The 228,796-nt window shown below is 59.9% G+C and carries 198 protein-coding genes and 1 tRNA gene (1 of these 199 cut by a window edge); 92 read left to right on the forward strand and 107 right to left on the reverse strand.

What is annotated here, in order from left to right:
• Positions 1–100 precede the first annotated feature (100 nt).
• The 4 genes from dnaA to gyrB all read left to right on the forward strand — a co-directional run bounded on the left by dnaA (position 101) and on the right by gyrB (position 6,728).
• Entirely contained in the window at positions 101–1,576 is a 1,476-nt protein-coding gene (gene dnaA / locus ACYQ6M_RS16215) for a chromosomal replication initiator protein DnaA (protein ID WP_077291058.1), read from the forward strand.
• Positions 1,577–1,836: 260 nt separating this feature from the next.
• Positions 1,837–2,955, forward strand: a complete 1,119-nt coding sequence (gene dnaN, locus ACYQ6M_RS16220; RefSeq protein ID WP_077291059.1) for a DNA polymerase III subunit beta — start codon at positions 1,837–1,839, stop codon at positions 2,953–2,955.
• 38 nt (positions 2,956–2,993) lie between these two features.
• A complete protein-coding gene (gene recF, locus ACYQ6M_RS16225) occupies positions 2,994–4,142 on the forward strand; it encodes a DNA replication/repair protein RecF (RefSeq protein ID WP_460074646.1) in 1,149 nt (382 codons plus the stop codon).
• A gap of 132 nt (positions 4,143–4,274) precedes the next feature.
• On the forward strand, positions 4,275–6,728 hold the full coding sequence (gyrB, locus tag ACYQ6M_RS16230) for a DNA topoisomerase (ATP-hydrolyzing) subunit B (RefSeq protein ID WP_460074647.1): 2,454 nt from the start codon (positions 4,275–4,277) through the stop codon (positions 6,726–6,728).
• 66 nt (positions 6,729–6,794) lie between these two features.
• On the opposite strand, the gene ACYQ6M_RS16235 is transcribed toward gyrB, so the two are convergent.
• Positions 6,795–8,888, reverse strand: a complete 2,094-nt coding sequence (locus ACYQ6M_RS16235) for an EAL domain-containing protein (protein WP_460074648.1) — start codon at positions 8,886–8,888, stop codon at positions 6,795–6,797.
• 342 nt (positions 8,889–9,230) lie between these two features.
• Here ACYQ6M_RS16235 and ACYQ6M_RS16240 point away from each other — a divergent pair, with 342 nt between their 5' ends.
• Entirely contained in the window at positions 9,231–9,647 is a 417-nt protein-coding gene (locus tag ACYQ6M_RS16240; protein WP_460074649.1) for a septal ring lytic transglycosylase RlpA family protein, read from the forward strand.
• A gap of 358 nt (positions 9,648–10,005) precedes the next feature.
• On the opposite strand, the gene ACYQ6M_RS16245 is transcribed toward ACYQ6M_RS16240, so the two are convergent.
• Positions 10,006–11,562 (reverse strand): cryptochrome/photolyase family protein, encoded by a 1,557-nt coding sequence (locus tag ACYQ6M_RS16245; RefSeq protein ID WP_460074650.1) that lies wholly within the window; start codon positions 11,560–11,562, stop codon positions 10,006–10,008.
• 311 nt (positions 11,563–11,873) lie between these two features.
• Here ACYQ6M_RS16245 and ACYQ6M_RS16250 point away from each other — a divergent pair.
• Positions 11,874–11,950 (forward strand) — tRNA-Arg (locus ACYQ6M_RS16250).
• A gap of 292 nt (positions 11,951–12,242) precedes the next feature.
• Here ACYQ6M_RS16250 and ACYQ6M_RS16255 read toward each other — a convergent pair.
• Both ACYQ6M_RS16255 and ACYQ6M_RS16260 read right to left on the reverse strand, forming a co-directional pair.
• Entirely contained in the window at positions 12,243–13,481 is a 1,239-nt protein-coding gene (locus tag ACYQ6M_RS16255; RefSeq protein ID WP_075283753.1) for a saccharopine dehydrogenase family protein, read from the reverse strand.
• A gap of 49 nt (positions 13,482–13,530) precedes the next feature.
• Entirely contained in the window at positions 13,531–14,628 is a 1,098-nt protein-coding gene (locus ACYQ6M_RS16260; RefSeq protein ID WP_460074651.1) for a carboxynorspermidine decarboxylase, read from the reverse strand.
• Between ACYQ6M_RS16260 and ACYQ6M_RS16265 the strand changes: the two genes are divergently transcribed.
• Together ACYQ6M_RS16265 and ACYQ6M_RS16270 are read left to right on the forward strand one after the other, a co-directional pair.
• Entirely contained in the window at positions 14,616–14,876 is a 261-nt protein-coding gene (locus ACYQ6M_RS16265) for a hypothetical protein (protein ID WP_139314230.1), read from the forward strand. The two genes, ACYQ6M_RS16260 and ACYQ6M_RS16265, sit on opposite strands and share 13 nt — an antisense overlap.
• Positions 14,877–15,018: 142 nt before the next feature.
• Entirely contained in the window at positions 15,019–15,141 is a 123-nt protein-coding gene (locus tag ACYQ6M_RS16270; RefSeq protein WP_022999159.1) for a hypothetical protein, read from the forward strand.
• A 95-nt stretch (positions 15,142–15,236) separates the two neighbouring features.
• Here ACYQ6M_RS16270 and ACYQ6M_RS16275 read toward each other — a convergent pair whose 3' ends face one another.
• The 4 genes from ACYQ6M_RS16275 to ACYQ6M_RS16290 all read right to left on the reverse strand — a co-directional run bounded on the left by ACYQ6M_RS16275 (position 15,237) and on the right by ACYQ6M_RS16290 (position 20,719).
• Positions 15,237–16,889 (reverse strand): ABC transporter ATP-binding protein, encoded by a 1,653-nt coding sequence (locus ACYQ6M_RS16275; RefSeq protein ID WP_022999160.1) that lies wholly within the window; start codon positions 16,887–16,889, stop codon positions 15,237–15,239.
• Positions 16,890–16,891: 2 nt separating this feature from the next.
• Complete coding sequence (locus ACYQ6M_RS16280; RefSeq protein WP_022999161.1) at positions 16,892–17,956, reverse strand: ABC transporter permease; 1,065 nt, start codon at positions 17,954–17,956, stop codon at positions 16,892–16,894.
• Positions 17,957–17,966: 10 nt separating this feature from the next.
• A complete protein-coding gene (locus ACYQ6M_RS16285) occupies positions 17,967–18,923 on the reverse strand; it encodes an ABC transporter permease (protein WP_031268720.1) in 957 nt (318 codons plus the stop codon).
• A gap of 185 nt (positions 18,924–19,108) precedes the next feature.
• The gene (locus ACYQ6M_RS16290) at positions 19,109–20,719 is read right to left on the reverse strand and encodes an ABC transporter substrate-binding protein (protein ID WP_022999163.1); all 1,611 of its coding nucleotides are present in this window, start codon (positions 20,717–20,719) and stop codon (positions 19,109–19,111) included.
• 420 nt (positions 20,720–21,139) lie between these two features.
• Between ACYQ6M_RS16290 and ACYQ6M_RS16295 the strand changes: the two genes are divergently transcribed.
• The 4 genes from ACYQ6M_RS16295 (at position 21,140) to ACYQ6M_RS16310 (ending at position 25,329) form a co-directional block, all read left to right on the forward strand.
• The gene (locus ACYQ6M_RS16295) at positions 21,140–22,687 is read left to right on the forward strand and encodes a trimethylamine methyltransferase family protein (protein WP_460074652.1); all 1,548 of its coding nucleotides are present in this window, start codon (positions 21,140–21,142) and stop codon (positions 22,685–22,687) included.
• A gap of 62 nt (positions 22,688–22,749) precedes the next feature.
• Entirely contained in the window at positions 22,750–23,853 is a 1,104-nt protein-coding gene (locus ACYQ6M_RS16300) for a mandelate racemase/muconate lactonizing enzyme family protein (RefSeq protein WP_168686555.1), read from the forward strand.
• Positions 23,854–23,866: 13 nt separating this feature from the next.
• Positions 23,867–24,598: an SDR family NAD(P)-dependent oxidoreductase gene (locus tag ACYQ6M_RS16305; protein ID WP_296596140.1), complete on the forward strand. Its 732-nt coding sequence runs from the start codon at positions 23,867–23,869 to the stop codon at positions 24,596–24,598.
• Positions 24,595–25,329 carry an SDR family NAD(P)-dependent oxidoreductase gene (locus ACYQ6M_RS16310; RefSeq protein WP_460074653.1) on the forward strand — a complete coding sequence of 245 codons (735 nt, stop codon included), beginning with the start codon at positions 24,595–24,597 and terminating at the stop codon, positions 25,327–25,329. The genes ACYQ6M_RS16305 and ACYQ6M_RS16310 overlap by 4 nt, the downstream gene beginning before the upstream one ends.
• Positions 25,330–25,359: 30 nt before the next feature.
• On the opposite strand, the gene ACYQ6M_RS16315 is transcribed toward ACYQ6M_RS16310, so the two are convergent.
• Genes ACYQ6M_RS16315 through ACYQ6M_RS16330 form a run of 4 tightly spaced genes read right to left on the reverse strand, consistent with a single transcriptional unit; the run spans position 25,360 to position 29,840 of the window.
• Positions 25,360–26,700, reverse strand: coding sequence for an NAD(P)/FAD-dependent oxidoreductase (locus ACYQ6M_RS16315; protein ID WP_460074654.1), 1,341 nt, complete (start codon positions 26,698–26,700; stop codon positions 25,360–25,362).
• Positions 26,697–28,196 carry an aldehyde dehydrogenase gene (locus tag ACYQ6M_RS16320; RefSeq protein ID WP_460074655.1) on the reverse strand — a complete coding sequence of 500 codons (1,500 nt, stop codon included), beginning with the start codon at positions 28,194–28,196 and terminating at the stop codon, positions 26,697–26,699. The genes ACYQ6M_RS16315 and ACYQ6M_RS16320 overlap by 4 nt, the downstream gene beginning before the upstream one ends.
• 2 nt (positions 28,197–28,198) lie before the next feature.
• Positions 28,199–29,104 (reverse strand): dihydrodipicolinate synthase family protein, encoded by a 906-nt coding sequence (locus tag ACYQ6M_RS16325; protein WP_460075689.1) that lies wholly within the window; start codon positions 29,102–29,104, stop codon positions 28,199–28,201.
• A gap of 25 nt (positions 29,105–29,129) precedes the next feature.
• The gene (locus ACYQ6M_RS16330) at positions 29,130–29,840 is read right to left on the reverse strand and encodes a GntR family transcriptional regulator (RefSeq protein WP_460074656.1); all 711 of its coding nucleotides are present in this window, start codon (positions 29,838–29,840) and stop codon (positions 29,130–29,132) included.
• Positions 29,841–29,968: 128 nt separating this feature from the next.
• Between ACYQ6M_RS16330 and ACYQ6M_RS16335 the strand changes: the two genes are divergently transcribed.
• The 7 genes from ACYQ6M_RS16335 to ACYQ6M_RS16365 all read left to right on the forward strand — a co-directional run bounded on the left by ACYQ6M_RS16335 (position 29,969) and on the right by ACYQ6M_RS16365 (position 37,324).
• A complete protein-coding gene (locus ACYQ6M_RS16335) occupies positions 29,969–30,946 on the forward strand; it encodes a GlxA family transcriptional regulator (protein ID WP_022999174.1) in 978 nt (325 codons plus the stop codon).
• A gap of 212 nt (positions 30,947–31,158) precedes the next feature.
• Positions 31,159–32,115: a 3-oxoacyl-ACP synthase III family protein gene (locus ACYQ6M_RS16340; RefSeq protein ID WP_460074657.1), complete on the forward strand. Its 957-nt coding sequence runs from the start codon at positions 31,159–31,161 to the stop codon at positions 32,113–32,115.
• 2 nt (positions 32,116–32,117) lie between these two features.
• Positions 32,118–33,104, forward strand: coding sequence for an NAD-dependent epimerase/dehydratase family protein (locus tag ACYQ6M_RS16345; protein WP_460074658.1), 987 nt, complete (start codon positions 32,118–32,120; stop codon positions 33,102–33,104).
• Between the two features lie 5 nt (positions 33,105–33,109).
• A complete protein-coding gene (locus tag ACYQ6M_RS16350) occupies positions 33,110–33,925 on the forward strand; it encodes an MBL fold metallo-hydrolase (RefSeq protein ID WP_460075691.1) in 816 nt (271 codons plus the stop codon).
• Positions 33,922–35,193 (forward strand): CoF synthetase, encoded by a 1,272-nt coding sequence (locus tag ACYQ6M_RS16355; protein WP_460074659.1) that lies wholly within the window; start codon positions 33,922–33,924, stop codon positions 35,191–35,193. The genes ACYQ6M_RS16350 and ACYQ6M_RS16355 overlap by 4 nt, the downstream gene beginning before the upstream one ends.
• Entirely contained in the window at positions 35,190–36,338 is a 1,149-nt protein-coding gene (locus tag ACYQ6M_RS16360) for a GNAT family N-acetyltransferase (protein WP_168686565.1), read from the forward strand. The genes ACYQ6M_RS16355 and ACYQ6M_RS16360 overlap by 4 nt, the downstream gene beginning before the upstream one ends.
• On the forward strand, positions 36,335–37,324 hold the full coding sequence (locus ACYQ6M_RS16365; protein WP_460074660.1) for a Rieske 2Fe-2S domain-containing protein: 990 nt from the start codon (positions 36,335–36,337) through the stop codon (positions 37,322–37,324). The genes ACYQ6M_RS16360 and ACYQ6M_RS16365 overlap by 4 nt, the downstream gene beginning before the upstream one ends.
• Here ACYQ6M_RS16365 and ACYQ6M_RS16370 read toward each other — a convergent pair.
• The 7 genes from ACYQ6M_RS16370 to ACYQ6M_RS16400 form a co-directional block, all read right to left on the reverse strand.
• A complete protein-coding gene (locus ACYQ6M_RS16370; protein ID WP_460074661.1) occupies positions 37,309–38,493 on the reverse strand; it encodes an ATP-grasp domain-containing protein in 1,185 nt (394 codons plus the stop codon). The two genes, ACYQ6M_RS16365 and ACYQ6M_RS16370, sit on opposite strands and share 16 nt — an antisense overlap.
• A 48-nt stretch (positions 38,494–38,541) precedes the next feature.
• Positions 38,542–39,237 carry a ribonuclease activity regulator RraA gene (locus tag ACYQ6M_RS16375; protein WP_022999182.1) on the reverse strand — a complete coding sequence of 232 codons (696 nt, stop codon included), beginning with the start codon at positions 39,235–39,237 and terminating at the stop codon, positions 38,542–38,544.
• A gap of 541 nt (positions 39,238–39,778) precedes the next feature.
• Positions 39,779–40,117 (reverse strand): slr1659 superfamily regulator, encoded by a 339-nt coding sequence (locus ACYQ6M_RS16380; RefSeq protein ID WP_022999184.1) that lies wholly within the window; start codon positions 40,115–40,117, stop codon positions 39,779–39,781.
• 31 nt (positions 40,118–40,148) lie between these two features.
• Positions 40,149–40,694, reverse strand: a complete 546-nt coding sequence (locus ACYQ6M_RS16385) for a slr1658 superfamily regulator (RefSeq protein WP_051990044.1) — start codon at positions 40,692–40,694, stop codon at positions 40,149–40,151.
• A gap of 3 nt (positions 40,695–40,697) precedes the next feature.
• Entirely contained in the window at positions 40,698–43,082 is a 2,385-nt protein-coding gene (locus tag ACYQ6M_RS16390) for a SpoIIE family protein phosphatase (protein ID WP_460074662.1), read from the reverse strand.
• The gene (locus ACYQ6M_RS16395) at positions 43,079–44,257 is read right to left on the reverse strand and encodes a class I SAM-dependent methyltransferase (RefSeq protein WP_022999187.1); all 1,179 of its coding nucleotides are present in this window, start codon (positions 44,255–44,257) and stop codon (positions 43,079–43,081) included. The genes ACYQ6M_RS16390 and ACYQ6M_RS16395 overlap by 4 nt, the downstream gene beginning before the upstream one ends.
• Positions 44,254–44,775, reverse strand: coding sequence for a ubiquinone biosynthesis methyltransferase UbiE (locus tag ACYQ6M_RS16400; RefSeq protein ID WP_460074663.1), 522 nt, complete (start codon positions 44,773–44,775; stop codon positions 44,254–44,256). The genes ACYQ6M_RS16395 and ACYQ6M_RS16400 overlap by 4 nt, the downstream gene beginning before the upstream one ends.
• A gap of 315 nt (positions 44,776–45,090) precedes the next feature.
• Between ACYQ6M_RS16400 and ACYQ6M_RS16405 the strand changes: the two genes are divergently transcribed.
• Positions 45,091–45,951: a PP2C family protein-serine/threonine phosphatase gene (locus ACYQ6M_RS16405; protein WP_460074664.1), complete on the forward strand. Its 861-nt coding sequence runs from the start codon at positions 45,091–45,093 to the stop codon at positions 45,949–45,951.
• A 27-nt stretch (positions 45,952–45,978) separates the two neighbouring features.
• Here ACYQ6M_RS16405 and ACYQ6M_RS16410 read toward each other — a convergent pair whose 3' ends face one another.
• Together ACYQ6M_RS16410 and ACYQ6M_RS16415 are read right to left on the reverse strand one after the other, a co-directional pair.
• Positions 45,979–46,404 carry an ATP-binding protein gene (locus ACYQ6M_RS16410; RefSeq protein WP_460074665.1) on the reverse strand — a complete coding sequence of 142 codons (426 nt, stop codon included), beginning with the start codon at positions 46,402–46,404 and terminating at the stop codon, positions 45,979–45,981.
• 52 nt (positions 46,405–46,456) lie between these two features.
• Positions 46,457–46,813, reverse strand: a complete 357-nt coding sequence (locus tag ACYQ6M_RS16415) for an STAS domain-containing protein (RefSeq protein WP_189640222.1) — start codon at positions 46,811–46,813, stop codon at positions 46,457–46,459.
• A 359-nt stretch (positions 46,814–47,172) separates the two neighbouring features.
• On the opposite strand from ACYQ6M_RS16415, the gene ACYQ6M_RS16420 reads away from it, so the two are divergent.
• Positions 47,173–47,898 carry a PP2C family protein-serine/threonine phosphatase gene (locus ACYQ6M_RS16420; RefSeq protein WP_460074666.1) on the forward strand — a complete coding sequence of 242 codons (726 nt, stop codon included), beginning with the start codon at positions 47,173–47,175 and terminating at the stop codon, positions 47,896–47,898.
• Here the strand turns inward: ACYQ6M_RS16420 and ACYQ6M_RS16425 are convergent.
• Complete coding sequence (locus ACYQ6M_RS16425; protein WP_460074667.1) at positions 47,874–49,637, reverse strand: hypothetical protein; 1,764 nt, start codon at positions 49,635–49,637, stop codon at positions 47,874–47,876. The two genes, ACYQ6M_RS16420 and ACYQ6M_RS16425, sit on opposite strands and share 25 nt — an antisense overlap.
• A gap of 470 nt (positions 49,638–50,107) precedes the next feature.
• Here ACYQ6M_RS16425 and ACYQ6M_RS16430 point away from each other — a divergent pair, with 470 nt between their 5' ends.
• Positions 50,108–51,574 (forward strand): serine/threonine-protein kinase, encoded by a 1,467-nt coding sequence (locus tag ACYQ6M_RS16430; RefSeq protein WP_460074668.1) that lies wholly within the window; start codon positions 50,108–50,110, stop codon positions 51,572–51,574.
• Positions 51,575–51,610: 36 nt separating this feature from the next.
• Here ACYQ6M_RS16430 and ACYQ6M_RS16435 read toward each other — a convergent pair whose 3' ends face one another.
• The 13 genes from ACYQ6M_RS16435 to ACYQ6M_RS16495 form a co-directional block, all read right to left on the reverse strand.
• The gene (locus ACYQ6M_RS16435; RefSeq protein WP_460074669.1) at positions 51,611–52,384 is read right to left on the reverse strand and encodes a MinD/ParA family ATP-binding protein; all 774 of its coding nucleotides are present in this window, start codon (positions 52,382–52,384) and stop codon (positions 51,611–51,613) included.
• Positions 52,385–52,413: 29 nt separating this feature from the next.
• A complete protein-coding gene (locus tag ACYQ6M_RS16440; RefSeq protein WP_460074670.1) occupies positions 52,414–52,833 on the reverse strand; it encodes a hypothetical protein in 420 nt (139 codons plus the stop codon).
• 198 nt (positions 52,834–53,031) lie between these two features.
• A complete protein-coding gene (locus ACYQ6M_RS16445; RefSeq protein WP_075283729.1) occupies positions 53,032–54,261 on the reverse strand; it encodes a M24 family metallopeptidase in 1,230 nt (409 codons plus the stop codon).
• Positions 54,262–54,462: 201 nt separating this feature from the next.
• Complete coding sequence (locus ACYQ6M_RS16450; protein ID WP_031268731.1) at positions 54,463–55,317, reverse strand: ABC transporter permease; 855 nt, start codon at positions 55,315–55,317, stop codon at positions 54,463–54,465.
• An 8-nt stretch (positions 55,318–55,325) separates the two neighbouring features.
• On the reverse strand, positions 55,326–56,591 hold the full coding sequence (locus ACYQ6M_RS16455; protein WP_022999201.1) for an ABC transporter permease: 1,266 nt from the start codon (positions 56,589–56,591) through the stop codon (positions 55,326–55,328).
• A 107-nt stretch (positions 56,592–56,698) separates the two neighbouring features.
• Positions 56,699–57,799 (reverse strand): extracellular solute-binding protein, encoded by a 1,101-nt coding sequence (locus tag ACYQ6M_RS16460; RefSeq protein ID WP_022999202.1) that lies wholly within the window; start codon positions 57,797–57,799, stop codon positions 56,699–56,701.
• Positions 57,800–57,880: 81 nt separating this feature from the next.
• Complete coding sequence (locus ACYQ6M_RS16465; protein ID WP_152504920.1) at positions 57,881–58,975, reverse strand: ABC transporter ATP-binding protein; 1,095 nt, start codon at positions 58,973–58,975, stop codon at positions 57,881–57,883.
• Between the two features lie 483 nt (positions 58,976–59,458).
• A complete protein-coding gene (locus tag ACYQ6M_RS16470; RefSeq protein ID WP_031268732.1) occupies positions 59,459–60,559 on the reverse strand; it encodes a branched-chain amino acid ABC transporter substrate-binding protein in 1,101 nt (366 codons plus the stop codon).
• A gap of 146 nt (positions 60,560–60,705) precedes the next feature.
• Positions 60,706–61,074 carry a DUF6867 family protein gene (locus ACYQ6M_RS16475; protein WP_022999205.1) on the reverse strand — a complete coding sequence of 123 codons (369 nt, stop codon included), beginning with the start codon at positions 61,072–61,074 and terminating at the stop codon, positions 60,706–60,708.
• A 9-nt stretch (positions 61,075–61,083) separates the two neighbouring features.
• On the reverse strand, positions 61,084–61,815 hold the full coding sequence (locus ACYQ6M_RS16480; protein ID WP_022999206.1) for an ABC transporter ATP-binding protein: 732 nt from the start codon (positions 61,813–61,815) through the stop codon (positions 61,084–61,086).
• A complete protein-coding gene (locus ACYQ6M_RS16485; protein ID WP_022999207.1) occupies positions 61,812–62,657 on the reverse strand; it encodes an ABC transporter ATP-binding protein in 846 nt (281 codons plus the stop codon). The genes ACYQ6M_RS16480 and ACYQ6M_RS16485 overlap by 4 nt, the downstream gene beginning before the upstream one ends.
• Positions 62,654–63,988 (reverse strand): high-affinity branched-chain amino acid ABC transporter permease LivM, encoded by a 1,335-nt coding sequence (livM, locus tag ACYQ6M_RS16490; RefSeq protein ID WP_031268733.1) that lies wholly within the window; start codon positions 63,986–63,988, stop codon positions 62,654–62,656. Before livM ends, ACYQ6M_RS16485 begins: the two co-directional genes overlap by 4 nt.
• Before the next feature lie 3 nt (positions 63,989–63,991).
• Entirely contained in the window at positions 63,992–64,927 is a 936-nt protein-coding gene (locus ACYQ6M_RS16495; RefSeq protein WP_022999209.1) for an ABC transporter permease subunit, read from the reverse strand.
• Between the two features lie 287 nt (positions 64,928–65,214).
• Between ACYQ6M_RS16495 and ACYQ6M_RS16500 the strand changes: the two genes are divergently transcribed.
• From ACYQ6M_RS16500 to ACYQ6M_RS16510, 3 genes are all read left to right on the forward strand, one after another.
• Entirely contained in the window at positions 65,215–66,123 is a 909-nt protein-coding gene (locus ACYQ6M_RS16500) for a helix-turn-helix transcriptional regulator (RefSeq protein WP_209009459.1), read from the forward strand.
• 46 nt (positions 66,124–66,169) lie between these two features.
• Entirely contained in the window at positions 66,170–66,634 is a 465-nt protein-coding gene (gene tsaA, locus ACYQ6M_RS16505; protein WP_152504921.1) for a tRNA (N6-threonylcarbamoyladenosine(37)-N6)-methyltransferase TrmO, read from the forward strand.
• A 99-nt stretch (positions 66,635–66,733) separates the two neighbouring features.
• Positions 66,734–68,848: a 3-hydroxyacyl-CoA dehydrogenase NAD-binding domain-containing protein gene (locus tag ACYQ6M_RS16510; protein WP_460074671.1), complete on the forward strand. Its 2,115-nt coding sequence runs from the start codon at positions 66,734–66,736 to the stop codon at positions 68,846–68,848.
• A gap of 108 nt (positions 68,849–68,956) precedes the next feature.
• Here ACYQ6M_RS16510 and ACYQ6M_RS16515 read toward each other — a convergent pair whose 3' ends face one another.
• From ACYQ6M_RS16515 to ACYQ6M_RS16540, 6 genes are all read right to left on the reverse strand, one after another.
• Complete coding sequence (locus ACYQ6M_RS16515) at positions 68,957–70,000, reverse strand: phosphotransferase family protein (protein ID WP_460074672.1); 1,044 nt, start codon at positions 69,998–70,000, stop codon at positions 68,957–68,959.
• Between the two features lie 220 nt (positions 70,001–70,220).
• Positions 70,221–71,456: an acyl-CoA dehydrogenase family protein gene (locus ACYQ6M_RS16520; protein ID WP_460074673.1), complete on the reverse strand. Its 1,236-nt coding sequence runs from the start codon at positions 71,454–71,456 to the stop codon at positions 70,221–70,223.
• A gap of 9 nt (positions 71,457–71,465) precedes the next feature.
• Positions 71,466–72,452, reverse strand: a complete 987-nt coding sequence (locus tag ACYQ6M_RS16525) for an NAD(P)H-dependent flavin oxidoreductase (protein WP_460074674.1) — start codon at positions 72,450–72,452, stop codon at positions 71,466–71,468.
• The gene (locus ACYQ6M_RS16530) at positions 72,446–72,943 is read right to left on the reverse strand and encodes a MaoC family dehydratase (RefSeq protein ID WP_353621819.1); all 498 of its coding nucleotides are present in this window, start codon (positions 72,941–72,943) and stop codon (positions 72,446–72,448) included. The genes ACYQ6M_RS16525 and ACYQ6M_RS16530 overlap by 7 nt, the downstream gene beginning before the upstream one ends.
• The gene (locus tag ACYQ6M_RS16535; protein ID WP_077291215.1) at positions 72,944–73,762 is read right to left on the reverse strand and encodes an SDR family NAD(P)-dependent oxidoreductase; all 819 of its coding nucleotides are present in this window, start codon (positions 73,760–73,762) and stop codon (positions 72,944–72,946) included.
• On the reverse strand, positions 73,752–75,380 hold the full coding sequence (locus ACYQ6M_RS16540) for a long-chain fatty acid--CoA ligase (protein WP_460074675.1): 1,629 nt from the start codon (positions 75,378–75,380) through the stop codon (positions 73,752–73,754). Before ACYQ6M_RS16540 ends, ACYQ6M_RS16535 begins: the two co-directional genes overlap by 11 nt.
• A gap of 184 nt (positions 75,381–75,564) precedes the next feature.
• Between ACYQ6M_RS16540 and ACYQ6M_RS16545 the strand changes: the two genes are divergently transcribed.
• The 3 genes from ACYQ6M_RS16545 to ACYQ6M_RS16555 are packed head-to-tail and all read left to right on the forward strand — an operon-like array spanning position 75,565 to position 78,419.
• Complete coding sequence (locus ACYQ6M_RS16545) at positions 75,565–76,512, forward strand: glycosyltransferase family 2 protein (protein WP_460074676.1); 948 nt, start codon at positions 75,565–75,567, stop codon at positions 76,510–76,512.
• Complete coding sequence (locus tag ACYQ6M_RS16550) at positions 76,502–77,563, forward strand: glycosyltransferase (RefSeq protein WP_460074677.1); 1,062 nt, start codon at positions 76,502–76,504, stop codon at positions 77,561–77,563. The genes ACYQ6M_RS16545 and ACYQ6M_RS16550 overlap by 11 nt, the downstream gene beginning before the upstream one ends.
• 37 nt (positions 77,564–77,600) lie before the next feature.
• Positions 77,601–78,419, forward strand: a complete 819-nt coding sequence (locus ACYQ6M_RS16555) for an FkbM family methyltransferase (protein ID WP_460074678.1) — start codon at positions 77,601–77,603, stop codon at positions 78,417–78,419.
• Positions 78,420–78,467: 48 nt separating this feature from the next.
• Here ACYQ6M_RS16555 and ACYQ6M_RS16560 read toward each other — a convergent pair whose 3' ends face one another.
• Both ACYQ6M_RS16560 and ACYQ6M_RS16565 read right to left on the reverse strand, forming a co-directional pair.
• The gene (locus ACYQ6M_RS16560; RefSeq protein WP_460075694.1) at positions 78,468–79,364 is read right to left on the reverse strand and encodes an alpha-1,2-fucosyltransferase; all 897 of its coding nucleotides are present in this window, start codon (positions 79,362–79,364) and stop codon (positions 78,468–78,470) included.
• A gap of 9 nt (positions 79,365–79,373) precedes the next feature.
• The gene (locus ACYQ6M_RS16565; RefSeq protein ID WP_460074679.1) at positions 79,374–80,135 is read right to left on the reverse strand and encodes a glycosyltransferase family 25 protein; all 762 of its coding nucleotides are present in this window, start codon (positions 80,133–80,135) and stop codon (positions 79,374–79,376) included.
• A 310-nt stretch (positions 80,136–80,445) separates the two neighbouring features.
• Here ACYQ6M_RS16565 and ACYQ6M_RS16570 point away from each other — a divergent pair, with 310 nt between their 5' ends.
• Positions 80,446–81,126 carry an FkbM family methyltransferase gene (locus ACYQ6M_RS16570; protein ID WP_460074680.1) on the forward strand — a complete coding sequence of 227 codons (681 nt, stop codon included), beginning with the start codon at positions 80,446–80,448 and terminating at the stop codon, positions 81,124–81,126.
• A gap of 35 nt (positions 81,127–81,161) precedes the next feature.
• On the opposite strand, the gene ACYQ6M_RS16575 is transcribed toward ACYQ6M_RS16570, so the two are convergent.
• From ACYQ6M_RS16575 to gmd, 4 genes are all read right to left on the reverse strand, one after another.
• Positions 81,162–82,160: a glycosyltransferase family 10 domain-containing protein gene (locus tag ACYQ6M_RS16575; protein ID WP_460074681.1), complete on the reverse strand. Its 999-nt coding sequence runs from the start codon at positions 82,158–82,160 to the stop codon at positions 81,162–81,164.
• 148 nt (positions 82,161–82,308) lie between these two features.
• The gene (locus ACYQ6M_RS16580) at positions 82,309–83,487 is read right to left on the reverse strand and encodes a DegT/DnrJ/EryC1/StrS family aminotransferase (RefSeq protein WP_460074682.1); all 1,179 of its coding nucleotides are present in this window, start codon (positions 83,485–83,487) and stop codon (positions 82,309–82,311) included.
• A gap of 1 nt (position 83,488) precedes the next feature.
• Positions 83,489–84,412 (reverse strand): GDP-L-fucose synthase family protein, encoded by a 924-nt coding sequence (locus ACYQ6M_RS16585; protein WP_460074683.1) that lies wholly within the window; start codon positions 84,410–84,412, stop codon positions 83,489–83,491.
• 29 nt (positions 84,413–84,441) lie between these two features.
• The gene (gene gmd, locus ACYQ6M_RS16590; RefSeq protein WP_460074684.1) at positions 84,442–85,482 is read right to left on the reverse strand and encodes a GDP-mannose 4,6-dehydratase; all 1,041 of its coding nucleotides are present in this window, start codon (positions 85,480–85,482) and stop codon (positions 84,442–84,444) included.
• 57 nt (positions 85,483–85,539) lie between these two features.
• Here gmd and ACYQ6M_RS16595 point away from each other — a divergent pair, with 57 nt between their 5' ends.
• Together ACYQ6M_RS16595 and ACYQ6M_RS16600 are read left to right on the forward strand one after the other, a co-directional pair.
• On the forward strand, positions 85,540–85,842 hold the full coding sequence (locus tag ACYQ6M_RS16595) for a hypothetical protein (RefSeq protein ID WP_460074685.1): 303 nt from the start codon (positions 85,540–85,542) through the stop codon (positions 85,840–85,842).
• 37 nt (positions 85,843–85,879) lie between these two features.
• Positions 85,880–86,623, forward strand: coding sequence for a hypothetical protein (locus tag ACYQ6M_RS16600; RefSeq protein WP_460074686.1), 744 nt, complete (start codon positions 85,880–85,882; stop codon positions 86,621–86,623).
• Positions 86,624–86,662: 39 nt separating this feature from the next.
• Here ACYQ6M_RS16600 and ACYQ6M_RS16605 read toward each other — a convergent pair whose 3' ends face one another.
• The 3 genes from ACYQ6M_RS16605 to gcvA all read right to left on the reverse strand — a co-directional run bounded on the left by ACYQ6M_RS16605 (position 86,663) and on the right by gcvA (position 89,594).
• Positions 86,663–87,397: a hypothetical protein gene (locus tag ACYQ6M_RS16605; RefSeq protein WP_460074687.1), complete on the reverse strand. Its 735-nt coding sequence runs from the start codon at positions 87,395–87,397 to the stop codon at positions 86,663–86,665.
• 97 nt (positions 87,398–87,494) lie between these two features.
• Positions 87,495–88,403: a lipid kinase YegS gene (gene yegS, locus ACYQ6M_RS16610; RefSeq protein ID WP_022999229.1), complete on the reverse strand. Its 909-nt coding sequence runs from the start codon at positions 88,401–88,403 to the stop codon at positions 87,495–87,497.
• Between the two features lie 267 nt (positions 88,404–88,670).
• Positions 88,671–89,594, reverse strand: a complete 924-nt coding sequence (gcvA, locus tag ACYQ6M_RS16615; RefSeq protein WP_022999230.1) for a transcriptional regulator GcvA — start codon at positions 89,592–89,594, stop codon at positions 88,671–88,673.
• Between the two features lie 157 nt (positions 89,595–89,751).
• Here gcvA and ACYQ6M_RS16620 point away from each other — a divergent pair, with 157 nt between their 5' ends.
• Complete coding sequence (locus ACYQ6M_RS16620) at positions 89,752–90,969, forward strand: acyl-CoA dehydrogenase (RefSeq protein WP_228931793.1); 1,218 nt, start codon at positions 89,752–89,754, stop codon at positions 90,967–90,969.
• Positions 90,970–91,090: 121 nt separating this feature from the next.
• Positions 91,091–92,272, forward strand: coding sequence for an NAD(P)/FAD-dependent oxidoreductase (locus ACYQ6M_RS16625; protein ID WP_460074688.1), 1,182 nt, complete (start codon positions 91,091–91,093; stop codon positions 92,270–92,272).
• 11 nt (positions 92,273–92,283) lie between these two features.
• Here the strand turns inward: ACYQ6M_RS16625 and ACYQ6M_RS16630 are convergent, their stop codons facing one another.
• Positions 92,284–93,372 carry an N-formylglutamate amidohydrolase gene (locus ACYQ6M_RS16630; RefSeq protein WP_460074689.1) on the reverse strand — a complete coding sequence of 363 codons (1,089 nt, stop codon included), beginning with the start codon at positions 93,370–93,372 and terminating at the stop codon, positions 92,284–92,286.
• A 388-nt stretch (positions 93,373–93,760) separates the two neighbouring features.
• Between ACYQ6M_RS16630 and ACYQ6M_RS16635 the strand changes: the two genes are divergently transcribed.
• Positions 93,761–94,939: a pyridoxal-phosphate-dependent aminotransferase family protein gene (locus ACYQ6M_RS16635; RefSeq protein ID WP_460074690.1), complete on the forward strand. Its 1,179-nt coding sequence runs from the start codon at positions 93,761–93,763 to the stop codon at positions 94,937–94,939.
• 256 nt (positions 94,940–95,195) lie between these two features.
• Here the strand turns inward: ACYQ6M_RS16635 and pap are convergent, their stop codons facing one another.
• Positions 95,196–96,662: a polyphosphate:AMP phosphotransferase gene (gene pap / locus ACYQ6M_RS16640; protein WP_075283379.1), complete on the reverse strand. Its 1,467-nt coding sequence runs from the start codon at positions 96,660–96,662 to the stop codon at positions 95,196–95,198.
• Between pap and ACYQ6M_RS16645 the strand changes: the two genes are divergently transcribed.
• From ACYQ6M_RS16645 to ACYQ6M_RS16675, 7 genes are all read left to right on the forward strand, one after another.
• Positions 96,661–96,846: a hypothetical protein gene (locus tag ACYQ6M_RS16645; RefSeq protein ID WP_139314197.1), complete on the forward strand. Its 186-nt coding sequence runs from the start codon at positions 96,661–96,663 to the stop codon at positions 96,844–96,846. The genes pap and ACYQ6M_RS16645 overlap by 2 nt on opposite strands.
• 37 nt (positions 96,847–96,883) lie before the next feature.
• Complete coding sequence (locus tag ACYQ6M_RS16650; protein ID WP_460074691.1) at positions 96,884–98,959, forward strand: bifunctional DedA family/phosphatase PAP2 family protein; 2,076 nt, start codon at positions 96,884–96,886, stop codon at positions 98,957–98,959.
• Positions 98,960–99,288: 329 nt separating this feature from the next.
• Entirely contained in the window at positions 99,289–99,717 is a 429-nt protein-coding gene (locus tag ACYQ6M_RS16655; protein WP_197923157.1) for a YeeE/YedE family protein, read from the forward strand.
• A 4-nt stretch (positions 99,718–99,721) separates the two neighbouring features.
• The gene (locus ACYQ6M_RS16660; protein ID WP_062491082.1) at positions 99,722–100,156 is read left to right on the forward strand and encodes a DUF6691 family protein; all 435 of its coding nucleotides are present in this window, start codon (positions 99,722–99,724) and stop codon (positions 100,154–100,156) included.
• A gap of 36 nt (positions 100,157–100,192) precedes the next feature.
• Positions 100,193–101,086, forward strand: coding sequence for an MBL fold metallo-hydrolase (locus tag ACYQ6M_RS16665; RefSeq protein WP_022999239.1), 894 nt, complete (start codon positions 100,193–100,195; stop codon positions 101,084–101,086).
• 127 nt (positions 101,087–101,213) lie between these two features.
• Positions 101,214–102,884, forward strand: a complete 1,671-nt coding sequence (locus tag ACYQ6M_RS16670) for a bifunctional protein tyrosine phosphatase family protein/NAD(P)/FAD-dependent oxidoreductase (protein WP_022999240.1) — start codon at positions 101,214–101,216, stop codon at positions 102,882–102,884.
• A gap of 92 nt (positions 102,885–102,976) precedes the next feature.
• The gene (locus tag ACYQ6M_RS16675) at positions 102,977–104,761 is read left to right on the forward strand and encodes a SulP family inorganic anion transporter (RefSeq protein ID WP_022999241.1); all 1,785 of its coding nucleotides are present in this window, start codon (positions 102,977–102,979) and stop codon (positions 104,759–104,761) included.
• A gap of 148 nt (positions 104,762–104,909) precedes the next feature.
• Here the strand turns inward: ACYQ6M_RS16675 and ACYQ6M_RS16680 are convergent, their stop codons facing one another.
• Positions 104,910–105,392: a hypothetical protein gene (locus ACYQ6M_RS16680; protein ID WP_031268743.1), complete on the reverse strand. Its 483-nt coding sequence runs from the start codon at positions 105,390–105,392 to the stop codon at positions 104,910–104,912.
• A 136-nt stretch (positions 105,393–105,528) separates the two neighbouring features.
• On the opposite strand from ACYQ6M_RS16680, the gene ACYQ6M_RS16685 reads away from it, so the two are divergent.
• The 3 genes from ACYQ6M_RS16685 (at position 105,529) to ACYQ6M_RS16695 (ending at position 107,856) form a co-directional block, all read left to right on the forward strand.
• The gene (locus ACYQ6M_RS16685; protein WP_031268744.1) at positions 105,529–106,038 is read left to right on the forward strand and encodes an MmcB family DNA repair protein; all 510 of its coding nucleotides are present in this window, start codon (positions 105,529–105,531) and stop codon (positions 106,036–106,038) included.
• Between the two features lie 79 nt (positions 106,039–106,117).
• Positions 106,118–107,686: an FAD-binding domain-containing protein gene (locus ACYQ6M_RS16690; RefSeq protein WP_460074692.1), complete on the forward strand. Its 1,569-nt coding sequence runs from the start codon at positions 106,118–106,120 to the stop codon at positions 107,684–107,686.
• Positions 107,687–107,688: 2 nt separating this feature from the next.
• The gene (locus tag ACYQ6M_RS16695) at positions 107,689–107,856 is read left to right on the forward strand and encodes a DUF2256 domain-containing protein (RefSeq protein WP_370199895.1); all 168 of its coding nucleotides are present in this window, start codon (positions 107,689–107,691) and stop codon (positions 107,854–107,856) included.
• Between the two features lie 80 nt (positions 107,857–107,936).
• Here ACYQ6M_RS16695 and xylA read toward each other — a convergent pair whose 3' ends face one another.
• The 5 genes from xylA to xylF form a co-directional block, all read right to left on the reverse strand.
• The gene (gene xylA / locus ACYQ6M_RS16700; protein ID WP_460074693.1) at positions 107,937–109,256 is read right to left on the reverse strand and encodes a xylose isomerase; all 1,320 of its coding nucleotides are present in this window, start codon (positions 109,254–109,256) and stop codon (positions 107,937–107,939) included.
• A gap of 25 nt (positions 109,257–109,281) precedes the next feature.
• A complete protein-coding gene (xylB, locus tag ACYQ6M_RS16705) occupies positions 109,282–110,733 on the reverse strand; it encodes a xylulokinase (protein ID WP_055656948.1) in 1,452 nt (483 codons plus the stop codon).
• Between the two features lie 149 nt (positions 110,734–110,882).
• Positions 110,883–111,650 (reverse strand): ATP-binding cassette domain-containing protein, encoded by a 768-nt coding sequence (locus tag ACYQ6M_RS16710; RefSeq protein ID WP_006939086.1) that lies wholly within the window; start codon positions 111,648–111,650, stop codon positions 110,883–110,885.
• A 24-nt stretch (positions 111,651–111,674) separates the two neighbouring features.
• A complete protein-coding gene (locus ACYQ6M_RS16715) occupies positions 111,675–112,964 on the reverse strand; it encodes a sugar ABC transporter permease (RefSeq protein ID WP_460074694.1) in 1,290 nt (429 codons plus the stop codon).
• A gap of 137 nt (positions 112,965–113,101) precedes the next feature.
• A complete protein-coding gene (gene xylF / locus ACYQ6M_RS16720) occupies positions 113,102–114,133 on the reverse strand; it encodes a D-xylose ABC transporter substrate-binding protein (protein WP_022999249.1) in 1,032 nt (343 codons plus the stop codon).
• A gap of 350 nt (positions 114,134–114,483) precedes the next feature.
• Between xylF and ACYQ6M_RS16725 the strand changes: the two genes are divergently transcribed.
• The 4 genes from ACYQ6M_RS16725 (at position 114,484) to ACYQ6M_RS16740 (ending at position 119,291) form a co-directional block, all read left to right on the forward strand.
• On the forward strand, positions 114,484–115,668 hold the full coding sequence (locus ACYQ6M_RS16725; RefSeq protein WP_208997797.1) for an ROK family protein: 1,185 nt from the start codon (positions 114,484–114,486) through the stop codon (positions 115,666–115,668).
• Positions 115,665–117,086: a di-heme oxidoredictase family protein gene (locus ACYQ6M_RS16730; RefSeq protein ID WP_460074695.1), complete on the forward strand. Its 1,422-nt coding sequence runs from the start codon at positions 115,665–115,667 to the stop codon at positions 117,084–117,086. The genes ACYQ6M_RS16725 and ACYQ6M_RS16730 overlap by 4 nt, the downstream gene beginning before the upstream one ends.
• Positions 117,083–118,741: a CRTAC1 family protein gene (locus ACYQ6M_RS16735; protein ID WP_460074696.1), complete on the forward strand. Its 1,659-nt coding sequence runs from the start codon at positions 117,083–117,085 to the stop codon at positions 118,739–118,741. Before ACYQ6M_RS16730 ends, ACYQ6M_RS16735 begins: the two co-directional genes overlap by 4 nt.
• Before the next feature lie 145 nt (positions 118,742–118,886).
• A complete protein-coding gene (locus ACYQ6M_RS16740; RefSeq protein WP_460074697.1) occupies positions 118,887–119,291 on the forward strand; it encodes a RidA family protein in 405 nt (134 codons plus the stop codon).
• A gap of 21 nt (positions 119,292–119,312) precedes the next feature.
• Here the strand turns inward: ACYQ6M_RS16740 and ACYQ6M_RS16745 are convergent, their stop codons facing one another.
• The 6 genes from ACYQ6M_RS16745 to ACYQ6M_RS16770 all read right to left on the reverse strand — a co-directional run bounded on the left by ACYQ6M_RS16745 (position 119,313) and on the right by ACYQ6M_RS16770 (position 125,455).
• A complete protein-coding gene (locus ACYQ6M_RS16745; protein WP_460074698.1) occupies positions 119,313–119,894 on the reverse strand; it encodes an NAD(P)H-dependent oxidoreductase in 582 nt (193 codons plus the stop codon).
• A 4-nt stretch (positions 119,895–119,898) separates the two neighbouring features.
• The gene (locus ACYQ6M_RS16750; RefSeq protein WP_062491106.1) at positions 119,899–121,305 is read right to left on the reverse strand and encodes an FAD-binding oxidoreductase; all 1,407 of its coding nucleotides are present in this window, start codon (positions 121,303–121,305) and stop codon (positions 119,899–119,901) included.
• 2 nt (positions 121,306–121,307) lie between these two features.
• Positions 121,308–122,612 (reverse strand): cytosine deaminase, encoded by a 1,305-nt coding sequence (locus tag ACYQ6M_RS16755; protein WP_460074699.1) that lies wholly within the window; start codon positions 122,610–122,612, stop codon positions 121,308–121,310.
• Positions 122,612–123,532: an ABC transporter permease gene (locus ACYQ6M_RS16760; protein WP_022999258.1), complete on the reverse strand. Its 921-nt coding sequence runs from the start codon at positions 123,530–123,532 to the stop codon at positions 122,612–122,614. The genes ACYQ6M_RS16755 and ACYQ6M_RS16760 overlap by 1 nt, the downstream gene beginning before the upstream one ends.
• A complete protein-coding gene (locus ACYQ6M_RS16765; RefSeq protein WP_419150096.1) occupies positions 123,532–124,371 on the reverse strand; it encodes an ABC transporter ATP-binding protein in 840 nt (279 codons plus the stop codon). Before ACYQ6M_RS16765 ends, ACYQ6M_RS16760 begins: the two co-directional genes overlap by 1 nt.
• A gap of 73 nt (positions 124,372–124,444) precedes the next feature.
• The gene (locus ACYQ6M_RS16770; protein ID WP_022999260.1) at positions 124,445–125,455 is read right to left on the reverse strand and encodes an ABC transporter substrate-binding protein; all 1,011 of its coding nucleotides are present in this window, start codon (positions 125,453–125,455) and stop codon (positions 124,445–124,447) included.
• Positions 125,456–125,633: 178 nt separating this feature from the next.
• Here ACYQ6M_RS16770 and ACYQ6M_RS16775 point away from each other — a divergent pair, with 178 nt between their 5' ends.
• A complete protein-coding gene (locus ACYQ6M_RS16775; protein WP_031268748.1) occupies positions 125,634–126,569 on the forward strand; it encodes a LysR family transcriptional regulator in 936 nt (311 codons plus the stop codon).
• 13 nt (positions 126,570–126,582) lie between these two features.
• On the opposite strand, the gene ACYQ6M_RS16780 is transcribed toward ACYQ6M_RS16775, so the two are convergent.
• Positions 126,583–127,380 carry a creatininase family protein gene (locus tag ACYQ6M_RS16780; RefSeq protein ID WP_152504947.1) on the reverse strand — a complete coding sequence of 266 codons (798 nt, stop codon included), beginning with the start codon at positions 127,378–127,380 and terminating at the stop codon, positions 126,583–126,585.
• Positions 127,381–127,881: 501 nt separating this feature from the next.
• On the opposite strand from ACYQ6M_RS16780, the gene ACYQ6M_RS16785 reads away from it, so the two are divergent.
• The 3 genes from ACYQ6M_RS16785 to preA all read left to right on the forward strand — a co-directional run bounded on the left by ACYQ6M_RS16785 (position 127,882) and on the right by preA (position 131,257).
• Positions 127,882–128,136 carry a hypothetical protein gene (locus ACYQ6M_RS16785; RefSeq protein ID WP_206908344.1) on the forward strand — a complete coding sequence of 85 codons (255 nt, stop codon included), beginning with the start codon at positions 127,882–127,884 and terminating at the stop codon, positions 128,134–128,136.
• A 370-nt stretch (positions 128,137–128,506) separates the two neighbouring features.
• Positions 128,507–129,853, forward strand: a complete 1,347-nt coding sequence (locus tag ACYQ6M_RS16790; protein ID WP_055659228.1) for an NAD(P)-dependent oxidoreductase — start codon at positions 128,507–128,509, stop codon at positions 129,851–129,853.
• A gap of 90 nt (positions 129,854–129,943) precedes the next feature.
• Positions 129,944–131,257, forward strand: a complete 1,314-nt coding sequence (gene preA, locus ACYQ6M_RS16795; protein WP_022999265.1) for an NAD-dependent dihydropyrimidine dehydrogenase subunit PreA — start codon at positions 129,944–129,946, stop codon at positions 131,255–131,257.
• A gap of 111 nt (positions 131,258–131,368) precedes the next feature.
• Here preA and ACYQ6M_RS16800 read toward each other — a convergent pair whose 3' ends face one another.
• Together ACYQ6M_RS16800 and ACYQ6M_RS16805 are read right to left on the reverse strand one after the other, a co-directional pair.
• Complete coding sequence (locus tag ACYQ6M_RS16800; RefSeq protein WP_460074700.1) at positions 131,369–133,660, reverse strand: putative bifunctional diguanylate cyclase/phosphodiesterase; 2,292 nt, start codon at positions 133,658–133,660, stop codon at positions 131,369–131,371.
• 127 nt (positions 133,661–133,787) lie between these two features.
• Positions 133,788–134,777 carry an ABC transporter substrate-binding protein gene (locus tag ACYQ6M_RS16805; protein WP_460074701.1) on the reverse strand — a complete coding sequence of 330 codons (990 nt, stop codon included), beginning with the start codon at positions 134,775–134,777 and terminating at the stop codon, positions 133,788–133,790.
• Between the two features lie 420 nt (positions 134,778–135,197).
• On the opposite strand from ACYQ6M_RS16805, the gene ACYQ6M_RS16810 reads away from it, so the two are divergent.
• Entirely contained in the window at positions 135,198–135,899 is a 702-nt protein-coding gene (locus tag ACYQ6M_RS16810; protein ID WP_055656922.1) for a nitroreductase family protein, read from the forward strand.
• Between the two features lie 84 nt (positions 135,900–135,983).
• On the opposite strand, the gene ACYQ6M_RS16815 is transcribed toward ACYQ6M_RS16810, so the two are convergent.
• From ACYQ6M_RS16815 to ACYQ6M_RS16845, 7 genes are read right to left on the reverse strand one after another with little or no spacing between them, the layout of a single operon-like run.
• Positions 135,984–137,819, reverse strand: coding sequence for a V-type ATP synthase subunit A (locus tag ACYQ6M_RS16815; protein ID WP_055656918.1), 1,836 nt, complete (start codon positions 137,817–137,819; stop codon positions 135,984–135,986).
• The gene (locus tag ACYQ6M_RS16820; RefSeq protein WP_022999270.1) at positions 137,816–138,562 is read right to left on the reverse strand and encodes a hypothetical protein; all 747 of its coding nucleotides are present in this window, start codon (positions 138,560–138,562) and stop codon (positions 137,816–137,818) included. Before ACYQ6M_RS16820 ends, ACYQ6M_RS16815 begins: the two co-directional genes overlap by 4 nt.
• 1 nt (position 138,563) lies before the next feature.
• Positions 138,564–139,265 (reverse strand): hypothetical protein, encoded by a 702-nt coding sequence (locus ACYQ6M_RS16825; protein ID WP_460074702.1) that lies wholly within the window; start codon positions 139,263–139,265, stop codon positions 138,564–138,566.
• Between the two features lie 24 nt (positions 139,266–139,289).
• Complete coding sequence (locus ACYQ6M_RS16830; protein WP_006939055.1) at positions 139,290–139,739, reverse strand: ATP synthase subunit C; 450 nt, start codon at positions 139,737–139,739, stop codon at positions 139,290–139,292.
• Positions 139,736–141,529, reverse strand: coding sequence for a V-type ATP synthase subunit I (locus tag ACYQ6M_RS16835; RefSeq protein ID WP_460074703.1), 1,794 nt, complete (start codon positions 141,527–141,529; stop codon positions 139,736–139,738). The genes ACYQ6M_RS16830 and ACYQ6M_RS16835 overlap by 4 nt, the downstream gene beginning before the upstream one ends.
• Positions 141,526–142,149: a V-type ATP synthase subunit D gene (locus ACYQ6M_RS16840; protein WP_055656909.1), complete on the reverse strand. Its 624-nt coding sequence runs from the start codon at positions 142,147–142,149 to the stop codon at positions 141,526–141,528. The genes ACYQ6M_RS16835 and ACYQ6M_RS16840 overlap by 4 nt, the downstream gene beginning before the upstream one ends.
• Positions 142,149–143,516: a V-type ATP synthase subunit B gene (locus ACYQ6M_RS16845; RefSeq protein WP_152504953.1), complete on the reverse strand. Its 1,368-nt coding sequence runs from the start codon at positions 143,514–143,516 to the stop codon at positions 142,149–142,151. Before ACYQ6M_RS16845 ends, ACYQ6M_RS16840 begins: the two co-directional genes overlap by 1 nt.
• A gap of 675 nt (positions 143,517–144,191) precedes the next feature.
• Between ACYQ6M_RS16845 and ACYQ6M_RS16850 the strand changes: the two genes are divergently transcribed.
• Together ACYQ6M_RS16850 and ACYQ6M_RS16855 are read left to right on the forward strand one after the other, a co-directional pair.
• Entirely contained in the window at positions 144,192–145,979 is a 1,788-nt protein-coding gene (locus ACYQ6M_RS16850) for an ethylbenzene dehydrogenase-related protein (protein ID WP_460074704.1), read from the forward strand.
• A gap of 62 nt (positions 145,980–146,041) precedes the next feature.
• Positions 146,042–147,058, forward strand: a complete 1,017-nt coding sequence (locus ACYQ6M_RS16855; protein WP_460074705.1) for a 2Fe-2S iron-sulfur cluster-binding protein — start codon at positions 146,042–146,044, stop codon at positions 147,056–147,058.
• 50 nt (positions 147,059–147,108) lie between these two features.
• Here ACYQ6M_RS16855 and ACYQ6M_RS16860 read toward each other — a convergent pair whose 3' ends face one another.
• The 3 genes from ACYQ6M_RS16860 to ACYQ6M_RS16870 all read right to left on the reverse strand — a co-directional run bounded on the left by ACYQ6M_RS16860 (position 147,109) and on the right by ACYQ6M_RS16870 (position 152,298).
• Positions 147,109–150,000: a bifunctional diguanylate cyclase/phosphodiesterase gene (locus ACYQ6M_RS16860; RefSeq protein WP_460074706.1), complete on the reverse strand. Its 2,892-nt coding sequence runs from the start codon at positions 149,998–150,000 to the stop codon at positions 147,109–147,111.
• 15 nt (positions 150,001–150,015) lie between these two features.
• Positions 150,016–150,819 (reverse strand): PstS family phosphate ABC transporter substrate-binding protein, encoded by an 804-nt coding sequence (locus ACYQ6M_RS16865; protein WP_460074707.1) that lies wholly within the window; start codon positions 150,817–150,819, stop codon positions 150,016–150,018.
• A 444-nt stretch (positions 150,820–151,263) separates the two neighbouring features.
• On the reverse strand, positions 151,264–152,298 hold the full coding sequence (locus tag ACYQ6M_RS16870; protein WP_055659226.1) for a LacI family DNA-binding transcriptional regulator: 1,035 nt from the start codon (positions 152,296–152,298) through the stop codon (positions 151,264–151,266).
• Between the two features lie 228 nt (positions 152,299–152,526).
• On the opposite strand from ACYQ6M_RS16870, the gene ACYQ6M_RS16875 reads away from it, so the two are divergent.
• The 9 genes from ACYQ6M_RS16875 (at position 152,527) to ACYQ6M_RS16915 (ending at position 162,539) form a co-directional block, all read left to right on the forward strand.
• Complete coding sequence (locus ACYQ6M_RS16875; protein ID WP_022999280.1) at positions 152,527–153,762, forward strand: ABC transporter substrate-binding protein; 1,236 nt, start codon at positions 152,527–152,529, stop codon at positions 153,760–153,762.
• 144 nt (positions 153,763–153,906) lie between these two features.
• A complete protein-coding gene (locus ACYQ6M_RS16880) occupies positions 153,907–154,797 on the forward strand; it encodes a carbohydrate ABC transporter permease (protein ID WP_055656892.1) in 891 nt (296 codons plus the stop codon).
• 110 nt (positions 154,798–154,907) lie between these two features.
• On the forward strand, positions 154,908–155,792 hold the full coding sequence (locus ACYQ6M_RS16885) for a carbohydrate ABC transporter permease (protein WP_460075697.1): 885 nt from the start codon (positions 154,908–154,910) through the stop codon (positions 155,790–155,792).
• 11 nt (positions 155,793–155,803) lie between these two features.
• Positions 155,804–156,895 carry an ABC transporter ATP-binding protein gene (locus tag ACYQ6M_RS16890; protein WP_022999283.1) on the forward strand — a complete coding sequence of 364 codons (1,092 nt, stop codon included), beginning with the start codon at positions 155,804–155,806 and terminating at the stop codon, positions 156,893–156,895.
• A 31-nt stretch (positions 156,896–156,926) separates the two neighbouring features.
• Positions 156,927–157,673, forward strand: coding sequence for a sugar phosphate isomerase/epimerase family protein (locus ACYQ6M_RS16895; RefSeq protein WP_229005385.1), 747 nt, complete (start codon positions 156,927–156,929; stop codon positions 157,671–157,673).
• 9 nt (positions 157,674–157,682) lie between these two features.
• Entirely contained in the window at positions 157,683–158,804 is a 1,122-nt protein-coding gene (locus ACYQ6M_RS16900; RefSeq protein WP_022999285.1) for a Gfo/Idh/MocA family protein, read from the forward strand.
• Between the two features lie 11 nt (positions 158,805–158,815).
• Positions 158,816–159,862 (forward strand): L-glyceraldehyde 3-phosphate reductase, encoded by a 1,047-nt coding sequence (gene mgrA / locus ACYQ6M_RS16905; RefSeq protein WP_075283405.1) that lies wholly within the window; start codon positions 158,816–158,818, stop codon positions 159,860–159,862.
• Complete coding sequence (locus tag ACYQ6M_RS16910) at positions 159,859–161,457, forward strand: glycoside hydrolase family 43 protein (RefSeq protein ID WP_460074708.1); 1,599 nt, start codon at positions 159,859–159,861, stop codon at positions 161,455–161,457. The genes mgrA and ACYQ6M_RS16910 overlap by 4 nt, the downstream gene beginning before the upstream one ends.
• 23 nt (positions 161,458–161,480) lie before the next feature.
• On the forward strand, positions 161,481–162,539 hold the full coding sequence (locus ACYQ6M_RS16915; protein WP_460074709.1) for a sugar phosphate isomerase/epimerase family protein: 1,059 nt from the start codon (positions 161,481–161,483) through the stop codon (positions 162,537–162,539).
• Between the two features lie 165 nt (positions 162,540–162,704).
• Here ACYQ6M_RS16915 and ACYQ6M_RS16920 read toward each other — a convergent pair whose 3' ends face one another.
• Positions 162,705–163,919 carry an ROK family transcriptional regulator gene (locus ACYQ6M_RS16920; RefSeq protein ID WP_460074710.1) on the reverse strand — a complete coding sequence of 405 codons (1,215 nt, stop codon included), beginning with the start codon at positions 163,917–163,919 and terminating at the stop codon, positions 162,705–162,707.
• A 96-nt stretch (positions 163,920–164,015) separates the two neighbouring features.
• On the opposite strand from ACYQ6M_RS16920, the gene ACYQ6M_RS16925 reads away from it, so the two are divergent.
• The 5 genes from ACYQ6M_RS16925 to ACYQ6M_RS16945 are packed head-to-tail and all read left to right on the forward strand — an operon-like array spanning position 164,016 to position 169,131.
• Positions 164,016–165,260 (forward strand): extracellular solute-binding protein, encoded by a 1,245-nt coding sequence (locus tag ACYQ6M_RS16925; protein WP_209170181.1) that lies wholly within the window; start codon positions 164,016–164,018, stop codon positions 165,258–165,260.
• 25 nt (positions 165,261–165,285) lie between these two features.
• Positions 165,286–166,179 carry a carbohydrate ABC transporter permease gene (locus ACYQ6M_RS16930; RefSeq protein WP_460074711.1) on the forward strand — a complete coding sequence of 298 codons (894 nt, stop codon included), beginning with the start codon at positions 165,286–165,288 and terminating at the stop codon, positions 166,177–166,179.
• Positions 166,176–167,015, forward strand: a complete 840-nt coding sequence (locus ACYQ6M_RS16935; RefSeq protein WP_055656877.1) for a carbohydrate ABC transporter permease — start codon at positions 166,176–166,178, stop codon at positions 167,013–167,015. The genes ACYQ6M_RS16930 and ACYQ6M_RS16935 overlap by 4 nt, the downstream gene beginning before the upstream one ends.
• Before the next feature lie 23 nt (positions 167,016–167,038).
• A complete protein-coding gene (locus tag ACYQ6M_RS16940; RefSeq protein ID WP_296603496.1) occupies positions 167,039–168,181 on the forward strand; it encodes an ABC transporter ATP-binding protein in 1,143 nt (380 codons plus the stop codon).
• A complete protein-coding gene (locus ACYQ6M_RS16945) occupies positions 168,178–169,131 on the forward strand; it encodes a glucokinase (RefSeq protein WP_206908303.1) in 954 nt (317 codons plus the stop codon). Before ACYQ6M_RS16940 ends, ACYQ6M_RS16945 begins: the two co-directional genes overlap by 4 nt.
• A 14-nt stretch (positions 169,132–169,145) precedes the next feature.
• Here the strand turns inward: ACYQ6M_RS16945 and pcaQ are convergent, their stop codons facing one another.
• The gene (gene pcaQ, locus ACYQ6M_RS16950) at positions 169,146–170,066 is read right to left on the reverse strand and encodes a pca operon transcription factor PcaQ (protein ID WP_460074712.1); all 921 of its coding nucleotides are present in this window, start codon (positions 170,064–170,066) and stop codon (positions 169,146–169,148) included.
• A gap of 92 nt (positions 170,067–170,158) precedes the next feature.
• Here pcaQ and pobA point away from each other — a divergent pair, with 92 nt between their 5' ends.
• The 7 genes from pobA (at position 170,159) to ACYQ6M_RS16985 (ending at position 176,282) form a co-directional block, all read left to right on the forward strand.
• Positions 170,159–171,328: a 4-hydroxybenzoate 3-monooxygenase gene (pobA, locus tag ACYQ6M_RS16955; RefSeq protein WP_022999296.1), complete on the forward strand. Its 1,170-nt coding sequence runs from the start codon at positions 170,159–170,161 to the stop codon at positions 171,326–171,328.
• Positions 171,328–172,119, forward strand: a complete 792-nt coding sequence (pcaD, locus tag ACYQ6M_RS16960) for a 3-oxoadipate enol-lactonase (protein ID WP_460074713.1) — start codon at positions 171,328–171,330, stop codon at positions 172,117–172,119. The genes pobA and pcaD overlap by 1 nt, the downstream gene beginning before the upstream one ends.
• Positions 172,112–172,516, forward strand: a complete 405-nt coding sequence (gene pcaC, locus ACYQ6M_RS16965; protein WP_022999298.1) for a 4-carboxymuconolactone decarboxylase — start codon at positions 172,112–172,114, stop codon at positions 172,514–172,516. Before pcaD ends, pcaC begins: the two co-directional genes overlap by 8 nt.
• Positions 172,517–172,529: 13 nt before the next feature.
• Complete coding sequence (gene pcaH, locus ACYQ6M_RS16970; RefSeq protein ID WP_055656871.1) at positions 172,530–173,258, forward strand: protocatechuate 3,4-dioxygenase subunit beta; 729 nt, start codon at positions 172,530–172,532, stop codon at positions 173,256–173,258.
• Between the two features lie 2 nt (positions 173,259–173,260).
• Positions 173,261–173,881 carry a protocatechuate 3,4-dioxygenase subunit alpha gene (gene pcaG / locus ACYQ6M_RS16975; RefSeq protein WP_460074714.1) on the forward strand — a complete coding sequence of 207 codons (621 nt, stop codon included), beginning with the start codon at positions 173,261–173,263 and terminating at the stop codon, positions 173,879–173,881.
• Positions 173,882–174,077: 196 nt separating this feature from the next.
• Positions 174,078–174,914, forward strand: coding sequence for a beta-keto acid cleavage family enzyme (locus ACYQ6M_RS16980; protein WP_460074715.1), 837 nt, complete (start codon positions 174,078–174,080; stop codon positions 174,912–174,914).
• 54 nt (positions 174,915–174,968) lie between these two features.
• Positions 174,969–176,282 carry a lyase family protein gene (locus tag ACYQ6M_RS16985; RefSeq protein ID WP_460074716.1) on the forward strand — a complete coding sequence of 438 codons (1,314 nt, stop codon included), beginning with the start codon at positions 174,969–174,971 and terminating at the stop codon, positions 176,280–176,282.
• Between the two features lie 12 nt (positions 176,283–176,294).
• Here the strand turns inward: ACYQ6M_RS16985 and ACYQ6M_RS16990 are convergent, their stop codons facing one another.
• Positions 176,295–177,194 carry a LysR family transcriptional regulator gene (locus tag ACYQ6M_RS16990; RefSeq protein WP_460074717.1) on the reverse strand — a complete coding sequence of 300 codons (900 nt, stop codon included), beginning with the start codon at positions 177,192–177,194 and terminating at the stop codon, positions 176,295–176,297.
• A gap of 202 nt (positions 177,195–177,396) precedes the next feature.
• Here ACYQ6M_RS16990 and xdhA point away from each other — a divergent pair, with 202 nt between their 5' ends.
• The 6 genes from xdhA (at position 177,397) to maiA (ending at position 186,030) form a co-directional block, all read left to right on the forward strand.
• The gene (gene xdhA / locus ACYQ6M_RS16995; protein WP_460074718.1) at positions 177,397–178,860 is read left to right on the forward strand and encodes a xanthine dehydrogenase small subunit; all 1,464 of its coding nucleotides are present in this window, start codon (positions 177,397–177,399) and stop codon (positions 178,858–178,860) included.
• Positions 178,861–178,877: 17 nt separating this feature from the next.
• Entirely contained in the window at positions 178,878–181,220 is a 2,343-nt protein-coding gene (xdhB, locus tag ACYQ6M_RS17000) for a xanthine dehydrogenase molybdopterin binding subunit (RefSeq protein WP_460074719.1), read from the forward strand.
• A gap of 3 nt (positions 181,221–181,223) precedes the next feature.
• A complete protein-coding gene (xdhC, locus tag ACYQ6M_RS17005) occupies positions 181,224–182,078 on the forward strand; it encodes a xanthine dehydrogenase accessory protein XdhC (protein ID WP_031268759.1) in 855 nt (284 codons plus the stop codon).
• A gap of 68 nt (positions 182,079–182,146) precedes the next feature.
• Positions 182,147–183,730: a permease family protein gene (locus ACYQ6M_RS17010; protein ID WP_031268760.1), complete on the forward strand. Its 1,584-nt coding sequence runs from the start codon at positions 182,147–182,149 to the stop codon at positions 183,728–183,730.
• A gap of 66 nt (positions 183,731–183,796) precedes the next feature.
• On the forward strand, positions 183,797–185,176 hold the full coding sequence (guaD, locus tag ACYQ6M_RS17015) for a guanine deaminase (protein WP_460074720.1): 1,380 nt from the start codon (positions 183,797–183,799) through the stop codon (positions 185,174–185,176).
• A gap of 209 nt (positions 185,177–185,385) precedes the next feature.
• The gene (gene maiA / locus ACYQ6M_RS17020; protein WP_055656853.1) at positions 185,386–186,030 is read left to right on the forward strand and encodes a maleylacetoacetate isomerase; all 645 of its coding nucleotides are present in this window, start codon (positions 185,386–185,388) and stop codon (positions 186,028–186,030) included.
• A gap of 7 nt (positions 186,031–186,037) precedes the next feature.
• On the opposite strand, the gene ACYQ6M_RS17025 is transcribed toward maiA, so the two are convergent.
• Complete coding sequence (locus ACYQ6M_RS17025; protein WP_460074721.1) at positions 186,038–186,943, reverse strand: FecR family protein; 906 nt, start codon at positions 186,941–186,943, stop codon at positions 186,038–186,040.
• A gap of 372 nt (positions 186,944–187,315) precedes the next feature.
• Between ACYQ6M_RS17025 and ACYQ6M_RS17030 the strand changes: the two genes are divergently transcribed.
• Positions 187,316–189,574, forward strand: coding sequence for a CHASE2 domain-containing protein (locus tag ACYQ6M_RS17030; RefSeq protein WP_460074722.1), 2,259 nt, complete (start codon positions 187,316–187,318; stop codon positions 189,572–189,574).
• A 34-nt stretch (positions 189,575–189,608) separates the two neighbouring features.
• On the opposite strand, the gene ACYQ6M_RS17035 is transcribed toward ACYQ6M_RS17030, so the two are convergent.
• The 7 genes from ACYQ6M_RS17035 to ACYQ6M_RS17065 all read right to left on the reverse strand — a co-directional run bounded on the left by ACYQ6M_RS17035 (position 189,609) and on the right by ACYQ6M_RS17065 (position 197,725).
• Positions 189,609–191,390, reverse strand: coding sequence for an ABC transporter ATP-binding protein (locus ACYQ6M_RS17035; RefSeq protein ID WP_460074723.1), 1,782 nt, complete (start codon positions 191,388–191,390; stop codon positions 189,609–189,611).
• A gap of 66 nt (positions 191,391–191,456) precedes the next feature.
• A complete protein-coding gene (locus ACYQ6M_RS17040; protein WP_460074724.1) occupies positions 191,457–192,407 on the reverse strand; it encodes an acetamidase/formamidase family protein in 951 nt (316 codons plus the stop codon).
• Entirely contained in the window at positions 192,397–194,025 is a 1,629-nt protein-coding gene (locus ACYQ6M_RS17045) for an ABC transporter substrate-binding protein (protein WP_022999314.1), read from the reverse strand. The genes ACYQ6M_RS17040 and ACYQ6M_RS17045 overlap by 11 nt, the downstream gene beginning before the upstream one ends.
• Before the next feature lie 71 nt (positions 194,026–194,096).
• Positions 194,097–195,017 carry an ABC transporter permease gene (locus tag ACYQ6M_RS17050; RefSeq protein ID WP_460074725.1) on the reverse strand — a complete coding sequence of 307 codons (921 nt, stop codon included), beginning with the start codon at positions 195,015–195,017 and terminating at the stop codon, positions 194,097–194,099.
• A 2-nt stretch (positions 195,018–195,019) separates the two neighbouring features.
• A complete protein-coding gene (locus ACYQ6M_RS17055) occupies positions 195,020–195,907 on the reverse strand; it encodes an ABC transporter permease (RefSeq protein WP_460075699.1) in 888 nt (295 codons plus the stop codon).
• A 4-nt stretch (positions 195,908–195,911) separates the two neighbouring features.
• Positions 195,912–196,514: an ANTAR domain-containing response regulator gene (locus ACYQ6M_RS17060; RefSeq protein ID WP_022999317.1), complete on the reverse strand. Its 603-nt coding sequence runs from the start codon at positions 196,512–196,514 to the stop codon at positions 195,912–195,914.
• Positions 196,511–197,725 carry a transporter substrate-binding domain-containing protein gene (locus ACYQ6M_RS17065; protein WP_209170169.1) on the reverse strand — a complete coding sequence of 405 codons (1,215 nt, stop codon included), beginning with the start codon at positions 197,723–197,725 and terminating at the stop codon, positions 196,511–196,513. The genes ACYQ6M_RS17060 and ACYQ6M_RS17065 overlap by 4 nt, the downstream gene beginning before the upstream one ends.
• A 682-nt stretch (positions 197,726–198,407) precedes the next feature.
• Between ACYQ6M_RS17065 and ACYQ6M_RS17070 the strand changes: the two genes are divergently transcribed.
• The 7 genes from ACYQ6M_RS17070 to ACYQ6M_RS17100 are packed head-to-tail and all read left to right on the forward strand — an operon-like array spanning position 198,408 to position 206,439.
• Complete coding sequence (locus ACYQ6M_RS17070) at positions 198,408–199,124, forward strand: FadR/GntR family transcriptional regulator (protein ID WP_460074726.1); 717 nt, start codon at positions 198,408–198,410, stop codon at positions 199,122–199,124.
• Positions 199,114–200,109, forward strand: a complete 996-nt coding sequence (locus ACYQ6M_RS17075) for an ABC transporter ATP-binding protein (RefSeq protein ID WP_022999321.1) — start codon at positions 199,114–199,116, stop codon at positions 200,107–200,109. Before ACYQ6M_RS17070 ends, ACYQ6M_RS17075 begins: the two co-directional genes overlap by 11 nt.
• Positions 200,106–201,206: an ABC transporter ATP-binding protein gene (locus ACYQ6M_RS17080; protein WP_460074727.1), complete on the forward strand. Its 1,101-nt coding sequence runs from the start codon at positions 200,106–200,108 to the stop codon at positions 201,204–201,206. Before ACYQ6M_RS17075 ends, ACYQ6M_RS17080 begins: the two co-directional genes overlap by 4 nt.
• A 28-nt stretch (positions 201,207–201,234) precedes the next feature.
• Complete coding sequence (locus ACYQ6M_RS17085) at positions 201,235–202,740, forward strand: ABC transporter substrate-binding protein (protein WP_055656829.1); 1,506 nt, start codon at positions 201,235–201,237, stop codon at positions 202,738–202,740.
• A gap of 59 nt (positions 202,741–202,799) precedes the next feature.
• Positions 202,800–203,747: an ABC transporter permease gene (locus tag ACYQ6M_RS17090; RefSeq protein WP_075284666.1), complete on the forward strand. Its 948-nt coding sequence runs from the start codon at positions 202,800–202,802 to the stop codon at positions 203,745–203,747.
• A 5-nt stretch (positions 203,748–203,752) separates the two neighbouring features.
• On the forward strand, positions 203,753–204,622 hold the full coding sequence (locus ACYQ6M_RS17095) for an ABC transporter permease (RefSeq protein WP_075284669.1): 870 nt from the start codon (positions 203,753–203,755) through the stop codon (positions 204,620–204,622).
• Positions 204,623–204,651: 29 nt separating this feature from the next.
• Entirely contained in the window at positions 204,652–206,439 is a 1,788-nt protein-coding gene (locus tag ACYQ6M_RS17100) for a gamma-glutamyltransferase family protein (protein WP_460074728.1), read from the forward strand.
• Between the two features lie 52 nt (positions 206,440–206,491).
• Here ACYQ6M_RS17100 and ACYQ6M_RS17105 read toward each other — a convergent pair whose 3' ends face one another.
• From ACYQ6M_RS17105 to ACYQ6M_RS17125, 5 genes are all read right to left on the reverse strand, one after another.
• Positions 206,492–207,604 (reverse strand): DmpA family aminopeptidase, encoded by a 1,113-nt coding sequence (locus ACYQ6M_RS17105; protein WP_460074729.1) that lies wholly within the window; start codon positions 207,602–207,604, stop codon positions 206,492–206,494.
• Complete coding sequence (locus ACYQ6M_RS17110) at positions 207,601–208,431, reverse strand: ABC transporter permease (protein WP_460074730.1); 831 nt, start codon at positions 208,429–208,431, stop codon at positions 207,601–207,603. The genes ACYQ6M_RS17105 and ACYQ6M_RS17110 overlap by 4 nt, the downstream gene beginning before the upstream one ends.
• On the reverse strand, positions 208,428–209,363 hold the full coding sequence (locus ACYQ6M_RS17115) for an ABC transporter permease (protein ID WP_055656817.1): 936 nt from the start codon (positions 209,361–209,363) through the stop codon (positions 208,428–208,430). Before ACYQ6M_RS17115 ends, ACYQ6M_RS17110 begins: the two co-directional genes overlap by 4 nt.
• Positions 209,360–210,478 carry an ABC transporter ATP-binding protein gene (locus ACYQ6M_RS17120; RefSeq protein ID WP_460074731.1) on the reverse strand — a complete coding sequence of 373 codons (1,119 nt, stop codon included), beginning with the start codon at positions 210,476–210,478 and terminating at the stop codon, positions 209,360–209,362. Before ACYQ6M_RS17120 ends, ACYQ6M_RS17115 begins: the two co-directional genes overlap by 4 nt.
• A gap of 79 nt (positions 210,479–210,557) precedes the next feature.
• Complete coding sequence (locus tag ACYQ6M_RS17125) at positions 210,558–211,604, reverse strand: ABC transporter substrate-binding protein (protein WP_031268765.1); 1,047 nt, start codon at positions 211,602–211,604, stop codon at positions 210,558–210,560.
• Between the two features lie 115 nt (positions 211,605–211,719).
• Between ACYQ6M_RS17125 and ACYQ6M_RS17130 the strand changes: the two genes are divergently transcribed.
• Positions 211,720–212,589: a MurR/RpiR family transcriptional regulator gene (locus ACYQ6M_RS17130; RefSeq protein ID WP_168686646.1), complete on the forward strand. Its 870-nt coding sequence runs from the start codon at positions 211,720–211,722 to the stop codon at positions 212,587–212,589.
• Between the two features lie 7 nt (positions 212,590–212,596).
• On the opposite strand, the gene ACYQ6M_RS17135 is transcribed toward ACYQ6M_RS17130, so the two are convergent.
• A complete protein-coding gene (locus tag ACYQ6M_RS17135; protein ID WP_460074732.1) occupies positions 212,597–213,172 on the reverse strand; it encodes a cupin domain-containing protein in 576 nt (191 codons plus the stop codon).
• A 116-nt stretch (positions 213,173–213,288) separates the two neighbouring features.
• Between ACYQ6M_RS17135 and aptA the strand changes: the two genes are divergently transcribed.
• Positions 213,289–214,629 (forward strand): omega-aminotransferase AptA, encoded by a 1,341-nt coding sequence (gene aptA, locus ACYQ6M_RS17140; RefSeq protein WP_460074733.1) that lies wholly within the window; start codon positions 213,289–213,291, stop codon positions 214,627–214,629.
• Positions 214,630–215,125: 496 nt separating this feature from the next.
• Here the strand turns inward: aptA and iolB are convergent, their stop codons facing one another.
• From iolB to ACYQ6M_RS17205, 13 genes are all read right to left on the reverse strand, one after another.
• Positions 215,126–215,938 carry a 5-deoxy-glucuronate isomerase gene (gene iolB / locus ACYQ6M_RS17145; protein WP_460074734.1) on the reverse strand — a complete coding sequence of 271 codons (813 nt, stop codon included), beginning with the start codon at positions 215,936–215,938 and terminating at the stop codon, positions 215,126–215,128.
• Positions 215,939–216,188: 250 nt separating this feature from the next.
• Entirely contained in the window at positions 216,189–218,030 is a 1,842-nt protein-coding gene (iolD, locus tag ACYQ6M_RS17150) for a 3D-(3,5/4)-trihydroxycyclohexane-1,2-dione acylhydrolase (decyclizing) (protein ID WP_460074735.1), read from the reverse strand.
• On the reverse strand, positions 218,027–219,943 hold the full coding sequence (locus tag ACYQ6M_RS17155) for a bifunctional 5-dehydro-2-deoxygluconokinase/5-dehydro-2-deoxyphosphogluconate aldolase (protein ID WP_460074736.1): 1,917 nt from the start codon (positions 219,941–219,943) through the stop codon (positions 218,027–218,029). The genes iolD and ACYQ6M_RS17155 overlap by 4 nt, the downstream gene beginning before the upstream one ends.
• Positions 219,944–219,994: 51 nt before the next feature.
• Positions 219,995–220,879 carry a formyltetrahydrofolate deformylase gene (gene purU / locus ACYQ6M_RS17160; RefSeq protein ID WP_075284509.1) on the reverse strand — a complete coding sequence of 295 codons (885 nt, stop codon included), beginning with the start codon at positions 220,877–220,879 and terminating at the stop codon, positions 219,995–219,997.
• 54 nt (positions 220,880–220,933) lie between these two features.
• Positions 220,934–221,935, reverse strand: a complete 1,002-nt coding sequence (gene iolG / locus ACYQ6M_RS17165) for an inositol 2-dehydrogenase (RefSeq protein WP_460075701.1) — start codon at positions 221,933–221,935, stop codon at positions 220,934–220,936.
• Positions 221,936–221,977: 42 nt separating this feature from the next.
• Complete coding sequence (locus ACYQ6M_RS17170) at positions 221,978–223,036, reverse strand: Gfo/Idh/MocA family protein (RefSeq protein WP_460074737.1); 1,059 nt, start codon at positions 223,034–223,036, stop codon at positions 221,978–221,980.
• A gap of 4 nt (positions 223,037–223,040) precedes the next feature.
• Positions 223,041–223,859 carry a 3-methyl-2-oxobutanoate hydroxymethyltransferase gene (locus ACYQ6M_RS17175; RefSeq protein ID WP_075284508.1) on the reverse strand — a complete coding sequence of 273 codons (819 nt, stop codon included), beginning with the start codon at positions 223,857–223,859 and terminating at the stop codon, positions 223,041–223,043.
• A 49-nt stretch (positions 223,860–223,908) separates the two neighbouring features.
• Positions 223,909–225,096, reverse strand: coding sequence for an NAD(P)/FAD-dependent oxidoreductase (locus tag ACYQ6M_RS17180; protein WP_075284507.1), 1,188 nt, complete (start codon positions 225,094–225,096; stop codon positions 223,909–223,911).
• A 3-nt stretch (positions 225,097–225,099) separates the two neighbouring features.
• Positions 225,100–225,879: a TIM barrel protein gene (locus tag ACYQ6M_RS17185; protein WP_460074738.1), complete on the reverse strand. Its 780-nt coding sequence runs from the start codon at positions 225,877–225,879 to the stop codon at positions 225,100–225,102.
• A gap of 4 nt (positions 225,880–225,883) precedes the next feature.
• A complete protein-coding gene (locus ACYQ6M_RS17190; protein WP_075284505.1) occupies positions 225,884–226,195 on the reverse strand; it encodes a MocE family 2Fe-2S type ferredoxin in 312 nt (103 codons plus the stop codon).
• A 21-nt stretch (positions 226,196–226,216) separates the two neighbouring features.
• The gene (locus tag ACYQ6M_RS17195; protein WP_460074739.1) at positions 226,217–227,287 is read right to left on the reverse strand and encodes a fatty acid desaturase; all 1,071 of its coding nucleotides are present in this window, start codon (positions 227,285–227,287) and stop codon (positions 226,217–226,219) included.
• A gap of 5 nt (positions 227,288–227,292) precedes the next feature.
• Positions 227,293–228,249, reverse strand: a complete 957-nt coding sequence (locus ACYQ6M_RS17200; RefSeq protein ID WP_075284503.1) for a sugar phosphate isomerase/epimerase family protein — start codon at positions 228,247–228,249, stop codon at positions 227,293–227,295.
• Positions 228,246–228,796: the 3' portion of a Gfo/Idh/MocA family oxidoreductase gene (locus ACYQ6M_RS17205; RefSeq protein WP_460074740.1), read on the reverse strand. 454 nt of this gene lie beyond the right edge of the window; the window shows 551 of its 1,005 coding nt (coding positions 455–1,005); the start codon falls outside the window, past its right edge; its stop codon occupies positions 228,246–228,248. The genes ACYQ6M_RS17200 and ACYQ6M_RS17205 overlap by 4 nt, the downstream gene beginning before the upstream one ends.

Here is a 228,796-nt window from a genome sequence, read left to right on the forward strand (position 1 = left end):
ATAACCGTCCCAAAAGGGACATTATAATGCTGCAAAAGCAGCAAGGCGTCGAAGAACGGCTGTGGCGGACTGTTCTTCACATTTACAGGAGGCAGATAACATGCAGGTTCAGGAGGCAGGCGGCTCCGAACAGTGGAAACGGGTGAAGAAACAGCTTCGCGCAGAATTGGGCGATGATGTTTTTACCAGCTGGTTTGCACGTGTAGACCTCGAGGAGCACCAGGACGGCACCGTTCGTCTGTCTGTTCCGACCCGGTTTTTGAAACAGTGGATTCAGAACAACTACAACGACCAGCTGATGGGTCTCTGGCAGCGTGAATGTGACAACGTTCACCGCATCGAACTGACGGTACGCGGCGCAATCCGCCCACGTCAGACCCCGATTGCCAAGCCGAGCCTCGCAGCACCCCAGGGCAGCAAGCCGGCGACTGCAGAAACCCGTTCCGACGCACTTTCCGACGCGGCACAGGTAACCCGGGCCCAGGCGGCAACCGCGGCTCTCGGCCGAGGCGAGACCAGCTCGGACAACGCTCGTGACGTCCTGCAAGGTGCGGCGCTCGATCCGAAATACACATTCGAGACCTTTGTCGAAGGCGAGTCCAACAATCTGGCCCTGGCTGCGGCCCGGCAGGTTGCCGCCGGCGGCGCGGTCACATTCAATCCGCTTTACCTGCATGCCTCCGTCGGTCTGGGCAAGACCCACCTGATGCAGGCCGTGGCCGCAAAGGCCCGGGCGTCCGGCCGAAAGGTGCTCTACCTGACGGCCGAGCACTTCATGTACAAATTCGTTGCCGCCCTGAAGTCCCAGTCCGCACTGGCCTTCAAGGAGAACCTGCGCACGATCGATCTTCTGCTGATCGACGACATGCAGTTCCTGCACGGCAAGCAGGTGCAGCAGGAGTTCTGCCACACCCTCAACGCCCTCATCGACGGGGCCCGCCAGGTGATCGTGGCCGCAGACCGCGCGCCTTCCGAACTTGATACTCTCGACGACCGTGTCCGCTCACGCCTGTCCGGCGGTCTGGTGGTCGGTATTCAGGAACCGGATTTCGCACTGCGCCGGAACATCCTGGCCACGCGCGTCGATACGGCCCGCAAGACCTACCCGCAGTTCGACGTTCCGGAAGGTGTGTTGGATTATGTCGCGCGTCATGTTGCCTCCTCGGGCCGCGACCTTGAAGGCGCGCTCAACCGGCTGATCGCGCACAACCAGCTGACCAACCAGCCGATCACGCAGGAAATGGCCGAGATGACCCTGCGCGACCTGGTTCGCTCCAGCGAGCCGCGCCGGGTGAAGATCGAGGACATCCAGCGGGTGGTCTCCAAGCATTATAATGTCACCAAGGCGGATCTGCTGTCGGCCCGGCGTACCCGGACCATCGTTCGCCCGCGCCAGATCGCCATGTATCTTGCCAAGGTGATGACCCCGCGCTCACTGCCGGAAATCGGTCGCCGGTTCGGCAACCGGGATCACACAACGGTTCTGCACGCTGTCCGCAAGATCGAGGAAATGGCGCGTGCCGACTATGCCCTGGCGCAGGAGCTGGAACTGCTCAAGCGCATGCTTGACGCCTGAGGCGGCAAGCTTCGGAAACGGGTCTTTTGCGGATGCCTGCCTGAATTCAAACGGGCATCCGCCAGCCTGATCCCGGATCGCGCTAAACCAAGGTTAAAATACACGATATTCTACCAAAATTGGGGGCGTTCGGGCAGAACGCCCCCTTGCTTTTGGAGCCGGTTAAGGGCAGTGTCGTCCACCCCGCTCCACACCGGAGCCAAGAATATTCAATCAGCCCGGCAGTTCAGCCAGGCGCTTCATGAGTACGGAACGAGAGTATGAAAGCGACCCTCGAGCGGACCGACCTCCTCAAGTCCTTGACCCATGTTCACCGCGTGGTCGAACGCCGGAATACCATTCCGATCCTGTCGAACGTTCTTCTGCGCGCCGATGGCGGCGCGATCAACCTGAAGGCAACGGACCTCGATCTGGAAATCGTCGAAAGCGTTCCGGCCATGATTGAATTGCCGGGCGCGACCACCGTTCCGGCACACATGTTCTACGACATCGTCCGCAAGCTGCCAGAAGGCTCGCAGGTGGTTCTGGAAACCACCAGCGACAACGCCACGCTGGAAATCCGCGCCGGCCGCTCGAAGTTCACCCTGCAGATGCTGCCGGAAACCGACTTCCCCGACCTGACCGCCGGCGACTTCAGCCACGGCTTTGCGCTGACAGGCGCCGATATCCGCAAGCTGATCGACGCGACCCAGTTCGCGATTTCGACCGAAGAGACCCGTTACTATCTGAACGGTATCTACCTGCACACGGTAGACGCGGGCTCCGGTCTCCAGTTCCGCGCCGTTGCCACAGATGGCCACCGTCTGGCCCAGGCAGAGGTACCGGCACCTTCCGGTTCGGCCGGCATGCCGGGTATCATCGTGCCGCGCAAGACCGTTGGCGAGATCCAGAAACTGCTCGAGAACCCGGAAGCCAATGTCCAGATCGAGCTTTCCGATACAAAGATCCGCCTCACGACCGGCTCCGTCATCCTGACGTCCAAGCTGATCGACGGCACCTTCCCGGACTACGGCCGGGTGATCCCGCAGAACAACGACAAGGAAATGCGCGTCGACCGGGACGAGTTCAAGGAAGCTGTCGACCGCGTGTCGACGATCTCTTCCGAACGCGGCCGTGCCGTCAAGCTGTCGCTGACCGAAGGTCGCCTGGTGCTGACCGTGAACAACCCGGATTCGGGCAGCGCGACGGAAGAACTTGCCGTCGAATATGATGCCGATCCGTTGGAAATCGGCTTCAACTCCCGCTACCTGCTCGACATTGCCAACCAGCTGTCGAGCGACACGGCCCTGTTCCGTCTGGCGGACAGCGGCTCGCCGACCCTCATTCAGGACAACACGGTCGACGACTGCCTGTTCGTTCTCATGCCGATGCGGGTCTGATCTAGCCGGCACGCCCAATCAGTAGCGGAAGTGGGGTCATGACAGATTACCGGACGGCGCGGCTGACCCGTCTGTCGCTGACCGGCTTCCGCAACTACAGCTCGCTGACATTGCCGATGGCGGCCAGGATGGTCGCCTTCGTCGGCCCCAATGGCGCCGGCAAGACCAATATTCTGGAAGCCATATCCTTTCTGACTGCCGGCCGCGGCCTGCGCCGGGCGGCCCTTGCCGACATTGCGCGCAAGGACGGCGATGGCAGCTGGAGTGTTGCCGCAACAGTGCTGTTGGATGGGTTCGAGACCAAAATCGGTACAGGTTTGGTGGCCGGCACTGCCGGGCGCAAGGTGCGTATCGACGGCGAGGAAGTTCGCGGCTCGGAAAGTCTTCTGGACTACATGCGGGTGCTCTGGCTCGTGCCTTCAATGGACGGGCTGTTCACCGGGCCCGGCTCAGACCGTCGCCGTTTTCTTGACCGGCTGACGCTGGCGATCGACCCGACCCACGGCCGCCGGGTCAGCGACTTCGAAAACGCCCTTCGTCAGCGCAATCGCCTTCTCGATCAGGGTGGCTCCGATGCCTTTCTCAGCGCGCTGGAACAGCAGGTCGCCGAGCTCGGCACCGCCGTCTCAATCGCCAGGGCGGAGACCGTTGATCTGCTCAGCCGGATGATCGCCGGCCAGGCAGCCCAGAACCTGCCGTTTCCCCATGCTTCGGTTTCACTTGACGGTGCCTTCGAGGCGGAAACCGCCGGTTTGAGCGCCTACGACCGGGAGGATCGCTACCGCCAGATGCTGCAGGACGGCCGAAACCGCGACCGGGCCGCCGGGCGCACGCTCAACGGACCGCACCTGAGCGATCTCACCGTTCATCACGCAGCCAAGGCGATGCCGGCTTCGCAATCCTCGACCGGGGAACAGAAAGCGCTGCTGATAGGCCTCATCCTTGCGCATGCAGAACTGACGGCAAAGGTGTCGGGAATGACGCCTGTCCTGCTGCTTGATGAAGTCGCTGCGCATCTCGATCCCGACCGTCGTTCGGCCCTGTTTTCGAAGCTGGATTCCCTTGGTGGACAGGTCTTCATGACCGGCACGGACGAGGCCCTTTTCGAGGCTTTGCCGGCGGAAGCCGAAGTGTTTGAGATCCGGGAGCACCAGGGCCGCCTGCTGAAGCGAGGCGAGGCCCCTTAAATCCGCCGGAATCTTATGGTTTTCCACCAGAATCCCTTCGCTGGCTTGGCTATGGCCGGCACGTGGTTGAACCCCCGCCGGAACCCCGTATAACGGGGGTGGAAAAGATAAATCGATTGGTGATTGATTCGCATGAGCGACACGTCCACGCCTGAGAGCAGCCCGACCCCCGAAACCAATGGCGGTGCCGAATATGGTGCCGACAGCATCAAGGTCCTCAAGGGCCTCGATGCCGTGCGCAAGCGGCCCGGCATGTATATCGGCGACACCGATGACGGCTCCGGTCTGCACCACATGGTTTACGAGGTGGTCGACAACGCCATCGACGAAGCGCTGGCCGGCCATGCCGACCACGTGACCGTGACGCTCAACCCGGACGGATCGGTTACGGTATCCGATAACGGCCGCGGAATTCCGACGGACCTGCACCCGGAAGAAGGCGTGTCGGCTGCCGAGGTCATCATGACCCAGCTGCACGCGGGTGGTAAGTTCGACCAGAACTCCTACAAGGTCTCCGGCGGTTTGCACGGCGTGGGCGTATCCGTGGTCAATGCACTGTCGACAAAGCTGGAACTGCGCATCTGGCGCAACGGCGAAGAACACTCCATGACCTTCGCCCATGGCGATGCCCAGGCACCGCTCAAGGTGGTTGGGCCGGCCAACGGCAGAAAAGGGACCGAGGTGACCTTCCTGCCGTCACCGGAAACCTTCACCAAGACCGAGTTCGATTTCAGCACGCTTGAACACCGGCTGCGCGAGCTGGCCTTCCTGAACTCCGGCGTCCGCATCATCCTGACGGACAAGCGCGGCGTTGAGGACAAGGTCGAGGAGCTGTTCTACGAAGGTGGCCTGGAAGCGTTCGTGCGCTATCTGGACCGTGCCAAACATCCGTTGATCGAAGAGCCGATCAACATGCGGGCCGAGCGTGACGGCATCACGGTCGAAGCCGCCATGTGGTGGAACGACAGCTATCATGAGCATGTGCTGTGCTTCACCAACAACATTCCGCAGCGCGATGGTGGTACTCACCTTGCCGGTTTCCGGGCTGCGCTGACCAGGCAGGTCACCGGCTATGCGGAAGCAACCGGACTGATGAAAAAGGAAAAGGTGAACCTTTCCGGCGATGACTGCCGTGAAGGCCTGACCTGCGTTCTTTCCGTCAAGGTGCCGGATCCGAAATTCTCGTCCCAGACCAAGGACAAGCTGGTTTCCTCCGAAGTGCGTCCGGTGGTCGAAAACCTGATCTCGCAGATCCTGAGCGAATGGCTTGAGGAAAACCCCGCGCCGGCCAAGACGATCGTCTCCAAGGTGGTGGAAGCGGCCTCCGCGCGTGAAGCCGCCCGCAAGGCACGCGAGCTGACGCGCCGCAAGGGCGCCCTCGACATCGCCTCCCTGCCCGGCAAGCTTGCCGATTGCCAGGAGCGCGACGCCTCCAAGGCCGAACTCTTCCTAGTGGAGGGTGATTCCGCAGGTGGCTCGGCCAAACAGGGCCGTCACCGCGAAAACCAGGCCGTGCTGCCTCTGCGCGGCAAGATCCTCAACGTGGAGCGGGCACGCTTCGACAAGATGCTGTCCTCGAACGAAATCGGCACGCTGATCACGGCGCTTGGAACCGGGATCGGCAAGGAAGAATTCAACGTCGAGAAGCTGCGCTATCACAAGATCATCATCATGACCGATGCTGACGTGGACGGCGCGCACATTCGCACCCTGCTGCTGACGTTCTTCTTCCGCCAGATGCCGGAACTGATCGAAAACGGCTACATCTATATTGCGCAGCCACCGCTCTACAAGGTCAAACGCGGCCAGTCCGAACAGTACCTGAAAGACCAGAAGGCGCTGGAAGACTATCTGATCGGACAGGGTCTGGACGAAGCTTCGCTGACGCTTGCCAACGGCGAGGTTCGCACCGGCCAGGACCTTCGTGCCGTCGCCGAAACCGCACGGATCATTTCCGACATCTTCGACGGGTTGCATTCACGCTACAACCGCGATGTTGTCGAACAGGCTGCGATTGCGGGTGCGCTGACACCGGAAATCCTGGACGATCAGGGCAAGGCTGAGGAAGCTGCCACCTATATCGCCCGCCGGATGGACATCCTGGCCGACGAATTCGAGCGGGGCTGGACCGGCGAAGCGCGGGACGACGGCAGCCTTGTGTTCAAACGGATGGTTCGCGGCGTGCAGGAAGCCGCAACGATTGACGCTGCCCTGCTTGGCTCCACGGACGCACGCCGTCTTGCAGCACACGCAGCCCATCTGAACGAGATCTACGGCAAGGCCGCCGTCTTGCGGCGCAAGGATATCTCGACGGAAATTCGGGGGCCTCGCGCCTTGCTGAACCAGATCTACGCCGCCGGCCAGAAGGGTATCTCGCTGCAGCGCTACAAGGGTCTCGGCGAGATGAACCCGGAACAGCTCTGGGAAACGACGCTCGACCCGAATGTCCGCTCCCTGCTGCAGGTGAAGGTGCGCGAGGCGGACGACGCCGACGACATCTTCACCAAACTGATGGGAGACGAGGTCGATCCGCGGCGCGAATTCATCCAGGAAAACGCCCTGGCCGTGGCCAACCTCGACATCTAAAGCCCTGGCAAACAAACAAAAAAAGCGGCGCATAGCGCCGCTTTTTTTTACGATTTCAGGTTTCGCTCAACCGCCAGGCCAGGGTTCGGGCCGACCGAAGAAGTAGCCCTGTGCCGCCTCGATATCGAGCTCCCTCAGCAGACTGGCCTCTTCCGCCGTTTCCACATGTTTGGCGATCACCTTGATGCCGAGCTCGTGGGCGGCGCGTACCAGCCCGTTCAGGATGGCCGCCTTGGCGGGCTCTTCCACCACCTGCTGAGTGAGGCTCGATTCAAGCTTCAGCCATTCGACACGCAGGTTGGTCAACCGCGACAGGACAGGCCAGTGTCCGGCAAAGTCGTCAATGGCGGTCTGGCACCCCAGTTCGTTCACGAACTTGAAAAACGCCTGAACACTCGCCGGCTCTCGCAGAAAATCCTTTTCCGCGATTTCAAGACACAGCTTGGATGCCAGCAGCGGATTGACCGACAAACGATGATAGAGCCCGTCACGGAAGATCGGATCGCGGGCGGATTCAGCCGAGACGTTCATCGTCAGGATGGTACGGTCGGGATTGCGTTCTGCCGCGTCCAGCACCTTGTCCAGCGTCCAGGCATCCACCTGTGCAATGAAACCGGAGCGTTCGGCAGCCGAGATCCAGGCACGTGACGAGAGGCCCCGGGCGCGGTCCCCCTGCAGGCGCAGAAGGATTTCGGAACCGCAGGCCCTGTTCCGTTTCAGGCAGACGATGGGCATCGCATAGAGCGTCAGCTCGTTGCCGCGGAAACTTCCCGGCTCGGGTAGATCCGCCAGCTCACCACCCGCCCCTTCGCAATCCTGCGGCTGCACCGAATGAACCTGCACGGAACGGCCGCCAAATCGCTTGCCGCGCAAACATGCCCGGTCGGCCAGCCCCAGAAGAGCTGCTGCATCGCCTTCACGCAGCTTCACATTGCTGTCGAGGAACGCCACACCGATGGACCCGCCAATGGTGAACACCCGGTCCCCCACCTCCAGGCGGATACGGTCAAAACCGGCCAGAATTTCCTCGGCGATATCGAGAGCGGCTTCCTCGTTGACCACCGGCACCATGCCGGCAAATTCATCACCGCCGATCCTGGCGGCTGTACCGAATTCACCCAAGGTCAGGCGCAGACAAGCCGCGACACGCAGGAGCATGTCGTCACCCGCATCGTGGCCACCGAGATCATTGACCTTCTTGAACTCGTCGAGATCGATATAAAGAACGGCAAGGCCGATTTCATCTTCTGCGGCAAGCCGGGTCAGCTCACGTTTCAAGGCCTTCGTAAAGGCACGGCGGTTCTCCAGGCCCGTCAGCGGATCGAGATACGCCAGGCGCCTGTTTTCGGCGGTTTCCTGAGGGCAGTCGACATTGCGGCGGATAACCGCCATGGAGGCACCGATGCCCGGCTTACTCTTCACCGAACCGGGAATGGGAACGAGCCGCACTTCGCACATCTGGCGATCGGCCACGTAACCTGCTGCCTGGAAGCTTCGATTTTCCGGAATATAGAAGGTCTGCGGCAGTTCGCCTTCCAGATTTTCCAGGGCTTCGGCCAAGAGGCCCACTTCATAGTCGCTGTTGATCAGCTTCAGCAGCTTTCCCGCCATTTCATCGAGGCTTTCGGAACCGTCGAACACAAGAACGTCGTCCGGAAAATGCTCCAGAAGATCGAGATCCCTTGCGGACTTTGCGGAGCGGATTTCATTTCGCGCCGGCTCTGACAGGGTAACGATCTCGTCCTGGCCGTGTTCTTCCAGATCGAACTGGACCAGGACGGCCTGGCGCTCGCCCGAGAGGGAGACGAAGGATGTGCAAATCATGTGGTGGCAGAAGGTTTCGCCTGACTGCAGCAGGATGGCCCCGCTCGCCTGCGCCGGAACACCGCTGAAAGCCGCCGACAGAACCGCCTCGCACCGCCGCCAACTGGTTTCCGACAAAAGCGACGGCAGGCTGACCGGCACCGGAAAGACACCTTTTGCGGCGCAAAGCGCCTTCATTTGCTTGTTGTGGACAAGGACGCTGCCATCCTGCGCGACGTAGGCCGCAGCATGGGGAAGAACCTCCAGCAGGGACGTGTGGAAGCCTGTAAGAGTATTATTTTCCGCACGACCGGATTGTTCCAGCCGGTCGCTTAAGAACCGATGGCTGACTTGCACCAGACCGCCCTTTCAAATTGCCGTTAAAATGGCGCTAATCAATACACACATGCGCCGCTCCTATGTAAAAATTACTAACACAGTTCAGTTGGCAAAACCGAAACAGAAAAACTACCCACAACTCTTAGAATTTTTATAGTAAATCAAAAATTAATTGATACAATACAAATGTATTTCAAATTTTATGTTTATTTTATACTAACGCCTCATTTGACCTGAAAAACTGCCACATTTTGATCACCCTCACGACGTAAAGGCGCCGCTGCGGAATGTTACCAGCGTCATCACGTAACTGTGTTCAAGATCGATCGGGGCGAGCTCACTTGCCCCAGGGGGACTATCATGAAGAGAATTGTTCTCGCGCGGCACTTATCGCGCGTTGCCTTGGCGGGTGCCTTGCTTGCAGCAGCAGGTGTCGTCAGCGGTGCTCAAGCGGGCGTCTATCAACAATGCGGGAAAGCGTCCTGGTACAAGCTCGGCGGCACCACTGCCAGTGGTGAACGCGCAAACCCCAATCAACTGACCGCAGCCCACAGGAGCCTGCCCTTCGGTACGCTGGTGGATGTGACCAATCTTGCCAATGGAAAGACCGTCACGGTGCGTATCAACGACCGGGGCCCCTTTGCCAAGGGCCGTGTTATAGATGTGACCTGGGCGGCAGCAAAAGAGCTCGGTTTTGTCCGCAGAGGCATCACGCGCGTAAAACTTTCCAGCAAAGCCGGGAAAATTTCTTCCGAATATATGCAAATTTGCCAATAAATTTGCGGCAGGAAAGACAACATTTCCTTGCCGCAACGGCGCTTCCAAATTGTATGACAAATTTAAAGCGCTGAATTTAATGAATTAATTTGTACGACACATTATTTCATATATGACTCAGTATGAATAACGATCAGTCGCATTACAGTGAATCAAAAAATAAAATATTTTACGGTAATGACAATCGAGAAAGATGCCGCTAGAGTTGCCGCCGTGGTCGATGGGGCCACGTGCACAGTAACTTTATTCGCGCAGTCTAACGGCTGCGCGTTTTTTTTGTAACATTCTCATCCTGTCGTAACCGGCTCCAAACTGCCCTCGATAACCTCTGCTTTTTGCTTACGTGGACGAGCCAGTTTCAGACCTCCTCCCCCTCAAACAGACGTTTCAGGAAGTCCGCAGCACTTTCCTTGAGTAGCTGCTGTTTTTCCGGCCCCATCCTGTCCCAGGACGCGTAAGGCTGACCGAGCCGCGGATTGCCCTTGAGCACCTCCTTGTTGCGGTCCAGAAAGTCCCAGTAAAGCGCATTGAACGGACAGGCCTTTGGCCCCGTCTTCTGCTTCACGTCATAAGAGCATGCGCCGCAATAGTCCGACATCCGGTCGATATAGTTGCCGCTCGATACATAGGGTTTGGAGCCGAGAAGCCCGCCGTCGGCGAACTGGCTCATGCCGATGGTGTTGGGCGCTTCCACCCATTCATAGGCGTCGGCATAGACCATCAGATACCATTCATGCACTTCCTTCGGCCTGACGCCCGCCAGCAGGGCGAAATTGCCTGTCACCATCAGTCTTTGAATGTGGTGGGCATAGGCTTCTTCCAACGTCTGGCCGATCGCTTCCGACAGGCAGCGCATGCGTGTCTGTCCGGTCCAGTAGAAATCGGGCAACGGACGGTCGGCGCCAAGTGTGTTGCTGTCGACATAGTCCGGCATCTTCAGCCAGTAGATGCCGCGCACATATTCCCGCCAGCCAAGGATCTGCCGGATGAACCCTTCGGCGGCATTGAGCGGAACCTTGTCCGCTTTCCATGCCTCTTCCACCTTCCGGCACAACACCTTGGCATCCAGCAGGCCGGCATTCAGATAGGCCGACAGGACCGAGTGGAACAGAAACTTCCGGCCGCTCAGCATGGCATCCTGATAGGTTCCGAAATCGGCCAGCATGTCGGCCAGGAAGTGCTCACAGGCCTCTTCCGCGTCCTTGCGGGTCACGGCGAACCAGAATGGCTCAAGGTCGCCTATGTGCCCGGAAAATCGACTGGCGACCAGGTCCAGCACCTCTTGCGTGATTGCGTCCGGCTTAAAGCGTTTCGGCTCTGGCATGAACAGGTCCGGCTGCGCGGGCTTGCGATTGTCCGCATCATAGTTCCATTTGCCCCCCGCAGGCTTGTCACCCTCCATCAGCAGGCCGGTGGAACGGCGCATCTCGCGGTAGAAATATTCCATGCGCAATTGCTTGCGTCCGTCCGCCCACGCCCGGAAATCCGCCACCGTTGAGAAGAACCGCGTGTCGGTAAGGATCTCCACCGGCAGGCTGAAAGCGTCGGACCAGGAGCGCATGTCCTCCAAGACCCGCCACTCGCCGGGTTCGGTAACCACCATCCGCTGTGGCCGCAGGCGTTCGCAGGCCCGCTTCACCTCGCCCTTGAAGCTGCCGCTGTTGGCAGGGTCATCCAGCTTGACGTAATCCACCGTCCAGCCGGCTTCCTTCAGCTCTTCGGCGAAGTGGCGCATGGCGGAAAACAGGAAGGCAATCTTCTTCTTGTGATGGCGCACATAAGTGGCCTCCGCCATCACCTCGACCATCAGCACCCTGTCGTGGGCCGGATCGGCCCGCTTCAGGCTGGACAGGTCAAGGCTCAGCTGGTCTCCCAACACAAGTACAAGCGAACGGCAGTGGTTGGTCTCGGTCATGGGGCTCTGTTTTATCCGGTCCTGGCCTTCCTACGCACAAACCCCGCCGCCCTATCACCTCTGCGGCCATTTTTTCCTCGCGCTCCCGCGTCAAACGCGACCCGCCCTACTCTGTCCGGCCAGTTTCTCCCTAACCAGCCAGGCTCGAGCACCCAAAAAACCACCGGCAGCTGCGCAGATGACGCTGCGTTCATCCAGCCCCGATAACCGCGCCGATATCTTGTCCAAAATTTCAGAAAGCGATTGCCCCGGATCGCCGGATCTTGTATCAGACCCCTCTATCCGCCGCGCAGCCCTTGCGCGCGCGAAGAGCACCCGTAGCTCAGCTGGATAGAGCGCTGCCCTCCGAAGGCAGAGGTCACAGGTTCGAATCCTGTCGGGTGCGCCAATTTTCCTGACTTTCAGTATCGTAATCTGCCATTGGGCATTGGCTCGCTGCGATGGGTGTTTTTGCCTTTCTGTGAACACCCTTCCCGACCAGATTTTCAAAGCGACCAAATCGGGCGCTCAGACGACAGGCTTGGGCTGGCTGGCTGCAGGATATTTGTTCGAAAGACGGCTTTCTGTTCGTGGGCGAGGCCTGAGGGCACTATGCAGCCCGTTTGCTGTCGACTGAAACGCAAACAGCCCCGGTGGGTAACCGGGGCTGCGCAGGTTGATCAGCTGGAAAGGGCCTGGACCTAGAACTCCAGGGCGCGGTCGCCGTTGGCGTCCTTGATGCGGGTCGGCAGACCGATGCGGTTGAGGATGCCGAGGAAGGGATGCGGCGGCAGTTCTTCCACGTTGGCCATCTTCTTCACGTCCCATTCGCCGGTGGCGATCAGCATGGCGGCCGCGACCGGCGGAACGCCGGCGGTGTAGGAAATGCCCTGGCTGCCGACTTCCTCATAGGCTTCCTTGTGGTCGGCAACATTGTAGATGAACACCTCGTGCTCCTTGCCGTCCTTCGTGCCCTTCACGAAATCACCGATGCAGGTCTTGCCGGTGTATTCAGGCGCCAGCGAAGACGGATCCGGCAGACACGCCTTGACCACCTTCAGCGGTACGACTTCCAGTCCTTCCGCCGTCTTGACCGGTTGCTCGGACAGGAGGCCGATGTTCTTCAGAACGGTGAAGACGTTGATGTAGTGCTCGCCGAAGCCCATCCAGAACCGGACGTCCGCACCGTCCATGTTCTTTGCCAGGGAATGCACTTCGTCATGGCCGCACAGATAGGCCATGCGCTTGCCGACCACCGGCAGGTCATATTCCTTGCCGATCTCGAACATCTTGTTTTCCTGCCACTTGCCCTGCTGCCAGGAATAGACCGTGCCGGTGAACTCCCGAAAGTTGATCTCCGGATCAAAGTTGGTGGCGAAATAGCGCTGGTGGCTGCCGGCGTTGATGTCGACGATATCGACCTCGGTCACCTTGTCGAGATAGTCATCCTTGGCAAGGCGGGCATAGGCGTTGACGACGCCCGGGTCGAAACCGGCGCCCAGAATGGCGGTGACGCCCTTGGCGGCGCATTCCTCGGCCCGTTTCCATTCGTAGTTGCCATACCAGGGCGGGGTCTCGCAGATCTTGCCCGGCTCTTCATGAATGGCCGTGTCGATATAGGCCGCTCCCGTCTCCAGACAGGCGCTGAGGACGGACATGTTCAGGAAGGCGGTGCCGACATTGATGACGATCTGCGCACCGGTTTTGCGGATCAGCGCGCTGGTGGCGGCAATGTCCAGAGCGTTGAGTTCGTGTCCTTCCAGAACACCCGGCTGCTTCAGCGCCTTCTTGGCATGCACGGTTGCGATGATGTCGTCGCATTTGGATTTGGTGCGCGAGGCGATATGTATATCGCCGAGAACATCATTGTTCTGAGCGCACTTATGCGCCACCACCTGAGCGACACCTCCGGCGCCGATGATGAGAACAGTCTTTTTCATTTGATAAAGATACCTTCCTTGGACCTTGGGGGTGTTCGGGGTTCAAGTCTCAAGACAGACTTTGCTCGTAGTCCTGGTATGAAAACTCACGAGCAACGTGGACTGTTCCGTCCACTTCCTTGACCGCAATCGCGGGCATTTTCACGCCATTAAACCAGTTTTTCTTGACCATCGTGTAACCCGCCGCATCCTGAATGGAAACCCGGTCACCGGTCTTGAGTTCGGCAGGGAAGTTGAACTCGCCGAATATGTCGCCGGCAAGGCAGGACTTGCCACAGATCATGTAGCTGTGCGGCCCTTCGTTGGGGGTCACCTTCGCGGTCTCGCGGTAAATCAGCAGATCGAGCATATGAGCTTCGATGGACGCATCGACGATGGCCAGGTTCTTGCCGTTGAAGAGCGTGTCCAGCACCGTTGTCTCCAGTGAGGTCGACCGGGTGATCGAGGCTTCGCCCGGTTCCAGGTAGACCTGAACGCCGTATTTTTCGGCGAAGGTCTTGAGGCGGTCGGCGAAGAGGTCGAGTGGGTAGTCGTCTCCCGTGAAATGGATACCGCCCCCCAGGCTGACCCATTGCGCTCGGCTCAAAAGCCCGCCGAACTTTTCCTCGATATCGCCAAGCATGCGGTCGAACAGCGCAAAATCGGCATTTTCGCAGTTGTTATGGATCATGAAACCGCTGATCCGGTCCATGACCTTTTCAATCTTGGCGACGTCCCATTCTCCGAGGCGGGAGAAAGGCCGGGCCGGGTCGGCAAGGTCGAAACTGGAGGAGCTGACCATCGGGTTGAGGCGAAGCCCGCGCACGATGCCTGCGGATTTGTCCGCGAACCGTTCCAGCTGACTGATGGAATTGAAGATGATCTTGTCGGCATGGGAGATCACTTCATCGATCTCGTAATCGGCATAGGCCACGGAATAGGCGTGGGTTTCCTTGCCGAAGCGCTCATGCCCCAGCCGGACTTCGTTCAGCGACGACGAAGTGGTGCCGTCCATATACTCGCGCATGAAGTCGAAAACACACCAGGTCGCAAAGCACTTGAGCGCCAGCAGGGCCTTTGCGCCAGACCGCTCTCGAACGTAGGCGATCTTCTCCATGTTGCGGAGCAGCTTCGCCTTGTCGATCAGATAGTAGGGTGTCTCGATCATCTGGTTCCGTCGCCATCGTTGCCTGCGACCGGTTCGGGCCGCGCGGACAGGTGATTGGGAGCGATTTCCGGTTGCCGGTTGTCCGGACCGGCCGGTTCGCCACAAGGCGTTCCAGCTTCGCTGTCGGCGTGACGGATACCGTCTCCATGCAGGACCTTGCAAGGGCCCGAGGCGTCTTTCTTGCTACAGCCGGTCAGCCGGCTGAACCGCAATCTCCCGGTTTCACCGAGTTGCTATGCTTTACGTGAATGGAACGCAGAACAGTTATGCAAAAATAGGAGGGAGATTCGTGCTTTCACTCATTGAAATCTTAACTTTCCTCCCGTATTTGTCCGGCAGATCAAATATTCACCAGCCCGCTCAAGAGTTGGGCAAATTCTGGAGGTCGGCATGACCCGGGACGATCTCATTCGCGAATACAAGGCACAGAGCGGCTCCTGGCCGGCGCTTGTTGGCGTTTACGCCGTTATCGTGGGTGCGATGGCTCTTTCCGGCTACCTGATGGTCGGCTGATCCCGCACGCGTGACGAAAAGTCGGCAGAGTTTCAATCACCCCCGGAGCGACCTCCGGGGGTGATTGCATTTCAGGGCAGGCAAACCGCCTGCAATCAGACGTCGGCGGCTTCGCCAATGGCATCGGTGCCGCGCTCTTCCAGAAGCGTCGTCAGCCAGTTCGGATCCATTTCGGGAACCGAAGACAGAAGCAGATCCGTGTAGGGATGATGCGGCGGCGTGAACATCTCGTCCTTCGGCCCCTGCTCCACCACCTTGCCGCGTTGCATCACCACAACCTCGTCCGCGATGGAGCGCACCGTCGCCAGGTCATGGGTAATGAACATGTAGGCCAGGTTGAACTCCTGCTGCAGCCGATCGAGCAGCTTCAGGATACCTTCCGCCACGAGCTGGTCGAGCGCGCTCGTCACCTCGTCGCAGATGATGAAGGCCGGATCGGCCGCCAGGGCCCTGGCAATGCCCACACGCTGTTTCTGGCCGCCGGAAAGTTCCGGCGGATAACGATTGTAGAATTTTGACGGGTCCAGCTCGATCAGGTCCAAAAGCTCGTCGACGCGGTTTTTCAGTTTCGCGCCGTGCAGCCCGCCATAGAACTGGGCAGGCCGGCCGATGATCTCGCTGATCCTGATCTTCGGGTTCAGTGCGGTATCGGCCATCTGGTAGATCATCTGCGCCTGGCGAAGCTGATCCTTGCTGCGGTCCTGATAGCGCGGCGGCAACGGCTCGCCCTTGAACAGGATTTGCCCCTTGGTGGGCGGCAAAAGACCGGTGATACAGCGCGCTGTCGTCGACTTGCCGGAACCGGATTCGCCGACAACCGCAACCGTCATGCCCGGATAGATGTCGAAGGAGACATCGTCCAGCACCTTGGTCTTGCCGTAGGCCGCATCAATTCCCTGCACGGAAACGATCGGAATGGCACCTGCCTCGGTCGGCCGCTGCTTCTGCGGCCGCTGGAAGCTGCGGACGGCCCAAAGGCTCTTGGTGTAGTCTTCCTTGGGAGACCCGAGCATCTGCTCGGTCGGCGCCTCTTCGACTTCCTCGCCCTTGAGCAGCACCTTGATGGTGTCGGCCATCTGCGCCACCACCGCCAGATCGTGCGTGATGTAGATCGCCGCGGTGTTGAACTGGTCGACAATGTCCCGGATTGCCGCCAGAACCTCGATCTGCGTGGTCACGTCCAGTGCGGTGGTCGGCTCATCGAAGATGATGAGATCCGGACGGCACGCCATGGCCATGGCGGTCATCGCGCGCTGCAGCTGGCCGCCAGAGACCTGGTGGGGATAGCGGAAGCCGATTTCGTTCGGGTTGGGAAGGCGCAGCCGCTCGTAAAGCTCCATGGCGTCTTCCTGCGCCTCGACCCGCTTTTGAATGCGGTACTGGATCGGCGCTTCCGTGTGCTGGTCGATAATCCGGTGTGCCGGATTGAACGAGGCAGCAGCCGACTGGGCGACATAGGCGATGCGCGATCCGCGCAACGCCCGGAGATCGCTCTCCGGCGTCGTCGTCAGTTCCATGCCGTCGAACTCGATCGAGCCGCCGGAAATCCGGCAGCCGTCGCGGGCAAAGCCCATGGAGGCGAGGCCGATGGTCGATTTGCCGGCACCCGATTCTCCGATCAGCCCCAACACTTCCCCCTTGTGCAGGGTAAGATTGACGCCATGAACGATCTCGACCCATTTTTCGTCCGAGTATCCCTCGATCCGGAGATCGGTGACCCGAAGCAGTACGTCTTTTTTCGGCACCATTCTCAAACCTCCTTCAGGCCGGAAGACCGGAACAGCATCCAGTCGACGACGAAATTCACCGCCACAGTCAGAAGCGCAATGGCGGCCGCCGGGATCAGCGGCGTCATTTCGCCAAAGGAAATCAGTGTCGCGTTCTCACGCACCATGGAGCCCCAGTCGGCGGTCGGCGGCTGAATGCCGAGACCAAGGAACGACAGGCCTGCGATGAGCAGGAACACGAAGCAGAATTCGAGACCGAATTCGGCGATCAGTGGTGCTGTCGAGTTTGGCAGGATTTCCCGGCGGATCAGGTACCAGGTGCCCTCGCCGCGCAGCTTGGCCGCTTCGATGTAGTCCATCACCACCACGTTGCCGGCAACCGCCCGGGTAAGGCGGAAGACGCGTGGCGAATAGATGACGGCAACGACGATCACGATCACCACAAGGTTGGTGCCGAAGATACTGAGCATCAGCAGGGCGAAGATCAGTGACGGTACCGACATGATGACGTCTGCGACACGGCCGATGAGCTGATCGAACCAACCGCCCTTGGTGGCGGCAAGCAGGCCTGCAAATGCTCCCATGAAGAAGGCCAGCATGGTTGCCAGCAGTGCGAGACCGACAGAGTTGCGCGCGCCGTAGATGATGCGGCTAAACATGTCGCGGCCGAGCTGGTCGGCCCCCAGAAGCATGGTTTCATCCGGCGGTGCAAAGGCCGACGAAATGACCTGCGCTTCACCGAAAGGTGCAATCACGGGGGCAAAGACCCCGGCGATGGCGTAGGTGAAGATCACGAACATGCCGAAGGCGGCCGTGAGAGGTGCGGTCCGCAACTCCTTGGAAACACCGGCGGGCGTGATGATGATCAGGAACTCCCGGAACGCGAAGGATGTTCCGGCGGCCAGTGCCAGAAGACCGGCAGCCGTGGTGATGAACCGGAGCGCCGGAGCGCCGCCGATGATCCCCGCGATGAAGGAGATCATCGTCAGGGAAAAGACAAGAATGAAGATCTTGCGCTTGTTGAAATAGGCCGCCAGGCAGGAAGCCCCGATCAGCAGCGCATAGTAGCCAATAACGAATGTGCTCATGTCGCTGCCCTTACTTCGGATGCCGCAAACGCGGATTGGTCAGGATCGCGCCCACATCGGCTGCCAGGTTCAGCAGGATGAAGGTTGCCGCGAAGATCAGACAGCAGGCCTGCACGATCGGGAAATCGCGTTTGGCAACCGCGTCCACCAGAAGCTGGCCCACGCCCGGATAGACGAAGACCACTTCGACCAGAACCACGCCGGTAATGAGGTAGGCGAGATTCAGTGCGACGACGTTGATGATCGGCGCCCAGGCGTTGGGCAGAGCATGTTTGACGATCACCTTCCAGGGCGGAACGCCTTTCAGCCGCGCCATCTCGATGTAGGGCGAGGCCAGTAGGTTGATGATCGCCGCGCGTGTCATGCGCATCATGTGGGCCGTCACCACCAGCACCAGGGTCAGCGCCGGCAGGAAGGTTCGATGCAACAGATCCCCGAAGCTCATGTCTGCGCTGAGGCTGGCAATGGCGGGGAAGTAGTTGGTCTTGACCGCCAGGTAGAGAATGAGGATGTAGCCGAGAAAGAATTCCGGAGAGGAAATCGATGTCAGCGTGACCACGTTGGCGACCCTGTCGAACAGGGTATTGCGCAGGAGAGCGACAATCACGCCGAGAACAATGGAAACCGGCACCGCGATGACAGCCGCATAGGTCGCCAGGAAAAGCGTGTTGACGAACCGGTCGCTGATGGCGGCACTGACCCGCTCGCCAGAGACGAGCGAGACGCCGAAGTCACCGGTGAGTGCACCGCCGAGCCATTGGAAATATCGCAGGATCGCGGGCTGGTCGAGGCCGAGCTTCTCTCGCAGGGCGGCGACGGTTTCAGGCGTTGCTCCCTGTCCAAGAACGGCCTGGGCAATGTCGCCGGGCAGCAGTTCAACTGCAAAAAAGATCAGGATAGAGACCACTAGTAGCGTGATCGCACCTAAGCCAAGTCTCTTAAGGACCAGCTGTAGGATGTCCCCCATTTGTCCCTCCAGAATAGGAAAGCCCGGCACGGCACATAGCGCCGCCGGACACATATCGGGCAGGTTCCTGTCAGCTCTTTTTGCTTTGCGTTGGCAGGAGCCCTGTCCGTCCAGGTCGGCCCGTCCCGCGTCCGGGGCAGGGCCAAATTGCAGGCGGCGGCCTTAGCCGCCGCCTAACCCCTCAATCAGGACTCGAACCACCAGCGGCTGGCGGCGCGCGCGCCGTCATTTTCCCAGCTGGCAGCCAGTTTCTCGGGCGTGCCTACCTTCGCGCTGTTGGCGTAAACGAAGTTGTTGAAGAACGGGATGATGGTGCCGCCATCGTCCCGGGCCAGCATCGCCATCTCGCGGTACATTTCCGCGCGCCGGGTGTCGTCCAACTCGGCCTTGGCCTGAAGCAGAAGCTCGTTGAAGCGCGGGTTTTTCCAGTGAGACTCGTTCCAGGCCGCGTCGTTCTTGTAGGCCAGCGTGTACATGACATCAGGTGTCGGACGCGCGCCCCAGGACACGAGACAGAACGGCTTCTTCAGCCAGACGTCGGAATAGTAACCGTCGTTCGGTTCACGCACGACATTGATGTTGATACCCGCCGCCTTGGCGTGTTCGGCATAAAGCACCGCCATATCGACTGCACCCGCATAGACGCTGTCCGCGGTGCTGAGGCTGACCGTGAGACCTTCCGCGCCCGCTTTCTTGAGCAGGGACTTGGCCTGGTCCGGATCGTAATCACGCTGCGGGATGTCGTCCGGCCAGTAAGGCTGGGCCGGCGAATGGTGGAAGTCATTGCCCTTGGTGGCTGCACCGAAGGTGATCTTCTCGATGATGTCATCCCGGTTCATGGCCAGCTTAAGCGCGTTGCGCACGTCCGGATTGTCGAACGGTGCCGTGTCGCAGAACATCGGCAGCGTGATCGCGCCCGCGGACGGGATGTTGTGGATCTTGATGTTCGGATTGCGCTGCAGCAGACCCATGGTCTTCAGCTCGATCAGCGAGACCGCATCCACATCGCCGGTCACAAGTGCCGTCTGGCGAGCGTTCGGATCGTTCAGGGTGATCAGCTCGACCTTGTCGAAATAGGCGCCCTCACGGTGCCAGCCGTCATGCCGGCTGAGGCTGAACTGGACGCCGAACTCGCCGTTGTCGATCTTGTAGGGACCAGTGCCGTCGCCGGACTGCCAGTCGATCGTGCCGTCGTCGTTGGCCGGGCAGATCGCCATGTGATAGTCGGTCATCAGCCATGGGAAGTCGGCGTTGCCGCCGGACAGCTTCACGACAACGGTGTAGTCGCCATCCTTGGTGATGTCGGTGACATCCGTCAGCAGCGCCTTGGCTGCGGAGGTTGTCTTGTCGCCGCGGTGGTGGTTCAGCGATGCGATGACGTCGTCAGCCGTCAGTTTCCTGCCGCTGTGGAACTCGGCGTTTTCAGTGATCTTGAAGGTCCATTCGGACGCATCCTCGCTGGCTTCCCAGCTGTCGGCCAGATCCGGCCCAAGCGACCCGTCGCCCATGATCATCGTCAGGTAGCTGCGGTGCGTGTGGGCGAGGAAAATCATCACGCGGGTCAGATAGGTGCCCGGATCGTGAGAATCTGAGGTGTTGCCGTCGTGGATCCCCCAGCGGAACGTCCCACCCTGCTTGGGCTGGGCTTTCGCCTCGGTCGACCACAGGCCTGTTGCGGTGCTTGCTGTCAGTCCGGCCAGCACGGAGTAGCGAAGGAAATCACGTTTACTGATCCCTCCCGTGCGGGCCGCTGCTTCAAGCCTTTCGAGCATCTCGGCATCTTTGGACTTCGTCATCTGTCTCCCCTTCCGGTTCTTCTTAAACAGTCACTTGCCAATTTCCCAAACGTAGCATCCGTTGTTTTTTTGTAACCATGATGCTCATTTGCGACATTTACATAGCAAAACACGAACTGCCCCTGCTCGGCCACCCCCATGGGTAAATTCCTCATTTAAAATGTTTAATGTTGACTGGTTGCCCAGATATTGTGCACAGCAACATTATTATGAATGATTTTTGATTTTCAGACAGGCACGGAAAATGCTACGCGCGTATATTCTGGTCTACTGATGCAGATCTCAGATAATTCTTTTAGATGAAAAACGATTATTCTCCAACAATGTCGGAAAATGCAGTGCCAGTTCGTATTTCGGCACTGTCGGGCGGTAAATCAGGCGCATTCTTCTTGTCAAAATAACCGATTACCGGAGAACAAGATGAGTGTTGCCCAACGCAGCCGCAGCGGCGGCCGTGCCGGCCGCCGGGCTATTCGCACCGCTCCCGACCATACCATGCTGCCCAGTCTGCGGCGCACGCTTCCCCTATGCGAACCCTTGGACGAAGAGCAGATCCGAAAGCTGGACGATGCCTCCATGGCAATCCTGGAAGAGGTTGGAATCGTCTTTCGCGATCCGATTGCCCTTGCAGACTGGAAGCGGGCCGGCGCCAAGGTCGAGGGTGAGAGGGTCTACCTGGACCGGGGGCTGGTGCGTGAGCTCATCAGTTCGATCCCATCCAGCTTCACCTATCATGCCCGCAATCCGGCAAAGAATGTCCCGCTTGGAGGAGATCGTTCGATCTTCGTGCCGATGACCGGGGCACCATTTCTGCGTGATCTCGACAATGAGCGGCGCAATCCCACGCTTGCGGACCTGGCCATGTTCCACAAGCTCAGCCACATGCTGCCGGCCCTGCATTCCAGCGCCCACCACATCGTGGAGCCCTACGACCACCCCATCAGCCACCGGCACCTGCGCATCACCTATTCTTCGATCAAGCATTCGGACAAGACCTTCATGGGCATGACGACAAGCCCGAAGAACGCCGAAGATGTCATGGAAATGTGCGCGATTCTGTTCGGTGAGGACTATCTGGAGACCCATCCGGTCACGACAGGAAACTGCAACGGCAATTCTCCGCTGGTTTGGGACGAGACCATGCTGGGAGCAATGCGGGCCTTTTCGAAACGGAACCAGCCCGTGCTCTGCTCCCCCTTCGTGCTTGGCGGTGCCAATACCCCGGCAAGCGTGGTCCCTGCCGTTGCCCAGCTCAACGCGGAAGCCCTGAGCGCCCTTGCCTACACGCAGGTGATCCGGAAGGGCGCACCTGCGATTTACGGGCATTATCTGTCGACGGTCTCGATGAAATCCGGTGCGCCGATGGCCGGCACCCCCGAGATCAGCCTGATGAACTTCATGATCGGGCAAATGGCGCGGTTCTACGATGTGCCCTGGCGGACCTCCGGATCGCTCGGCGGTGCCAAGACCTTTGACGCGCAAGCCGGGTATGAGAGCGCAGCAACGCTGAGCGCCGTTATCCATTCAGGTGCCAACTATATCTGGCACGCGGCCGGCTGGAACGAGGCCGGGATGCATTGCTCCGTTGCCAAGTTCATTGTTGACGCCGAGCAATGCGCAATGGCCTACCGCATGGCGGAGGGCCCGCGCTGGGACGATTTCGATGAAGGCCTTGCTGCCATTCGCGACGTCGGCCCCGGAGGCCACTACTTGGGGCACCCGCACACCCAGGAGAATTTCCAGCGGGCGTTCTTCATGCCGGAGACCTTCGACAACAATTCCATCGAGCAATGGAAGGCCGAGGGTGAAGTGGAGATCACCGAACGGGCGCTTGGCATCGCCCGCAAGCTTCTGTCCGAGTATCAGGAGCCTGGTCTCGAGACCGCCAAAAACGAGGCCCTTCTCGACTACATCGCGCGGCGCGAGCGTGAAATCCCGGCGGCAGATGCGCTGAACCAGGACTATTGAACCGCGGTACCGGCCAAAAACCGGGCTGCCCGTGCTTTCTCCTCTGCCCTGCGAGGCGGTTCATGAAAATCAAGTCTGTCGAGATCTTCCGCCATGACCTGCCGGTCAAGGGCGGCCCCTACAAGATGGCAAACGCCGAGGTCTGGTCTCTCCAGACCACCCTGGTCAAGCTGACCGCGGACAACGGGCTTACCGGCTGGGGGGAAACCTGCCCTGTCGGCCCAACTTACGCCGAAGCGCACTCCGGTGGAGCGCAGGCGGCGCTGCAGCAGATTGCCCCTGCGCTGATTGGCCAGGACGTTCGGCCCCTGACGATCGGTCGTCTCATGAACGGCCAGCTCAACGGGCACAACTACGCAAAGGCGGCAATCGACATTGCCGTTCATGACCTGCTCGGCAAACATCTGGGCCTTAGGGTTGCCGACCTTCTCGGGGGTGTCGCTGCGGAACGTGTTCCTTCTTATTACGCAACCGGTGTCGGTGCTCCCGAAGAGATCGCCAGCATTGCCGCGGAGAAACGGGACGAAGGCTACCCGCGCCTGCAGATCAAGATGAGCGGGAAGGACGTCGAGCGCGATATCGAGACGATCCGCAGGGTCTGGGACAAGATCGCCGGATCCGGCATGCGTCTTGCGGTCGACGGCAACCGAGGCTGGACCACACGAGACGCGCTGCGCGTCAGTCGCGAATGCCCGGATATTCCGTTCATTCTGGAGCAGCCCTGCAACCGGATCGAGGACCTGGAGAAGATCAGGCCGCAGATCCACCATGGACTTTACATGGACGAGAACGGTGTCGACCTGGCAACGGTCATCCGTGCCGCCGGGCGCGGACTGGTCGATGGATTCGGCATGAAAGTGACCCGGATCGGCGGACTGCAACAGATGGCTGCGTTCCGGGATATCTGCGAAGCCGTCTCGCTGCCGCATACCTGCGACGATGCCTGGGGCGGCGACATCATCGCCGCCGCCTGTACCCATGTAGCTGCGACGGTGAAGCCGTCTCTGCTGGAAGGGGTCTGGCTTGCGGAGCCCATGATCGAGGGCAGTTATTCCATCGGCGAAGGCGTGCGCATCCGGGACGGTCACATTGCCCTGCCACAAGGCCCGGGCCTTGGTGTCGAACCGGATGAGACCCTGTTCGGCACGGCGATAGCTACTTTCTGAACTGGAGGCCGATATGCGCTTTAAAGGCAAACGCGCCCTCGTGACAGGCGCCGCCGGTGGGATCGGCAAAGTCATCTCCGACATGCTGCGGGCAGAAGGGGCACGCGTGGCCGCAGCCGACCGGAATTGCGATGCCGTTGATGCGGAAGTCCGGATTTCGGGAAACCTGCTCGACCCGGCCTATGCAGACGCACTGCCCCGCGCCGCGGCCAAGGCACTTGGCGGCCTCGACATCATCATCAACAACGCCGGCGTCATTACCCGTGGTCCCGTGACCGAGACCACCGATCAGGACTGGGCGCTGTCGATCGGGGTCAATGTCGAAGCTCCTTTCCGTATCTGCCGGGCGGGTATCCCGTTGCTGGCGGAGGCCGGAGGTGGGGCCATCGTCAACATCGCCTCTTGCTGGGGTGTTCACCCGGGCCCGAACCACGCTGTCTATTGCATGACCAAGGCGGCGATCGCTTCGCTGACCCAGTGCATGGGCCGGGACCATGCCCACCAGGGCATCCACATCAATGCTGTCTGCCCGAATGAGGTCGACACACCGATGCTGCGGACCGGGTTCGAAAAGCGCGGCTTTGACCCCGCAACGGCGATTGCCGAACTGGGCAGGACCGTTCCGCTTGGCCGGGTGGCGCGGCCGGATGATATCGCGGACGTCGTTCTGTTTCTTGCCTCCGATGCTGCGCGCTACATGTGCGGTTCGCTGGTTGAGGTCAACGGCGGGAAACCGGTGTCATGATGCGGTTCGAAGGGAAGATTGCCCTCGTCACGGGCGGGCGAAGCGGCATTGGTCGTGCGATTGCCCGGCGCTTGCAATATGAAGGTGCCAGGGTCTTCACGGCCCAGCGCGGCAAGAATCCTGAGTTTGAGCATATCCAGGCGGATTTTGCCGAAATGGAAGCCCCTGCCCGCATTATCGAAGACGTGGTAACGAAAGGTGGCAGGCTGGATGTGCTCGTCAACAATGCCGGCCTGATGCAGGAAGCGGCGATCGAAGACATGTCGCTCGCCGACTGGCAGCACTCGTTGGCGGTCAATCTGACCGCGCCTTTCCTGATGATCAAACATGCCTTGCCGCATTTGCGCCAGACACGCGGAAGCATCGTCAATGTCGGTTCCATCGAAGGCATCGGCTGCAATCCGCTGCATGCTGCCTATTCCGCCTCCAAGGCCGGGCTTCACGGCCTGACGCGCGCCGTTGCGGTCGATCACGGCAAGGACGGCGTCCGCTGCAACGCGGTTGCGCCAGGCTGGATCGATACGGAACTCAATCTCGAATTCATCAAGGCGACCCCGGATCCAGATGCCTTCCGGCGCGATATTGGCAAGATCCACCCGGCTGGCCGGACGGGCAAGCCGGAGGAAGTTGCCGCCTTGGTCGCTTTCCTGGCAGCGGAGGAAAGCGGTTTTGTCACCGGTCAGGTCTACACGGTCGACGGTGGCAGAATGACCAGGTTGAGCTTGCCGTAACAGGTGAGGGTCCGGTTGTTCAGCGCGAGGTCATTCCTCTGCCGCGCGCCATTCCTTCCAGCGCAACACGGCATTGGCACCGATTTCCCGGAATGGCTGTGGCGGCAGTTTTTTCGGCCGGGCTTCAGTACCGAAATGACGGGTGATGCTGCCGGTCTGTCCCAGCGCAAGATCAGCAGCGCCCATGCCGGTCAGGGTTCCGCGTGCGGTGCCGAGACCATTTTGCACGCAGCCGGAAAACACGTCCTGCTCCAGTTCTCGCATGACCGCGACACCATTCAGCGACAGGCAAAGGTGTCCTGCCCACTTGTATTCCATCTTCAACCCTGCCAACTGCGGAAAACGCCGGTCGAACTTGCGTTGCATGACACGAGCCGCACGTTCCACGCTTGCCGATGTCAGCCGCATGTCGGGTTTCAACACGGCGCAGGTTCTCGTAACGATCCTGTTTCCACCCTGACCGGCGTCGATCCGGCGCAAGGTCGTCCCCATCGGATCAGATGGCGTGATGCCCCAGCGGCTTTGGCCGCCAAGTTTCTTCAACGCCGCACCGTCGAGCTCGGGCGTCATGACGGCAAACAGGAACAGCTGCATCAGCCGGTCTCGTTCGAAACCGAAACTCTCCAGATGACCATTGACCGTGAGGATGACTTTTGCCGTTGAAACGGATCCGGATCGCGTTTCCACCTTCCAGCTTTCGCCTTCCCTGGTGAAAGACAGGACCGGGCTTTGCTCGAAAACCTGCACGCCTTCCCGCCGAAGTCCGGCGGCAAGTCCGCGGATATATCCGGCGGGCTGCAGCATGACCGTACCGGGGGTATAAAGTCCGCCAACGTAGTGTCTGCTTCCGGTCAGGTCCGCCATCTGTTGGCGGTCGAGCAGCTCATATTTTTCACCGAGGCTCGTCAGATGGTCGGCATAACTGCGGTTATGACGATCGGCCTTGATGCTAGCCGCACCGTTGATCTTGCCTGCCGGATCAAAATAGTTCCTGTCGATCCCGTAATCCTCGACCGCGCCACGCGCAAAGTCGATTGCCTCTCGATTGAGGGCGATCAGGGACTTGTCGTCACCGTTACCGGCATAATCCTCCGATGTCAGCTCATGCGGCAGGTCGATCATGAATCCGGAATTGCGTCCGGCCGATCCTTCCGCAACCCGGCAAGCGTCGAGCACGACAACCTTGAGATTTCGGTCTGACTGGAGCAGGCGCCGCGCCGCCGACAGACCGGCAAAACCGGCACCGATGATCGTGACATCCGCGCTTATCTGTTCGCTCAGCACCTGCGCAGGATGTTGCTTCGGCAGGATGGTGTTCCAGGCCGCCGGGCCTTGCAGGTTCGGCAGAGTGTCGGCGGCCCGTTTCGTCATCCGACGGCCTCGTCCTCGTCGTCGGACAGATCCAGCCAGATGGTCTTCAGCTGGGTGTACTGGTCGTGTGCCGCCAAACTGTTGTCCCGCCCACCGAAACCGGACTGTTTGAACCCGCCGAACGGCGTGGTGATGTCGCCTTCGCCAAAGCAATTGACGGTCACTGTGCCGGCCCGGATCGCCCGGGCACCACGCAGCGCCTTTCTGGCGTTGCCGGTGAAGATCGAGGCGGCAAGGCCGTACTGTGTATCGTTGGCCAGCGCGATAGCCTCATCGAAGCTTCTTACGGTCAGAACGCTCAAGACCGGACCGAAAATTTCCTCCCGCGCGATGGTGGACCCCAGATCGGTTTCCAGAACGGTCGGTTCGACGAAGGCGCCATCGCGGCTGCCGCCGCCCATCAACACCTTTGCGCCCTTGTCCAGATAGGAACTGACCTTGGCGAAATGATCGCTGGAGACGAGCGCACCGACACGATGCTCCGGATCAAGGGGATCTCCCATCGTCCATTCCCGCGCATGGGCCAGAATGCGCTCCAGCAGAGCTTCCTTGATGTCTTCTTCCACGATCAGGCGGGAACTTGCCGAACAGTTCTCGCCCATGTTCCAGAACGCGCCATTGACGACGTGAGCAGCCACCCGGTCGAGATTTTCCGCGTCCTTCAGGACAACGCTCGGGTTCTTGCCGCCCATTTCCAGAACGACCTCCTTCAGGTTGCTGTCGGCGGCATAGCGCAGGAACCGGCGGCCAGTTTCCGTCGAACCGGTGAAGGAGATCATGTCGACGTCCATGTGCCGGCCAAGCGGTTCGCCGACGTCCGGACCGGAGCCTGGAACGACATTGAAGACACCCCGCGGAATGCCGGCTTCCATGGCAAGTTCCGCAATGCGCAGTGCGGTGAGCGATGTTTCTTCGGCCGGCTTGACGATGACCGAACATCCTGCCGCCAGCGCCGGACCGATTTTCCACGCAAGCATCAGCAACGGAAAGTTCCAGGGCAGAACCAGCCCGACGACGCCAACCGGTTCGCGCACGATCATGGCGATGTGATCATCGGAGGCGGGCGAGACCTGATCGTAGATCTTGTCGATCGCCTCTGCGTGCCATTTCAGGCAATGGATCGTCTCCGGCACATCCACGGTTTCGCAATCGTAGATCGTCTTGCCGCTGTCGAGGCTCTCCATCACGGCCAGCTCCCGCCGGTTGCGGGTGATGAGCTTGGCAAAGCGGATCAGTGTGTCCTTGCGGTCCGCGGGATGCAGCTTCGACCACCGGCCGTCCTCAAAGGCTTCCCGGGCCTTCAGCACTGCGAAGTCGACATCCTCTGCACCACAGGCTGCCACGGAGGCGAGTGTCTCGCCGGTGGCGGGATTGACCGTCTCGAAGGTCTTGCCCGACGCCGCCGGGCGGTAAGATCCGTCGATGAAAGCATTTGTCGGCAAGGTCAGGCCGGCAGCGAGCGCCTTGTATTCCTCGCGCGTCAGAAGGTCGGTCATGATCATTCTCCCGCCGTGATGTCTTGAATGGTGGATTTCAGAACCCGGACGACCTGGTCGAGTTGGCGCTTGTCGTCCTTGTTGAGTGCCTTCAACGGCGGGCGCGGCGGACCGGCATAGAGCCCGCTCATTTCCACCCCGTGCTTGACGCATTGAATGAACTTGCCACCCTGTTCCAGCACGCGCATCAGCGGCATCATTGCCGACATGATCCGCCGCCCCTTGCTGAAATCCCCTTCGACGGCGCAGGCCCGGTAAAGAGCAACATGTTCTTCGGGCAGGAAATTCGAGCCGGCGCACACCCAGCTGCGTGCCCCCCAGGCGAAGAATTCCAGCGCCTGATCGTCCATGCCGCAGGACATCTGGATGTGCGGGTAGTCGCGCGCCAGAAGGTGAACGCGGTTGATGTCGCCAGAGCTTTCCTTGATGGCGCAGACATTGCGCGAACGGCCAACCCGGTCGAGGAACTCCTCGCCCATGTTCACCCCCATCCGGCCCGGATAGTTATAGAGCATGATCGGAAGATCGGCGGCCCGGTCGATGGTCAGGACATTGAGCGCGTTTTCCCGCTCCGTCGGCACCGAATAGGGCGGAGTTGCCACCAGAATGGCATCGGCACCGATCTCCGCGGCCCCTTCCGCAAGCGCGATGGAATCCGGTGTCCTCATGGTTCCCGTTCCCACGATCAGAGGCAGGCGGCCTGCAAGCCTTTGCGCGGTAAAGCGCGCCAGTTCGAGACGTTCCTCAACGGTCTGGGCATAGTTTTCGCCCGTTGATCCACCGGAAATCAGGCCGTGCACACCACTTTCGACAAGATGGTCGACAACAGCGGCCAGGGCATCCCAGACCACGTTGCCTTCGCCGTCATAGGGCGTGACCACGGGCGTGTAGATGCCTTCGAACTTCATGATTGGGGTCATCGCGGTGTCTGCCTCATGCGGATTTGAGTTTGGGTGGAATGCCGAGCGGAGCTTCCAGGCCTTCAGGCATGACAAACAGTTCGATCTGGTCACGCGAGAGAGCCCAGTGCTCCAGCGCCAGTTCCGCGGCACGATTGTCGTCGCCCTGCTCGATCGCCTCGATCATCTCGTCATGCTGGCGGCCGGCCAGGTCGAGGCGATCTTCCTTCGCACCAGACTTGGGGCGGAAAAAGGTCATGCCGATCCGGGTATGGTCGATCAGCAACCGGTCAAGGCTCGCCAGCAGGTAGCTGTTGCCCGCCATGTGGCCGGTGATGCGGTGGAAACGGTCGTTTGTAAGTGCCCGTTCAATCACGTCGCCACTTGCCATGGCGGCCCGGAACTCTTTCTGCGCCTGACGCAGTTCCTCGATCTGTGTCGGCGTCGCGTTCTGCGCGGCGAGCCGAAGCACGGCGCTGTAGATCAGCGGTGCGGCAAGGAAAAAGTCCCGCAGCGTGTAGTGGGTCATGTCGGAAACGCGCGCACCCCGATTGAGCTGCAGCGTGACATAGCCTTCACCCGCCAGCTGCTGCAGCACCTCGCGCAAAGGGGTCCGGGAGAGGCCGTAGAGATCACACAGATCGGTTTCTTCCAGCGGGCTGCCGGGCTTGCGCTCCAACGTCAGGATCGCGCGTTTCAGATCCTCATAGGCATTCGACTTTGCCGTGCCGCGTACAGGGGGCATGTGACGCTCCATTCCGAATTCAGTTGACTCGTTTGTATACATGATGTGTACAATATCAACACAATAATAATACATGCGCCCGAAAGGCCCCGATCGGCCAGAGGCGACAGAGGCCGGAGAAAAGCGACATGTCCCGAACCACTGACGTCACCTTCCTGTTGCTTGAAGACTTTTCGCATATCGCCTTCGCCTGCGCGGTAGAGCCGCTGCGTATCGCCAACCTGCTTCAGGGAGAGGAAATCTACCGGTGGCGACTGGCCTCACCCGATGGTCAAAGGGCGGTCTGCTCCAACGGAACCGTGACGCTGGTGGATCAGGGCCTCGGTCCGTTGCCCGCGCGCTCCAGCCTGTTCCTGATCTCCGGTCAGAATGTCGGTGACCGGGCGGCGCCGGAGGTGCTGAGCTTCCTGCGGCGGGAACGTGCCCGGGGCACCCAGATCGGTGCTATCTGTTCGGGCGCCTACATTCTTGCCAAGGCTGGCCTGTTGAACGACCGCCGCGCAGCCATTCACTGGTCGTTCCACGACAGTTTCGAGGAAACCTTTCCGGACGTACAATTGTGCAAGAATGTCTTTGTCACGGACGAGGCCTTCGTCACCGCATCCGGCGGCACCGCGGCGACCGACATGATGCTGCACCTGATCGGCGAAGCCCACGGTACGGACCTGGCGGTCGCGATCGCGGACATGATGGTCTATTCCGGAGTTCGGCCTGCCAACGCGGCCCAGCAGATTTCGCTACAGGCGCGGCACGGGATCCGGAACCCGCATATTGCAGAGGCAATTCGTCTGTTGAACGAAAGCGCACCCTATTACCTGCCGACATCCGAGATCGCCCGCAAGATCGGCATTTCCACGCGGCAGCTCGAGCGGTTGTTCCAGAAACACCTGAAGGTGTCGCCGAAACGGTTTGCCATAGACCAGAAGCTCACGCGTGCCCGCAATCTTCTGCTGCAGACCGAACGGTCCGTGTCCGAGATCGCCCTGGCCTGCGGCTACGAATCCGCTTCGCATTTCATCCGCACCTATCAAAACAGGTTCGGCGTGACACCGCACAATCAGCGTCTTTGCTCCGCAGGAACACAGGCTGCGTTTCAAAGGGCTTGACCGGTTGCTGGGGCTGCGATCTGCCCGCGTATTGAAACGCGGCCCCAATTCCTGGCAAGCCGGTTCCGGCTTCTCCGCCTGGTCCGATGCCCCATCCTCCTTGCGTGTCTTCGGCCCGTGACTTAGATCCTTGTCTGAAGCCGGTCCGGACCGGAGCGCAAACGGAGGCCGCATCCATTCTTCCAGTCAGAATTGCAGGTACTGGACATGCCTTGCCTGCAAAGTCCGTCACCTCGGAAACCCTCGATCTTCAGCTGGGCTTTCCTGCCGGACATCTTCAAAAACTGTCCGGCGTTTCAAGCCGGTTTGTCGCAGCAGAGGAAAGCCAGATAGATCTGGCGGTTGCGGCTTGCCAAGCCGCGCTTGAAAAGGCAGGCCAAACGCCTCGAGACATCGACCTCGTCCTCGGTGCGTGCGGAATTCCCTACCAGACCCTGCCGGCAACCGCGCCACTGGTGATGCAGAGACTGGGTTTTGCCGATGGCACGGCGGCGGCCTACGACGTCAATGCGACTTGTCTTTCCTTCCTGACCGCTTTCGAACTTGCCGCCAACAAACTTGCGCTGGGGCAAGCAACGTCGGTGCTGGTGTTTGCCGCGGACATCGCCTCGCGCGCACTGCCCTGGGAAGACCAGCCCGATGTTGCCGCCCTGTTCGGCGACGGCGCGGCTGCAGTCGTCCTGACGACAGGAGGCGATGACGGCCCGGGGATTGCGGCCTCGCTGCTGCGAACCTACCCCTCCGCCTACGCTTCATGCGAGATCGGGGCCGGAGGCACTCGGTTCGATTTTCACAAGGACCGCGAGGCCTTCGCCCGGCATGCCGTGTTTCAGATGGACGGCAAGGACCTCTTCCGTGTCACGCACAAGCACTTTCCGCAGTTCGTCGACCAACTGCTGTCGAAAGCCGGATGGGCCCGGCAGGATATCGACCTCGTCGTACCGCACCAGGCAAGCCCGCTCGCGCTGGAGCACATGATCCGGGAAACCGGCATGGAGCGCAGCCGGGTGGTCGACATCGGCTGCACCCACGGCAACCAGATTGCAGCATCGCTGCCAACCGCGCTCGACATTGCCTGGCGCCAGGGCCGGATCGAGCCCGGCATGCGAGTGCTGTTGCTCGGGACATCGGCCGGTGTGACCTTCGGCGGCATGGCCCTTGAGGTTTGACCATGGGGCGCTTGCTGGTCACTGGAGCAACGGGATTTCTGGGCGGAGCCCTGATCCGTCATTTGCGCGCCAAAGGCTCCAACCCGATTGCTCTCGGCCGCAGCGAGTTGCAGTGTCAGCACCTTGAGGCCGAGGGCTTCGACGTCGTTCGCATGGATCTTTCCAACCCCTGCGCCAAGGATCAGATCGCGCCTCTTGGTCCGGTCGACGCCATAGTGCATTGCGCGGCGCTCTCCGCGCCCTGGGGACCACGAAGCGCCTTCGTGGCGGCGAATGTCACCGGGACAAAACACCTGCTTGATCTTGCGGAAAAACTTGGCGTGCGACGGTTCGTCAACATTTCCTCGCCCACCGTTTATTTCGAGATGAAGGACAAGGAGAACGTCCGGGAAGACGCGCTGCCGCCGCCGCCCATCAACGCTTATGCGGCGACAAAGGCCGAGGCCGAACAACTGGTGCTGGCCCGCGCCGACCTTGGCCCGATCAACCTGCGTCCACGCGGCCTTTATGGTGCGGGGGACACGACACTCCTGCCTCGTTTGCTCGCCGCAGCCCAGAAGCGGCCCTTGCCGGTTTTCCGGAATGGAGCTGCCTCCATCGACCTGACCCATGTTGATGATCTGCTCTCAGCCGTCGAGACGGCCCTTGAAGCCTCTCCGGAATGCGAAGGCGAGACGTTCAACATTTCCGGAGGCGAACCTTTGCCGGTGCGTTTCATTGTCGAGCGTGTCTGTGCCGCCAAGGGCATTCCGGTTCGCTGGCAGAACCGCCCCCTGGCCCCGGCTGTCCTGGTGGCCAGGCTTCTGGAGACGGCAAGTCTGATTGTGCCTGGCGCCGGCGAACCTCTGGCGACACCCTATACGCTCGGCCTCTTCGCCTTCCGGCAGAGCCTCGACATTTCCAAGGCGGAGCGGTTGCTGGGCTGGCGGCCGCAGATCGACTTCGAAAGCGGTCTTGCAAAAACAATTGGCGGAAGGAAAACCCGTTGACCCCGGTGTTTGCAAACAGCGCTTTTGTTTCCGCGCCGGAGCGGTTGGTGGTCCGTAGTGGTGGGCGTCACCCGCTTCGCTTCAAGGTACGCTATGGGGTTCACCAGCACCCGACCGCCGGACTGGTGCTGATCGATACCGGTTACGGCCCGCGGGTCACGGAAGGTGCCGGGCGCAGTCTGCCGCTTCGGATCTATGCCAGTCTGCTCCGGCCGAAGTTGATCGAAGAGCACCAGCCAGCCAGTGTGCTTGACCGCCTTGGCGCAAGCACAGCAGATGTTGCAGCCATCGTGCTGACCCATTTTCACGCCGATCATGTTGCCGCGCTTCACCTTTTCCCGAAGGCGAGGATCTATGCGAAGGCAGCAGTGCACACTCGTATCGAGGCGCGCTCAAGGTTTTCCAATCTGCGCCACGGCGTCTTTGACGAGTTGCTGCCACAGGATCTCTCCAGCCGGATCGTCGATATCGACCAACTCTCGGTCAAGCCCGCTCCCAATGGACTTGGCGAAGGGGCTGATCTCTTTGGTGATGGTGAGACGCTGGCCGTCAATCTGCCCGGTCATGCGGAAGGCCATTTCGGCATCTGCTTTGCCGCTCAGCCGGTGCCATTGCTTTATGCGGTCGATACCCAGTGGTGTGCGGCAGCGCTTGATCCCGGCAAGGCCCCCGGGCTGCCCGCGGCTCTTGTCGCTTCGGATCGCCGGGCACTTGCGGCAAGCAGCCGCCGGGTTGCCGCCTTCCGGGAGCAGTGCGGCGACGTTCTGCTGTGCCACGATCCGTCCGACAGTCCATACGATTTGCCGGAGGTCCCGCAATGAACGGGCGTTTTCAGACTGGCATTGCCTTTGCCGAAACGCTCTGGACCGGCCGCAGTGGCCGATCTCGAAAGGCTTTCGAGGACTGGCAGAAACGTCGACTGGATGGCTGGTTGCGCCAGTCGCTTCCCAAGGTCGATTTCTACCGCGACGCGCCTCCACGCCTCGACCAACTGCCGGTGATCGACAAAGCCATCGTGATGAGCCGGTTCGAGGCCTTCAACAGGGCCCGGATCACCGCCGAGGCCGGATGGCGGGCATTGGAGGCGGGCGGCGAGATCGACGGGATCAACATCGGAGCCAGTACGGGCACCAGCGGCAACCGCGGCCTCTATGCCATTACCGCACCAGAGCGGTTCCGTTGGCTCGGCACTATTCTGGCCAAGACCTTACCCCGCTTTCTCTGGCATCCGGAACGGGTTGCGATCATCCTGCCGCAGTCCTCTTCGCTTTACGAAAGCCCGGCCAGACTACGGCAACTGCAGTTGCGGTTCTTCGATCTGCGCCATGGCATCGCTTCCTGGCTGGACGAACTGGAAACCTTCAATCCGACGACCATCGTCGCGCCGCCGAGGGTGTTGCGGCACCTGGCGGAAACGTCGGACCGACTTGCCCCTCGCAAGCTTTATGCAGGTGCGGAAACGCTCGACCCGATCGACCGGGTCGTTGTCGAGAAGAGGTTCGGCATTCCCCTCGGGCAGATCTACATGGCAACCGAAGGCCTTTTCGCCGTGACGTGTGCCCATGGCCGCCTGCATCTTGCCGAGGACGCCAATTTTTTCGAGTTCGAGCCGGTTGCAAACGATCTCGTCACTCCGTTGGTGACAGGCTTTCGCCGCGATTTCCAGATCATGGCACGATACCGGATGAACGATCTCCTGCGCCTGTCGTCGACACCATGCTCCTGTGGCTCGCCGCTTCAGACGGTTGATGAAGTGATCGGACGGATGGACGATATCTTTCTCTTCACCAGGGAAGCGGGAACGGACGTACCGGTTACGCCAGACATCCTGCGCAATTCGGTTCTGGATGCCTCGCGCGAGATATCCGATTTTCGCCTTGTGCAGGAAGAAGATGGATCGGTGACCCTGCTACTGCCACCGGAGGTGGCGGAGACGAGCGCTGAAGCGGCCCTTGCGGCACTTGGCAAAACCCTGAGCGCACAGGGGCTTGTGCCTGCAATTTCGCTCCGCCGGGAAAGGCTGCCCCTGGAAAGCACCCGCAAGCTGCGGCGGGTGGAAAGCCGGTTTAGGCGGCAGGCTCAATCATGACCACAGCGAAGGATACGGTCATGCGGGACACGTCGGCCAATGGAGGTGTGAGCAACGCCCCCGAGACTGTTCATGCCTTCGTGCGTTTGTGCAACGACTTTGCCATGCCTGATCTTGTTGCCAACCTCACGACGCGTGTCAGCTCGCTGGAGATTGCAGGGCGGTGTTTTCCGGTGACGATCAACGAACCGAGCCGTCCACCGACGTGCTACATCTGTTCACCCAGCGCTGCCTATATCGACTATGCAGTCGAGGAAACGCGCAATTTCCTGAAGTCGCCGCTGACCTACCATCTGGTGCGACCGCTGATCCGGGCCTGCGCACCGCTGATCGCGGCCAGCGGGCTTGATCGACAGGTGCAGGTGAACAACTGGCTGCTGTCGACCAATCCAGTTCCGGAAATCGATGCAGCCGCAGCCCGCGAGATCGCCAGAACCCTGTCTCAGCGCCATCCGGAGCATGCCATTGTCATCCGCTCGCTCAATGGCCGGGCGGACCGGTCATCGATGAACGCCCTCAGGCAAGCTGGGTTCAGGCTTCTAGCGGCGCGGCGGATCTATCTCTACTCCGGTGACCAAACACCAGGACGGCCGACGCAAAACCGCTGTTACGACACAAGGCTGATGCAACAGACGCCCTATCGGCTCGCGGAAAACGACAGCTTCGAGGCCTCGGATTTTGACCGTGCCGCGGAGCTCTACAAGATGCTCTATCTCGACAAGTACACACCGCTCAATCCGCAGTATACCGCAACCTACATCCGGGAATGCCACCGCAGAGGCCTGTTCCAACTGCTTGGTTATCGCGATGACAGCGGCCAGTTGGTGGCGGTAGCCGGTTTCTTTGCCAACGGCCGCACATTGACGCAGCCGCTGGTTGGATACGACACCCGCCTGCCGCTGAAGGAGGGTCTCTACCGGCTGGTCATGGCGGCAGGCCAGGACATTGCAGACCGGCACACTCTCTTTTTCAACATGAGCGCGGGCGCCGGCCACTTCAAACGGCTGCGCGGGGCAGAACCGGAAATCGAGTTCAACGCCGTCTATGCGGGCCATCTGTCCCGGCGCAGGCAACTGGCTGTGCGAAGCCTCGAAAAGCTTCTGTCGCGCATCGGCATTCCCCTTCTGGAGGCCTTCGACCTATGACTTCATCAAAGGATTTCTGGCAGGCCGCGGCGCTCGTGAAGGATTTGAAGCGCCGACCGGCCCGTGTCGAATTCGGCGGCGAACCTGTGGTGCTGTTCAAGAGCGCGTCGGGCATTTCGGCTCTGGCCGACCGTTGTCCGCACCGGCTGATGGAACTGTCGAAAGGAAAGGTCGTCCGAGGCGAGATCGAATGCCCCTATCACGGCTGGCGTTTTGACGGCGGCGGACGCTGCACCGCCATTCCGGGACACATGGGCGACGTGCCGGGGTACCGGATTCCCGGCCTCAAGACCTTCGTGAAGGACGGCGTGGTCTTTCTTTCCAAAGGAGACCCCGCAGGTGAACCCTACCTGCACCCGATGGAAGGCAGAAAGACAGTGGTGCGCCTCGTGCGCAGCAGCACCAACTCGACATTGATCGATGCTGCCGAAAACATCCTCGATGCGACCCACACCCATTTCACCCACAAGGGCCTGCTGCGCGGCCTCAGCAGCAAGCGGCACCGGGTTCGGGTCGAGATCACCGGTGGGCCTGGCTGGGTCGAGGCCGTCTATACCGGGGAGGACCGGCAGCATGGCCTGATCAGCAGGCTGCTGGAAGCCGGGCGGGTGCGGACTGTCGGGCGGTATCGCTTTCCCGGTATCGCCGAGCTGGAATATTGGGGCGAAAACGGCCTTGCACTGGCAACCACCTTCCATTTGCGGCAGGCCGCCGACGGACTTGTTGAAGGTATCGGTTGCCTGATCGGACCGAATGAGGGACTGCTCGACCGGGTCAAGTCCTGGATGTTCCAGCCTATGTTCCGCATCGCTCTGGAACAAGACCGCCGCGTCTTGAAATCCTCACTTGAAAACGCGGCACGCTTTCCGGACGCAAAACCTCTGATCGGACCGCTCGACTATTTGCGAAGGGACATCGCAGCAATTGAAGAGGGCGGTCTGCCAGGTGCGGTAGCGACCCCCAGAAGCGCCTACATCGAACTTTGATCCGGCCCGTTCCACTCGATGTTCCTCGTGGTGGCGCTTTGAAGACTGATGCGGTTGCGCATGGCTATAGCCGCGATTTCCAGCAAGGCAGGTATTTGAGCACGCCCGGGCGCAGGATCGTCCGCGGTTCCGAGGATCTCCTCGGCCGCACCGAGAACCTCCCGGAAACGGGCAAAATCTCGTGAGCGGAGCGCTGAAGGCAGACCGTAGACCCACATGGCCAGCCGCACGGCCTGAATGCCTGTTACGTCCGGCAAGACTTCGTCACCACCTTGCAAAAGCGTGCGGACGAACCGGTCCGCGTCCTTGAAAAAATGCAGGCCGCTGGTCGCGCGCGGATTGCATTCCAGCGGGCGCACAGAGCCGTCTTCAAGGCGCATCAGGTCAAACGAAACCTGCCCGGTCCAACCGGTGTTCCCGACGAATGTTTCGATTAAAGTCCGAGTTACCGGGTCCGTTACCGGTTCAAAACAGATCCCCGCGCCAGCACCGGCCCGGTAAAGCGAACGGTACATCGACACTGCCAGCACCTTGCCGTCGCGCGCCAGGACGTAGGCACTGATCTCGTCTCCTTCCAACCGTTCCTGGGCAACCCAGGGCATTGCAGCGCTCGGCACCACTTGCGTCAACTTGCGGGACGCTGGCGAAACAAGGACCTGACCGGCGAAGCGCGACCAGACGGGCTTGAACACAAGGCTTTCGGCCTGCTTGCCAAGGTCGGTGACATCTTCCCGAGATGTCAGCAGCCGTGTTTCGGGTACGGCGATCCCGAGCCTTTCACACAGCTTGATGAAGTCATGCTTGTTGTGGGACGTCTGAAGCAGGTCGAGACCTGGCGCGAACAGTTCCGCCCCAAGGCCGCGCCTTTCCCGGATTGCCGCCAGGTAGAAGACCTCCTCGCAGGTCGGGACAATCAGGGACGGCTTTTCGCGTTCGATCAACGCCTCGAGCGCATCAGTGAAATCTTCCGGATGAAACCTTGGCGATGGCAGACGCTGATAGAGTGCGCAGGCACGACTTGCCCGGGAGACTGGGCGCGCGGGCATATCGGCCAGAACAACACGCCAACCAGCGGCATGAAAGAGCCGGGCGTGATGCAGGGCAACAGGCGCGCGAGCACCCGTTATCAGAACAGTCTGGCCGGAAGAGGCATGGCAGCCGGGCTGCATCGTCGTCAGATTCCCTTATCGAATGCAGATCCCGGCATCCGACGCCCCTCAGCGTTCGGCTTCGTAGCGCGCTTTGGTTTCCTCGTTCATCGGGTAAAGGCCCGGCAGCTTCGCACCTGCGTCGACCTGCTCGACGATCCAGGCCTCCATGCGTTCCTGTTCCGGGGCTTCTTTCAGCACGTCATCAAGCGTGGCTGCTGGGATCACGACCGCACCATCGCCGTCTGCCACAATGATATCGCCCGGAATGATCGCAACACCGCCGCAGCCGATGGTTTCCTGCCAGCCGACGAAGGTTAGACCGGCCACCGAAGGCGGGGCCGAGACACCGCTGCACCAGACCGGCAGATCCGACGCCAGCACACCGGCCAGATCGCGCACTGTGCCGTCTGTGACCATGCCTGCGACATTGCGTTTGCGCATACGGGCACACAGGATATCGCCGAAGACACCGGCGTCGCGGATGCCCATCGCATCGATGACCGCGACGCATCCTTCCGGCATCTCCTCGATAGCCGCACGTGTTGAAATGGGAGAACCCCAGGACGCGGGCGTTGCCAGGTCCTCACGCGCAGGCACGAAACGAAGGGTAAATGCCGGCCCGACGATCCGAGGTCTGGAGCGATCGAGCGGCATTGCCCCGCGGATCCAGACGTTGCGCAGTCCCTTTTTCAGAAGGATCGTGGTGAGTGTCGCCGTGCTGACGGATTTCAGGATTTCGACGGCTTCAGCGGACAGGGTCATTAAGGCCTCCGGAAGATGGCGCTGACAAGAAGCAACAGGACAGAAACGGCACCCCAAAAAGCGATGCCGCCAGTCCTGCCAGGAGTGGGCTGCCCGCGGCACGGGAGCCGGCGGATCAACCGGCATATTCCGCCGGATCGCATTGCCGGCCAAGGGATTTTTGAAACGGGAAAGTCAGGAACCGGCCTGGCGGATTACGAGCGGTGGAAAGCCCTGCACCGCCGCGACAGGAACTTCATGGCCTGAGGCTCTGAGCAGGATTGCAAACCCTGCCCGATCACTAGACCGACACTTTGCAGGCAACCTTCACGGCACTGATAGCGCCAGCTGCGGCCTGCGCCGTGATCAGGATGGCCTTGCCGAATTTTTCTCTATCAAGTCCGGGAGACTGGCGGGACGACTGAAAGCCTGTTGCAACGAGGACGGATATTAGGCCTGCGACATGCGCAATTCATCCGGCCTTCTTGAAACCGAGGCCGGAAGTCTGCGGGCATTTCCGTTGCGCTTGCATCAGCACGTCCTCACGCGCCTGTGTGCGGGATCAGGAAATCGTCAGTTCAAGCGCCGGGTGCAGACGCTGCAGGTTGCGGAGCGATTTCGACTGCCAGGGAATGGACTTGGAGCCCAGAACCCGAACGCCGACTTCCGGCTGCTTTCTGATTTCGATCGTGAACTTTGCGAGCAGGTTGATGCCGGAGCTGTTCAGGAATTCCAGGCTTGTCAGGTCCATGGTGATGAGTTCCGGCTTGGCCGCCAGAACGGAATTCATGATGTCCAGAATAGGTGCGTAGGCATCTGTTCCTGAAAGCCGCATCGTTCCTTCGTAGTGGATGGCGGAGCCTTCAGTCCAAACGCGGTAATCGTTCGTGCTGATTTCCATTGTGATTTCTTCCTTTGGAATATGTCAGCGATCAGGAAAGTCGCAAAGAAGCATATGTCGTCAACTCAACGCCTTCACTTACACGCTCAGACGCGAAAGACCAGCCCAATTTGGCCTCGTAGTCGCTCATAAGTGTGAGCAAACCCAGGCCTGAGCCGGAGGAGTCCGGGTTGAGGGCGTTCTCCTCGATGCGTTCCAGGAGCAGCTCTCCCGGTTCACGGTCGAGCAGGGCTTTCAGGTGACCCTGAAACTTGACGGCCGTTTCCTGGTCGATCCGGTTCACGATCCGGATTTCAAACGTCTGTTCTTCCAGCGAGCTGTGAATCGCGATGTCGCCGCCGTGACGGAACTTGATCGCATTTTCCAGAATCTCGTTGATCATGTAACTGATGCTGTGGCGGGCATCGACAGGATCGATGCCTTTGCCGCAAGCCCTGCTGAAATATTCCCCGATAAAATCCGATGTCAGGCCGCAATGATGCCAGCTCAGCTCCAGCGGCTCTGCCATCAGCGTGAGACAAAATTGCCTCGCGTCTCCGCCGTTCAAAGCAGCCGTCTCTCCAAAATCCTCGACCATGCCTTACCTATGCTTCAAGACAACAAGAGTGATGTCATCAAATACCTTGTAGTCGCCGATATGCGACTTCACATCATTAATGACCGCCGCGGCAATACCTTTAGCGGATTTTTCGCGATTTTCATGGGCGCTGTGGGCAAGCCGGTCGAGGCCATACATCTCGCCCTTCGCATTTTCCGCTTCCGTGATCCCGTCCGTATGCAGGATCAGGATGTCGTCGGGTCCGAACGCAAGATCCAGTGTGGCCACGAAGGGTGAAATATCGGCCTCGAGCCCGACCGGGAAACCGAGATCCATCGTGTCGATCCGCTCGGTTTCGCCATTGGCACGAATGATCAGCACTTCCTCGTGCTGGCCAGACAAGGTGACCTGTCCGTCCTCATAGTCGACGAAGGCAAGGGTCAGGTGCTTGTCGGAATTGGTACGGGTGATGTTCTTGTAGACAGCGCGGTTGAGCACATCCAGGAAGGCAATCGGATCCTTGTCCCCCTTCTCCTGAAGCGCACGGGCAACCGACTGCACCATGAGCATCAACACGCCGCTTTCGAGGCCGTGGCCGGTCACGTCGCCGATACCGACCTTGATGCGGCTGCCGTCGAACAGGACGTCGTAGTAATCGCCGCCGACTTCGTCTGCCGGTTCCATGAAGGCGGCAATCTCGATCTGCGGGATGACTTCCAGTTCGCTCAACCGTGGCAGAACCATTTCCTGAATGCGCTTGGCGACATCCAGCTCGGCTCCGAGGCGCAGGTTTTCCGATTTCAGCCGCTTGTTGAGCTCGCCGATCTCGTGGTTCGCGGTTTCCAGCTTCCTGGTCCGCTCCTCAACGAGATTTTCAAGGTTCTCCGTGTGATAGCTGATCTCTTCCGCCATCCGGTTAAACGCAAGCCCCACGGCCGCAACCTCGTCGCGGGTCGGAATAGCAACGCGAACCGAATAATCCTTGTTCTGCAGCGCACGCGCCGCGGCGGCCAATTGCGACAAGCCCTTGGTGATACGGCCGGAAATGGCATAGACCGCGACGAACACCACGAAGATACTGACGCAGAAGGCAATCAGCTGGTAGTTCAGGATGCGGGCCGTCGCCTCGGAGATGTTGTTGGTGGCATCGATCAGCGACTGGTAGATCTCGCGTTCGGAAACGACAAAGCCCAGCGTCATCGTTTCCGAGGTGATGCCGGTTCCATCCCACAGGTTGGTCGGGTTGAGCTGCTTGAGGACCAGAAGATAGGGGACCTCTTCACCGTCATTTTCAAGGAAGATGTGCTTGATGACGGTCTCGTCCTTGGCACTGAGTTCAAGGGAAGAAATGGCGGGCTGGCTGCTTTCCTTGAGGTTCCGGTTCACGCCGGTAACACCCTGGCCGCTGACGTCGCTCGAAACCAGACCCAGTGTGGCCTCTCCGGCTTTCGGCGTTGCCACCACGTTGCCGTCGGACATCGTCAGGAAGCCGAAGCCGCTTTCCGAGATCTCAAGGCTTTCGACGAGCGAAGTCAGCTGTTCGAGCGTGATGTCGACCGCGACCATGCCCGCAACGTCCTTGCGATCCTGCGTCCACAGGGGATGGAAGAAGCTGACGATCAGCTTGCCCGTGATCGCATCGATGTAGGGAGCTGTGGTGACGATATTGGATTCAACCGGCTTGGAAGACGGATCCTTGATCCAGCCTTGCCAACCTTCGTAGACCCCGGGAAAGAAGAAATCCCAGAAGTTCGCGCCCTCGTTATGGCCGGGGTAAAGCAGGTCGAATGTCTGCGCCTGTTCCGAATAAGGGGTCGCGCGCATGATCGACGCGTCCTTGGGGCCGACATAATAGATCTGCAGCTTGGGAGCGCCCGTCGACATCATCGAAGGCCCGACAAGGCTGAGGAAGGAGCTGTTCTTCAGCTCATCTGCGGCCTTGGGAAGCGGGTTCTTGTCTTCATCGAGCAAGTAACCCCAGACGCTGACTGCGGAAGGAACACCCTCGGTGTTCTGCGACCAGCCGCCTTTTTCGTCGTAGACCAGTGCGGAGGAAAACTCCGAACTGCCCTCAATCGTGTTGCCGACCGCTTCCTGGATATCCGGGTGGTCGATCAGTGTCTGCATCGACGAAGCAAGCGTCGCAAGTTCCGAATGAACGCGCTCGATCAGAAGGTCGGCGCGGAACGCAGTCGTATCGATGTAGGTTTCCAGATAGTCTTCGGTCGCGGTGGTCAGGCCTTCACCGACCTGCTCCGTTGCATCCCTCGACAGTTTCTGCACGTTCCAGATGCCGATGCCACCGGCAAGCGCCAGATCGAACAGCACCGCCACGCCCACGACAAGAATGAACTTGGCGCGAAAACTTCGCAGGGAAAAGCGACCTATCTGCTTTTCACTCTGAGGGCTCTTTACCGGTGCATTCATAGCGGCTTACGCCCCGAGGCAACCCAGATCGGCCAGCCCGCATACCCCTTGGGGTGGAGCGCTGCGAAAATATGATCATCAAAACCCTTGGCGAAGCGTTCGATGAACTCGGGGCTGTCGCCGCGTTCCTGCGCCATTTTGCCGGCAAAGAGATTTTTCCACGAGGCGATGACGTCTGCGAAATCCTGCGGGTCGCCGTCGGTGTTGGTGACCATGAAGGAGCCTATGGTGACGTTTTCAAAACCACCGTCGATCAGGAGGCGCCGGCATTTCGGGCCGATTTCGATATCCATATCGAAATGGTGCCAGAGTTTGGCGACCTCGTTATAGGTCCACTGGATAGACTCCGATCTCGGTTCGCCGAGGCAATGGGAGTTCTTTTCGTTGGTCACGTAAATGCGGCCGCCCGGCTTGCAGATACGGTAGAGCTCCTTGAGGATCAGTTCCGGCTGATCGAACACCTGCAGGGAATGTCGGCAGGTCACGAAGTCGAACTGATTGTCCTCCAGCAGCATGTCCGCGGCATCGCCAAAGACATAATCAATGCCCTTGATGCCGAAGTCGGCGGCGACACGGCGTGCGTAGTCGAGGCTGGATCTGGAATGGTCCAACGCGACAAGCCGGTCCGGCTCGAACTCCTTTTGCAGAAGCACGGCGAAATCGCCGATGCCGCAGCAAATGTCGGCCACCTGCATCCCCGGCTTCAGGCCGTGGCGGCGAAGGAGTTCCTTCTCATGGCGCCAGGTAAGCTTGGTCTGTGTCCGCAGGACATGAATGAATTCACTGTCCTCGACGAAGGACTGTCCCGGGTAGAACTCGTTGTCGTATTCGCTGACGGTGATCTTGTCGGACATCGTCTCCAGCACGGCGAATTTGCGCGTTGCCCAGCCGACGACACTCGACGTCGTCACATGAACGCTCAGATCGCTGCGGTTGCGCACAAGATCCAGGATCTTGCCGGCAAATGCGTGGAAGGCGACGTTGTTCATGCGCACAAGGCGCCTGACGTTGACGTAGAATTTTCCGCTCACCTTGGCGACGGACTGTTCCATCGCGGAAAAGCAGCCATGCAGTTCCTCGGCCCGCTGGGGGCGCAAGCTGCCATGGAGCGAGAACTCCTGATCGTTCTCGTTGAAGGTCCATTGAAAGGCCTGTGTCATATTATCAGCGATCATTCTGTGTCGTCCTCAAGCACGAGCTCTGCAACCAGGCTCATGCGGCCGTCTTCGCTCCGTCCGATGGCAAGCCGGGCGCCGTAGTCGACGCCGAGTTCAAGGAGCCCCAGGCTCGCATCCGGTTCGGCGTCGGCAAACAGCGCTTCCAGATAAAGCGTTTCGGCGTCATCGCCGTTGACCTTCGCAATGGCGGTCTCATAGATCTTGTAGGTTTGTTCGTCCGCAGGGAAAGTCAGTTCGATCCTGTCGACATTGCCGTCGCGCTGAACCGCGCATTGCAGTTTGCCGCCGGAGCCGTGGGTGCGGTACACCGCTTCCAGCAGCTCGTTCAAAGCCGACGAATAGAGATTGGAAAACAGGAGCGAATCCAGCCGGTTGTGGCTGACCATCCGGGCAATGTATCCCGACATGAGATCGCAATGGGTCCAGTCGGTGCAAAAATCCTTGATGTCCAAATCCAGGTGAATCATCTGCGGCAGACCGGAATTTGATGATATGCCTTCAGAAGGTGCCTGCATTTTTATTCCCCCGCTGGCGTGGTCAATTGCACCTCAAAGCGATGCACTTCTGTTATACGAGAAAGCTGGAAATTTTGGCCGATTGGACTCGTGTCATCGATAATTCATGTATTTAACAATACGGTGTCGCTCATTGCCAAGGATATATCAACCGCGATTGCTCCAATGTTTTCTGCTTCATTAACATAGCAGCAGAACTCTAAACTTTGGGTTTCCACCGCGCGTCCGTAAAGGCATCATATTTACAACATGACAAGCACCAGTAATTTTGGCGCCGCTGCCCAACCAGACACTTCCGCTGGCGAACTCGCGCGAGTGCGCAGAGAACTTGAGGAATTGCGCGCTGAACATGACGACCTCAAGCTGCTTTACGAGGCAACGATCGAACATGGCGAGGCCGTGGAAGACCAGTTGGCCGAATACAACATCCTGCTGACCCGCACCCAGGAACGCCTGGAAGCGGAGCTTCGTGATGCCGGCAATTATGTTTATTCCATCCTGCCGGAAAGGCGTCCCGAAGCCCCGAAAGCGGACTGGCTTCTGGTGCCGTCGACCGAACTGGGCGGTGATTCGTTCGGATATCACGACCTCGACGACGATCATTTCGCAATTTACCTGATCGACGTGTGTGGCCATGGTGTCGGGGCCGCATTGCTGTCTGTCGCGATCATCAACGTGCTGCGCTCGAATGCGCTTGGGGGCACCGATTTTCGTGACCCGGCAAACGTTCTTGCCAAACTGAACAATGCCTTTCCGATGGAACGGCAGAACAACATGTTCTTCACAATCTGGTATGGCGTCTACCGGCGCTCGACCCGGCAACTGGCCTATGCCTCCGGCGGCCACCCTGCTGCCATTCTCATGCGGCCTTCGGCATCGGGGCTGGACGTCATCGGCCTCGGAACGCCGGAGGGCATGGTTATCGGCGCCATCCCAGATATGGAATTCGATGGCGGTACATACGACATTCGCCCGGGCGACCGATTGCTTGTCATCAGCGACGGTACCTACGAAATCGAGGATGCGGATGGCCGGACGCTGACCTGGGCCGAGCTCGCGGACAAATCGAAATCCGTGGACGGAACCGTCCCTCAAGCCATCTACGACTGGCTGGCCACATTCCACGACAATGCGCCCCTGCCGGACGATTTCTCCATGATGGAATTTGCCTTCTGAGGGAACCGCCTTGCAGCAAGGCGCCCGTCAATCCTTGGAGCGAGGCACCAGAACCGTGGTGTGGTTGACGTTTCCGATCCGTTGGGTCGCCACGTCATCGGCTAGCTGGTGCACCAGATAAAGGCCCAGACCGCCAATGCCCATGTCCTCGACTGTGTCCGCTTCCGGTGGACCGGACGGAATGCCGCTGTTGTCGAATGGTCTCGCCCTGTCGGACAGGACGAGCTTGACGTGTGTCGGCCCAAGCGCTGCCGTGATCGCGATCTGGTCCTTGCCGCCATCCGGATAGCCGTAGGCAACGGTATTGGCGAACAGCTCTTCAACGACGAGGCACAGGGTACGGCGAACCGCGTCGGACAGGCCCGCTCCTGTGCAGAACCGCTCCAGCACGGTATAGACCGCCGGCAGGTCCTCCAGGTCGTTTCGAACTGTCACCGTCTCGAGATCCACCATCCCGTTCCCTGCCGGACGTTGTTCAATTCAAGCTGCCGGGCGTGAGCTTCATTCAACCCGCCAGTGCCTTTGCGTCTTCCCGGCTTTCCGCCACCTGCATGATCTTCAGAAAGCCGGAGATCTTGAGGACGTCGACCACGGACTGGTTCACCTGGAACAGCACCAGCTTGTCTCCGGAAGGAGCCAGAAGCTTGGCAACGATCAACAGTGATCTCAGCCCGAAACTGGTGACGTAGTCCACTTGCCCCATGTCGATAAGCAAGGTTGCCGGCTTTTCCGAGATCAGGTTCTTCAGGTAGGTTTCGAAGGTTTTTGCGCTGAGCGTGTCCAGCTTGCCGACAGGACGAACAACGATCAGGTCGCCGTCCGTCTCGTGGCCGATGGTGATTTCTGCGACGTCTGCGGTCATTGCCATTTCCCAAATCTGCATCGGTGCCCGGACTGCAAAAAGCCGACAGCCTCCGGTTTCAACCGATGAAAGCATCTGCCACGCAATTTCAGCGTGAAACTTGTACATTTTATAAAGGCGCACCACGCGAAAGGCTACGAGACCAGGGATAAGCAAATTTTGCATGCTTCCCAGCCACTCTCGATCCGGCTCGCGTTCGGTCTGCTTGCCGGAGACAGCTATCCGGGCCCTGCGACGGGTCACCTCATCCAGAGGACCATAATCAGCGCCTGGCTGGAAACCGGAGACTTCTTTTCCGGAGAATGACTGCGCGTTAAGATCGAACCCGGACTGGTCCTGCGGCCCTTACTCGGGAGAACGTGCGTTTGAATACGGTCGACACTTCTGCCGCTGTTGCGTTGCTGCGATCCGAAGCAGCGACCCGGCGCGGACGCCGACACAAGGTCAATCAGGACAGCCACTTTGCGGCCCCGTCGCATGGGCTCTTCACGATTGCCGATGGCATGGGTGGTCACAGAGAGGGTGACGTCGCCAGCCGTGCGACGGTTCACGCAATCTCGCAACTGACCAACATGCCGCCGAGCAGCCACGAAGCCCGGCAGATTGCCCTGGAAGCCAAGCTCAACCACGTCAATCACGGTCTTTACGCCGGTTTTCTCGCTCTCCCCGAACAAGACATTTCAGGCACGACAACTCTCAGCCTGATCATCAGCGGGACACAAGCCAGCTGCATCTGGGCCGGAGATTCGCGTCTTTACCTTTTGCGCCAGCAGCAACTGTTCCTCATCTCGGAGGACCATGCCGACAAAGCCGGACGGCTGACTGCCGCTGTCGGCATCCACAACACGCTTCAGCGTGACCGCCGAACCCTGGAGATGATGCTCGACGATGTTTTCGTACTTTGCACCGACGGGCTGTTGAAAGGCATGGACGAAACCACGCTGGCCAGGATGGCCACCGAGGGAACCTCCGGTCTTGCTGACCGGCTTGTTTCGCGCGCTGTGGCAGGCGGATCCTCGGACGACATCACGGTGATAACCGTTTGGACGGAAACAGATGCTCAGCCGCCGGAAGCCGGCAGATAGAAGGAATGCTGCTGGCCCGAGGCCCAACCATCCTGCACGAATGCCGTTACGCCGATCAGATCCTGATCTTCCACCGCCATGCGTTCCACTTCGAAAGTGACCTTGTCTGAGAGGGATCTGCTCAGGACTTCCAGGCTCGTTGCGACCGCAGCCTCGCGCTCGTCAGCATCCTGCCCTGCAAACACCGCCTCGCCGAGAGCTTCCTGGAACAGGGAAAACAGGCGGGACACCAGTAGGGCCTGATCCAGCGCGCCCCGACCGTCCTCGCCAGGCTGGACCGTCACGGCCCGACGGAATACGAGGCTGGTTCTGTTGGCGACGCCCTCCAGCACGTTGATGCCGGCAAGTGCGAGCGACGGTGCCGTGTCCGAACCGACGGCAAACCGTGTTGCCATGGCAACTTCACCGCCCATCGACCGGCTTTCGACAAGCTCCAGCGCATCGTAATCCTTCGGCATGCCGACGGGGAGCCGCGGAAACACGTCTGTTTCAAGCTGGACCAGTATTTCGGAAAGGGCGACAAAAGCACCCGACACAAACAGCGCCGGCGCACCGTCCTCTTCGGCGGTCAACCGGGCATCGTTCCAGAACAGTGCCAGGTGAGAGGCGGCATCGCTGGCCCTCAGGCCTGCAAAACCTTCGAAGCCCGGCTTGTCGAGCAACTGATGTGGCGTTTCGATGTCGGCAACTTCCTCACCCGGTACTCCGGCAAAGTGCCCGGCAAGCGCGGCAAGCCCGACCGTGTCACTTTCGGCGCATTCCCGCGCAAGCACCTTCAGCCGTTCCGTGTCGCGTGGGCCAAGGCCGATTTCGTTCGCAAAAAGGGCGATATCGTAGAGTTCTGCCTGCAGGGCCTCGCCGGTTTCGCCCAGAACCTCCTGCAGGTCGACGGCATCAAGATCGTGATCGAGCTGAAGGAGATGAAGTTCCAGCGGCAGGTCGAACGGAACTTCACTCAGGAGCAGGTTCAATCCATGCCAGTTCAGCAGCACCTTGCTCAGTTTCGGGCTTTCGAAGAAGAGACGCGCCTGTTCCAGCTGCAGCGTATCGGCTGGCGCATCCTTCTTTTTCCCCTCGACGGGTCCACTTGAAACCTGGCCCGTTTCCTGGAGGGTCTTTTGAATGAAGGCATCCACGGCGGTTTTCGCGGCACTGCCGCTTTCGCCAGGAGCAGCCTTTTCCTCCGGACTGCGGATCATCGACAGGAGGGCGTCGAGTCCCTCGGTTCCCTTGCTGCTGTTCGAGGCATCGTTTTCCTTACGCTTGCCTTGCTCTGAAGCCGGCAATTCGTCGTCTTTCAGCAGTCTTTCCAGCAATGACCTCTGCTCATCCAGTGCCGACTTGCCGATCTTGTCGTAACGCTGGTCATGTACGGCAAGCTGATCCTGGTCACCGGAAGCCGCCTCAAGATCCCGCACAAAGCGAAATCCGCGCAGCAGTTTTGTCGGATGCAGATCTTTCAGGCGCGCGAAGGAGACCTGTTCTTCCAGCTCGGGTGGATGCGAACCGAGCATATTGGCCGCCGAGACGGAAAAGGATGGTGTTTTCTGTTCCAGGATTTCCTCGACGTCCTGGCCGGTAATATTGAAAGCCACGCCGGTTGCCGCAAGGCCGAAGTCTCCTGCGATCAGCACCCTGAAAGGCGGTGCCGGCTTGATCGGGACTGCACCGTGACCCTTGTTTCCGAGGCCAATCGAGAAGCTGGCGATCCCGCCTTTGATGTCGTCTTCCCCGGTCATTTCGATCAACCCCTATTGATGATTGTAAGTTCCACTCAAATTCACATGAAGATGAATGCGGCTTGCGCGATCACGATATTGCCGTCGGTTTCATACCCCTGGCCCCAACGCACCGTTGCAGCGGGTTAGGGTGTAGCAGAGCCGGTTTCAAGGTTGCGCGCAGTCAATTCCTCTTTCATCCCTCGCCAATAAATCACTTGCCGTCAGGGTAATCTATCAGGGGTGGATGGGCGTTTCAAAAATTGCCCCCGGATCGTTCGATGATCCGATCAACGCCCAGGTCATCCAAGCAAAAATGCGCGAAGCCAACTGGAACAAAACGACTGCAGCGCGCATACTGAGCGTCGGCTGGCAAACCATACCCCACGCGTTTTCCCAGCTCTACCTTTGTCGCCCCAACGGCTTGCGCTGCTCCTGTTCCGGGGCCAAGAGAAGCTTCGGGCCGAATTGTCGCCAGGGATCCTGCAGATTTGACGTCAGACACGACCTCCGCCACGCACACGCTGATAACCGCCTTCGTGTCCGGCAAGCTGTCTTATGACGCCTTGTCGAAGCAGCTGCGGACCGGTGCACAGCAATCAGCGAACGCCCTTGATGAAACGCGGCAGGCAATCCGGGATTTTGTCGAAGCGGGCCACCTTCCGAACGAGCTCGGCCAGAGGCTGCAGAACCAGTTGCCGGCGGGCGATGCCAAACCTTCCGGTTACGACGTGAAAGACAATCCGCCAGGTCCACATGCTGTTCACGGCACACAGCAGGAACCGGTATCGGCTCCCGCACCTGAGCAGGCAGCAACGCCCCCTGCAAACCTGCCGCCATTGCCATTGCTGAACGAGCCAGCCGGGGCAACGGGTGACGAGACAGCAAGTGACGAGACACGGGGCAAGATGGACGAGGCCATTTTGACCTCACTCGTTGCGGGCTACGCCGGCTTTCGCAGTCGACGCGCGAATGCCGGTGAAGAACCACCACCTTCAGCCGACAGCGGCAAACTGGACAAATATCTGACCGAATTCAAAAGTGCCCGGTTTCGTTCCGACGCGCGCCGCGTTTCCGGCGGCGGACAAAGAGACAGTCTCGACGTCAACAAGCTGGCGGCGCCCCAGGTGAAACGCGCCGGTGTCGGCTCCATTTTGCGTGACCGGTTCATTCTGGACACCGAGATCGGAAGCGGCGGAATGGGGCACGTTTATTCAGCCGTTGATCGCCGGCGCCTGGAGGCCGCTCACGACCAGCCTTATGTCGCCATCAAGCTTCTGAACGAGAACTATCGCAACGACACCGAAGCCGTGCGGCTTCTGGAGGCCGAGGCGCGCAAGTCTCAGGCACTCGCACATCCGAATATCACCACCGTGTACGACTTCGATCGCGACAAGGCCGATGTGTTTATCGTCATGGAGCAGCTAAACGGCGTCGGACTGGACCGCCGGATCGGGCGGGCCCTTGGCAAACCCCTGCCTCTGGGCGAATGCGCCCGGGTCCTGCGCGGCACCTGTGCAGGTCTGTCCCATGCGCACAGCCGGGGTGTCGTTCATTCCGATCTGAAGCCCGGCAACATCTTTCTGCTGACAGATGGCACGATCAAGCTCCTTGATTTCGGCTTGGCGGCAGCGGCAAGCGCCAGTGCGGACCATCCGATCCGGGATAGCCTGACCTCGGCCTACGCAAGCCCCGAGCAATTCCGGCGCGCGGACCGTGACCCCCGCGACGATGTCTTTGCGCTTGGCTGCATCACGTACCAGATCCTGACCGGCGGCCATCCGTTCCAGTTCCGGCCGATAGACGAGGTCGCGCGGGAAGGTCTCGTGCCGGCGCCTGTCGAGGGGCTCTCCCCGCAAGCCTGGAACACCTTGCGCCAGGCGCTCGAGTTCGACCGCAACAAACGCCTTGGAGACGTCGACAGTTTCCTGAAGGGCCTGTTTGAAATGCAGGACTGAGCCGAGACCACCCGGCAACCTGGCCTGCAACTGTAATCACTCGATGGAATCGACGATCGTCTCGATTGCCCGCGTGAATCCGTGGTCCGGCTGCTGGGTGCTGATCAGGCCTGTGCTGCCGATCTGGATGAGATCCGTCGACAACGGCAGGACAGCTGCCACCGGCGTGCGGTAGTTGGAAAAGATGCGCTGTGCCAACTCGTTGAAATCGAAGGTTTCCAGAGCCTTGTTGACCACCAGAAACAGCTGCGGCACCTCAAGCTTGCGCGCCAGTTCCAATGTGACTGCGGTGCCTTGATAGTCCTGGATGTCAGGACGAAGGATCAAAAGCAGCGCGTCGGAGATAGCGACGGAAAGCAGTGTTTCCTCGTTGACGCCCGGGTGGGTATCGATCAGCAGATAATCGAGTTCCAGGCCCCAGCAGAGGTCCACAAAACCCCGGTTCAGATCCTCGACATCATATTTTTCCTTCAGGATCCGTGCGATCTCACCGGTCTTGATCGATGAAGGCACCAGAAAGACCTTGCCACCGTCCGGCACCGTTGGGTTGCCGTCGCCATCAACCACGTTTTCCGTGACATCGACCGCCGTATCAGTCACCGAACAATGCCCCCACAGGTAGTTGTTCAGCGTGTTGTTGACCGTGTTGAGATCGACCTTGAAGAGGGTGTGGATGCCTGGGGACTGGATATCCGTATCGACAATGCCGACCCTGTGACCACGCAGGGCAAGCACCGCGGCCAGGTTGGCCGTGACGTTGGATTTGCCCGTGCCGCCGCGATAGGAATGAGTGGAAATGATTTTGGTCACGGATAAATCTCGAAGGATGTTTTGAAAGTTCAGAACTTGTACCGGGATCGAAGATCCTTGGCGCGGGACTGCAGGGAGCGGAAATAGTCGGAATCGCTCACCTGTTCGATTTCAGCCTGCGCCTGTTCCTTGTCGTAGGTGACTTCGAACTTGTCCAGCCGGGTTTTCAGGTCGGCATTTTCCTTGCGCAGCTTCGCTTCGGCCGCTTCCAGCTGGCGCTTGGTTTCCGTCAGTTCCGCAATGAGCTGGCTGGAATGGAATTCGCGTGCCTCTACCTGCACCACCATGCCTGAAAAGGTTTCCGCCAAAGCGCGGATATCGTGTTCGACACCCTCGTCCGTGATCACCTGATAAAGCTCCTCGACCTCGTCGAAGCGCCCGTTGGCGATCGCTTCACAGGTCCGGGCCAGGCTGGCCAGAGCAGGTTTCATGGTGTCGGATGAGGTCATTCAGCCCTCCGCAGGCGCTCGAAGATAGCCCGGTTAAATCATGCCTTGCCGGGTAACCCAAGATGTTTGTTGAAGGGTCCTGCGATCGCCCCGGAGTATTTGCTGCATTGCGACGGGTTCCTTTCGAGACCGTCACTGGCGGCAAGATGCCCGCACCTTGCCGCCAGTGTTCTTCCCAACACCGGAAAGTTTGCCGCCTTATCGTTTCGGCAGGATGTTGTGCTCCGGTCCAAACGGGAAACCGGTAATGTTCTCAGCCCCGGTTTCCGAAACGATCAGGATGTCGTGTTCCCGGTAACCGCCTGCTCCGGCTTCGCCTTCAGGGATCATGATCATCGGCTCCATCGAGACGACCATGCCCGGTTGAAGCACCGTGTCGACATCCTCACGCAACTCCACTGAAGCTTCACGGCCGTAGTAGTGGCTGAGCACACCGAAGGAATGGCCGTAGCCGAAGCTGCGGTACTTCAGGAGATCGTGGCTACGGTAGATGTCATTCAGCTCGCTTGCGATATCGCAGCAGCGCGCACCCGGCTTGATCAGCTTCAGTCCCTCGCGGTGGACATGGCAGTTGATCTCCCAAAGCCGCAGGTGCTCGTCGGAGGCATATTCGCAGAACAGGGTCCTCTCCAGCGCCGTGTAATAGCCGAAGATCATCGGAAAACAGTTGAGGCTGAGGATATCGCCAGCTTCCACCTTCTTGTTGGTGACCGGGTTGTGCGCTCCATCGGTGTTGATGCCGGACTGGAACCAGGTCCAGGTGTCCATCAGCTCAACGAACGGGAAGGACTTCGCGATTTCCCGGATCATGGCATTGGTCGAGGCCATGGCGACTTCGTGTTCCGGAACGCCGGCCTGAACCGCCTCCACCAGAGCCGCGCCGCCGACATCGCAGATGCGCGTGCCTTCGCGGATCAGCACGTGCTCCTCTGCGCTCTTGATCGTGCGCTGCGCCATTGCGTCGGCGGCAATGTCGACCAGCTCCACGCCCGGAAGCGCGGCTTCCAGAAGCTTCAGCATGTCGAGGGAGACGTGGTCGAACTCGATGCCGATGCGCTTGACCCCAGGATTGGGCATCCCAAGCAGCGACTGGATGGCGTGGAAGTAATTGTCCCGGCGCCAGTCGGTGTAGATCACGGTGTCGCCGTGGGTCCTGCGCCAGGGCTGACCACCGTCGATACCGGCCGCAATCGTGGTTGCCTTGTCCTGTGTGACCAGAAAGCCGTATTTGCGACCGAAGTAACAATAGAGGAAGCCGGAGTAGTAGCAGATGTTGTGATAGGAGGTGAACAGGGCGGCATCGATCTGCCGATCCGCCATCAGCTTGCGGAGTTTTGCCTGGCGGCTGTCCATTTCGGCAGCCGAAAAGGGCGAAAACGCCTTCTCGCCGTTGTTCATTTCATAAATGCGGATCATGTCGTTGCTCATTGAAGGCTCCTTCCGTTCGTTCGAGCTTCGGTTTCCGGGGGCCTGAAACGCAAAACGGGCCGGCTTCCGCGAAGAAGCCGGCCCGCCAGGCCCAAATTCAAAATGTCTTGCTACCGGGAGACCCTGTCTCCACCCGGTGACTGGCGTTCCGCCACCGGCTCACCTTGAAAGCAGCGGGGCGCTCCTCGCGCCCGCCCGGGATCAGCCCGGGGACAGACCTCTCAGGCGTTCGGACCTGCGGCGCAGCAGCTCCAGTACGGTCAACAGGCAGATGGAAATGGCCACCATCAGGGATGCCACCGCCAGAATGGTCGGCGAGATCTGTTCGCGAAGGCCGGTGAACATCTGCCAGGGCAATGTCTTCTGCCCGGCGGATCCCAGGAACAGCACCACCACCACTTCATCGAAGGAGGTGATGAAGGCAAACAGCGCTCCGGAGACGACACCTGGAATGATCAGGGGCATCTGCACCTTGAAGAAGGTGGTAACCGGGTTGGCGCCCAGGCTGGCCGACGCCCGCACGAGACTGCGGTCGAAACCGACCAGTGTCGCCGTCACCGTGATGATGACGAAGGGCGTTCCAAGCGCGGCATGTGCCAGAACAACCCCCCAATAGGTGCCCTGCAGGCCGATGCGCGAATAGAAGAAATACATGCCTGCCGCCGAGATGATCAGCGGCACGATCATCGGCGAAATCAGCACTGCCATGATCGCGGACTTGTAGGGCACATGGGACTGGGACAGCCCGATGGCCGCCAGGGTGCCGAAGCCCGTCGCCAAGATGGTGGCGACAGGTGCGATCAGCACCGAATTGGTCAGCGCCTGCTGCCAGTCCGGATTGGTGAAGAAGTCCTGGTAGTGCTTGAAGGAATAGCCTGCCGGGTCGAGCGCCAGCATCGCCTTGGTGAAGGTGAAGAAGTTCTCCGCGTTGAAGCTGAGCGGCAGGATTACCAGGATCGGGAAGATCAGGAAGAAGAAGATCAGCCCGCAGATCACCCGGAACGTATAGTACCAGGTCCGCTGGAGAGGAGACGCGTAGGGAGGAAGTGCACTCATGCCGCCACCTATCCGAGTTTCACGTTATCGATGCCGACGATCTTGTCGTAGACAACAAAGAGCACCAGAACCGCGACGAGCAGCAACGTGCCGAGCGCTGCACCCAGACCCCAGTTGAGCGACGACGAGATGTGGTAGGCAATCCGGTTGGAAATGAAGATGCCCGACGTTCCGCCCACCAGTTCCGGTGTGATGTAGTAACCGATCGACAGAATGAAGACGAGCACGGCACCCGCGCCGATACCCGGCACGGTCTGCGGGAAATACACCCGCCAGAACGCGGTCCAGTCGTTGGCGCCAAGGCTCTTGGCCGCGCGCACATAGGACGGCGAAATGGTTTTCATGACCGAATACAGCGGCAGGATCATGAACGGCAGCAGGATATGCGTCATGGCGATGATGGTGCCGGTCTGGTTGTTGATCATGACCAGGCGTCCGGCGTCGCTGATGATGCCTGTCCAGACAAGGAAGTCGTTGATCACCCCCTGTTGCTGCAACAGCACCTTCCAGGCCGACGTCCGCACCAGAAGCGATGTCCAGAACGGCAGAAGCACGAGGATCATCAGCAGGTTGGAGGAACGCAGCGGCAACGCCGACAAGAGGAACGCGATCGGATAGCCAAGAAGCAGGCACGACACGGTGATCGCGATGGACAGGAACAGGGTGCGGCCGAACAGGAACATGTAGATCCGTTCGTCTTCCGGCTTCAGTTCGATCCCGTTCGCGGTCTGCTGCGCGTCGAAGGCATTCAGGAAATAGCCGGCCGTATAGCGCGGCGAGAACCGTTTGAGGACCTGCCAGGTCTCGACATTGCCCCAGTCCTTGTCCAGGTCAATGAACTGTTCCTTGTAGGGACCGGCTTCGTCCATGCGCTTGACGCCGCGCCCTGTCTTGCGGAACAGGCTGGAAACGCCGGTTTCCTCGTAGTTGAGGCGTGAGCCGAGGCGGGTATGGGTCTTTTCTTCGACGGCGACGACCAGGTCGTCGTAAAGCGCCGCGAAGACAACCTCATCGGGCACGTTGCCGGAGGTTGGATCCCACTCCTGAAGAGCGATGACGGTCTTGGGAAGCGTGTCTTCCACGATCCCGTTTTCGACCGAGCGGAACAGCATGTCCACGATCGGGGCAACGAAGGTGAGCAGGACAAAAATCAGCAGGGGCGCAATCAGCGCCAGGGCGCGCAGCTTCTCGCGGCGCAGCGCCTTGGCAAGGGCCGCCTTCAGCGGCTTGCCGTCTTGCGTCGTCAGAACCTCGCCCGCGTGGGTATCGCTCATGAAACAGTCTTCCGCAAATCCGTTGGAAGATCCGGGTGAGGCATCGCCTCACCCGGACCGGTTTCTCATCTGTCCGCGTTCATCCGAACGCGAACAGCATCAGTTGATTACTGGGCCAGCCACGCCTGGAACTTGGCGTCGATGTCGTCCCGGTAATCCGCCCACCACTCGTAGTTATAGAGGAAGGTGTTCTTGGCGTTGTTCGGGTCGGTCGGCATGTGCGGAGCCATTTCGATGCCGAGGTCGGCGTGCTTGCCAACCAGCGGTGCCGAGGACTTGCGAGCCGGGCCGTAGGAGATGTACTTCGCCTGATCCGCCAGACGCTGGGTGTCGGTGGCGTATTTGACGAAGTCCTTCACCATGGCGAGGCGGTCTTCCGGGAGACCGGCCGGGATGATCCAGCCGTCAAGGTCGAACACCTGAGCGTCCCACAGCATCTTGACCGGCTGCTTCTGCTCTTCGATCAGGGAGAACAGACGGCCGTTGTAGGTGGAGCCGATCACGACTTCCTTGTCGGCCAGAAGCTGCGGGGTTTCCGCACCAGCAGACCACCACACGACGTTGTCCTTGATGGTGTCGAGCTTCTTGAATGCCTGCTCCTGGCCTTCTTCGGTCTCAAGAACGTTGTAGACTTCTTCCTTCGGCACGCCGTCGCACAGAAGAGCCCATTCCATGTTGTTGATCGGGCGCTTTTCCAGCGAGCGCTTGCCCGGGAATGTTTCCAGATCGAACACGTCACAGATGTCGTCCGGCTCCTTGCCGTTCCATTCCGCGATGTCGGAACGATAGCCGAAGGTGGTGGAGTAGACGATCTGCGGAATGAAACACTCGGAGACCAGCAGGTCGCCGAAGTCTTCAGAAGCCTTGGTACCGTCCGGTGCATCGGCAAGGTCGGTGTCCGGATCGATTTCCAGTGCCAGGCCTTCGTCGCACAGACGGATCGCGTCGGAAGCAACCACGTCGACCAGATCCCACGTGATGTTGCCGGCTTCGTTCATGGCGCGCAGCTTGGCGACAGCCTCGTTCGAAGACTCGTCCCAGATCACGTTGATGTCGGAGTTTTCCGCGACATACGGATCGGCGTAGGCGTTTTTCTGGGAGGCCTGATAGGCGCCGCCCCAGGAAACGATGGTCATGTCCTTCGCCATGGCCGCGCTGCCGGCAAATGCCAGAGCGGTGCCTGCGAGAATTACAGTTTTGAGCTTCATGTGAGTTAGCTCCCTCTTTTAGGATTTAACGGATTTTTCCGTTGTGGTCGCTGGCGGCCGGTTGCCGGCCGCCGGGCGATTTCAGACAACCGCATCGAGCGCTTTACAGTCGTTCAGCGCCCAGCCGACGCGGACTGTCTCGCCGACGGCGAGTTTGCGCTTTTCTCCGCGGTTGCGAACCTTGACGATGAACTCGTCGTTGCCGCCCACGTTCATGCGAACGCGGATATGGTCACCGAGGTAGATGAGTTCCTCGATCCGGCCGTTGACCAGATTGTCCATCGTGTCGTGGGTGTCGAACTCCACCCGTTCCGGCCGCAGGGACAGGGTCGTCCTGTCGCCGACGGCGGACACGTTGACCTTGTCAGCCTTAAGCTTAGTGCCATCATCGAGTTCAACAAGGCACTCAGAGCCGTTGATCTCGATGACCTTGCCGTTCAACTTGTTGTTTTCACCGATGAACTGGGCGACGAAGGAATTCTTCGGATCTTCATAGAGATCGTCCGGCGTCGACAATTGCTGGATGACACCATCGTTGAACACAGCCACGCGGTCCGACATGGTCAGCGCTTCGGTCTGGTCGTGGGTCACGTAGACGACGGTGACGCCCAGGTTCTCGTGAATGTGCTTGATCTCGTACTGCATCTGCTCGCGCAGCTGCTTGTCGAGCGCACCGAGCGGCTCGTCCATCAGCACCAGCTCCGGATCGAACACCAGGGCACGGGCCACTGCGACGCGCTGCTGCTGACCCCCGGAGAGCTGTGCCGGACGGCGGTTGCCGAACGAACCGAGCTCGACCATCTCGAGAGCCCGCTTGACCTTTTCCTGCTGGTCAGCCTTGCCGACACCGCGCACCTGAAGCGGAAAGGCGAGGTTCTCGGCCACCGTCATGTGCGGAAACAGGGCGTAGTTCTGGAACACCATGCCGATGCCGCGCTTGTGCGGGGGCACGTTGTTGATCGGACGGTCGTTCAGGTAGATTTCGCCATGCGTTGCCGGTTCGAAACCGGCCAGCATCATCAGGCAGGTGGTTTTGCCGGAACCGGACGGGCCGAGCATTGTCAGGAATTCGCCCGGCGGAATATCGAGATTGAGGTTCTTTACGACCAGGGTTTCCCCGTCATAGCTCTTTTGAACGCTGTCATACTTAACAGCAGCGCCCCGTGTGTTCGCCATTGTGTCCCCAAGTCAGCTTCTATCATTATTATTAGACGCACGACCAATAACCTCCAGGTAACCTCTGTTCCTGAAGAGCTATCGATGTGTGCGAACGCGCATAGAAAAACAAAATTACTGCCTTTTGGAAAGGGGTTATGAAAAAAATTTGGATATTTTTTAGTCAGGCGCCGACTTAATATTTTGCAGCGCGGTATGAAGCCGTATTTTTTACTCAAGAAGAAGCGCCCGAAGAAAGAAATATCTTTCTCCGGGTTCGGCAATCTTTACTACACAACGATGTTCTTTGTTGTGCCTCTAGAAGAGTTTCGCGCAAGCCAACTTGCACCAATAGCCGTAGAACGTCACGGAATGCTCTGGCTGCGTCATGCGGAAAATAGCGCGACAAGGGAGCCGCGGGCACCGTGCGGGCAACAAAAAACCCCGCCCGGCAACTGCCGGACGGGGCCTGACGCTAAGCATCAACCTTGCAGCGTATACGACTTATTTGTAGTCGTACTGGCCGTCTTTCCACTCGTACCAGACGTAGCCCGGCAGGGTGACGTCGCCCTTGTCGTCAAAGGAGAGGTCGCCGAGAACGGTCTTGAAGTCGCCGTCGTTCAGGGCGCCGACAACGTCGTCATACTCGGTGGAGCCGGCAGCTGCGGCAGCTGCTGCCCAAGCCTGGATGGCGGCGTAGGTGTAGAGCGCGTAGCCTTCAGCGGTCTTGCCGGCGTCTTCAAGTGCCTTCACGACCGGAGCAGCTTCCGGGTTCTTGCGCGGGTCCGGAGAGAAGGTCATCAGAGTGCCTTCGCCAGCCGGGCCGGTGATCGACCAATATTCGTCGGTCACGAGTGCATCGCCGGAAACGAGAACGGTGCTCATGCCCTGGTCGACCATCTGACGCTTCATCAGGCCGGCTTCGGTGTGGTAACCGCCGACGTAGAGAACGTCGATGTTTTCCGACTTCAGCTTGGAAACCAGCGCGGTGTAGTCCTTTTCACCGGCAGTGTAGGCTTCGTAGAGGGTTTCGTTCTTGCCGGCAGCGTTCATGACTTCCTTGGTGGCATCGGCGAGGCCTTTGCCATAGGCAGTCTTGTCGTGAACGATGGCGATGTTCTTGTCGCCGAATTCCTCTGCCAGATAGGTACCGGCAACCTGACCCTGCTGGTCGTCACGACCGCAAACGCGGAAGGTGCCCGGGCCCGGACGTTCGTCGGTGAACTTCGGGTTGGTGGAAGCCGGAGAAATCTGGACGATACCTTCTTCCGCGTAAACGGCGGATGCCGGGATGGAAGAGCCCGAGCAGAAGTGACCGGCCATGAAGACCACGCCCTTACCGACCATCTGGTTGGCAACGGCAACAGCCTGTTTCGGGTCGCAGGCATCGTCGCCCACTTCCAGCACCAGCTGTTCACCATTGACGCCGCCAGCTGCGTTGATGTCCGCCACGGCCTGCTCGGCACCGGCTTTCATCTGCGCGCCGAAGGAGGCGTACTGGCCGGTCATCGGGCCTGCAGTTGCGATCACGATGTCTGCAAAAGCGGCGGTGGACATGGCCACACCGGCAACTGCAGCAACGCTAGCCAAAAGATACTTTTTCATCATCAACTCCCCTGGTTCCAGTTATCTGGACCACTTGGAATGGAAGCCCGTGCTTCCGTTTTGGCCGGGCCAGGGACGATTCTTGTTGTTTTTCGTCCATTCCCAGCCGGTTCCCCATCGGTGCGGAAAACGCACCTCCGGAATTCTCAATCCTTGGCGTATTTGTCCGTCTGGCCGGTCTTCAACCGCCAACTGAAGGGACTCGTCTTTTCGTAAAGCCAGACATACTGCGTCGTCATCTGGTTGGTGCGTGTATACCGCCATCCCGCCAGGCCGATTGCAAGCAGAATGAGATAGTCTACAACCAGATAGTGCACCGACAGTAGCGTTCCGTCGAACAGGGCGAAGGTCAGGAACCTGATCGCCAGGCTCAACAGGAACACGAACCAGAACAGCACATAAAGCGGCCGCCAGGTGTTGGCACAGGCACGTCCCGTCATCCAGGCCGCGCCGCCGCCAAGGCAGCACAGCAGGACGAGAAACACGCCGAAACTGGTCTGATAAAGAATACCCATAGCGCGCTCCTAGTGTCTTCCGCCTTCGAGGTAGGCTGCCTGCACGTCCTCGCGGGCGAGCAGTTCCTTGCCGGAACCCGACATGGTGATCTTGCCGTTCACCATCACGTAGGCCCGGTGTGCCAGTTTCAGCGCATGATAGGCGTTCTGTTCCACCAGGAAGACGGTGAGACCGTCGCTCTGGTTGAGATCCCGGATAGCATCGAAGATCTGTTTCACGATCAGCGGCGCAAGGCCGAGGGACGGTTCGTCCAGAAGCAGAAGACGCGGGTTGGACATCAGGGCCCGGGCGATCGCCAGCATCTGCTGCTCACCGCCCGAAAGCGTACCGCCGCGCTGGTTCCGGCGCTCCTTGAGGCGCGGAAACAGGTCGAAGGCGCGCTGAAGTCCGGCTTCCAGATCGTGGTTGCCGGCCATTTCCGCACCCATGATCAGATTTTCCATCACACTCATGCGCGGGAAGATCCGCCGCCCTTCCGGAGACTGCGCAATCGACTTGCGCATGATCTGGTGGGTGGGCATGCGGGTGATGTCTTCGCCGTCGTAGATAACCTGGCCGGAGCTGGCCTGCGGCGTACCGCAGATGGTCATCATCAGCGTCGACTTGCCGGCGCCGTTGGCCCCGATCAGGGAGACGATCTCGCCCCGGTCGACGGTCAGATCGACACCGCGCAGCGCGATGATCTTGCCATAGTGGGTCTCGACGTTCCTGACTTCCAGGAGGTGGTTGGAGGTTGTCATATGCCAACCTCCTCTTCCACGGCGTCGACTTCCTCGTCCGGTACGCCCAGATAGGCGGCGATCACCTTCGGATCGTCCTTCACTGCGGCCGCCGTGCCGTCGGAGATCTTCTCGCCATAGTCCAGAACCACGACGTGATCCGAAATTTCCATCACAACGCTCATGTCGTGTTCAATCAGAAGGATAGAGGTGCCGTGCTCCTTGCGGATGTACTGCAGGAGCGCGTTCAGCTCGCCACTTTCCTTGGGGTTCAGACCTGCAGCCGGTTCGTCCAGACACAGCAGCTCCGGACCGGAGCACATGGCCCGGGCAATTTCCAGACGGCGCTGGTCGCCGTAAGGCAAGTCAGCGGCCGGGGCGTCCGCCCGGTCGATGAGCGCTGTCTTTTCCAGCCAGTAACGCGCCTTTTCGACTGCCTGACGCTCTGCCTTGCGGAAGGTTGCCAGACCGAAGATACCCGCAAGCGAATAGCCCGAAGCCAGCATCAGCGGATTGTGCTGCGCGACCATCAGGTTCTCCAGAAGGGTCATGCCTCCGAACAGGCGGATGTTCTGGAAGGTGCGGGCCACCTTGGCTTTCGCAGAGATCTGGAAATCCGCCATGCGCTCGAGCAGGTAATGCTCGCCGTTGGTGCGGTTCATCACGACCCGCCCTTCGGTCGGCTTGTAGAAGCCGGTAACGCAGTTGAAGACGGTGGTCTTGCCGGCGCCGTTCGGGCCGATCAGGGCGGTAATGTCGCCGCGCCCGACATTGAACGACAGATCGTCGATGGCGACCAGGCCGCCAAAGCGCATGGTCAGATGCTCGATCGTCAGGACGGGGTTTGTATCCCAGGAGCTCATCCGTGGCCCTCCTGAACAAGGTCGGCACTGATGCCCTTGGCCTTCTTGCCGCTGAGGGTTATCGACGGCATGCGGGTGGAGATGAGGCCGCGCGGTTTCCAGACCATGATGACGACCATCAGAAGCCCGAACACCAGCATGCGGTATTCTTCCAGTCCGCGGAAGAACTCGAAACCACCGATCATCACGACTGCGGCGATGACGACACCGATCTGGCTGCCGAGACCGCCGAGAACGACGATCGCCAGGATGACCGCGGATTCGATGAAGGTGAAGCTTTCCGGCGAGATGAAACCTTGCCGGGTGGCGAAGAACGAGCCCGCGAAACCACCGAACATCGCACCGAGCGCAAAAGCGGTCAGCTTGGTGTTGGTGGTGTTGATGCCGAGCGAGCGGCAGGCGATTTCATCCTCGCGCAGGGCTTCCCAAGCCCGCCCGACCGGCAGCTTGCGCAGACGCATGGTCACGAAGTTGGTGACCAGAGCCATGATCAGGATCAGGTAGTAGAGGAAGATGATGCGGTGAATGGAATTGTATTCCAGACCGAAGGTGTCGGCGAAGCCGCCAGGGCCGCGCTCGAATTCGATACCGAAGAAGCTCGGCCGCGGAATGCCGGAGATACCGTCCGGGCCACCGGTGAAGTCATACCAGTTGAGCAGGACCACCCGGATGATTTCCCCGAAGGCCAGCGTCACGATGGCAAGATAGTCCCCCCTGAGACGCAGCACCGGGAAGCCCAGGATGATACCCCAGAAAGCGGCCAGGATGCCGGCGAGCGGCAGACAGATCCAGAAGGAGAAGCCGAAATACTGGGCCAGCAGCGCGTAGGAATAGGCACCGACCGCGTAGAAGGCGACGTATCCCAGATCAAGCAGGCCGGCGAGACCGACCACGATGTTCAGGCCCCAGCCGAGCATCACGTAGGTGGTCACCAGAATGGCAAGGTCGAGATACTGGCGCGACCCGCGCGATCCATAGGCCGACATCAGCAGGAACGGCAGGACCACAGCCAGGATCAGAAACACCGGCATCGCGAACTTGCCCAGTTTGGCCAGGGGCTTGGCGCTCGGCAGGAAACCTTTCGCCGTTTCGGTGACAGGCTTGTCGGCCTTCCAGACGAACAGGTTGAGGAGCAGCCGCCCGCCGAAGACGATGGCGACTGCAATGGCAACGGCTGCCCAGCGGTATTCAATGCCGAGCTGACCGCCAAGGCCGCTTGCGACCTCGGCTTTCATGCCGATCAGGACACCGAACAGGGCAAGCGCGATCGCACCCCCGGCCGCCGCATCCTTGAGCGACACCATGAAGAGGTTCTCAGATTTTGCTGACATGGATCAGACCTTCTCCACTTCCGGCTTGCCGAGCAGGCCTTCGGGCATGAAGATCAGCACGATCGCCAGGATCGAGAAGGCGGCAACGTCCTTGTACTCGACCGAGAAATAGCCGGACCAGAAGGTCTCGATGAGGCCGATCAACAACCCGCCGAGCATGGCACCCGGCAGCGAGCCGATACCGCCAAGAACCGCAGCGGTAAAGGCTTTCACACCGGCCAGGAAGCCGATGTAGAAGTCGATCACGCCGTAGTAGAGCAGGAACATCAGACCTGCGACGGACGCAAGGCCTGCACCCATGACGAAGGTCAGCGAAATCGTCCGATCGACGTTGACACCGACGAGCGACGCCATCTTGCGATCCTGCTCGCAGGCGCGCTGCGCACGGCCCAGAGAGGTCTTGTTGATCAGGAAGGTGAAGCCGACCATCAGAACGACAGTCACCACGATGATCAGGATCTGCGTGTAGGACAGCTGCACGATGAAGCCGGTTCCGTCCGGTCCGCCGTCGCTCAGCGTGAAGCCGCCGGAGATCAGGGGCTGCAGAGGCTTGTTGCGCGCGCCCTGCGAGATCTGAACGAAGTTCTGAAGCGTGATGGAAGCGCCGATCGCCGTGATCAGCGGTGCCAGGCGGAAGGAGCCGCGCAGAGGGCGGTAGGCGATCCGCTCGACCGTCCATCCCCAGGCCGCCGTCAGGGCCATCGAAATGACCAGGACACCGATCAGCGCCAGAATGAGGAGCGCCACTGGCAGGCCTGCCGTGATGCCGAAAGCGACGATGAAGATCAGCGCGATGAAGGCGCCGACCATGAAGATGTCACCATGGGCGAAGTTGATCATCCCGATGATGCCGTACACCATCGTGTAGCCAATGGCGATCAGGCCGTAGATCGACCCTAGCGTCACGCCGTTGATCAGCTGCTGTAGAAAGTAATCCATATTCTTTTTGTTACCCCCGGAAGCCATTGCTGCTTCTTTGAACGAGGCATTTTTGCCTTCATTAAAGCTTCATTAGCAAGTCACGCGAGGTGAGACAATTCCTCTCGTATCCGGCAAAAGATAAAAATAAAAGATTTCCTCTTTTCGAACTTTGAGGAAATTTATTCCACTTTTTAAAAAATCAGGTCAGAAAAATCCGGCCCGGGCGGTACGGTTTCCTTTATCCGTCAAACCGACCAGGCGAAGTCTTTCCGGACAGTCTTGTCTCTCCGGAAGTTCCTCCGATAATGTCCCTTGAATCAATCATGGGCAACACCTTGCACGACACCGGCACACAGCAGCTTCAGTTCCTGACCACGAAGGAAGTGGCCGACCTTTTGCGGGTCAAGGAACGCAAGGTTTACGACCTTGCCGCCGCCAACGAGATCCCGCATCGGCGAATCACGGGCAAACTCCTGTTTCCCGCAGCCGAACTGCGGTCCTGGATCGAAGGTCCGACTGCCGCCGCGACACCGGAACGCCCGGGCGTTCTGGCCGGATCACACGACCCCCTGCTGGACTGGGCGGTTCATGCTTCCGGTTGCGGACTGGCCATGCTGTGCAACGGCAGCGCGGACGGTCTGAACCGCTTTGCCGCCGGAGACGCCGCCCTTGCCGGCCTGCATCTGCCGGAAGAAAACGGCTGGAATGTCGCGTCAATCAGCGAACTGGGCCTGAAGGATGCGGTCTTGATCAGCTGGGCATCCCGTAAACGCGGCCTTCTGGTTTCCCGGGAGGCTGCACCGACTGTTCGATCCGTTGCCGATCTGAAAGGCAGGCGCGTTGCCATGCGCCAGCCGGGCACCGGCACTGCCCTCCTGTTTTCCAGATTGCTTGCCGATGCCGGCCTGAGCGAAGCAGATCTGACCACCGGCCCTGCCACCGCCCACACGGAAAACGATGCGGCGTCGGCCGTTGCCGCCGGTGAAGCCGATGCCGCGCTCGGCATCGAAACCGCGGCAAGACCTTTCAAGCTGGCCTTCGTGCCGCTGGCCGAGGAATGCTTCGACCTGCTTATCGACCGGCGCTCCTTTTTCACCCCGCCTGTTCAGATGCTGTTCGAATTTGCACGAACGTCAGAGTTCCGGGACAAGGCCGCGGCGCTCGGCGGTTATGACCTGGCCGGCCACGGCTCCGTCCGCTGGTTGTCCGCTTGACCCGCGCCGCCTTCAGTGTTCCGGCATACATTCAGGAAAGACAACGATGAGCGATATCCGCCCGCATGAAATTTCGGTTCCGATCCAGGAGCCGGACGATGCAAGGCTCTTCTTCATCGGCAGGATCCACACCCCTTGGAAGGACCGCAAGGATTGCCCGCGCCAGGGCAAGGTGGACGGACCAGAGTGCCGGATCGAGATTTTCGAGCCCTGGGTCCCGGCACTGAAGGGCATCGAAGAATACGACAAGATTGAACTGCTTTACTGGCTCGACAAGGCCCGGCGGGATCTCATCGTCCAGAACCCGGCACATAGCGACAACATTTTCGGTACCTTTGCCCTGCGTTCGCCCGTCCGGCCGAACCCGATCGGCACCGTTCTGGCAAAACTCGTTTCCGTCGATGGTCCGAACCTGATCGTGCGCGGGCTTGACTGCCTCGACGGCACCCCGCTTATCGACCTGAAACCTGACCGCTGTGCTTTCACACCGAAAGCACCGCCGAAGGACTGAACACTTCACTTGCTCTCTTCGGTCACCTTGACAAGCTCTGCCCGGACCTGACAATCCGGCCCAAAATTCGCGCCCCGACTGGCGCCCTGGGAGGAATTCATGCCTACGGAAACCCCTGCCGGCGAAACCGGTATCAACGACGTCGTCTCGATCGAGATCAACGGCTCTGTCGGCCTGATCGCTCTCGACAATCCGCCGGTGAATGCTGCCTCCCACGCGATCCGCTCCGGCTTGTGGCAGGCAGTGGAAACCCTGCAGCAGACCGATGGCGTTGAGGTGATCGCGCTTTATGCGAAGGGACGGACCTTCATTGCCGGTGCCGACATTCGCGAATTCGGCAAACCGCCGCTCGACCCGTGGCTGCCCGAACTGTGCAACTTCATCGAAAGCACCTCCAGGCCGATCGTATGCGTCCTGCACGGCACCACGCTTGGCGGCGGCCTGGAAGTTGCCATGTCGTGCCACGCGCGCGTCGCCTTGACGGGATCCAAGGTGGGCTTGCCGGAAGTGACGCTCGGCATTCTGCCGGGCGCCGGCGGCACCCAGCGCGCGCCCCGGCTTGCCGGTATCGCGACGGCTCTCGACATGATTACCAGCGGCAAGCCTATGGGTGCCGACGAGGCCCTGGCCAACGGCCTGATCGACCGGATCGTTGAAGGCGATCCGCGTGACGTTGCCCTCTCCTCCGCCAAGGATCTTCTGGCCGGTGATCTGCCGAACCGCAAGACGGGCGATCTGACCGCCGAACCGGACCCCGCCGCCATCGAGGCGATGCGTACCAAGCTTGCCAAAAGCCAGCCGCTGCTGTTCTCGCCGCACAAATGCGTCGATGCCGTCGAAGCCTGCCACCTGCCGATCCGCGACGGCATGAAGGAAGAGCGCCGGCTCTACGAGGAATGCATGGCAAGCCCGCAGCGGGCCGGCCTGATCCACGCCTTCTTTTCCGAACGCGCCGTCACCAAGATCCCCGAAGCCACCGCGACCGCGCGCGAGATCAACTCTGTTGGCGTCATCGGCGGCGGCACCATGGGCTCGGGCATCGCAACTGCCATCCTGCTGGCCGGCCTGCCCGTAACCTTGACCGAGCGCGACCAGGACGGACTTGACCGCGGTGTTGCGACGATCACCAGGAACCTTGACGGTGCGGTCAAACGCGGCAAGCTTTCGGAAGCTGGCCGCGACGACATTCTGGCCGCAAAACTCGGCACCTCGACGGATCTTGGCGCGTTATCAGATGCAGATCTCGTCATCGAGGCCGTTTTTGAGGACATGGGCGTCAAGCGCGACATCTTCCAGACGCTGGACAAGGTCTGCAAGGCGGGCACCGTGCTTGCCTCGAACACGTCCTATCTCGACATCAACGAGATCGCCGCGACGACCTCCCGTCCGCAGGATGTCATCGGCCTGCATTTCTTCTCGCCCGCCCATGTGATGCGGCTTCTGGAAGTGGTGGTTGCCGACAAGACCGGCGCCGATGTGGTTGCGACCGGCTTCGCACTGGCCAGGAAACTGAAGAAGATCGCCGTGCGCTCGGGCGTCTGCGACGGCTTCATCGGCAACCGCATCATGACCTTCTACAAGAAGGCAGCCGATTACATGATGATGGATGGCGCCTCGCCGGAACAGATCGACACGGCCATGCGCGGCTTCGGCTTTGCCATGGGGCCTTACCAGGTGGCCGACCTTGCCGGGCTCGACATCAGCTGGGCAGCCAACAAGCGCCGCGCCGCCACCAGACCCGCCGAGGAACGCTACATTCCGATAGCCGACCGTCTTTGCGAAAACGGCTGGTTCGGACGCAAGACCGGTCAGGGTTTCTACATCTACGATGATCAGGGTTCCCGGCCGAACCCGGAAGCGCTCGCGATCATCGACGCGGAACGGGAGAAGGCCGGTGTGACACCGCGCAGCTTCACGGAAGATGAAATCGTCAGCCGCTTCATGACCGCGATGATTTCCGAAGCCGTGCGCGTTCTGGAGGAAGGCATCGCGCTTCGCCCCATCGACATCGACGCCGTCTTCCTCAACGGCTACGGCTTCCCGCGTTTCCGCGGCGGCCCGCTGCACACGGCAGATGTCATCGGCGCGGGTGAACTGGTTCGCCGGATCGAAGAGTATGCCAGGGAAGACGCCTACTACTGGAAAGTCCCGGCTCTCCTGCGGCAGATCGCCGAAACCGGTGGAACCTTTGCGGAGATGAACGCGAAGGGGTGACCAAGGGCGGCAAGCCGCGCCGCTGCGCGCGGTGTTGATGGGGAAAAGCATACGCCACCACACAAGATGTCACCCCGGACGAGCCTCTTGCGGCTTTCTGGAGGGAGTCTAGCCTTGTCGGGCCGCCTTCAAGCCGCCAGCGGCGTAGTGCGGAACGCTCTCGCCCAGCTTCAGACCGAGCTCCGGGTTGGAGGCATTTCCGTCGAGGGCGCGTTTCTTGACGCCCTGCAGGATCGCCCCCATTCGGAAGAAGGCGAAGGCCAGGTAGAAACCGAAACCCGGAATGCCGGTGAGCCCCATGCGGGCGCAGTAAGCGTCGATGAAGTCCTGGTCTTCCGGAATGCCCAGCGACTTCCGGTCAACGCCGGCCAGCCCCCGGCCTTCGGTGCCGGGTGGGTGCTGCCACTGCATGATCAAGGCTGCCAGATCGGCAAACGGATGGCCGATGGTCGACAGTTCCCAATCGAGCACGGCAACGCAGGCTGGCCCATCTACCGCGAACAAGAGGTTGTCGATGCGATAGTCGCCATGCACAAGCGTGCGCCGTCCGTCGTCTTCGGGCACATTGGCGTCTAGCCAGGCAATGAGTTCGTCCATCGCGGGAATAGGGCCGGTTTCACTTGCCCGGTATTGCTTGGTCCAGCGGTCGATCTGGCGGCGGTAGTAATTCCCGCCGGGGCCGTAGTCGGCAAGCTCGCACGCTTCCAGATCAATGCCATGGATGGCCGCCAGGACGCGGTTCAGCTCGTCATAGATGCCGCGTCGTGTTTGCGGATCCAGATCCGGCAATCGCGGCTCATCGAAATTGCGGCCCCGGACGAGATCCATGACGTAGAACGCAGACCCGATCACGCTGTCGTCCTCGCACAGGACATGCATGCGTGCGACCGGCACATCCGACCCGGCCAGCGCCTTTTGCACACGGAACTCACGCTCGACCGCGTGCGCTGATTTCAGCAGCACGCCGGGTGGTTTGCGGCGAAGGACATAGTCACCAGACGCTGCGCTGAGCCGGAACGTGGGGTTGGACTGCCCCCGGTTGAACTTCTCGGCCTTGAGCGGGCCCTTGAAGCCGGGAAGGGCCCCTTCCAGCCAGCTACTGAGGGCCGTGAGGGCGAGGTCCGTGCCCGGGGTCATGAGCGGGACGCCCATGTGGTGAAACCCATTCCTTGAACCAGTCCATCGGCCGCTTTCTTCCCCACCTCCTCATCCTGAGGAAGCGCGCAGCGCTGTCTCGAAGGATGGGCGGCAAACTCTGGAGCAAGGGGCCCATCCTTCGAGATGCCGCAAGGGCGGCTCCTCAGGATGAGGAGGTGGGGAGGTAAGGCGTCGTGGCGGTCGCTCCTGATTGAAAGCTGGAGAAAGTCCATCGTCACAGCTTCCCGTTGGAATATTTCCGCAGCTCCGTGCGCGCTACCTGGCGACGGTGGACGGCGTCGGGACCGTCGGCAAAGCGAAGAGTGCGCAGGTGTGTCCACATGGCCGCCAACGGAAAGTCCTGGCTGATGCCGGCGGCGCCATGAACCTGCATGGCCTCGTCGACCACCTTCAGGGCGGTGAGGGGCGCCACCACCTTGATCTGGCTGATCCACGGCTGCGCGGCACGGGTGCCCTGTGTGTCCATCACCCAGGCTGCCTTGAGGCAGAGCAGACGGGCCATTTCAATTTCCATCCGCGCATTGGCGATGATGTCGTAATTGGCGCCAAGATCCATCAGCCTCTTGCCAAAGGCCTCCCGGCCCATGGCTCGCTTGCACAGAAGTTCCAGCGCCTTTTCCGCCTGGCCGATGGCCCGCATGCAGTGGTGAATGCGGCCCGGACCGAGGCGTCCTTGTGCAACCTCGAAACCCCGACCTTCACCCAGCACGAGGTCTTCCTGCGGCACCCGCACATTGGTGAAGCGGATATGCATGTGGCCGTGCGGCGCATCGTCGGCGCCGAAGACATGCATCGGCCGCAGCACTTCGATGCCCTCGGCATCCGCCGGGATCAGGAACATGGAATGGCGGCTGTGCTTGTGGGCATCCGGATCGGTTGCGGCCATGACTATGTAGAGCGCGCAGCGCGGATCGCCCGCACCCGTTGCCCACCACTTGTCGCCATTCAGCACCCAGGCATCGCCATCGCGCACAGCCGTCAGCGCGATGTTGGTGGCATCCGAGGAGGCAACATCGGGCTCCGTCATCAGATAGGCCGAGCGGATATCGCCCCGAAGCAGAGGCTTCAGCCACTTTTCCTTGTGAGCCTCGGTGCCGTAGCGCTCCAGCACTTCCATATTGCCCGTGTCGGGGGCATTGCAGTTGAAGACTTCCGCGGCAATGCCAACCTTGCCCATTTCCTCGGCCAGATAGGCATATTCCACGGTCGTCAGGCCGAAGCCCTTTTCGCTGTCCGTCAGCCAGAAATTCCAGAGCCCGCGTTCCTTGGCCGTGGCCTTGAGGCTGTTCAGAATTTCAAGCTGGCGCTCCGTCATCCGGAACCGATCACCGGACGGGTGACGGCCGACTTCCTCGTGATATTCCCGGTCGAGAGGGGCGATTTCGGTTTCCACCATCTGGCGCACCTGCTCGATCAGCGGCCGCACCCGTTCGGTCATTCCAAGATCCATCACTTCCCCCTAACAGATATCGGCGCGCAGCCGCTCAATGGCGGCGCGGTATTCGGTTTCCAGGCGCTCGACCACGGCGGCTGCCGGCCCGACGGACTTGATCGCGCCGATGCCCTGGCCAGCGCCCCAGATTTCCCGCCAGGCCTTCGGCTTGGGACTGTCGTCCGGCATGACGCTGACATCCCACTCGTCCGGCAGATGATCGGGATCAAGACCGACCTTGCGAATGGAGCCTTTCAGGTAGTTGGCCGGATGCCCGGTAAAGAGCGAGGACGTCAGCACGTCCTCGGCCCCGCCTGCAACCATCATGTCCTTGTAGGTCCGGTCCGCGTTGGCTTCCTCCGTCGCAACGAAAGGCGAGCCGACATAGCCAAAATCGGCACCCAGAACGCGGGCCGCCAGCAGCGCTTCGCCGGTGGAGATGGCCCCGCCCAGAAGCAGCGGACCGTCGAACCATTCCCGGATCTCGCGCACCAGCGCGAAAGGTGACTGCGGGCCACCGTGACCACCTGCCCCTGCCGCCACCGCAATCAGCCCGTCGGCGCCTTTTTCGACGGCCTTTTTTGCGTAGGTGTTGTTGATGACATCATGCAGGGCGATACCGCCGCAGGAATGGGCCGCCTCGTTCACCTCGACCCGCGCGCCCATGGACGTGATCCAGACGGGCACCTTCCACCGCGTGCAGATCTCGACATCCCGCTCCAGTCGCTCATTGGACCGGTGGACGATCTGGTTGACCGCGAAAGGCGCGGCAGGCCGATCCGGATTTTCCTGGTTGTGCCTGTCCAGCGCTTCGGTGATCTCCTTCAGCCAGGCTTCCAGAACAACCGGACCGCTAGGCTCGTCCCTTGCGTTGAGGGCCGGAAAACTGCCGACAATCCCGGCCTTGCACTGGGCGATCACCAGCTTCGGACAGGAGACGATAAAGAGTGGTGCCGCGACAGCCGGAAGCCTCAAACCCTGCAAAGCCTTGGGAAGGGATCTTGCCTTCAACATGATTTGTCCGCCTCTTCTTCCAGGTAGAACCTGTTCAGCCATTCGGCGACCAGCGCAGGCCGCTTGCCGTTCTCGATCTCCACCGTCGACTGCCAGACGATATCAACCTCTTGCGGTTTCGGCCTTGAAAGACGGGCGAGGACAAACCGCCCGCGGACCCGGCTGCCCACCTTTACGGGTGCAAGAAAACGCACCTTGTCGAAACCGTAATTGATGCCCATTGTTGCGCCCTTGATCTTCGGCTGGGCTTCAACACCCATCGCGGAGAGGAGCGACAGCGTCAGAAACCCGTGCGCGATCGTACCTTCGAAAGGTGTTTCCGCCGCCCTTTCAGGATCAACATGGATGAACTGGTGGTCCTGCGTCACCTCGGCAAAAGCGTCTATCCTGGCCTGGTCGATCAGGTACCAGGAGGACACGCCGACCTCCGTTCCGACAAGCGTTTCCAGCTCGCTTGCGGCAAGGGTGCGTGACAGCGTATCAGTGCTCACTCAATAGGCCTCCTGGAAGAGGTCTGGCCCGGTTTCCACATTGATACCGCCGCTGATGGGCAGAATGGCGCCGGTGATATAGGCCCCACCTCGCCCGCACAGATATTGCATGGCAGCTGCGATATCCTCCGGCCGGCCGACACGGCCGAGTGGCACCTGGGCTCCCACACGCGAGCGGACATCCTCGTCCGCCGTTGCAAAGGCCGTCATGTTGCTGACGAAAGGTCCCGGGGCCAGCGCATTGACTGTGATGCGCCGTTCCGCCAGCTCCTTGGCAAGGATCCGCGTCAGATGATGAACAGCAGCCTTGGAGGCCGCATAGCTGTAGGCCCTGTCGCCATGGGCCGTTTCCCCCATGACCGAGCCGACGTTGACGACCCGTGCAGGATTGTCGTCGCTCGCGCCAGCTTCCAGAAGCGGCAAAAGGCCTTGCGTCAGCTGGAACAACCCGGTGACATTCACCCGCATCACCCGTTCCCAGGCGTGATAGGGAAAGTCGCCAAGCGGCTGGCCCCAGCTTGTGCCGGCATTGTTCATCAGAATTTCCAGGCTGCCGGTGCGCTTGCCGATTTCGCCCACCAGCGCCGCAACACCTTCTTCCGTTGCAACGTCCCCGGCAAAGCCTTCGGCCTTTCCCGAATAGCCGAGCGCGTTCAGCTCTTCGGCAGCCCCCTGGCAGGCTTCCAACTTGCGGCTGGCGATCATCACCCGCGCACCCGCGGCCATCAGCCCCTCGGCGGCCATGCGGCCGACCCCGGTCGCGCCACCCGTGACCAGTGCCGTTTTGCCGCCAAGGCCGAACAAGTGATCAGGCGTCATGCGGTGCCTCCGGGAACTGTTTTCTTAACGTGAGTTTCGACACCTTGCCCGTTGCCGTCATCGGCAATGCATCGACGAAGACGACGTCATCCGGCACCTGCCACTTGGCGACCCGTTCCGCCAGATGGCAGAGGATCTCCTCCTTCTGCGGCTGCGCTTCCTCCGACGGCTGAACGATGAGCAGCGGACGCTCGTCCCACTTGGCGTCGGGTACCGCGATCACCGCGCAATTCGCCACGCCCGGATGAGACATGACGATGTTTTCCAGATCGAGCGAGCTGATCCATTCGCCGCCCGACTTGATGAGGTCCTTGGAACGGTCCGTAATCGTCAGGAAGCCTTCAGGACTGATGGCGGCGATATCGCCGGTGCAGAACCAGCCTTCCTTGTCGAACACGGGTTTCGAGGCTTCCGGATCCTCGTAATAGCCGGAAGTGATCGTGTTGCCGCGCACATAGAGATGGCCCGGGGTCGTTCCGTCATGCGGCAGGCGATTGCCGGCATCATCGACGATCTTCATGTCGACACCGAAGATCCGCCGCCCCTGGCTCTGCTTCCTGTCGATACGCTGGTCGAACGGCAGATCCGCCATCTCCGGCGGCAGGTTGCACTGGGTGCCGAGCGGGCTCATCTCCGTCATGCCCCAGGCATGGCAGACATTGACGCCCTGTTTTTCGAAAGCCTCGATCAGATAGCGCGAGGCAGCCGATCCGCCAACGACGATATCGCCGAAGCCTTCGGGAATGCGGCCGCGCTGGCGGATCTCGTTCATGAGACCTATCCAGACAGTCGGCACACCCCAGGCGGAGAAGACCTTTTCGCGGTCCATCAGGTCGAACAGGCTTTTGCCGTCCAGTGCGCCGCCCGGAAAAATCAGGCTGGAGCCGGAAAGCGGCGCGCCATAAGGCAGGCCCCAGGCATTGACGTGAAACAGCGGCACCACCGGCAGGATGCGTGAGCCCTCGTTGAGGACCCGGGGAATGGTGACACACATGTCGTAAGCATGCAGCACCGTGGAGCGATGCGAATAGAGCGTGCCCTTCGGATTGCCTGTCGTGCCGGAAGTGTAACAAAGCCCGGCGGCCTGGTCCTCGTCGAAATCCGGCCAGTCGATTTCACCCGGCTGTCCGTCAAGGATTTCCTCGTAACAGAGCACACCTTCCAGTGTCGTTTCGGGCATATGCGCACGATCCGTCATGATGACGATCCGCAGATCTGCCGGAAAATGCGGCCGCAGCTTTTCAACGATCGGCACGAAGGTGAGATCTACGAACAGCACCCGGTCCTGGGCGTGATTGACGATATAGATCATCTGTTCCGCTGAAAGCCGCGGATTGATGGTGTGGCAGATGGCGCCGATGCCGGAAATTGCATAATAGAGCTCGAAATGGCGGTAGCCATTCCAGGCAAGTGTCGCCACCCGGTCGCTTTCAGCGATGCCGAGTGCCTTCAGGCCATGAGCCAGCCGGGCGATCCGGCCGGCGGTTTCCTTGTAGGTGGTGCGATGAATGTCGCCTTCCGTTCTCACGGACACGATCTCACCGGCCGGATAGGTATCCGCTGCAAAGGTGATGAGGTCCGCGATTTTCAGCGGACGGTGCATCATCATTCCCTTCATGTGTTTCCTCCCAGAACACGGCCGCTTCATACGGTCCCTCAAAGGGTTGAAGGGGAAGCCTAGCGCGCGGCTGACGCGCTGGAAAGGTCAATTTCCTCGGATGGCTTTTCCCGAAACCCTTTGACAGCGGCAGGCACATGCGCCAAACCCTGCCCAACCCAAGAGGAATGGTTGAGACCCCTTCATGACCCAGAAACTGGTCATTGCCGTTTGCACCGCGCAGCGGCCGAAAATGCTGCAGGCGTGCCTGGATAGCCTCGACAATCTGATCGCCCCCGCGAACACGGAGATGGCGATCGTCGTTGTGGAAAACGATCCCGTGCCGCATTTCACAGGTGCTGCAGCAGAAGATGTGAAGAAGAGGCTGTCTCTGCCGGTTTTCTTCCATCATGAAAAACGCAAGGGCATCCCCTTTGCCCGCAACACGGCCTTGGAAGCGGCGCTGGAACACAATCCGGACTGGGTGGCGCTGATCGATGACGACGAACGCGCAGAACCGGACTGGATCGAGAAACTTCTGGCCGCCTGCCTGGAACACGAGGCCGAAGTCGCCAACGGCCCCGTGCGCCGGATTTATGAAAAGCCGGCCCCGCACTGGTGGAAATCGCAGCTCCTGAAGCCGCGGCCGACCGGCTCGATCATCACCGAAGCGCCGACCAACAACGTGTTGCTGAGCGGCCGTATCATCGCGCGGAACGGTCTTGGTCTGCGGTTCGACGAACGCCTGACCTTCGGCAGCGAGGATATCGACTTCTTCCGCCGCACCCATGCGGCCGGCGCAAAGATGATCTGGGTGGATGATGCCTTTGTCGAGGAGGACATTCCCGCTTCGCGCGTCACCACCGGCCGCCTGCTGAGCCGCATGCACATGGCGGCAACCTCCGGCGCGTTCAACATCGTGCTGCGCGAAGGCCGGCTGAAAGCTGCCCTGCATTTCATTCCCAAAAGCCTGCGGCGCATGTTCTTCGGCCTCTTGGCGACAATCGTCGGTTTCGTGCTGAAACCCTTCGCCAGAAAGCGCGGCGAGAAACTCTTCTACTATGGTCTGATCCGTCTCATGAAAGGCTCCGGCAACCTGCGCGGACTTCTGGGCCGGGCGCATAACTACTACGATGTGATCGATGGTCACTGACACGCAGATGCAGCCGAAAAAACTCGCCCACATTCATCTTGGCGTTGATGGCGGGGCAGAACGGTTCTTCGTGCGCCTGACAGGCGCCCTTGCCCGGCGGGGCGTGGAGCAGATCGCTTTCATCCGAAAGGACCGGCCCTGGCGCGATGACCTTGCCAGACACTGCGATGTGCGCGAGATGACCTTCAGCCGCTCGCACCTGAAACGCCATGTCATCCGCTGGGACATTGCCCGCCAGATCAAGGCATTCGGCGCGCGTTCCACCATGGGCTGGATGAGCCCGGCCAGCAAATGGATGCCGAAACCCGGCCCGAACATGCGCACCTTCCTGCGCCTTGGCGACTGGCCGGACGGCTTTCACACCTATGGCAATGTCGAGGACCTGATCGGCAACACGCCGGAGATCATCCGCCAGGCCATCGAAATGGGCTGGCCTGCGGAACGTGCCCATGTGATCAGCAACTTTGTCGATCCGTTGCCCACGGATCTGAAGCCGGTCGACCGGGCAGACTTCAACACCCCCGAAGACGCCACGGTGCTGATCCACCTCGGTCGTTTCGTCGAACGTAAGCGCTTCGACCTTGCCATTCAAACGGTCGCCGGCCTGCCAGAGACCGTTCATGCCTGGCTGATCGGCGACGGCGAGCTGATGTCCGACATGAAGGCACTGGCATCAAACCTCGGCGTTCAGGACCGTGTCCACTTTCTCGGCTGGCAACGCGACCCCTCGCCTTTCCTGAAGGCTGCCGATATCCTGCTGTGCCCGACCGACGAAGAACCGCTCGGCAACGTTGTCCTGGAAGGCTGGACCGCCGGGCTGCCCGTTGTCGCAACCGCCTCACCCGGCCCAAGCTGGCTGATCGACCACGGCAAGACCGGGCTGCTGTCCCCCTGCGGGGATGTCGACGGGCTGGTGGGGTCGGTCAAACAGCTGCTCGGCAAGCCGGATCAGGAAAATGCATTGGTTGAAGGTGGCAAACGCCGCCTTGAAGGCCAGTTTTCCGAAGACGTCATTTGCAAGACCTATTCCACGCTGCTTTTCGAGAGCTGATACCGATTACCGCAAGGCAACCCACGCAGGCGCGAACATGAAAAAGAAAAAAAGATTATACAATTTCATCGTCCGTCACCCGAACCGGCACACCTTCGCAAAGCTTTTCAATTGGTATGTCATGTTCTCGAATGCGCTGCGGAGCAAGAAGCGCTGGAACATCAAGGTTGTTTCAAATGAGCCGGTCTTCGGCGTTCGGGACGATAAGGGCCAGGAGATCTCCTTTCTTCACAGCGAGCGCGTCGGCTTCTACCGTTACGGCGTTCAGCCGAGAACCAAGGGCCTTCTGGACGACTATTTCATCGACCCGGCAACGATTTCGGACGGCGACGTGGTCATCGATTGCGGTGCGAACATAGGCGAGATCGGCCTCGGATTGCGCCTTGAAGGCAAATCCGTCCGCTACATCGCCTTCGAACCCGGCCGGGACGAGGCGGCCTGCTGCCATCTCAACAACCCGGATGGTGTTGTCGAACAACGGGCCCTTTGGCACGAAAAGACGACGCTCAAATTCTACGAAAAGTCGGACACGGCCGATTCCTCTCTGATCGAGTTTTCAGGCTACGGCTCTGTTGTCGAGGTCGAGACGACCACACTCGACGACTACTGCGAAGAAAATGACATCCGTTCAATCAAACTGCTGAAGATCGAAGGCGAAGGGGCAGAACCCGAAATCCTCAAAGGCGCTGAAAAGATCCTGGACCGCGTCCAATACATCTGCGTCGACTGCGGCCCCGAACGCGGCCTCACCAAAGAACCCACACTGCCAGCCGTGTGCCATTTTCTGGTTGAGCAGGGGTTCAGATTTGAAAAGATTTCAACGAAGAGACTGACAGCGCTGTTTGTGAGACATTAGCAATAAGATAAACAGATATTGAAGTTTACAGTAGTGATGACATCTGATCTAAAGGCGTTCCCAGCCAGCTGGGATCAAGTCTATGGTTTTCATCGATTGGGAATTAAACCATTTTTGAGGCACAATTACGCGCTTATCCTTATTAGGGTTTAGCCACGCGCCCCACCAGCTGAATGTACTATTTGCAGTAATGTGGTTTTGGCAGACTGACATTAGGTACATGTCCTCGAAGTCATGACCGTCTTCATCGGGCTCAACCCAAATGACATTGCAATCTAATTCAATATTTTCCTTAACCCAATCAATGTCATCGGAAAAAACAACTGGTGTAATCTCCACTGAATTTTTTCTAATTTCTTGTATTGCCTTTGCGTACCATTCAGGTTCGCACGTTCCATGAAATGCGTTTGCCTTCGCGTTGCTAACGTAATCACCCCGTCTAACGTGAATAGAGACAGGTTCTCTGGAGGCCAGTATTTCTTTAAAAATTTTCTCTCGGCTTTGAGCAAGTTCTTTTTTAAGCACAAACTCTTTTCGGATATGGGTTTCGATATTTTTAAAATATTTCTCACTTTGCCAATATCCAGAAAAATAAGTCGATGTTTTCAATTTAAACACTTCAGGATTGAATGTGAACCCCTCTTCTTTCACATAATTTATAGATCTTCGATTTATAAATGGAAACTTAAATTCTCTCTTTTTCTTTTTTACTTGATGAATTTCTTCTCTGGAAGCAATCTCAGCTTTTATGCTTAACCTATCAAGTAAAAATGAATGAGGTTCATAATTCTCGTAACTTGAAATATCCAATTTCAATGGCATGCTAGACTGCTCAGACAGCGATCGTCCCATAGCATACTGAAACATCTGATTGCCAAGGCCACCAGTTATTTGAACAATAATCAACTGACTTATACTTTCCCTGATACGTCTCTTTCCAGATATTTCGAAAAACTAATTATGTTTCCAACGACCTATATATGGAATGTTTACAAAAAATCGCCACAAAGAGTCATTCAAACGAATAAAGCGAGTATTTTTCTTAAATTCTTTTGGACGACTACCGCGCCGTTTTCCTTGCCAAATTTCGGAGTCAGCCTCCGAAGTAGCAACGTGCGAGACAGGGAAGGGTTGAATCCCGAAACTCTCAACGCCGTGACTCCAAAACCTATCCAAATGAACATCAACCGGTTCGTACCAAACTTCAGCCTTACTAATCAGCTTCTTTGCAGCAAGAGGTGAAAGAGCATATGACGATGTCCCGTGCGGACCTCGCTTAAAACGAACGATTTTCAGTTCTCTTATTTGCTCGCAGATCGCATATTTTCTGATTTTGTGTCCGGATAAACGGAGGAGACCGTATTCGTGAATTTTTTGAACAGCAAGCTCATATGCTGAATTGAAATTAAAGTTGAACTCAATGTCATCTTCTAAAATCAGAATTGGCTTATCTTTTTCAACGCAGAGCTGCCAAAGAAGGAAATGACTGGCATAACAACCAAGTTCCCCAGGTGCGAGTTCGAACCCATAATGCTTTAGCGCAGAGCGCTCACTATATCTTACAAACAGGGGGTGATTTTCGATTCGACCATCAACCGCATCAAAAAACTCGTAGGGAATGTTCAATGCGTCAAGTTTCGTAGACATTTCAGATCTACGTTTTTCTGATCGCTCCAAGTTTACAACATATGTGTCTATTGTTTTGGGCTGTTTCATTCGATGCGACCGTGCCATTTCGTTAATTGCTACCAACTAATACCTTTCGACAACGGCTCATACATAACACTTTCTTCACACAAAGGTTACACTGAAATATGGATGTCACCAAATAGCGTTCGTAACCGAAACATTTGTTGAAAACGCCATTTTAACGTGTCGTAGAATGGATAGTCGATCATATTTCTTGGTTATGTATAAAATTTGCAGTCGCGCTAAGGCCTAGTCTAGGAAATTGCTTCAGGCGTTAGTTGTGTGCAATCATCCTCCGATAATAACATCAAACTCAACGCTAGGAAGATTTTTCGCAATGCTAAGCTGGATAAAACGTCTATTTCTTATCCGTAAACAATCTTCACTTCAAAGCTCGAAGAATGAAGCGCCGCTTACAGAAGTAAAACGGTGGTTTCGGGATAAGGGAGATGAGACATTGAGATTATCATATCCACTTAATGAGGATTCAACCGTATTTGATTTGGGAGGGTTTCAAGGTGACTTTGCAAACCAAATCAACATTCGGTATCGTTGCTACGTTTATTTGTTCGAGCCTAGTGTTGAGTTTTTTGAGAAATGTGAAAAAAGGTTTACTCAAAACTCAAAAGTACATTGTTTTAATTTTGGACTATCTGACGAGAACGGTCGATTTACCCTCTCCAATGAAGGTGATGGCTCATCCATACTACATAAATCTGACACGAATAGCATCGAAACTGTGACTGTTAAGAAATTTTCAGATGTTTTCGACTCTTTACATATCAAGAAAGTCGATCTTATAAAGATAAATATAGAAGGTTCTGAATATCAACTTCTAGATCACATGATTTCGTCGGGATTGATCGAAAAATTTGAAAATATACAAGTACAGTTTCATGACTTTGTAGATAATGCAAAAGAACTTCGGAACACGCTCACAGAGAAACTTTCGAAAACACATCATAGAACATGGTGCTATGAGTTTGTTTGGGAAAATTGGCAGAAAAATTCCAACTAATCCAATCGAACTGTTTTTCTGTAAACAGCATTTGGCTACTCGCCCAATAAATTTACAATCCTACGCGATAGGCGTTTACGATATCGCTTGAGAGTTGAGGTATTCTTTATAAAAAACTTTTCCGAATCAAGTTTTTTGTAACCTCCGGATTCATCTTGATTTAATGAGATGGCTATTTTGGCCAGTACAGAAAACAAATTGTGTTCAAACAAGACTCTTCGCCTACTTTCCTTTAATAGACTTTCGGATTCTTCGGCTAAACTCGAGTTAATAATATGCTCTATTTTCAAAATAGATTCTTCCGTATCTCGAATGTCGATTTTTGATACTGCGCCTTCTGGGAAGTAGTCATCTACGTTTGGACAACCGTGATATATTGGGTATGTCAGAGTTAAGAAAGGGTCTGAGAGTTTTTCGGTCCAATAATCTAAGATTGCGCAATTTTCTAATGAGATATGATATTTATACTGTGAAAGAGCTTCCATTTTATCTGTAAACGAACAAATGTTCCGGCCAAAATAGTCAATTCTATCTCCGAAATGAGACTTAAGAGCGTCCACAAAGCGCAATCTCGCTCTATGTTCCTCCGTAAACGCCTTATCTGACGAAATTACAGAGATCAATTTAGATTTCTTAGGTTGGTAGTCACTGAAAAAATCGAAGGTAAGTGGAACATTACTTAATCGGTTGAATTCGCTCCAAACACCAACATGCCAAGGCAATCCAGGCTGCTGATATACAGCATTTGGGTGTTGGCTAGTCTTGTCAGTCGTCACGATGAGATCAAATTGTCTCAAGAACTTCGAAGAATATACTTTCACGTTCTGAGGTTCTGAAGCTATAAACACGCATTTTCGAGCTTTAATTTTACCACAATATTTTATTGGCAATGCATCAAACACAAAAAGTATATCACAATTTTCCAAATTATTGGAAAAATCAAAATAAACATTGTTCCAGATTGGTTCTAGATTGGGAAATTGACGCGTCCAAACCCAATTTTCCGACGAAGACACAAAAGCTGCTTTTATCAACAATATCTCCGCAAAGGTTTGAGGACAAAACCGCTACGATAATTCGCGGACACTTCGATTAGCTGTTTAATATTACGATTCTCAAACATATCTAGAGAACCAAATCTCATTTCTTGAATTGCAAATTACAACTCTCTGCAAGAATAAACTAAATTTGACCGTTAACAACCGCAGTTAGAACCCGATCCAAGACTTCAAATTCATCCGATAGCGAGAAGTGATGATTCCCAATGAAGAAACCATTTTGATCAAGATCATTTGCATTTTTGAGCTCGCCATGAATTGAATAGTCAAACCACTTCATCGTTTGGTTTTTTGTAAAATTACCGGCGACGATAGGGCGTACTTCGATACCTGACTTGTTCATTGCAGCAATGATCTGCCCTCTATCATAGCCCATGTCTGATTTGACGGTGAATGCGAACCCAAACCAGCTGCTCTGGCCAATTTCCCGTTGAATTCTCAGGGATGGGTATTTTTTCATCAAATCACGAAATTTTTCAGCATTTCTCCGACGCTCAAGCACCATATCTGGAAGCTTCTTGAGTTGTTCGAGCCCTATTGCGCCACTCATCTCCAAAGGGCGTACATTGTAACCAGGTAAAATGAACCGGAACGATTCCTCGAATGGATTATCGCTCATTGGGGCGACATGATTTTCTTTTGGTAAGTTACGCGTCCAACCGTGTGCACGAAGGCAAAGAAGAATATGATATAGTTCTTCGTCGTCGGTAGTGATCAAGCCACCTTCCATTGTGGAGATGTGATGGCTGAAGAACGAACTGTAACTTCCCATGAGTCCGAACGTACCAGCTTGTTTGCCATCAAAAAGTGCACCTAAAGACTCGCAGTTGTCTTCTAGTAGCAAGATGTCCCTGCCTTCGACAATTTTGTTTATAGCTGTGAAGTCATTGGGATTTCCGAGTAGATTTACAACCATGATGACTTTAGTTGCGGGCGTGATTGCCCCTTCCAACTGTTCCAGGTCGTAATTCAGAGTTTCAGCGTCGACGTCAACGAACCTAAGTTTCAGCCCATACTGATAAAGGGGATAGTAGGTGGTACTCCAGGACACTGCGGGGACAATTACTTCCGTGCCCGGCAGAATGGGTGCGTTCGACCTATATCGCAACGCCGCAACCATGAGCAAATTTGCAGAAGAGCCGGAATTGACCATGACTGCATGATTACTGCCTACAAATCTTGCAAATTCCTGTTCAAACTCAGCGACTTTTTTCCCCATTGTGAAAATGCCGGACTCAATTACTCGCTGAAGCGCCTCATATTCACGCTCGTCCCAGGTTGTACTTGCAAGTGGGTAATTCATTTCATTCTCCAAGGGACAGGAAATATTCGTAGGTCTGGCGAATACCGTCATTCAGGCTCGTCTTGGGCTTCCAGCCCATTTCGGACTGCAGGCTGACATCTAGCAATTTTCGCTTCATGCCTACCGGCTTGGTCAGATCATGCGTAAATTTGCCGGAATAGCCTATAACATTAGATGTTATTTCGTAGTATTCATTAATGGTGAAGTCTTTTCCAACACCAACATTTGCTACCGTCGGCAGCTTCTCAAACTTACCCAAGAAGAAAACTATTGCGTCCGCCAAGTCCTCTGCAAACATGAATTCTCTGCGTGCTTCTCCTGTTCCCCAGATCTCAACCGTTTTGTTTTTGGCAACTGTTGCCTGATGAATTTTGCGTATGACAGCAGGGACCAAATGGGAGACAGCAGGATCAAATTTATCGAAGCGTCCGTACAAGTTGCATGGAATTATTGTTCTATATTGAAACTCTGGCGTTTCACGAACGATGTATTCGCAAAGCCTTGCAACGGCACACTTGGCAAGAGCGTAGCCCTCATTGGAGGGTTCCAATGAGGCGCTGAGAACTTGAGCTTCTTTGAGGGGCGTGTCCTGATCCTTGGGATACATACAAGAACTGCCGATATTCAGGAGTTGAGGAACACCTGCAGACCGAGCAGCCGTAATCAAGTTGCTGCCCATATTCCAATTGTCGGTCAAAAAGCGGACTGGGCTCGCGATATTGGCTTGAATTCCGCCAACGACGCCGGCGGCGTGCACAATGATGTCCGGCTTCTCTCGCTTCAGAAAAGCTTCGGTTTGGTCGAAATCCAGAAGATTGAGTTTCGAGCTGTCGGGAGCAATAAATTCAAAGTTGTCGGGTCGCTCATGCGCGAGCAAATTCTTCCCAACCATACCGGAACCGCCGGTCAGCAAAACTCTTGGCATTATAGTCTGAATCCCTGAAGCATTTAAGGCTAAGGCTTCATTTCCCGAAGATCGCTTGTAACCATTTCCGAAATGAGATCGCGAACACTTCGATCATGCTTCCAGCCCAGTCTTTCGAATGCTTTCGTGGCATCACCAAGTAGTAGATCGACTTCGGTCGGACGGAAGTACCGAGGGTCGATCTCAACAACAACCTTTCCGGTTGCCGCATCGATCCCTTTTTCATCTACCCCGAAGCCTTGCCAATCTAACGCGATATCCACTTCAGAGAATGACCAATTAACAAAATCACGCACCGAGGTAGTCTTGCCCGTCGCCAGAACATAATCATCCGCCTTGTCCTGCTGCAGCATCAGCCACATGCCGCGGACGTAGTCTTTTGCATGCCCCCAGTCACGTTCGGCGTCCAGGTTGCCAAGGTAGAGCTTGTCCTGAAGGCCCAGTTTGATCGCGGCGGCGGCGCGGGTGATCTTGCGGGTCACGAAGGTTTCGCCGCGGATCGGGCTTTCGTGGTTGAAGAGGATGCCGTTGCTGGCGTGCATGCCGTAGGCTTCGCGGTAGTTGACGACGATCCAATAGGCGTAGAGCTTTGCCGCGGCATAGGGGCTTCTTGGATAGAAAGGAGTGGTTTCCGACTGCGGAACTTCCTGTACCTTGCCGTAGAGCTCAGACGTGGAGGCCTGGTAGAAGCGCGTTTTCCCGCTCAATCCAAGAAGCCGGATGGCCTCGAGCAGGCGCAAGGTACCGAGGGCGTCCGCGTTTCCAGTATATTCCGGGGTCTCAAAGGATACCTGAACGTGGCTCTGCGCGGCGAGGTTATAGACCTCGTCCGGCTGCGTTTCCTGCATGATGCGGATGAGGTTCGTGGAATCCGTCATGTCACCATAGTGCAGGTGCAGCTTCACATCACGGTCGTGCGGGTCCTGATAGAGATGATCGATCCGTCCTGTGTTGAACGACGATGACCGTCTCTTGATGCCGTGAACCGTATAGCCTTTCTCTAGCAGCAGTTCTGCGAGATAGGCGCCGTCCTGGCCAGTGATCCCCGTGATGAGAGCTGTTTTTTGCATCGGACTCTTTTGTCTCAATCCAGTTCCGTGAGAGCTTCTTCAAGAAGCAATGCGGACGTGAGTTTCATTTCTGCGGCGCTGGTGTTTGAGAGAGTTCGCAAACGGTGGGTCATTCGCTGGCGTCCGACCGGCACCTCAATTCGCACCGAAGATTCCGGCGTTATAGTCGGTTCCAAAATCAAAAGAAAGAGAACCCTGACCTCCGAGTGCTTTGAACATGCACTGGCAACAGCAAAAGTCATAATGATATGGCAGCGTGCAGGTCAAAGATCGCTGGCGTTCGAGCTGATGGCTTGGCATAACCGCGACGGCAACGAACCGCCAGGCGAATTCAGGCGATTTCAAGTACGGGTGGATTAACGGTGGTCACTTCCGGCTTCATTTGCAGACAGGTTTGATGACAGACGCAGTGAAAATCGACGTACTCCTCGTTTCGGGGGCAAGGCCTGCGCTGTTGGAGAAAACTCTGGCAAGCTTTTCACAGCGGTTGTTCAGGCATTTCGAGATCGGAACGCTTTACGTCAACATCGATCCCTTTGAAGGCGGACCTGTGGAGGTTGATGCCAGCGAGGAGATCTGCAAACAGCATTTCGCCAATGTCGTCACCCGCAAGCCTGACAAGCCTCACTTTACAAAAGCAATCCGCTGGCTCTGGCGACAGCCGGTTGCGGACTGGTGCTTCCACCTGGAAGACGACTGGGTGCTGAACCGGGATGTCCGCCCAGAAGAAGTCAATAAGGCAATGACACGCGACGTTCGCCAGATCAGCCTGATGACCCGGGAAAAGAACTGGGGCTACCGGTCCTTCTATCATTATGAACCCGGCCGCAGGACATTCCTCGGAATGGATCTCGGCAAGGGTCTCAACAAGAAGCGGCCGATCTTCGGAACCAGCCCCTCCTTCCTGCGCAGCGATTTCGCCGCAAGATGTGCCGAGCTGATGGATGAGACACTCGATCCGGAAAAACAGCTGAACTACATGAACCCAGACCTGAATGCCTTTACCGCACAATTCAGGAACAGGTTCATCGGCGCGCGGCGCGACTATGTGGCGATCGACATCGGCCGGGAACACCGCGATGCACTTGGGATAACCAAGGAAGTTATCGATGGAAACAGTGTCTGGAACCGGACAGAGTAAGGCGCATCTTCTAGCACACAAAATACTGTCGCACTGAGGTCAGCTGAAAAAGACGTTCCGTGTTGCCGGCGTTTCGAAATCGAAGCCGAACAGTTCGATTTCGGTTTTGTACCAGTCGGCGACGATCCCGATATTCCTGTCGGTGTAGAATTCTCCCTGGTCGGCACGGGCATTGCGGGAGATATTGCGCTGTTCGAGCGTGTCATCTGCCCCAAGATATCTTGCCAGTTCCGGACCCAGTTTTTCCTGACGCAGGATATTGACCGCAACCTGCCCCCTCTCGTCGATCACATAGTCGCTTTGCGGGTACCAGCCGAGCGAGGCGCGGTGCCAGAAGAAATCAACCTTGCCCCACTCGTGGCGCGTCTCCAAAAATTCCTCGAACCCCTTCACCGTCAGATCGAATTCCGCCTCGTGGGATCCGCTTGTCTGCAGGTAGAACTTGAATCTGGAAAAAGTCCGTGCCCAGGGGTTGCGAACAACCGCAAAAGGCACCGTGCCAGCACGCACCGAAAGGTCGATATCCCGCAGCCGGGCATGTTCGTAGCCCGGATGAAGCCCGCGATCCTTCATGAAGGTCATCAGCGCGTTTGCATAAGCCTTGCTTTTCAGGCGGCGCCGGTTGGCAAGAACCAGATTGCCTTCCAGCGCCTTGGCATGGCGCACCGACATGCCGCCGTTCTTGGGAATGTGGACGAGCAGGTGTTTTTTCGGCACCAGCCCCAGCCTGGCAGGCGCGAACTTGAGGAAATTCTTGAGCTGGTATTCGTCCATGCTGTCCGTCTCTTGAAAGCCGTGCCCCACGCCTTCCCGCACCTTGCACGGCTGACGGAAAGACGTCGTTTCAGCCTGCTGCCGGGCGCGGCGACCGTCAGCGCCTGAGGTCGATCTGGTGGTGCCTTATCCCAATCTGCCAGGACTGTCCATTCATCGGCTCGCCGTCCAGATTGAACTGCACGGGCTGCTGGGTCTCGATTTTCAGATTGCGCACCTTGCGCTGGATCGGGCCGCCGTTGATGTCGTCAACGCCGCTGTCCAGCAGCACCGACAAAAGGTCGATGACCTTGCCCGACTGCGGGAAGGGAACGATGGTCAGATCGAGGAAGCCGTCATCAAGCTTGGCATCGGGGCACAGCCGAATGCCACCGCCAGCGCGGCGGCCATTGCCCACGGCGAGGGCCAGGAACGAGCCCTCCCAGGAGAAATCGTCCGCCTCGATACGTGCTTCGCAGGCCGAAAGTTCCGAAAACCGCTGCAGACCTGTGAAGAGATAGGCAGCCCCGCCAAGAACGCGCTTCAGGTTCGGGTCGGTCTGTGATGTCACCTGTGAACCAAAGCCGCCAGTTGCCATGTTGATGAATACACAGCCGTTGACCTCGCCAATGTCGGTCGGTTTGGCGGAGGCGCGCACGGCAAACCGCAGGCAGGAGGTGATGTCCGCCGGGTCAAGGCCAATGTGATTGGCAAAGTCATTTGCCGTTCCAAGAGGCAGAACCGCAAATGAAAAGGGAGGCTTTTCCCCTTCGGGCAAATCATGCAGGGCCGCATCCAGAACCTCGTTCAAGGTGCCATCGCCTCCGCCGCTGACAAGCGTGTCGATCCGCTCGCTCTCGTGATCGCGCAGGGCATCGCGAACCAGTCTCTCGACATCGCCGGCCTCATAGGTCACGCGGACGGAGACATTGTGGCCCATGGACCGTACGGCCTCCACCGCACTGCGGACATCGTCGCGGCCGGCGGACTTGCCATTGAGGATCAGGCGCAGATGGTGCTTTTCCAATTACGTCTCCTTGTCCCTGCTGCTTTGCTACACGAGCAGGGAAAATTGCCACCAGGCATGGCAGCAGATCATAACCCGGGGCCGGGCTATGGCAGTTTGAAAGCGGGACTGGTCTCTCCGAATGGTGCCTTTGAGCAAAACGCCGGCAAGGTGCAATCGTTCCGCCGAAAAGTGGGCCATGTGCCCACCGGTTTCAATTTCTGCCGATCGCTAAAAAGTCGGGACCAAGGGAACCGTCGTGCCGGACGCACTGTCTTGACGCCTGCTTCAGCCCGGCAGCATGGTTTCCCGGCGCGTCCGTGCGGTGCGGGCTTCCTCCATCAGCCATTTTCGGAATGCAGACACCACCGGCCGCATCGTCCGGCCCTCCGGATAGACGAAATAATACGCCGTCTGCTGTGACAGGGAGAGGTCGAAAAGCCGGACGAGACGTCCTGAGGCCAGTTCCGCCTCGACGAAAAAACGCGGGATCAGCGCGGCTCCGGCGTGGTGGATCGCAGCCTCGGAGATCATGACGAACTGTTCGAAACGCGCGCCTTGGAAGGCGGCATCTGTTTCCACGCCTGCAAGATCAAACCACTGCCGCCAGGCAAGCGGACGTGTTGCAAGCTGCAGGCGCGGCACGCGGGCAAGATCGGCAGGTGTGCGGATCTGGTGCCGATCGCGAAACACGCGTGAGGCAACGGGGATGACTTCCTCGTCGAACAGCCGCTCGGCGATCGCCCCTGCCCAGACCGGGTCGCCGTGGTGAATGGCGCCGTCAAACGGCTCCTCGTCAAAATCGAACGGCTGCAGGCGCACACTCAGATTGAGGCCTGCGTCCGGATACCGGCGCCCGAAATCGGCAATCCGCGGAGCCAGCCAGCGGGTGCCAAAGGTCGGCAGTACCGCAAGGTTGAGAACGTCCGCACTGCCGGCATAGGACATCACCTGCCGCGTGGCCGCGGTCATCTGTTCCAGCGCCCCTCGGATGTCGTGAAGGTAGATCCGGCCTGCGTCGGTCAGGACAATGCGCTGGCGAACCCGCCGAAACAGCTCGACGCCCAGCCTGTCTTCCAACTGGCGAACCTGCTTGGACACTGCGCCCTGCGTCAGGTGCAGTTCCTCCGCGGCGCGGGTAAAGCTCAGATGCCGGGCGGCACATTCGAACGCGATCAGCGTGTCTGCCGGCGGGACGAAGGCGCGCCGCATGGCAAATTCCCCTACTTCATTCCATTTTGTCATGAATGATGGACGAGGTTTCGCTTTTACGCAAACGGATTTGAGGCAAGACTAGAGGAAATAGAATGACCCTGGCCGTCTAGCGGCCGCACATCATTGGCCGGATCACGGCCTGGGAGACACGACCATGAACGCACCCGCGAATGTTAAGTCCTCACCGGCCGGTGGCGGCTCCTTCGACTGGCAGGACCCGTTTCACCTGCGCGAACAGTTGAAGGAAGACGAACAGCTGATCCAGGATACGGCTCGCGCATTTGCCCAGGAAAAGCTGCTGCCGCGCGTCATTGAAGCCTACCGCGAGGAAAAGACCGACCGGGGCATCTTCAACGAAATGGGTGAACTCGGCCTTCTGGGCGTCACCCTGCCGGAAGACTACGGCTGCGCCGGTGCATCCTATGTCGCTTACGGCGTCGTTGCCCGCGAGATCGAGCGTGTCGACAGCGGCTATCGCTCCATGATGAGCGTGCAGTCCTCGCTGGTCATGTACCCGATCTATGCCTACGGCTCGGAAGAACAGCGCCAGAAATACCTGCCGAAACTGGCGAGCGGCGAATTTGTCGGCTGCTTCGGCCTCACCGAGCCCGATGCAGGTTCCGATCCGGCCGGCATGCGCACCCGCGCGGAAAAGATCGACGGCGGCTACAAGCTGACCGGCTCGAAGATGTGGATCTCGAACGCTCCGATCGCAGATGTCTTCGTCGTCTGGGCGAAGTCGGAAGCTCACGACGGTGCCATCCGCGGCTTCGTGCTCGACAAGGGCATGAAGGGCCTCACCGCACCGAAGGTCGGCGGCAAGCTTTCCCTGCGTGCCTCCATCACCGGTGAAATCGTCATGGACGGTGTGGAAGTGGGTGAAGATGCCCTGTTGCCGAATGTTTCCGGCCTGAAAGGCCCGTTCGGCTGCCTCAACCGCGCACGCTACGGCATTGCCTGGGGCGCCATGGGCGCTGCAGAAGACTGCTGGACCCGCGCCCGTCAATATGGCCTCGACCGCGAACAGTTCGGCCGCCCGCTGGCCCAGACCCAGCTCTTCCAGAAGAAGCTGGCGGACATGCAGACCGAAATCACGCTCGGCCTGCAGGCAGCGCTGCGTGTCGGCCAGCTGTTCGACGCCGGCAAGGTGGCGCCGGAAATGATCTCGCTGATCAAGCGCAACAACTGCGGCAAGGCCCTGGATATCGCCCGCCAGTCTCGTGACATGCACGGCGGCAACGGCATCCAGGAAGAATACCACATCATGCGCCACTCCCAGAACCTGGAAACGGTCAACACCTATGAAGGCACGCATGACATTCATGCGCTGATCCTCGGCCGTGCACAGACCGGCCTGCAGGCGTTCTTCTAAGACCCTGAAGTCATGACATTTGACGCGGGCGGCCAAGCCGCCCGTCTCTCGTTCGGTTCTCTTGAAAAGGGTTTGCGTCAGCAGGCCCGTTGTTTTTCCTGACAGCGCTTGAGGAGGCTCCATGGCGGACCAGACTGCGGATGTCGTCATCGTAGGGGGAGCCGTCATGGGCTCGTCCGTCGCCTGCCACCTGGCCATGCGCGACGATTTTTCCGGACGCATCGTCGTTATCGAGGCGGATCCCGCCTATGAAACCTGCGCCTCCGCGCGGTCGGCAGCGTCCATTCGCCAACAGTTCTCCAGCGCCATCAACATCGAGATTTCGCTTTACGGCATCCGCTTTCTGCGGGAGATCGGAGCAGCGCTCAACGTGAACGGCGACAAGCCCGCGATCGATCTTCACGAGGGTGGCTACCTGTTTCTGGCAACGCCCGACAAGCTCAATATCCTTCAGGAAAATCACCGCCTGCAGCAGCAGCTCGGCGCGGACATCGCTTTTCTTGACCCGGACGGTCTCAAGGCGAAGTTTCCCTGGCTGGAGGTTTCCGACCTTGCCGCAGGCTGTCATGGCGTCACAGGCGAAGGCTGGTTCGACGGCTACGGCCTGATGCAGGCCTTCCGCAAGAAGGCCCGGTCGCTGGATGTCGACTACATTGCCGCAAAGGCCAGGGTGGCATCCGACGGCAATGGCGGCTGGAGCGTTGAGCTATCGACGGGCGAGAGACTGTCGACACCTGTCGTCGTCAACTGCGCCGGAGCTTCCGGCGGAGCCGAACTATGCCGTCAGGCCGGAATGGACGTTCCGATCGTTTCCAAAAAGCGCTGCGTCTTTACCTTTGAATGCAAGGACAAGCTGGAGCGTTTTCCGCTGCTGATCGATCCGAACGGCACCTATGCGCGCCCGGAAGGCACCGGCTACATCTGCGGTTCGGCGCCACCAGAAGATCGCGATCCGGACTGCCACGATTTCGACCTCGATTATGGCCTTTTCGAAGAACATATCTGGCCGACACTGGCAACGCGCGTTCCCGCTTTCGAGGCAATCCGGCCGGGGGCTGCCTGGGCCGGCTGCTATGACATGAACCTCTTCGACCACAACGCCTTTGTCGGCGCAGTGCAGGGGCTGGACGGGTTCTATCTGGCACTCGGGTTTTCAGGACATGGCCTGCAGCAGTCACCCGCAGTTGGACGCGGCCTTGCGGAACTGGTCGTGACAGGTGGCTATCAGACCCTGGATCTCTCGCCGCTGGCGTTCGACCGGCTGGCTGCCGGAACACCGATTATCGAAAAGAATGTGGTCTGACCGCCTGAAGCTTACTCGGCCACCAGCAAGGGCGTGACAGGTCCGTCCTCGACCTTGCTCGTCTGGACGCTGGATACCTTGGGCAGGGCCAATGGATTGGCGGGGCTGATCTCCGCCTTTTCCGGTGCCGCGTCAGGCGTTTCTGCCGAAATATCGTCAGGGATTTCTGCCGCGCCTTCCGTCAATGCTTCGGCATTGTCGGTGACCGGACCAGCGCTGCTGCTGCTGTCTTCAGCGTCCGTCGTCTCCACCAGAGGCTCTTCCACCGGCAAGGGCAGGCTTTCAATCTGGTTCTGACCAGATGAAGCACCGCCCACCGACGTCCAGTCCACCAGCCGCGTCATTGCATCCTGCAGGACGGCCGTCAGACGGGCCATTCGCACCTTGTCCGGCTCGAAAGGCGGTGACTCATGGCGCAGGTAAGAGCGTTGTGCCAGTAGCAACGTCATCGCATGCAGGCCGCGGTCCGGTCGACCGAACGTATGGGTGATGAAACCACCCTGGGTCTGCTCATCGACGCTGACCGTATACCCTTCCCGCCCCTTGAACGAGCCGACCAGCACATTGCGCAGGTCCGGATCACACGACTTTCCGCCCGCCGTGCCGATACTGACCAGCGGCAGTCCATTTTCGGTAACGCCCTTGATGTTCGAACGCATGGACTGGCAATCCAGCACGATCACCTTGCGATGACTTCGCAAAAGCCGGTCGATCTGGCGGCGCAGGGCCTTGTGGAAGGGCGTATAGAAAAGCAGCGTGCGTTGTTCGATCTCGGTCGGGCCAGGCTCTTCGCCTTCCTGATAGATGCGCTTGCCATCCAGCGTGGTGGCGGGACACAAGGCGCGCGTCGGATCCTGCGCAGCGCTGACAGGTGTCTTGGGATCGCGGTCCAGATCGACAACGTAGCGGGAAATGGTGGAGCGCAGCACTGTCGCGCTCAACTCTCCGTGAAAGTCGAACACGCGTTCCAGGCGCCAGGCGAGATCGGCCTGAAGACGGCCCGTGGCGTTCAGTCTTTTTTCGACAGCGTTCGGGATCTCCGTGCCCGAATGGGGCAGGCAGACAATCAGCGGGCTTTGTCCTTCTTCAACCAGGATCATGCTGCAACGCCTAAACGACGAGACCAAACGGCCTCTAACTTGGAGAATTTACTTAACGGAAACAAGACATTTTCTTTACAACCAGAAGACACGTAACCACACCCGCGACAAGGCATGGTCGAATAGATCATTGTTTCCAGCAGCTTGCCAACCCTTATTGCCTGCACCGCTTCTGGGTGAAAGCCGTTTCCGGTCCGAAGCTCTCTTTCCCACACTATTTCGCGGTCGCACAAACAATCGTATCGCGCATGTTAATCCGGCGAGCTGACCAACTGGCGTCTTGACGGATGCCTGCAGGCGGGCAATTTTCACAGCAACACATCTTTCGGCGGCCAAGGCCGTCCCATCCCCTTCCGTTCAGGATCTGCCTTCAAACGAGGACCCGGCCATGACGCTTCGCAATGGCAAAGAATTTCTGATGATTCCAGGACCAACCAATGTGCCGGAGGAAGTCCTGCGGGCCATGCACCGGCCGGCGGTAGACATTTATGAAGGCCCTTTGCTGGAAACGACCGGGTTCTGCCTGCACGGTTTGCAGCGTCTGTTCCGGACCGAAGGCAAGACCTACATCTACGCAGCCAACGGTCATGGAGCATGGGATGCCGCCCTGTGCAACACGCTGAAGCGTGGCGACAAGGTGCTCGTGCTGGAATCCGGCCGCTTTGCCCTTGGCTGGGGAGAAGCTGCCAACGTGCTGGACCTCGATATCGAGGTTCTGCCGGGTGCCTGGGACAAGGGGGTCGACCCTGCCCACCTGCAAGAACGGCTGAAACAGGATACCGCCCACGAGATCAAGGCCATCCTGGTGGTTCAGGTCGATACGGCCTCCGGGGTCTGGAATGATATTGCCGCCTTGCGCAAGGCGATCGACGCAGCTTCACACCCTGCCCTGTTCATGGTCGACACCATTGCCTCGCTAGGCTGCATGCCGTTCGAGATGGACGCCTGGGGTGTCGATGTGGCGCTGACGGGATCGCAGAAGGGTCTGATGTGCCCGCCAGGCCTCTCCTTTGTTGCCGCCGGCCCGAAAGCCGACAAGGCACATGAAACGGCGGAGCTGCGGACCAACTACACTGACTGGACTTTCCGGCAAGGGCCGGAGCACTACCAGAAATACTGCGGAACCCCGCCCGAGCACCTTCTGTTTGCCTTTCACAAGGCTCTCGATCTCATTTTCGAGGAGGGGCTGGAGAAGACCTGGCACAGGCATGCCCTTCTGGGCGAGGCAACCCGGCGGGCCGTTGCGGTCTGGGCGGAAAAGGGCGCGGTCGACTTCAACATCACCGACGCGCATGCCCGCTCGAACTCCGTCACCGTTGTGCGGTTCAACGAAGGCGACGTGGCAGCGCTAAGGACCTTTACCAAGGAAGTCTGCGGCGTCACCATCGGTGGAACGATCGGTGAATTGTCCGGCAAGGGCATCCGCATTGCCCACATGGGCCACGTCAACGCCGTCATGCTGCTCGGCACGTTGTCATCCATCGAACTCGGCTTCCAGAAACTGGGCATTCCCCATGGGCGGGGCGGAGTGCAGGCGGCGATGGATTACCTGGCTGAGGCTCTCTGAGAACGGTAGCACGCGTCCTGGAAAATGTCGGAATTTTGAGCGCGATCGACCGCCTTCCACACGGGTTCAAATGCCTGGCAATGCTTGCTGAGCAGCATTTTCACCTGTCCCTTCAGCAAAACGGTCCTCATCCTGAGGAAGCGCGCAGCGCTGTCTCGAAGGATGGGCGGCATAATCCGGTACAAGCGGCCCATCCTTCGAGACGGACCTGACCGGTCCTCCTCAGGATGAGGGTCGTTTTGAAGTCTTTTTCTTCCTAAAGCTTTTCCTCCAGCCGGTCGCAGATCGTTTTCAGAACCTTGATCCGGGCATGGCGCTTGTCTTCGGAGGAGACCAGCGTCCAGGGGGCGTAGTGGGTTGATGTGCGATCGATCATGTCGCCTGCGGCGATGGCGTATTGGTCCCATTTCAGGCGATTGCGCCAGTCGTCATCCGTGATCTTGTGCTGCTTGTAGGCCGTGTCCTCGCGCGCCTTGAACCTGCGCAGCTGCTCGTCCTCGGAAATGGCGAGCCAGAACTTGCAGACAATGTAGCCAAAGTCCGTGAGTTCCTGCTCGAACTCGTTGATTTCGTTGTAGGCGCGCAGCCAGTCGTCGTGTCCGGCGTAGCCTTCGACACGCTCCACCAGCACGCGTTCGTACCAGGACCGGTCGAAGATGGCGAAATGTCCCTTGGCCGGCACGCGCCGCCAGAAGCGCCACAGATAGGGGCGAGCCTTTTCCTCGTCGGTCGGTGCAGAGATCGGGTGAACCTTGTAGATGCGCGGATCGAGCGGACGGATCACCCTGCGGATCGCACCGCCCTTGCCGGCGGCATCATTGCCCTGAAACACCAGAACAACACCCGTCTTGGACAGGGACTTCATGTCCGACAGATCGGATAGTTGCTTCTGGTACTTGTCGCGAAGCTCTTCGTATTCCGACTTCTCCAGCTTTTCCGTCAGGTCGATGGTGTCGACCGCTGTTTCGCGCTTCAGCCCGCCGACCACGGGCGGTGCGGCAATCGAATGCGGTTCGCCGTCCTCCAGCTTCAGCTTCATGGCATTGGCAACCGTTTGTGCCAGCGCGGCATCGCGGTACTCGGGATCCTGCGAGGGGATGACAAACCAGGGCGCGTAGCCCTTGCTGGTTTCCAGAATGATCTTTTCGCCGGCCTCACTCGCCTTCTTGTGGTGCTTCAACGCTGCCCAGTCGGCCAGCACATGGCGCGCGGCATGTTTTTTCTCGATGTGCTTCAGCCGTTCTTCCTGTTCCTTCTTGGGCAGGTAGAACCAGAATTTCAGGATCAGCACATCCTCGTTGGCGAGCATTTCCTCAAACCGGCGGATCCGGGTCAGGGCCTTGTCGAACGCGTCCTCGTCGATCTTCTTGTAGATCCAGTCCCGCAGGACGGTCTGATACCAGCTCCCGAACACGATGGCCGTCTCGCCCTTGGGCGGCAGATCGCGCCAGTAGCGCCACAGCGGCGGGCGCAGCCGGGCCTCGTCCATCAATTCGCCATAGGCGTTGCAGACAAGATGGCGCGCATCCATCCAGCCATAGAGCCGGGCAACCGCTTCGCCCTTGCCCGCGCCATCCAGGCCATCAACCAGGATCATCGTCGAGAACGGCTGTTTCTCGACAACGGGCAGCTGGGCTGCCAGCAGCGCCTCGCGCAACTGCGGCTCCAGTTTCTTGAAGGTTTTCTTGTCCATGTTCTGCGGCAGGCGGGCGGATTCAAACATGAAGACCTCAAAAGAAAAGACGCACTGGCTGCATCTTGAAACACCCGCACTTAAAAAACCATCTCTTGCTTCAATGTTCCCGAATGGCAGGAGATTCCAATTTTTCGCTATCGGATGGAAGAAGGCGCAACTATATGAAGCGGTAACCGTTTGCTTCACGTCTTTGAAGGCACCCGGCATTTGACAGTTTTTCACTTTTCTCGACCAACACGACCGACCCCGTGACCGAATTTCTTGATCCTGTTCTGACCTTCATCGCGGAAAACCCGTCCCTGGCAGGTCTGATCTGTTTTCTGGCCGCCATGGGCGAAGCGCTGTTCCTGATCGGCCTTTTCGTACCGACGACGGTGGTGCTGGTTGGCGCCGGAACGCTCGTCGGGCTCGGCAAGCTGGATCCCGTGCCGCTGTTCATCTGGACGACCCTGGGAGCGACCGCAGGCGATGCGATCTCCTACTGGATCGGCTACACCTTCAAGGACAAGATCAAGACCATGTGGCCGCTGAACAAATATGCGGACATTGTGGAAAGCGGCGAGAATTTCTTCAAGAAACACGGCGGCAAGAGCGTCTTCATCGGCCGCTTCGTGCCTGGTGTAAAATCGGTGGTTCCAGGCATCGCCGGCATGGCCGGCATGAATTTCACCCGCTTTTCGGTGGTCAACGTCACCTCCGCCTTCGCCTGGACGATCGTGCATATTGCCCCCGGTATCATTGCAGGTTCCGCACTTGATGCCATCGGCCAGATCAGCGGACGGCTGGCCCTGGTGCTCGGCGCTCTCCTGGTCATCGTCTTCCTGGCGGTGATGCTCGGCCGCTGGCTGATCCTGATTGTCCTGCCGCTGTTTCCCAACACCCATGCGGCCATCGTCAAACGCTTCGCCAAGCGTCAGGACCGGGTATCCCAATGGATTGCGCGCAATTTCGACCCCGCGCATCCACGCTCGGCAGGCATGCTGGCCTCCGCGCTGATCCTGCTGATTTCCTTGCCGGCCTTCTTCTGGATCGTCGGAGAAATCGCCCCCGGCGAACCGATGGTGCGGGCTGACCTTGCCATCCTGAACCTGTTCGACAGCCTGCGCACGCCGGTCGGCGACCGGATCATGGTGTTCGTGACATCGCTCGGCGACGGGATCGTCGTTACCGCCGTCACAGTTGCGGTTGCCGCCTATCTGTTCCTGAGGAAAGCCTGGCGCCGCGGCATCGGCTTCGTCATCGCGATGGCCGGCACCGCCATGTTCGTGCCCCTGTTCAAGCTGATGCTGCATCGCTCGCGGCCGATCGAACTTTATGCGGGTGCAGACGCCTACAGTTTCCCCAGTGGCCATGCGACGCTGAACGCGGTGCTCTACGGCATTTGCGCCGTGTTGATCGCCCACGATCTCAGCCGTTGGGCCAAGGCCAGCATTTTCACCATCACCGCGACACTGGTCATCACCATCGGCTTTTCGCGTGTCTACCTTGGCGCCCACTGGATGTCGGACGTCCTGGCCGGACTGTTGTTCGGCATTGGCATGGTTTCGGCCTTCGCCTTCGTGTTCGGCCCGATCCACAACGAGAAGATCGGCCGGACGACACTTGCCGTCATCGTCGTTGCTACACTCGGCATCTTCGGCACCTGGCACCTTTCAGGTACCTATGACAAGGCACTTCAGATCTATGAGCCGCGCACCAACACCGAAGCGCTGACAGCAACGGGCTGGCTTGCAGGCGGTTGGCGGGCATTGCCTGCTGAGCGGATCGAACTGAATGGCGATACCGAGGAACCGCTGGTGATCCAGTACACCGGGTCCCTGGACCGCTTTGCCCAGGCTGCAGAAGCCGATGGCTGGCAGAAACCGCCAAAATGGTCCCTCTCGAGTGCAGGCGGGTTCGTGGAAGGCAAGACACCGCCGGATTCCCTGCCGATCCTGCCTCGAAGCCAGAACGGCCGCCAACCGTCTCTCGTTCTCATCCGCAAGGATCATTCCGCCAACGCAGACAAAAGCGGACGCTGGGTGCTGCGGCTCTGGCCGAGCCGCTATGCCATCCTGCAAGCGGGCAGCCTGCATCCGCTTTACCTCGGCAGCGTGGTACATGAGGATATCCTGCGCCCGATGGGCGAGTTCTCCGGTCCAAAAACGGATATCGAAACTCCGGACCTGACCGACAATCCGGCCCATCTGCTGCCTGGCGCGATAACGCGAAAGCGAGCGGACGGGACGGAAGTCGTGCTCGGCTTCAGCTATGGTCCGGTACCTCCGGCTGCGTCCGGGGTGCCTGCCAAAGATACGCCCGTGGCTGCACCGCAGGCTCAGTAATCTCGCCATCGCAGCAGTTCGGATCTAGTGCGTGCAACACGTTCCGGACCAGCCCCTTGCGCTGGTTTAGAGACGGTTGATCTGTTGAGCCTCCACACATCGCGGTCCCAAAAATGTCCTAATGGGCCGTCATTCTCTTGCGAGACATATTCGGATCCAGGCTTCGCTTCACGCCAAAAGATGCCGTTACTCCAGAGGGTTAGGCACCAATGGCCGAATTTGTTTTTCGCGTGTCAGCTCCCCGTTCCCGGAAGCGCGATCGAAAATTACCCCTTGATACTTTTTTCGTATATTCATATATTTGAATATATCGTAATCAAGGGCACATCATGACTGACTTTACACCCCTTATGAGTTTCCTGGGTGGAACGCTGATCGGCGTTGCCACGGTTGCCCTGATGGCCGTGCTCGGGCGCATTGCCGGCATCAACGGCATTGCCAGCGGCTTTCTGACCACGCAGTTTAACCAGGACTGGGCCTGGCGCGCCGCCTTTCTGGCCGGCATGGTCGCCAGCCCGCTGATCATGCTTGGCGTAACCGGGCAGCTGCCGGAAATCACCGTGCCGTCCTCCCCGCTGCTGCTGGTGATCGGCGGTTTTCTGACCGGTATCGGCACGACCTATGGTTCCGGCTGCACGAGCGGCCATGGTGTCTGCGGCATCTCGCGCCTGTCGGCACGGTCCATCGTGGCAACCGTCACGTTCATGGCAACTGCAGGTGTGACCGTCTACCTGACCCGCCACGTCTTTGGAGGATAACGGCATGAAACTTCTTTCCGCTTTTGCCATTGGCCTCCTCTTCGGCTGCGGCATCCTGATCTCGGGCATGGGCGACCCTGCCAAGGTTCTGAACTTCTTCGATGTGGCTGGCACCTGGGACCCGAGCCTTGCCTTCGTGATGGGTGGTGCGCTGCTTGTCACGGCCATCGGCTATCGTCTGGTCTTCCGGATGAACACGCCGCTGCTGGCACAGGGCTTCAACCTGCCTTCGAGAACCGATCTCGACGCCAAACTGATCGGCGGCTCCGCGGTTTTCGGCATCGGCTGGGGCCTGAGCGGTTTCTGTCCGGGTGGTCTCGTTCCGGTGCTGGGTCTGGGCATGGAGCCTCTGCTGACCGCCGGTGCTATCGTTGCCGGCATCTTGACCGCAAGATGGATGATCGCCCTCGGCCATCGCCAGCAACCCGCAAAAGCCTGACCCGGCTCGGCCGGCAAAAACAAACGGGAGATTGTTATGAGCAACTCAAACTATCCGGTCGACATGGGTGTCAAACCTGACGTCACACCCTTTTTCGATCCGGCCACCAACACGATCAGCTACGTGGTCAAGGACCCGGCTTCCAACGCCTGCGCCGTTGTCGACAGCGTGATGGATATCGACTACGCCGCCGGCCGCATCACCTATGACCATGCCGATCAGATCATCGCCTATATCCGCGAGAAGGATCTCAAGCTGGAATGGCTGATCGAGACACATGTTCATGCCGATCACCTGTCGGCAGCGCCGTATATCCAGCAGAAACTGGGCGGCAAGCTGGGCATTGGCGACAAGATCACCGTCGTCCAGGAAACCTTCGGCAAGGTGTTCAACGAAGGCACGGAGTTCCAGCGCGACGGCAGCCAGTTCGACCGCCTGTTCCGTGACGGGGACGTCTATCAGATCGGCGAGCTGACCGCCTTTGCCATGTATACGCCCGGCCACACTCCGGCGTGCATGGTGCATGTGATGGGCGATGCCGCCTTTGTCGGCGATACGCTGTTCATGCCCGACGGTGGCTCGGCGCGTGCCGATTTCCCGGGCGGTGATGCGGCAACGCTTTACGACAGTATCCAGAAGGTGCTGGCCCTGCCGGACGACATGCGCCTGTTCATGTGCCACGACTATGGCCCGAACGGCCGCGACATCCAGTGGGAGACCACGGTGGGTGCCGAGAAGGAACACAACATCCACGTCGGTGGCGGCAAGACGAAAGAAGAATTCGTCAAGTTCCGCACGGAACGCGATGCCCAGCTCGACATGCCGAAGCTGATCATCCCCTCGCTGCAGGTAAACATGCGCGCCGGCAAGCTGCCGCCCGCGGATGAAAGCGGCAAGACCTTCCTGAAAGTGCCGGTCAACGGCCTCTGATCGAGGCCAATGACCGGCCTCTCTAGCAGAACCGAAGCAGGCGACTGATCCCCGCGTATCCACGCGGGGAGGGCGTCTGCAGAAAATCGGTCGAGACTTCATCGCCGGGAGGAGGCGGACAGGACCCATGAAAGCAATCAATTCCCAGATATCGGTAGCTCCCCAGGTAAAACCCGAGGACATGGCCGACTTTGCACAACAGGGCTTTCGCTCGGTGATCTGCAATCGCCCGGATGGCGAAGGTGCCGACCAGCCCTCGTTCGAGGAAATCGAAGCGGCTGCCGGCAAGCTCGGTATGGAAGCGCGGTATCTGCCCATCGTTGCCGGCAAGGTGGGCGATACGGATGCCGAAGAGTTCGGAAGATTGATGGAAAGCCTGCCGAAACCGATCCTGGCCTATTGCCGGACCGGTACGCGCTCGGCAACGCTCTGGTCGTTGTCCCAGGCCGAAAAGCTGCCGCTCTCCGACATCCTCTCCAAAACCAAGGCCGCCGGCTACGACATGGCTGGCGTGGTGCGGCGCATCGCCAACGGCGGCCGCACACCGACCGAAACTGCCGAGGATGCGCGTTTCGACGTCGTCATCGTTGGCGGTGGCGCGGCCGGCATCTCGGTGGCTTCCAGTCTGCTTTCCCGCAAGTCGGACCTGGAAATCGCCATCATCGACCCGGCAGATGTTCACTACTACCAGCCCGGCTGGACGATGGTCGGCGGCGGCATCTTCGAGGCCTCGGACACCGCCAAGACCATGGGCTCCCTCATTCCGAAGGGCGTTCACTGGATCAAGTCGGCTGTCGCTGCCTTCGAACCGAAGGACAATGCCGTCGTTCTGGACGGCTGCCGTGTGGTCAAATACGGACGGCTGGTGGTCTGCCCGGGCCTGAAGCTCGACTGGCACAAGGTCGAAGGCCTTGTCGACACGCTCGGCAAGAACGGCGTGACGTCCAACTATCGATACGACATGGCTCCCTACACCTGGCACCTGGTGCAGACCATGAAGGCAGGGCGGGCGCTGTTCACCCAGCCGCCCATGCCGATCAAATGCGCCGGTGCGCCGCAAAAGGCCATGTATCTTTCGGCAGACCACTGGCTGAAATCCGGCACTCTGGACAAGATCGACATCCAGTTCATGAATGCCGGCGGTGTGCTGTTCGGCGTGAAGGACTATGTGCCTGCGCTGATGGACTACGTGAAGCGATACGATGCCGGCCTGAACTTCTTCCACAATCTGGTTGCCGTCGACGGGCCTGGCAAAAAGGCTGTCTTCGAGGTGAAGGAACCGGAAAAGGATCCACGCCAGGTGGAAGTCGAGTTCGACATGATGCATGTGACGCCGCCGCAGACAGCACCCGATTTCATTCGCGTCTCGCCGCTGGCGGATGCCGCCGGCTGGGTCGATGTCGACCAGTCCACGCTGCGCCACAAGACCTTCGACAACATCTGGTCGCTCGGCGATGTGATGAACGCACCGAATGCCAAGACGGCCGCGGCTGCGCGCAAACAGGCACCGGTGGTCGCGGAAAACATCGTTTCCGATATCGCAGGGCACAGCGCGACGGCCCAATATGACGGCTACGGCTCCTGCCCGCTCACCGTTGAACGTGGCAAGATCGTCCTGGCCGAGTTCGGCTACGGTGGAACGCTGTTGCCGAGCTTCCCGCGTTGGCTGGTGGACGGGACCAAGCCAACGCGCACCGCATGGCTCCTGAAGGAGCGAATCCTGCCTCCCATTTACTGGCGTGCCATGTTGCGCGGCAAGGAATGGCTGGCCAAGCCGGAAAAAGTATCGGCAGCATAACAAGCCCGGGAAACGGGCCCATCGTACCAACCTGCAACTCGAGCCGGTTTCCCGGCTCGAGTTTTTACCAGCCCCGACAAAGGCCAAGAAAAATGATCCGCCTAAAGCGCTATCTGCCCATTCTCGACTGGGGCAAAAGCTATGACAGGGAAACGGCGACAAACGATCTCGTTGCGGCGGTGATCGTGACGATCATGCTGATCCCGCAGTCTCTTGCTTATGCGCTTCTGGCTGGCCTTCCGCCCGAAGTCGGCCTTTATGCATCCATCCTGCCGCTTGTCGCCTACGCCCTGTTCGGCACCAGCCGTGCGCTGGCCGTCGGGCCGGTTGCCGTGGTCTCGCTGATGACGGCTTCCGCCGTTGGCGAACTGGCCAGGCAGGGCACCCCGGAATATCTGGGTGCCGCCATCATTCTCGCTTTCCTGTCCGGCCTGATGCTGATCGCCATGGGCCTGTTCCGGCTCGGGTTCCTGGCGAACCTCCTGAGCCATCCGGTGATTTCCGGCTTCATCACCGCGTCGGGCCTGCTGATTGCTTCCAGCCAGCTCAAGCACATCCTCGGCGTCAAGGCGAACGGGCATACGCTTTACGACATCCTCGGCTCCATCCTGCAGCACCTTGGCGAGATCAACTGGATCACCTTCGCAATCGGCGTATCGGCCACGGCTTTCCTCTTCTGGGTGCGCAAAGGCCTGAAGAAGCTGCTGCTCGGCATGGGAATGAAGCCGTTTTTTGCCGATATCCTGACCAAGGCCGGACCGGTGGCAGCCGTAGCGGTGACCACGATCCTGTCCGCCGTCTTTCAACTCGGCGAGAAAGGCGTGCGTGTTGTCGGGGACATTCCCTCCGGCCTGCCGGTGCCGCATCTGCCAGCCTTCGACAGCGAGTTGTGGCTGGCGCTTGCCGGTCCCGCGCTGCTGATTTCGGTCATCGGTTTTGTGGAATCCGTTTCCGTTGCACAGACGCTGGCAGCCAAGAAGCGTCAGCGGATTGAGCCGGATCAGGAGCTGATCGGCCTCGGCGCCTCCAACATTGCCTCCGCCATTTCCGGAGGCTATCCGGTCACCGGCGGGTTCGCCCGCTCGGTTGTCAATTTCGATGCCGGGGCAGCGACCCCGGCGGCTGGCGCCTTCACCGCCGTCGGCATTGCGCTGGCCACCTTGTTCCTGACCCCGCTGCTGACGCATCTGCCGCAGGCAACTCTGGCCGCCACCATCATCGTTGCCGTGCTGTCGCTCGTCGATCTCGGCGCGATCAAGCGGACCTTCGCCTATTCTAAGAGCGATTTCGCGGCCATGGCCGCGACGATCCTGATCACCCTGTTCTTCGGTGTCGAGCCGGGCGTGGTGACCGGCGTTGCCCTGTCGATTGCGCTATATCTTTACCGCAGCAGCCGGCCGCATATGGCAATTGTCGGCGTCGTACCGGGAACCGAGCACTTCCGCAATGTAGACCGGCACGCCGTGGTGACGGGTGACCGGGTGCTGACGCTACGGGTCGATGAAAGCCTGTTCTTTGCCAATTCGCGGTTTCTGGAAGACCGGATCTATGCACTGGTGGCCGAAAAGCCCGATATCGAACACGTGGTGCTGATGTGCCCGGCCGTGAACGAGATCGACGCCAGCGCTCTGGAGAGCCTTGAGGAAATCAACCACCGCCTGTCGGATTCCGGTGTTTCCTTCCACCTTTCGGAGGTGAAGGGACCGGTGATGGACCGACTGAAGCGGACCGATTTCCTGAAGCATTTGAGCGGGCAGGTGTTCCTCAGCCAGTATGACGCCCTGTGCACGCTCGACCCGCTGACGGCGCACATCTCGGAAAGCCGCACGCCGAAGAAAACTGCGAAGTCGAACCTGTGGAGCGGGCCGGAGATCTGATCCGGCTCCGGCTATTTTGCTGTGAGAGGGTCGAACCGGTTGTTACCGCATTTCTGTCCGATCCACCGCTCCTCAGGATGAGGCATTTTTTGCTGTCAGGCGCTTGAGGCGAGAGCTGCTCGCCCTCAAACCAACCGGCAAAAAGGCATCAGTTGCTGTTTGACGACTGGAGGATCGGCACGATCTTCTCGCAGAAGCGGAAATGGACCGGCGGCTTCTCGCCTTCCTGAACCATGAGCCCTTCGGTGCCACGGGGCTGAACGGTGACCAGTTCGATCGCCTCGCCGCCATCCGTCAGCAGGCAATTGATGGCCGCACGCTGAGTCATCTTGCCGCTCTTTTCAGCCCCATAGACCTGGCAGATGCGCCCCGGGGTTTCCAGAAGGCCACGGTAGATGGCCAGCGTCGAGCCGGGTGCGCTTCGGTCGATCCGTGGAGCCGGACAATCCTGCAGTTCCCGCACCCATATGCCTTGCGCGAAATCCGCAAAACGCAGATCCAGTGCCCGCCCTTGCAGAAGGGGTGCGGATTTCGGCACCTGGAACATCAGGTCTCCCTTGCCTGCAAGCGCAGGCCCGCACGCAAACGCCAGTGCAACGCCCAACAAGGCATTTCGTGTGAAACCGTTCAACCGCTACCCCCTCCCGGAGTGACAAGATCCAACCGGATTATCCGATGCGCCGAAACATCGCGCAAGTTGGCAGGAAAGGTCAATGTCGCCAACGGCAAAACTTGCAAAAAACGAACAAATGTGGAACAAAATGCGCATGGAACCCGATCATCAGCCACTAGCGGGGCGGATTCAGCTGGATGACCCGCTCAAGGACGGACGTCAGTCGGAAACAGCGCTGAAGGTCTGGCGCGGGGCCGCGCGGCTGTTGCGACAACTCGATTTCGCCTGCCTGCCGGAAGTCACCCTTGCCTCCGCCCGGCGGGCGGACCTCCTGGCGCTTGGGCCGAAACATGAGCTCTGGATAGTCGAGGTCAAATCCTCGATCGCCGATTTCCGGGCGGATACCAAGTGGCCGGACTACCGCCTTCATTGCGACCGGCTCTATTTCGCGACGCATCCGGACGTACCGTTGGAGATCTTTCCCGAGGAGGCCGGGCTGATTGTTTCCGACGGCTTCGGGGCGGAGATCCTGCGCGAAGCACCGGAACACAAGCTGGCGGCAGCGACCCGGAAATCGGTAACGCACCGCTTCGCCCGCCATGCCGCACACCGCCTGCACAACCTGTCAGACCCGGACGGCGCACAGATCTTCAACCGGTTCTGACAAACGCCTCCGACACAAATCCAACGCCCTGTTCACGCGTATCAAGGAAGAACGCCTTCCTGGACGGGAACAGAATGTCGTGACGAAAACCATCCAGATCGTCTGGTTCAAGAAGGACCTGAGGATTGAGGACAATGCAGCGCTCAAACGGGCAAGCCTTCACGGTCCGGTACTGCCGCTCTACGTCATCGAACCCGACCTCTGGCAACTGCCCGACATGGCCGGACGCCACTATGCGTTTTTGCTGGAATGCCTTTCCGAATTGAGACGAGACCTGGCAGCGGTTGGCCAGCCGCTGGTCATCCGCACGGGCGAGGTTACCGAGGTTCTTGGTGCCTTCTTGCGATCAAACGGAGTTGCCGGGCTCTGGTCACATGAAGAGACGGGAAACGACTGGACGTTTGCCCGGGACAAGCGTGTTGCCGCCTGGTGCAGGGCTCAGGGAATTCCCTGGACGGAGTACCGGCAAACCGGCGTAATTCGACGCCTTCAAACACGGGATGGCTGGGCCGCGCATTGGGACCGCTTCATGGCAGAAGCGCCTGTCGATCCACCCCGCTTGTCGCCACTTGCCGAAAGCAATCCCGGTATCGATCTCGGCAAGCCTCCAGCAGCATCGGAACTGGGTTTGCCCAACGACCATTGCCCGAACCGGCAGCGCGGCGGGCGGTCCCCTGCACAGGCAACTCTGCACAGCTTCCTGTTCCAGCGCGGCAAGCCTTATCGGGCTGCCATGGCAACGCCGGTCAAGGCCTTCGATGCCTGCTCCCGGCTTTCGCCATATCTGGCATTCGGTTCGCTGTCGCTGCGCGAGGTAACCCAGGCGACCTGGAGCCGCCAGCGCGATCTGAAGCACTCGGAGTTTCCCGGCCGCAGCACATGGCAGGCAGCCATGAGGTCCTTTTCGGGCCGTCTTCACTGGCATTGCCATTTCATGCAGAAGCTTGAAGACGAACCCTCTCTGGAGTTCCGCAACCTGCACCCCGCCTACGAGGGTCTTCGACCGGCCCAGCCTGACCGAGAACGGCTTGAAGCCTGGCAGAAAGGGGAGACGGGCCTGCCCTTTGTCGATGCCTGCATGCGGGCACTCGCGGCCACCGGATGGATGAATTTTCGAATGCGGGCAATGCTGATGGCAGTTGCCAGCTATCATCTGTGGCTGGACTGGCGAGCACCGGGCCTGCATCTGGCGCGGCTATTCACCGATTATGAACCCGGCATTCACTGGCCGCAGGTGCAGATGCAATCGGGAACCACCGGGATCAACACCATCCGGATCTACAATCCGGTGAAGCAGGGTCTCGATCAGGACCCGCAGGGTCTGTTCGTTAGACGGTGGGTGCCGGAGCTGAAGGACATTCCGACCGCGCATGTTCACGAACCCTGGAAGGCAGATAACGCGAGCAAGGTTCTGGGCAAATGCTATCCCTTCCCGGTCGTCGATTATCTCGAGGCGGCGCGCGAGGCGCGGGACAAGGTCTGGGCTGTACGGAAGGGGCAAGCATTCCGCGGGGCAGCGGCAGATATTCAATCGAAACACGGCAGCCGGAAAAGCGGGATTGCAATGCGCGGCCAGGAGAAAGCCCGTCGCGGCAGGAAACCGCGGGTCAATCCCGATCAGGCAGACCTTTTCGGGCCAAACTCATGAAAATGCGCAAGAAAGGGGATCTGCCGGTAAAGCTCTGTGCCACTTGCGGACGCCCCTTCACCTGGCGTCGAAAATGGGCGCGTGACTGGGAAGAGGTGCGCCATTGCTCCGAACGCTGCAGGCGCAACAAGGACACGAAACAAGGGACTTCATCGGAAATGCGCAGCTGAGGCAGTCTGCCAGCCAAGCGGTCAGCCGAATTAAGGAGGTCACGGTGCCCGTGACCTCCGTTCTTGTGTGCAGGCAGTCCTCAAACGAACAGGTTGACCAGGCTTTCCAGGTATTCCTGCTTGCCGGATTTCGGCTGCGGTTCCAGGTCGGCCTTGTGGACGCGCTCGGCCAATGTCTCGAGCGAGGAACCACCCTTGAGGATGTCGGCGTTTTCCGGCTTCTGCCAGCCGGCATAACGGTCATCAACGAAGCCCTTCAGTCGGCCGTCCTCGATCATGGCTGCCGCGGCCTTCAGACCGCGGGCAATCGCGTCGGCTGAGCCGACGTGCGCCTGGATCAGATCGACCGGGTCGAGTGACTGGCGACGCAGCTTGGCGTCGAAGTTCGTGCCGCCGGTGGTGAAGCCGCCCGCCATCAGAATCTCGTAGTAGGCGAGCGCCAGTTCCGGCACGTTCATGCCGAAGTGGTCGGTATCCCAGCCGCACTGATAGTCGTTGCGGTTCATGTCGACGGACCCGAAGATGCCGAGCGAACGGGCCATGTGCAGCTCGTGCTCGAACGAGTGGCCAGCCAGAATGGCGTGGCCCTGCTCGATGTTCATCTTGACGTCGTTTTCCAGCCCATAGGTCTTCAGGAACCCATAGACGGTGGCGACGTCGTAGTCGTACTGGTGCTTGGACGGTTCCTGCGGCTTCGGCTCGATCAGGATCGTGCCCTTGAAGCCGATCTTGTGCTTGTACTCAACCACCATGTTGAGGAAGCGGCCGAACTGGTCCAGCTCCTGTTTGATGTTGGTGTTGAGCAGGGTCTCGTAACCTTCGCGGCCACCCCAGAGCACATAGTTCTCACCACCGAGGCGATAGGTGACGTCCATTGCGTTCTTCACCTGTGCGGCGGCATAGGCGAAGACGTCCGGATCCGGATTGGTGGCCGCACCGCCCATGAAGCGGCGGTTGGAGAACATGTTGGCCGTGCCCCAAAGGAGCTTGATGCCGGTGTCGGCCATCTTCTTTTCGAAGATGTCGGCAATCGCGTTCACATTGGCATTGCTTTCGGCAAGCGTCCGGCCTTCCGGCGCAACGTCGCGGTCATGGAAGGTAAAGAACGGCATGCCCAGGATCTGGAACATCTCGAAGGCAACGTCTGCCTTCAGTTTGGCCTGTTCCATCGGATCGCCGCCAGCCGCCATCCAGGATCGGTTGAAGGTTTCGCCGCCGAACGGATCGGACCCCGGCCAGCAGAAGCTGTGCCAGTAACACACGGCAAGACGCAGATGGTCTTCCATGCGTTTGCCGAGGACGACCTCGTCCTTGTTGTAGTGACGATAGCTCAGCGGCTCGGTGCTTGCCGGCCCGGTGTATTGGATCGGCTGAAGATCGCCGAAGAACCCAGTGCTCATGTTGTCATCTCCTTGAATATGTTTCCTAAAAGCCGGCTTGTTTGAGCGCCGGATAAAGCTTGCGCCAGCGCTCGTAGCCTTCGGCATATCTTTGTGTGAGGGCCGGCACCGGATCGATGCTGGCCTTGAGGGCGGGCTTGGTGAAAATGCCCTCGGTGCTACCGAGCGCGGCGGCCTGACCGAGCCTGGCCGCGCCAAGCGAGCCGCCGAAGTCGCCATCCACCGGAACGTCGACCGGAACATTGAGCAGGCTGGCGATGATCTCCAGCCAGACCGTCGAGCGAGACCCGCCGCCGACCGCCAGAACGCGTTCGATACCGGTGCCGGCAACGCTGAGCGCTTCCAGGCAGTCCTTCAGCGCAAAGGCGACACCGTCGAGTACCGCGTGGCAGAGTTCGGCATCGTCGGTTCCGTGGGAAATGCCGAAGAAGCCGGCGCGGATGTCGACGTCGTTGTGCGGCGTCCGTTCGCCGCCGAGATAAGGCATGAAGGAAACGGGCGAAGGCCCTTCCACATTGCCAACCAGACCGGTGAGTTCACCCGGATTGCGCTTCAGTACCTTTGCGAGCCAGTTGAGGCTGTCGGTTGCCGAAAGGATCACCCCCATCTGGTGCCAGGTGTCCGGCACGGCATGGCAGAAGGCGTGAACCGCGCTGTCGACGTTGGGCGAGAAGCGGTCGTTGGTCACGAACAGCACGCCGGAGGTCCCGAGCGAGACAAAGGCCGAGCCTGGATCGACCGCACCGACACCGCAGGCAGATGCGGCATTGTCGCCGCCGCCGCCGGCCACCACCGGAGCGGCGTCGAAACCCCAGCGGCCACAAAGATCCGCCTTGAGTGTGCCCGAGCTTTCGGAGCCTTCGACAAGGCGCGGCATGTTCTCACGGGTGAGGCCCGTGGCGGCCAGAAGCGCGTCGCTCCAGTCGCGTCTGGCGACATCCAGCCAGAGCGTTCCGGCGGCATCCGACATTTCGCCGACGTACTCGCCCGTCAGCTTGAAACGGACATAGTCCTTGGGCAGCAGAACCATGGTGGTTCTGGCGAAGATTTCCGGCTCGTTCTCGCGCACCCACTGCAGCTTCGGCGCGGTGAAGCCCGGCATCACCCGGTTGCCGCCGAGCGTCAGGAATTTCGGCTCGGCCGCTTCCAGTTCCGAACATTGCTTGCCCGACCTGCCGTCGTTCCACAGGATGCAGGGGCGCAGCGGCTTACCGGCGGCATCCAGAAGCGTGGCGCCGTGCATATGGCCTGACAAGCCGATGCCACGCACCGCGGCCATGGCCTTCGGCGCTTCCGCCTTGAGCGCGTCCAGAACAGTTTCGCAAGCCCGCCACCAGCTGTCCGGGTCCTGTTCCGACCAGCCCGGATGGGGACGCTGGACCGTCAACTCCGCGGTTGCCGATGCAATCAGGGACTGGTCCTCACCAAGAAGAATGGCTTTGACCGAACTGGTACCGATATCGAGGCCGATATACATGAGGTGCGTTCCTCAAAAACAATCAAAAAGAATGCCGATGGCCCGTGACCGGGTGTCGGCATGAGGGTCCACACCGTCCGAACAGGGCCAGGCCATCTGTTCAAACCATGAGGAAGCCCCGCGGGCAAGAGCCCGCGGGTCCTGTCGGTTTATCCGACCACTGTATCGTCCACAAGAGCACCTGGACCCGGGATCGCCCCTTCCGGGCATTTACCCAGAATGATCATGCCGAGCACGTCGTCATCAGTGACGTCGGTCGTGCGGGCGGTGCCGACAAGCTGACCGTTCTTCATGACCGCGATACGGTCGCAAAGCTGGAAAACGTCGTGGATGTCGTGGCTGATCAGGAAGATGCCGAGGCCCTGTTTCTTCAGTTCCTGGATGAGTTCAGCCACCATCTGCGTTTCATGCACCCCAAGCGCGGCGGTCGGTTCGTCCATGATCAGGATCTTGGCATTGAAATAGACCGCGCGGGCAATGGCCACCGACTGGCGCTGACCGCCCGACAGGGCTTTCACCGGCGCATGGAACTTTTTGAAGTTCGGGTTGAGCCGGCCCATGATCTTGCGGGTTTCCGCTTCCATGGCATCGTCGTCGACAAAGCCGAGCGGCGAGGTCAGTTCACGGCCGAGGAACAGGTTGGACGCGGCATCGAGATTATCCGCCAGAGCAAGCGTCTGGTAGATGGTCTCGATGTTCTGCGCCCGCGCGTCGCGCGGCGAGTGAATGTGCACTTCCTTGCCGTTGATGCGGATTTCGCCGCTGTCGGCCTTGTAGGCACCGGAAAGGATCTTGATCAGGGTCGACTTGCCGGCACCGTTGTGGCCAAGCAGACCCACGACTTCACCCGGATAAAGATCGACAGAGACATGATCCACGGCCTGCACCCCGCCGAAGGAGATGCACATGTCTTTCATTTCTACGAGAGGCGCGTCCATGTCTCAGTCTCCCGTGCGCTTGCGATAGATGATGTCGACGAGGACGGCGATGACGAGCACGGTGCCCACGACGATATTCTGCAGCGGGGCGTCGACGCCGACCATGGCCATGCCCGACTGCAATGACTGCATGATCAGCGCGCCCAGGATGGCGCCGTAGATCGTGCCGACACCGCCGGCAAGCGCGGTGCCGCCGATCACTGCCGCGGCAATGACCCTGAGTTCGTCCAGCGTGCCGATGTCGTTGGTGGAAAAGCCGAGGCGTGCGGCCGCGACAGCGGCTGCGAGCGCGCTGAGGCCGCCCATGATGGCAAACACCTTGACGGTCAGGAACCTGGTGTTGATGCCGGAAAGCTCCGCGGCATCCGGATTTCCGCCGGTTGCGAAAATGTAGCGTCCGAGACGGGTGCGGCGCGCGACGATGGTCATGACGACGGTAACCACGATCAGGAGCAGCACCGAGTAGGGAATGCCGTAGCCCATGACCAGGCCTTCCGGCATGGTTTCGCCCCGGGCTTCGAAGATCCGCTCAAGACGGGCGGTGGGAATGTCATAGGCATTCAGCACCCAGACGAACCCGAGAATTGCCCCGGTCGTGATGACACCCATGGTGACTTCCGCCCAGCCGGGTTTGACCGGGAACCCATGTGCAGCCTTGCGGCGGCGCGAGGAGACCTGCATCCACAACGCAACGGCGACGGCCAGAACGCCGAAGATCCACGATCCCGTTTCGCCCATGGTGCCGCCGATACCGCCGATCATGGTGAAGGTTTCATCGAGCGGGCCGATGGTCTGACCGGAGGTGATGAACCAGGCAACGTTGCGCCAGACCAGGAGGCCACCAAGCGTCACGATGAAGGCCGGAATGCCGAGATAACCGACCATCCAGCCCTGGAAGGCACCGATCAGCACACCAACAACCACACCGGCCAGAATGGCCAGGATCCAGATAGTCGGATTGCCGAGGCCGAGCAGCGGCGGCAGGACATCGGTCTGGACAACCGCCATGACCGCCGCAACGGTCGCCAGAACGGAGCCGACGGACAGATCGATGTGGCGGGTGACGATAACGAACACCATCCCGGTGGCCATGATGGCAACGGACACGGTCTGGATCGTCAGGTTGAAGATGTTGCGCGGCGTCAGGAACCGGCCATCCGTAATCACATTGAACACCAGGCACAGGACGATGAACGCCCCGATCATGCCGAGAAGCCGTGTGTCCAGCTGCAATGCGGCAAACAAGTTTCGTGCTGTCGGGCTTTTGGGCCCTGACAGTGCGGTGTCAGACATAGAGGTTACTCCTGCTTGGAGACCATTACGCTTACGCATCGGGTGGCCCATCCCGGGGAGCGGCTTTCGCAGCAGCTGTCCCTGTTATTACGGCCCCGGTTAACAGTAACCGGGGCCGCACATTAAGCGTAGTGTTATTAGTTACAGGGAGCCGGGCCGTTCTCGACGCCCTGGCACAGATCATCCTTGGAGATCCAGCCTGCATCGACGACCGCGGTCAGGTTGTCCTTGGTGACCGGAAGCGGTGCCAGGAACTTGGCGGTCAGCTCGGTGCCGGACGGAGACGTCCAGGCAGCTGCGCCATCGACGCCGCCCATCTCGGTGCCACTGGCCAGGCTGACGGCGATTTCACCGGCGGCCTTGCCAAGTTCACGAGCGTCCTTCCAGACGGAAACCGTCTGCGTGCCCTTTGCAACACGGTTCAGAGCGGCATGGTCGCCGTCCTGACCGGACACCGGAATGCCGTCCATGCCCTGTGCGGTCAGAGCGGCCACAACACCGCCGGCCGTACCGTCGTTGGAAGCAACAACCGCGTCGACCTTGTTGTCGTTGGCGGTCAGGATCTGTTCCATGTTGCGCTGTGCGTTCGCCGGCAGCCAGCCGTCGGTGTAGGCTTCGCCAACGATCGTGATGTCACCCGCATCGATTGCGGACTGCAGGACTTCCTGCTGACCGCCGCGGAGGAAGTCCGCGTTCGGGTCGGTCGGGGAGCCCTTGATCATGACGTAGTTGCCCTTCGGCGCGGCAGCCAGAACGGCGCGAGCCTGCATGCGGCCAACTTCGACGTTGTCGAAGGTCAGGTAGAAGGCGCGCGGATCATCGATCAGGCGGTCGTAGCCGACAACCGGGATGCCTTCGTCGGCAGCAGCCTGCACGGCCGGGCCGATTGCCTGGGAATCCTGCGCCAGGATGATGAGGGCAGTCGCGCCTTGTGCGATCAGTGCCTCAACGTCGGAAAGCTGTTTTGCGGACGAGCTCTGCGCGTCGGCGGAAATGTAAGTCGCGCCGGCTGCCTCAAGGGCGCCCTTGATGGCGGCTTCGTCAGTCTTCCAGCGTTCTTCCTGGAAGTTGGACCAGCTCACGCCGACAATGACGTCTTCTGCGTGGGCCAGGTTCAGTGCGGTCGCGGACAGCAGAGCGCCCGCCAGCAAAGTGGTGATTTTACGCATTGCGATGTTTCCTCCAGTTGGCGCATCCCACGTCGGACGGATGTGCCTGAAATGCGTCAGTGTCGAAGCGCCTTTTCGAGGCGCCTTCAGAAAGGACAGCCTTATTGTTATTTTTTTTGGTGCCCGAAAAAAAGTTGCAGGAAAGCGCTGCTCCTGTCAACATGGTTTTGCAAAACACTGTTCCGCGGGGTTTGACACACCCGGTGAGAAGCAGGAAAACCGGGAGAAACCCGGGACAGAGGAAACACCTTGGGAAGAGCTGAGCGAGCATGACACGCAAGGCGGACCGGGATCAGATCCGGCGGCAAAACAGAAGTATTGTTCTACAGGCCCTGCGCCGGAACGGCCCTATGGCGCGGATAGATCTCGGCCAGATGACACGGCTGAGCCCCGCGACGGTGACGGCCATCACCTCCGATCTTCTGGACCAGGGATTGATCCTGAGCCTGGAGAGCGAGGAGCCCAAAACACCCCAGGCGCGTGGACGGCCACGCACCCTTTTGAAGCTCAAGCCGGACGCGGTCTATACGGTTGGCGTCCGTCTTTCGGTCAACAACATCGACCTGTCGCTGGTGAATTTCGCCGGCGAGGTGGTGTGCGACAGGCGCAGCCATTTTGACAGCGCCACCGAAGATGCCGACAGCTTTCCCGAAACCCTGATCACCGCGATCAGGCAGTTCCTCGACGAGGCCGGCATCGGCCCGTCACGGGTTCGGGAAATCGGCGTTGCCGCACAGGGTGTCGTTGAAACGGAAACCGGCGTCGTTGCCTGGAGCCCCGCCTTTGCCGGGCGCAAGATTCCTGTCGTCGGTCCATTGCACGAAGCCTTCGGGGCGGATTGCTACATTTCCAACGACACCAACATGATCACCGAGGCGCTGCACTGGTCGGACCCGAACAAGTACAGCGGGACATTTGCCGTGATCATGCTCGATTACGGTGTCGGCATGGGGCTTTACCTCGACAACCGGCTGTTTTCGGGAGCAAGCGGCACGGCCGCCGAGTTCGGCCATGCCAACCATCTGCCCGGCGGGGCGCTCTGCCGATGCGGCAAGAAGGGCTGCCTTGAGGCGTATCTATCCGATTACGCGCTGGTGCGGGCTGCCTCTCATCTGCCGGAGAACACCGATCCAGGCACCATCAAGGCGGGCGTCAGCGGCCTTGCCCGGCTGATCGAACTGGCCGGCTCGGGAGACAAGGACGCCTGCAACGCGTTTCACGACGCAGGCCGGGTTCTGGGCTATGGTCTTGCCCGGGTGATTGCGATGATCGACCCCAAGCGCGTGGTGCTGACCGGCGCTGCGATGCGAGCCTTCTCCTTCATGGAAAAAGGCATGTGGGAAGGGCTGGAAGAGGCTCTCGTTTCCGATCTCAGGAACAATTTCTCCCTGGACGTGATGCCGTGGAATGAGGACTTCATTCGCAGCGGCCTGATCGCCCAGTCGATGGAACGTCTCGACAAGGATTTTCTCGGCAACGCAACTCCGCCCTCAGGCCGCATAGCGCGGCTCGACCGCAAGGAGGCGACGGCATGACAGGCAAATCCCGGCTCGCAGTCTCTGCTCTCGTCCTCGGCATCACCCTGCCTGCATCAGCACTTGCCGATCCCGCACCCTGGAGCGAACGGGCCATCAAGGAAGACGTCGATATCGACGCCCTGGCGCAATCGGGCGAAGATGCGATCACCGTGCTGCAGCCGCTTGGGGAAGAGCTGTTCAAGGCCAAGTTCACCACACTGGATGGCGCAGGCCGGCCGGACGCGACACGGGCTATCGTGCCGACAAAAGTGCGCCGCAAGGCACCGCAGGCGTTCCAGCGTCTTGCTGGAATGGACGCCAATTCCTGCTCTTCCTGCCACAACGAGCCTGTGATCGGTGGTTCCGGTGCGTTCACGGCAAACGTGTTCGTGTCCGAAGGTTTCGAAAGCGCCGACTTCGACACCACGGATCCCCAGTTTTCCAACGAGCGCAACACGGTCGCGCTTCAGGGAGCCGGGCTGATCGAATTGCTTGCCCGGGAAATGACCACGGACCTGCGCAGCCAGCGGACGGATCTGCTGGCCCGGGTGCGGAAAAGCGGTCAGGAAGAAACCGTCAGCCTGGAAACGAAGGGCGTCTCCTTCGGCAAGTTGACCGCCTTTCCTGACGGGACACTGGACGTTTCCCGTCTCGAGGGTATCGACGACGACCTGACCTTGCGACCTTTCAGCCAGAAGGGTGTCTTTGCCTCGCTTCGTCAGTTCAGCGTGAACGCCACCAACGATCATCATGGCGTACAGGCGGTCGAGCGGTTCGGCGCCGAATGGACAGGATCGGACGACTTCGACGGTGATGGCCATACGGGCGAAATTTCGCCGGGTCAGATCTCGGCGCTGGTCGCCTTCCAGGCAACGCTTCCCGCGCCCACCCGAAAACAGGATCTGCCGGATGTCTGGCAGCAGGCGGCGGCAAAGGGAGAAGCGCTTTTCGGCACCATTGGCTGCAGCTCGTGCCACATTCCCGAATTGCCGCTCGAAAGCCTCATCTTTCAGGATCCCGGCCCGTTCGACACCGCCGGTACCCTGCGCCAGAGCGACGTGAAGGCACCGCTCGAACTTGACCTCGGCACGCTGGACTGGGTGAAGGCCCTGCCGCGCGATGACCAGGGCCGAGTGCTGGTTCCCCTTTACGGCGACCTGAAGCGCCACACGATTGCCGATGCGGCCAACGACACATTCGGCAACGAACTGCTGGCCCAACGCTTTGTTGCGCGCGACGTTTTCATCACGTCCGAACTCTGGGGCATCGGCAGCACGGCGCCCTATGGGCACCGGGGCGATATCACGACGCTGGAAGAGGCGATCCTGGCCCATGGCGGCGCTGCTTCCGACAGCCGCAAGGCCTATGCAGGTCTGACGGAAACCGAGCAGCAGACGATCATCGCCTTCCTGCGCAGCCTGGAGATCGCGGAATGAAGCCTATCAGCCTTTCCGTGTCCGGTGCGCTGTTGAGCGTAAGCCTTGCGGCCCCAGCTCTGGCAGACGACACCCGTCAGGTTTCCGTTGCGCCCGTCCCCTCGTTTGTGGAAGAGGCTTCGGCTGCGGGCATCGAACATTCCTATGACGGTGCGTGGGAATTCTTCGTTGGTGGCGGCACCGCGATCTTCGATTGCGATGGCGACCGCAAGCCGGATCTGTTCTTTGCCGGCGGCAAGAACCCGGCGCAGCTTTTTCGCAACGAAAGCCGTGTGGCAGGACCGCTGAAATTCACAGCGGTGGAAACAGGCCTCAACGAAAAACAGGCCACCGACGTGCTCGGCGCCTATCCGCTCGACATCAACAACGACGACATCCTGGATCTCGTCGTGCTGCGCCTGGGTGAAAACCTGATCCTGGAAGGCAAGGGCGCCTGTACCTTCGAGGTCGCCAACCGGGCCCTTGGCTTCGACGGCGGCCGCGAATGGAGCACTTCCTTTTCCGCCACCTACGAACCAGGGCTCGATTATCCAACGCTTGCCTTTGGCAATTATGTCGATCGTTCTGCCCCCGGTTCGCCCTGGGGCACCTGTCACGACAACTTCCTGTTCCGGCCGGAAAAGGCGGAGGACGGCAGCCCGCTCTACGCGGAAGCAACCCGTCTGTCGCCGGGATATTGCAGCTTGTCGATGCTGTTCACAGACTGGAACCGCTCCGGCGAACCGGCGCTCAGGATCTCGAACGACCGGCAATATTACCGCGGTGGCGAGGAGCAGCTCTGGGCCGTTGCGCCCGGCAGGCCGCCTCGCCCCTATCGCAAGTCCGATGGCTGGCAACACCTGAAGATCTGGGGCATGGGCATTGCGTCCATCGACCTGGATGTGGACGGTTTTCCCGAGTATGCGCTTACCAGCATGGGCGACACCAAGCTGCAGAAGCTTGACCCGGAATCTGACGAGACCGTGCCGGTCTATCAGGACATTGCCTTCGACCTCGGCGTTACCGCGCACCGGCCCTATGCGGGCGAAGACCTGAAACCCTCAACCGGATGGCATTCCGAGTTTCAGGACGTCAACAATGACGGGCTCTGGGACCTCTTCATTGCCAAGGGCAATGTGGAAGCCATGCCCGACTTCGCGGCCTATGACCCGGACAATCTCTTGCTCGGCCAATGGGACGGCCGCTTTGTGGAAACCGGCGACACCGCCGGGATTGCGCTGAACCGGCGCGGACGCGGGGCGGGGCTGGCGGATTTCAACGCCGACGGACTGGTGGATCTGGTTGTCGTCAACCGATCCGGACCGGTGAGCCTGTTCCGCAATACCGGACAGGGCACGGCAGAAGAACCGAAACAGCTCGGCAACTGGCTGGCTGTGGACGTGCGCCAGCCGGGCAAACCCAACTCCCGCGCAGTGGGGGCCAAGATCAGCGTGAAGACGGGAAACCGGACCGTGGTGAAGGACATCCAGGTGGGGGCAGGCCATGCCTCCGGCCAGATGGGCTTCGTTCACTTCGGACTGGGTGTAGCGGAACGTGCCAACGTGCGAATCAAATGGCCGGACGGCGACTGGAGCCACGGCTACCGGGTCTTTGCCAACGGTCACGTGATCATTGAACGGGGTGCGGAAAAGGCAAAGCTCTGGTATCCGGAGTAGGCCCCGGCTAGGCACCTTTCCGGTCCTGAATAACTGGTTCGCGAGACGCGTCGTAAATTCAGAAAAGCTGCATTTTTTCAATGACTTTCCGGCTCTTATGCCGGAACATGCATGACAAGATGCAATTTCTGGAGAACCTGCGCTCATGGCCGGTCCAACCGACAAGAAATCCTTCAATCCCCCTTCCGTACGAACACCCTTCGGGCAGTACAATCACGGCCTTTACGTGCCACCCGGCGCCAGCCTTCTGGTGACCTCCGGCCAGCTCGGTATCCGGCCGGACGACACGATTCCGCCGGACGTGACCGGTCAGACCGAAGTTTGCTTCGAGGCCATCGCCGCGATCCTGAAGGAAGCGGACATGGGCTTCGAAGACGTCATCCGCATTTCCGGCTTTGTCACGCGGCGGGAAGATTTCGCGGACTATATGGCCGTTCGAGACCGCTACACCGGAGCGCTGAAACCGGTCTCGACCCTGTTGGTGGTTGGTGGCTTCACGCGTCCGGAGTTTCTGGTGGAAGTGGAAGTGACCGCGGCGAAGGTGTTCTAGCCCAGCCAGCCCGGAGCGGTGTCAGAACCGCTCCATTTCCTTGCCGACCTTCTCCAGAAAGGCACCGGTCGAGGCCGGGGTGCAGTTGTTCATGTCGTAATGGGCCAGATATTTCACCGGTGCGCCGATCTTGATCTGTGCCCGGATGACCCGATTGACCACCTTGCGCGGCGGATCGCCAACCAGAAACGCCCGCCACCGGCTGCCGCCATAGGTCATGACGGCCGCCATCTTGCGGATATGGCGCAAGGTCGGCGTCAAGGTGCCGTCTTCCAGATGAAACGAAACGCCTGGCAGCCAGACACGGTCGAAGTAACCTTTCAGCATCGCGGGAAAGCCGAAGTTCCAGACCGGCGTGCAGATGACCAGACCTTCCGCCGCCAGCAGGCGCTCGCAGTAATTGTCGACCAGTTCCCGGTTCTCGGGGACCGTGTGATAGATGTCCCTGTCGCGGGCGGAGAGGACGGGGTCGAACCCTTCCTCATAGAGATTGCAGCCGTCGACCTCATGCCCCGCCTTCGCCAGGCTTTCACAGGTCTTGTGATAGAGCGCCCGGCCGAAACTGTGCTCCTGCGGGTGGGAATGGAGAACCAGTACACGCATCTGATCAGGCCTCGGCAAAGGCCTGAAGGCCCGGGAAAAGATAGTTCTGGCCGGAATTGAAGTCGAAGTCCGGATTGTCCCAGGCGATCATCTTGCCCGGATTGAGCAACCCTTCCGGGTCCGTCTCCTTCTTGAAGGCGAGCTGGACCTGGTCGGTCTGTTTCATGCCGCCTTCTTCAAGGGTGTAGCGATGCGGGTTGAACACCCGGCAGCCGTTTTCCTCGTGCAGACGGATGATCTCGTCCAGCCGTTCTTCCGTCGTGTAGCGGATCAGGGGAAGGCCGGAACATTGCACCTGACCATCGAACCGCAGGAACTCCAGGTGTCCGAAGATCTCGCCCGGGAACATTTCGGTGGTCTTGCGCACAAGCTCCACGTGGTTCGGGCCCGGATACTGCGTCTGCAGGTAGGTGAAGGAACTGTCGAACTTCAGCGCCCGCAGTGTCGTGTGGTTCCAGGCAAGCTCATAGACATGCGGAATGCCCTTCATGCTTTCCACTTCGTCCGACCGGAAGCGCACTTCGCCCTTCATCCGTTCCGCAAGCGCAAGCATTGCCGACATGGAATGCGGCGCCACCATCAGCACGGTGACCGCCTCGCCTTCCTTCAGCCAGGGCTTGTGCCGCGTGAAGAAATCGAACGGTATGGGTGCCGCTATCGGGGCGACTTCCTTCAGCAGAATACCGTTGCTGCGCGCCAGCTTGTCGGAAAAGACGACCGCGTCCATGAAGGTTTCGTGGCCGACGATCACGTCCACCCAGTCATGAGCCGTTGTCAGCGGCATTTCGACTTCGGTGATGATACCGTTGGTGCCATAGGCATGACTGACCTTCTGCAGGTCCCAGGTGGACAGCTCGATCACCCTGGGTTCGGCTTCCATGGTGACGATGCGCAGGCGCAGGATGTTGCCGAGGTCGCGCAGGCCGCCCCAGTGAACCGAACCGACACCGCCGGAGCCACCGGCGATAAAGCCGCCAATGGTCGCGGTTTGCGCGGTTGAAGGATGGAAGCGCAGTTCCTGGCCCGAATGTTCTTTTGTAATCTTGTCGAGCTTTGCGATGACGATGCCCGGACCGCAGACGACCCGGCCCGGTGCGATTTCCTTGACCTCGTCCATCTTCGACATATCAAGCACGATGCCGCCGGACAGTGGCATCGCCTGGCCATAGTTGCCCGTGCCCGCACCACGCGGCGTGACCGGCACACCGTGCGCAAATGCCGTTTTCAGAACCTTTATGACTTCCGCTTCATTTTTCGGCGAGACCAGAAGATCTCCGGTGACGTTGTCGAGCTGGGCCTTGAGGACCGGCGAATACCAATAAAAGTCACGGCTCTTGGCCTGAACCAGACGCGGATTGTCCTCAACCGCAATGCCATCAAGTTCGGCCTTGATTGTCTCGTAATCGGCCATGGTCAGCCTTTCGTCAGCGGGTCAAGTTCAGAATAATCCGGCAGGCGACGGTCGATGCCCATGCCATTCCGCATCACGATGCGGTCCGCCTGCGGACGGGACAGAAATTCGCTCCAGCTTCGAGCGTTGAAGATGACGAGATCGGCGCCCAGCCCCTCGGCAATCCGCCCGACTTCGGGGACTTGCAGGATGTCGGCCGGAAGGCTGGTGACCACCTTGGCCGCATCATCAAGCGGGTGGTCCAGATGCGCAATACGCACCGCCTCGCGGAACACTTCCACCATGTCGAGATCGCCATAGGCGTAGAAAGGATCGCGGGTATTGTCCGATGAAACGGCCACCGGCACGCCTGCGGCCCGCAGTTCGTGCAGCAGTGTAACGCCACGCGACCGTGGCGTGCGGCCCGGGTGCCGGTCCTGCAGATACATGTTGCACATGGGCAGGGAAACGACGGAGAGGCCTGCCTCCCTCACCTTGTCGATTGTCGCCTTGGCCTTGTCGTCGTCCTGGCGCGCCAGGGAACAGCAATGGCCGACCGTGACAGCGCCTTCGAACCCGTTGCGCAGCTTGGCTTGCGCAATAGCAAGCAGCGTCAGGACGTTGGCATCCTGGGTCTCATCAACATGCAGGTCGATATCGAGGCCGTTGTCCGCAGCCGTGCGAAACAGGATATCCAGCCTGCGGTCTAGATCCGGCAACGGGAAGGTCACGCCGCCAAGCAGCCCGCCGTTTGCCACGACGACCTCCACCAGGTCGGAAAAATAGGCGTCGTCATCGATGGCATCGATCGGAAACAGGGCGGCAGCCTGCAGGGCGATCCGGTCTTTCCAGCGTTCGCGCATGTCGGCGAACACCTCGAAGGAAATCCGGTGCTGCGGTGCCAGGCTGTCGAGATGGGTGCGCAGGAGGCTGGTTCCGTGCGCATAGGCACAGCGCAGGGAGAAGTCCATGCGCGTTTCAACGTCCCTGGCCGTCCAGTTTGCCTCCCGGTCGGCTCTGACGGCGGCAAGTGCACCGTCGAAATCGCCTGTCGGGTTGGGTTGCCGGTCCCAGATATGACCCTTGTCGATGTGGGTGTGCATGTCGGCAAAGCAGGGCCAGACCATGCGCCTTTGCAGATCAACGCTTTCTATGTCCGCGGGGGCTGTCCCAGCCGGTAAAATGGCCTCAATACGCCCGTCTGAAATGATCAGATCGGCCGACGACAGACCCTCGCGCGCAGGAAGCGCCGACCCCGGCGTGACTGCGGTGGGCAGGGTTGCGGTGCGCAGCGCGAACCGGCCGGTTTTGGGAAGGTCGAGTGTCATCAGTTTTCCCGCTTCAGGCTGCTTTCGTGCCAGCGATGCAGTGTCCACCAGGAGATGAAGGACGTCAAAGCGAAGATCAGCACACCCAGGCTGGCAAGCAGGAACAGCGCTGCGAACAGACGTGAAATATTGAGCCGGAACTGGGATTCCAGAAGGCGGAAGGCAAGTCCCGAGCCTGCACCGGCCGATCCGGCCGCAAATTCGGCAACGACCGCCGCTATCAACGCAAGACCGCCACCGATGCGAAGGCCGGTCATGAAATACGGCAGGGAAGCCGGCAGCTTCAGATAGATCAGCGTCTGCCAGCGCGAGGCGCCGTAAAGTTCAAACAGATTCAAGAGGTTGTGATCCACGCTCTTCAGGCCCTGCACCATGTTGGACAGGATCGGGAAGAAGGCGACGACAAAGGCGCAAATCAAAAGCGCTGCCTGCGTCGACGGCGCGTAGATCAGGATCAGCGGAGCGATCGCGATGATCGGCGTGACCTGCAGGATAACGGTGATCGGATAGAGCGCCGTCTCGATCCAGCGGGACTGCACAAGCAGGATCGCCATGCCGCCACCGCCGATCAACGCCAGGGCAAGGGAGGCAAGCGTGATCTTGGTCGTCACCCAAAGGGCGGGCAGCAGGATGTGCCAGTCGGACATCAGCGAATTCACCACCAGTCCCGGGCCGGGAAGAATGTAGTGCGGAATGTCATTCACGGTGACCATGACCTGCCAGAGCGCGATCAAGCCTGCGATGACGAAGATCGGCACCAGAACCGTCAGGATACGCTCCCGCCGCTTGGCAGCGGCAGCGCTTTCCTTTGTCGGCAGCTTGGCTGCTGATGCAGGCCTTTTGCGCGAGACCTGCGCTTCGCGGTCTGGTTCCTGCAGAACGTCGGCGGGGGCCAGTGTTTCGTTTGCTGGTGCGGTCATCAGTGCTCCTCGCCTCCCATGGCTTCCGACAGCATGGCGGAGACTTCCGCGCAGGCCTGCCTGTACTCCTCGGAGGTACGGTACTGCGCATCCCGCTCCAGACTGGTGTGCAGGGGAAAGTCCGAGTGCACGCGGCCCGGCCGGGCTTTCATCACCACGATCCGGTTTGCCAGATAGGCGGATTCATAGACGGAATGGGTCACGAAGATCACCGTGATGCCGGTCGCCTTCCAGAGCGCCAGCACATCGTCATTCAGCTTTTGGCGCGTGATCTCGTCAAGGGCGGCGAAGGGTTCGTCCATCAACAGCAGCTTGGGCTCGGTTACCAGCGCACGCGCAATGGAGACCCGCATCTTCATGCCGCCGGAAAGTTCGCGCGGATAGGCATCGGCGAAGTCCTTCAGACCTACGCTTTCCAGCGCGGTCATGATCCGTTCCGATGCCGCTTTCTTCGAGACGCCCTTGAGGCGCAGGGGAAGGTAGACGTTGCCGAAGACGGTCTGCCAGGGCATCAGCGTCGGTTCCTGAAACACGAAGCTGATGTCGCCGTCAGGCAGACCTCTGGAGTTGATGCGGAAACTCGGCCAGTCGATTTCGCCTTCCGATACGCCGCCAAGGCCGGCGATGATCCTGAGCGCGGTCGACTTGCCGCAACCGGACGGCCCCAGCAAACTTATGAACTCTCCCGGCCGGACCGTCATGGACATGCCGGACAGGGCCAACGTCCCGTTGGAGAATACCTTCGAAACATTATCCATCGCCACCAGCGGGCGGGATGATTTCACACTGCGGGCCGACGGCGTCTTCGTTTCTGCGCTGCCCTGTTCGGCGATGACCATGCTCAACTCTGCATCTGGAGGCGGCCGCTTCGCACGCCGTGGCGCGAAGCGGAATGTATTTGCCAAACCGGCCTTACTTCTTCAGGTCGAGGCCGACGCCCTTGCAGACGAAGTCCGTGGTGTAGGACTGCTTGTAGTCAAGAGAGGCATCCACGACGGCGATCGAAGCCAGCGTATCGAAGAACGCCTTGAAATGCTCGTCGGTCATGCAACCGATGCCCTTTTCTTCCGTGTCGCCGGAATCCACGATGCCGTATTCCTTCATCTTCGCAAGGGAATAGGCGAGCTGACCGTCGGTCATTTCCGGGTTGTCTTTCTTGATCAACTCGTTTGCCGCGGCGTTGTCGCCGTAGAGGTAATTGTACCAGCCCTCGATGGAGGCATCGACGAAACGCTGCACCAGATCCGGGTTTTCCTCGACCAGCGCCTTGGAAGTGGTGATCATGGTCGAATACGGCGTCCAGCCTTCATCGGCCAGAAGGAACACTTTCGGCGCCCAGCCTGCCTGGTTTTCGATTTCATACGGCTCGGACGTCAGGTAGCCCTGCTGCGCGGACTTGGGATCGACGATGAATGGAGCCGGGTTGAAGGTGTAGGGCTTGAACTGGGCGTCGGAGAAGCCTTCGAAGTTCTTCTTCATCCACTCGAAATAGGTGACGTAGCCGTCCTTGCCCATGTAGATGGTTTCAAGCTTGGCAAGGTCGGTGAACTTGTCGATGCCCTGATCGGGATGCGCAACGAGGATCTGCGGATCCTTCTGGAAGATGCTGGCGACGTTGATCAGCGGAATGCCTTCCTTGACGTAGTCGAAGCCCTTCAGCGTCCCGCCCATGTAAAAATCGATCTTGCCGGAGATCAGCAGCGCATCGTTGGCAGCCTGCGGGCCGCCCGGCGCGATCGTGACCTTCAGGCCGTATTTCTCGTAGGTGCCGTCGGCAACGGCCTGGTAAAACCCGCCGTGTTCCGCCTGCGCGAGCCAGTTGGTGCCGTAGCTCACCTCATCCAGCGCCAATGCCTGGTGAGTGGCGGTTCCGGTGAGAAGAACCGCTGCGAGAAGCGTCTTCGCAGATGGGAAAACTGTCATTTCGTACCCTCCAGTAAAACAAAACTACCGTGAAACCGCACATTTCCGAAAATATTTGATCCCTTGCAGCGCACGTTGAAAAGCATCAAAATTCGCCTGCAGCGATGCCTTATTGTCATCGCTATCTTTTCTGACGATCAATTGTGCCGCATGCACAAAAAGGAGGCACTTCTTGGCCCTGCTCCACTCCCGCAAGCTGCTTTACCTGGATGAGATCGCGCGCTGCGGCTCCATTCGGAAGGCAGCTGATCGGCTGAATGTGTCGTCCTCCGCCATCAACCGGCAAATCCTTGCCCTGGAAGAGGAATTCGGCGTTCCCCTGTTCGAACGCCTGCCACGCGGGCTGCGGCTTACCGCGGCTGGAGAGCTGTGCGTTGAACATATCCGCGGCGTTCTGAAAGACTATGCCAGGCTAGAGACCCGGATCCGGGCGCTGAAAATGCCGCAGGCCGGCCAGGTTTCGCTGGTGACGACCGTCGGCCTCGCTTCGGGACCGCTGTCGGAAATCATCGCGAAGTTCATCGAGAAGAACCCGCGCGTTCACATCAAGCTTCGCAGTGACGGCGGCACGACGACGATCAATCCGGTCCTGACAGGCGAAGTCGACATCGGCCTCGGCTTCAACATTGCCGCAACGCCGGGCCTGCGGACGCTGGCCACCTTCGACATTCCCATCGGCGCAGTGGTTCCGCCCGGACACAAACTGGCGCAGGAAACCGGGCCGGTCGATCTCGTGGATGTGGTTCAGGAGCGTCTGGTGCTGGCCCAATCGGGAACCAGCCTGCGGGACGTGATCAATTTGGTACTGTCGTCCGTGCCGATCCCGGTGGAACCGATCCTGGAAACGAACTCCTCGGAAACGGTTCGCCAGCTTGTCCGGCGCGGCATCGGCATCAGCCTGCTCAATCCACTGGACGTTCTGGCCGAATGCCGGAGGGGCGAGCTTGTTTTCCGACCGCTGAACGTTGCCCGGACACATCACCAGCCGATGAAGCTGTTTACTCGGGCGCGAGCCTCGATGGACGCGGCAACAAGCCTGTTCGTCGAATTCCTGCTGCAGGAACTCGTTGCTCAGGTGGAGGAATTGCAACGGGAAGGCAACCTGCCCGTTTAAGATCCGAAGATCGTTATGGCTTATACAGGTTGGTCAGCGAATAGGCTGTGAAGTCACGCAGCATCTCAATGAAACCGGCGGCCTGATGAGCACTGATCACCGCTCCTTTTTCCGCCGTCCCCCTGGAGGCATCTCCAACGACGCCGGCCGGGTTGAGATCATGGGCGATCCAGGCCAGGGCATGGGGCGGCGTCGGCTGGATGTATTTGGAGTTTTCCAGCATCTCTTCGGCTTTTGAGATGAAGTTCTCGGCCTTGTCCATGCGGACCAGTTCAGGCCGGAAATGCAGCATCAAGGATGTTTCGACCTCGCCGCCGTGAATACCGAATTTGGACTCGTGAGCGGAAATCATGCCGTCCGGATGGCCGAACCGGCCCCAATGCGTCACCAGAACAGCCATTTCGTAACGCACGCGCAGTTCGCGCGAGACGATGCTGATGATGTCGGTGTTGCCGCCATGGGAATTGACGATCACCATCTTGCGAATGCCGGCTTCCGACACTTTCTGGCCAATGGCGGTCCAGACGGGGATCAGCAACTCAGCCCCGAGAGACAATGTTCCCGGGCCGTAGACATGTTCGTTCGCCTTGCCGATTTCCTGCACAGGCAACACCAGAATATCGAGATCTTCCGGCAGCTGTTTGCGCGTTTCGGCAAGCATTCCCTGGGCGATTGCGACATCGGTCGCGATCGGCAGATGCGGGCCATGTTGCTCGGTCGAGGCGGTCGGCAGGATTGCGATGGTCCGCTCGGGATCAAGCGCCGCGAAATCCGAGGCATTCAATTCGTTCCAGAAGAAATGCTTGGCCATCGGCACTGTCCCAACTCTGTTGCCGTGATGCGTTCCTGTTTGGCGTAGGCAAGTCGGCGACACTTGAAAAGCATCATTATGTCTTCAGCCCGCTGCCTTTTTGTGCGCAGTGGGTTTCAAGCCCTTTGCCGACCCGGAGCAAAATATGGCGACATCCGTCCGCCACTTTGTACTCAATCGAAAAATATTTTCCTTTTCTGTCCACAAACATGTCCACAGGCGCGGGGTTCCGAAAGCGGGCTGAAACCGGTCATTTTCCCGCCACTGCAAATCCGGAAACCTTTTGTTAACCATGCAGTTAGCGGGAGTTCCCCAAGGAGACGCGCTGCATTCCGGGGTTACTCGCCCGGCTCGGATAGCGAACGTTTGGGCGCACCTACACCTACCCAGAAGCGAAACGGCCACATTTACACCAAAGATTTGCCTTGTGATGTCCGAGGTAGGACGCCGCATTGAGGCTCGGGATGCGGCATTGGGTAAAATGTAAGGTGGGTAACCGACATGTATCTCCTGTTCTTCATGGGAGCCGTCCTCTATGGCGCCGTTACGCTGGTGTTTCTGATCCTGTCGTCTGCGGAATTGCTTGATAGCGGACTGAGCACACCAAAGCGGCTGCTGGGAGTTCTGGTCACATCGATCTTGTGGCCTGCGACTCTTGTTGCAGTCAGTCTTGTGCTCGCGTTCCAGAATGTGGCCGGACGGGTTCAAAGCCCCCGTCAGACAGTGCCCCTGCGCCTGTCACACCACTCGCACTAACCGGGACACGGTTCCGGAACCAACGCTACCAGTTTGCCTGGCGGCCGCTTTAACTCCGGTGCACACAGGTGCGCCGGAGCTCTTTGGCGTGCGTGCGCGTTGATCTGTCCTGTTTTCCCCGCCAATACACCGTGACAGGCAGCTGTCAGGCCGGATTTTGCGCCATGGCGCAAATTTCATCACAGCGCCTTTTTTGAGTTAAGATGCTGTTTTTCCGGTAATTTTATTGCTGATTTTTTCCCTCAAGTTTTTAATCATTCCAAAAAAAATTTGACTAACTGTTCAAATTTTCTTCCAATGCATTCCTGAGCCTCCTCATCAAACGAAGGAAGCCACCTTGAAAACGATCGCCAACCTTCCGGAGATCTCCATGACCCAGACCAAAGCCGGCCCGGACATTGCCGCCGGGCGCTTGCCTGAGGACGCATACGCTGAGAATTTCAGCGACCTGCACCCGCTGCTGGACCAGCACGAAGCGCAGGTCGAAGCCGACCGTTGCTACTTCTGCTACGACGCCCCTTGCATGCAGGCATGCCCGACCAGCATCGACATTCCGCAGTTCATTCGCCAGATCTCGACCGGGAACCCGACCGGGGCCGCGAAAACCATTTTCGCCCAGAACATTCTGGGCGGCATGTGTGCCCGCGTCTGCCCGACCGAGACACTGTGTGAACAGGTCTGCGTGCGCGAAGTTGCCGAAGGCAAGCCGGTGAAGATCGGCGAGTTGCAGCGGTATTCGACTGATCACTTCATGTCGGAGTTCAGCTCGACGCCGTTCACGCGCGCTGCTGCAACCGGCAAGAAGGTTGCCGTCGTCGGCGCCGGACCTGCGGGTCTTTCCTGCGCCCACCGGCTGGCGGTGCACGGTCACGACGTCACCCTGTTCGATGCCCGCGAAAAGGCCGGCGGCCTCAACGAATACGGTATTGCCTCCTACAAATCGGTCGACGACTTTGCCGCGCGGGAAGTGGATTTCATCCTGTCCATCGGCGGTATCGAGGTTCGGACCGGTATGCGCCTCGGCACCAATCTGGATCTTGCGACCCTGCGTGCCGAATATGATGCCGTGTTCCTCGGCATCGGCCTTGGCGGCGTCAATGCGCTTGGCCTTGAAGGCGAAGACAAGAGCGGCTCGATCGATGCCGTCGACTACATTGCCGACCTGCGTCAGTCGAAGGATCTTTCCGAGCTTCCGGTTGGCCGGCGCATCGTGGTGATCGGCGGCGGCATGACTGCGGTCGACATTGCGGTCCAGACCAAACTGCTGGGCGCCGAAGACGTCACGATCGCCTATCGCCGCGGTCAGGACCGGATGAACGCCTCCGAATACGAACAGCAGCTGGCCCAGACCAGCGGCGTCCGGATCATGACCTGGGCCCAGCCGAAGGGCCTTGTCGGTGAAAACGGTGCGATTACCGCGATTGAACTGGAGCGGACCCAGGAGCAGAATGGTTCCCTGACCGGTACAGGCGAAGTCATCACCCTGCCTGCGGACATGGTGTTCAAGGCCGTTGGCCAGACCCTGGTGCAAGCGGATCTCGGCGATGCGCTGTCCCTTGAAAAGGGTCGAATCGTGGTTGATGCGGACCGCAAGACCAGCCTTGCCGATGTATGGGCGGGCGGTGACTGCGTGCTGGGCGGTGAAGACCTCACGGTTGCCGCTGTCGAGGATGGCAAGATTGCCGCCGAGAGCATTAACGCTGCCCTGACCGCCTGAGACTTGCGCGCCTGAAACCTGAGCGACTGGGACCTGAGCGCCCGGCAGCAGCTGACGCGCTCGGCGCCACCGATTTGAGGGAGAGCCACCATGGCTGACTTGCGTACTGATTTTATCGGCATCAAATCGCCGAACCCGTTCTGGCTGGCATCCGCGCCGCCGACGGACAAGGAATATAACGTCGTCCGGGCCTTCAAGGCCGGCTGGGGTGGCGTCGTGTGGAAGACGCTTGGGGAAGATCCGGCGGTGGTCAACGTCAACGGTCCGCGCTACGGCGCGATCCATGGCAAGGACCGGCAGCTGATCGGCCTCAACAACATCGAACTGATCACCGACCGTCCGCTGGAAGTGAACCTGCGCGAGATCAAGCAGGTGAAGCGCGACTGGCCGGACCGGGCGCTCGTCGTCTCGCTGATGGTGCCCTGCGAGGAGCAGAACTGGATCGACATCCTCCGCCGCGTCGAAGAAACCGAAGCCGACGGTGTCGAACTGAACTTTGGTTGCCCGCACGGCATGAGCGAACGCGGCATGGGCTCCGCCGTCGGCCAGGTGCCGGAATACATCGAGATGGTCACCCGCTGGGTGAAGCAGCATTCGCGCATGCCCTGCATCGTGAAGCTGACGCCGAATATCACCGATGTCCGCAAGCCGGCGCAGGCCGCCAAGGCGGGTGGTGCTGATGCTGTTTCGCTGATCAACACCATCAACTCGATCATGGGTGTCGACCTCGACATCATGTCGCCGTCCCCCTCTGTCGACGGCAAGGGTGCGCACGGCGGCTATTGCGGCCCCGCCGTAAAGCCGATTGCACTCAACATGGTCGCCGAAATCGCCCGCGACCCGGTGACCCACGGATTGCCGATCTCCGGCATCGGCGGCGTGACCACCTGGCGTGACGCGGCCGAGTTCATGGCGCTCGGCGCAGGCTCTGTGCAGGTCTGCACGGCCGCAATGACCTATGGCTTCCGGGTTGTCGAGGACATGATCGAAGGCCTCAGCGACTGGATGGACACCAAGGGCTACACGTCCGTCGACCAGTTTGTCGGCAGCGCGGTGCCGAATGTGTCCGACTGGCAGTACCTCAACCTCAACTACATCGCCAAGGCCAAGATCGATCAGGATCTTTGCATCGAATGCGGCCGCTGCCACATCGCCTGTGAGGACACGTCCCACCAGGCGATCACCAACATGGTGGACGGCGTTCGCAAGTTCGAGGTGATCGACGAGGAATGCGTCGGCTGCAACCTGTGCGTCAATGTCTGCCCGATCGAAGGCTGCATCACCATGGAACCCATGGAGGCCGGCAGCATCGATCCGCGCACCAAGAAGCCTGTCGAAAAGGACTACGCCAACTGGACGACGCACCCGAACAACCCGATGGCCGTCAAGGAAGCAGCCGAATAGGCAAAGCTCCGGCGGTCACCTTCAACGCGGGCAAGATCCTCCCTTGCCCGCGTTTTTTTGTTCGCTTTTCAGTCTAGGGAACCTTGAAAGGGATTGTCGCAAGCAGGCAGATCAACCGCCGGCCCGACGGATGCCTTCCATCCGCGACAAAGGATCAGGCGGCATCAACTCGTTGAAGGGCAGCGGCCTGTCGAAGAGATAGCCCTGCAGGAACTCGCAACCCGCCTCCACCAGGAAGTCGCGCTGTGCTTCCGTCTCGACCCCTTCGCCGACGCTTTGCATGCCCATTACCCGGGCAAGGCTCAGCATGGAGCGGATGACCATGTCCGCTTCCTCGTCCTCGCCGATACGCGACACGAAACTGCGGTCGATCTTCATCTTGTCGAAGCGATACTTGTGCAGGTAGTTCAGGCTGGAAAATCCGGTGCCGAAGTCGTCAATGGCGAGCCCGACACCAAGATCGCGCAGCTTGAGAATGGTGTTCCGCGTCTGCGCGCTTTCCTCCAGCATCAGGTCCTCGGTGATTTCGAGAACAAGCCTTTCCGGAGGAAAGTCGTATTTCTGCAGCAGTGCCTCGACCTTGTCCGCGAAACCTGCGGCCTGGATCTGGCTTGTGCAGACATTGACCGACACGCCGGTCTGCATCCAGCTGCAGGCATCGTGAAGCGCCCGCTCCAGCACCCAGGCACCGATCACAGGCATCAGTCCAGCATCCTGGGCAACCGGCAGGAACATCGCCGGCGGCACCAGGCCGCGGCTTGGATGCCGCCAGCGGATCAGGGCTTCATAGAAGGCCAGTTCGCCCGACCGGGCGTCGACGATCGGCTGATAGAACAGGTCGAATTGCTCTTCACGCAGGGCTGAATCAAGATCCACACGGATCTCGCGCCGTTCGCGCAGAAGGTCGTCCATCCGCTCGTCGTAAATCCGGAACGAGCTTTTCTGCTCCATCTTGCAGCGCTGCAGGGCGATATCGGCAGCGCGAACAAGGCCTGTCAGTGTCTGGCCGTGGTCCGGGAAGCGGGCAATACCTGCGCTTACGGACGTTTCAATGCGCTTGCCTTCATAGTCGAACGGCTGCCGCAGCTTTTCAAACAGCTTGCCCGCCTCCTCAACGGCTTGCTCCGGTGTTTCCCAACGCTCCGTCAGGATCAGGAATTCATCGCCACCGCTGCGCGCGACCAGGTCGAACGGGCCGAGCACCGATCTGATGCGTTCGGCCTGAGCGACCACCAGGCTGTCGCCCACGGTGTGACCGTAGATGTCGTTCACTTGCTTGAGGTTGTCGACGTCGAGATAAATGATCCAGGCGCCACGCTGCTGATCCTTGCGCAAGGCCAGCCTCTTCGTGGCTGTGGCGTGGAAATATCCGCGTGTGACAAAGCCTGTCAGGGAATCGTGATTGGCGGCGTAACGGGCTTCCTGTTCACGGGCTGCCAGCCGTGCCCTGGCGTTGGCATTCTGCCGGAGGGCAATCAGGGCCACCGTCAGAATGACCCCGAGTGACAGCAGGAGAATCGGTATCGAGGACAGGATGATCCCCGACGACTGGCTCATTGGATACCAGGCGAGATAACCAAGCACCGTGCCGGACCCGTTCTGAACCGGGGTGCCGATCATGCCGTCGGGTATTTCCGAAGCGAATTTCAGATTGTCGAGAGCGAGGCTGGACAGAAGATTGCTGAGATGCGCCGCATCGATCTCGAATGCGTTGACGAGAACGTTCGGCGGCCCGAAGGACATTTCGATCCCACCGGGATCCGGTACGATCGCAAAGGCCGCGACGATGAAGGGGTGATCGTTGATCTCGACGATGTCGATGGCCGAAATGTCGGCCAAAGTCCCGGTGAAGCGGACTTCGCCTGGTTCTGACCGGACCAGGGCTTTGACGTAATTGCCGCGTATGCTGTCCAGCGTGCCGGTAATGCCCGTCTGGACGCTCTTGGAAAAGTCTTCCGCTCTCTCCTTGCCGTGGAAGTTGGAAGAAAAGAGGACCTTGCCGTCCGGACCGAAAAGCACCGTGTAGTCGTGGGCAAAATCCAGGGCCATATCGACGCCGAACCTGGCCTCGATCCAGTCGGGCGACAGATTGGTATCGATATTCTGATAGGCGGCGTTGGAAGCGGCGTAGCGCTCCATTTCACGCAACAGCAACTGCTTGTGGTTCTGGAAGACACGCGCGACCGATTTGGTCTCCCGCATCGCAGCTTCGCGCTCCGCGACCAGCACCTTGAACAGCACGGCGCCGAAAGAAAAAATCACCGCGCAGAACATCAAAATGATGACGAGGCTGGAAGAAATGCCGAAAACGCTCGCGGTCATCCGGCGCGGTTCGTCGGACACTGTCTCCGCCGCGGAATGAACCAGGTCGAATTTGTCTGTTTTTCCAGACAGATCGCGCATTTCGCTTTCAAAATCCCAAGCTTTTGTCAGCGAAGCAGTCTGGGTTCAAACCTTTAATTTTTAGTGCCTTGGCAGGCATCAGGCAAAGGCAGCCGGAACGAATTCCGCCCCGGCTGCCCGATTGACGTTACATCTTGTCGGTGACGACCGTTGTTGTGGCGCCTTCCGGCTCCTTGGTGATGACCGGGTCGGACCCGCCGGACAGGAGGGACTTCACGGTGCGCTCATAGGCAGACACGTCCAGTTTGCCGTCAGATCCATCAACCAGCTTGTTGATTTCGCCGACCATGCGGATCTGATGCTTTTCGGTCTGCGCGCCAGTGGCGTCGTTTTCGAGAACGATTTCAGCAGCTTCTTCCGGGTTTTCGGCGGAATAGGCCCAGCCCTTCATGGAGGCCTTCACGAAGCGGGCGAGCTTGTCGACCATTGCCGGGTCGTCCAGGCTGGATTCCAGAACGTAGAGACCGTCTTCCAGCGTGGCGACACCCTGGTCTTCGTATTTGAAGACGATCAGATCTTCTTCCGGAATGCCGGCATCGATGACCTGCCAATATTCGTTGTAGGTCATGGTGGAGATGCAGTCAGCCTGCTTCTGCAGCAGCGGATCGACGTTGAAGCCCTGCTTCAGGACGGTCACGCCTTCGTCGCCACCGTCCGTCGGAATGCCGAGCTGGCTCATCCAGGACAGGAACGGATATTCGTTACCGAAGAACCAGACGCCGAGTGTCCGGCCCTTGAAGTCTTCCGGCGAGGTGATGCCGGTTTCCTTCAGGCAGGTCAGCATCATGCCGGACTTCTTGAACGGCTGTGCGATGTTGACAAGCGGCACACCTTTTTCGCGCGATGCCAGGGCGGACGGCATCCAGTCGATGATCACGTCGGCTCCGCCACCGGCAATAACCTGCGGCGGCGCAATGTCCGGACCGCCCGGCTTGATCGTTACATCCAGGCCTTCTTCGTCGTAAAAGCCCTTGTCCTTGGCCACGTAATAGCCGGCAAACTGGCCCTGTGTGACCCACTTAAGCTGCAGTGTCAGCTCGTCCGCGGCGTTGGCCGCACCTGACACCAGGCTTGCGCCCAGGACAGACGCGAGCGCCAGACTTTTCAATGCCTTCATTGCCATTCCCCTACTGGTTATGGGCGAGCCGCTGTCGGACTCACCCTTCTCTGGAACTTCAAACCCTAACCGGTGCGGACCTCGGAGCGGTTCCCGGCCGCCTGATCCTCTTCCGGTTGTTTGGCCGCATCCGGACGCCGGGGCATTTTGCCTTCTCAACGAACAGTGCTGACCAATTGGTCAAGAAAATCTAGAAAGGTGCCATGTCACTGGTCAAGGTTATTTTTTCATCAAGGCCATTTGGCGTTTCAAAGACGAGCATAGGCGGGCCTGGTTCAAGTTGTGAAGCCGGTGGATCGGATTTTTAGTTGCCTGACGCCCGGTCAGTCGATCCATACTTAACGGTGCATAGTGGGAGGAGATTGCGCGGCCCGGATTCCTTGCGAATCCGCCGGTCGGCAATGCAAATGGACAAAAAACATGATTTCCAAATCAGCCCTGGATTACCAACCGTTGCCGCTGCCGGACCGGCGAATTTACGACGACAAGGAAATGCTGGCCCGTGCACAGGACTTTTATGACGATGTGCGGACCCGCCATACGGTTCGCCATTTCTCGGACCGTCCTGTGGACCGTTCCATCATCGAAGCCTGCATCCGCGCTGCCGGAACCGCCCCGAGCGGCGCCAATCACCAGCCATGGCATTTCGTGGCGATTTCCAATGCCGACCTGAAGCACAAGATCCGCCTGGCTGCCGAGGAAGAGGAACGCAAGTTCTATGATGGCGGCGCGGGCGACGAATGGATCAAGGCACTGGAGCCCATCGGCACCGACGCGGACAAGCCGCATCTGGACATCGCCCCCTGGCTGATCGTGATTTTCGCGCAGCGATGGGGCACCTTCGACGACGGCACCCGCTACAAGCACTACTACGTGCCCGAAAGTGTCGGTATCGCCACCGGCCTCCTGATCACCGCACTTCACCATGCGGGGCTTTCAACCCTGACGCACACGCCCAACCCGATGAAATTCCTCAACGGGATCCTGAACCGCCCGGAAGCGGAAAAGCCGGTCATGATTCTGGCCGTCGGCCATCCCGCGGAAGACGCCACGGTACCGGCTGTCGCCAAGATCAAGAAGCCGCTGGAAGAGATCCTGAGCGTGTTCGAGGGCCAGGAATAGCTTCAGAACCAAGTGCGTTTCCAGCGCGTCACCCCGGGCGGACAGCGCGAAGCCCGGGGCTTACTCGCCCGCAATACGCGGCGATCACCCCGTCACATGTGTCGGGGCAGCGCCGACATTGGCCTTTATCTTATCCAGCAGTTGCTTGCGGTCCGGACTGCCGTCGGCGGCGTAGTTGAGGTTCTTGAAGAGCGATGTCTGTTCGGTGAAGAACTTGCGGACGGCTTCCTTGTCGTCAAAGGCAAAGTCGGTGCGGGCGATCCGGTAGACGAGATCGAAGGTTTCCTGCTGGCGCTTGAGCGGAGCCGACACGTCGACATCGTCAAAGGCATCCTGCTGCAGGTAGACCATGTCGAGAAACAGTGCCTTCTGCTGAAGGATGAAATCGTCGGTCGAGACGCCCTCTTCGCCTGTCACCTGCATCATGCGGGTAATCTCGTCACCCTTGCGCAGGAGTTCAATCATCTCCGAAACGCGGGGAACCCAGTCCGGGCCGATATTGTTCTGGTACCAGTCGTTGAGCTGAATGTGATACCGAGACCAGGACAGCAGCGGGTCGACCGCCGGATAGAAGCGCTTGTAGGCCCGTTCGGACGAGAGGCCCAGGAAGGTCTTGACCGTGCCGAGGGTCGACTGGGTGACCGGTTCCTCAAAATTGCCGCCGGCCGGAGACACCGTGCCGATCATAGTGAGACTGCCGGTCTCGCCGCTGGCGGTCCGCAGGACCCCCGCGCGTTCGTAGATGCCCTTGATGGCGCTGTCGAGATAGGCGGGGAACGCTTCCTCTCCCGGAATTTCCTCCAGCCGGCCGGAGGTCTCACGCATGGCCTGGGCCCAGCGGGAGGTACTGTCGGCGATCAAGAGCACGTCATAGCCCATCTGCCGGTAATATTCGCCAAGGGTAATGCCGGTGTAGATCGAGGCCTCGCGCGCCGCCACGGGCATTGAAGACGTGTTGCAGATGATGACCGTGCGATCCATGAGCGTGCCGTCTCCGGAGGGGTCCGGCTGGTGCGGGAACTCGGTGATCGTTTCGACCACCTCGCCGGCACGCTCGCCGCAGGCAACCACGATCACGATATTGACCGCCGAGAAACGCGAAATCAGCGATTGCAGCACCGTCTTGCCCGCGCCGAAGGGACCCGGAATGCAGCCCATACCGCCACGGGCGATGGGAAAGAACGTGTCGATCAGGCGCAAGGTGGTGATCAGCGGCTCGCTTGGATAAAGCCGCTCGCTCTGACCGGCCTTGACCAGCCCTTCCGGGATCGCCCGGCGAACCGGCCAATGCTGGACCATGGTCAGGTCGCGGGTTTCGCCGCGATCGTTCTTGAGCGTTGCCACCACCTCGTTGATGGTGAACGTTCCTTCGCGTATCCGGTCCACTGTCCAGGAACCCGTCGTAACGAAGGGAACCATGATCCGGTGCTCGAACCTGCCTTCCGGAACCGTGCCGAGCGTTTCCCCGGCTTTGACCACGTCACCGGATTTCACCTTGGGTTCAAACGACCATTTGCGGTTCTGGTCGAGAGCATTGGTGAGCACCCCGCGCGGCAGGAAGAAGCCGTGCTCGGCCGCAATATCGGCCAGCGGGTTCTGCAAGCCGTCAAAAACCGTGCTGAGCAGGCCCGGTCCGAGAGCAACCGACAGCATCTCGCCGCTCTGGATCACCTTGTCACCGACGCGCACGCCCGCAGTGCTTTCGAACACCTGTGCTTCAGCGGACTTTCCGCGCACGCGCAGCACTTCGGCCTTCAGATATTCCCGCGGCTTGCCATCACGTTCGGGACCATGGGGGATAATATAGACCACCTCGTTCTTGATGAGAGGGGCAGAGCCGAGAGGCGACAGTGTGACGAGATCGTCCTGCACGGCGACGATTTCCGCGGTCGGTTCGGGCAACTGAACATGGCTCGTCATGAAGGGGCTCCCTCAAGGGCAGAAGTGAAGTCTGAGAAAAGATCCGGCCGGCCGGCTTGACTGCCGTCATCCGTCTTGCCGTCAAGGGCTGACGCCACGAGCGTGGCCAGCCGGGCACGTGCATCGGCCTCGTTGTAGCGCGACCAGCGTTCCACGATCACCCAGCGCAGCACGTAGATCGCAACGGCCTCGAAATCGAATTCATGCAGGTTGCCGTAATGGCCCATCTGTCGGAAGACCTGGGTGAGGACAAGACGTTCCATGGCGATGTGATCGCCCGCCCGCATCAGTTGGTGAGCCTCGCCCACCCACGGCATGAAATGGCCGAGCCCAAAGGCCGGGTCGCTCCAGTTGGCCTTGACCTGTGCGCACCAGCGGCCGAAGCCCCAGTTCTCGATATCTCCGGCGCTTTCCTGTCCATCCCGGCGTCGACGCAGCGCTGCAATCAGCGTCCGCGTTTCCATGCGTGCCCCGACAAGATGTTGCAGATCCGGATAGGCAGCCAGATCGGCAAGAACCTTGTTTGCCCGCCGGATCACATCGATGTCGCGATCATAACCGGCAACACCGGCCCAGGCCGTCACCTCTACCATCTCGCGCAGCAGGCTCGCATGCGCGGGCTCCAGCATTGACAGCCGCTGCTTCAAGCGGAACCCCGAGATCGGCACGTCCTTGCGCGAGAACAGCTTGCCAAGATGGGGCAGGCTGGACACCAGCGCGATATATTGGTGCGGCCGGCTCATGTCAGCGCAGCACCCCTTCCATCACCGCTCTGAGACGCGGTTGCAGGTGCCGCTTCAACAGTGTCGCGATCGCTTCTTCGGTCAGATCGATGGAAACGTCCCTGTCGGTCAACTTCACCTTGATGCCGTCAAAGCCCGGTGCGGTGGAGAAGGTGACCCCTTGCCGCAACACTTCGCCCGCAAGCGCGATCACGAAGTGGGTGAGGGTTCCCGGCTCGACCGCCTCGGGCGATTGCTTCAACTCCTCGAAGGTGACGACCTTCTCCGGCAGGACGATCTCCATCGGCTCAGCGTCGCCGACCGACGCATTGTCCTTTGCGTTGGCGGCCATCGCCAGAATGAGGTTTTTCAGGAATTCCTGGTCGGCAAGTGTGGTTGCCACCAGCCGGCCGGCTTCCTGCTGAATGCGGTCGCCCAGCTCGTTGCGCAGGCTGAGGACAAGATCGCGCGCGGCAACCTTCAGCCCGTCTTCCGTCGCCGCCTTTTCCCTGGCCGCTTCCGCTCTTGCATCAGCCAGCAGGCTGTCCGCCTTCTGCCTAGCTTCCTCAACGATCGTTTCCGCCTTTTCCCTGGCCTTGGCCAGGATGGCATCCCCCTCCGACTGGCCCGCGGCCACGCCTTCGGACTTCAGCCGTTCGATAAGCGCCTGGACACCGGCACCAGCGGCGTTCTCCAGGTCGTCTGCTGCGTCATGTTTGGACATTGCCGCCTCCTGTTCCTTCTGGCCCTAAGCGGGGATCGAGCCGGACAGGACCAGCGCGAAGACGAGAGCAAAGACCGAAAAGCCTTCCAGCACCGCCGCCGGTGCGAGGGAAATGCCGAAGATTTCCGGCTTGGCCTTTGAGGCATGAATGGCCGAGGCGAGCACCTCGCCCTGGCGAATGCCGGTGTAGAGCATGGTGACGCCGGACAGGAGGCCGATGCCGAAAAGCGCGGCGCCATTGGCTGCATCAATGGTGGGCTGCTGCAACGAGAACATGATCACGATGCCGTAGATTACCTGGGACGACGGCATCAGCGAAACACCGATGAACCGGCCGTAACCACCGTCGCTGTCCAGCATGGCACCGATCGCGGCACTGCCGCCAAGGGCGCAGCCCCAGGCGCTGCCGATGGCGCCGAGGGCGACCGGCGCGAACAGCCCAAACCAGCCGAGAGCCACAACGAATTCGTTCACAGGCGTGTCTCCTCTTTCTTGAACGGACGGAAAGGCGTGCCCTCGTCCTTCAAACCCCAATTGAAAAATTCAATGACATTCAGACGTAGGCCATGCACGCAGCCGGCGATCAGCCCCAGCCCGATATTGATGGCGTGCCCGAGCACAAGAACCGCGATGGCAATCAGCAGACCGACGCCAGGAACCGCGTGGTTGAGCTGGCCCGAGAGCGAATTGATGGTTTCGGCAAGCGACGCTGCCGCAAGCCCCAGCGCAAACAGGCGCATGTAGCTGAGAACATCAGAGAAAATGTTGACGATACGGGCCAGCGAGGCGAGGCCATCGAAGACCCTGAGGCCGCCGGTCTTGAGCGATGTCACCTTGCGGTCGCTGCCGAAGATGCCGACCAGCAGGAGCCCAGCAACCACCGCGACCGGACCGGCAACCGCAATGGAAGTGCCCTGCCCCAGAAACGTTGCCAGGCCACCGAGTGCCACCAGACACCAGCCGACAGGCTGCAGGCGACCGCTCAGGCTCGTTTCGTGCCAGGCGCGCATCAGGTTGGCGATGACGATATGGGTCACGCCGATGGTCAGCGTGATCTTCATCATCGTGTCGACGTCTTTCAGATGCAGCACCTTCAGGCGCGCGAGAAACGTGCCTTCGGGAGGCGCGACACCGAAGTAGCTACCCGTTGCCACGCCAAAGGCCGCCGTCGAGATCATCAGCCAGACGGACATCCGGAACATGCGCCGGCCCAACGCCGAACCTTTGAAGCGCGCCCGGAACAGGTACAACAGCAGCAGAAGAAGCAGGCCATAGCCCGCGTCCGTCATGATCATGCCGAAGAAGATCACGAAGGAAACATAGACGATTGCCGAAGGGTCCCACCCTCTGTAGCCGGGGGTCTGGTAGAATTCGACCAGATCCTCTCCTGCTTCCAGAGCAGGTCTGTTGTCGAGAAGCGTGGGCGGCGCATCGGCCTCTTCGACATCCGTCACCAGCAGGGCGATGCCGAGACTGTCCGAAAGCGTGCGGACCTCCGCAACCTGGTCCCGCCGCGCCCAGGCCTGAAGCACGAAGACCTGTTCGGTGTCCGCTGTTTCGAGCGACGCCCTGTGGCGGGCGGAATGGTCTCGAGCGGCGGCAAGGTTCTGCGCCAGCACGAACCGCCATTTGGTGAGAGCCTGACGCTGCAGCTCCAGCTCTTCCAGTTGGATGGTCGCATCTTCATGTTGACGCCGAAGCACCGAGAGCGCCTCGGCCCCCACGTGAACGCGCGGCACCGGCATGGCATTTGCCGCCGGTTCTTCCGGAGAAAGCAACACGATGTAGCTGCGGTACTTGTCGCGGTGGACGATCTCCAGGATCTTGTCGGAAGGATCGATCAGCTTGATCTTGGCGTTGGGCACCACGTAGAACCACAGCCGGTGCTCGCCGATTTCGGCCAGGTCGGAAAAGCTGAATTCGCCCCAGGGCTCCACATCCTGAATGCGCTGGTCAAGGCGCGCCACCCGGTCTTCGCAGTCACGAAGTGCCTTGCGGTTGGCAAGCGTCTTTTCGACCACCGTTTCCAGGTCAAAGTCGTCAAGATGGGTGACAGGACGACGCTGCGCCTTGCTGTCCATGAGCCAGCGCAGGGCTTCGCTCGCCTCGCGCCCCCGGCCTGCGGGAACGGCTTCCAGTTCCTTTTGTGCCGAAGTCAGGGGGATCAGATGCAGGGCGCCGAATTCCTGCGTGGCTTCCAGCACCTTGTCCTTGTCCTCAAGGATGCCGACCAGATTCACCTTGACGAGCGGGACGATGGTCATAGCTCGGCCACCGAGGTTTCAGCGCCACGCGCTGCCGTCTTGCGTTTGGAGATCTTGGCACGGACCACGGCATCGCGTTCCGCGTCCGCCAGGGCCATGCGGATTTTCTTGATGTTGCGTTCCGCCTGCGGGATCAGCACCTTTTCGAACAAGTTGACCCGGCGAGAGATAACCGCTTCTGCCTCGATAAGCCGGGCAATACGCTCCTTGGCAATCTCCCGTTCCTTGTTGAGCCGCAACAGTTCCTGCATGCCTGTGACATAGGGGTCCACCCAATGCGGGCGCGCCAGACGGGAATAGGGTTTCGTCTCGACCTCGATATCCTCCAGGACCGGCAACCGGGTGCCGGAGAGGTTCTGCTCGCCGACGACGGCCTGCTTCAACACCACGAGCCCTTCCAGCGGGACATGCTTGTTGGCCATCATCGGCAGGGACCGCGCAAGAGCGTTGAAGCGCTCCTCATACTCCGCCTCCAGGCGGACGGCTGTTTCCTTGGCCTTGGCGCGCTCGGCCATGATCTGAAGCCTCTTCAGCTCAAGAGACGGCAGGAAGCGCTTGTATTCCGAGAGCTGCCCGCTTTCCCGGGCCAGAGACGACTTGTTGAGGGCCAGCCTTGCCATCAGGCAGCCTCCTCGTCAGACGCTCCGCCGGCAGGTTTGCTTTTCGGGAAATACTTGTCGATCAGCCCCTGTTTCATCAAAAGCTGTTCCGGCTGGAAGCATTCCGCAAGCGTCTGCCAGCACAGGTCGAGCGCCTCCTCCAGGGGCATTGCGACATCGATATCCATGAAACGCCGCCGGAAAAGGCCGCCAAACTTCAGAAGCTGGTGGTCGTAATCCGACAATTCGAACGCCATGGACTGCTTCTGCTCCGCATCGCGTGCGCCGGAATAAAAGCGGATCATGGTGTTCATGATCTGGTTGTGATCCTCACGCGTCACTTTGCCGATCACATGCTGTTTCAAACGGGACAGCGAGCCGAAGGGATCCAGAACGCCGCTGTGCAGATAGAACTGGCCCTCGGTGATGTAACCGGTGTTGTCCGGCACCGGATGGGTGACGTCATTGCCCGGCATTGTCGTGACCGTAAGGATGGTGACAGAGCCTGAGCCCTTGAAATCGCAGGCCTTTTCGTAACGGCGGGCCAGCTGGGAATAAAGATCACCCGGATAACCCCGGTTGGCGGGCACCCGCTCCATCGCAATGGAGACTTCCTTCATGGCATCTGCGAAGGCGGTCATGTCGGTGAGCAGCACCAGAACGCGCTTGCCTTCCTCAACGGCGAATTTTTCCGCAACCGCAAGGGCCATGTCCGGAACCTGCAGACGCTCGACCACCGGATCGGACGCCTGGTTGATGAACATGACCGTGCGCGGGAAAACGCCCGCATCCTCGAACTGCTGCCGGAAAAAGGCATAGTCGTCGAAGATCAGCCCGAGGCCGCCGAACACCACGATATCGGCATCTGCCTGGATGCCGATACGCGCCAGAAACGGGTTATAGGGTTCGCCGGAAACCGAGAAGATCGGGATCTTCTGACTTTCCACGAGGCAGTTGAAGATATCGATCATCGGCACATCTGTGCGGATCATGCGCGAAGCAAGCACGCGTTTCATCGGGTTGGCGGACGGTCCGCCGATCGGGACGGAAGGGTCGCTGGACAGATCCGGGCCCCGGTCAATCGGCTGCCCCGCACCGTCGAACACACGGCCCAGGATATTGTCCGAATAGGTGACCTTGGCCGGCTCACCCAGAAAGCGTACGGACGAATTGTTGGCGAGGCCCTTGGTACCGGAATTGACCTGCAGCGAAACCATGTCCCGGTCGATGTTGATGACCTGTGCGAGAGACGTCGCACCATCGCCTGAATCGACCAGTGCCAGATCACCCAGGCACGGGCGCCCCTCCGACTCGCTCTTCGTCGAAGACACCTGAATGCGAATGATATCGCCAACGATATCGACAATCCGTGTGTGGGAGACCAGCATTAACGCCCCCTTGGGAAGGAAATTAACTCACATCGGGCCAAACCCGTTCTGCTGCAACGCAAACCATCTTAGGCGGGTTTTTCGATCCCACACAACCTGAACTGTTGCCCGGCACCCAACTTGCTTCAACCAAAATGAAGTTAAGAGAGAAATGATTGCGTTCGTATGACTTGCATCAAAGTGCTCATGCCAGAGGCAGAAGGCTTACTCCCGCATTGTCGCAACCCCATTTCACTTGCGTTAACGGCGGGCCGACTTCGCTGTTCCGCTTAATTCCGGCATAAGCCCAGGGGAAAGCAGCATTCAGGAAGACGTGCAGTTGCGCTGCACAAATTTAAAGCAACTTTCAAACGATCCACCTGATATTCTACCTATATATTGGAATATCAATTCTCCATTTTCCCGATCATTCTTCAAGATCGTTTCTTTTTCACGATCACTCGCCTTCCCGCCAATATTGTTCTTCAGTCATCTGAATTTTTTCCCAAGAGGAAGATTTTTAAGCATGCGCAAAACCACCCGGATAGGTTTAATGCCAGTTGTATTCGCCATTTTTTCTTCACTTTTGTTAAAATGTGATATTTTTTAGGCAAAGCGCTTTGAAATTTCCCGACATCCGGTTGCACAACCTATGCCGGTAACCCGGTCGCATTGCTGGCGGCCTTGGAGGAAAAGTTGACGGACCAAGTGACTGATCACGCCCTGGAACTGCCTTCATCGTCCAATTCATCCAAGAAATCCCAAACAGGCCGGCACGCCAATGGCGCGGATAGCGCGGCGAAAAGACCCGAGGACCGCAGCCCTCCGGTACGCAGCGACATCGGCACGATCCTCCTGCACTGGACGCTGGTTATCGCGATCGTCACCAGCCTGCTGACGGGCATGCGTCTGTCGGCGGATGCGGAACACGCCTGGTTCTCCAAACTTTTCGAACCGATCCTGCCACAGGGTGAAATCTGGACCTGGCACTATGTGTCGGCGATATTCGTTCTGGCGGTGATCTTTGCCTATGCGGCCTACATGACGCTTGGCCGCCTGAAACGGCGCATTTCCTCCAAGAAGATCGTTGTGCTGACGCTTCCCGCCAGCACCAAGCTGCGCCTGGCCGCGGTCAACGTCATCGCCTACTGGATCCTGTTCGGGGCCGTGCTCACCCTGTCGGCAACGGGCGTCCTGCTTTACATCGGTCATGGTGGCATCTGGGTGACGGTGCATTACACGGCCGCCCTCGTGGTGCTGACCTATATCGTTGCCCATGTGGTGCTGCATTATTGCTATGGCGGTGTTGCCCAGTTGCTGCGGCTGTTCCGTCCGCAGGCGCTGCGCCGCTTCCCGGGCATGAGCCGTCACCCGCTGGCCCTGGCGACTGCACTGGGTGCAATCGTGCTTGTTGGCGCCGTCAGCCTCGATTTCGGCACACGCGACAGCCTTGTCGTTGCCAAGGGCACCACCCTGCCGGAGCTGGACGGCACGCTGGACGATCCGGTCTGGCAGGACGCGACCCCTGTTTTCATCCGAACACAGCAAGGCTCGAACCTGGACGGAACAGGTGAATCGACTGTCGAGGTGCGCGCCGTCCAGGTGGGGGACAAGATCGCGTTTGCCTTCCGTTGGGAAGACAAGAACCGGTCGTTGAAGCGGCATCCGCTGATCAAGCGTGAAGACGGCTGGCACATGCTGAACAACCGGGCCGACATTTCCGACGAGACCGCCTACTACGAGGACAAGTTCTCGGTTGCCTTTTCCACCACCGACACCTTTGGCGGCGGTGGCGCCACCCACATGGGCCCGAAGCCCCTGAGTGACAAACCAGGCGCTTTCAATTACCGCGGCCTGCACTATACGACCGACGGCAGCCTGGTGGACGTGTGGCAATGGAAAGCGGCGCGCGGCGGCATGCTGGGACGCGTCGACGACATGCATTTCGCGACGCCGGTGGAACCGAACGAAGCCCAGGCTGCCGGCAAGAGCCGCTACAGCGCCGGCTACAATCCCGACGAAGGCAAGGCTTTCTACGTCTACAACTACATCGGCGATCCCGTGACCCACTACCACGGGACCGTCGGCGTGCGCCGGCTTCCGGCTGACTATCAGAAAATGACATCACTGATGGGCACCATCGATCTTTCCACCGAAGCGAGCGAAGACGAGGGGTCGCAATGGTGGATGTTCGAAAACGAAAGCGTGCCGTACTCGCCGGAAAAAGATGCGGAGATCCCGGTCGGGACGGTTATTCCGGGGGTTCTCATCGAGGGTGAATACTCCGGCAGCCGGGCAGATTTGCTGGGTGGGTCCAGGTGGCAGGACGACCATTGGACGCTTGAAGTCGTCCGGGACATGGATACCGGCCAGAGCCAGGACCTTGCCATGAAGGATGGTCTCTTCATGTGGGTCTCGGCGTTTGACCACAACCAGACCCGCCACACCCGCCATTCCCGTCCCGTGCGGCTGACCTTCAATTGAGGCCTGCCCTTCCCGCCTTTCCTGTCTTTTCCGGACGTTTCTTTCAACGGATGTAATCACCCATGTCGAAAAGCACCTGTACGGTCACCATCAACGGGAAGGCCATCAAGGCCAATGTCGGCGACACGCTGATCGACGCCGGGCTGGGCGGACGCCTCGTCATCCCGCACGACTGCTGTTCCGGCCAATGTGAAACCTGCCGGGTCCGCGTTTTGAGCGGGCAGATCGACGACATGGGCACCCGGGAAAAGGACACCGTGCTCGGATGCCTTTCCGTTCTGGAAGGCGATGCCGAGATCGCCTATGACCCGGTGCCGCTGGTGAAGACCACAAAGGGAACGGTGGAAAGCATTCGGCCGATCAAGGACGGATACCTGGAAGTTCGGGTCAGGACGGCGCGACCCGTGCCCTGGCTGCCGGGGCAGTATCTGCGCGCGACCTTTGCAGGATATCCGCCACGTGACTACAGCCCGACGACCCCGCTCAACCTGGATGCGGAAGAGAATGTCCTTGTGTTTCACATCAAGGTCTACCCGGACAGCATCGTATCGTCGAAGCTGGGCAAGGAAATTGCCAAGGGACATGCCGTCAAGCTGCGAGGCCCGTTCGGCAATGCGTTTTTGCGGCGGCAGCAGAACCCGATCCTGCTCACATCGACCGGCACTGGGTTTGCACCGATCTGGTCGATTGCCGTTGCAGCGAGCCTGGGCCAGACCGGCCGTGAAATCCGCATCATTGCCGGGTCGAGAACCCGGGACGGGATCTACATGCGCGATGCGGTTCGCTGGCTGCAAGGCCGGGGCATTCCGATCACGCTGACGGCAGGCGATGGCGACGACGAGACGGTGCGCAAGGCGCGCCCGCATGAACTGGTCGGACAACTTACGCCCGATCACGTCGTCTATTCGGCCGGTGCGCCGTCACATGTCGACGCCATGCGGGAGATAGCGCTAGGCGCAGGGGCAACCTTCTACGCCGATCCGTTTTTTGTGGCGGAAGAAGAGAGCGGCCTGCTGGCCCTTGCTGGAAACCTTATCCGAAAGGCATCCGCTCCCTTTACCTCGGCTTCCGCCGGCTGAAGCCGGAGCGCTACTCCCGCCCCTCCTGAAAGTGAGTGGGTGTTGCCAGACTATTGCGCAGCAGTCGTGAGCGTGCGTTCGCCGGCATAGATCAGCTCTTCGGTGCTGGCGACAGGCATGGGTCTGCCCAGATAGTAGCCCTGCGCTTCCGTGCAGCCGATTTCGGTCAGCATGTCGAGAAGCTGCTTGGTCTCCACACCTTCGGCGGTGGTGGTCATGTTGAGATTGTTGGCGAGTTCGATGACCGCTTTCACGATGGAAATGGAGTCGTCCGAATAGGCCATCGACCGGACGAAGGACTGGTCGATCTTGATCTTGTCGAACGGGAACCGGCGCAGGTAACTGAGCGAGGAATAGCCGGTTCCGAAATCGTCCATGGACACCTTCACGCCCAGCGACTTGGCCTGGTGCAGCGAATCCAGAACGTCTTCTGAATCCGTCAGAAGCACGCTTTCGGTCACTTCCAGCTCAAGACGGTCGGCCTTGAGACCCGTTTGCGTCAGGGCATCGATCAGCACCGGACCAAATGCGTGGCCACGCAGCTGCCGGGGTGACAGGTTGACCGCGATCCTGAGGTGGTCCGGCCAATTGGACGCGATCCGGCACGCTTCCTTCAACACCCATTCGCCCAGCTGGGTGATCAGGCCGGTATCTTCGGCGAGCGGAATGAAATCGGCCGGAGAGACCATGCCCCGTGTCGGGTGGTTCCAGCGCACCAGCGCCTCGAATCCGGACACCCGATCGTCCACGAGCGTGTACTGCGGCTGGAAATAAAGCTCCAGTTCGCCATTGGCGACCGCGGTTCTGAGATCGGTTATGAGCTCTCGCCGGTCGTTCACGGCCGTGCCCATGTCCTTTTCAAAGAAGCGGTAGGTATTGCGACCATCTTCCTTGGCCCGGTAGAGCGCAAGGTCTGCCTGCTTGAACAGTTCGTCGCCTGCGGTGCCGTCGGCCCTGGCAATTGTGATGCCGATGCTGACGCCGATTACGAGTTCATGATCCGTGATCTGGAACGGTTGGGAAATCTCCCAGATGACCGACTGCGCCAGTTCCTCGACATCAGCAAGCCTGCAGGGCAGACCGGTGAGGATCGCAAATTCGTCGCCGCCAAGGCGGACAACAACGTCCTTTCGACCGATGAGGGCACGCAAACGCTCCGCGACCTGTCGCAAGAGCTCGTCGCCAATCGGATGCCCAAGGCTGTCGTTGACCGTTTTGAACTCGTCCAGATCGAGGCACAGAATGGCGAACTCGCCCCCCTTGACCAGTTGCTGGTTCAACAGCATGTCCAGCTGATCCCGGAATTCGATGCGGTTCGGCAGCTGTGTCAGAAGGTCGTGACGCGCCAGGAACGCCAGCCGGTCACGGGCTTCCTGCCGTTCGGTGATGTCTTCGGATATCGCCACCCAGCCACCTTCCGCCAGCGGCTGGCGGGTGGTCAGGACGATACGGCCCGAGCGGATCTTCACCATTTCGGTGCTTTGCGACCCACCTGAATACCTGTGATCCCCGATCCGGGAATCGTGCAGAGCACTGTCACCGGTTTCAACGGCATCAACTTTCTGCAGCGTTGCGAGATGAGCAGCCGTCATACCCGACTGTATCCTGCCCGGCTCGACTTCGAACAATTCCGCGTAGCGCTGGTTCGAAACAATCAACCTGCCATCGGCGTCGAACATGCACAGGCCGTGCGACATGTTGTTGAGAGCAGCGTCAAAGAGGACGTTCTGCTCGCGCAACTGGGCTTCCTGAGAGCGCAGGATGGAGTTCTTCTCGTGCACGCGCTCACGCAAGGCGTCGCGCTCCTTCACGGATCGCTGCAAGGAAACGACCGATCTGGCGATGTCGCCAACTTCGTCCAGCCGCTCGGTTCCAACCACCTTGCTTTCGAAGTCGCCCGCTGCAATGCCGGTCAATACGCGTGTGATCTTGGTCAGCGGCCGGGTAATCTGCCTGGACATGAGAAAGGCGACAGCGGCAAATGCCACCAGTGCGATCAGTCCGAACAGGAACAGCCGCCGGAGCAGCTTGGCTTCTTCTTCCGTGCCGATGCGGGTCAGTTTGTTCTGGATTTCGGTCAGCGCCGCGATTGGCGTCAGCGCACAGACAGTCATGGGAACGACCGGGACACCGCATTCGATGACATGCGCACCGTCCAGGGTGATGTTCGGCGTTTCCTTCGAACGGGTGAGATCCGAATAGTTTCCGGTAAAATTCGCCGTGGAAATGATCTGACCGTCGAAAACGATCGCCATTTCGAAGGAATTGATTTTTGCCAGATCCGCGAGGAGCGGCTCTTCCGGCCGCAGCCAGCGTTGCGCGACAAGGCCGCCGATCACATAGCCGAAATCATCGAAAACCGGGACAAACGCGATATGGGACACTTCATTGACCTGATCGCCCGGCACAAAGACACCCGTTTCGGACTTCGGCAAAACGCCGGAGTAGGTCAGCTTCTCTCCCGGAAAGCTGTCCTTCAGCGACGCGGCAACCTCGTTGAAGAAGCTCAGACCACGCATCTTGGCTCCCAGTTCCACGAGATCCGCAGAATAGGAGGAGGCGCCGATCACATGCCCTTCCTCGTCCAGGACGACGATGCCGTCCACATCCGCCAGTTTGGCGGCCGGGCCGAGCAGTTCCGACATGGCCACGACATTGCGTGATTCAACGGCCTTGGCGGTGTCCACCCTCTCCGACAACGCATTTATCCGCCGAAGCCTGTCTTGAAACAGGAACTCCAAACGGGTCCCGGCAAGCTTCACGTCGGCGGACAGGGTTTCCACGAGACGCGCGCGGGAAAGCTCGAGAAGCTCGGCCTCCTGACGCTGCATGCTGTCTTCAAGCTGGAAAGCCACCAGTCCGATAAGACCGGCAAATGCACACACCGCCGTGAAAACGGCGCCGTATGTATAATGCCAGAGAAGGGACGAGTGACGGATCATGTGGACCAATTGGGTTTATCTACCGACGGGTACGCCACCGTAGTTGCTGATCAATGTGTGAGCCTGACCCGACTGGGCGTAGTCGATGAAGGCCTTCATCTCGTCGTCCAGCGTGCCTTCCTTGTAGATCAAGGCGAGGGTCACGGAACTCGGATACCCCGGCTCAGTCGGATGGTGGCCGTCGATCTTGAGAACCGACAGTCCGTCTTCAAGTGGCTTCGAATAAGGACCGAAAGCAATCGCGCCTTCGACTTCACGCGCGCTGGAAATCGCTTCCTGGGTGGTAAGGGCCGTTTTCGAGCGCGGCGAGAATTCCATTTCCGCCCAGCCCGGCATCGATGATTTCAAAACCTGCAAGGTGCTGTCTGCATCTTCACGGCGGACGAGGCGAACACGCAGATCGGCACCGCCCAATTCAGACCAGTTGGCTATTTCACCGGTATACAGCTTGACCAGTTCGTCGCTCGTCAAAGCATCGATACCGGTGGACGGATGCGTGAAGATTGCACTGGGGATTTTTGCAATCGGCAGGTAAACGAGGCCATATTCCACCTCGCTGTCCTTCAAGGGACGTGCGACCCGGCCCAGGCGCTCCGTGCCGGAGCTGACGGCGGCGATACCGCCGCCCGAGCCAATGCTCGGTGGAATTTCAAGATTGATATCGGGACGATTTTCGACAAAGCCCGCACCAATTTCCTGAAGCATTTCAAGGCCGTCACCGGTACCCACGACTTTTAGCGGGCCCTGTGCCGACGACACGTCAGTGTGTAAGAAAAAAGTGCAAAGGGACAATGCCAAGGCAAAAGCCAAACTACGCATTTTTATCACCCAAAAATTGACGGTACTATCTAGAGTGACATATTCAAGTTAACTAAACGCTAAACCACCGCGATAAATTACAATAAATATGTAGTCTAATTTAATCTTCGAAATAAAAATAAAATAACGCCGAAATTAAAATGAAATCAGTTTCGGGCAATATTTGCCTAGTAGGAACAATTTACCGACTTAGCAAATTCGTTCACCCAATAAATTGACAGGTACACATGACCTGACTGCGAGCAAGAAAGATGTATTCGATTCAACCTTAGATTTTCTTTTCACACCGACGTTAAGTTGCATGATTTATGCTGCAGGCTAGATTCACTGCTGATCGACGCCTACATCGAATTCGCGAAGCCTGTAGAAATACAACCGCATGCCTGTCTGAACCTTGCGGGCTCGATTTTCGACCCCACAATCGATGGGCAACAGGGCCGCCATTCAACAAACCGGCGGCACGGCGCTGGCCCTCACTACCAGCTCTACATCAACCATTACCGGTTCCATCACGACGTCTGGCTTGGTGTGCGCAACGTCAATACAATCCAGCAGGAGGGAAACTGCCCTGGCACCAAGCGCGCGCCGATCCTGCCGAATGGTTGTAAGTGCCGGGACATAAAACTCCGACAGCTCGATATCATCGAACCCGACGACGGAAATATCCTCCGGAACGCGGACACCGTTTGCGGTCAGCGTCGAGATCAGCCCGAAGGCAACCTGGTCAGACGCACAAAAAACCGCCGTTGGCCGATCATTCATCGCCAGGATCCTCTCACCGGCCATCCGGCCGGATTCCAAGGAAAAGTCGCCCCGGATGATCCATTCCTCACGGGCAGGCAGCTCCAGCCTTGCACGTTCTGCCAGCATGCCTTCGCGCCGGGCATGCGTCAGAACATTTTCCTGCGGACCCGTGATATGGGCAATCTTGCGATGGCCAAGGTCATACAGGTGCCGAACGGCCAGTTGCGCCCCGCGAACGTTGTCACTGCGCACGGAAGGCAACGCCACGTCGTGCGCCCATTCACACGCAAATACGATCTTGCCGGAGACGCCGTTGTCTTCAAACAGCTGCAATTCCTGGTGGGAGATCGCTCCGTCCAGACAGATCATGCCGTCGATCTGGGCGTCCAGAAAGTAGTCGACCACGTGTTTGCCACTGGTCGCATGGTCCTTGGTATCGGCGATCAGGACCGAATAGTCACGGTTGCCGAAGGATGCACTTATCCCGGCCAGGATCTGGGAAAAGAACGGATTGCCGAGGTTTGGCACCAGAACCAGGATGGCTCCGGCCTGCTGGGTGCGCAGGTTACGCGCTGCACGGTTGACCCGGTAACCGGTAGAGCGGATCGCCGCGAAGACGATGTCGCGGGTTGCCTCTGTCAAAAGTTCAGGATTGCTCAGCGCCCGGCTGACTGTTGCGGTCGATACGCCCGCCTCTTTGGCAACATCTTGAATTCGTGCTATTTTCTGGGCCAAGGCCTTCTCCGGTATTTCTCTTTTTTGAGCCTGGGCGCCTGCCGCCATGACGGCGGGTTCGTCCTCGAAACTGTCTGATCCGACATTCCGGGTTGACACAAGACCGTTTCCCGAGAATGATGAATGTAATCGATTACATATAGCATACAATAAAATGTAATCGATTACAAAATGCGGTGGAGGCCGCATGGTGAGGACAATCGGACAATTCACGTTCGATGGGAGGAAATGATGAAAGCACTACGTGCAGTTTTTGCAGCAACGACCGCCCTTTGTGCAGCAACGGCCGCGAATGCGACCGACCTGGAAGTTACCCACTGGTGGACTTCAGGCGGTGAAGCGGCTGCGGTTGCCGAATTCGCAAAGGCATTTGACGCGACCGGCAACAAGTGGGTTGACGGTGCGATTGCCGGTTCCGGCGGCACAGCCCGCCCGATCATGATCAGCCGTATCACCGGCGGCGATCCGATGGGCGCAACACAGTTCAACCATGGCCGCCAGGCAGAGGAACTGGTGGAAGCCGGCCTGATGCGCGACCTCACGGACATTGCAGAGGAAGGCAACTGGAAAGAAGTCATCCATCCCTCCAGCCTGCTCGACAGCTGCACGCTGGATGGCCGCATCTATTGCGTTCCGGTCAACATTCATTCGCAGCAGTGGCTCTGGTTGAACAACAAGGTGTTCGAGGACAACGGCCTGGCGGTTCCGACCAACTGGGACGAATACGCTGCCGCAGCACCCAAGCTTCAGGAGGCAGGCATCGTGCCGCTGGCCATGGGGCAGCAGCCCTGGCAGACGACACTGGCGTTCCAGGTGCTTCTCACCGCGCTCGCAGGACCTGAGGCCTATACGAAGATCTTCGGCGAGAAGGATGCAGAGCTTGCCGGCAGTGAGGAAATGGCAAAGGTCTTCCAGGCCGCCGCGACTGCTCGCGACATGTCCAAGGACTCCAACGTCCAGGGCTGGAACGATGCCACCACCATGGTCATCACCGGCAAGGCCGCAGGCCAGATCATGGGTGACTGGGCGCAGGGTGAGTTCCAGGTCGCCAACCAGGTTGCCGGCGAGGACTACACCTGCCTGCCCGGCCTTGGCGTCAACGAGGTCATCATGACCGGTGGCGACGCGTTCTACTTCCCGAAAGTGGACGACCCGGCCATCACCGAAGCCCAGGGCGAACTGGCAAAGGTCATGCTTTCCCCGGAAGCCCAGGTTGCCTTCAACCTGAAGAAAGGCTCGCTGCCAGTGCGTGGCGACGTCGATCTTGCGGCTGCAAACGACTGCATGAAAAAGGGCCTCGACATCCTGGCCAAAGGCAATGTCATCCAGTCTCCGGACCAGCTGATGTCCGCCGACAGCCTGACCCAGGTGAACGACCTCTTCGTCGAGTTCTTCAACAACCCGTCCATGACCGCTGAAGACGCACAGTCGATGTTCGCGTCGATCGTCGGCAACGCCGACTAACAGCGGAAAAAGGCCCGCCGCCCGCGCCGCACGGTCCCAACTTTACCGGGACAGCGGCCAGGCGGCGTCCTCCAGCCCTGCGCGCTCCGGCGCGCAGGGAACGCCCGACATCACCCTGGACGTCTCGACAAGGAAGTTTTCGGCATGGCCGCAGCTACGCGCCCCGCGAGGTGGCATCGGAACATCAGCGCCAAGGTGGCCGCGGTTCCGATGATTATCACCGCAGTGGTGGTCTTCATCGGCGGAACCGCCTGGACGGTTCTTTATTCCTTCACCAACTCCAAGCTCCTGCCGCGTGAGAAATTCGTCGGTCTTGCCCAGTACGACCGGCTGTGGAGCAGCAGCAAGTGGCTGATCTCCATCGAGAACCTGGCCATCTACGGAGCTTTCTCGCTGATTTTCTCGCTGCTGATCGGCTTCATGCTGGCGGCCCTGCTCGACCAGAAGATCCGGTTCGAGGACACGTTCAGAACAATCCTGCTCTATCCCTTCGCGCTCAGCTTCATCGTCACGGGTCTTGCCTGGCAGTGGATTCTCAATCCCGACTTCGGCATCCAGCACGTGGTGCGCAGCCTCGGCTGGGAGAGTTTCAATTTCGACCCGCTCTACAATCCCGAGATCGTCATCTATGGCATCCTCATCGCCGGCCTTTGGCAGGGAACCGGGCTGATCATGTGCCTGATGCTGGCGGGTCTTCGGGGGATTGACGAGGACATCTGGAAGGCCGCCAAGATCGACGGCATCCCGATGTGGAAGACCTATCTGTTCATCGTCATTCCGATGATGCGCGGCATCTTCATCACCGCAATCGTGCTGATCGCCTCCGGCATCATCAAGGTCTACGACCTGGTCGTCGCCCAGACCGGCGGGGGGCCCGGCATCTCTTCCGAAGTTCCGGCCAAATACGTCTATGACGCCATGTTCCTGTCGCAGAACCTCGGCCAGGGCTTTGCCGCTTCCACCATGATGCTGCTGACGGTCGTCATCATCGTCGTTCCCTGGGCCTATCTCGAATTCGGAGGCAAGCGCAAATGACCAAGACGCCCCACCTCCTCAATGGCTCGATGAAATACGATGCCGGCCCGGCCGAAGCCGGCCCCGACCGGGCACTCCGCCACGGCGACGGCACGCCATCCGGCAGCCGGATGGTCGAAGGCCCCGCCGGCCGCAAGCCACGCAAGGCGCTGTCCCGCAGGAACATCCTGATCTACGGCACGCTGATCGTCGTCTGCCTCTATTACCTGCTGCCGCTCTACGTGATGATCGTCACCTCGCTGAAGGGCATGCCGGAGATCCGGCTTGGCAACATCTTCTCACCTCCCGTGGAGATCACCTTCCAGCCCTGGTTGAAGGCCTGGGCGGAAGCCTGCACGGGCCTCAACTGCGATGGCCTGTCACGCGGCTTCTTCAATTCGGTCAAGATCCTGATCCCGTCCGTGATCCTGTCGATCGCGATTGCCTCGGTAAACGGATATGCGCTTGCCAACTGGCGCTTCAAGGGCTCGGAAACCTTCTTCACGATCCTGATCGTCGGGGCCTTCATTCCCTACCAGGTGATGATCTATCCGATCGTGATCATGCTGCGGGAAATCGGCCTTTACGGCAGCCTGACCGGGCTGGTGATCGTGCACACCATCTTCGGCATGCCCATCCTGACGCTGCTGTTCCGCAACTATTTCGCCTCCGTGCCGCAGGAGCTGTTCAAGGCGGCGCGCGTGGACGGGGCCGGATTCTGGGCGATCTACTTCCAGATCATGGTGCCGATGAGCCTGCCGATCTTCGTTGTCGCCATGATCCTGCAGGTGACCGGCATCTGGAACGACTTCCTGTTCGGCGTGATCTACACCAAGCCGGACCTTTATCCGATGACGGTGCAGCTCAACAACATCGTCAATTCCACGCAAGGGGTGAAGGAATACAACGTCAACATGGCCGCGACCATTCTGACCGGCCTCGTTCCCCTCACCATCTACTTCATCTCCGGAAAACTCTTCGTGCGCGGCATCGCCGCCGGTGCGGTGAAAGGCTAACGAGACGACCCATGGAACCAAGTATCTCCATCAATAACCTTTCCCTGAGTTTCGGAAGCCTGGACGTTCTGAAGGATCTCAACCTCGATGTCGGCCAGGGTGAATTTCTCGTCCTGCTCGGCTCTTCGGGCTGCGGAAAATCAACCCTTTTGAACTGCATTGCCGGGCTGCTGGACGTGACCGGCGGGCAGATCTTCATCGGCGGGCGCAACGTGACCTGGGAGGAGCCTTCCCAGCGCGGCATCGGCATGGTGTTCCAGTCCTATGCGCTCTACCCGCAGATGACCGTTGCCGGGAATCTGAGCTTCGGCCTGAAGAACGCGGGCCTGCCCAAGGCGGAAATCCAGGAGCGGGTGAACCGGGCCGCAAAGGTCCTGCAGATCGAACCGCTGCTCAACCGCAAGCCGGCCGCCCTTTCCGGTGGTCAGCGCCAGCGTGCCGCCATCGGCCGGGCTCTGGTGCGCGATGCCGATGTTTTCCTGTTCGACGAACCGCTGTCGAACCTGGACGCCAAGCTGCGGGCGGACCTGCGGGTCGAGATCAAGCAGCTGCACCAGAAGCTGTCCAATACCATGATCTACGTCACCCACGACCAGATCGAGGCCATGACGCTGGCCGACCGGATTGCCATCATGCGTGGTGGCCAGATCCTGCAGCTGGCCTCGCCCAACGAGATCTACAACCGGCCGGCCAACAAGTATGTGGCCGAGTTCATCGGTTCGCCGACCATGAATTTCTTTGAAGGAGAGCTGGAAGAAGCCGGCGGAAACTACCGGTTCGCGTCAGGCGGAAAGACCTTCTCGCTTGACGGATACACCTTCCAGAACGGCCCTCCTGCCGCAGGCGCAGCCTGGTTCGGCATCCGTCCGGAACACATGGTCAGCGGCGCGGAAGCAGACACCGCGCTCGTTCGGTTGGACGGGCAGGTGGAACTGGTGGAGCCGCTCGGTTCGGACACGCTTGTCCGCTTCACCACCGGCGACCAGACGCTGTGGGTGCGCATGGACGGCCAGGCGAACATCCGGCACGGCGACGCAATCACGGTCGGGTTCGATCCCGCCCGCGCCAATCTTTTCGACAAAACCTCGGAATCCCGGCTCTAGGCCGGTCCTTAACCACTTCAGGACAATCAAGATGGATATTTCTTTCCAGCTCTATTCAGCCCGCGAATTCACCCCATGGGACGGCGTTCTCAAGCGGCTTGCGGATCTCGGCTATACCCAGGTCGAGGGGTTCGGTGGAAACTACGAGAACCCGGCGGCCTTTCGCGACATGCTCGACGCCCAGGGTCTCAAGATGCCGTCGGGACATTTCTTTCCGATGGAGCAGTTCGAAGACGACCTCGCCAAGGTGATCAGCACTGCCCAGACCCTTGGCATGGAGCGGATCTTCGTTCCCGCCGTGCCGCCCGAGCAACGCATTCCGGATGCGGCCATGTGGCAGTCCATCGCCGAGCGGCTGGAAGCCATCGGTCAAAAGATCCGCGATGCCGGCCTGCGGTTCGGTTGGCATAACCACGATTTCGAATTCAATGCCTGCGCCGATGGCCGCCTGCCGATGGACATCCTGATGGAGGCCGCCCCTTCCATCGAATGGGAAGCCGATATTGCCTGGATCGTGCGCGGCAATCAGGACCCGCTCGACTGGATCGAGAAATACGCCAGCCGCATCACCACGGCCCATGTGAAGGACATCGCGCCAGAGGGCGAATGTGCCGACGAAGACGGCTGGGCGGACGTCGGCCAGGGCAACATGGACTGGAAGGGCATCATGTCGGCGCTTCGCGGCGTCGGGGTCGATCTCTTCGTCATGGAACACGACAAGCCTTCCGACTTCGACCGTTTCGCCACCCGCTCCGTTGCGGCCTTCCGCACCTACTGAGGTAACCCCATGAGCAAGACACTTGGCATCGGCATCCTCGGATGCGGAAACATTTCGGCCGCCTACATGCGCCTCTCTCCGCTCTTCAAGGGCATCGAGGTGCGCGCCTGCGCCGACATCAATGAAGCTGCCGCAAAAGCACGTGCCGAGGAATTCGGCCTGAGAGCCGAAACCGTCGACGGCCTGCTGGCGGCAAGCGATATCGACATCATCGTCAACCTGACGGTTCCGGCCGTGCACTACGAAGTCTCCAGACGCGTTCTGGAAGCCGGCAAGCATGTCTATTCGGAAAAGCCGTTCGTGCTCAGCCTGGAAGAGGGCGAATCCCTTGCCGCGATTGCGAAGGAAAAAGGCCTCAGGGTCGGGTCGGCCCCTGACACCTTCCTGGGCGGAGCACACCAGCTTGCCCGGCACCTGATCGATAGTGACGCCATCGGCAAGGTGACGTCAGGCACCTGTTTCGTACAGAGCCCGGGCATGGAAATGTGGCACCCGAACCCGGACTTCTTTTTCCAGGCGGGCGGTGGCCCGATCCTCGATCTCGGGCCTTACTACGTTTCCAACCTTGTGCAGCTACTTGGACCGGTGAAGCGGGTCTGTGCAATGAGTTCCGCCGGATCTGAATATCGCACCATCACCTCCGAGCCGCGCAACGGCGAAAAGATCAAGGTGGAAACACCGACGACCATCCACGCAGTGATGCAGTTCCAGTCCGGCGCCCAGATCACCTATTGCGCCAGCTGGGACGTATGGCAGCATGGCCATTCAAACATGGAGCTTTACGGCCGTTCCGGCACGCTGCATGTGCCGGATCCGAATTTCTTCGGTGGTGAAGTGCGCATGACGGACAAGGGCAGTTTCGTAACCCTGTCGGAAGCCTGGAACCATCCGTTCTCCAAATCAAACGACCGTGGCCACGCCAATTACCGAACGGCAGGCCTGGCCGATATGGCCCTCGCCATCCTGGAAAATCGGCCGCACCGTTGCTCTTTGGAATTTGCTCTGCATGTTGTCGATGTGATGACGTCGATTCTCGCTTCTGGCGAGAGTGGGACTTTCATTGACATCAAAACCACCTGCGAGCGCCCGGAAGCCCTGGACCCGCAGGCGGCAAAAGGCCTTTTAGTATAACGGGATAGCCTATGACCTGGACAGCAGCGGAAACGCGCTACGACACCATGGAATACCGCCGATGCGGGAAATCCGGCCTGAAACTGCCGGTGATCTCACTCGGCCTTTGGCACAATTTCGGCGACGACACGCCGCTCGACAAGAAACGGGAGATTGCCCGGACCGCCTTCGATCTCGGCATCACCCATTTCGATCTTGCCAACAATTACGGCCCCAAGCCGGGTTCGGCGGAAACCGCCTTCGGTGAACTGCTGCGGACGGATTTTGCGCCTTACCGGGACGAGATGATCATTTCGTCCAAAGCCGGTTATGAGATGTGGCCCGGGCCTTATGGCGAGTGGGGCAGCCGCAAATACCTGATCGCGTCCTGCGACCAGTCCTTGAAGCGGATGGGCCTCGACTATGTCGATATCTTCTATTCGCACCGCTTCGACCCGGACACACCGCTGGAAGAGACCATGATGGCCCTCGACCACATCGTGCGGTCCGGACGGGCGCTTTATGTCGGCATCTCGTCCTATAATTCCAAACGGACACGGGAAGCCGCAGCCATCCTGAAGGAGCTGGGCACACCGTGCCTGATCCATCAGCCGAGCTATTCCATGATCAACCGCTGGGTCGAGGAAGACGGGCTTCTGGATACGCTCGATGACCTTGGCATCGGTTCCATTGCCTTCTCGCCGCTGGCCCAGGGCATGCTGACCAGCAAATATCTGAAGGGTATTCCGGAAGACAGCCGGGCGAACCAGGGCAAATCGCTGAAGACCCAGTTCCTGAGCGAAGACAACCTCGCCACCATCCGGGCTCTCAACGAGATTGCCGAAAAGCGCGGCCAGACGCTGGCGCAGATGGCCCTTGCCTGGGTACTGCGCAAAGGCCGGGTCACGACGGCCCTGATCGGTGCGAGCCGGGGCAGCCAGGTAAAGGACTGCGTCGGAGCTGTCGCCAATCTCCAGTTTTCCGACGAGGAGCTGAAGCTGATCGAGGAAACCACCCGCGAGGCGGACATCAACCTGTGGGCGGCCTCGGCTGAACGGAAAGGACCCAGCCGGAAATGATCCGAAATCCCATCCTGCCGGGGTTCAACCCGGATCCCTCGATCTGCCGTGCGGGCGATGACTATTTCATCGCCACATCGACCTTCGAATGGTATCCGGGCGTCCAGATTCACCGGTCGAAAGACCTGGTCAACTGGGATCTGGCCTGCCGGCCCCTCAGCCGGGCAAGCCAGCTCGACATGCGCGGCAATCCGGACAGCGGCGGCATCTGGGCACCGTGTCTTTCCTGCGCGGACGGACGGTTCTGGCTGGTCTATACGGACGTCAAACGGCTGGATGGGAATTTCAAGGACGCACATAATTACATCGTCACGGCCCCTTCCATCGAGGGGCCGTGGAGCGACCCGATCTACGTCAGCTCACACGGGTTCGATCCGTCGCTGTTTCATGACGACGATGGACGAAAATGGTTCCTGGTCCTGCAATGGAACCACATTTCAAATTCCGTCGGCGGGCATCCGCGCCATCCGGCCTTCGACGGCATCCTGCTGCAGGAATGGTCGGAAACCGAAGGCATGAAAGGCGAGATCCGCAAGATCTTTTCCGGAAGCCCGCACGGTCTGACGGAAGGTCCACATCTTCACAAGCGCGGCGGCTGGTACTACCTGACGGTCGCCGAAGGCGGCACCGGCTACGGGCACGCCGTTACCATGGCCCGGTCACGGTCCATCGACGGGCCGTACGAGCTTCACCCGCAAACCCACCTCATCACCGCCAAAGACGATCCGGACGCGCCGCTGCAACGGGCAGGCCATGGCCAGATTGTCGAAACGCCGGATGGCGACGTCTACCACACCCATCTGTGTTCCCGGCCCCTGCCCGGACGGTTCTCGCCTCTGGGACGGGAGACCGCGATCCAGAAATGCGTCTGGCGGGAGGACGGCTGGCTTTACCTGGAAGACGGCGGCATGGTTCCGAAGGTTGAGGTGCCGGGTCTGACGGCGACAGAACCTCGCCCCGCTCAACGTGTGGAGCGCGTTTTCACTGGCGAAATCCTGCCGCCGGAGTTCCAGTGGCTGCGCACGCCTTATCCGGAGCGGCTGTTCACGCTGACGGGAACGGCCCTGCGCCTCGTCGGGCGGGAAAGCATCGGCAGCTGGTACGAGCAGTCGCTGGTTGCCCGGCGCCAGGAGCACCTCGGCTACCGCGTGGAAACCACGCTCACCGACTTTGCGCCAACGACCTACCAGCAGGCGGCCGGACTGACGACCTATTACAACCGTCACAAGTTCCATTTTCTGGCCGTGAGCTGGACGGAACAGCTCGGCCGCTGCCTGACGCTGCTTTCCTGCCCCGGCGACTGGCCGAATGGACGCATGTCGTTTCCGGCAGACCCGGTCGCGCTTGGCGGCGGACCGGTCGAGCTTGCCGTTGAGGTTGATGGTGCCCGCCAGCAATTCTTCTGGCGCCAGCAAGACCGCGACTGGACGCCCTTCGGACCGGATCTCGATGCCAGCGTGATCTCGGATGAAGGCGGGCGCGGTGAGCACGGCTCCTTTACCGGTGCCTTTGTAGGTATGCTGGCCTTCGACATAACCGGGCAAGGCAAGACCGCCGATTTCAGCAGGTTTTCATACGCACCGGAAGGCACGTGAGCTCACACTCTAAGGAGATATTCATGGCTGGACTGATCAAGGGGCCCGCAATTTTCCTGGCCCAGTTTGCCGGAGACGACGCTCCGTTCAATTCACTTCCCGCAATCGCCAAATGGGCTGCAGATCTCGGCTACAAGGGCATTCAGATCCCGACTTTCGACAGCCGCCTGTTCGACCTCGACAAGGCCGCCGAAAGCGAAACCTATTGCGACGAGGTCAAAGGCATCTGCGCGGAGGCCGGCGTCGAGATTACCGAGCTTTCGACCCATCTGCAGGGCCAGCTGGTAGCGGTTCACCCCGCCTATGACCTGGCCTTTGACGGCTTTGCACCATCCCAAGTGCACGGCAATCCGAAAGCCCGGCAGGCCTGGGCGGTCGACCAGATGAAAAAGGCGGCGATCGCCAGCAAGCGGCTTGGCCTCACTGCTTCCGTCAGCTTCACCGGCTCACTGGCGTTCCCCTATCTCTACCCCTGGCCGCAACGGCCTGCGGGGCTGATCGAGGAAGCGTTCAAGGAACTGGCGGCACGCTGGAAACCGATCCTTGATGTCTATGACGAAAACGGTGTCGATGTCGGCTATGAAATCCATCCCGGCGAGGACGTCTTCGACGGCGCCACCTTCGAGATGTTCCTGGAGGCGCTCGGCGGCCACACGCGCTGCCAGATCAACTACGATCCGTCGCACTTCCTGCTTCAGCAGCTCGACTATCTGGCGTTCATCGACATCTATCACGAGCGCATCTGCGCCTATCACGTGAAGGATGCCGAGTTCAATCCGGACGGCCGCCAGGGCGTCTATTCCGGCTATCAGGGCTGGGTCAACCGCGCGGGCCGGTTCCGGTCCCTGGGTGATGGCCAGGTGGATTTTTCCGGCATCTTCTCCAAGCTCGCCCAACATGGCTATGACAGCTGGGCCGTTCTGGAATGGGAATGTTGCCTGAAGTCACCCGAACAGGGCGCCGCGGAAGGCGCGCCCTTCATCGAGCACCACATCATCGAAGTCACCGACAAGGCCTTCGACGACTTCGCCGGCGGCGAGACCGACCAGGAGCAGATCCGGAAGATGCTGGGGCTGAGTTAGGGGCGGACCAACCGCGCATCCCGTTCCGGCAACCTAACCGGTCCTGATTGACGCAGCTTTAGTGGCGTCTCGAAGGATGGGCCGCCTGTTCGGGATATGCCGCCCATGCTTCGAGACGGACCTGACGGTCCTCCTCAGCATGAGGGCTCCCATAGAGGCTTGCTCTCACAGCAGCAGGTGCGAAACCGAAGGGGCGTAGAGCGCATCGACGGCGGCGGCCGTCGCACCGAGGGCGACCGCTGTTGCACCGGACGTACCGATGCGGATCCTGTCTTCTTCAAGCGAACCGTCGAGACGGCGAGGAAGCGGGGAGGCACTGTCGAGCAGCGCCTGGAGGAAGTCCGGACAAATGATGCCACCCAGGATCAGCGCTTCCGGGTCGAGCATCATCTCGATCATGTTGATCATCTGGCGCATGAGCGGCGCGACTTCGGCTATCCAGCCGAGGACTGCGGGATCTCCTTCGGCGAACAAGGCTTCAATCCGCCCAACGGAGCCTGGTTCCGTCGGCTCAAGGCCAAGCCTTTCGCACAGCGCGTTGAGTGACAGATACCGCTCCAGGCAGCCGGCGTTGCCGCAGGAACAGGCCGGGCCTGTCGGGTCGATCACTACGTGCCCGATTTCGCCGGCGTTTTTCGTCGCGCCCGGATAGAGCGCCCCGTTCAGGACGAAGCCGGCGCCAAGCCCCATGCCGAACTGGATGAAGGCAAAGCTGTTGAAGCTGCGGCCGATCCCGTAAACATGCTCGCCCAGCGCGGCGGCCGACGCATCGTTCTGAAGAACCACTGGCAAGCCGATCGCCGACTGAAGCTGCGCGAGATTTTCCGGCGAGCCGAAATCCGAAAATGTGGTGGCATCGGTGCCGCTGGAGGTCTGCGATCCGGTTTCAAAAGGGCCGGGAGCGGCAAGACCGACGCCGAACAGACACTTGGCCATACCGGGATGCGCCGCGCGGAACTCTTCTGCCATCGACAGGATCCAGCTGTTGGCTGCCTCGGGCGTGGCAGCGGCCATGGGCGCGGCCGATTGCCAGACGATGCTGCCCAGAAGATCGCAGGCAATCGCCGTCACTGACAGACGATCGACATGAAACCCGAGACTGTAGGCATGATCGGGTTTGAGCTGCACCGTCATGCCAGGATGGCCGCGGCCCCTGGCCTTCTGGGCGTGCATCTCGACAATGCCGCGGCTTTCCAGCTCACCGACGATGTTCTGCACCGTCTGGCGGGAAAGCGACGTGATTTCAGATATTTCCGTGCGACCGATCGGACCGCGCGTGCGGATGACTTCCAGCACCACGCGGTGATTATGCGTCTTGGCGCGGGTCAGGTTTGTGCCGCTGGTCCGGAAGGATGCGGGGATCGGAGCACTGTCGTTCATGGCGCCAATAGACCAGAAATTATTTTTTCTATCAATTTGACAAAATAAAAAAACCGAACATAGGATGCTTTGCCTACACAAAAACCGGAGGGCGAGATGAACACGTTTGGAAAGATGATTTTGGGGTCCGCCTTCGCGACCCTGGCCATGACCACGACGGCATTGGCCGACACCACACTGAATGCACTTTTCATGAGCCAGGCGGCTTACAGCGAAGACGACATCAAGTCGATGACCGCCAAGTTCGAGGAAGCAAATCCCGGCGTCACGGTTGCACTCGAATTCGTTCCCTATGAAGCCCTGCACGACAAGATCATTGCAGCGGCAGGTGCGGGCGATGACGGGTATGACGTTGTCCTGTTCGACGTGATCTGGCCGGCCGAATTCGCAACGCGCGGCTTCCTGCAGGATGTCACCGACCGCATTCCGGCCGACTATACCGACAAGGTTTTCGATGGTGCCTGGACGACGGTCGAATATGACGGCAAGCGCTATGGCATGCCCTGGATCCTCGACACGAAATACCTCTTCTACAATGCCGACATGCTGGCAGAGGCTGGCATTTCCGCCCCGCCCAAGACCTGGGCCGAGCTGGCGGAACAGGCCAAGCAGATCAAGGACAAGGGCATTGTCGAATATCCGCTGGTCTGGAGCTGGTCCCAGTCCGAGGCGATGATCTGCGACTTTACCACCCTGACGGCGGCCAATGACGGCGCGTTCTTCGATGAAGGCCAGCCGGCCTTTACCGCCGGCGGTGCCAAGGATGCCGTTTCCTTCATGAAGGCAACGCTGGACGAAGGCCTGAGCAACCCGTCTTCACGCGAATATTTCGAAGAAGACGTCCGCCGGGTGTTCTCCAACGGCGAAGCGGCGTTCGCCCTCAACTGGACCTACATGAATGCCCTGGCCAACGATCCGAAGGAAAGCAAGGTCGCCGGCAAGGTGAAGGTAGCTCCGGCACCAGGTGTCGAAGGCAAGTCAACCGCGTCCAGCGTCAACGGTTCCATGGGTCTCGGCATTCCGGCCAACAGCCCGCATGCGGATGAAGCCTGGGCCTATATCTCCTTCCTGACCCAGAAGGACGTTCAGGACAACTATGCCAAGCTCAGCCTGCCGATCTGGAAGGCGTCCTATTCCGAACCGAAGGTGATCGAAGGTCAGGAAGACCTGATCGCGGCGGCAAAAGAATCCATCGCTGTCATGTATCCGCGTCCGCTGGTGCCGTCCTACACCGAAGTCTCCGACATTCTCCAGAAGAACATCCATCAGGTCCTGCTCGGCCAGGCAAGCGTGGATGACGCGCTGGAAGCTGCCGCAGACCGCGTCAAGCGCATCCGCTAAGTTTGCGACTGACGGGAGACTGACCATGCTTGGCCGACGCCAGAAACGTGAAAAATGGATCCTTCTGGCGCCGGCCCTGGCTTTGCTTGCGCTGGTCACGCTGATACCGCTTGCCAACACACTGTGGCTGAGCTTCACCGACACGCGCATTTCCGCTCTTCCCGAGCCGGTACATTTCATCGGCCTGGAAAACTACGTCTACGCGCTTACCGACCCGGATTTTCAGGACGCCCTCTTCAGGACGCTTTACTTCACCATCGTCTCGGTGGGTCTGGAAGGCATTCTCGGTGTCGCGGTTGCCGTGCTGCTCAACCAGGAATTCCGCGGCCGGACGCTGCTTCGGGCTCTGATCATCCTGCCCTGGGCGGTGCCGACCATCGTCAACGCCGTTGCCTGGCGCTTGATCTATCACCCTGATTATGGCGCGCTGAACTCCCTGCTGTTCCAGCTGGGCCTCATTTCCGATTACCGGAGCTGGATCGGCGATCCGGCGACCGCCATGAACATGGTCATCCTGGCAGATGTCTGGAAGAACTTTCCACTGGTTGCCTATGTGGCACTGGCCGCCCTGCAGACAGTGCCCGGTGACCTCAACAAGGCGGCAGCCATCGAAGGTGCCGGGCCCTGGAAACGGTTCCGCTCGATCAGCCTGCCCTGGATCGCCGGTCCATTGATGGTCGTCATGGTGCTGCGAACCATCGAGGCCTTCCGCGTCTTCGACATCATCTACGTGATGACCGGCGGCGGCCCCGCGGACAGCACCAAGACCGCGAGCTTTTACGTCTACCAGGAATATTTCAACTACCTCAGAAGCGGCAGCGGGGCCTCCTATGCGGTGCTGGTCGCCGGCATCAGTGCCGTTCTGATCGTGTTCTATTATTCCGCGACCAAACGGCAGACGGCGGGAGGCGCGGCATGAAACGCTCGCTCGTTCAATCCATCCTGCTTTATGGCTGCGCCCTGTTGCTGGCAGCCTTCACAACAGGCCCGCTGCTCTGGCTTGCCGTCATGAGCATCAGCGCGCCGACCGACCTGACAGAGGTGCCGCTGCGCTGGATCCCCTCCGAACTTGACTTCAGCCGCTACACGAGCCTGCTCAGCCTTGAAGGCGGCAACGGCGAGCGATTTTTGAGCGCACTCCGGAATTCCCTCCTGACAGCGGGCGGGGCAACCGTCATCGCGCTTCTGCTGGCCATTCCGGCTGCCTATGCCTTTTCCAGAAGACAGGCGTCGATGGTCCTGTTGTTCGCCTTTCTCGCAACGATCATGATGCCGCCGATCACCTATGTGCTGCCGCTCTATTCGACCTTCAGCAGCTTCGGCATGCTGAACCACACGGTGACGCTGATCATCGTCTATACGGCCATGCTGCTGCCTTTCGCCACCTGGCTGATGAAGGCCAATATCGACGTGCTGCCGGTGGAAGTGGAGCAGGCTGCCTTCATGGAAGGTGCCGGAACCGCCTACACCATCCGGCAGGTGGTGCTGCCACTGGCCCTTCCGGCCATTGCCGCCACCGCCATGCTGTCCTTCCTGGTGGCCTGGGACGAGTTCTTCTACGCCCTGATCTTCACCAACGATCTCAGCGCGAAGACCCTGCCTGTGGCGATCGCGGATTTCTCCGCCGGACGCGTTACCGACTACGGCGTCATCGCCTCGGTTGGCGTTCTGGCGACATTGCCGCCAGCCATCCTCGCCATCGCCTTCCAGAAATTCATCGTCTCCGGACTGGTCGCCGGATCCGTCAAGGGCTGACCTCAGCAGGAGACCGACAAGGAATGAACGCCGCAATGCCGCAAGACCCCATCCTCCAAATCAGCCGCCTGCAGAAGAGATACGGGGACGTGAATGTCCTCAAGGACATCGATATCTCCATGGCGCCCGGTGAGTTTCTTGTCCTGGTCGGACCGTCCGGTTGCGGCAAGTCGACCCTGCTGAGCTGCATTTCCGGACTGACCGACATTTCCTCCGGCACCATCCGTATTGCCGGCAAGGACCGCACCAACGACGAACCGGCCGACCGGGATATCGCCATGGTGTTCCAGTCCTATGCCCTGTTCCCCAACATGAGCGTGGAACGCAACATCGGCTTCGGCCTTGAAGTCCGAAAGGTCGAAGAGGCCGAGAAGAAACGAAAGGTGGCCGAGGTCGCGGATCTTCTGAAGATCGAACACCTGCTGCACCGCCGCCCGGCGGAACTTTCCGGCGGACAGCGCCAGCGTGTCGCCATGGGCCGGGCCCTTGTGCGCGAACCCAAGCTGTTCCTGTTCGACGAACCGCTGTCCAATCTCGATGCCAAGCTGCGCGTGACCATGCGCACGGAAATCAAGCGCATCCATCAGACAACAGGCGCGTCCATCGTCTACGTCACCCATGACCAGATCGAAGCCATGACGCTGGCCAGCCGGATCGTGGTGATGAAAGACGGCGTGGTCCAGCAGATCGGCACGCCGCAGGAGATCTACAACAAGCCGGTGAATGCCTTTGTCGCGGACTTCATGGGCGCACCGTCCATGAACCTGATGACCGGCACCGCTACACGCGAGGGTGACCATCTCCGGCTGCAGATCCCGACGCCGGAAGGACCGCCGCTGGAACTGTTCGACTATGGTCCCGGGCCGGAAACGTTGTCCGCCGGCGGCACGGCAGAGCTCACCATCGGCCTTCGCCCGGAGGCGATGACGGATCTTGGCTTGCGGTCCGGTGGCATCGACGGCCGCAGCCTGCAAAGCGCCGATTGCCTTCTGGACGTGGTCGAACCGGCCGGCGCCGACACCTATGCGGTCATTCAACTTGGTGGAACGGAAGCCGTTGCCCGGCTGTCGGCGGATGCGCCGGTCATCGCCGGTCAGCGCGTCCCGATCGCTTTCGACCTTTCCAAGATTTCCTATTTCGACATTGCATCGGGTAACCGCCTATGAGCATTCAACGAGGCCTTGCCGCCGACATCGGTGGCACCAACACCCGGCTGGCGCTGGTCGAGAACGGCCGCGTTCTGGAAAACACCATCGCGCGGTTCCGCAATGCGGATTTCGAAACACCGGAAGCGGCCATCGGCACCTATCTTTCGGAAGCCGGGCGACCGGCCTGTGCTTCTGCCGTCATCGCCATCGCAGCCCCCATCGATGGCCCCGCGATCCGCATGACAAACCATCCCTGGACCTTCAGTGCCGACTGCATCGGCAAGGTTCTGGGCGGAGCGAACATTACCTTCCTGAACGATTTCGAGGCGCTCGCCTATTCGCTGGACAAGGTCCCAACGGAGCGGCTTCAGCCCGTCTATGAACCAAGCCTGAAACTGCGCAGCAACGCCACGCGCCTCGTCGTCGGTGCGGGAACCGGTTTCAATGCTGCCGCGCTGTTTCAGACACCTGCCGGATTTCATGTCGGCACCGGTGAATGCGGCCACTCGACATTGCCGGTCGAAACCGAAGACGAACTTCGGCTCTGGAACTACCTCGCTCTCAACCGCGGACGCGCCTCCGTCGAACGGGCGCTGTCGGGAAGCGGCCTCAAGGAAATTCACGAGTGGTATTGCCTGGAGCAGGGCCTGTCGCCGCGCGACCTGTCACCGGCTGAGATAGCGGAGCGCGCCAATTCCGGGTCCGATCCGCTTTGTGTTTCCGCTGCCCGGCAATGGGTGACATTTCTTGGCCGGGTCATTGGCGACCTCTCGCTGGTGTTCCTGTCCCTTGGCGGCATCGTGCTGACAGGCGGCGTCACCCGAAGCCTGGCGAGGTTCCTGGCAGAACCGGAATTCATCAATGCCTTTTGCGCGAAGGGCCGCCAGCAAAAGCTGGTTTCCGGCATTCCGGTTCATCTGCTTGATGACGATTTCGCAGCTCTGGCGGGGTGTGCGTCGCGCATGTAAACGACACCACACGATCAGGAACTCAGCCCCAGCTCCTCGATCACGGTTTGGACTGCCAGCCGGAAGACCTGTTCCTCCCCGCCTGGCTGGGTGTCCGGACGGGTCATCAGGCCGACAGGCCCCTTGGTCATGTCGGTGTCGAACGGCAGGCGGACCAGGTGACCGTCGGCGGTTTCGTTTTGCACCACGCCGGACGAAATGATCCAGACCGCGTCGGTCCGGCGGGTATAGACCCTGCCGAAAGCACCCGAGACCGTTTCGATCTTGTTCGGGATCTCGCCGACCCCGTTGGCGATCATGAAGCGCTCGACCAGAGGCCGGATCGCCGCGCCTTCCGGCGGATAGAGCACGGGCCATTCGACAATACGCTTGATGTCCGGTCTTTCCAGTAGCGGGTGCCCGACCCGGACGATTACATCGACCCGCTCGGAATAAAGCTGGGTGAAGGAAACGCCTTCCATGGAAACCGGCCTGCCGAGCCGGCCGATCACCAGGTCGAGTTCACCCATCTTCAGCCGTTCGATCAGGTAGCCGTGCGGGCCGTCCATGATCTGGACCATGACATGAGGTGCCAGTTCGGAAAACTCCTTGATGACCGGGGGCATGAAGCTGGCCGCGACACTCGGCAGAACGCCCACCTTCAAGGTCGCACGGGCGTGTTCGCCTTCCTTCTCGACCCCGTCCAGGCCTTGCTGCAGGCTCGCCAGAGAGATCTGCGCGAAATGCAGAAACACCTTGCCCTGTTTGGTCAGCGCGATGCCGGCCCGGTTTCGTGTCATCAGGCTGGCGCCGATGATATCTTCCAGTTCCTTGAGCGTTTTGGAGATCGCCGGCTGGGTGAGATTCAACTTGTCGGCAGCCAGTTTCAGGCTGCGTTCCTGCGCAATCTCCACGAAGCACTGGATGTGCCGGAACTTGATGCGTCGGTCGATCATTTAATTTCTCATTTTGGAAAGAAAGAAGCCGAATATCTCATTTTACTTCCCAATTTTGATCATTCAATATCAATTCAACAAGGGAGGATCGGATGCGAACTCAGGTTGTCATTGTCGGCGGTGGACCGTCCGGCCTGCTGCTCGGGCAGCTTCTTCATCTGAAGGGCATCGAGACCATCATTCTGGAGCGCAAGACGCGTGAATATGTGCTTGGCCGCATCAGGGCCGGCATTCTGGAAACGGGTCTCGTCAACATGATGCGCGAGGCAGGTGTGGCCGAGCGGATGGACAAGGAATGCTTCGTCCATGACGGCACCTGCATCTCGTACGAAAACGAGATGTTCGACATCAACTTCCAGAAGCTGATCGGCCAGAATGTCGTCGTCTACGGCCAGACGGAAGTCACGCGTGATCTTTATGACGCCCGCGATGCGGTTGGCGGTCAGACGATTTTCGAGGTCGAGGGGGTCGAAATCCGCGATGCGGACACGGACGCGCCCTATGTCACCTTTACCGTGGACGGCAGCGCGCGGCGCATCGACTGCGATTTCGTGGCGGGCTGCGACGGGTTCCACGGCGTCAGCCGCAAGACCATTCCCGACACCGTGCGCAAGGACTACGAGAAGGTGTTTCCCTTCGGCTGGCTGGGCGTTCTTTCCGAAACGCCGCCGGTGCATGAAGAACTGATCTATGCCAATTCGGCACGCGGCTTCGCGCTTTGCTCCATGCGTAACGAAAACCTGTCGCGCTACTACGTCCAGTGCAATGTCAGCGACGACATTTTCGAATGGACCGACGAGAAGTTCTGGGACGAACTGAGACGCCGGCTACCGGAAGCGGTTGCCGACAAGCTGGTGACCGGACCCTCTATCGAGAAATCCATTGCCCCACTCAGGTCCTTCGTGTGCGAGCCGATGCGCTGGGGCCGTCTGTTCCTGTGCGGCGATGCCGCCCATATCGTGCCGCCAACCGGCGCCAAGGGCCTCAACACCGCTGCCTCCGACGTGCATTACCTCTATGAGGGTCTGGTGCATTACTATCAGGACAAGGACAGCCACGGCATCGATACTTATTCGGAGAAAGCCCTGGCTCGGATCTGGAAAGCGGAGCGTTTCAGCTGGGCGACCACCAACATGCTGCACCGGTTCCCGGACCAGTCGGATTTCGATCTGAAGATGCAGCGGGCGGAAATCGAGTCTCTGCATCACAATGAAACCGCGCAGAAGTGGTTTGCGCAGAACTATGTGGGACTGCCCTACTGATGAAGATCGCGCGTCTGCCTTCTGCCGACATTCACTGGCGCCAAGATGGCGACCCGGACGGCACTCCTGTCGTCTTCGCCAATTCGCTCGGCACGGAATTGCGGCTCTGGGACAAGGTCATCGACCTTCTGCCGGAAACAGGCCTCCGGCTGATCCGCTTCGACAAGCGCGGTCACGGGCTGTCCTCCTGTCCCGAGAGCCCCTACTCCATGGACGATCTCGCCAGCGACACGCAACAGCTGCTCGATCATCTTCAGATCGGCTCCTGTGTTTTTGTCGGGCTTTCCATCGGCGGTATGATCGGTCAGCTCCTTTCGCACCGGCAGCCGGAACGCATCAAGGGTCTGGTACTGTCCAACACCGGCGCGAAAATGGGCGAAGCCGCCATGTGGCAAGACCGGATTGCCCGGATCCGTGCAGGCGGCATCGAGAGCCTTGCCGATGCCATTCTGGAGCGCTGGTTTTCGGAAGATTTCCGCCAGACGGCCGAATGCCTGGCCTGGCGCCACATGCTGGTTCGCACCCCAACAGAGGGTTACATCGGCTGCTGCGAAGCAATAGCCGGTGCAGATCTGACGGACAGCACGTCCGGGCTTCGCCTGCCTGTGCTGGGCATCGGCGGCAGCGAGGACCTCGCCAGCCCACCGGCCATGGTGCGCGGCACGGCGGACCTCATCGCCGGCAGCCGCTACGTTGAAATTTCCGGTGCGGGTCATCTGCCCTGCGTCGAAAAGCCGGATGTCTTTGCCGGCCATCTCGTGACTTTCCTGAAGGAGGACCTCCATGTCTGAGCGTTTTGAAACCGGCATGAAGGTCAGGCGATCCGTGCTTGGCGATGAACATGTCGACCGGGCGGAAGCCGCCAAGACTCCACTTGACGAACCATTCCAGACCCTGATCACCGAGGGTGCCTGGGGCACGGTTTGGGCGTCGGACGGCATCAGTCCGCGGGAGCGTTCGATGCTGACGCTCGCCCTTCTGGCGGCGCTCGGCAATTTCGAGGAGATTGCCATGCATATCCGGGCAACCGCCCGCACCGGCGCCAGCAAGCAGGACGTGCTCGAGGCGTTTCAGCATGTGGCGGTCTATGCGGGCGTGCCACGTGCCAACCAGGCGCTCAAGATCGCCAAGGAAACTTACGCCGAAATGGAACGCAGCGGCCAGAAGCTGACCGCGACAGGCGGTTAACGGAGGAAAATCGATGTTGAAACCCGGACCTTTCTATCAGCGGGACCGCGAGTGGCATCCGCCGGCACATACGCCGGACTACAAGACCAGCGTGTCGCGCTCGCCGCAATATTCGATGATCAGCCTGGAAAACAACGTCAGCGAGATCACCGGGCCGACCTTCGGCCATAACGATATCGACCCGCTCGACAAGGACCTGATCTACAACTACGCGAAGGCGGGTGAAAGCGCGATCGGCGAGCGGATCATCCTGCATGGCCGGGTGCTGGACGAGAACGCGAAGCCGATCCCGAACACCCTGGTGGAGATCTGGCAGGCCAATGCGGGCGGACGCTACCGGCACAAGAAGGACACCTATCTTGCGCCCATCGACCCGAATTTCGGCGGCTGCGGCCGCACCCTGACCGACGAGAACGGCTACTACTATTTCCGCACGATCAAACCGGGCGCCTACCCCTGGCGGAACTGGGTGAACAACTGGCGGCCGGCCCATATCCACATGTCTATCTTCGGCACTGCCTTCTGTCAGCGCCTGATCACCCAATGCTACTTCGAGGGCGATCCGCTCATTCCGAAATGCCCGATCGTGAACACCATTCCCGATCCGGCGGCCATCGAGCAACTGGTCGCCAAGCTCGACCTCAATGCCACCATCCCGCTGGACACGATCGCCTACAAGTTCGACATCGTCCTGCGCGGACGCCGCTCGACCCTGTTTGAAAACCGGCCGGAGGGGAACTGATCATGACGCAGCAACTCGACTATCTGAAGGAAACGCCTTCCCAGACGGCCGGACCTTACGTTCATATCGGCCTCGCGCCAGGCGCCGCCGGTTTCGACATCTATCGGCAGGAACTGGGCTGGGATATCGCAGGCCCCAATGCCAAGGGTGAGCGCATTCGTGTGGAAGGTGTCGTCATCGATGGCATGGGCTCGCCGATCAAGGACGTGATGCTGGAAACCTGGCAGGCCAACAGCGAGGGCATTTACACCCATCCTGAACATGCCGGCGACGTGGAAGACGGGTTTCGCGGCTGGGGCCGTGTCATCACCGATTTCGACACCGGCGAATGGGGGTTCGACACGGTCAAGCCAGGCCCGGTCAAGCTGCCGGACGGCAAGGTTTCCGCGCCCCATATCAGCCTCTGGATCGTCGCACGCGGCATCAATGTCGGGCTTCAGACCCGCCTTTACTTCGAGGACGAGACCGAAGCCAACGCGGCCGACCCGGTGATCAACCTGATCGAATGGGAAAAGCGCCGCCAGACCCTGATCGCCCGGAAGACCGAGCGCGACGGCAAGACGGTCTATCGTTTCGAGGTCAAGCTGCAAGGCCCGGACGAAACGGTGTTCTTCGATATCTGAGAAGGCACAAACCACTCTTCCTCATCCTGAGGAGCTTGGCCAAGCCAAGCGTCTCGAAGGATGGGCGGCGCACTCAAAGTATGCGGCCCATCCTTCGAGACAGCGCTTAAGCGCTTCCTCAGGATGAGGGAGGCTTATGCAACGATCGCCGCTCCTTGTTGGGAAAGGCGCACGCGAAACCGGAGCGGCGTGAAACATGTCCAAGCCCTGCATCATCTGCGTCGCGATTACCGGATCGCTGCCGAAGAAGGAAAACAATCCGGCGGTGCCGATCACCGTTACGGAGCAGGTGGAAAGCACGCAGGCTGCCTTCGAGGCCGGTGCAACCATCGTCCACGCCCATGTGCGCAACGACGATGAGACGCCATCCTCGGATCCGGAGAAGTTCGCGCGGCTCAAGGAAGAGCTGGAAAAACACTGCCCGGGCATGATCATCCAGTTTTCGACCGGAGGCCGTTCGGGTGCCGGGAAGGAACGCGGCGGCATGATTGCCCTTCAGCCCGACATGGCGTCGCTGTCCGTCGGCTCCAACAATTTTCCGACCCGGGTCTATGAGAACCCGCCGGATCTGGTCGACTGGCTTGCCAGCGAGATGCGCACCCATCATGTGAAACCGGAGATCGAGGCGTTCGACCTGAGCCACATTCATCAGGCGGCTGCCATGAACCGCGACGGGCGTATTCCCGGCAAGCTTTATGTGCAGTTCGTCATGGGCGTGAAGAATGCCATGCCGGTCGACCGGGATGTCTTCGACTATTACATAAAGACCGTTGAACGGCTGGTACCGGACGCCGAATGGTGTGCCGCCGGGATCGGTCAACACCAGTTCCCCCTCAACGAGTGGTGCATTTCCTCAGGCGGGCATACCCGCACCGGCCTGGAAGACAACATCCGCCTCAACCGGGACACGCTTGCCCCTTCCAATGCGGCGCTTGTAAAACGGGCGGCGGATCTTTGCGAGAAATATGAGCGTCCCGTCGCGACCTGGCAGCAGGCGCGCGAGATCCTGGGTCTGCCGCTGAAGGCGGCTTGACCCGCCTTTCCACTTGGCTCTCAATAAGGGCCCATCCAGAGACCCTGCCGAGCCATGCCTCTTTCTCTATTTTCCAGCCAGATCCATTCCTCCCTCTTTGCTGACGGTGACCTGACCAAGCTTCTCGCTGATGGCAGCGATGTCGCGCATATGATCGCCTTCGAGCGCGCCCTTGCCACCGTACAGGGGCGCCTGGAGATCATTCCGGCGCAGGCCGCGCGGGAGATATCAGAGAAGCTCGCCGACGCTAAGATCGAGCCCGCAAACCTTGCGGCCGGTACAAGATCCGCCGGCGTGCCCGTTCCAGCGCTTGTGGCGGAACTGCGCAAGCAGCTCAGCGCCGACGCCGGGGCCTGGCTGCACTGGGGCGCGACCAGTCAGGACGTGATCGACACGGCGCTGGTCCTTCAGGCGAAGGTGGCGCTGGAGATCCTGGGCGCTCGACTGGAAAAACTGGTCGATACGCTGGAACGGCAGAGCGAGCGCCATGCGGATCAGCTCATGGCGGGGCGTACGCGCAGCCAGGTTTCGACACCGATCACCCTCGGCTACCGGATCGCGCAATGGGCGCATCCGCTGATAGATGCAGAAAATGCCCTGCCCGCGCTCAGGTCCGCCGTGCTGCGCGTCCAGTTTGGCGGCGCCTCAGGCATCAACAGCGCAATCGCTCCGGATGGAACCGCAGTCTCGGCGGCGCTCGCACTGGAACTCGGCCTTGAAGACAGCCCGTCGTGGCACGTCAACCGGACGCCCATTCTGGCGCTTGCGGGCTGGCTGCAACAGGTCACCTCCGCCCTTGCGAAGATGGCTGGAGACCTGGCGCTTTCCGGCCGCACGGACATTGCGGAAGTTTCCAGCGGGACCGGTGGCGGATCCTCGACCATGCCGCAAAAGGCGAACCCGGTGCAGGCCGAGACCATTCAGGTGCTCAACAGCATTGCGATTGCCGCCCAGGCCGGGCTTGCCGCTGCCGCCAGCCCCCTTGAGGAGCGCGACGGGACAGCGTGGCCGCTGGAATGGCATTTCCTGCCACAAATGCTGCTGGCCGCAGGCGCTGCGCTGGTTCACGCAGAAGAGCTTGCCACCAGCCTGCAGGCGCACGAGGCCAACCTCGCCGCTACACTGGCCTCAAACCCGGAAATCATGGCCGAAACCGCCAGTTTCGTTCTCGCCCGGAACGGCGTTTCCCGCGCTGAGGCAAAGGATCTTGTCGCGGCAGCTGCAAACGACCCGGCCCCCTTTGCCGAAGCCCTTGCAAGGATTTCGCCGGTCAGCCTTGACTGGCAGAAGGAACTGGACCCGCACCAGGTCGTCGCACCGGCAAGGGACATGTCGGACCGGATCTTTCAGACCCGCCGCAAAGGCTGAACAGGGTCACGCCTAGCCCGCCACATCCGCGTTGCTGATCACGAAATCCACGAAATGGCGGATCTTGGGGTCCTGCAGGCGCCTGTGCGGATAGAGGCAGCCGAAGATGGTGGGTGGAGGCGGCGTGTCCTTCAGGATCTCCACCAGACGGCCGCTTTCCAGGTGCTGGGCAACATCGAACCTCGGCTTGTTGACGATGCCATATCCTGACAAGGCCCAGTCGGTGAGAACGTCGCCATGGTCGGCATCCATCTTGCCGGAGACCTGAAGCTTGCGCGGCCCGGCCGGTGTCTGAAGAACCCAGTAATATTCGGGTGAGCGCGGGTAGCGCAGCAGCAGGCAATTGTGCTCATCGCTCAGGAGATCGTCCGGCGTTTGCGGTGTGCCGTGCTTTTTCAGATAGTCCGGCGCCGCGCAGAGCACTCGGGGGCAATCGGAAATCTTGCGGAGCTTCAGGTTGGAATCCTGCGGGGTGCCGATGAAAAAGGCGACGTCCAGCCCGTCGGACAGGATGTCGACCTTGCGGTCCGACAGGCGCATATGCACTTCCGTTGCCGGGAATTTTTCAACGAAACGCGGCACCAGCGGGGCGATGATGCGCCGGCCGGCACCAAGCGGTGCCGTGACCCGGATGACCCCGCGCGGCGTATCGGAAAAGCTGGCGACCGCGGCTTCCGCGTCTTCGATGGATTCCAGCGCCTTCACCGCATAATCGTAGAACACCTTGCCGACCTCGGTCGGCGTGAGGGACCTTGTGGTGCGGTTGAAGAGCCGCACGCCGAGATGCTTTTCCAGCTCCTTTATGCGCTTGCTGGCAACCGCCGGTGTCAGGCGCAAGTCGCGTCCGCCGGATGTGATGCTGCCCAGTTCGACCACGCGGGTGAAGACGCGCAGGGATTCCAGATAGGACATGGCCTCTTGCCTCGGATTTGAATTCTCGTGCGATTACAGGACGCTCGTTCTCATGATCGACTTTGGTCGCATTTCCCGAGCCACAGTATCGCACGGCCATTTTCAATGATCTGTTGAAAGAATTTCCGGAATCACCGGATTTTTTGCAAGTGTCCTGAAGCGTACCGTCCTCGGCTGAGAGAAGACTTTGCCCGAGGACGCGATGACCCACCGCACAGAAATCCGGTTTCTGCTGAACGGCGCCGACGTGATTGTCACGGATGCGCCTGCCGACAAGACCCTGCTCGACTACCTGCGCCTGGAACGCCGGCTGACGGGCTCCAAGGAAGGCTGTGCGGAAGGCGACTGCGGGGCCTGCACGGTGTTGGTCGGCCGGCTGGCCGGCGGCGTTCTGAAATATGAGACCGTCAATGCCTGCATCCGGTTTCTCGCGTCGCTTGATGGATGCCACGTGGTCACCATCGAGCATCTGCGGGGAGAAAACGGTGGTCTGCATCCGATCCAGCAGGCGATGGTCGATTTCCACGGCAGCCAGTGCGGCTTCTGCACCCCAGGCTTCGTCATGTCGCTCTACGCGCTGTGGATGGGCAATCCGGAACCGACAGAAACGGAAGTCGAAAGCGCGATCCAGGGCAATCTCTGCCGCTGCACCGGCTACCAGCCGATCATAGCCGCCGCCATGGCCGCCAACCGCTACGGCTCGCCGGCACAGGATTTCCTGGAAACGGAACGGGCAACCATCACCGAACGTTTGACAGCGCTTTCCGACGGCCGCCGTGTCGTCACCGGCCCTGACGACAACCAGGCGATCCTTCCGGCGGATGTCGCCGACTTCGCAGCCGTTCTGGAAGACTTTCCGCAGGCGACCATCGTTGCGGGTTCCACCGATGTCGGTCTCTGGGTCACCAAGTTCATGCGCCCCATCGGCCCGGCCGTCTTCATCAGCCACCTTCAAGAGCTGAAATCGGTCACCTTGAGCGACACAGCGCTGGAGATCGGTGCAGGCGTCACCTACTCGGAAGCGCAGGAGACCATCTGCGAGATTTTCCCGCATCTGAAAAGCTACTGGGACCGGATCGCCGGCCAACAGGTGCGCAACATGGGCACCATCGGCGGCAACATCGCCAATGGATCGCCGATCGGCGATACGCCGCCCGTGCTGATCGCGCTCGGGGCCCAAATCGTTCTGCGCAAGGGAGCCACGCAGCGCAGCCTGCCACTGGAGCAGTTCTTCATCGAATACGGCAAACAGGACCGGGCGCCCTCCGAATTCGTCGAGAGCATCCTGATCCCGCGACCCCGTTCCGGCCAGTTTCACGCTGCCTACAAGATTTCCAAGCGCCGGGACGAGGATATCTCGTCTGTCGCCGCCGGTTTCTGCGTGACCGTTTCCGAAGGCCGCATCACCGATTGCCGCCTGGCATTTGGCGGCATGGCCGGCACGCCGAAGCGAGCCGCCAAAGCAGAAGCCGCGCTGCGCGGCCAGCCCTGGGGGGAAGCTGCGTTCCTGGCTGCCGGCAAGGCGCTGGAAGCCGATTTCACACCGCTTTCCGACTGGCGCGCCTCGGCCGAGTACCGGGCGACTGCCGCGCGCAACCTGCTGCAGCGCTTCTTCCTGACCCATGACGAAACGACCACGGAAGCGGTCGATCTGCTGTCTGCTTGAGTTTTGAGGCGAACCACATGAAACACGACATCATCACGGACGCCAAGAAGTCGATCAGCGGCGCTGTCCATACCGACCGCCGCCACGACAGTGCGGAAAAACACGTCACCGGCCGGGCAGAATATTGCGACGACATTGCCGAACCGCAGGGCACCCTTCATGCCTATCTCGGCACGTCCACGGTTGCCCACGGCCTGATCAAGTCAATGGATCTGGAGGCGGTTCTGGCAGCTCCCGGTGTCATCGGTGTGCTGACTGCGGCCGACGTTCCGGGCTGCAACGACATCAGCCCCACGGGCCAGAACGACGAACCGGTGTTTCCGGTCGACAAGACGGAATTCCATGGTCAGCCGCTGTTTGCCGTCATCGCAACAAGCCGCGACGCTGCCCGGCGGGCCACCGAACTGGCAAAGATCGACTATGAGGTCCTGCCGCATGCGCTTGATACCGTCCGTGCGATAGATGCCGGCTATCCGCATGTCACCGCGCCGCTGAAGCTGGAACGCGGCGAGATCGCCCCTGCCTTCGACAGCGCGAAGAACCGCATCCAGGGCCGGATGACGATCGGCGGCCAGGACCACATGTACCTGGAAGGCCAGATTGCCTTTGCCATTCCGGGTGAGGACGACGACGTCGCTGTCCACTGTTCGACCCAGCACCCGAGCGAGGCGCAGCACATGGTTGCCCATGTGCTCGGCGTGCCGTCGAACGCGGTCACGGTCAACGTCCGCCGTATGGGCGGTGGCTTCGGCGGCAAGGAAAGCCAGATGAACCTCTTCTGCGCGGTGGCTGCCATCGCCGCGAAGAAGTGGAACTGCCCGGTAAAGATCCGCCCGGACCGCGACCAGGACATGACCGCCACCGGCAAGCGGCACGACTTCGTGGTCGACTACGACGTTGCTTTCGACGACAGCGGCCGGATCGAGGCTGTCGACGGCACCTTCGCGGCCCGTTGCGGATATTCCTCGGACCTTTCCGGGCCGGTCACCGACCGCGCGCTGTTCCACGCGGACAATGCCTATTTCTATCCGAATGTCCGGCTCACCAGCCGGCCGATGAAAACCAACACGGTCTCGAACACTGCTTTCCGAGGGTTCGGCGGGCCGCAGGGCGTGGTTGCCGCCGAACGCATGATCGAGGAGATCGCCTATGCGCTCGGCAAGGACCCGTTGGAGATCCGCAAGGCCAATTTCTATGGCGACCGCAACGACGGCCGTCTCCTCACCCCCTATCACCAGGAGGTCGAGGACAACATCTTGCCGCGCTTGATCGGAGAACTCGAAAGCTCCTCTGACTACCAGGCCCGCCGTGAGGCGATCCTGCAGCACAATGCCCGTTCCTCCATATTAAAACGGGGTATTACGCTGACACCGGTCAAGTTCGGCATTTCTTTTACAGCCACCTGGTACAACCAGGCCGGTGCGCTGATCCACATCTACAATGACGGATCGATCCACCTGAATCATGGCGGCACCGAGATGGGTCAGGGCCTGAACACCAAGGTGGCCCAGGTCGTGGCAGATGCCTTCCAGGTGGATTTCGAGCGCATCAAGATCACCAAGACGACGACCGAAAAGGTGCCGAACACATCGGCGACCGCCGCCTCATCGGGCTCCGACCTCAACGGCATGGCTGCCTTGAACGCAGCCGAACAGCTGAAGGAACGTCTGGTCGCCTTTGCCGCCGAGCGCTGGAACACCGAACCGGAAACCATCCGCTTCCATAACAACATGGTCGAGATCGGGTCCGAACTGGTGTCCTTCAATGATCTTGTCCGCCAGGCCTATATGGCCCGTGTGCACCTGTCGGCCGCCGGCTTCTACAAGACGCCGAAGATCCACTGGGACCGCGCCGCCGGAAAAGGCCGCCCGTTCTACTATTTCGCCTATGGCGCATCCTGCTCGGAAGTTTCCGTCGACACGCTCACCGGTGAATACCGGGTGGAGCGGACCGATATCCTGCATGACGTCGGCAAGTCGCTGAACCCGATCCTCGACAAGGGGCAGGTGGAAGGTGCCTTCATTCAGGGCATGGGCTGGCTGACGACGGAAGAACTGTGGTGGGACCAGGCCGGACGCCTCAGGACCCACGCGCCGTCGACCTACAAGATCCCGCTCGCTTCCGACCGGCCACGCCAGTTCACCGTGAAGCTTGCCGAATGGTCGGAAAACAAGGAACGCACCATCAAGCGCTCCAAGGCCGTGGGCGAACCGCCCTTCATGCTGGGGGTTTCCGTCTTCGAGGCGCTTTCCATGGCCGTTGCCAGTGTCGCCGATTACCGCGAATGCCCGCGCCTTGATGCCCCGGCAACGCCGGAGCGGGTGCTGATGGCCATCGAGCGGCTGAAAACCCGGGAGTAAATCATGACTATGCGCTCCAGCCAGACCGAAAGCTTCTTCGGCTCAGCCCACCCGATCGTCCGTGTCGTGCTGACGCGGGTTCGAGGATCGTCCCCCCGGGAAGCCGGCACGGAGATGTTCGTTGCCCCGAACAGCCTCTTCGGCACCATCGGCGGCGGCCAACTGGAGCACATCGTCATTACCCAGGCCCGTTCCATGCTGGCCGACGGCACGCTTTCCTCCAGGCTCGACTTGCCGCTCGGCCCGGAAATCGGCCAGTGCTGCGGCGGACGGGTGGAAATATCACTTGCACGCATGCGCAAAGCCGAACGGCAGGCAGTCATCAGCCGCCTGCGGGACGAGGACGATGCGCTGCCGCATGTCTATGTCATGGGCGCGGGACATGTCGGCCGGGCGATTGCCAACCTGCTGCAGCATGCGCCGGTGCACTGCGTACTGATCGACATGCGCAAGGAAGAGCTGGCGCAATGCCAGGCGCGTGTCGACATGCGCCTGCGGGCCATTCCGGAAGTCGAAATCTACAATGCGCCCGCGGGCAGCGCCTTTATCGTGCTGACCCATGACCACGGCCTGGACTTCCTGCTGACGTCGGCCGCGCTGGAGATCGGCCATGCGTCCTACGTCGGCATGATCGGGTCGGCCACAAAACGCGCCAAGCTGCGCTCCTGGTGCAACAGCCATTGCAATGGCCTTTCCATCGACCAGCTGACCTGCCCGATCGGCGCAACCGCCAGCCGGGACAAGCGCCCCGAGATCATCGCCGCTTTTGTCGCCGCAGAAGTCCTGACCGCCCTGACCTCGGGCGCAAGAGCTGCCGGCGATACGGAGGAGGCTGCGCTGCTGGAGGCCGCGCAGTGAAACAACGGCTGCCCTGTCCTTTGGGAGATGGAACAGGACGGCTGTCTTACCCTGAAAGGAGACCCGACATGCGGGTTGGGAGGAACGACTACACTTTGTTTTCGAGGGGGGATTTCAGCGCCTTCTGGGCCCTGTTCACCGACAACCTCGTAAACCTCATGGTCCTGGCAGGCATCTGCCAGTTCGTATTCCAGATGCCGGCGGACATTGTCTACGGCAAGATCGTGCCGGGTGCCGCCATCGCGATCCTGGCCGGTGTCGCCGCCTATGTCCTGCTGGCCAAACGCGCCGCCGCACAGCATGGCCGGGACGTGACCGCGCTGCCTTACGGCATTTCGACACCGGTGATGTTCGTTTATCTCTTCGGCGTCATCGGACCGATCTACTGGGCGACCAACGATCCGGTTCTGGCCTGGCAGGTCGGCATCGGCGCGGGCTTCATGGGCGGCATCGTCGCAGCCCTCGGTGCGCTTGTCGGCCCCTGGCTGAAAAAGGTGACCCCGCGTGCGGGCATGCTCGGCACCTTGTGCGGCATCGCCCTGGTGTTCATCGGCACCGTGCCGCTGGCAACGGTGTTCGAGAACCCGTTCATTGGCTTTGCCTCGATGATCATCATCCTGTGGGGCCTCGTTGGCCGGTTCCGCCTGCCGTTCAACATTCCGGCCGGCCTGTTGGCCCTGATGGTCGGCACCGGGGTCGCGCTGGCCACCGGTCAATCGACGATCAGCTTCGAGGGCGTCGGCTTCTATCCGCCCGTTCCCTACCTTGGCGACCTGATGGCCGGGATCCAGCATCTGTTCAACCATCCGGAGCTGTTCCTGGTTCTGGTGCCGGTGCAGATCTACAATTTCATCGAAACGATGAACAACGTGGAGAGCGCGGAAGCCGCAGGCGACCATTATCCGGTGGCAACCTGCCAGATTACCGACGGTGTCGGCACCATGATCGGCGCGCTGTTCGGTTCGCCCTTCCCGACGACCGCCTATATCGGCCATCCGGCCTACAAGCGCATGGGTGCTCATGCAGGTTACGTGATCGGCGTCGGCGCGGTCATTCCGCTGGCTGCCTTTTTCGGATTGCTTGCCTTCCTGAACAACCTGATCCCGGTGGCCGCTGCCGCCCCCGTTCTGGTGTTCGTCGCGCTCAGCCTGATCACCAACACCGCCCATGCGGTGCGCACGGACCATATGGCCGCCGTCACCATCGCGATGATGCCGCATGTCTCCAGCTTCCTCATCATCAAGTGGGGCTCGCTGATCGGCGCGCTCGGCGCGACCGGCGCCACAGGCATGCTGGCCCTTGGCGATCCGAAACTGACCGCAGCGCTGCTGCAGCAGGGCGCCCATTACGAAGGTCACCTCGCCCTCAGCCAGGGGGCCATCCTGACGGGTCTGATCTGGGGCGCCATCGTTGCCAGTGTCATTGACGGCAAGTTCCGCAATGCCGGCGGCTTCGCCTTTGCCGCCTTTGCCATGGCTTCCGTCGGGATCATCCATTCCGCAACGCTTCACTGGCCGGAATTTACCACCGTCAGCCTCGGCTACCTGATCGCCGCCGCCTTCCTGTTCATCTACCCGATCTTCCACCGTGAAGACGCGGCAGAGCCGGAAGCCGAGCCGATTGCCACTGCCCAGGTCAGCCCGGGCGAATGAACCAGACCTAAAACCACTTCGGGGCGGATCTTCCGCCCCGAACTCCGACAAACGGGACCTTTCTCGATGCCTTCCGACCGTCTCTTGCTTCGTGGCCGCCTGCTGACTTTTTCTGCAGAGCCACAATCCCCGGATGACACCTCCGCCTTCGATTACATCGAGGATGGTGCGCTTCTGATCGAAAACGGCCTCATCCTGCGGCGTGGCAGCTATTGCGAAGTGGTTGCCGGGGCGGGTGATGCGGAAATCATCGATCACCGGCCGAAACTGCTGATGGCGGGGTTCATCGATACCCATATCCATTTTCCGCAGGTGCAGATCGTCGCCTCCTGGGGGGCACAGCTTCTCGACTGGCTGAACACCTACACGTTCCCCGAAGAAACCCGCTTTGCGGATGAAGGCCATGCTGCCGCCATGGCCTGCCGCTTCTTCGACCTGCTGACCGACCATGGCACCACGACGGCCGTTGCCTATTGTTCGGTCCACAAGGCCTCGGCGGAGGCCTATTTCGAGGAAGCCGAGCAGCGCAACATGCGGATGATCGGCGGCAAGGTGCTGATGGACCGCAACGCCCCGGACGGGCTGCGCGACACGCCGCAATCCGGCTACGACGACACGAAGGGCCTGATCGCCAAATGGCATGGACGAGGGCGTGCGAGCTACGCCATTACGCCGCGCTTCGCGATCACCTCAACTCCGGAACAGATGGAGATCGCCGGCGCGCTGGTTGCCGAACATCCGGACTGCTTCGTCCAGACCCATCTGTCGGAAAACAAAAACGAGATCGCCTATACGCTGGAGCTTTACCCGGAAGCCCGCGACTATCTCGATGTCTACCAGCGCTACGGCCTCCTGTCGGACAAGATGCTGCTCGGCCACTCGATCCACCTGGAACAGCGCGAGATTGATACGCTGGCCGAAACCGGCGCCCGGCCGGTGTTCTGCCCGACGTCGAACCTCTTCCTCGGCAGCGGTCTTTTCGATGATGCAGGCTTGCGCTCGAAGGGCATCGTCAACGCCATTGCCACCGACATCGGCGCCGGCACCAGCTATTCCATGCTGCAGACACTGAACGAGGGTTACAAGATCCTGCAGCTGCAGGACCAGAAACTGCATCCCTTCCGCGCCTTCCACTGGATCACCCGCGGCAATGCCGTCGCGCTCGGCCTGGAAGACAGGATCGGCACCCTGGACGAAGGCACGGAAGCGGACATCGTGGTGCTGGACAGCCGTGCGACCGAGGCAATGGCTCTGCGCATGGAGCGGGCGTCGACCCTTGCGGAAGAGCTTTTCGTTCTGCAGATGCTGGGCGACGACCGGGCCATAGATGAGGTCTATGTCGCCGGCAAACCGCAGAAGGGCAAGGCACCAGCGGTACCGCAGCCCGCGCCAGCAAGGACACGCAAAACGCCTGCTGCCCGAGAAAGGGACCTCGTCCTGTCCTGACCTGAGAACCTGGCCGCGAACTTCGACGTCACCCCGGGCGAGCATCGCGAGACCCGGGATGACCTCCAGCGGAAGAGAAAAGATAACGGCAAGGGCTTCTTCTCCGGCTCAGCAAAAAATCGGCTTTTGATGCCGTTCCGCGCACACGGACTTGCCAATTCATGGCCAAATAAGTGTATCAATGCACACCGTGTTGCTGGGAGGGATTCGTGGCGAAAGATATTGTTTTATATGACTACTGGCGGTCCTCGGCGAGCTATCGCGTGCGCATTGCGCTCAATCTGCTGAAGCTCGATGTTGACTACCGGCCGGTGAACCTTCTGACCCGCGCCCATCTGGAAGATGACTATCTCGCTCTCAACCCTCAGGGCCTGTTGCCCGCGCTGATCGTTGACGGCAAGACGCTGACCCAGTCGCTGGCCATCATCGAATATCTGCATGCGACCACACCCGGTTCGACCTTGATGCCGGACGATGTCGACGGCCAGTACCGGGTGCGTCAGCTCTCCTATGCCATTGCCATGGAAATCCACCCGGTCTGCAATCTCGGCATTGTTGGTCATGTGGCGGAGCTGACCGGCGGTGGCGATGATGCCAAGAAAGCCTGGATGCAGCGCTTTATCGGCAAGGGCCTTGCCGCCTTCGAAAACCTTCTGGATGACAACGGTCCGTTCTGCCACGGCGAAACGCCGAGCATGGCCGACTGCTGCCTGATGCCTCAGCTCTACAACGCAAATCGCTGGGGTGTGGATGTTTCCGGATTTCCGAAAATTCTGCGTGCTGCAGCTGCCGCCGAAGCCCTCGACGCGTTCAAGGACGCCCACCCGGATGCCATCGGCGCGCCGCCCGCCTGATAAAAGGCTAATTATTGCGGCGTTCAGCCTGGTTGCGGGCCTGTCTGTTTTCTCCCGGTGTGCTGCCGCTCCTGCCCGGTGAATCGCTGCTCTGGCCGGGTGCGTTTGCACTGTTTCCGCGAGAGCCGCCGGAGAATCTTTCTCCCGCATTGCCGACAGCATTGCCGTTGCCCGGATTGTTGGGAACGCCAGCGCTCGCAGGCGCACCGCCAGATTGCGCCGCCGGTTCTGGCGAACTGGAAACGGAATTGCTCGGCTCTGAGCTATTCGAACCAGGGCTGTTCGGCTCGGGGCTGTTCGGCTCCGGGCTCCTCCGCTCGGGGCTGTTCAGGTTCTCGGTTGGTTGTCGCGGACTGAAGAGGGCGCGGAAAATGTTCCTGGGTTGCTGCTCGGGAACCCGATCGGGTGCCAGTCTTGCATTTTTCACGGTGCATCCAGATCCGCGCTGCCTGAACTGTCTGTTCAGGTTCGACTCATTTACGAGTAGCGGAAAGAGTGACTTCGACCGATTTCTGAGTGCATCCGAATTCAGCCGATCCTGTTTCACCCCGCGCCGACCGATAAGGACATAGTCACACCGGTTTCGGACCAATTGACAGCGCCCGCTCCTGTCGCATGCGTTGATCGCACCGCGCAACAGGGCGACATTGGTTCCCTGAGGCGTGATTGTCACATCGAAAGCCGTGCCCCGCACGCCGATCGTGCCATTCGGTGTCCGTATGCTGTAGGCGGAAGACTTGCTTCGCCCGCTGATGAAGCGGAAGGCGCCGCGCGTTGCACTAACAGTAAGCTTGCTAACAGTCTGACCCGTGATCACGAAGTCATCGATCTTCACATCCGCATTGGGACCGACAACAATCTTGGTGCCGTCGATCAGCCGGATCTGTGCGTTTCCGCTGGAATTGGCACGCAACCGGTCGTCCCTGAAAATGGATGTGTTTGATGCCAAGATGCGGGGGTCACTTCCCCCCGTCGCTTTGACGGTCTTTCTTGCATCAACGGTTATGCCAACCTTGTCGGCCAAGGACACCGACGAATAAAAGATGGATAACGATAAAACTATTAAAACCGGGGCAAACCTCATAGCTCCCACTCCGGCCCGACCGATGAGATCTTACCACATCCTTAACCAACAGACGAATCGTTTCCGATTTCTCGGTTCAAACATTGTTCTTTTTGTCAAGGTCTATTTTTCTCAGAAACGCGTATTCTGGCGTAGAGTGGACACCAGACATGGGAACGGTGTCGCGGCTCCCGAACAGCACTGTCGGTCAGGGGCATGCCGGTGGGAAAGACGCTTTTCAACTTGCTACGCAACAGGCACGTTTTCGTCCTGGGTCTGACGCTGATCCTCCTTTTCGGCGCCCGTGAACTACGCCTGTCCGATCCCCCGTTCATAGCGTCCCTGCGCTGGATCACCTTCGACACCTATCAGCGTTTCAAACCGAGGGAGGCTTTGGGGCAACCGATACGGATCATCGACATCGACGAGAAGTCGATAGCGCAGCTAGGCCAATGGCCGTGGCCGCGTACCCAGATTGCCAAACTTCTGGAGCGTATTCAGAACCTGGGAGCTGCCTGCGCCGCCTTTGACATGGTGTTTTCCGAGCCCGACCGGACAGGACCGGCGGGGTTCTTGCGGGAACTGGAAGAACGCGGTTGGCCCGGCCGCGACGAGATCAAGCCACTGCTCTCGGGAATACCCGACAATGATGCTGTTTTCGTTCAGTCAATGGCCGGGCTGCCGACGATCCTCGGGTTTTTCAACGAACCGAGATCGGCAATGGGACTGCCCGATGCCAAGGCTGCCTACGTCGTCCTCGGGGAAGATCCGACACCGCTCCTTGACCCGATCAGAGGCAGCGTGATGAGCCTGCCGCCCTATCAGGCTGTCGCGGAGGGAAGTGGTACGATTTCCCTTGGGCAGGCGGATTCCGACGGGGTGGTGCGCCAGGTTCCAATGTTCATCGCCAGCACGAACGGTGAAATATATCCGGCCCTGGCACTTGAGACGCTTCGTGTCGCACTTGGCGACAAAACCTTTGTTCTCAAGACTTCGGAAGCGAGCGGCGAGTTCAGTGCAGGAACACTCGCCATGACCGAATTCAAGGTTGGAGAGTTCCAGGTTCCGGTGACGGCCAATGGCCATCTGCTGATCTATTATTCGCGCAATGACCCGTCTCTCTATCTTTCTGCGAGGGATCTTCTGAACCTGTCCGACGAGGAGCTGGTCCCCCTGATCGAGGGCCACATCATCCTCTTCGGATCGTCGGCTGCCGGATTGCGAGACATCAGGCTCACGGCTCTCGGCGAGAGCGTTCCGGGTGTTTTCATGCATCATCAGATCATTGATCAGATCCTGTCGAATACGTTTCTCAACCGTCCCGACTGGGCGACAGGAGCCGAAATCGCGGCGTTGTTCATCGTGACGCTCATTATCGGTGCCATATTGCCGTCAACAGGCGCGATCCCGTCGGCTGCCGTTGGCGCCGTCCTGAGCGCGGCAGTTAGCGGCGGAAGCTGGTTTGCCTTTTCCAGCTATGGCCTCCTTCTGGATCCGGTCTTCCCCATGCTGGTTTCCGGGCTTATTTTTCTCCTGACCACAATCTTGATGTTTGCCTTCGCGGAGCGGGAAAAGCGGTTTGTCCGAAGGGCCTTCCAGTGCTATCTCGCACCGGACTTGCTCAGAAAGCTGGAGGAACAGCCTCACACGCTGCGTCTCGGAGGCGAAATCCGCGACATGACGATGATGTTCATGGACGTGAGGGGGTTTACGCCGATATCCGAAAAGCTGCCTCCCGAAGACGTGGTCGCATTCCTGAACCGTCTGCTGTCTCCACTATCGGAATGCATCCAGAAACGGGAAGGCGCAATCGACAAATATATTGGCGATTCAATCATGGCGTTCTGGAACGCGCCGCTTGACGTTGCCGATCATCCGGTCAAGGCCGCCCATGCTGCGCTGGACATGATAAAAATCGTCAAGGAACTCAACGACCGGGATGCCTTCGGCTTCAAGTCCGGACCCCATAAATTGGGCGACATCCGCATTGGCATCGGCCTGAACAGTGGACCTGGTTGCGTTGGCAACATGGGCTCGAGTTCGCGGTTCAACTACTCGGTCATCGGTGACGCCGTCAACGTTGCTTCCAGAGTCGAGACAGCCTGCAAGCAGGTCGGCTGGCCTATTTTGCTGACGCAGACAACTGCAACCGCGTGCAAGGCCATGGCACTTCTGGAAGCAGGGTCGATTACACTCAAGGGCAAGGCTCAGCCGGCAACTCTCTATGCGCTTGTCGGCGATGAGACACTTGCCCGAACGAAAGAGTGGCAGGCATTGGAAAGGCGGCACAGGGAACTTATCGAAGAACGCACGCGCGGCGCCAGTCGCGCAGAAATCGAACGCCTTGTGAACGCCTGCCTCGCGGTGGCTCCGGTCGACTTGAACGCCTTCTACGACAGTTTCATGCCGTCTCCCATCATCGATGGAACTTGCCGGAGAGTAATGCCTGCAGTGCATTCTCGCAGGATGCATGCGAGGTAAAGCGCCGCCAGCCACACGCTCGGTTCCGGCGGCTTCAGGCGACAGCCACCAAATGCCGGTCGCCGACATCATGGTAACGCACCCGCTCGACCGATTGCCCAAGCGGCAACACCGGTGAGGGGATTTCGCCCGTCGGCACATCGAAAACGGTGCGCCGGCGCTTGGGATCAGGGATCGGCACGGCCTTCAACAGTCGCTTGGTATAGTCGTGCTGCGGGTTTTCGAACACCTGACGGCGTGTTCCCATCTCCACGATCTGGCCGAGATACATGACCGCGATCCGATGCGAGACCTGCTCGACAACCGCCATGTCGTGGGAAATGAACAGGTACGAGAGGCCGAGATCCTCCTGCAGTTCCTGCAGAAGATCCAGAACACGGGCCTGCACCGAAACATCGAGCGCCGAGACGCTTTCATCCGCGACAATGACCTTGGGCGAAAGCGCCAGTGCGCGGGCAATACAGATGCGCTGGCGCTGGCCACCGGAGAATTCGTGGGGATGCCGGGTGATCACATCGGCCGGAAGGCCGACCCGGTCGAACAGCGATGCCACCTTGTCCTTCAGGTCCTTGCCCCGCGCCAGACCGTGGATCACCAGTGGTTCGCCGACGATTTCGCCGACTGTCATGCGTGGGTCGAGGGAGGCATAGGGATCCTGAAAGATCATCTGCATGTCGCGCCTGCGGCGCTGCTGTTCCTGTGCGCTGCCGATGCCGACATGCTGGCCGGCGACCCGGATGCTCCCTTCCCAGGGCACCAGGTTCATGAGCGCCTTGCCGATGGTGGACTTGCCGCAGCCGCTTTCTCCGACGAGGCCAAGGGTTTCCCCGGGTGCCAGCGTGAAAGAAACGCCTTCGACCGCATGAACACGGGATGTCACCCGATTGAGCAGGCCGCCATGCAGGTCGAAGCGGACGACAAGGTCTTCCACCTCGAGGACCGGTGCTTCGGGCTGGTCCTTTTTCCGGGCCGCACTGTCGACACCGGTCATGGCGCCAAGCTTGGGTACGGCCTCCAGAAGGTGCCGTGTGTAACTGTCCGCCGGACGTTCGAACACGTCGGAAGCCGTGCCGCTTTCCACGATGTTGCCGTGGTTCATGACGATCACCCGGTCGGCCATTTCGGCAACGACGCCCATGTCGTGGGTGATCATGATTACCGCCGTGCCGAAATCGCGCTGCAAGTCGCGGATCAGCTGCAGGATCTGTGCCTGGATCGTCACGTCGAGCGCCGTCGTCGGCTCATCGGCAATCAGCACCTTCGGATTGCAGGCCAGCGCCATGGCGATCATCACCCGCTGGCGCATGCCGCCGGAAAGCTCGTGCGGATATTGTTTCAGCCGCCGTGCCGGCTCCGACAGACGCACCGATTCCAGCATTGCCAGTGCGCGCTTGTTCGCTTCACTACCCGTTACATCCTGATGCGCCAGGATCGCCTCACGCAACTGTCGGCCAACCGTCAGCACGGGATTGAGCGAGGTCATCGGCTCCTGGAAGATCATGGCAATATCGCCGCCGCGAATGCGGCGCATGGCGTCCTCGGGAAGCTTGATCAGGTCCTTGCCCTGAAACAGCACCTCACCACCGGAGACCCGGGCCATCGGCTCCGGCAGAAGTCCCATGATGGAAAGAGCCGTGATCGACTTTCCGGATCCGGATTCGCCCGCGATACAAAGGGTTTCACCGCGCTTCAGGTCAAACGACAGGCCCTTGACCACGGTCTTGCGGCCGGAAGGAGTCGCGACGTCCGTGCGCAGATCTCTTACGGAAAGAACGACGTCTTCGGCAACGGCTACATGGTCTGACTGGCTGGACATCCGGACGCCCTGGTCTTTCTTGAACTCTGGAAAACGGGCGGCGGCGGTGACCGCCGCCCGGCTGCGTTACTGAAGCACGACTTTCGGGAAGTAGAACGAGACCACCCAGTTGGGCATATCCACGATTTCCGAAATCCGGAGATCGCCGCAGACCGAACACAGCATGTAGGCATCGACCGCGCTGTAGCCGTGACGGGCACACAGGAGGTCGATCATGTTGGAAACGGCTGCCTGGGCGCCTTCGAAGAGATCGCTGCCGATACCGGTGGTGACTTCGTAGCCCATCTCGTCGAGATGACGGGTCACCGGGCCCGGGGTTTCGAACCGTGGCATCTTGAGATTGGCCCCCTTGATCAGGTCCAGCTCGACCACCGTGTTCATCGGGCTTTCGATCGCGGTTCCGCAGACCTCGCCATCGCCCTGCGCCGCGTGGGTGTCGCCGATGGAGAACAGGGCTCCGGCAACTTCCACCGGCAGGTAGAGCGTTGTTCCGGCGGCAAGGTCGCGGATATCAAGATTGCCACCGACCCGCCGGGGCGGGACGATGGAATGAAGACCCGCTTCCGCCGGAGCGACACCGATGGTACCGGCAAAGGGCTTCAACGGCACCTTGCCAAACGGGACAAACGCCGAGGTTCCCAGCTTGTCCTTGTCATAGGACCAGATATGCAGGGCCGGATCCTTGAACTGGTCCGCCAGCAAACCGAAACCCGGAATGTTGGCGGTCCAGCCGAAGCCGGAGGGTTTGAACTCGTGGATCTTGACCACCAGCGCATCGCCCGGCTCGGCCCCATCCACATAGATGGGGCCATTGACCGGATTGATCTTGCCGAAATCCAGAGTCGAAACATCCGCGACAGTGCTTTCGGGCGTGAGCTGCCCGGCCGAACTGTCGAGACATTCGAATTCCAGCACCGTGCCCGGTGCCACCGTTTCGGCCGGGGCATTTGAGTTGTCCCAGCCGAAGTGGTGCTGTGCCGCGTGGATCGTGTAAGCGGCCTTGCAGTTACTGCACATCTTTCGCCCAAACGTAGTCGTAGTTGACAGGAATGTGGACCGGATCGACGAAGATGGCATCGGGGCCACCCAGCCGCTCGGACCGCATCGTGAAACGCTGCTCGTGGAACACCGGCGCCCAGGCCGCGTCGTCCATCACCGAGATGAAGATCTTGCGCCAGGCTTCCTCACGCTCGGCCTTCTTCGCCGGGTCGGTGATACTGTCGGCAGCAGTGGCCTGCTTGTCCAGCTCCTCGTTGCAGTACCAGGACCAGTTCCACCCGCCCTTGACCGCGCCGGCACAGCCCAGGATCGGGCCATAGAAGTTGGACGGATCCGGGAAGTCGGCGATCCAGGCCATGCCGCCGGACCAGATCATCGGTGCCTGGTCGGGCTCGCCGCCGGCCGCGATCACGTTAGCCTGGGCCAGTGCCTTGATTTCAGCCTTGATGCCGATTTCGGCAAGGTCGGCCTGGATAGACTGGGCAATGCGCGGGTTCGGGTCGGTGTTGTAGACATAGAGTTCAGTTTCGAACCCGTCAGCCAGACCGGCCTCGGCCAGAAGCGCCTTGGCGGCTTCCGGGTCATAAGCATACCCTGTGTACTCGTTGTCATAGCCCGGCATGGTGGGCGGCAGCGGCTGGTTTGCCGGGACTGCGCGGCCGTTGATGATGCGCACGACGCGATCCTTGTTGATCGCCATGTTGACGGCCTTGCGCACCTCCAGCTTGTCGAAGGGCGGCATCTTCACGTTCATGGTGACATAGCCGGTGTGCAGCTGGCCACCTTCGATGATCAGGTCCTTGTATTGCGGGTCCTTGGTCACTTCCAGGAACTTCGCCGGGGGAATGCCATCGCCCGGAATATCGGCTTCGCCGCGTTGCAGGCGCAGGAGCGCAACCACCGGCTCCTGGCCGACTTCAAAGGTGATTTCGTCAAGCTTGGGAACGCCAGCGCGCCAGTAGTCCTCGTTGCGCTTGAACACAAGGCGCTGGCCGAGCGTCCATTCTTCCAGCGAGAACGCACCGGTGCCGACCGGATGCTTGCCGAAGTCGGCGCCAAATTCCTCCACGGCCTCTTTCGGCACGATGGACGAGAAGTTGATGGCCATCACGTGCAGGAAGGTCGCATCCGGACGGGACAACTCGATCTTGACGGTATAGGGATCGACGACGGTGACACCTTCCAGGCTGGTGGCATCGCCCGCAGCCACGGCATCAAAGCCCTTGATGGAGCCGAAGAAACCGGCGCCCGGGCTCTGGGTAGCCGGATTGGTGACACGGTCGAGAGAATATTTGACGTCTTCCGCGGTCATCTCGCGGCCGTTGTGGAACTTCACACCTTCACGCAGCTTGAAGGTGAAGACCGTGCCGTCATCGGAAATCGTGTAGTCCTCGGCCAGATCCGTCATCAGGTTGGTGGTGCCGGGTTCATAGTCCATCAGGCCGTCGAACAGGCTCTTGATCATCGACCAGTTCTGCCAGTCGTAGCCAATTGCCGGGTCAAGCGTCGAAACGTCATCCTTGTACGTGACGATCATCGATCCGCCCTGCTTGATGTCGTCCGCCAGAGCGGATGCCGATGTCAGGGCGGTGGCGGCGAGAAGGGCGGCAGCCCCTGCCAATACTGTCTTCTTCATAGTCCAACCTCCGGTTCTTACGGTGATGTGCCGGGCCGCTCTGAGGGCGGCTTCCCGGCGGTTGCCGCGCGTCAGCGCAGCTTGATCCTCGGATCAATCAGGGGGGCGATCAGGTCGGCGAGGAAATTGCCGAGCACGATCGCGAATGCGGACACGAGCGTGACGCCCATGATGATGGGAATGTCGACCCGCTGGATGGCTTGCCAGGCGAGCTGGCCGATGCCCGGCCAGCCGAACACGCTTTCAACCACCACGATGCCGCTCATGAAGAGGCCGATATCGATCCCGATCATGGCGATGATCGGCAGCAAGGCGTTGGGAAGGGCATGGCCGAACAGGACCTGCCAGCGTTTCAGGCCTTTGGCGCGCGCCGTGCGGATGAAGTCCTGGCGCAGCACGTCGATCATGGACGAGCGCATCATGCGCGAGTACCAGCCTGCGCCCAGGAACCCGAGGGTCAGCGACGGCAGCACCATGTGCATGAAGGTGCCGTAGCCGCCGATTGGGAACCAGCCGAGCTGCACCGAAAAGACATAGAGCAGCAGGATGCCGATCACGAACTGGGGCGAGGACACCCCGACGAAGGAAAGGACCATGAGGCTCGTATCTGTCGCCGTATTGCGGCGCAGGGCTGCGACGAGCCCCATGGTAAGTCCGATCGCCAGTTCGCAGACGATGGCGCCGACCATGAGAAGAAGCGTTGCCGGCAGACGCGACCAGATGAGCGCGCCGACTTCGGTCTTCTGCAGGTAGGAGCGGCCGAGATCACCCTGCAGCAGTCCGGTGAGATAGCGGAAGTACTGCTGGTAGAACGGCAGATTGAGGCCAAGCTGCTCGCGAATGTTCTCGACCGTCTGCGCGGTGGCGCTGCGGCCTGCGATCTGGCGGGCCGGATCGGCCGGGATCAGATAGAGCAGAATGAAGGTCAGGAAGGTGATGCCGATAAGGATCAGCACGGACTGGAACACCCGGCGCAGAATATAACCGCCCATGATCAGTGCCTCCCCTTCTGTGTCGGATCGAGCACCTCACGCAGGGCGTCGCCCAGCAGGTTGAAGCCCAGCGCCAGCGCGATGATGGCGACACCGGGGAAGAACACCAGCCAGGGCGCCGAGGTGAAATAGGTCTGGTTTTCGTAGATGATGTTGCCCCAGGAAGGGGTCGGCGGCTGTACGCCGATGCCGAGATAGCTGAGCGTTGCCTCCAGCAGCACGGTCGTCGAGATGCCAAGCGTGCCGAAGACGACGATGGTCGACAGAAGATGCGGCAGGATATGGCGGAACAGGATACGGAAGAGGCCTGCGCCCATGGCCCGTTCGGCCAGGATGAATTCGCGCTCCGACAGTGACCTGGTTTCGGTATAGACGACACGCGCCATCTGCACCCAGTTGACCATGGCGATCACCATGGCAACGATCCAGAGCGATGGTCTGAACAGGGCCGCCAGCGTGATGGCAAGCAGCAGCGCCGGGAAGGCCATCATCAGGTCGGTGAAGCGCATCAGCACCGTTTCCACCCAACCACGGAAAAAACCGGCGAGGATGCCGACAAAGGCACCGACCGCAACGGCGATCCCGTTGGCGACAACCCCGATGATGAGCGAGGTCTGCGCGCCGTAGATCAGACGTGACAGGAGATCGCGCCCGAGCAGATCCGTGCCCAGCCAGAAGGTTTCGCCCGGAGGCAAGGGCGCGCCCTCCAGGGTCAGCCCTTCGAAGAACTGTTCCGCCGGGTCGAAAGGCGCGACAAAGGGAGCAAAGACTGCGGCCCCGACGATTACACCGACCAGCGCCAGGGCAAAGACGGCGAGTTTCCTTTCCAGGAGACGACGCCAGACGCCTTTCGGTATCTCGGGTGCGGCGGTTTTCACGGTGTCTGGCATCGCTTCAGGCTTCACGTCGGCCGGCATTCTGCCCTCCTGAACGCGCCAGCAGATCAAGCGCAACGTCTTCCATGGTTTGCCGGCTCGCCATCGCCATGTCCTGAAGAAGTTTGTAGGCGGTATCGGCGTCGCTGCCCTGATGCTGCATCAGGAGCAGGATGGCTTCGGCCACCTGAGGCCGACAGGCAAGGCGGGCTTCCAGTTTCGCGATCCTTTCCTCCGATGCGCGGCGCATGGCAAAGGTTCGCGTGGCAACGACAAGCGCGCCGTAGACACCGCTGGAGGCGATGGGCTTGCTCAGATGGGCAATGGCACCGCGCCGGATGGCCCATTCGACCCGCCCGGGGGCCTCGCTGCCCATCAGCGCGATCATCGGCATCGGGTGTTCTTCAACCGGCCAGGGGAACTGGGCATCATGACCGGCGTCGGCGTCGAAGATCACAAGATCGGCTTGCCTTGCTTCCTCGGGAAGTTCCGGCCAGGCGGTCGACACCGCAATGCCGAGACGGTCGAGCTGCCGGCAGACGGCATCCCTGTCGGAATGCGGCTTGTGCAGCACAGTCGCGGACCAACCGCGAAAACTCGGTGTGCGGAACAGGCTGCTCATGATGACACCAGCCTCAGTCTCGGCGAATTGCCGTTGTCCGGTACCGGTGTATCACCAGATGTACCGGCGTTGCTTTCCAGCGGGTCATAGTGAACCAAATAGGGATCCGGCGCCAATGGGCCGGACGTCTTTTCGATGATGCGGAACCGGGAGCGGATGCGCTCGGGCCCGGTGGTTTCCACCACCGCGATCAACGGCTGCAGGTAAGCGTGCTGCGTTTGCGGATCGATCCGGATGTCGCGCAACGGCGTCCGGTGCGGCCGGCGGCACAATTCCGCCAGGACATGATCCGGTGCATCCGAACCACAGGCCTCGATAGCGCGGGCGAGCAGCCAGACGGCCTCATAGGGTCCGACAAACATGGATGAAATCGACGCATCCGGGCCGCGCAGGCCCTCCAGCCGGCTCAGGAAATCCTCGTTTTCCGGCGTGTCCAGCGTTTCGAAGTATGTCGAGGTGGACACAAGACCCTCGGCGGCAGCCCCCAGGATCGGCAGCTCGGCTTCCGTCAGATTGCAACTGAGGATCGGGCAGCGGTTCGGCGCAAAGGCGGGATCTTCCTTCGCAAGCCTCTTCATGGCGCGCAGGAAGGCGTAGCTGCTTTCGCCGATCAGGTTGTTGAAGATGAAGTCCGGCCGTTTTTCCCGGATTTCAACGATCAGATGGTCGATGTTCTCGTCGCCGATGGCGACATAACGCTCGCCCAGAACTTCGCCGTCACACCCGGCCAGAAGTTCGCGGGCGATGCGGTTGGTTTCCCAGCCCCAGATGTAGTTGGACCCGAGAAGGAAAGCGCGGCGGCCGGATTCCGGAACGATGTGGCGGAAAAGCGGAACCACGCCCTGGTTCGGGCAAGCGCCTGTGTAGACCACACGATCGTGGCTTTCGAAGCCCTCATAGGGCGTGGTGTACCAGAGCAGCCCGCGGCCACGCTCCATCACCGGCAAGACTTCCTTGCGGGAGGAGGAGGTCTGGGTGCCGATGATGTGCCGGCAGCCGGCCTCCCGCATCATCCTGTCCGCTTCCACGGCGTAGTTTTCGGCAGAGCCCTTCGGGTCACCATCCACGCGCAGGAAACGGAAATCGAACAGGCCGGAAGCGTTGATTTCATCGATGGCGATCCGGGCACCCCAATAGCCTTCCTGCCCGATCGCGGCATAGGAACCGGATTTCGAAAACAGAACGCCAACAGGTATTTCACCAAAGGCCATGTATTACCCTGCCCTTCAGCCGAACGATGCAAACCGCGGGGGCTGAACATAAAAAAACCCCGACCCGCAGGTGGTCACCTGCGACAGATCGGGGCGCAATTGCCATGCGGCTGAACGATTGCCGCTATTTCGATATCAGGATCGCCGAAGAAAAAAATCTTGTCAATCGCCGCAAAGCTCAAAGATCAGCCACGCATAAAATTTCGCCACAAATGACGACGGCGACAAACGGCTTCCTATGAACCAATTTCAGGAGTTTCGCCAACCGGGAGCCAAAGCATCAAAAAGCACTCTTTTTCTTGAAAAGAATGACAAATTTTCTCCCGAACTGAGTAACAATCAACCCCATGAGGAAGGGGATGCAATACAAAATTTCGCCTCAGGAGATAACCTGACGAAAATAGCGGAACCGATTATAATTTGTTCCCCAGCACAAATTTCAGGCAAGCACCTCGCAAAGCCTTTTCGCAAAGGTGTCCCCTTCAGGCCTTATTGAGGTTTTTCTTCATATTCTACAGATGTTTACACAATGACTGACTGAAGCCTTGCCTTTAAATTCCTGAACTCTCAAACCCGGTCTGAAACTCGTATCGGGCACATCTTGGCAAAATGCACTACTTGCACAGCTAAAAATATCGCGCCAATAATGCGACCAATTCAAATTGGTTCGAATTGGTATGGCATGAGCGGCACCGACAAACCTTCGCAGCGCAACTCCAGCATGGCCTTGGAACGACTTCGGATCATCGTGGACCAACTCACGGCTGAGGGCGCGGAGCAGCTTCCCACCGAGCGTGAATTGTCCGAAACCATCGGTGTCGGCCGCAGGGCCGTACGCCGGGCGCTGGAAGTGCTTGAAACCGAAGGCAAGATCTGGCGCAGGCAGGGAGCGGGAACCTTCATAGGCAGCGAGCCTGCACAGCCGGAAAAGCAGATCCTGTCGCTGCACGAAAACTCCAACATGCTCGAGGTCATGGAAGTCCGGTTGCAGATCGAGCCGGTGCTGGCCCGGCTGGCCGCGCTGCGCGCCGCGCCTTCCGATATTGCCGCCATGAGCGACCTTGCGGACCGCGTCGGCAAGGCCGAGGACATGGACAGCCGCGAACTCTGGGACAGCGCCCTGCACCGGGCCATTGCACGGGCAGCACGCAACACGTTGTTCCTGGCACTTTTCGACGTTGTGGACCGGGTCCGGCAGGACACCGCCTGGCGCCATGTGCGCGAAGCGTTGAGAACCGACGATGCCCTGACGCTGTACCGGGCGCAGCATGTCGACATCATCGCAGCCATTGCCAACCGGGACCCAATCGCCGCGGAAAAGACCATGCGCGCCCACCTGCTGGCGCTGCAGGAGCGTCTCCTTTTCCAGAGTGCAAGCGAGGCGGCAAATGCCGACTGAGGCCCCCGTTCTTGAGGTTCAGGACCTCTCGCTCCGTTTCAAGGGTGCCCCGGCAAACATCGTCGATGGTCTGTCCTTTGCCGTCCGTCCGGGCGAAACCCTGTGCATCGTCGGAGAAAGCGGCTGCGGCAAGTCGGTGACCGCCTTGTCGCTGATGGGCCTGCTGCCCCGGGGTGTTGCCAGGGTCATGTCCGGCACGGCAACTTTCGCGGGGCAGGACCTTCTGGCCCTGCCAGAGCGCGCTCTCGCCGACCTGCGCGGCGACCGTATTTCCATGATCTTCCAGGAGCCGATGACCTCGCTCAATCCGTCTTACAGGATTGGCGACCAGATATCGGAAATCGTGCTGCGGCATCGCCCGGTGAACCGTGTGCAGGCCCGCGCAAGGGCGCTGGAAATGCTGGAGCGGGTCAAGATTCCGGCCGCTTCCAGCCGGCTGGACGATTACCCGCATGAGCTTTCCGGCGGTATGCGTCAACGCGTCATGATTGCCATGGCACTTGCCAACGACCCGGTTCTGCTGATCGCCGACGAGCCGACCACCGCGCTGGACGTAACCATCCAGGCTCAGATCATCGACCTGATCGAAGACCTGCAGAAGGAGAGCGGTACGGCGCTGATCATGATCACGCATGATCTGGGCGTCGTCGCCGAAATCGCCGACCGCGTCTGTGTGATGTACGCGGGGCGCGCGGTGGAGGAAGGCCCGGTCGCCGCAATTTTCGACGATCCGCAGCACCCCTACACCATCGGCCTGATGAGCTCCGTGCCGTCGGTCGGGCCCCGGTCCGGCAGGCTGGCAACCATTGGCGGCATGGTGCCTGCCATCGACAACATGCCGTCCGGGTGCCGGTTCACACCGCGCTGCCCCTTTGCCGGAACCGGTTGCGAAACAACGCCGGCACTTGTCGAACTTGGCCCATCTCACCGGGCCGCTTGCCATTACGCCCCCTTGGAAAGCGCATTTGCGGAGGCTGCCGGATGAGCCTGCCAACCCGGGACAAGATCATCGAGACGCGCGCCGTCACCAAGCGTTTCGGCGGCCGCAAGAGCCTTTTCAAACCGGCAACCTCGGTCAGTGCCGTCAACGGTGTATCGCTGACCATCAAACGTGGAGAAACCTTCTCCATCGTTGGAGAAAGCGGCTGCGGAAAATCCACGCTGGCACGTCTTCTCGTCCGCCTGCTGACACCGTCGGACGGTGCGGTTCTTTACGACGGCAACGACATTTCCGCCCTGTCCGAACAGGAAATGCGCCGGTTGCGGAAAGACCTGCAGTTCGTGTTCCAGGACCCGTTTTCCTCTCTCAATCCGCGCATGACCGTGGGTGCGCTGATCGAGGAACCGATGAAGGTTCACATGGCGCTGACCCGTACCGAAAGGCGGCAGAAGGTCGCCGAGCTTCTGAACAAGGTCGGTTTGCGTCCAGCCTTTGCCAACCGCTATCCGCACGAGTTTTCCGGCGGCCAGCGCCAGCGCATCGGCATTGCCCGGGCGCTTGCCAGCGGTCCCAAGGTGATCGTCGGTGATGAACCCGTCTCGGCACTGGATGTTTCTGTGCAGGCCCAGGTCATCAATCTTCTGGAAGACCTGAAGTCGGAATTCGACCTGACGCTGATCCTGATCGCCCACGATTTGGCGGTCATCCGCCACATGAGCGACCGGGTGGCTGTCATGTACCTGGGCGAAATCGTCGAGTTGGCGCCGAACGATGCGCTCTTCGACAAGCCGTTGCATCCCTACACCCAGGCCCTGATGCGCGCGATCCCGATTGCCTCACCCCATGGGCGGTCGATGAAGGCCGCTCTCCTGGGCGACGTGCCCTCGCCGCTGGATCCGCCTTCAGGCTGCCGTTTCCATCCGCGTTGTCCGCACGCAACCGACCTTTGCAGCCGGGAGAAACCGACGCCAGCCAATGTCGCGGGTGACCGGACCGTCGCCTGTCACCACTGGGAAAAGATTGCAGACGATGCCCAGCCCCCGGTTCAGGAACCGCCAAGGAGCCCCAATGCGGAAAAGCGCTTCGCGCTGTTCCGGACCCGAAGTCAACAAAAAGAGCCGACGACGGCCGCAAGACCATAAATCGAGCCCTTCCGAGAGGAGTACAAACATGCGTAAGGATTTCCTTGCCGCGCTGCTGCTCAGCGCAACGACCCTGGCCACGGCCGCCCAAGCCGCCGATCTTCGTATCGGCCTGCAGGACGATGCCGATGTGCTGGATCCCGATCAGTCCCGGACCTTTGTCGGCCGTATCGTCTACACCTCGCTGTGCGACAAGCTGGTGGACATCACCCCGGATCTGGAAATCATCCCGCAGCTGGCCACCGGCTGGACCTGGTCCGACGACGGCAAGGTTCTGACCATGGACCTGCGCGAAGGCGTGACCTTCCACGACGGCACGCCCTTTGACGCGGAAGCGGTGAAGGCCAACATCGAGCGCTCGAAGACCCTTCCGGAAAGCCGCCGCAAGAGTGAAGTCAAGTCCATCGAAGGCGTGGAAGTTTCCGGCCCGCTACAAGTCAAGATCAGCCTCGCCTCGCCGGATGCAACGCTTCTGGCCCAGTTTGCCGACCGCGCCGGCATGATGGTTTCCCCGACCGCCGCAGAAGCCGCCGGGGCCGACTTCGGCAACAACCCGGTCTGTTCCGGCCCGTTCAAGTTCGTTGAACGCGTCCAGCAGGACCGCATTGTTCTGTCCAAGTTCGACGGCTACTGGAACAAGGATGCCATCAACTTCGACACAGTCACGTTCCTGCCGATCCCCGATACAACCGTGCGTCTCGCCAACCTGCGCTCCGGCGATATCGACATGCTTGAACGCCTTGCTGCAACCGACGTCGCCTCGGTAAAGGGCGATGCCAACCTCGGCTTCGCGGAAGCCGTCAGCCTTGGCTACCAGGGCATCACGGTGAACCTCAACAACGGCGAGAAGGGTGACAACCCGTTCGGCAACGAGCCGAAGATCCGCCAGGCCTTCAGCCTTTCGCTCGACCGTGACGCGATCAACCAGGTTGTCTTCGAAGGCGCCTTTGCACCCGGCAACCAGCCGTTCCCGCCGACCAGCCCCTGGTACGACAAGGACTATCCGGTTCCGGCACGGGATGTCGAAAAGGCAAAGGCCCTGCTGAAGGAAGCCGGTTATGACAGCCTCGACGTCGAAGTGCAGGTGGCCAACAACCCCGTGCAGACGCAGATGATGCAGGTTGTTCAGTCGATGGCGGCGGAAGCCGGTTTCAACGTCAAACTGAAGTCGATGGAATTCGCCAGCCTGCTGGCGGACCAGTCCGCGGGCAACTACCAGGCAAGCCAGGTGGGCTGGTCGGGTCGTGTCGATCCGGATGGCAACATCCACCAGTTCATGACCTGCAAGGGCGGGATCAACGATTCCAAGGTCTGCATTCCGGAAGTCGACAAGCTGCTGGACGAGGCGCGGCAGAGCAATGACACCGCCACGCGCAAGGCCAAGTATGACGCGGCACGGGATATCCTGATCAACGAATTGCCGATCGTCTATCTCTACCACCCGACCTGGATCTGGGCCCTGTCCGGCAAGCTGGAAGGCTTCACCGCCTATCCTGACGGCATGATCCGCCTCGAGAACGTCAAGTTCAAATAACCAGACGCATGACGGGACCCGGCTCTTGCCGGGTCTCGTTCCAAACGGATTTTGCCTGAATGCTGTCCTACATCGTACGCCGGCTGCTCATCGCCATCCCGACGCTCATTCTGGTCTCGGTCTTCGTGTTCGTGCTGCAGAAACTGCTGCCCGGCGATCCGGCGCTCGTGCTTGCCGGTGAAGAACGCGATCCTGAAGTGCTGGCGTTCATCCGCGAGAAATACCGGCTCAACGACCCGATCCTCTACCAGTATTTTTCCTGGATGAAGGCCATGCTGCAGGGCGATCTCGGCATTTCGCTGCGGACCAACCAGCCGGTGACGCAGCTTATTGCCGACAAGCTGCCGGTCACGATCCAGCTCGCGGTAATGGCGATGGTCATCGCCTTTGCCATAGGCATTCCGGCCGGCATCCTGTCCGCGGTGCGCAAGGGAACCGCCGTGGACTACATCGCCAATTTCGTGGCGCTGTCCGGCCTTTCCATCCCGAATTTCTGGCTCGGCATCATGCTGATCATGCTGGTCTCCGTTCACCTGGGCTGGCTGCCGGCCTCCGGCTATGAATCGCCCTTCGTCGATCCGCTGAAATCACTCCAGACCATGATCATGCCAGCCTTCGTGCTGGGCACAGCACTGGCGGCCACGTTGATGCGGCACACCCGCTCGGCCATGCTGGGTGTCCTGAAGGCCGACTATGTCCGCACCGCCCGTGCCAAAGGTCTTCGAGAGAACGTGGTTATCCTGAAACACGCGTTCCGCAACGCGCTTCTGCCCATCGTCACCCTGAGTGCCCTGCTCTTCGGCGAATTGCTGGCAGGAGCGGTGCTTACGGAACAGATCTTCACCATTCCGGGCTTCGGCAAGCTGATCGTCGATGCGGTCTTCACTCGCGATTATGCCGTCGTCCAGGGGATCGTCATGTGCACGGCTGCCGGCTTCATCCTGATGAACCTAATTGCCGATGTTCTCTACTTCCTTCTCAACCCGCGCATGAGGAGCAGCCTGTGAGCGCCGTGACCACCGCCGCAGACCCGGCCGAGGAAACCATCCGCCTCGAAAGCCGCGCCTGGAAAAAGCTGAAGGCGAACAAGAGCGCGCTGTTCGGTTTCATCATCGTCGCCTTTTTCATCGGCATAGCGGTTGCCGCGCCGCTGCTGCCCATTGCGGACCCGGCCGCAACCAGCTGGAGCGCCGTGCGCAAGGCGCCATCCGCCGCCCACTGGCTCGGCACAGACGAGATCGGCCGGGACATTCTCTCGCGCATGATCTGGGGCGCGCAGGCCTCGCTGATGGCGGGCGTCGTGTCCGTGCTGATCGCCGTGCTGATCGGCGTGCCCTTTGGTCTTCTGTCAGGCTATTTCGGTGGCTGGATCGACCAGGCGATCTCGCGCGTCACCGATGCGCTTCTGGCAACGCCCTTTCTCATTCTGGCGATTGCGCTTGCCGCGTTTCTGGGGCCGAGCCTCAGCAACGCCATGATCGCCATCGGCCTGTCGGCCATGCCGATCTTCGTGCGTCTGACGCGCGGCCAGGTGCTGTCCGTCAAGACGGAAGACTATGTCGAAGGGGCACGGGCCATCGGGCTCAGCCATTTCGCGATCATGTCCCGCTACATCCTGCCCAACGTGTTTGCTCCGGTTCTGGTTCAGGCGACCCTGACAGTCGCCACCGCGATCATTGCCGAAGCGAGCCTTTCCTTCCTCGGCCTCGGCCAGCAACCTCCCGCACCGAGCTGGGGTTCCATGCTGAACGTTGCCAAGAACTTCATGACCCAGGCGCCCTGGATGGCCTGGTGGCCGGGTGCGGCGATCTTCCTGGTCGTTCTCGGTTTCAACCTGCTTGGCGATGGCCTGCGCGACGCTCTCGACCCGCGCGAAAGCTGACCCGTTTTTTAAAACCCAAAGAGTAACTCATGCCGACTTTTACCACCCGCCCCGAAATCACCGGCACCTTCGGTGTCGTCACTTCCACCCACTGGATCGCAAGCGCCGTCGGCATGAGCATCCTGGAAAAAGGCGGCAATGCCTTTGACGCCGCCGTTGCGACCGGGCTTGTGCTGCAGGTTCTTGAGCCGCATCTGAACGGCCCTGCCGGCGATCTGCCGGTGATCTTCCACAAGGCCGGAACCGGCGAAACCAAGGTTGTCTGCGGCCAGGGACCTGCCCCGGCTGGAGCCACCATCGATCATTACAAGGCGGAAGGGCTGGATCTCATTCCGGGCAACGGCCTGCTGTCGACCGTCATTCCGGGTGCCTTCGACGGCTGGATGCTGATGCTGCGCGACCACGGCACGTTGAGCCTGCGCGATGTGCTGGAGCCTGCGATCTATTACGCTGAAAACGGCCAGCCCATGTTGCCGGGTGCAGCAGCAACCATCGGCGGGCTGAAGGACTTCTTCCAGAAAGAATGGCCGACGTCCTTCGAGACCTGGGTACCTGCTGGAAACGTGCCGGAAGCCGGCGAGATGTTCAAGAACCCAGTTCTGGCCCAGACCTGGACCCGGCTCTTGAGCGAAGCGGAAAGCCAATCCGGCCGCGAGAAGCAGATCGACGCGGCGCGGGACTGTTTCTACCGCGGCTTCATTGCCGAGGAGATTGCGGCCTTCCTGGAAACCGCCGAGGTGATGGACGGCTCGGGCACCAAGCACAAGGGTGTGCTGACCGCGGACGATCTGGCGACCTGGAGTGCGACTTACGAAGATCCGCTCCTGAGCGACTATCACGACTGGACCGTTGCCAAGACAGGTCCGTGGGGACAGGGCCCCGTGCTGCTGCAGGCGCTGGCGCTCCTGAAAGGCTTCGACATCGGCGCGATGGACCCGGCTGGTGCCGACTTCGTCCACCATGTGACCGAAGCCATGAAGCTCGCCTATGCCGACCGCGAGGTCTATTACGGCGATCCCGCTTTTGTTGACGTTCCGATGAGCACGCTGCTGTCGGACGACTACAACGATGCGCGGCGCAAACTGATTTCCGACACCGCGTCCTTCGACCTGCGCCCCGGCGTTCTGCCGGGCTTTGAGGATCAGGTGGCTGCCAACATGGCCGTGATCGATCGCGCAGGCATTGCCAACACGGGTCTTTACGAACCGACGATGGCGCATCTTTCCGAGCGGCGGGGCGACACGGTTCATCTCGACATCATCGACCGCTGGGGCAACATGGTTGCCGCGACCCCGTCCGGCGGCTGGCTGCAATCCTCTCCCATCATTCCCGCGCTCGGCTTCTGCCTGAATTCCCGCGCGCAGATGTTCTGGCTGGAAGACGGCCTGCCGACCAGCCTGGCGCCCGGCAAACGCCCGCGCACCACGCTGACGCCGAGCCTGGCCTTCCATGAAGGGCGACCGGCGATGGTGTTTGGCACACCAGGCGGCGACCAGCAGGACCAGTGGCAGCTTTCCCTGTTCCTGCGGCTGGTGCATCACGGCCTCAACCTGCAGGAAGCCATCGATCTGCCGCTGTTCCACACGACCCATTTCCCGACGTCGTTCCACCCGCGCCAACGCCAGCCGGGGCACGTGATGGCGGAAGGCAATTTCAGCTCCGAGACAATCAATCTGCTGCGGGCCCGCGGGCATTCGGTAGAGGTTTCCGGCAACTGGACCATCGGCCGGCTGACCGCCGCCAAGCGCAGCGCTGACGGCGTCCTGAAGGCAGCGGCGACCCCGCGCCTGATGCAGGCCTACGCGATCGGCCGATAGACGGCACAACAGCCCCGCCGATGCCTTGCACCTATCGGCACCGGTGGGGCTTTCAACCCTGTGCGAAGAGCTCCTTGAGGGCTTCGGCGTCAATCGCCCGGCAAACCGCACCTGCCGGCCTTGCGGTTGGCGTGTCTTCGGCCGCCAGCATGGCGTTGAGGACAGCTTCCTCGATTGCCTCCACCGCAGCCATGTAGACCGGATCAAGCAGATCGTCGTTCAGCGACACTATGGATTTCCACGGCCCGCTGAGTTGCGGCAGATCCATTTCATTGGCCGTGCTGAAAGCAAGGAAAATGTCGCCGGAGCTGTTGCCGCCCGGCGTTCCGCCCCGGCCAATGCCGATGGTCGCGCGGCGGGCCAGACGGTCGAGCTGAGAAGGCAGCAGCGGCAGATCCGTTGCGATGATCACGATGATCGAGCCACGCTCCGCCTTGAAGCCAGGCAACCGGTCTTCCATCATCTTTTCCCCGACGGACTGTCCCAGCACCTTGAACCATGGCCGAAGACCGTGGTTCGCCTGCACAAGAACCCCGACCGTGTGGGGCTTGCCACCTGCTTCGATACGCCGTGAGGCGGTGCCCGTTCCTCCCTTGAACTCGTAGCAGATCATGCCAGCACCACCGCCGACATTGCCTTCGGCAGGCGGATTGGATGTCGCGTTTTCGAGGGCTTTTGCCGCGTGTTCCGGCCGCACATGCAGGCCATTGATGTCGTTCAGGACACCGTCATATGTTTCCGCGACAACCGGCATCGCCCAAAGGTGGTTGTTCTCCCAGGCATCGCGATAGGTATCGACCATCCAGCGTACGGCGGCCTCGTGCGCAGCGCCTACGCTGTGCGTATTGGTGATCAGGATCGGGCCGGTGAAATAACCCGCGTCCTTGACCCAGTGACTGCCGGTCATTTCACCATTGCCATTGAGCGCATGCAGCCCTGCCCATACCGGACGCGGTGTCGATGTCCGCCCCCTGGGCAGGATTGCCGTGACGCCGGTCTGCACGGGAAGGCCGTTGCTCGCGAGCGCAGGTGTCAGCCTTGAGGACAGCGTTTCATAGCCGACAAGCACCCCTTCGACATCGGTAATCGCGTTTTGCGGACCCGGAGTGCCCGGCATGGGAAGTCCCAGGTCGCGGGCACGTTTGGAGTTATGTTTCTGCGTCATTTCTTGCGGGACCGCATGTAGAGGCCAACGGATGCGATGATGAACGAAAACACCAGCATGACCGTGGCAATTGCATTGATTTCCGGTTTGATGCCCCTGCGCAGCATCCCGTAGATGTGAACAGGCAGGGTCGTGGAATCGACGCCGGAGATGAAATAGGTGATCACCAGATCATCCATCGAGATGATGAAGGCGAGCATCGCGCCGCCGATGACACCCGGTGCGATCAGCGGCAGGGTCACCCGCCGGAATGTTGTCCAGCCATCGGCCCCCAGATCCGCCGATGCCTCTTCCAGGCTGTCGTCCATATCCGCTATGCGGGCGCTGACCACGATGAACACATAACTGCTGAGGAACGTGCAGTGGCCAATGATGATCGTGTGCAGGCCAAGACCGAAGCCGAAGGACACGAAGAAGATCAACAGTGCGATGCCGAGGATGATGTCGGGCATGATCATCGGCATGAACAGAAGGGCCCGGTAGAAATTCTTGAGGCGGAACCTGAAGCGGGCGACCGCCAACGCAACCGACGTACCTAGCACTGTCGACACTGCCGTCGTGATAAGGGCTACCGTCAGGCTGTTCAGGACCGCGTTATAGAGCTGATCGGTGGATTCAACATAAAGCGTCAGCTCGTTCAGTTCCGTCGGGAAGCCGAAGATCGTGCGGTACCAGTCGAAGGTAAACCCCTGCCAGATCATCATGTTGACCGGGTTGGAGTTGAACGAGAACACCGTGATCAACAGGATCGGCACGTAGATGAAGACCAGAAACAGCCATCCGTAGATCGACAGGAACAGGTTTCGCCAGGAAATCTTGCGTCTCATGCCGCGACCTCCTCTGCGACCTTCGATCCGCCGGAGCGCCGCTCTTCACGGGTAACAATGCGGATGTAGTAGAGAAGCAGGACCAGGACAGCGGCCATCACCATCATTCCGAGCGCCGCTCCGAAGGGCCAGTTGCGCGCCGACAGGAATTGCTGCTCGATCAGATTGCCGATCATGACCACCTTTGCCCCGCCCAGAAGCGAGGGGACAATGAAATTGCCGAGGCTCGGGATGAAGACGATGATCGAGCCGCCAACGATGCCCGGCAGGGTCATCGGCAGGATCACGCGAAAGAACGTCTGTAGTCGGTTGGCGCCCAGATCCTGCGAGGCTTCAATCAGGCTGTGGTCCAGCTTTTCGATGCTGGCATAGAGCGGCAGGAACATGAACGGCACGAAAACATAGACCATGCCGATAACCACCGCCGTGCCTGTGAAGATGATTTCCAGCGGCTGATCGATCAGTCCGAGGCCCATCAGCGCCTGATTGAAGAAACCGGTTGGCCTCAGGATCAGGACCCATGCGAACAGACGCACGATCAGGCTGATGAAGAAAGGCAGCGTGATCAGGAAGATGACCAGGTTTTTCATCCTGTCCGACATCCGCGACACCCAGAAAGCGACCGGGTAACAGAGGATGAGGCTGAGCAAAACAGTGGTTGCCGCCAGTTTCACCGACCGCAGAAAGATCTCGATATAGACGGGATCGAAGCGCTCGTACTTGGTGTCGGCCCAGCCCAGGATGCGGCCGTAGTTCAGGTGAAAGAATTTCCATTCGACGCCGCCATAAAGACCCGGTGTGAGCCAGGAATAGACGATCATGATAGCGAGCGGCCCGAGGAAGAAGACCGCGAGAAAGGCGGACGGCGGCAGCAAGAGGCCAAACAGCGTCAGCTTTCGCCTGTTTTCCAGTGTGTTGTGCCCCCTGCTCATGCCGGAACTCCGTTTCCCGGAATGAGGTGCACGGCATCATGCGGCACGAATAGCGAGGTCCGTTCGCCGATGGTGTGATGCGACGTGCCAGGTCCCGCCCGAAGCGATGCCCTGACCGGCGGCAACCCCTGGCAAGAAAGGACAAGACGGTAATCGGTTCCGGCGAAAAAGCTCTCGCTGACCGTGCCCGAGATTTCGTGTCCCGCCCGCTCGCCAGTACCGCTTTGCCCCAGGTCCGCCAGAAGGTTTTCCGGCCGGATCAACACCTTTGCCGGATCGCCCCGCTTCAGGCCGTTTACCGGACAATCGCGTATGACGGTGCCATCGGTCAGAACGACGTCGCAACGCGTACCGGCGACCGAAACCACTGTCGCGTCCAGGAGGTTGCTTTCGCCGATGAAGCGGGCAACGAATTCGTTCGCCGGACGTCGGTAGAGCTCTTCAGGTGCATCAAGCTGCTGGATGGTGCCGCCGTTCAGTACCGCGATCCGGTCCGACATAACCAGGGCTTCTTCCTGATCGTGCGTGACGAAGATGAACGAGATGCCAAGTTCGTGCTGCAGGGTCTTCAGCTCCTGCTGCATCTTGTGACGCAGGTTCTTGTCCAGCGCCGAAAGAGGTTCATCCAGCAGAAGAATTTTTGGCCGCGCCACAAGCGAACGGGCAAGGGCCACCCGCTGTTGCTGTCCACCGGAAAGCTGGCCGATCTTGCGCGTGCCCATTCCGGCAAGGCCGACAAGCTCAAGCATGCTGCCGACACGCTGTCTGATTTCCGCTTTCGCGACGCCTCTAACCTCGAGACTGTAGGCAACGTTCCGTTGCACCGACAGGTGCGGGAACAGGGCATATCTTTGAAAGACGGTGTTGACCGGTCGTTTGTGTGCCGGCTGATCCGATACCGGTTGGCCGTCTATGTAGATCTCGCCACCGTCGAGATCCTCAAACCCGCTGACCGCCCTCAGCAAGGTGGTCTTGCCGCAGCCCGACGGGCCAAGCAGCGTCAGAAACTCGTTGTGAGCCACTGTCAGGGACACGTTGTCCAGTGCCCGGATGACGCCACCTTCCGGAGCCTGAAAGCTCTTGTAGGCGCTTTCGATCCTCAAAATTCCTTGCATTCTACCCCCTCGGAACGTCAGGCGACATGCGCGGCCCGTGGCCGCGCAGTCTGGTCGTGACGGTCGTCCGCATCCGCACTCATTGTGCCGTTTTGATGCGCGTCCATTCACTGTTGTAAAGCTGAAGGTCGCGGCCGAGGTCCACGAAGATCTGCAGCTTTTCCATCACGTCCTGAGGCGGGTAGATGCTTTCGTTGTTGGCAATTTCCGGCGGCAGGAGCTCCCGGGCCGGCAGGTTCGGGGTGCCATTCAGCTGCTGCTGTACGTTCAGCGCGGAAATTTCCGGCTGAAGATAGAATTGCAGGAACTTCTTTGCGTTGTCCTTGTTCGGTGCGCTGGCAAGGACGCAGATATCCTCCTGGTACATGGTCGCGCCTTCCTCCGGGATGACGTAGGCGAGCACGTCCGGAGCCTGCTGCACGAAAATGTTCGCGCCGACATACCAGTGTGCCGCCGCCACATCGCCGGACTGGACCAGCGGAATGCTGTCGTAGGTAAAGGCGGTGACGTTCTTCTTGCGCTCCAGAATGTAATCTGCCGCGGCCTTGATCTCGGCTTCATCAGTGGAATTGACCGACGTGCCGTTCATGATGTGACCGATGCCGATGGTCTCGCGCAGATCGTCGAGAAGGATGATCTTCTCGCCCTTGTCAGCCAGGGCGAAGAAATCCTCCCAGCCGGTCATTTCGGCCACTTTCTGCTTGTTGTAGGCGATGCCGACAGTGCCCCAGGCATACGGCAGACAGTATTCCGCATCCGGATCTGTTTTCGCGCGGATGAACTGCGGGTCGATGTTCTTGAAAGCCGGATCGCTGCCGATGCCGGTCTTTTCCAGCAAACCAAGCTGGAACATGATGTCGTGCATATGGACCGACGGGAACACGATATCGTAACCGGTGGCGCCGGCCTGGATCTTCGCAAGCATTTCCTCGTTGGAGCCATAGGTGTCCAGGTTGACCTTGATCCCCGTCTCCTCGGTAAATCTGGTCAGAACCTGCGGATTTATGTAGTCGCCCCAGTTGTAGAGATTCAGTTCTTCCTCGGCCTGCGCAGCACTGGCAACAGCCACCAGTGCCGCTGCCCCAAGTGTTGCCTTGGCAACTCTCTTCAGCGTGTTGTTAGTCATGGAACCCTCTGGTTTGCTGCCACGTTTCTGGGAGGTGAACGGGCTTGCGTCCAAAAGGAGATTGAATTATGACATTTCTGTCAAATGTTATTTTTCTGTCATTTTGGGAGCTGAAATGGAAGCCGGCTTCTCCTCCTTCCCTCAGGCGAAATTCGATGAATTCATCAAACGCTTGCAGGATGAAACACCCAAACTCCCCAAGCAGGAGGCCCGGCTTGCGCAGTTTGTCAGCCTGAATATTTCATCTCTCGGACTGGAAACCGGAAAATCTCTCGCGGAAAAGGCGGGGGTTTCAGAGGTCACTGTCGGAAGGTTGCTGCGCCGGCTCGGATGCGACGGCATGAAAGGGCTGAAGCAGCTTCTGCGCGAACATTATTCGGTCACCACAGCCTCCTTCGTCACCGACGGGGACATCCCTTTGCGGTTCGTCGAGACGCTGGAAGCCGAGGTCCAGGGACTGACCAACGTCTTCAACCAGACGCAAGGCGATAATTGGGAAGAGGTCAGCCGACTGGTTTCGACTTCCGAGACGATTTACGCCACGGGATTTCAGTCGATCCGGGGAACAGTGGAGGATTTCGCCCGCCGGATGGCGCTCGCTCGAAAGAATGTCCATTTCCTGTCCGCCCATGACGGCATGCTGGGCGAGTGGCTTGATCACGGCCCGGAAACGGCCGCCACAACGTGCCTTATCCTGGTGGACGTCGTGCCGTATGCGTCGGAATCGCTGAAGCTCGCCCGGCTGGCAAAGAGCCAAGGCCGATCAGTGATTGTGGTTTCGGATGAATATTGCCACTGGAGTAGGGAGATCGCCGATGCCGCCGTCTATGCGCCTTCCAGAACCGGCCTCTTCCTGGAATCGACAATCGGGATCGTTGCCGCGCTCAGCCTGATGGTCGACATTGCAGCCAGGGCCAACGAGACGACCTCGAGCCACCGCCTGGTACAATGGAAGGCGAATTCGAAGAAGCTCGGACTGTTCTAGCCTAGGGTCAGAACGTCGGCGGCGTACAGGCGCTGACAACGACACAGCGGCCGTTTCGCAGTGCCTTGAACCTGTGTGGGATCGAACTCTTGAAGAGGTAGGCATCTCCCGGTCCGAGAACCTTTCTCTGCTCGCCGACGGTAACTTCAAGCCGTCCCTCAATGACGATACCGGCTTCCTCGCCCTCGTGGCTGAGCATGACCCGGCCCGTGTCCGCACCCGCTTCATAGACTTCGTAAAGCATCTGCAGCTCGTGGCCGAAGAGGCTGTTGCCGACTTGCCTGTAGGAAATGTTGCCCTTGCCGATTTCGGTCAGCTCATCGACGCCGAAAAACACCTGCTCCTGCCGCTCCGGTTCATAGGCGAAGAACTCAGAAAGACCGATCGGTATACCGTCCAGAACACGTTTCAGCGCGCTCAGGGAGGTGTTGATCTTGGCCGCTTCCAGCTGAGAGATGAAACCGTTGGTGACACCGGCCCGTTTGGCCAATTCCCGCTGTGAATAGCCATGCGCTTCCCGGATCGCCCGCAGGCGCAATCCGACGTCGCGTGAGAAGTCATCGGTGTTTAGTGCGTTTATCATCCTAAACATTTTCCCATTCAAAATGCGTCTTTTCAATGCCTTGATGTCTGCAAGAAACAGACTATTCGGCTTGTCAAAATCAGTGCTTTCTAGTGCGACCGACCGAGGAGGCGCACATGAACATCGTCAACAACAACACAGATATTCGATCCAACCAGCCGCTTGACGCATACTGGATGCCATTTACCGCGAACCGTCAGTTCAAGCAGTCTCCACGCATGCTGGTCTCGGCCAAGGGCATGCATTACCGCAGCGACGACGGCCGCAGCATTCTCGACGGCACTGCGGGCCTCTGGTGCTGCAATGCCGGACACGGTTACGAAGAGATCACCAATGCGGTCGCCCGGCAGCTGTCCGAACTGGACTACGCGCCCTCCTTCCAGATGGGCCATCCGATCGCGTTCGAATTTGCCGAGCGTCTGAAACAGATTGCTCCGGACGGATTCAACCACGTCTTCTTCACCGGATCCGGGTCGGAATCCGTCGACACGGCCCTGAAGATGGCGCTCGCCTATCACCGCGCCAGGGGGGACGCTTCCCGAACCCGGTTGATCGGGCGGGAACGCGGCTATCACGGTGTGGGCTTCGGCGGCATTTCCGTTGGCGGTATCGTCAACAATCGCCGCCATTTCGGGTCTCTCCTGACCGGTGTCGATCACTTGCCGCACACCCATGCTCCCGAACACAACAGCTTCAGCAAGGGCCAGCCGGAGTGGGGCGCACATCTTGCCGAAGACCTGGAACGGATCGTCGCGCTACATGGTGCAGAGACAATCGCGGCCGTTATCGTCGAACCGGTCGCCGGTTCCACCGGTGTCCTGATCCCGCCCAACGGATATCTGGAACGGCTGCGTGCGATCTGCGACCGTCACGGTATCCTGTTGATATTCGATGAGGTCATCACCGGTTTCGGACGCCTTGGCGCCCCTTTCGCATCCGATTTCTTCGGCGTGAAACCGGATCTCTTTACCACTGCCAAGGGTCTTACCAACGGCGTCATTCCGATGGGAGCGGTCTTCGCGCAAGACGCGATCTATGAAGCCTTCATGGGCGGTCCGTCCGATACAATCGAACTCTTCCACGGCTATACCTATTCCGGCCACCCGGTTGCCTGCGCCGCCGGCCTTGCCACGCTCGATATCTACGAAAAACATAAGCTTCTGACCCGTGGCTCGGAGATTTCCAACGCCTGGGAAGACCGTATCCATACGCTCAAGAGCGCCAAACACGTCAGGGACATCCGCACTGTTGGCGTCATTGCCGGCATTGAACTCAACTCCCGCAAGGACGCACCCGGAAAACGTGCTTATGAGGTTTTCGTCAAATGCTTCGAGGCGGGTTTGCTGATCCGCGTGACTGGCGACATCATCGCTCTTTCGCCTCCATTGATTGTAGAAGAAGGCATGATTGACGAGATGGTGGAAACGCTGGGACAGGTCCTCTCCGAAACGGCCTAGGTTTCCGGTCTTCCGCCCTGCCGCGCGTGATCCAACAAAAAAGCCGCCCAATTGGGCGGCCTTTTTGTTTATTTGGTTGCGGGAGCAGGCTTTGAGCGTTTTTGTGCCAGTGCGTCGGGCATAGCGCTTTTTGTGGGAGCGCTGGTCAGTTTAAAATCTGTATCCGTTACCAACAAAAATCCCGGCGCGAGGCCGGGTTATTTGTTGGTTGCGGGAGCGTGAAACCACCGAAACTTGTATGACTGAAAAGGAGCCGATTAGGGAGTTTCTTCTTTAAAGTCTGCATATGCCAATTGCGCATATTGCAATGTCAAATAGGTGCTGCTGTCGCGATTGGCAGACTGTCGATCATGCAGGTATTGAACTCCGCTTCCTGCAATCTGGCCTTAATGACAATGTAATCAGGTGATCAACTGCCTCGATTGGATGACCACCCGCTCATTAGATGGACCACTTTTTCAGACAATAAGGCGTCGACTTTTCATTCAGCCGCCCGCTATTTTGCGTCCCGTTCCATGATCCACTCGACCTCAGGCGCGGGAACAAAACGCCATTTGCGCAAGGGGCCGGCCATCACGTTGAGGTAGTACATCTCGAAACCGTAGGGAGCACCGCAGGGATGATGACCGCGGGGGATCAGGACGACGTCGCCATCGGCGACGGCCATGGTCTCGTTGAGCTGCAAGTCGTCGGTGTATACGCGCTGAATGCCGAAGCCGTCCGCCGGATTGAGGCGGTGATAGTAGGTTTCTTCCAGATAGGTGATACGCGGGAAATCGTCCTCGTCATGGCGGTGGCTCGGATAGGACGACCAGTGGCCGGCGGGTGTGAAAACTTCCGTCACCAGCAGGCTGTCGCAATAGTCCTCGTTTTCCATAGCGATGTTGTTGATGTAGCGGGTGTTGGTGCCCTTGCCCCGCTCTGTCAGGCTGATGCCGTCCGGGCCGATGCGGCGTGCCTCATGCCCGCCTTTGCCGGGTGCCGAACAGACGGCGATCACACAATCGGTCTCCGCCGCCGCGTGCCAATCCGTGCCGTTGGGGAGGTAGAGACAGTGTGGCGGCGTCTTTTCAAAGACGCTCATGCGCTCGCCGAGCACGCCCCAGTCCTTTCCGGCACCGGTCAAGGATGCCTTGCCTTCGACCATCACCAGAATGACTTCGCGATCTCCCGTGACCTCGCTGGCCGTGTCGCCGGCGCGCAGGCGATAAAGGGAGAAGCCGACATAGCGCCAACCGGCGGATTGCGGCGCGATCTCGTGCACCTTGCCACGCGTCCCGAAAGGCTTGCGCTGGAGATTGCTTGTCATGGTCGTCTTTCCTCTCAAGGCTGAATGAGGGCTTCGGTGCAGCGGCAGACCGTCGGGTCCAGTTATCGCCAAGACCAGCATCACCACATTTCCGGACCTCATCCTGAGGAGCGTGCTTGCTCGCCTCTCGAAAGATGGGCCGCTTGTTCGGTGTCTGCTGCCCATCCTTCGAGGCGGACCTGATGGTCCTCCTCAGGATGAGGTGTTGGGGAGGAAACGCCCGGAGTGGTTCTGTTCCACGCTCGCTTCCTCAATCCACAAGGTTCTGGTACTTGAGCGCCGCGAGATAGCCCTCACGGGCCTTGTTGACTTCGGCGCGTTCGGAGACCTCCGGTACGGCAACGTCCCACCAGTGACCGCCACCGTTCTCGCCTGGCCCATGCATCGGGTCCGTATCGATGACGATTACGGTCGGGATGGCCCGGTCTTTCGAGGCGAGGATCTGCGCTTCCAGATCGGCGATGTCCTTTGCCTTCACCGCGTGGGCGCCCATGGCGGCTGCGTGGGCGACGAAGTCGATGTCCGGCTGCGCCTCGACGTTGCAGTTTTGATAGAGGTTGTTGAACTGGTTGCCACCGGTGCCCATCTGCAGCCGGTTGATGCAGCCGTAGCCGCGGTTGTCGGTGAGCACCACCGTGAACGGCACCCGCCGCATGACGGCGGTCGCAAGTTCCGAGTTGGCCATCATGTAGGAACCGTCACCGACGAAGCAGACGACATCCCGCTCCGGCTGCGCCAGCTTGATTCCAAGAGCCCCCGCAATCTCGTAGCCCATGCAGGAATAGCCGTATTCCATGTGATAGCCACCCTGCGGCGCCTGCCACAGAAGCTTCAGGGCGCCCGGCATGGTGCCGGCCGCGCACATGGCGATGGTCTTTTCCGAAGATGTCCGCTGCACCGCGCCGATAACCTCTGCATCGAGCGGCAAGTAGCCTTCGGGCACATCGGTCCGCGCACTGCAGTGGGCATCGACCTTCGCCAGCCAGTCAAGACGGGACTGCGGATTGAAAGCCGATTTTGTCTCTGAGCCAAGGGCCGCTGAGATCTTCTCCAGAGACACCTTGGCATCGCCGATGACACCGACGGCGCCATGCTTCAGGGCGTCGTAGCCCTGGACGTTGATGGAGACGAGCTTGCGGCCCGGTTCCTTGAAGAGCGCCCAGGAGCCGGTGGTGAAGTCCTGGAAACGGGTGCCGATGCCGATGACGAGGTCCGCGCTTTCGGCAATCTCGTTGGCGCAGGCCGAGCCGTCGACCCCGGCAGTGCCGAAGTTCATCGGATGAGACTGCGCCAGCGCCGACTTGCCCGCCTGGGTCTCGATCACCGGAATGCCGTGCCTGGTCGCAAACGCGCCAAGAGTTTCTTCGGCCTGCGAATAGATAACGCCGCCGCCGCAAACCAGAACCGGGTTCTTTGCGGATTTGATGAGGGCGACAACATCGGCGATGTCCCGGCTGTCGGGTTCCGGGCGACGGATGCGCCAGACCTTCGGCTCGAAGAAGCTTGCCGGATAATCGAAGGCTTCTGCCTGCGTGTCCTGGCAGAACGCCAGGGTCACCGGCCCGCAATTGACCGGATCGGTCATCACGCGGAAGGCGCGCGGCAGGGCCGTCAGCAGGTGTTCCGGGCGGCTGATGCGGTCGAAGTAGCGCGATACCGGACGGAAGCAGTCATTGGCCGAGACCGTGCCGTCGTCGAAATCCTCCACCTGCTGCAGCACCGGGTCGGGTGCCCGATTGGCAAAGACATCGCCGGGGATCAGCAGCACCGGCAGGCGGTTGACATGGGCAAGGGCTGCGGCGGTCACCATGTTGGTGGCGCCGGGGCCGATGGAGGAGGTGACGGCCATCGCCCGTGTGCGCTTCTTCGCCTTGGCATAGGCGATAGCCGTATGGGCCATGGTCTGTTCGTTCTGGCCGCGCCAGGTCGGCAGGGCATTGCCGGCCTGCTCCAGCGCTTCGCCGAGACCGGCAACATTGCCGTGGCCGAAGATTGCCCAGATGCCGTCGATGAAACGCTCGCCGTCCTCGGTCATCTGCGCGGAGATATACCGCACCATGGCCTGGGCGGCGGTGAGACGGATCGTGCTCATGCAACTTTCTCCTGGCATTGAGCTCTGGCGCCGTCCCAGATCCGGCAGAGGCGGGCATATTTCTCTTTCATGCGGGCAATGGCGGTCACATCGTCGGCCTTGCCTGCCAACCAGTCCCGGGCAGCATCGGCAAAAATGGTTCGGCCGACGGCAAAACCTTTCACCAGCGGGAACCGGGCGGCCCGCTCGAAAGACGTCGCCAGTTCTGCTTCGGGCGCCTCGAGACCGAGAACGACGATGCCCCGCGTGCGCGGATCGTTGCGCTCGATAGCCTCGACAGATATTGCCCAGGCCGCGTCGGTCTTGAAAGGTTCGAGCTTCCACCAGTCGGGATAGACGCCAATGTCGTAGAAGCGCTGGATCACCCGTGCCGTGGTGTCATCGTCAACCGGTGCGACCTTGGAGGGGATGACTTCCAGCAGGAATTCCAGCCCGTTGCGGCGTGCCGCCGAGAAGAGCCGCAAGACCGTCTGTTCCTGGTCAGTCCAGGTGGCCGCATCGTCGTCCGGGTGGGCAAAGCACAGGCACTTGACGACATGGTCGAGCGGCCATTCGGAAAGACCCCCAAAGTCAGGGCCTAGCTCCGGCTCGAGGGTCAATGGACGGGAACCCGGCCATTCAACCGGACGGCCGATCCAGAGCCCCGTCCCCGCGGCCTTGTAAAGCGCATCGCGTCCGAGGCGGCCATCACAAAGAACGCCGTAGCCCGCCTGCCCGCTCGCAACTTCACCGGCAGCCTGGAGGCAGAGTTCCTTGAAGCGGCCGATCTTCTGCTTCGTGGCGCCCTCCATCTGCTCAAGCTGCATGCGGTGATCAAAGGCAAAGACCCGCATCTCCGGCCAGTCGCCGTTGCGATTGGTCGCCCAGTGCACCTGTTCCAGCTCGACGTCGTTGCGCAGATCCGGTTGCTTGATGCCTCGAGTGAAAAAGAAATGCAGCTCTTCCCAGCTCGGATAGGCGGGCGTGCAGCCATGGCGGGACACCGCGAAGGCACCACAGGCGTTGGCGTATTTGAGCGTCACCGGCCAGTCCTCGTCATCAAGCCAGCCTTTCAGAAGACCGGACATGAAACCGTCGCCTGCGCCAAGCACGTTGAAGACCTCGATCGGGAAGCCTGGTCCGGAAATGCCGTCGTCGAGATCGTCCGGGACCATGCTGGTGAAGGCGACGGCGCCCCTGGCGCCGCGCTTGCAGACGAGCGTGGCGTTGGAGACCTTGCGCACTGCACGAAGGGCTTCCACCGTATCGGTCGAACCACCGGCGATATGGAACTCCTCTTCGGTGCCGACGATCAGGTCGAAGAGATGCAGCGTCGACTGCAGCTTGGCGGTGACGGCGGCGCTTTCGACAAAGCGGCTTTCACCGTCCCCATGCCCGGCGACGCCCCAGAGATTCGGCCGGTAGTCGATGTCGAGTGCGGTCTGAAGACCATGTTCACGGGCAAGTTTGAGCGCCTTCAGGACAGCGGCTTCCGTACGCGGATGGCTCAGGTGCGTCCCCGTCGCCACGACCGAGCGGGCATCGCGGATGAGGTCGGGATCGATATCATCTTCCGTCAGCCCCATGTCGGCGCAGTTCTCGCGATAGAAGATCAGCGGAAACTGTTCCCGGTCGCGGATGCCAAGGAGGACGAGAGCTGTCAGCCGCTCGGGGTCGGTCTTGACGCCCCTCGTATCAACCCCTTCCCGTTCCAGTTCCTCGCGGATGAAACGCCCCATATGCTCGTCGCCGACAGCCGTGATCAAGCCGGATCTGAGGCCCAGCCTCGCCGTACCACAGGCCATGTTGGTGGGTGAGCCGCCGATATACTTGCGGAAAGCTCCCATATCCTCCAGACGGCCCCCGACCTGGGCTCCGTAGAGGTCGACCGACGAGCGGCCAATGGTGATGACATCGAGTTTCTTCTGGGTCATGGGGCAATCCTCTCGCGTTTTTAAACGCGTTCTCCTTGTCTTTGCGGGCTCTCAGCCCATGCGCTCCGAAGCGAAGGATCCGGGCGACGGCGGAAAGACGACGGTCTTGTCGCCGTTCAGGAAGACCCGGCCGTGGATGTGGGCGTGGATGGCTCGGGCTAGCACCTGTGCCTCGACATCGCGGCCAAGCGAGACATAGTCGTCTGGCGACTGGGCATGGGTAACCTTGATCGTGTCCTGCTCGATAATCGGCCCCTCGTCGAGATCCGCCGTGACGTAGTGAGAAGTCGCACCGATGTTCTTCACGCCCCGATCAAACGCCTGCTTGTAGGGATTGGCCCCTTTGAAGGAGGGCAGGAAGGAATGGTGGATGTTTATGATCCGCCCGGACATCTTGCGGCACATGTCGTCCGAAAGGATCTGCATGTAGCGAGCAAGAACTACCAGTTCGGCGCCGGTTTCTTCCACCACATCCATGATGCGCGCCTCCGCATCAGGCTTGTTCTGCTTGGTCACCTTGATGCAGTGGAAGGGAATGTCGTGGTTCACGACCACCTTCTGGTAATCCATGTGGTTGGAAATAACGCCGACGATGTCTATCGGAAGTGCGCCGATGCGCCAGCGATACAAAAGATCGTTCAGGCAGTGACCGAAGCGCGAGACCATGATGATGACCTTGCGCTTGACGTCCTCGTCGAAGAATTCTGCCTCCATGCCCATCTTGCCGGCGATGGCGGCAAAGCCCTGCCGGAGTTCCTCGAGGCTGCGTCCCTCTTCCGAACGGAAGCTGACACGCATGAAGAAATTGCCGGTATGGACGTCGTCGAACTGGGCGCTGTCGGTAATGTTGCACCCCTCCCCGGCGAGAAAGGTCGAAATGGCAGACACGATCCCGCGGGTCGAGCGGCACTGAACGCGAAGGGCAAAACGGGTCATATTCTTCAAGAACTCCTGGCGGGGCGATGGGCAGCCGGAGCTGCCCGCCCCGTATTACGGGTAGACGCTGTCGAGGCTGACGGGTGTGCCCTGGCGGGCGGAGAGCGTTGCCGCTTCCGCCATGGCAAGCGCGGCAACGCCGTCCTGCAACGTCACGGGCAAGGGTTTGCCGCCGGTTACGGCTTCCACGAAGGCAGCCCACTCGGCTTTGTAGGCAGGCATGTAACGTTCGAGGAAAAAGTAGGTCGGCTTGGCACTGGAGACCCCGGCAGCTGTCGACTTCACCACCGTACTCTCAAGCATGTTCTCGGCCTGCAGCAGGCCGTCCGACCCCAGCAGTTCGACACGCTGATCGTACCCGTAGACCGCACGTCGTGAATTGCGGATGACGGCGAGACGGCCGTCGGCATAGATCATGGTGACGATGGCCGTGTCGACATCGCCGGCAGCACCGATCTCCGGATCGACGATCGAAGTCCCGACTGCCGAGACCGTGACGGGCAACGCGCCCATGATGAAATTGGCCATGTCGAAGTCGTGGATCATCATGTCCCGAAAAAGACCGCCGCAGACTTTCACATAGACAACAGGCGGGGGAGCCGGATCGAAGGAGGTGACGGAGAGCATTTCCCCCTTGCCGATATCACCGGCCTCGAAAGACGCTTTCAGCGCCGCAAAATTCGGATCGAAACGGCGATTGAAGCCGATCATCACCGGTTTGCCGCTCGCCGTCGCAGCCTTGAGGCAGGCCTGAGCCCGGGCAAGGCTGAGATCGACAGGCTTTTCGCACAAGACGGCCTTGCCCGCCGCCGTTGCGGCCTCGATGAGGTCCGAATGCGTGTCCGTTGACGTGGCGACCAGAACGGCGTCGATGCTGCTGTCGGCAATGATGTCTTCCGTGCTGCAGGCATTGGCTCCGTATCTTTCGGCGAGGCTCTCGGCTGCCGGCATGTTGACATCGGAGATGGCGGCCAGCGCACTTCCCGGATGCCCGGCAATGGCGGCAGCGTGCACCTGCCCGATGCGCCCCGCCCCGAGGAGACCGACTTTCAGCATTTTCATGGGTCCTTTCAACGACCTGTTCGCCTGATACGGCGACTAGAGAGAGATCGACCGGCCTTCTGCCGCGCTTTGTCTGGCGGCATCGAGCACTGCGAGCGTTCTGGCGCCCTCCTCGGCGGTGACCGGCGGCAGGCCGCCGCCAAGCACCGCCTGGGCAAAGGCTTCGTAATAATCGTGGTAACGGCCCTGCTCGGATTTCACCGGAGAGACACCCTTTGCGGTGCGCAAGGCCCCCCAGTTGGCCGGAGGCTCGAACCCCCAGTCCTTCAGATTGTTCACCGGCCGCTTACCGGCGAATATCGACTGGGCCTGGATGTCCATGCTCTGTGCGACATAGCTGCCCGCCTCGCCATAGGCGCGAAGTTCGCGCGTGTTGAGGTGGTTGAGCTTGCTGGCGGAGATGTGCGAATGCGCCCCACTCTCGTGCCGGAGCGTGATCGTGAAGCCTGCATCTGTCCTGCCCTGAGGCAGATCGACAAAGTCGAGCTGGGCATCGACAGTTACTGCAGGCCCGAGCAGCCACAGCATCTGGTCGACCAGATGGCTGCCGAGATCACGCAGCAGGCCCCCGGTCGGCCCGGCTTCCAGTGTCGCCGGATCGTCGAAATCCATGCGCGAATGAACCCGCCAGATCTTGCCGAGACTTCCGTCGCGGATGACCTTCGCCAGCGTTTGCATGTCGGAATCCCAGCGGCGGTTCTGGAAAACGCCGAGCACCACGCCCTTTGCCTTCGCAGCCGCATCCAGTTCCCGCGCCCCTTCCGCAGAAGGTGCGAAGGGCTTGTCGGCGACGACGTGAAGGCCTGCCTCGATTGCCTCCAGCACCAGGTCGCGCCGCGTCTGCGGTGGCGTCGTAATGGTGACCGCGTCAATGCCGCCTGCTGCGATCATGTCGGTCAGGCTGGCGTAGACCGGCAGGTCTGGAAAATCCTCCCGCACGGATTCGATGGTCGCAGGAGCCCGAGCGACGATGCCTGTCAGGTCCACATCTTTCGCGGCCATCATGAACGGCGCGTGGAAATGCTTGCCGCCTGTGCCGTAGCCGACAAGACCGATCCGCATCGGGCGAGCCACCCGGGTTTCCGCTGCCAGCATCGGATCAGCTCCTGACCGTCTTGAGAAAGGCGTCGTATTCGGCGTCGGCGATCGCCACGGAGTGTTCCGGGGCCGGATAGGCACCGGAGTTCACGTCACCGATGAATTCCTTGAAGGCCGCGACACGTTCCTTCTGCAGCCGCTCGAACTCGGCCGCAAAGTTGCGATAGGTCTTGGCATGGCGCGGCTTGTGACCGGCCGTATGTCCGAGGACGTCTTCGGTGAAGAGATACTGTGCGTCCGCACCGGGACCAGCCCCCATGCCGAGCATGATCATGGAGGTGTTTGCCGAGACCCAGGCACCAACCCGATCGGGGACCACTTCAAGCTCTGCCCCGAAACAGCCGATGGATTCCAGTTTCCGGACCTGGCTCCAGACAGACGCAGCTTCCACGGCCGTCTTGCCGACGGCACGAAACCCGGTCCAGGTGATGTAGGACGGGATCAGGCCGACATGGGCGACGATCGGGATATGGTTGTCGCAGAGCACCTTCTGGACATCGAAGGAAGCTGCGCAATAGAAGCAGTCTCCCCCCATCGACGTGAAGTGATAGGCTGCTTGAAGATAGTCTTCCGCGGTCGCTAGATGACGGCCGTCAAACTTACCCCAGCCACCGTAAGGCAGACCGACCTGGACAAAACAGCGCCCGGCTGCCTTTCGCATTTCGGGTGAAAAATACTTGCCTTCGATCGAAAGCATATCGATGCCTGCCTCGTCCGCCGCAGCGGCTTCGTCCAGCGTCGTCACATACAGCATCGAAATCTTCTTGCCGGCAGCTTTCTTGGCGCGGATATCGGCAACTGTGGTCCTGTTGCGGTCCATGATGGGTGTCCCCCCTCTAGTTCTCGGGTTGTGTTCTTGGGTGGCGTGCCTAGGCGACCCTCAGAAGGCTCTTGAGATTGACGGATGGATCTGAGAAGGCGGTCTCATCAAGCACGGCACCCCGGTCGATGAGCTTTTCCGCAAGCTTGATTTCCTTGGCGATGGAATTGCCAGTGCCGATGCCGGCGACTGCCGTCAGACGGCCTGTCCCATCAGCCTGGAAAAGGACGAAGGCGTTGTCGCCAACGTCGCGCCGCACCGAGGTGGCAGCGCTGTCGAAGAGGCCGGCGACTTGCAAGGACAGGTCGTACTGATCAGACCAGAACCAGGGGATGCGCGCATAGTCCGACGTCTCGCCCAACATTGCCGCCGCCGCATGCGCGCCCTGTTCCCGGGCTGCCTGCCAGCTTTCCAGACGCACATTCGCTCCCGCCCAAGGGAAGTTGCAGCAGTCACCAGCCGCAAAAACGTCGTTCGCGGATGTCCGGAAAGCGGCATCGACCCGGATACCATTGTCGACATCAAGACCTGCGGCTTCTGCCAGCGGGGTGTTTGGCAGGGCACCGGTTCCGGCGATCACGAGATCAAAATGAAGAATGGTGCCGTCCTTGAGAGTGATCGACCCGGCATCCGCCGAAGCGACCTGTGCTCCGGTACGCACATCGACACCTTCCTTCAGGTGTCGCTCATGCACGATTTCTGCGATTGCCTCGGGAACGGCCCGGCCCATGAGCCGGGTAGCGGCCTCTAGGACCATGACATCTGCCCCGGCCCGCCGGGCGGTCGCTGCCAGTTCCAGACCGATAAAGCCACCCCCGATGACACCGATCCGCTTGCCCGGCTCGAACAGGGACAGGATAGTGCGGGCATCGTCCATGGTGCGCAGCGTCAGGCAATTCTCCATGCCCGGAAAAACCCGGGGCCGGGCACCGGTTGCGATCAGCAGCTTGTCGTAGCCGAGTGTTTCACCACCAGCGAGGCTCACTGTTTTCGAATTCGTGTCGATCACCTCGACCTGCACACCAAGCAGCAAATCGATGGCCTTGTCCGTGTAGGCCTCTTGGCTTCGGATCAGCTTGGGCTCGAGCGACCGGTCCTTTGAAAGTGGCGGCCGTTCATAGGGAAGCGCCGCCTCGGCACTGATCAAGGTGACCGCGCCTTCGTAGCCCTTGCCGCGCAGCTCGAAGGCTGCCCGTACACCACATTCGCCTGCGCCGATGATGACGATACCGCTCATGACTTACACCGTGAAAGCTGTCCGGAAGGCCTGAAGCGCCTCTTCCGGATCGCCGCTGGCAAAGGCTTCCATTCCGACCGGGCCGCGATAGCCCATGTCGCTCAGCGCCTTTGCCACGCCGGCATAGTTGATTTCGCCCGTGCCCGGTTCGCACCGGCCCGGATTGTCCGCGACCTGAACCTCGCCGATCCACGGAAGGCATTTCCGGCACCAGCGCACCAAGTCCCCTTCCCCGATCTGGGTGTGGTAGAGGTCGAGATTGATGCGCAGCTGCGACCGGTCGACAGCCGAGACGAGAGCCAGCACGTCTTCCGTGCAGCCAAACGGACATCCCGGGTGATCGAGCAGGTTGAGGTTCTCTAGCGTGAAGACCACGCCCTCCTCCTCCGCCATGTCGCAGATGCGGTTGAGTGTGTCCTTCGCCTTCAGCCACATGGCGCCCGTCACCACATCACTTTGCGCAATCGGAATGCCGCCGTCGCCAAGGCCGGTGCCGTGCAGGTTAAGCCGGTGCACTCCGAGCCGCTTGCCGACCTGAACCGTTTCCCGCGCGGAACGCAGCAGCATGTCCGCGCCCTCATCGTCCGCCAGACGTCCCTCCAGATAACCGTTCATGATCGTGAAGGTGGCGCCGGATTTCTCGAGAGCATCCAGATCGTGATCTGGCCAGTTCCACAGGCCGACACCGAAGCCGAGCTCCGTCAGGCGCTTGACGCGCCATTCCATGGGCTTGTCGCGCCAGATCATTTCCGCACAGGCGGCCAGTGTGAAGGGTTGTTTCATCGAACTAGATCTCGATCATTACCCGGCCGTCTTCGACCTTGACCGGATAGGTGTGGAGGTTTTCACAGGCCGGCGGGGTTTCGACCTCACCGGTGGTGAAGTCGAAAATGCTGGAATGCTTGGGACACTCGATGGTGTTTTCCATCACCAGACCGTCCGCCAGGTGTACGTCCTCATGTGTGCACAAGCCGTCGGTGCAGTAGTATTCGTCCTTGTCGTTGCGATAGATCGCGAAGGTCCGGCCTCCGTGATCGAACCGGATGGCTTCCTCTGCGTCGATGTCGTCGGCGGAGCAGGCATCAATCCATTGGCTCATGGTGTCATCCCTCGTGTTTTTTCAAGCTGCGGAAACGGTCGCAGGCGGGTGGTCCTGATAAGGTGCGGCGGAGCCCGGCAGGGGACGCCGAATGTGAAAGTCCGGGTGGGTGCGCTGGCGCAGCAGCGCTGGCCACATTTCACGGAACCCTTCGGCAATCGACCGACAGGGTTTCGGGAGATCGAAAGCGATCTCCTCGTGAAGTTCGGAAAGGCGGAAGTAGGGAACGAGCGGGAACATGTGATGTTCCACGTGGTAGTTCATGTTCCAGTAGATGAAGCGGCTGACCGGGTTCATCAGGACGGTTCGGCTGTTGAGCCGATGATCCGTGACGTTGTCTGCCAGCCCGCCATGCTGCAGCCAGCCGCACATCACCATGTGCCAGCAACCGAAAAGCCTTGGCAGACCGATAAGCATGAGCGGCAGGAGCGACCACATCGCGATTGCGCTGGCAATTGTGACGACGTAGATCAACACCCAGACCCGAGCGGTCATGACGACCGATCGGTAGGAGCTTTCCGGCATATAGGTCGCCTCATCCGGCAAGATCCGGCCCGATGCGTGGACACACATCCGCTTCAGGCCGTCCCAGACGTCGGTCAGGCCAACCAGATTGGCGACGATCTTCAGGATGTCCGTCGGCCGCATGATCGCGATTTCCGGATCCCGGCCAACGATGATCGTGTCGGAATGATGCCGGGCATGACTGAACTTCCAGCAATGGGGATCGCGGACCATGCAGAAGCAGGCGATCTGGTAGACCAGCTTGTTCATCCAACGGGTGCGGAAAGCCGTGCCATGACCGCATTCGTGCCAACGGCTGTCCATGGCAGAGCCATAGAGCACACCATAGGCAAGCCAGAACGGGATTGACCACAAGCTTGGCCAAAGAGCGATCCCTCCTGCGGCGAAGCCAATCATCAGCGCAAAAAGCAGAACCGTGTCCCGTATAGCGGGCTGGTCGGCGCGCTGCATCAACGCCTTCATGCGCTTCTTGGGCACCGGGGTCCGGTACCAGTTCATCGTGACAAGGCCTTCCGCGACGGCGCGGTCGGCGTCCGGTCCCAAGAGGCTGTAGTCACGTGTCCTCATCGCTCTCAGATCTCCTGCGGCTTGAAGTCGGACGGAGCAACCGGCATAACGCCTTTCAGAAGCGCGACCGATTTCTCCAACCCTTCCAGGGAATTGAGCAGGACATCCTCATGTTCAATGGAGAGCCAACCGTCGTAACCGGCCATCTTCAGCCGGTAGCAGAACTGCCGCCACCATTCCTCGCCATGGCCGAAGCCGAGCGTGATGTAGGACCAACTGCGCGCGGGAATATCCATCAAGCTGCCATTTTCCAGCAGCGAGGTGACAGCCTGAACCGGTGCGTTCAGCAGTGTGTCCTTGGCATGGACGTGATAGATCGCGTCGCCGAGGGCTTCGGCTGCGACAAGCGGATCCGCGCCCATCCAGAAGAGATGGGACGGATCGAGGTTCGCACCGATGACAGGACCGATTGCATCGCGCAGTTTCAGAAGCGACGGCACATTGTAGACGCACTGGTTGCCGTGAAGTTCCAGGGCAATGCGCTCAACCCCGTGCTCCTTCGCCAAAGCTGCAATCTCGGTCCAGAAAGGCAGCAACACGTCTTCCCACTGATAACGCAGGATGGTCTGTGTTTCCGGAGGCCAGGACGACACGACCCAGTTCGGCATTTTGTCCGCAGTGCTGCCCGCAGGCAGGCCGGACATGGTGCAGACGGTCTTGATGCCCATGGCGCCCGCGACACGGATTGTGTCCTTCAGGCACTGTCCCTGTTCCGGCTGGGTCGGATGCAGCGGGTTGCCGTTGGCGTTGAGGCTGATGATCTCCAGGCCATTTTCGGTGAACGCCTGCAGAAAGGTTTTCTGTTTTTGAGTGTCCTTCATGGCTGCAAGATCGAAATGCGGTGCGGTGGACCAGCCACCGGTATTCACCTCGATACCGGAGACCTCCATTCTGGATGCGTTGGCGAGCAGATCCTCGAAGGACATGCCGCCCAGACTGTCGGAAACGAACCCAAGTTTCATGCGTAGAACTCCGGCTTGGAAATCATCTGGACGGGCGCCCTGTGGCCTGCCTTCAGCGCGGCCACGCCCGCTGTGGCAACAACCGCTGCGGCGTAGCCGTCCCAGCAGCTCGATGCGATTTCGGGGAAAAGTCCCGTTTCGACGAATTTCAGGAAATCTCGGTTTTGGCGGCGGTAGGCCTCGCCGTAGCGCGGACGCCAGTCCGGCGCATAGTGCGTGCGGGAGGTCAGGGCGATATCGAGCCGGGAATGGACAGGATCTGCGAGCGATATGGCGGCCTTTTCACCGACGAGTTCAGCGCGCACGTCATAACCATAGGACGCGTTGTTGTTGATCTCGATGTTGACGAGCTGACCGGCCGTGGTTTCGACCACCATGAAGACCGGTCCGACCTTTCCGCCGGCTCCCTTGGGCGCGAAGGCGGATATGCCGACATACTCGGTGCCCAGCACAAAACGGGCGACATCGAATTCATGCGGGGCGGAATTGGTGATCGCCATATCTGCCGTGAAATCCGCTGCCGGGGTTTCCACGTTGCGGTGGAAGT

It is taken from the genome of Roseibium sp. ROS1 (assembly GCF_054658215.1).

Excerpts from the sequence above, each read along its gene's own strand:
- ACYQ6M_RS17035 (WP_460074723.1), bottom strand. The coding sequence starts at position 191,390 with ATGTCCAGCCAGTCAGACCATGTAGCCGTTGCCGAAGACGTCGTTCTT.
- ACYQ6M_RS16735 (WP_460074696.1), top strand. The coding sequence starts at position 117,083 with ATGAAGCCTATCAGCCTTTCCGTGTCCGGTGCGCTGTTGAGCGTAAGC.
- ACYQ6M_RS16685 (WP_031268744.1), top strand. The coding sequence starts at position 105,529 with ATGGAACCCGATCATCAGCCACTAGCGGGGCGGATTCAGCTGGATGAC.
- aptA (WP_460074733.1), top strand. The coding sequence starts at position 213,289 with ATGAACATCGTCAACAACAACACAGATATTCGATCCAACCAGCCGCTT.
- ACYQ6M_RS16535 (WP_077291215.1), bottom strand. The coding sequence starts at position 73,762 with ATGACGCCTGATCACTTGTTCGGCCTTGGCGGCAAAACGGCACTGGTC.
- ACYQ6M_RS16335 (WP_022999174.1), top strand. The coding sequence starts at position 29,969 with ATGTCCCGAACCACTGACGTCACCTTCCTGTTGCTTGAAGACTTTTCG.
- ACYQ6M_RS16240 (WP_460074649.1), top strand. The coding sequence starts at position 9,231 with ATGAAGAGAATTGTTCTCGCGCGGCACTTATCGCGCGTTGCCTTGGCG.
- ACYQ6M_RS16550 (WP_460074677.1), top strand. The coding sequence starts at position 76,502 with ATGGTCACTGACACGCAGATGCAGCCGAAAAAACTCGCCCACATTCAT.
- ACYQ6M_RS16925 (WP_209170181.1), top strand. The coding sequence starts at position 164,016 with ATGAACACGTTTGGAAAGATGATTTTGGGGTCCGCCTTCGCGACCCTG.
- ACYQ6M_RS16725 (WP_208997797.1), top strand. The coding sequence starts at position 114,484 with ATGGCGCGGATAGATCTCGGCCAGATGACACGGCTGAGCCCCGCGACG.
- ACYQ6M_RS16360 (WP_168686565.1), top strand. The coding sequence starts at position 35,190 with ATGACCACAGCGAAGGATACGGTCATGCGGGACACGTCGGCCAATGGA.
- ACYQ6M_RS16580 (WP_460074682.1), bottom strand. The coding sequence starts at position 83,487 with ATGAATTACCCACTTGCAAGTACAACCTGGGACGAGCGTGAATATGAG.
- ACYQ6M_RS17010 (WP_031268760.1), top strand. The coding sequence starts at position 182,147 with ATGCGGGTTGGGAGGAACGACTACACTTTGTTTTCGAGGGGGGATTTC.
- ACYQ6M_RS16605 (WP_460074687.1), bottom strand. The coding sequence starts at position 87,397 with ATGGACGAATACCAGCTCAAGAATTTCCTCAAGTTCGCGCCTGCCAGG.
- ACYQ6M_RS16930 (WP_460074711.1), top strand. The coding sequence starts at position 165,286 with ATGCTTGGCCGACGCCAGAAACGTGAAAAATGGATCCTTCTGGCGCCG.
- ACYQ6M_RS17200 (WP_075284503.1), bottom strand. The coding sequence starts at position 228,249 with ATGAAACTTGGGTTCGTTTCCGACAGTCTGGGCGGCATGTCCTTCGAG.
- ACYQ6M_RS17130 (WP_168686646.1), top strand. The coding sequence starts at position 211,720 with ATGGAAGCCGGCTTCTCCTCCTTCCCTCAGGCGAAATTCGATGAATTC.
- ACYQ6M_RS16315 (WP_460074654.1), bottom strand. The coding sequence starts at position 26,700 with ATGACGAAACGGGCCGCCGACACTCTGCCGAACCTGCAAGGCCCGGCG.
- ACYQ6M_RS16305 (WP_296596140.1), top strand. The coding sequence starts at position 23,867 with ATGCGCTTTAAAGGCAAACGCGCCCTCGTGACAGGCGCCGCCGGTGGG.
- ACYQ6M_RS16255 (WP_075283753.1), bottom strand. The coding sequence starts at position 13,481 with ATGAAAAAGACTGTTCTCATCATCGGCGCCGGAGGTGTCGCTCAGGTG.
- ACYQ6M_RS16370 (WP_460074661.1), bottom strand. The coding sequence starts at position 38,493 with ATGCAGCCCGGCTGCCATGCCTCTTCCGGCCAGACTGTTCTGATAACG.
- ACYQ6M_RS16675 (WP_022999241.1), top strand. The coding sequence starts at position 102,977 with ATGATCCGCCTAAAGCGCTATCTGCCCATTCTCGACTGGGGCAAAAGC.
- ACYQ6M_RS16660 (WP_062491082.1), top strand. The coding sequence starts at position 99,722 with ATGAAACTTCTTTCCGCTTTTGCCATTGGCCTCCTCTTCGGCTGCGGC.
- ACYQ6M_RS16945 (WP_206908303.1), top strand. The coding sequence starts at position 168,178 with ATGAGCATTCAACGAGGCCTTGCCGCCGACATCGGTGGCACCAACACC.
- ACYQ6M_RS16410 (WP_460074665.1), bottom strand. The coding sequence starts at position 46,404 with ATGGTGGATCTCGAGACGGTGACAGTTCGAAACGACCTGGAGGACCTG.
- recF (WP_460074646.1), top strand. The coding sequence starts at position 2,994 with ATGACAGATTACCGGACGGCGCGGCTGACCCGTCTGTCGCTGACCGGC.
- ACYQ6M_RS17055 (WP_460075699.1), bottom strand. The coding sequence starts at position 195,907 with ATGCCAGACACCGTGAAAACCGCCGCACCCGAGATACCGAAAGGCGTC.
- ACYQ6M_RS16785 (WP_206908344.1), top strand. The coding sequence starts at position 127,882 with ATGTATCTCCTGTTCTTCATGGGAGCCGTCCTCTATGGCGCCGTTACG.
- gcvA (WP_022999230.1), bottom strand. The coding sequence starts at position 89,594 with ATGCGGCGCGCCTTCGTCCCGCCGGCAGACACGCTGATCGCGTTCGAA.
- ACYQ6M_RS17170 (WP_460074737.1), bottom strand. The coding sequence starts at position 223,036 with ATGCTGGCAGCGGAAACCCGGGTGGCTCGCCCGATGCGGATCGGTCTT.
- ACYQ6M_RS16480 (WP_022999206.1), bottom strand. The coding sequence starts at position 61,815 with ATGACAACCTCCAACCACCTCCTGGAAGTCAGGAACGTCGAGACCCAC.
- ACYQ6M_RS16810 (WP_055656922.1), top strand. The coding sequence starts at position 135,198 with ATGATTTCCAAATCAGCCCTGGATTACCAACCGTTGCCGCTGCCGGAC.
- ACYQ6M_RS16310 (WP_460074653.1), top strand. The coding sequence starts at position 24,595 with ATGATGCGGTTCGAAGGGAAGATTGCCCTCGTCACGGGCGGGCGAAGC.
- ACYQ6M_RS16555 (WP_460074678.1), top strand. The coding sequence starts at position 77,601 with ATGAAAAAGAAAAAAAGATTATACAATTTCATCGTCCGTCACCCGAAC.
- xylB (WP_055656948.1), bottom strand. The coding sequence starts at position 110,733 with ATGTATATCGGCCTCGATATCGGTACCAGTTCGGTCAAAGCCATTCTT.
- ACYQ6M_RS17175 (WP_075284508.1), bottom strand. The coding sequence starts at position 223,859 with ATGGACCGCAACAGGACCACAGTTGCCGATATCCGCGCCAAGAAAGCT.
- ACYQ6M_RS16475 (WP_022999205.1), bottom strand. The coding sequence starts at position 61,074 with ATGGGTATTCTTTATCAGACCAGTTTCGGCGTGTTTCTCGTCCTGCTG.
- ACYQ6M_RS16320 (WP_460074655.1), bottom strand. The coding sequence starts at position 28,196 with ATGACCGACCTTCTGACGCGCGAGGAATACAAGGCGCTCGCTGCCGGC.
- ACYQ6M_RS16280 (WP_022999161.1), bottom strand. The coding sequence starts at position 17,956 with ATGAGCACATTCGTTATTGGCTACTATGCGCTGCTGATCGGGGCTTCC.
- ACYQ6M_RS16940 (WP_296603496.1), top strand. The coding sequence starts at position 167,039 with ATGAACGCCGCAATGCCGCAAGACCCCATCCTCCAAATCAGCCGCCTG.
- ACYQ6M_RS16345 (WP_460074658.1), top strand. The coding sequence starts at position 32,118 with ATGGGGCGCTTGCTGGTCACTGGAGCAACGGGATTTCTGGGCGGAGCC.
- ACYQ6M_RS16885 (WP_460075697.1), top strand. The coding sequence starts at position 154,908 with ATGGTCGAAGGCCCCGCCGGCCGCAAGCCACGCAAGGCGCTGTCCCGC.
- ACYQ6M_RS17060 (WP_022999317.1), bottom strand. The coding sequence starts at position 196,514 with ATGAGCAGCCTGTTCCGCACACCGAGTTTTCGCGGTTGGTCCGCGACT.
- ACYQ6M_RS16825 (WP_460074702.1), bottom strand. The coding sequence starts at position 139,265 with ATGTCCAAACATGACGCAGCAGACGACCTGGAGAACGCCGCTGGTGCC.
- ACYQ6M_RS16375 (WP_022999182.1), bottom strand. The coding sequence starts at position 39,237 with ATGACCCTGTCCGCTGAAGCCGTCGAAATCCTGAAATCCGTCAGCACG.
- ACYQ6M_RS16520 (WP_460074673.1), bottom strand. The coding sequence starts at position 71,456 with ATGGATCTTGGAATGACCGAACGGGTGCGGCCGCTGATCGAGCAGGTG.
- ACYQ6M_RS16275 (WP_022999160.1), bottom strand. The coding sequence starts at position 16,889 with ATGGTGCCGAAAAAAGACGTACTGCTTCGGGTCACCGATCTCCGGATC.
- ACYQ6M_RS17045 (WP_022999314.1), bottom strand. The coding sequence starts at position 194,025 with ATGAAGAAGACAGTATTGGCAGGGGCTGCCGCCCTTCTCGCCGCCACC.
- ACYQ6M_RS16570 (WP_460074680.1), top strand. The coding sequence starts at position 80,446 with ATGCTAAGCTGGATAAAACGTCTATTTCTTATCCGTAAACAATCTTCA.
- ACYQ6M_RS16880 (WP_055656892.1), top strand. The coding sequence starts at position 153,907 with ATGGCCGCAGCTACGCGCCCCGCGAGGTGGCATCGGAACATCAGCGCC.
- ACYQ6M_RS16780 (WP_152504947.1), bottom strand. The coding sequence starts at position 127,380 with ATGGCCAAGCATTTCTTCTGGAACGAATTGAATGCCTCGGATTTCGCG.
- pcaQ (WP_460074712.1), bottom strand. The coding sequence starts at position 170,066 with ATGATCGACCGACGCATCAAGTTCCGGCACATCCAGTGCTTCGTGGAG.
- ACYQ6M_RS16895 (WP_229005385.1), top strand. The coding sequence starts at position 156,927 with ATGGATATTTCTTTCCAGCTCTATTCAGCCCGCGAATTCACCCCATGG.
- ACYQ6M_RS16500 (WP_209009459.1), top strand. The coding sequence starts at position 65,215 with ATGTCCCTTGAATCAATCATGGGCAACACCTTGCACGACACCGGCACA.
- ACYQ6M_RS17075 (WP_022999321.1), top strand. The coding sequence starts at position 199,114 with ATGCCGACTGAGGCCCCCGTTCTTGAGGTTCAGGACCTCTCGCTCCGT.
- ACYQ6M_RS16985 (WP_460074716.1), top strand. The coding sequence starts at position 174,969 with ATGCCTCTTTCTCTATTTTCCAGCCAGATCCATTCCTCCCTCTTTGCT.
- ACYQ6M_RS16515 (WP_460074672.1), bottom strand. The coding sequence starts at position 70,000 with ATGGGCGTCCCGCTCATGACCCCGGGCACGGACCTCGCCCTCACGGCC.
- ACYQ6M_RS16260 (WP_460074651.1), bottom strand. The coding sequence starts at position 14,628 with ATGATCGAGACACCCTACTATCTGATCGACAAGGCGAAGCTGCTCCGC.
- dnaA (WP_077291058.1), top strand. The coding sequence starts at position 101 with ATGCAGGTTCAGGAGGCAGGCGGCTCCGAACAGTGGAAACGGGTGAAG.
- gmd (WP_460074684.1), bottom strand. The coding sequence starts at position 85,482 with ATGCAAAAAACAGCTCTCATCACGGGGATCACTGGCCAGGACGGCGCC.
- ACYQ6M_RS16855 (WP_460074705.1), top strand. The coding sequence starts at position 146,042 with ATGTCGAAAAGCACCTGTACGGTCACCATCAACGGGAAGGCCATCAAG.
- guaD (WP_460074720.1), top strand. The coding sequence starts at position 183,797 with ATGCCTTCCGACCGTCTCTTGCTTCGTGGCCGCCTGCTGACTTTTTCT.
- iolD (WP_460074735.1), bottom strand. The coding sequence starts at position 218,030 with ATGAGCACGATCCGTCTCACCGCCGCCCAGGCCATGGTGCGGTATATC.
- preA (WP_022999265.1), top strand. The coding sequence starts at position 129,944 with ATGGCTGACTTGCGTACTGATTTTATCGGCATCAAATCGCCGAACCCG.
- iolG (WP_460075701.1), bottom strand. The coding sequence starts at position 221,935 with ATGCTGAAAGTCGGTCTCCTCGGGGCGGGGCGCATCGGGCAGGTGCAC.
- ACYQ6M_RS16875 (WP_022999280.1), top strand. The coding sequence starts at position 152,527 with ATGATGAAAGCACTACGTGCAGTTTTTGCAGCAACGACCGCCCTTTGT.
- ACYQ6M_RS16790 (WP_055659228.1), top strand. The coding sequence starts at position 128,507 with ATGACCCAGACCAAAGCCGGCCCGGACATTGCCGCCGGGCGCTTGCCT.
- ACYQ6M_RS16765 (WP_419150096.1), bottom strand. The coding sequence starts at position 124,371 with ATGGTCATCGCCGAACAGGGCAGCGCAGAAACGAAGACGCCGTCGGCC.
- pcaC (WP_022999298.1), top strand. The coding sequence starts at position 172,112 with ATGTCTGAGCGTTTTGAAACCGGCATGAAGGTCAGGCGATCCGTGCTT.
- ACYQ6M_RS16745 (WP_460074698.1), bottom strand. The coding sequence starts at position 119,894 with ATGCGTGTACTGGTTCTCCATTCCCACCCGCAGGAGCACAGTTTCGGC.
- ACYQ6M_RS16390 (WP_460074662.1), bottom strand. The coding sequence starts at position 43,082 with ATGAATGCACCGGTAAAGAGCCCTCAGAGTGAAAAGCAGATAGGTCGC.
- ACYQ6M_RS16290 (WP_022999163.1), bottom strand. The coding sequence starts at position 20,719 with ATGACGAAGTCCAAAGATGCCGAGATGCTCGAAAGGCTTGAAGCAGCG.
- ACYQ6M_RS17050 (WP_460074725.1), bottom strand. The coding sequence starts at position 195,017 with ATGGGCGGTTATATTCTGCGCCGGGTGTTCCAGTCCGTGCTGATCCTT.
- xylA (WP_460074693.1), bottom strand. The coding sequence starts at position 109,256 with ATGAGCACTGGGTTCTTCGGCGATCTTCAGCCGATCCAATACACCGGG.
- ACYQ6M_RS16865 (WP_460074707.1), bottom strand. The coding sequence starts at position 150,819 with ATGCGTAGTTTGGCTTTTGCCTTGGCATTGTCCCTTTGCACTTTTTTC.
- ACYQ6M_RS16860 (WP_460074706.1), bottom strand. The coding sequence starts at position 150,000 with ATGATCCGTCACTCGTCCCTTCTCTGGCATTATACATACGGCGCCGTT.
- ACYQ6M_RS17105 (WP_460074729.1), bottom strand. The coding sequence starts at position 207,604 with ATGACGCAGAAACATAACTCCAAACGTGCCCGCGACCTGGGACTTCCC.
- ACYQ6M_RS16325 (WP_460075689.1), bottom strand. The coding sequence starts at position 29,104 with ATGAAGTTCGAAGGCATCTACACGCCCGTGGTCACGCCCTATGACGGC.
- pap (WP_075283379.1), bottom strand. The coding sequence starts at position 96,662 with ATGTTTGAATCCGCCCGCCTGCCGCAGAACATGGACAAGAAAACCTTC.
- ACYQ6M_RS16415 (WP_189640222.1), bottom strand. The coding sequence starts at position 46,813 with ATGACCGCAGACGTCGCAGAAATCACCATCGGCCACGAGACGGACGGC.
- ACYQ6M_RS17080 (WP_460074727.1), top strand. The coding sequence starts at position 200,106 with ATGAGCCTGCCAACCCGGGACAAGATCATCGAGACGCGCGCCGTCACC.
- ACYQ6M_RS16300 (WP_168686555.1), top strand. The coding sequence starts at position 22,750 with ATGAAAATCAAGTCTGTCGAGATCTTCCGCCATGACCTGCCGGTCAAG.
- ACYQ6M_RS16525 (WP_460074674.1), bottom strand. The coding sequence starts at position 72,452 with ATGTTGAAGGCAAGATCCCTTCCCAAGGCTTTGCAGGGTTTGAGGCTT.
- ACYQ6M_RS16645 (WP_139314197.1), top strand. The coding sequence starts at position 96,661 with ATGAAGACCTCAAAAGAAAAGACGCACTGGCTGCATCTTGAAACACCC.
- ACYQ6M_RS16890 (WP_022999283.1), top strand. The coding sequence starts at position 155,804 with ATGGAACCAAGTATCTCCATCAATAACCTTTCCCTGAGTTTCGGAAGC.
- ACYQ6M_RS17135 (WP_460074732.1), bottom strand. The coding sequence starts at position 213,172 with ATGATAAACGCACTAAACACCGATGACTTCTCACGCGACGTCGGATTG.
- ACYQ6M_RS16585 (WP_460074683.1), bottom strand. The coding sequence starts at position 84,412 with ATGCCAAGAGTTTTGCTGACCGGCGGTTCCGGTATGGTTGGGAAGAAT.
- ACYQ6M_RS16465 (WP_152504920.1), bottom strand. The coding sequence starts at position 58,975 with ATGGCGAACACACGGGGCGCTGCTGTTAAGTATGACAGCGTTCAAAAG.
- pcaD (WP_460074713.1), top strand. The coding sequence starts at position 171,328 with ATGAAGATCGCGCGTCTGCCTTCTGCCGACATTCACTGGCGCCAAGAT.
- ACYQ6M_RS16330 (WP_460074656.1), bottom strand. The coding sequence starts at position 29,840 with ATGCCCCCTGTACGCGGCACGGCAAAGTCGAATGCCTATGAGGATCTG.
- ACYQ6M_RS16385 (WP_051990044.1), bottom strand. The coding sequence starts at position 40,694 with ATGGTCGAGGATTTTGGAGAGACGGCTGCTTTGAACGGCGGAGACGCG.
- pcaH (WP_055656871.1), top strand. The coding sequence starts at position 172,530 with ATGTTGAAACCCGGACCTTTCTATCAGCGGGACCGCGAGTGGCATCCG.
- pobA (WP_022999296.1), top strand. The coding sequence starts at position 170,159 with ATGCGAACTCAGGTTGTCATTGTCGGCGGTGGACCGTCCGGCCTGCTG.
- ACYQ6M_RS17040 (WP_460074724.1), bottom strand. The coding sequence starts at position 192,407 with ATGTGCAGTAACTGCAAGGCCGCTTACACGATCCACGCGGCACAGCAC.
- ACYQ6M_RS16540 (WP_460074675.1), bottom strand. The coding sequence starts at position 75,380 with ATGAAGGGAATGATGATGCACCGTCCGCTGAAAATCGCGGACCTCATC.
- ACYQ6M_RS16450 (WP_031268731.1), bottom strand. The coding sequence starts at position 55,317 with ATGAGTGCACTTCCTCCCTACGCGTCTCCTCTCCAGCGGACCTGGTAC.
- ACYQ6M_RS16655 (WP_197923157.1), top strand. The coding sequence starts at position 99,289 with ATGACTGACTTTACACCCCTTATGAGTTTCCTGGGTGGAACGCTGATC.
- ACYQ6M_RS16470 (WP_031268732.1), bottom strand. The coding sequence starts at position 60,559 with ATGAAAAAGTATCTTTTGGCTAGCGTTGCTGCAGTTGCCGGTGTGGCC.
- ACYQ6M_RS16545 (WP_460074676.1), top strand. The coding sequence starts at position 75,565 with ATGACCCAGAAACTGGTCATTGCCGTTTGCACCGCGCAGCGGCCGAAA.
- ACYQ6M_RS16620 (WP_228931793.1), top strand. The coding sequence starts at position 89,752 with ATGAACGCACCCGCGAATGTTAAGTCCTCACCGGCCGGTGGCGGCTCC.
- ACYQ6M_RS16295 (WP_460074652.1), top strand. The coding sequence starts at position 21,140 with ATGAGTGTTGCCCAACGCAGCCGCAGCGGCGGCCGTGCCGGCCGCCGG.
- ACYQ6M_RS17070 (WP_460074726.1), top strand. The coding sequence starts at position 198,408 with ATGAGCGGCACCGACAAACCTTCGCAGCGCAACTCCAGCATGGCCTTG.
- ACYQ6M_RS16285 (WP_031268720.1), bottom strand. The coding sequence starts at position 18,923 with ATGGGGGACATCCTACAGCTGGTCCTTAAGAGACTTGGCTTAGGTGCG.
- ACYQ6M_RS16425 (WP_460074667.1), bottom strand. The coding sequence starts at position 49,637 with ATGACCGGGGAAGACGACATCAAAGGCGGGATCGCCAGCTTCTCGATT.
- ACYQ6M_RS16365 (WP_460074660.1), top strand. The coding sequence starts at position 36,335 with ATGACTTCATCAAAGGATTTCTGGCAGGCCGCGGCGCTCGTGAAGGAT.
- ACYQ6M_RS16355 (WP_460074659.1), top strand. The coding sequence starts at position 33,922 with ATGAACGGGCGTTTTCAGACTGGCATTGCCTTTGCCGAAACGCTCTGG.
- ACYQ6M_RS16380 (WP_022999184.1), bottom strand. The coding sequence starts at position 40,117 with ATGGAAATCAGCACGAACGATTACCGCGTTTGGACTGAAGGCTCCGCC.
- ACYQ6M_RS16730 (WP_460074695.1), top strand. The coding sequence starts at position 115,665 with ATGACAGGCAAATCCCGGCTCGCAGTCTCTGCTCTCGTCCTCGGCATC.
- ACYQ6M_RS16670 (WP_022999240.1), top strand. The coding sequence starts at position 101,214 with ATGAAAGCAATCAATTCCCAGATATCGGTAGCTCCCCAGGTAAAACCC.
- xdhC (WP_031268759.1), top strand. The coding sequence starts at position 181,224 with ATGACTATGCGCTCCAGCCAGACCGAAAGCTTCTTCGGCTCAGCCCAC.
- ACYQ6M_RS16800 (WP_460074700.1), bottom strand. The coding sequence starts at position 133,660 with ATGCGCGATCTGTCTGGAAAAACAGACAAATTCGACCTGGTTCATTCC.
- ACYQ6M_RS17065 (WP_209170169.1), bottom strand. The coding sequence starts at position 197,725 with ATGGCCTTTGGTGAAATACCTGTTGGCGTTCTGTTTTCGAAATCCGGT.
- ACYQ6M_RS17155 (WP_460074736.1), bottom strand. The coding sequence starts at position 219,943 with ATGACCCAGAAGAAACTCGATGTCATCACCATTGGCCGCTCGTCGGTC.
- ACYQ6M_RS17180 (WP_075284507.1), bottom strand. The coding sequence starts at position 225,096 with ATGAGCGGTATCGTCATCATCGGCGCAGGCGAATGTGGTGTACGGGCA.
- ACYQ6M_RS16395 (WP_022999187.1), bottom strand. The coding sequence starts at position 44,257 with ATGATCGCTGATAATATGACACAGGCCTTTCAATGGACCTTCAACGAG.
- ACYQ6M_RS16245 (WP_460074650.1), bottom strand. The coding sequence starts at position 11,562 with ATGACCGAGACCAACCACTGCCGTTCGCTTGTACTTGTGTTGGGAGAC.
- ACYQ6M_RS17125 (WP_031268765.1), bottom strand. The coding sequence starts at position 211,604 with ATGACTAACAACACGCTGAAGAGAGTTGCCAAGGCAACACTTGGGGCA.
- iolB (WP_460074734.1), bottom strand. The coding sequence starts at position 215,938 with ATGACAAGCAATCTCCAGCGCAAGCCTTTCGGGACGCGTGGCAAGGTG.
- ACYQ6M_RS16400 (WP_460074663.1), bottom strand. The coding sequence starts at position 44,775 with ATGCAGGCACCTTCTGAAGGCATATCATCAAATTCCGGTCTGCCGCAG.
- ACYQ6M_RS16760 (WP_022999258.1), bottom strand. The coding sequence starts at position 123,532 with ATGACCGCACCAGCAAACGAAACACTGGCCCCCGCCGACGTTCTGCAG.
- ACYQ6M_RS16910 (WP_460074708.1), top strand. The coding sequence starts at position 159,859 with ATGATCCGAAATCCCATCCTGCCGGGGTTCAACCCGGATCCCTCGATC.
- ACYQ6M_RS16835 (WP_460074703.1), bottom strand. The coding sequence starts at position 141,529 with ATGACCATCGTCCCGCTCGTCAAGGTGAATCTGGTCGGCATCCTTGAG.
- ACYQ6M_RS16625 (WP_460074688.1), top strand. The coding sequence starts at position 91,091 with ATGGCGGACCAGACTGCGGATGTCGTCATCGTAGGGGGAGCCGTCATG.
- ACYQ6M_RS16440 (WP_460074670.1), bottom strand. The coding sequence starts at position 52,833 with ATGACCTCATCCGACACCATGAAACCTGCTCTGGCCAGCCTGGCCCGG.
- ACYQ6M_RS16840 (WP_055656909.1), bottom strand. The coding sequence starts at position 142,149 with ATGGCAAGGCTGGCCCTCAACAAGTCGTCTCTGGCCCGGGAAAGCGGG.
- ACYQ6M_RS16485 (WP_022999207.1), bottom strand. The coding sequence starts at position 62,657 with ATGAGCTCCTGGGATACAAACCCCGTCCTGACGATCGAGCATCTGACC.
- ACYQ6M_RS16740 (WP_460074697.1), top strand. The coding sequence starts at position 118,887 with ATGGCCGGTCCAACCGACAAGAAATCCTTCAATCCCCCTTCCGTACGA.
- ACYQ6M_RS17120 (WP_460074731.1), bottom strand. The coding sequence starts at position 210,478 with ATGCAAGGAATTTTGAGGATCGAAAGCGCCTACAAGAGCTTTCAGGCT.
- ACYQ6M_RS16915 (WP_460074709.1), top strand. The coding sequence starts at position 161,481 with ATGGCTGGACTGATCAAGGGGCCCGCAATTTTCCTGGCCCAGTTTGCC.
- ACYQ6M_RS16630 (WP_460074689.1), bottom strand. The coding sequence starts at position 93,372 with ATGATCCTGGTTGAAGAAGGACAAAGCCCGCTGATTGTCTGCCTGCCC.
- ACYQ6M_RS16920 (WP_460074710.1), bottom strand. The coding sequence starts at position 163,919 with ATGAACGACAGTGCTCCGATCCCCGCATCCTTCCGGACCAGCGGCACA.
- dnaN (WP_077291059.1), top strand. The coding sequence starts at position 1,837 with ATGAAAGCGACCCTCGAGCGGACCGACCTCCTCAAGTCCTTGACCCAT.
- ACYQ6M_RS17090 (WP_075284666.1), top strand. The coding sequence starts at position 202,800 with ATGCTGTCCTACATCGTACGCCGGCTGCTCATCGCCATCCCGACGCTC.
- xylF (WP_022999249.1), bottom strand. The coding sequence starts at position 114,133 with ATGCGTAAAATCACCACTTTGCTGGCGGGCGCTCTGCTGTCCGCGACC.
- ACYQ6M_RS16455 (WP_022999201.1), bottom strand. The coding sequence starts at position 56,591 with ATGAGCGATACCCACGCGGGCGAGGTTCTGACGACGCAAGACGGCAAG.
- ACYQ6M_RS16495 (WP_022999209.1), bottom strand. The coding sequence starts at position 64,927 with ATGGATTACTTTCTACAGCAGCTGATCAACGGCGTGACGCTAGGGTCG.
- ACYQ6M_RS16935 (WP_055656877.1), top strand. The coding sequence starts at position 166,176 with ATGAAACGCTCGCTCGTTCAATCCATCCTGCTTTATGGCTGCGCCCTG.
- ACYQ6M_RS16715 (WP_460074694.1), bottom strand. The coding sequence starts at position 112,964 with ATGTCTGACACCGCACTGTCAGGGCCCAAAAGCCCGACAGCACGAAAC.
- ACYQ6M_RS16600 (WP_460074686.1), top strand. The coding sequence starts at position 85,880 with ATGACAGACGCAGTGAAAATCGACGTACTCCTCGTTTCGGGGGCAAGG.
- ACYQ6M_RS17195 (WP_460074739.1), bottom strand. The coding sequence starts at position 227,287 with ATGAGGACACGTGACTACAGCCTCTTGGGACCGGACGCCGACCGCGCC.
- ACYQ6M_RS16750 (WP_062491106.1), bottom strand. The coding sequence starts at position 121,305 with ATGGCCGATTACGAGACAATCAAGGCCGAACTTGATGGCATTGCGGTT.
- ACYQ6M_RS16270 (WP_022999159.1), top strand. The coding sequence starts at position 15,019 with ATGACCCGGGACGATCTCATTCGCGAATACAAGGCACAGAGCGGCTCC.
- pcaG (WP_460074714.1), top strand. The coding sequence starts at position 173,261 with ATGACGCAGCAACTCGACTATCTGAAGGAAACGCCTTCCCAGACGGCC.
- ACYQ6M_RS16805 (WP_460074701.1), bottom strand. The coding sequence starts at position 134,777 with ATGAAGGCATTGAAAAGTCTGGCGCTCGCGTCTGTCCTGGGCGCAAGC.
- ACYQ6M_RS16900 (WP_022999285.1), top strand. The coding sequence starts at position 157,683 with ATGAGCAAGACACTTGGCATCGGCATCCTCGGATGCGGAAACATTTCG.
- ACYQ6M_RS16990 (WP_460074717.1), bottom strand. The coding sequence starts at position 177,194 with ATGTCCTATCTGGAATCCCTGCGCGTCTTCACCCGCGTGGTCGAACTG.
- ACYQ6M_RS16695 (WP_370199895.1), top strand. The coding sequence starts at position 107,689 with ATGCGCAAGAAAGGGGATCTGCCGGTAAAGCTCTGTGCCACTTGCGGA.
- ACYQ6M_RS16755 (WP_460074699.1), bottom strand. The coding sequence starts at position 122,612 with ATGACACTCGACCTTCCCAAAACCGGCCGGTTCGCGCTGCGCACCGCA.
- ACYQ6M_RS17185 (WP_460074738.1), bottom strand. The coding sequence starts at position 225,879 with ATGAAACAACCCTTCACACTGGCCGCCTGTGCGGAAATGATCTGGCGC.
- xdhA (WP_460074718.1), top strand. The coding sequence starts at position 177,397 with ATGACCCACCGCACAGAAATCCGGTTTCTGCTGAACGGCGCCGACGTG.
- ACYQ6M_RS17190 (WP_075284505.1), bottom strand. The coding sequence starts at position 226,195 with ATGAGCCAATGGATTGATGCCTGCTCCGCCGACGACATCGACGCAGAG.
- ACYQ6M_RS17115 (WP_055656817.1), bottom strand. The coding sequence starts at position 209,363 with ATGAGCAGGGGGCACAACACACTGGAAAACAGGCGAAAGCTGACGCTG.
- ACYQ6M_RS16770 (WP_022999260.1), bottom strand. The coding sequence starts at position 125,455 with ATGACAGTTTTCCCATCTGCGAAGACGCTTCTCGCAGCGGTTCTTCTC.
- ACYQ6M_RS16510 (WP_460074671.1), top strand. The coding sequence starts at position 66,734 with ATGCCTACGGAAACCCCTGCCGGCGAAACCGGTATCAACGACGTCGTC.
- gyrB (WP_460074647.1), top strand. The coding sequence starts at position 4,275 with ATGAGCGACACGTCCACGCCTGAGAGCAGCCCGACCCCCGAAACCAAT.
- ACYQ6M_RS16980 (WP_460074715.1), top strand. The coding sequence starts at position 174,078 with ATGTCCAAGCCCTGCATCATCTGCGTCGCGATTACCGGATCGCTGCCG.
- ACYQ6M_RS16665 (WP_022999239.1), top strand. The coding sequence starts at position 100,193 with ATGAGCAACTCAAACTATCCGGTCGACATGGGTGTCAAACCTGACGTC.
- ACYQ6M_RS17110 (WP_460074730.1), bottom strand. The coding sequence starts at position 208,431 with ATGAGACGCAAGATTTCCTGGCGAAACCTGTTCCTGTCGATCTACGGA.
- purU (WP_075284509.1), bottom strand. The coding sequence starts at position 220,879 with ATGACCCGTTTTGCCCTTCGCGTTCAGTGCCGCTCGACCCGCGGGATC.
- tsaA (WP_152504921.1), top strand. The coding sequence starts at position 66,170 with ATGAGCGATATCCGCCCGCATGAAATTTCGGTTCCGATCCAGGAGCCG.
- ACYQ6M_RS17085 (WP_055656829.1), top strand. The coding sequence starts at position 201,235 with ATGCGTAAGGATTTCCTTGCCGCGCTGCTGCTCAGCGCAACGACCCTG.
- ACYQ6M_RS16445 (WP_075283729.1), bottom strand. The coding sequence starts at position 54,261 with ATGAGCAACGACATGATCCGCATTTATGAAATGAACAACGGCGAGAAG.
- mgrA (WP_075283405.1), top strand. The coding sequence starts at position 158,816 with ATGACCTGGACAGCAGCGGAAACGCGCTACGACACCATGGAATACCGC.
- ACYQ6M_RS17100 (WP_460074728.1), top strand. The coding sequence starts at position 204,652 with ATGCCGACTTTTACCACCCGCCCCGAAATCACCGGCACCTTCGGTGTC.
- ACYQ6M_RS16845 (WP_152504953.1), bottom strand. The coding sequence starts at position 143,516 with ATGCTGGTCTCCCACACACGGATTGTCGATATCGTTGGCGATATCATT.
- ACYQ6M_RS16815 (WP_055656918.1), bottom strand. The coding sequence starts at position 137,819 with ATGACGAGCCATGTTCAGTTGCCCGAACCGACCGCGGAAATCGTCGCC.
- xdhB (WP_460074719.1), top strand. The coding sequence starts at position 178,878 with ATGAAACACGACATCATCACGGACGCCAAGAAGTCGATCAGCGGCGCT.
- livM (WP_031268733.1), bottom strand. The coding sequence starts at position 63,988 with ATGTCAGCAAAATCTGAGAACCTCTTCATGGTGTCGCTCAAGGATGCG.
- ACYQ6M_RS16460 (WP_022999202.1), bottom strand. The coding sequence starts at position 57,799 with ATGAAGCTCAAAACTGTAATTCTCGCAGGCACCGCTCTGGCATTTGCC.
- ACYQ6M_RS16710 (WP_006939086.1), bottom strand. The coding sequence starts at position 111,650 with ATGAAAGACATGTGCATCTCCTTCGGCGGGGTGCAGGCCGTGGATCAT.
- ACYQ6M_RS16565 (WP_460074679.1), bottom strand. The coding sequence starts at position 80,135 with ATGAAACAGCCCAAAACAATAGACACATATGTTGTAAACTTGGAGCGA.
- ACYQ6M_RS16635 (WP_460074690.1), top strand. The coding sequence starts at position 93,761 with ATGACGCTTCGCAATGGCAAAGAATTTCTGATGATTCCAGGACCAACC.
- ACYQ6M_RS16820 (WP_022999270.1), bottom strand. The coding sequence starts at position 138,562 with ATGAGCCGGCCGCACCAATATATCGCGCTGGTGTCCAGCCTGCCCCAT.